At 53.4% G+C, this 230686-nt stretch carries 189 protein-coding genes, 4 pseudogenes and 1 riboswitch (1 of these 194 cut by a window edge); of the genes and pseudogenes, 105 read left to right on the forward strand and 88 right to left on the reverse strand.

Annotated elements, in window-relative coordinates:
• Positions 1 to 194: 194 nt before the first annotated feature.
• Genes ACMV5I_RS00005 through ACMV5I_RS00020 form a run of 4 tightly spaced genes read right to left on the reverse strand, consistent with a single transcriptional unit; the run spans position 195 to position 4788 of the window.
• Positions 195 to 1043 carry an SMP-30/gluconolactonase/LRE family protein gene (locus tag ACMV5I_RS00005; RefSeq protein WP_414823354.1) on the reverse strand — a complete coding sequence of 283 codons (849 nt, stop codon included), beginning with the start codon at positions 1041 to 1043 and terminating at the stop codon, positions 195 to 197.
• A 13-nt stretch (positions 1044 to 1056) separates the two neighbouring features.
• Positions 1057 to 2157, reverse strand: coding sequence for a substrate-binding domain-containing protein (locus tag ACMV5I_RS00010; protein WP_414823355.1), 1101 nt, complete (start codon positions 2155 to 2157; stop codon positions 1057 to 1059).
• A gap of 14 nt (positions 2158 to 2171) precedes the next feature.
• Entirely contained in the window at positions 2172 to 3257 is a 1086-nt protein-coding gene (locus ACMV5I_RS00015) for an ABC transporter permease (RefSeq protein ID WP_074029130.1), read from the reverse strand.
• A complete protein-coding gene (locus tag ACMV5I_RS00020) occupies positions 3247 to 4788 on the reverse strand; it encodes a sugar ABC transporter ATP-binding protein (RefSeq protein ID WP_414823356.1) in 1542 nt (513 codons plus the stop codon). Before ACMV5I_RS00020 ends, ACMV5I_RS00015 begins: the two co-directional genes overlap by 11 nt.
• Positions 4789 to 5161: 373 nt before the next feature.
• Between ACMV5I_RS00020 and ACMV5I_RS00025 the strand changes: the two genes are divergently transcribed.
• Together ACMV5I_RS00025 and fabV are read left to right on the forward strand one after the other, a co-directional pair.
• Complete coding sequence (locus tag ACMV5I_RS00025; protein WP_024530145.1) at positions 5162 to 5980, forward strand: IclR family transcriptional regulator; 819 nt, start codon at positions 5162 to 5164, stop codon at positions 5978 to 5980.
• A 155-nt stretch (positions 5981 to 6135) separates the two neighbouring features.
• Positions 6136 to 7329, forward strand: coding sequence for an enoyl-ACP reductase FabV (fabV, locus tag ACMV5I_RS00030; protein ID WP_024486034.1), 1194 nt, complete (start codon positions 6136 to 6138; stop codon positions 7327 to 7329).
• A gap of 64 nt (positions 7330 to 7393) precedes the next feature.
• On the opposite strand, the gene uspE is transcribed toward fabV, so the two are convergent.
• From uspE to dalD, 5 genes are all read right to left on the reverse strand, one after another.
• On the reverse strand, positions 7394 to 8356 hold the full coding sequence (gene uspE / locus ACMV5I_RS00035; RefSeq protein ID WP_024486035.1) for a universal stress protein UspE: 963 nt from the start codon (positions 8354 to 8356) through the stop codon (positions 7394 to 7396).
• A gap of 126 nt (positions 8357 to 8482) precedes the next feature.
• Positions 8483 to 9247 carry an FNR family transcription factor gene (locus tag ACMV5I_RS00040; protein WP_024486036.1) on the reverse strand — a complete coding sequence of 255 codons (765 nt, stop codon included), beginning with the start codon at positions 9245 to 9247 and terminating at the stop codon, positions 8483 to 8485.
• Positions 9248 to 9656: 409 nt separating this feature from the next.
• Positions 9657 to 10946, reverse strand: coding sequence for an MFS transporter (locus ACMV5I_RS00045; RefSeq protein WP_024486037.1), 1290 nt, complete (start codon positions 10944 to 10946; stop codon positions 9657 to 9659).
• Between the two features lie 57 nt (positions 10947 to 11003).
• Complete coding sequence (gene xylB / locus ACMV5I_RS00050; protein WP_202810153.1) at positions 11004 to 12467, reverse strand: xylulokinase; 1464 nt, start codon at positions 12465 to 12467, stop codon at positions 11004 to 11006.
• A 12-nt stretch (positions 12468 to 12479) separates the two neighbouring features.
• Entirely contained in the window at positions 12480 to 13865 is a 1386-nt protein-coding gene (gene dalD / locus ACMV5I_RS00055) for a D-arabinitol 4-dehydrogenase (RefSeq protein ID WP_414823357.1), read from the reverse strand.
• Between the two features lie 188 nt (positions 13866 to 14053).
• On the opposite strand from dalD, the gene ACMV5I_RS00060 reads away from it, so the two are divergent.
• A complete protein-coding gene (locus tag ACMV5I_RS00060) occupies positions 14054 to 15001 on the forward strand; it encodes a sugar-binding transcriptional regulator (RefSeq protein ID WP_414823358.1) in 948 nt (315 codons plus the stop codon).
• On the opposite strand, the gene ogt is transcribed toward ACMV5I_RS00060, so the two are convergent.
• The 11 genes from ogt to ACMV5I_RS00115 all read right to left on the reverse strand — a co-directional run bounded on the left by ogt (position 14998) and on the right by ACMV5I_RS00115 (position 26480).
• Entirely contained in the window at positions 14998 to 15522 is a 525-nt protein-coding gene (ogt, locus tag ACMV5I_RS00065) for a methylated-DNA--[protein]-cysteine S-methyltransferase (RefSeq protein WP_071683477.1), read from the reverse strand. The genes ACMV5I_RS00060 and ogt overlap by 4 nt on opposite strands.
• A 212-nt stretch (positions 15523 to 15734) precedes the next feature.
• A complete protein-coding gene (locus ACMV5I_RS00070) occupies positions 15735 to 16046 on the reverse strand; it encodes a hypothetical protein (protein WP_414823359.1) in 312 nt (103 codons plus the stop codon).
• A 341-nt stretch (positions 16047 to 16387) separates the two neighbouring features.
• Positions 16388 to 17242 (reverse strand): tagatose bisphosphate family class II aldolase, encoded by an 855-nt coding sequence (locus ACMV5I_RS00075; RefSeq protein WP_024486999.1) that lies wholly within the window; start codon positions 17240 to 17242, stop codon positions 16388 to 16390.
• Between the two features lie 9 nt (positions 17243 to 17251).
• Entirely contained in the window at positions 17252 to 18415 is a 1164-nt protein-coding gene (locus ACMV5I_RS00080; RefSeq protein ID WP_174333343.1) for an SIS domain-containing protein, read from the reverse strand.
• A 469-nt stretch (positions 18416 to 18884) separates the two neighbouring features.
• Entirely contained in the window at positions 18885 to 19655 is a 771-nt protein-coding gene (agaR, locus tag ACMV5I_RS00085; protein ID WP_260513834.1) for a transcriptional repressor AgaR, read from the reverse strand.
• 333 nt (positions 19656 to 19988) lie between these two features.
• Entirely contained in the window at positions 19989 to 20897 is a 909-nt protein-coding gene (locus ACMV5I_RS00090) for an ROK family protein (RefSeq protein ID WP_024486607.1), read from the reverse strand.
• 18 nt (positions 20898 to 20915) lie between these two features.
• On the reverse strand, positions 20916 to 22199 hold the full coding sequence (locus tag ACMV5I_RS00095; RefSeq protein WP_414823360.1) for a Gfo/Idh/MocA family protein: 1284 nt from the start codon (positions 22197 to 22199) through the stop codon (positions 20916 to 20918).
• A 17-nt stretch (positions 22200 to 22216) separates the two neighbouring features.
• Positions 22217 to 23353: an ABC transporter ATP-binding protein gene (locus tag ACMV5I_RS00100; RefSeq protein WP_024486605.1), complete on the reverse strand. Its 1137-nt coding sequence runs from the start codon at positions 23351 to 23353 to the stop codon at positions 22217 to 22219.
• 24 nt (positions 23354 to 23377) lie between these two features.
• Complete coding sequence (locus ACMV5I_RS00105) at positions 23378 to 24196, reverse strand: carbohydrate ABC transporter permease (protein ID WP_021806473.1); 819 nt, start codon at positions 24194 to 24196, stop codon at positions 23378 to 23380.
• Between the two features lie 10 nt (positions 24197 to 24206).
• Positions 24207 to 25148 carry a carbohydrate ABC transporter permease gene (locus ACMV5I_RS00110; protein ID WP_098931052.1) on the reverse strand — a complete coding sequence of 314 codons (942 nt, stop codon included), beginning with the start codon at positions 25146 to 25148 and terminating at the stop codon, positions 24207 to 24209.
• Positions 25149 to 25226: 78 nt separating this feature from the next.
• Positions 25227 to 26480: an ABC transporter substrate-binding protein gene (locus tag ACMV5I_RS00115; protein ID WP_024486603.1), complete on the reverse strand. Its 1254-nt coding sequence runs from the start codon at positions 26478 to 26480 to the stop codon at positions 25227 to 25229.
• 461 nt (positions 26481 to 26941) lie between these two features.
• Here ACMV5I_RS00115 and ACMV5I_RS00120 point away from each other — a divergent pair, with 461 nt between their 5' ends.
• From ACMV5I_RS00120 to ACMV5I_RS00135, 4 genes are all read left to right on the forward strand, one after another.
• Positions 26942 to 28603 (forward strand): DUF4091 domain-containing protein, encoded by a 1662-nt coding sequence (locus ACMV5I_RS00120; protein WP_414823361.1) that lies wholly within the window; start codon positions 26942 to 26944, stop codon positions 28601 to 28603.
• A 137-nt stretch (positions 28604 to 28740) separates the two neighbouring features.
• Complete coding sequence (locus ACMV5I_RS00125; protein ID WP_414823362.1) at positions 28741 to 30441, forward strand: lysophospholipid acyltransferase family protein; 1701 nt, start codon at positions 28741 to 28743, stop codon at positions 30439 to 30441.
• A gap of 164 nt (positions 30442 to 30605) precedes the next feature.
• Positions 30606 to 31388, forward strand: a complete 783-nt coding sequence (locus ACMV5I_RS00130; protein ID WP_261288255.1) for an N-formylglutamate amidohydrolase — start codon at positions 30606 to 30608, stop codon at positions 31386 to 31388.
• Between the two features lie 72 nt (positions 31389 to 31460).
• The gene (locus ACMV5I_RS00135; RefSeq protein ID WP_046808268.1) at positions 31461 to 32171 is read left to right on the forward strand and encodes a flagellar brake protein; all 711 of its coding nucleotides are present in this window, start codon (positions 31461 to 31463) and stop codon (positions 32169 to 32171) included.
• Between the two features lie 212 nt (positions 32172 to 32383).
• On the opposite strand, the gene ACMV5I_RS00140 is transcribed toward ACMV5I_RS00135, so the two are convergent.
• Entirely contained in the window at positions 32384 to 33223 is an 840-nt protein-coding gene (locus ACMV5I_RS00140; protein ID WP_121606913.1) for a PfkB family carbohydrate kinase, read from the reverse strand.
• A gap of 372 nt (positions 33224 to 33595) precedes the next feature.
• Between ACMV5I_RS00140 and ACMV5I_RS00145 the strand changes: the two genes are divergently transcribed.
• The 3 genes from ACMV5I_RS00145 to licT are packed head-to-tail and all read left to right on the forward strand — an operon-like array spanning position 33596 to position 37728.
• Positions 33596 to 35464 (forward strand): beta-glucoside-specific PTS transporter subunit IIABC, encoded by a 1869-nt coding sequence (locus tag ACMV5I_RS00145; protein WP_414823363.1) that lies wholly within the window; start codon positions 33596 to 33598, stop codon positions 35462 to 35464.
• On the forward strand, positions 35461 to 36876 hold the full coding sequence (locus ACMV5I_RS00150; RefSeq protein ID WP_414823364.1) for a glycoside hydrolase family 1 protein: 1416 nt from the start codon (positions 35461 to 35463) through the stop codon (positions 36874 to 36876). Before ACMV5I_RS00145 ends, ACMV5I_RS00150 begins: the two co-directional genes overlap by 4 nt.
• 12 nt (positions 36877 to 36888) lie before the next feature.
• Positions 36889 to 37728 carry a BglG family transcription antiterminator LicT gene (gene licT, locus ACMV5I_RS00155; protein ID WP_024486610.1) on the forward strand — a complete coding sequence of 280 codons (840 nt, stop codon included), beginning with the start codon at positions 36889 to 36891 and terminating at the stop codon, positions 37726 to 37728.
• 7 nt (positions 37729 to 37735) lie between these two features.
• On the opposite strand, the gene ACMV5I_RS00160 is transcribed toward licT, so the two are convergent.
• A complete protein-coding gene (locus ACMV5I_RS00160; protein WP_174333336.1) occupies positions 37736 to 38647 on the reverse strand; it encodes a LysR family transcriptional regulator in 912 nt (303 codons plus the stop codon).
• Positions 38648 to 38746: 99 nt separating this feature from the next.
• Between ACMV5I_RS00160 and ACMV5I_RS00165 the strand changes: the two genes are divergently transcribed.
• Positions 38747 to 39316 carry a chromate transporter gene (locus ACMV5I_RS00165; protein ID WP_414823365.1) on the forward strand — a complete coding sequence of 190 codons (570 nt, stop codon included), beginning with the start codon at positions 38747 to 38749 and terminating at the stop codon, positions 39314 to 39316.
• A complete protein-coding gene (locus ACMV5I_RS00170; protein ID WP_414823366.1) occupies positions 39313 to 39834 on the forward strand; it encodes a chromate transporter in 522 nt (173 codons plus the stop codon). Before ACMV5I_RS00165 ends, ACMV5I_RS00170 begins: the two co-directional genes overlap by 4 nt.
• An 83-nt stretch (positions 39835 to 39917) precedes the next feature.
• Here the strand turns inward: ACMV5I_RS00170 and ACMV5I_RS00175 are convergent, their stop codons facing one another.
• Positions 39918 to 40325: a cupin domain-containing protein gene (locus ACMV5I_RS00175; protein ID WP_414823367.1), complete on the reverse strand. Its 408-nt coding sequence runs from the start codon at positions 40323 to 40325 to the stop codon at positions 39918 to 39920.
• Positions 40326 to 40526: 201 nt separating this feature from the next.
• Between ACMV5I_RS00175 and ACMV5I_RS00180 the strand changes: the two genes are divergently transcribed.
• Positions 40527 to 41123, forward strand: a complete 597-nt coding sequence (locus ACMV5I_RS00180) for a histidine phosphatase family protein (RefSeq protein WP_414823368.1) — start codon at positions 40527 to 40529, stop codon at positions 41121 to 41123.
• Positions 41124 to 41215: 92 nt separating this feature from the next.
• On the opposite strand, the gene ACMV5I_RS00185 is transcribed toward ACMV5I_RS00180, so the two are convergent.
• On the reverse strand, positions 41216 to 41989 hold the full coding sequence (locus tag ACMV5I_RS00185; RefSeq protein ID WP_414823369.1) for an AraC family transcriptional regulator: 774 nt from the start codon (positions 41987 to 41989) through the stop codon (positions 41216 to 41218).
• Positions 41990 to 42101: 112 nt separating this feature from the next.
• Here ACMV5I_RS00185 and ACMV5I_RS00190 point away from each other — a divergent pair, with 112 nt between their 5' ends.
• On the forward strand, positions 42102 to 42860 hold the full coding sequence (locus tag ACMV5I_RS00190) for an alpha/beta fold hydrolase (protein WP_202727349.1): 759 nt from the start codon (positions 42102 to 42104) through the stop codon (positions 42858 to 42860).
• Positions 42861 to 43411: 551 nt separating this feature from the next.
• Positions 43412 to 43801 carry a colicin V family bacteriocin gene (locus ACMV5I_RS00195; RefSeq protein ID WP_414823370.1) on the forward strand — a complete coding sequence of 130 codons (390 nt, stop codon included), beginning with the start codon at positions 43412 to 43414 and terminating at the stop codon, positions 43799 to 43801.
• A 37-nt stretch (positions 43802 to 43838) separates the two neighbouring features.
• Here the strand turns inward: ACMV5I_RS00195 and ACMV5I_RS00200 are convergent, their stop codons facing one another.
• Positions 43839 to 44744, reverse strand: coding sequence for a DMT family transporter (locus ACMV5I_RS00200; RefSeq protein ID WP_414823371.1), 906 nt, complete (start codon positions 44742 to 44744; stop codon positions 43839 to 43841).
• A 178-nt stretch (positions 44745 to 44922) separates the two neighbouring features.
• On the opposite strand from ACMV5I_RS00200, the gene ACMV5I_RS00205 reads away from it, so the two are divergent.
• Together ACMV5I_RS00205 and ACMV5I_RS00210 are read left to right on the forward strand one after the other, a co-directional pair.
• Positions 44923 to 45792 carry a helix-turn-helix domain-containing protein gene (locus ACMV5I_RS00205; protein WP_414823372.1) on the forward strand — a complete coding sequence of 290 codons (870 nt, stop codon included), beginning with the start codon at positions 44923 to 44925 and terminating at the stop codon, positions 45790 to 45792.
• 18 nt (positions 45793 to 45810) lie between these two features.
• On the forward strand, positions 45811 to 46254 hold the full coding sequence (locus ACMV5I_RS00210; protein WP_414823373.1) for a glyoxalase: 444 nt from the start codon (positions 45811 to 45813) through the stop codon (positions 46252 to 46254).
• A 54-nt stretch (positions 46255 to 46308) separates the two neighbouring features.
• On the opposite strand, the gene ACMV5I_RS00215 is transcribed toward ACMV5I_RS00210, so the two are convergent.
• Positions 46309 to 46590: a YjcB family protein gene (locus ACMV5I_RS00215; RefSeq protein ID WP_024487094.1), complete on the reverse strand. Its 282-nt coding sequence runs from the start codon at positions 46588 to 46590 to the stop codon at positions 46309 to 46311.
• 306 nt (positions 46591 to 46896) lie between these two features.
• Between ACMV5I_RS00215 and mrdA the strand changes: the two genes are divergently transcribed.
• The 4 genes from mrdA (at position 46897) to ACMV5I_RS00235 (ending at position 52180) form a co-directional block, all read left to right on the forward strand.
• Complete coding sequence (mrdA, locus tag ACMV5I_RS00220; RefSeq protein ID WP_414823374.1) at positions 46897 to 48822, forward strand: penicillin-binding protein 2; 1926 nt, start codon at positions 46897 to 46899, stop codon at positions 48820 to 48822.
• An 847-nt stretch (positions 48823 to 49669) separates the two neighbouring features.
• Positions 49670 to 50917: an MFS transporter gene (locus ACMV5I_RS00225; RefSeq protein WP_414823375.1), complete on the forward strand. Its 1248-nt coding sequence runs from the start codon at positions 49670 to 49672 to the stop codon at positions 50915 to 50917.
• 88 nt (positions 50918 to 51005) lie between these two features.
• On the forward strand, positions 51006 to 51419 hold the full coding sequence (locus ACMV5I_RS00230; RefSeq protein ID WP_414823376.1) for a hypothetical protein: 414 nt from the start codon (positions 51006 to 51008) through the stop codon (positions 51417 to 51419).
• 56 nt (positions 51420 to 51475) lie between these two features.
• Positions 51476 to 52180 carry a hypothetical protein gene (locus ACMV5I_RS00235; RefSeq protein WP_121606898.1) on the forward strand — a complete coding sequence of 235 codons (705 nt, stop codon included), beginning with the start codon at positions 51476 to 51478 and terminating at the stop codon, positions 52178 to 52180.
• Between the two features lie 94 nt (positions 52181 to 52274).
• Here the strand turns inward: ACMV5I_RS00235 and ACMV5I_RS00240 are convergent.
• Positions 52275 to 52555: pseudogene (locus ACMV5I_RS00240) on the reverse strand (Presumed portal vertex protein); the annotation flags it as partial.
• A gap of 173 nt (positions 52556 to 52728) precedes the next feature.
• Here ACMV5I_RS00240 and ACMV5I_RS00245 point away from each other — a divergent pair.
• Entirely contained in the window at positions 52729 to 54447 is a 1719-nt protein-coding gene (locus ACMV5I_RS00245; RefSeq protein ID WP_046808264.1) for a penicillin-binding transpeptidase domain-containing protein, read from the forward strand.
• Positions 54448 to 54454: 7 nt separating this feature from the next.
• On the opposite strand, the gene ACMV5I_RS00250 is transcribed toward ACMV5I_RS00245, so the two are convergent.
• Positions 54455 to 55573, reverse strand: coding sequence for an OmpA family protein (locus ACMV5I_RS00250; RefSeq protein WP_202671792.1), 1119 nt, complete (start codon positions 55571 to 55573; stop codon positions 54455 to 54457).
• 885 nt (positions 55574 to 56458) lie between these two features.
• Between ACMV5I_RS00250 and acpS the strand changes: the two genes are divergently transcribed.
• The 16 genes from acpS (at position 56459) to ACMV5I_RS00330 (ending at position 72404) form a co-directional block, all read left to right on the forward strand.
• Positions 56459 to 56827 (forward strand): holo-ACP synthase, encoded by a 369-nt coding sequence (acpS, locus tag ACMV5I_RS00255; protein ID WP_202671791.1) that lies wholly within the window; start codon positions 56459 to 56461, stop codon positions 56825 to 56827.
• A 21-nt stretch (positions 56828 to 56848) separates the two neighbouring features.
• A complete protein-coding gene (locus ACMV5I_RS00260; RefSeq protein ID WP_024486292.1) occupies positions 56849 to 57604 on the forward strand; it encodes an SDR family oxidoreductase in 756 nt (251 codons plus the stop codon).
• A gap of 16 nt (positions 57605 to 57620) precedes the next feature.
• Positions 57621 to 58208, forward strand: a complete 588-nt coding sequence (locus ACMV5I_RS00265) for a 3-hydroxyacyl-ACP dehydratase FabZ family protein (RefSeq protein WP_121606893.1) — start codon at positions 57621 to 57623, stop codon at positions 58206 to 58208.
• A 21-nt stretch (positions 58209 to 58229) separates the two neighbouring features.
• Positions 58230 to 58553, forward strand: coding sequence for an acyl carrier protein (locus ACMV5I_RS00270; protein ID WP_202727344.1), 324 nt, complete (start codon positions 58230 to 58232; stop codon positions 58551 to 58553).
• Positions 58550 to 59746: an aminomethyltransferase family protein gene (locus ACMV5I_RS00275; protein WP_414823377.1), complete on the forward strand. Its 1197-nt coding sequence runs from the start codon at positions 58550 to 58552 to the stop codon at positions 59744 to 59746. Before ACMV5I_RS00270 ends, ACMV5I_RS00275 begins: the two co-directional genes overlap by 4 nt.
• 92 nt (positions 59747 to 59838) lie before the next feature.
• Positions 59839 to 62397: a beta-ketoacyl synthase N-terminal-like domain-containing protein gene (locus ACMV5I_RS00280; protein WP_414823378.1), complete on the forward strand. Its 2559-nt coding sequence runs from the start codon at positions 59839 to 59841 to the stop codon at positions 62395 to 62397.
• Positions 62394 to 63629, forward strand: a complete 1236-nt coding sequence (locus ACMV5I_RS00285) for a beta-ketoacyl synthase N-terminal-like domain-containing protein (protein ID WP_202810171.1) — start codon at positions 62394 to 62396, stop codon at positions 63627 to 63629. Before ACMV5I_RS00280 ends, ACMV5I_RS00285 begins: the two co-directional genes overlap by 4 nt.
• Positions 63616 to 64695, forward strand: coding sequence for an ATP-binding protein (locus ACMV5I_RS00290; protein WP_414823379.1), 1080 nt, complete (start codon positions 63616 to 63618; stop codon positions 64693 to 64695). The genes ACMV5I_RS00285 and ACMV5I_RS00290 overlap by 14 nt, the downstream gene beginning before the upstream one ends.
• The gene (locus ACMV5I_RS00295) at positions 64692 to 65405 is read left to right on the forward strand and encodes an ABC transporter ATP-binding protein (protein ID WP_202671784.1); all 714 of its coding nucleotides are present in this window, start codon (positions 64692 to 64694) and stop codon (positions 65403 to 65405) included. Before ACMV5I_RS00290 ends, ACMV5I_RS00295 begins: the two co-directional genes overlap by 4 nt.
• Positions 65386 to 66048, forward strand: coding sequence for a hypothetical protein (locus tag ACMV5I_RS00300; protein ID WP_414823380.1), 663 nt, complete (start codon positions 65386 to 65388; stop codon positions 66046 to 66048). Before ACMV5I_RS00295 ends, ACMV5I_RS00300 begins: the two co-directional genes overlap by 20 nt.
• Positions 66045 to 67370: an ABC transporter permease gene (locus tag ACMV5I_RS00305; protein WP_414823381.1), complete on the forward strand. Its 1326-nt coding sequence runs from the start codon at positions 66045 to 66047 to the stop codon at positions 67368 to 67370. Before ACMV5I_RS00300 ends, ACMV5I_RS00305 begins: the two co-directional genes overlap by 4 nt.
• 21 nt (positions 67371 to 67391) lie before the next feature.
• Positions 67392 to 68144, forward strand: coding sequence for an SDR family oxidoreductase (locus ACMV5I_RS00310; RefSeq protein WP_046808263.1), 753 nt, complete (start codon positions 67392 to 67394; stop codon positions 68142 to 68144).
• A gap of 23 nt (positions 68145 to 68167) precedes the next feature.
• Entirely contained in the window at positions 68168 to 68986 is an 819-nt protein-coding gene (locus ACMV5I_RS00315) for an outer membrane lipoprotein-sorting protein (protein ID WP_414823382.1), read from the forward strand.
• Positions 68986 to 70392, forward strand: coding sequence for a hypothetical protein (locus tag ACMV5I_RS00320; RefSeq protein WP_414823383.1), 1407 nt, complete (start codon positions 68986 to 68988; stop codon positions 70390 to 70392). The genes ACMV5I_RS00315 and ACMV5I_RS00320 overlap by 1 nt, the downstream gene beginning before the upstream one ends.
• A complete protein-coding gene (locus ACMV5I_RS00325; RefSeq protein WP_414823384.1) occupies positions 70367 to 71350 on the forward strand; it encodes an ACP S-malonyltransferase in 984 nt (327 codons plus the stop codon). The genes ACMV5I_RS00320 and ACMV5I_RS00325 overlap by 26 nt, the downstream gene beginning before the upstream one ends.
• A 7-nt stretch (positions 71351 to 71357) precedes the next feature.
• A complete protein-coding gene (locus ACMV5I_RS00330) occupies positions 71358 to 72404 on the forward strand; it encodes a hypothetical protein (protein ID WP_414823385.1) in 1047 nt (348 codons plus the stop codon).
• A 48-nt stretch (positions 72405 to 72452) separates the two neighbouring features.
• Here the strand turns inward: ACMV5I_RS00330 and ACMV5I_RS00335 are convergent, their stop codons facing one another.
• Genes ACMV5I_RS00335 through ACMV5I_RS00345 form a run of 3 tightly spaced genes read right to left on the reverse strand, consistent with a single transcriptional unit; the run spans position 72453 to position 76302 of the window.
• Complete coding sequence (locus ACMV5I_RS00335; protein ID WP_414823386.1) at positions 72453 to 73301, reverse strand: dimethyl sulfoxide reductase anchor subunit family protein; 849 nt, start codon at positions 73299 to 73301, stop codon at positions 72453 to 72455.
• 2 nt (positions 73302 to 73303) lie between these two features.
• Positions 73304 to 73924 carry a DMSO/selenate family reductase complex B subunit gene (locus tag ACMV5I_RS00340; protein WP_414823387.1) on the reverse strand — a complete coding sequence of 207 codons (621 nt, stop codon included), beginning with the start codon at positions 73922 to 73924 and terminating at the stop codon, positions 73304 to 73306.
• Positions 73921 to 76302 carry a DMSO/selenate family reductase complex A subunit gene (locus ACMV5I_RS00345; protein WP_414823388.1) on the reverse strand — a complete coding sequence of 794 codons (2382 nt, stop codon included), beginning with the start codon at positions 76300 to 76302 and terminating at the stop codon, positions 73921 to 73923. The genes ACMV5I_RS00340 and ACMV5I_RS00345 overlap by 4 nt, the downstream gene beginning before the upstream one ends.
• 474 nt (positions 76303 to 76776) lie before the next feature.
• Between ACMV5I_RS00345 and ACMV5I_RS00350 the strand changes: the two genes are divergently transcribed.
• Complete coding sequence (locus tag ACMV5I_RS00350; RefSeq protein ID WP_024486460.1) at positions 76777 to 77382, forward strand: nitroreductase family protein; 606 nt, start codon at positions 76777 to 76779, stop codon at positions 77380 to 77382.
• A gap of 97 nt (positions 77383 to 77479) precedes the next feature.
• Here the strand turns inward: ACMV5I_RS00350 and ACMV5I_RS00355 are convergent, their stop codons facing one another.
• The 3 genes from ACMV5I_RS00355 to ACMV5I_RS00365 are packed head-to-tail and all read right to left on the reverse strand — an operon-like array spanning position 77480 to position 83834.
• Positions 77480 to 79702 (reverse strand): virulence factor SrfC family protein, encoded by a 2223-nt coding sequence (locus ACMV5I_RS00355; RefSeq protein WP_414823389.1) that lies wholly within the window; start codon positions 79700 to 79702, stop codon positions 77480 to 77482.
• Entirely contained in the window at positions 79699 to 82629 is a 2931-nt protein-coding gene (locus tag ACMV5I_RS00360; protein WP_414823390.1) for a virulence factor SrfB, read from the reverse strand. Before ACMV5I_RS00360 ends, ACMV5I_RS00355 begins: the two co-directional genes overlap by 4 nt.
• The gene (locus ACMV5I_RS00365) at positions 82629 to 83834 is read right to left on the reverse strand and encodes an SrfA family protein (protein WP_414823391.1); all 1206 of its coding nucleotides are present in this window, start codon (positions 83832 to 83834) and stop codon (positions 82629 to 82631) included. The genes ACMV5I_RS00360 and ACMV5I_RS00365 overlap by 1 nt, the downstream gene beginning before the upstream one ends.
• A 316-nt stretch (positions 83835 to 84150) precedes the next feature.
• On the opposite strand from ACMV5I_RS00365, the gene ACMV5I_RS00370 reads away from it, so the two are divergent.
• Complete coding sequence (locus ACMV5I_RS00370) at positions 84151 to 85122, forward strand: sensor domain-containing diguanylate cyclase (protein WP_261460925.1); 972 nt, start codon at positions 84151 to 84153, stop codon at positions 85120 to 85122.
• 187 nt (positions 85123 to 85309) lie between these two features.
• Here ACMV5I_RS00370 and ACMV5I_RS00375 read toward each other — a convergent pair whose 3' ends face one another.
• Positions 85310 to 86326: a LacI family DNA-binding transcriptional regulator gene (locus ACMV5I_RS00375; RefSeq protein WP_121606869.1), complete on the reverse strand. Its 1017-nt coding sequence runs from the start codon at positions 86324 to 86326 to the stop codon at positions 85310 to 85312.
• 577 nt (positions 86327 to 86903) lie between these two features.
• On the opposite strand from ACMV5I_RS00375, the gene ACMV5I_RS00380 reads away from it, so the two are divergent.
• Together ACMV5I_RS00380 and ACMV5I_RS00385 are read left to right on the forward strand one after the other, a co-directional pair.
• A complete protein-coding gene (locus ACMV5I_RS00380) occupies positions 86904 to 87650 on the forward strand; it encodes an SDR family oxidoreductase (RefSeq protein ID WP_414823392.1) in 747 nt (248 codons plus the stop codon).
• 12 nt (positions 87651 to 87662) lie between these two features.
• A complete protein-coding gene (locus ACMV5I_RS00385; RefSeq protein WP_414823698.1) occupies positions 87663 to 89279 on the forward strand; it encodes an FGGY-family carbohydrate kinase in 1617 nt (538 codons plus the stop codon).
• A gap of 35 nt (positions 89280 to 89314) precedes the next feature.
• Here ACMV5I_RS00385 and ACMV5I_RS00390 read toward each other — a convergent pair whose 3' ends face one another.
• The gene (locus ACMV5I_RS00390; protein ID WP_414823393.1) at positions 89315 to 90190 is read right to left on the reverse strand and encodes a LysR family transcriptional regulator; all 876 of its coding nucleotides are present in this window, start codon (positions 90188 to 90190) and stop codon (positions 89315 to 89317) included.
• Positions 90191 to 90322: 132 nt separating this feature from the next.
• On the opposite strand from ACMV5I_RS00390, the gene blaFONA reads away from it, so the two are divergent.
• Positions 90323 to 91210 (forward strand): FONA family class A beta-lactamase, encoded by an 888-nt coding sequence (blaFONA, locus tag ACMV5I_RS00395; RefSeq protein WP_414823394.1) that lies wholly within the window; start codon positions 90323 to 90325, stop codon positions 91208 to 91210.
• Positions 91211 to 91365: 155 nt separating this feature from the next.
• Here the strand turns inward: blaFONA and arcA are convergent, their stop codons facing one another.
• Both arcA and ACMV5I_RS00405 read right to left on the reverse strand, forming a co-directional pair.
• Positions 91366 to 92640, reverse strand: coding sequence for an arginine deiminase (gene arcA / locus ACMV5I_RS00400; protein WP_046808254.1), 1275 nt, complete (start codon positions 92638 to 92640; stop codon positions 91366 to 91368).
• Positions 92641 to 92655: 15 nt separating this feature from the next.
• Positions 92656 to 94185 carry an amino acid permease gene (locus ACMV5I_RS00405; RefSeq protein WP_037375919.1) on the reverse strand — a complete coding sequence of 510 codons (1530 nt, stop codon included), beginning with the start codon at positions 94183 to 94185 and terminating at the stop codon, positions 92656 to 92658.
• 556 nt (positions 94186 to 94741) lie between these two features.
• Here ACMV5I_RS00405 and ACMV5I_RS00410 point away from each other — a divergent pair.
• Positions 94742 to 95710 (forward strand): acyltransferase family protein, encoded by a 969-nt coding sequence (locus tag ACMV5I_RS00410; RefSeq protein ID WP_414823395.1) that lies wholly within the window; start codon positions 94742 to 94744, stop codon positions 95708 to 95710.
• Here the strand turns inward: ACMV5I_RS00410 and ACMV5I_RS00415 are convergent.
• The 4 genes from ACMV5I_RS00415 to ACMV5I_RS00430 form a co-directional block, all read right to left on the reverse strand.
• Positions 95672 to 97177 (reverse strand): Na+/H+ antiporter NhaC family protein, encoded by a 1506-nt coding sequence (locus ACMV5I_RS00415; RefSeq protein WP_202671767.1) that lies wholly within the window; start codon positions 97175 to 97177, stop codon positions 95672 to 95674. The two genes, ACMV5I_RS00410 and ACMV5I_RS00415, sit on opposite strands and share 39 nt — an antisense overlap.
• Before the next feature lie 111 nt (positions 97178 to 97288).
• Positions 97289 to 98263: an AraC family transcriptional regulator gene (locus tag ACMV5I_RS00420; RefSeq protein WP_414823396.1), complete on the reverse strand. Its 975-nt coding sequence runs from the start codon at positions 98261 to 98263 to the stop codon at positions 97289 to 97291.
• 219 nt (positions 98264 to 98482) lie between these two features.
• Positions 98483 to 100834: a beta-glucosidase family protein gene (locus ACMV5I_RS00425; protein ID WP_202810191.1), complete on the reverse strand. Its 2352-nt coding sequence runs from the start codon at positions 100832 to 100834 to the stop codon at positions 98483 to 98485.
• Between the two features lie 14 nt (positions 100835 to 100848).
• On the reverse strand, positions 100849 to 102210 hold the full coding sequence (locus ACMV5I_RS00430; protein ID WP_261144631.1) for an MFS transporter: 1362 nt from the start codon (positions 102208 to 102210) through the stop codon (positions 100849 to 100851).
• Between the two features lie 287 nt (positions 102211 to 102497).
• On the opposite strand from ACMV5I_RS00430, the gene ACMV5I_RS00435 reads away from it, so the two are divergent.
• Both ACMV5I_RS00435 and ACMV5I_RS00440 read left to right on the forward strand, forming a co-directional pair.
• On the forward strand, positions 102498 to 103919 hold the full coding sequence (locus tag ACMV5I_RS00435) for an MFS transporter (RefSeq protein WP_414823397.1): 1422 nt from the start codon (positions 102498 to 102500) through the stop codon (positions 103917 to 103919).
• A gap of 87 nt (positions 103920 to 104006) precedes the next feature.
• A pseudogene (locus tag ACMV5I_RS00440) lies at positions 104007 to 104222 on the forward strand (flavin reductase family protein); the annotation flags it as partial.
• Between the two features lie 5 nt (positions 104223 to 104227).
• Here ACMV5I_RS00440 and ACMV5I_RS00445 read toward each other — a convergent pair.
• Positions 104228 to 105106 carry a DMT family transporter gene (locus tag ACMV5I_RS00445; protein WP_414823398.1) on the reverse strand — a complete coding sequence of 293 codons (879 nt, stop codon included), beginning with the start codon at positions 105104 to 105106 and terminating at the stop codon, positions 104228 to 104230.
• Between the two features lie 95 nt (positions 105107 to 105201).
• Between ACMV5I_RS00445 and ACMV5I_RS00450 the strand changes: the two genes are divergently transcribed.
• The 14 genes from ACMV5I_RS00450 (at position 105202) to bhsA (ending at position 128664) form a co-directional block, all read left to right on the forward strand.
• On the forward strand, positions 105202 to 106539 hold the full coding sequence (locus ACMV5I_RS00450) for a PLP-dependent aminotransferase family protein (RefSeq protein WP_414823399.1): 1338 nt from the start codon (positions 105202 to 105204) through the stop codon (positions 106537 to 106539).
• Positions 106540 to 106843: 304 nt separating this feature from the next.
• Positions 106844 to 110719 (forward strand): DUF4132 domain-containing protein, encoded by a 3876-nt coding sequence (locus tag ACMV5I_RS00455; RefSeq protein WP_414823400.1) that lies wholly within the window; start codon positions 106844 to 106846, stop codon positions 110717 to 110719.
• Between the two features lie 59 nt (positions 110720 to 110778).
• Positions 110779 to 111879 carry an ATP-binding protein gene (locus ACMV5I_RS00460; RefSeq protein WP_209527243.1) on the forward strand — a complete coding sequence of 367 codons (1101 nt, stop codon included), beginning with the start codon at positions 110779 to 110781 and terminating at the stop codon, positions 111877 to 111879.
• Positions 111880 to 111891: 12 nt separating this feature from the next.
• Positions 111892 to 114276 carry a DUF5682 family protein gene (locus ACMV5I_RS00465; protein WP_414823401.1) on the forward strand — a complete coding sequence of 795 codons (2385 nt, stop codon included), beginning with the start codon at positions 111892 to 111894 and terminating at the stop codon, positions 114274 to 114276.
• Positions 114276 to 115400, forward strand: a complete 1125-nt coding sequence (locus ACMV5I_RS00470) for a VWA domain-containing protein (RefSeq protein ID WP_024530986.1) — start codon at positions 114276 to 114278, stop codon at positions 115398 to 115400. Before ACMV5I_RS00465 ends, ACMV5I_RS00470 begins: the two co-directional genes overlap by 1 nt.
• On the forward strand, positions 115397 to 117451 hold the full coding sequence (locus tag ACMV5I_RS00475) for an SWIM zinc finger family protein (protein ID WP_414823402.1): 2055 nt from the start codon (positions 115397 to 115399) through the stop codon (positions 117449 to 117451). The genes ACMV5I_RS00470 and ACMV5I_RS00475 overlap by 4 nt, the downstream gene beginning before the upstream one ends.
• Before the next feature lie 33 nt (positions 117452 to 117484).
• A riboswitch (yybP-ykoY riboswitch) is annotated at positions 117485 to 117581 on the forward strand.
• A 150-nt stretch (positions 117582 to 117731) separates the two neighbouring features.
• The gene (locus ACMV5I_RS00480; RefSeq protein WP_414823403.1) at positions 117732 to 118748 is read left to right on the forward strand and encodes a sodium:calcium antiporter; all 1017 of its coding nucleotides are present in this window, start codon (positions 117732 to 117734) and stop codon (positions 118746 to 118748) included.
• A 181-nt stretch (positions 118749 to 118929) separates the two neighbouring features.
• On the forward strand, positions 118930 to 120099 hold the full coding sequence (locus ACMV5I_RS00485; RefSeq protein ID WP_414823404.1) for an efflux RND transporter periplasmic adaptor subunit: 1170 nt from the start codon (positions 118930 to 118932) through the stop codon (positions 120097 to 120099).
• Positions 120096 to 123272: an efflux RND transporter permease subunit gene (locus tag ACMV5I_RS00490; RefSeq protein WP_414823405.1), complete on the forward strand. Its 3177-nt coding sequence runs from the start codon at positions 120096 to 120098 to the stop codon at positions 123270 to 123272. The genes ACMV5I_RS00485 and ACMV5I_RS00490 overlap by 4 nt, the downstream gene beginning before the upstream one ends.
• On the forward strand, positions 123269 to 124738 hold the full coding sequence (locus tag ACMV5I_RS00495) for an efflux transporter outer membrane subunit (protein WP_414823406.1): 1470 nt from the start codon (positions 123269 to 123271) through the stop codon (positions 124736 to 124738). Before ACMV5I_RS00490 ends, ACMV5I_RS00495 begins: the two co-directional genes overlap by 4 nt.
• 76 nt (positions 124739 to 124814) lie before the next feature.
• The gene (locus tag ACMV5I_RS00500; protein ID WP_414823407.1) at positions 124815 to 127370 is read left to right on the forward strand and encodes a heavy metal translocating P-type ATPase; all 2556 of its coding nucleotides are present in this window, start codon (positions 124815 to 124817) and stop codon (positions 127368 to 127370) included.
• A 249-nt stretch (positions 127371 to 127619) separates the two neighbouring features.
• Positions 127620 to 128129 carry a Cu(I)-responsive transcriptional regulator gene (gene cueR / locus ACMV5I_RS00505; protein ID WP_174334053.1) on the forward strand — a complete coding sequence of 170 codons (510 nt, stop codon included), beginning with the start codon at positions 127620 to 127622 and terminating at the stop codon, positions 128127 to 128129.
• Positions 128130 to 128185: 56 nt separating this feature from the next.
• On the forward strand, positions 128186 to 128383 hold the full coding sequence (locus ACMV5I_RS00510) for a heavy-metal-associated domain-containing protein (RefSeq protein ID WP_024486782.1): 198 nt from the start codon (positions 128186 to 128188) through the stop codon (positions 128381 to 128383).
• A gap of 20 nt (positions 128384 to 128403) precedes the next feature.
• On the forward strand, positions 128404 to 128664 hold the full coding sequence (bhsA, locus tag ACMV5I_RS00515) for a multiple stress resistance protein BhsA (protein WP_179247464.1): 261 nt from the start codon (positions 128404 to 128406) through the stop codon (positions 128662 to 128664).
• A gap of 73 nt (positions 128665 to 128737) precedes the next feature.
• Here bhsA and ACMV5I_RS00520 read toward each other — a convergent pair whose 3' ends face one another.
• Entirely contained in the window at positions 128738 to 129274 is a 537-nt protein-coding gene (locus ACMV5I_RS00520) for a dihydrofolate reductase family protein (RefSeq protein ID WP_414823408.1), read from the reverse strand.
• Between the two features lie 131 nt (positions 129275 to 129405).
• Positions 129406 to 130584 carry a hypothetical protein gene (locus ACMV5I_RS00525; RefSeq protein WP_414823409.1) on the reverse strand — a complete coding sequence of 393 codons (1179 nt, stop codon included), beginning with the start codon at positions 130582 to 130584 and terminating at the stop codon, positions 129406 to 129408.
• A gap of 305 nt (positions 130585 to 130889) precedes the next feature.
• Here ACMV5I_RS00525 and ACMV5I_RS00530 point away from each other — a divergent pair.
• Positions 130890 to 131780 (forward strand): annotated as a pseudogene (locus tag ACMV5I_RS00530) (hypothetical protein).
• Between the two features lie 90 nt (positions 131781 to 131870).
• Here ACMV5I_RS00530 and ACMV5I_RS00535 read toward each other — a convergent pair.
• Genes ACMV5I_RS00535 through ACMV5I_RS00545 form a run of 3 tightly spaced genes read right to left on the reverse strand, consistent with a single transcriptional unit; the run spans position 131871 to position 134007 of the window.
• A complete protein-coding gene (locus ACMV5I_RS00535) occupies positions 131871 to 132929 on the reverse strand; it encodes an NAD(P)/FAD-dependent oxidoreductase (protein ID WP_414823410.1) in 1059 nt (352 codons plus the stop codon).
• Between the two features lie 59 nt (positions 132930 to 132988).
• On the reverse strand, positions 132989 to 133543 hold the full coding sequence (locus ACMV5I_RS00540) for a GNAT family N-acetyltransferase (protein WP_414823411.1): 555 nt from the start codon (positions 133541 to 133543) through the stop codon (positions 132989 to 132991).
• A 59-nt stretch (positions 133544 to 133602) separates the two neighbouring features.
• Complete coding sequence (locus ACMV5I_RS00545; RefSeq protein ID WP_141132232.1) at positions 133603 to 134007, reverse strand: NUDIX hydrolase; 405 nt, start codon at positions 134005 to 134007, stop codon at positions 133603 to 133605.
• Positions 134008 to 134158: 151 nt separating this feature from the next.
• Here ACMV5I_RS00545 and ACMV5I_RS00550 point away from each other — a divergent pair, with 151 nt between their 5' ends.
• Entirely contained in the window at positions 134159 to 134539 is a 381-nt protein-coding gene (locus ACMV5I_RS00550; RefSeq protein WP_414823412.1) for a VOC family protein, read from the forward strand.
• A gap of 330 nt (positions 134540 to 134869) precedes the next feature.
• On the opposite strand, the gene ACMV5I_RS00555 is transcribed toward ACMV5I_RS00550, so the two are convergent.
• Complete coding sequence (locus tag ACMV5I_RS00555) at positions 134870 to 135190, reverse strand: hypothetical protein (protein WP_202671736.1); 321 nt, start codon at positions 135188 to 135190, stop codon at positions 134870 to 134872.
• A 328-nt stretch (positions 135191 to 135518) separates the two neighbouring features.
• Positions 135519 to 136217 carry an RluA family pseudouridine synthase gene (locus ACMV5I_RS00560; RefSeq protein WP_414823413.1) on the reverse strand — a complete coding sequence of 233 codons (699 nt, stop codon included), beginning with the start codon at positions 136215 to 136217 and terminating at the stop codon, positions 135519 to 135521.
• A 95-nt stretch (positions 136218 to 136312) separates the two neighbouring features.
• On the opposite strand from ACMV5I_RS00560, the gene ACMV5I_RS00565 reads away from it, so the two are divergent.
• Positions 136313 to 136930: a histidine phosphatase family protein gene (locus tag ACMV5I_RS00565; protein ID WP_414823414.1), complete on the forward strand. Its 618-nt coding sequence runs from the start codon at positions 136313 to 136315 to the stop codon at positions 136928 to 136930.
• Between the two features lie 76 nt (positions 136931 to 137006).
• Here the strand turns inward: ACMV5I_RS00565 and ACMV5I_RS00570 are convergent, their stop codons facing one another.
• The gene (locus ACMV5I_RS00570; protein ID WP_414823415.1) at positions 137007 to 137903 is read right to left on the reverse strand and encodes a PhzF family phenazine biosynthesis protein; all 897 of its coding nucleotides are present in this window, start codon (positions 137901 to 137903) and stop codon (positions 137007 to 137009) included.
• A gap of 256 nt (positions 137904 to 138159) precedes the next feature.
• On the opposite strand from ACMV5I_RS00570, the gene blaSFDC reads away from it, so the two are divergent.
• Both blaSFDC and ACMV5I_RS00580 read left to right on the forward strand, forming a co-directional pair.
• Positions 138160 to 139308 carry an SFDC family class C beta-lactamase gene (gene blaSFDC / locus ACMV5I_RS00575; RefSeq protein ID WP_414823416.1) on the forward strand — a complete coding sequence of 383 codons (1149 nt, stop codon included), beginning with the start codon at positions 138160 to 138162 and terminating at the stop codon, positions 139306 to 139308.
• A 448-nt stretch (positions 139309 to 139756) separates the two neighbouring features.
• Positions 139757 to 140230, forward strand: coding sequence for a DUF2846 domain-containing protein (locus tag ACMV5I_RS00580; RefSeq protein WP_059200813.1), 474 nt, complete (start codon positions 139757 to 139759; stop codon positions 140228 to 140230).
• 131 nt (positions 140231 to 140361) lie between these two features.
• Here the strand turns inward: ACMV5I_RS00580 and ACMV5I_RS00585 are convergent, their stop codons facing one another.
• Positions 140362 to 141687 (reverse strand): glycoside hydrolase family 10 protein, encoded by a 1326-nt coding sequence (locus ACMV5I_RS00585; protein WP_414823699.1) that lies wholly within the window; start codon positions 141685 to 141687, stop codon positions 140362 to 140364.
• A 332-nt stretch (positions 141688 to 142019) separates the two neighbouring features.
• Here ACMV5I_RS00585 and ACMV5I_RS00590 point away from each other — a divergent pair, with 332 nt between their 5' ends.
• Both ACMV5I_RS00590 and ACMV5I_RS00595 read left to right on the forward strand, forming a co-directional pair.
• Entirely contained in the window at positions 142020 to 142400 is a 381-nt protein-coding gene (locus ACMV5I_RS00590) for a DUF4354 family protein (protein WP_414823417.1), read from the forward strand.
• Positions 142401 to 142468: 68 nt separating this feature from the next.
• Positions 142469 to 142819 carry a hypothetical protein gene (locus ACMV5I_RS00595; protein ID WP_121606828.1) on the forward strand — a complete coding sequence of 117 codons (351 nt, stop codon included), beginning with the start codon at positions 142469 to 142471 and terminating at the stop codon, positions 142817 to 142819.
• Between the two features lie 132 nt (positions 142820 to 142951).
• Here ACMV5I_RS00595 and ACMV5I_RS00600 read toward each other — a convergent pair whose 3' ends face one another.
• The 4 genes from ACMV5I_RS00600 to ACMV5I_RS00615 are packed head-to-tail and all read right to left on the reverse strand — an operon-like array spanning position 142952 to position 146608.
• Positions 142952 to 144301: an FAD-dependent oxidoreductase gene (locus ACMV5I_RS00600; protein ID WP_414823418.1), complete on the reverse strand. Its 1350-nt coding sequence runs from the start codon at positions 144299 to 144301 to the stop codon at positions 142952 to 142954.
• The gene (locus ACMV5I_RS00605; protein WP_414823419.1) at positions 144298 to 144546 is read right to left on the reverse strand and encodes a (2Fe-2S)-binding protein; all 249 of its coding nucleotides are present in this window, start codon (positions 144544 to 144546) and stop codon (positions 144298 to 144300) included. The genes ACMV5I_RS00600 and ACMV5I_RS00605 overlap by 4 nt, the downstream gene beginning before the upstream one ends.
• Positions 144543 to 145658 (reverse strand): NAD(P)/FAD-dependent oxidoreductase, encoded by a 1116-nt coding sequence (locus ACMV5I_RS00610; protein ID WP_414823420.1) that lies wholly within the window; start codon positions 145656 to 145658, stop codon positions 144543 to 144545. The genes ACMV5I_RS00605 and ACMV5I_RS00610 overlap by 4 nt, the downstream gene beginning before the upstream one ends.
• The gene (locus ACMV5I_RS00615; RefSeq protein ID WP_414823421.1) at positions 145658 to 146608 is read right to left on the reverse strand and encodes a 4-hydroxyproline epimerase; all 951 of its coding nucleotides are present in this window, start codon (positions 146606 to 146608) and stop codon (positions 145658 to 145660) included. Before ACMV5I_RS00615 ends, ACMV5I_RS00610 begins: the two co-directional genes overlap by 1 nt.
• Before the next feature lie 352 nt (positions 146609 to 146960).
• Between ACMV5I_RS00615 and ACMV5I_RS00620 the strand changes: the two genes are divergently transcribed.
• From ACMV5I_RS00620 to ACMV5I_RS00645, 6 genes and pseudogenes are all read left to right on the forward strand, one after another.
• Positions 146961 to 147806 (forward strand): AraC family transcriptional regulator, encoded by an 846-nt coding sequence (locus ACMV5I_RS00620; RefSeq protein ID WP_261262532.1) that lies wholly within the window; start codon positions 146961 to 146963, stop codon positions 147804 to 147806.
• Positions 147807 to 148003: 197 nt separating this feature from the next.
• Positions 148004 to 148924 carry a dihydrodipicolinate synthase family protein gene (locus tag ACMV5I_RS00625; protein WP_414823422.1) on the forward strand — a complete coding sequence of 307 codons (921 nt, stop codon included), beginning with the start codon at positions 148004 to 148006 and terminating at the stop codon, positions 148922 to 148924.
• Between the two features lie 60 nt (positions 148925 to 148984).
• Positions 148985 to 150604 (forward strand): aldehyde dehydrogenase (NADP(+)), encoded by a 1620-nt coding sequence (locus ACMV5I_RS00630; protein ID WP_414823423.1) that lies wholly within the window; start codon positions 148985 to 148987, stop codon positions 150602 to 150604.
• A 16-nt stretch (positions 150605 to 150620) separates the two neighbouring features.
• Positions 150621 to 151673, forward strand: a pseudogene (locus tag ACMV5I_RS00635) (APC family permease); the annotation flags it as partial.
• A gap of 1012 nt (positions 151674 to 152685) precedes the next feature.
• On the forward strand, positions 152686 to 153096 hold the full coding sequence (locus tag ACMV5I_RS00640) for an ASCH domain-containing protein (RefSeq protein WP_414823700.1): 411 nt from the start codon (positions 152686 to 152688) through the stop codon (positions 153094 to 153096).
• Positions 153097 to 153144: 48 nt separating this feature from the next.
• On the forward strand, positions 153145 to 153924 hold the full coding sequence (locus ACMV5I_RS00645; RefSeq protein WP_261461856.1) for an ATP-grasp domain-containing protein: 780 nt from the start codon (positions 153145 to 153147) through the stop codon (positions 153922 to 153924).
• Positions 153925 to 153972: 48 nt separating this feature from the next.
• On the opposite strand, the gene lysC is transcribed toward ACMV5I_RS00645, so the two are convergent.
• Positions 153973 to 155334 carry a lysine-sensitive aspartokinase 3 gene (gene lysC / locus ACMV5I_RS00650; RefSeq protein WP_414823424.1) on the reverse strand — a complete coding sequence of 454 codons (1362 nt, stop codon included), beginning with the start codon at positions 155332 to 155334 and terminating at the stop codon, positions 153973 to 153975.
• A 602-nt stretch (positions 155335 to 155936) separates the two neighbouring features.
• On the opposite strand from lysC, the gene ACMV5I_RS00655 reads away from it, so the two are divergent.
• From ACMV5I_RS00655 to ACMV5I_RS00665, 3 genes are all read left to right on the forward strand, one after another.
• Positions 155937 to 157322, forward strand: a complete 1386-nt coding sequence (locus ACMV5I_RS00655) for a diaminobutyrate--2-oxoglutarate transaminase (protein WP_202727282.1) — start codon at positions 155937 to 155939, stop codon at positions 157320 to 157322.
• 15 nt (positions 157323 to 157337) lie between these two features.
• On the forward strand, positions 157338 to 158801 hold the full coding sequence (locus ACMV5I_RS00660) for a pyridoxal-dependent decarboxylase (protein WP_202810225.1): 1464 nt from the start codon (positions 157338 to 157340) through the stop codon (positions 158799 to 158801).
• Positions 158802 to 158944: 143 nt separating this feature from the next.
• Positions 158945 to 159295, forward strand: coding sequence for a DUF4440 domain-containing protein (locus tag ACMV5I_RS00665; protein ID WP_414823701.1), 351 nt, complete (start codon positions 158945 to 158947; stop codon positions 159293 to 159295).
• 441 nt (positions 159296 to 159736) lie between these two features.
• Here ACMV5I_RS00665 and ACMV5I_RS00670 read toward each other — a convergent pair whose 3' ends face one another.
• Positions 159737 to 159940 (reverse strand): hypothetical protein, encoded by a 204-nt coding sequence (locus ACMV5I_RS00670; protein ID WP_414823425.1) that lies wholly within the window; start codon positions 159938 to 159940, stop codon positions 159737 to 159739.
• A gap of 427 nt (positions 159941 to 160367) precedes the next feature.
• Between ACMV5I_RS00670 and ACMV5I_RS00675 the strand changes: the two genes are divergently transcribed.
• Positions 160368 to 161516, forward strand: a complete 1149-nt coding sequence (locus tag ACMV5I_RS00675) for a hypothetical protein (protein ID WP_414823426.1) — start codon at positions 160368 to 160370, stop codon at positions 161514 to 161516.
• A gap of 694 nt (positions 161517 to 162210) precedes the next feature.
• Positions 162211 to 163017 (forward strand): Shedu immune nuclease family protein, encoded by an 807-nt coding sequence (locus ACMV5I_RS00680; protein WP_414823427.1) that lies wholly within the window; start codon positions 162211 to 162213, stop codon positions 163015 to 163017.
• Between the two features lie 578 nt (positions 163018 to 163595).
• Here ACMV5I_RS00680 and ACMV5I_RS00685 read toward each other — a convergent pair.
• A complete protein-coding gene (locus ACMV5I_RS00685) occupies positions 163596 to 163787 on the reverse strand; it encodes a hypothetical protein (RefSeq protein WP_414823428.1) in 192 nt (63 codons plus the stop codon).
• Between the two features lie 63 nt (positions 163788 to 163850).
• Here ACMV5I_RS00685 and ACMV5I_RS00690 point away from each other — a divergent pair, with 63 nt between their 5' ends.
• The gene (locus ACMV5I_RS00690) at positions 163851 to 164459 is read left to right on the forward strand and encodes a DUF1062 domain-containing protein (RefSeq protein WP_414823429.1); all 609 of its coding nucleotides are present in this window, start codon (positions 163851 to 163853) and stop codon (positions 164457 to 164459) included.
• Between the two features lie 188 nt (positions 164460 to 164647).
• Here the strand turns inward: ACMV5I_RS00690 and ACMV5I_RS00695 are convergent, their stop codons facing one another.
• From ACMV5I_RS00695 to ACMV5I_RS00705, 3 genes are all read right to left on the reverse strand, one after another.
• On the reverse strand, positions 164648 to 165313 hold the full coding sequence (locus ACMV5I_RS00695) for a DUF2931 family protein (RefSeq protein WP_284121560.1): 666 nt from the start codon (positions 165311 to 165313) through the stop codon (positions 164648 to 164650).
• Entirely contained in the window at positions 165310 to 167220 is a 1911-nt protein-coding gene (locus ACMV5I_RS00700; RefSeq protein WP_414823430.1) for a PAAR domain-containing protein, read from the reverse strand. The genes ACMV5I_RS00695 and ACMV5I_RS00700 overlap by 4 nt, the downstream gene beginning before the upstream one ends.
• A gap of 356 nt (positions 167221 to 167576) precedes the next feature.
• Positions 167577 to 167999 carry a DoxX family protein gene (locus ACMV5I_RS00705; RefSeq protein ID WP_065685023.1) on the reverse strand — a complete coding sequence of 141 codons (423 nt, stop codon included), beginning with the start codon at positions 167997 to 167999 and terminating at the stop codon, positions 167577 to 167579.
• Between the two features lie 829 nt (positions 168000 to 168828).
• On the opposite strand from ACMV5I_RS00705, the gene ACMV5I_RS00710 reads away from it, so the two are divergent.
• The 7 genes from ACMV5I_RS00710 to ACMV5I_RS00740 all read left to right on the forward strand — a co-directional run bounded on the left by ACMV5I_RS00710 (position 168829) and on the right by ACMV5I_RS00740 (position 178730).
• Positions 168829 to 169287, forward strand: coding sequence for a sugar dehydrogenase complex small subunit (locus ACMV5I_RS00710; RefSeq protein WP_202727275.1), 459 nt, complete (start codon positions 168829 to 168831; stop codon positions 169285 to 169287).
• Positions 169284 to 171119 carry a GMC family oxidoreductase gene (locus tag ACMV5I_RS00715; RefSeq protein ID WP_121606808.1) on the forward strand — a complete coding sequence of 612 codons (1836 nt, stop codon included), beginning with the start codon at positions 169284 to 169286 and terminating at the stop codon, positions 171117 to 171119. Before ACMV5I_RS00710 ends, ACMV5I_RS00715 begins: the two co-directional genes overlap by 4 nt.
• On the forward strand, positions 171106 to 172890 hold the full coding sequence (locus tag ACMV5I_RS00720; protein ID WP_414823431.1) for a GMC family oxidoreductase: 1785 nt from the start codon (positions 171106 to 171108) through the stop codon (positions 172888 to 172890). Before ACMV5I_RS00715 ends, ACMV5I_RS00720 begins: the two co-directional genes overlap by 14 nt.
• Position 172891: 1 nt before the next feature.
• Positions 172892 to 174556 carry a ferritin-like domain-containing protein gene (locus ACMV5I_RS00725; protein ID WP_414823432.1) on the forward strand — a complete coding sequence of 555 codons (1665 nt, stop codon included), beginning with the start codon at positions 172892 to 172894 and terminating at the stop codon, positions 174554 to 174556.
• An 11-nt stretch (positions 174557 to 174567) separates the two neighbouring features.
• Positions 174568 to 175446, forward strand: a complete 879-nt coding sequence (locus ACMV5I_RS00730; RefSeq protein ID WP_202727272.1) for a hypothetical protein — start codon at positions 174568 to 174570, stop codon at positions 175444 to 175446.
• Between the two features lie 66 nt (positions 175447 to 175512).
• Positions 175513 to 177087: a GMC oxidoreductase gene (locus ACMV5I_RS00735; protein ID WP_414823433.1), complete on the forward strand. Its 1575-nt coding sequence runs from the start codon at positions 175513 to 175515 to the stop codon at positions 177085 to 177087.
• Positions 177084 to 178730: a UbiD family decarboxylase gene (locus tag ACMV5I_RS00740; protein ID WP_202727270.1), complete on the forward strand. Its 1647-nt coding sequence runs from the start codon at positions 177084 to 177086 to the stop codon at positions 178728 to 178730. Before ACMV5I_RS00735 ends, ACMV5I_RS00740 begins: the two co-directional genes overlap by 4 nt.
• Positions 178731 to 178772: 42 nt before the next feature.
• Here the strand turns inward: ACMV5I_RS00740 and kch are convergent, their stop codons facing one another.
• From kch to ACMV5I_RS00755, 3 genes are all read right to left on the reverse strand, one after another.
• Positions 178773 to 179957 carry a voltage-gated potassium channel protein gene (gene kch, locus ACMV5I_RS00745; protein WP_121608969.1) on the reverse strand — a complete coding sequence of 395 codons (1185 nt, stop codon included), beginning with the start codon at positions 179955 to 179957 and terminating at the stop codon, positions 178773 to 178775.
• A gap of 76 nt (positions 179958 to 180033) precedes the next feature.
• Positions 180034 to 180642 carry a class I SAM-dependent DNA methyltransferase gene (locus ACMV5I_RS00750; RefSeq protein WP_414823434.1) on the reverse strand — a complete coding sequence of 203 codons (609 nt, stop codon included), beginning with the start codon at positions 180640 to 180642 and terminating at the stop codon, positions 180034 to 180036.
• Between the two features lie 13 nt (positions 180643 to 180655).
• Complete coding sequence (locus ACMV5I_RS00755) at positions 180656 to 183082, reverse strand: DUF3772 domain-containing protein (protein WP_414823435.1); 2427 nt, start codon at positions 183080 to 183082, stop codon at positions 180656 to 180658.
• A 348-nt stretch (positions 183083 to 183430) separates the two neighbouring features.
• Here ACMV5I_RS00755 and ACMV5I_RS00760 point away from each other — a divergent pair, with 348 nt between their 5' ends.
• The 3 genes from ACMV5I_RS00760 (at position 183431) to ACMV5I_RS00770 (ending at position 186347) form a co-directional block, all read left to right on the forward strand.
• The gene (locus tag ACMV5I_RS00760) at positions 183431 to 183991 is read left to right on the forward strand and encodes a DUF2975 domain-containing protein (RefSeq protein ID WP_202810239.1); all 561 of its coding nucleotides are present in this window, start codon (positions 183431 to 183433) and stop codon (positions 183989 to 183991) included.
• 12 nt (positions 183992 to 184003) lie between these two features.
• On the forward strand, positions 184004 to 184234 hold the full coding sequence (locus ACMV5I_RS00765) for a helix-turn-helix domain-containing protein (protein ID WP_021804454.1): 231 nt from the start codon (positions 184004 to 184006) through the stop codon (positions 184232 to 184234).
• A gap of 385 nt (positions 184235 to 184619) precedes the next feature.
• Complete coding sequence (locus ACMV5I_RS00770) at positions 184620 to 186347, forward strand: ABC-F family ATP-binding cassette domain-containing protein (RefSeq protein WP_414823436.1); 1728 nt, start codon at positions 184620 to 184622, stop codon at positions 186345 to 186347.
• A 958-nt stretch (positions 186348 to 187305) separates the two neighbouring features.
• Here the strand turns inward: ACMV5I_RS00770 and ACMV5I_RS00775 are convergent.
• Together ACMV5I_RS00775 and ACMV5I_RS00780 are read right to left on the reverse strand one after the other, a co-directional pair.
• On the reverse strand, positions 187306 to 188781 hold the full coding sequence (locus ACMV5I_RS00775) for an alpha/beta hydrolase (protein WP_414823437.1): 1476 nt from the start codon (positions 188779 to 188781) through the stop codon (positions 187306 to 187308).
• A 260-nt stretch (positions 188782 to 189041) separates the two neighbouring features.
• Positions 189042 to 189587: an Ail/Lom family outer membrane beta-barrel protein gene (locus ACMV5I_RS00780; protein WP_414823438.1), complete on the reverse strand. Its 546-nt coding sequence runs from the start codon at positions 189585 to 189587 to the stop codon at positions 189042 to 189044.
• Between the two features lie 464 nt (positions 189588 to 190051).
• Here ACMV5I_RS00780 and fusA point away from each other — a divergent pair, with 464 nt between their 5' ends.
• Entirely contained in the window at positions 190052 to 192157 is a 2106-nt protein-coding gene (gene fusA, locus ACMV5I_RS00785) for an elongation factor G (RefSeq protein ID WP_121606795.1), read from the forward strand.
• A 224-nt stretch (positions 192158 to 192381) separates the two neighbouring features.
• On the opposite strand, the gene ACMV5I_RS00790 is transcribed toward fusA, so the two are convergent.
• Entirely contained in the window at positions 192382 to 193347 is a 966-nt protein-coding gene (locus tag ACMV5I_RS00790) for a DMT family transporter (protein WP_414823439.1), read from the reverse strand.
• A 177-nt stretch (positions 193348 to 193524) separates the two neighbouring features.
• Complete coding sequence (locus ACMV5I_RS00795; RefSeq protein WP_414823440.1) at positions 193525 to 194607, reverse strand: Gfo/Idh/MocA family protein; 1083 nt, start codon at positions 194605 to 194607, stop codon at positions 193525 to 193527.
• Between the two features lie 158 nt (positions 194608 to 194765).
• Here ACMV5I_RS00795 and ACMV5I_RS00800 point away from each other — a divergent pair, with 158 nt between their 5' ends.
• Positions 194766 to 195677, forward strand: coding sequence for a LysR substrate-binding domain-containing protein (locus ACMV5I_RS00800; protein WP_414823702.1), 912 nt, complete (start codon positions 194766 to 194768; stop codon positions 195675 to 195677).
• A gap of 65 nt (positions 195678 to 195742) precedes the next feature.
• Here ACMV5I_RS00800 and ACMV5I_RS00805 read toward each other — a convergent pair whose 3' ends face one another.
• The 5 genes from ACMV5I_RS00805 to ACMV5I_RS00825 form a co-directional block, all read right to left on the reverse strand.
• Positions 195743 to 196567, reverse strand: a complete 825-nt coding sequence (locus ACMV5I_RS00805) for an AraC family ligand binding domain-containing protein (RefSeq protein WP_414823441.1) — start codon at positions 196565 to 196567, stop codon at positions 195743 to 195745.
• A 32-nt stretch (positions 196568 to 196599) separates the two neighbouring features.
• Positions 196600 to 198468, reverse strand: coding sequence for a potassium transporter Kup (locus ACMV5I_RS00810; RefSeq protein WP_121606792.1), 1869 nt, complete (start codon positions 198466 to 198468; stop codon positions 196600 to 196602).
• Between the two features lie 108 nt (positions 198469 to 198576).
• The gene (locus ACMV5I_RS00815; RefSeq protein WP_414823442.1) at positions 198577 to 199494 is read right to left on the reverse strand and encodes an alpha/beta hydrolase; all 918 of its coding nucleotides are present in this window, start codon (positions 199492 to 199494) and stop codon (positions 198577 to 198579) included.
• Positions 199481 to 200380 (reverse strand): alpha/beta fold hydrolase, encoded by a 900-nt coding sequence (locus ACMV5I_RS00820; RefSeq protein ID WP_414823443.1) that lies wholly within the window; start codon positions 200378 to 200380, stop codon positions 199481 to 199483. Before ACMV5I_RS00820 ends, ACMV5I_RS00815 begins: the two co-directional genes overlap by 14 nt.
• A gap of 15 nt (positions 200381 to 200395) precedes the next feature.
• The gene (locus tag ACMV5I_RS00825) at positions 200396 to 201451 is read right to left on the reverse strand and encodes a sugar phosphate isomerase/epimerase family protein (protein ID WP_202727260.1); all 1056 of its coding nucleotides are present in this window, start codon (positions 201449 to 201451) and stop codon (positions 200396 to 200398) included.
• Between the two features lie 138 nt (positions 201452 to 201589).
• On the opposite strand from ACMV5I_RS00825, the gene ACMV5I_RS00830 reads away from it, so the two are divergent.
• From ACMV5I_RS00830 to nudI, 4 genes are all read left to right on the forward strand, one after another.
• Positions 201590 to 202186 (forward strand): TetR/AcrR family transcriptional regulator, encoded by a 597-nt coding sequence (locus ACMV5I_RS00830; RefSeq protein ID WP_261444744.1) that lies wholly within the window; start codon positions 201590 to 201592, stop codon positions 202184 to 202186.
• A gap of 89 nt (positions 202187 to 202275) precedes the next feature.
• Positions 202276 to 202623 carry an ArsR/SmtB family transcription factor gene (locus ACMV5I_RS00835; RefSeq protein ID WP_021178010.1) on the forward strand — a complete coding sequence of 116 codons (348 nt, stop codon included), beginning with the start codon at positions 202276 to 202278 and terminating at the stop codon, positions 202621 to 202623.
• A 4-nt stretch (positions 202624 to 202627) separates the two neighbouring features.
• On the forward strand, positions 202628 to 203161 hold the full coding sequence (locus ACMV5I_RS00840) for an SRPBCC family protein (RefSeq protein WP_024531294.1): 534 nt from the start codon (positions 202628 to 202630) through the stop codon (positions 203159 to 203161).
• Between the two features lie 133 nt (positions 203162 to 203294).
• Positions 203295 to 203723 (forward strand): nucleoside triphosphatase NudI, encoded by a 429-nt coding sequence (nudI, locus tag ACMV5I_RS00845; protein WP_414823444.1) that lies wholly within the window; start codon positions 203295 to 203297, stop codon positions 203721 to 203723.
• A 704-nt stretch (positions 203724 to 204427) separates the two neighbouring features.
• Here the strand turns inward: nudI and ACMV5I_RS00850 are convergent.
• The 6 genes from ACMV5I_RS00850 to ACMV5I_RS00875 form a co-directional block, all read right to left on the reverse strand.
• A complete protein-coding gene (locus tag ACMV5I_RS00850) occupies positions 204428 to 205687 on the reverse strand; it encodes a NupC/NupG family nucleoside CNT transporter (RefSeq protein ID WP_024486753.1) in 1260 nt (419 codons plus the stop codon).
• A gap of 115 nt (positions 205688 to 205802) precedes the next feature.
• Entirely contained in the window at positions 205803 to 206741 is a 939-nt protein-coding gene (locus ACMV5I_RS00855; RefSeq protein ID WP_121606786.1) for a pseudouridine-5'-phosphate glycosidase, read from the reverse strand.
• Positions 206726 to 207829 (reverse strand): PfkB family carbohydrate kinase, encoded by a 1104-nt coding sequence (locus ACMV5I_RS00860; RefSeq protein WP_414823445.1) that lies wholly within the window; start codon positions 207827 to 207829, stop codon positions 206726 to 206728. The genes ACMV5I_RS00855 and ACMV5I_RS00860 overlap by 16 nt, the downstream gene beginning before the upstream one ends.
• A 411-nt stretch (positions 207830 to 208240) precedes the next feature.
• Positions 208241 to 210403, reverse strand: a complete 2163-nt coding sequence (dcp, locus tag ACMV5I_RS00865) for a peptidyl-dipeptidase Dcp (protein ID WP_202673151.1) — start codon at positions 210401 to 210403, stop codon at positions 208241 to 208243.
• Between the two features lie 208 nt (positions 210404 to 210611).
• Complete coding sequence (gene ompC, locus ACMV5I_RS00870; RefSeq protein WP_121606783.1) at positions 210612 to 211739, reverse strand: porin OmpC; 1128 nt, start codon at positions 211737 to 211739, stop codon at positions 210612 to 210614.
• Between the two features lie 415 nt (positions 211740 to 212154).
• Positions 212155 to 212613 carry a GNAT family N-acetyltransferase gene (locus ACMV5I_RS00875; protein WP_284121577.1) on the reverse strand — a complete coding sequence of 153 codons (459 nt, stop codon included), beginning with the start codon at positions 212611 to 212613 and terminating at the stop codon, positions 212155 to 212157.
• A gap of 272 nt (positions 212614 to 212885) precedes the next feature.
• Here ACMV5I_RS00875 and ACMV5I_RS00880 point away from each other — a divergent pair, with 272 nt between their 5' ends.
• From ACMV5I_RS00880 to ydfG, 5 genes are all read left to right on the forward strand, one after another.
• On the forward strand, positions 212886 to 213527 hold the full coding sequence (locus tag ACMV5I_RS00880) for an HAD-IA family hydrolase (protein WP_414823446.1): 642 nt from the start codon (positions 212886 to 212888) through the stop codon (positions 213525 to 213527).
• 187 nt (positions 213528 to 213714) lie between these two features.
• On the forward strand, positions 213715 to 215157 hold the full coding sequence (locus ACMV5I_RS00885; protein WP_414823447.1) for an MFS transporter: 1443 nt from the start codon (positions 213715 to 213717) through the stop codon (positions 215155 to 215157).
• Between the two features lie 3 nt (positions 215158 to 215160).
• A complete protein-coding gene (locus tag ACMV5I_RS00890; protein WP_414823448.1) occupies positions 215161 to 216219 on the forward strand; it encodes an aldo/keto reductase in 1059 nt (352 codons plus the stop codon).
• Positions 216220 to 216317: 98 nt separating this feature from the next.
• On the forward strand, positions 216318 to 216842 hold the full coding sequence (locus tag ACMV5I_RS00895; RefSeq protein ID WP_414823449.1) for a GNAT family N-acetyltransferase: 525 nt from the start codon (positions 216318 to 216320) through the stop codon (positions 216840 to 216842).
• A 65-nt stretch (positions 216843 to 216907) separates the two neighbouring features.
• Positions 216908 to 217654 (forward strand): bifunctional NADP-dependent 3-hydroxy acid dehydrogenase/3-hydroxypropionate dehydrogenase YdfG, encoded by a 747-nt coding sequence (ydfG, locus tag ACMV5I_RS00900; protein ID WP_024486635.1) that lies wholly within the window; start codon positions 216908 to 216910, stop codon positions 217652 to 217654.
• Between the two features lie 62 nt (positions 217655 to 217716).
• On the opposite strand, the gene ACMV5I_RS00905 is transcribed toward ydfG, so the two are convergent.
• Positions 217717 to 218043, reverse strand: coding sequence for a YnfA family protein (locus ACMV5I_RS00905; RefSeq protein ID WP_414823450.1), 327 nt, complete (start codon positions 218041 to 218043; stop codon positions 217717 to 217719).
• Between the two features lie 133 nt (positions 218044 to 218176).
• Here ACMV5I_RS00905 and ACMV5I_RS00910 point away from each other — a divergent pair, with 133 nt between their 5' ends.
• Positions 218177 to 218536: a DUF1283 family protein gene (locus ACMV5I_RS00910; RefSeq protein ID WP_024486637.1), complete on the forward strand. Its 360-nt coding sequence runs from the start codon at positions 218177 to 218179 to the stop codon at positions 218534 to 218536.
• A gap of 77 nt (positions 218537 to 218613) precedes the next feature.
• Positions 218614 to 218913 carry a DUF1161 domain-containing protein gene (locus ACMV5I_RS00915; protein WP_021804475.1) on the forward strand — a complete coding sequence of 100 codons (300 nt, stop codon included), beginning with the start codon at positions 218614 to 218616 and terminating at the stop codon, positions 218911 to 218913.
• Positions 218914 to 218955: 42 nt separating this feature from the next.
• On the opposite strand, the gene ACMV5I_RS00920 is transcribed toward ACMV5I_RS00915, so the two are convergent.
• Positions 218956 to 220449: an MDR family MFS transporter gene (locus tag ACMV5I_RS00920; RefSeq protein WP_121606778.1), complete on the reverse strand. Its 1494-nt coding sequence runs from the start codon at positions 220447 to 220449 to the stop codon at positions 218956 to 218958.
• A gap of 368 nt (positions 220450 to 220817) precedes the next feature.
• Between ACMV5I_RS00920 and ACMV5I_RS00925 the strand changes: the two genes are divergently transcribed.
• Together ACMV5I_RS00925 and clcB are read left to right on the forward strand one after the other, a co-directional pair.
• Positions 220818 to 222188 (forward strand): cytochrome-c peroxidase, encoded by a 1371-nt coding sequence (locus tag ACMV5I_RS00925; protein ID WP_414823703.1) that lies wholly within the window; start codon positions 220818 to 220820, stop codon positions 222186 to 222188.
• Positions 222189 to 222295: 107 nt separating this feature from the next.
• Positions 222296 to 223576, forward strand: coding sequence for a voltage-gated ClC-type chloride channel ClcB (clcB, locus tag ACMV5I_RS00930; RefSeq protein WP_202673146.1), 1281 nt, complete (start codon positions 222296 to 222298; stop codon positions 223574 to 223576).
• On the opposite strand, the gene bioD is transcribed toward clcB, so the two are convergent.
• The 4 genes from bioD to ACMV5I_RS00950 form a co-directional block, all read right to left on the reverse strand.
• Entirely contained in the window at positions 223564 to 224244 is a 681-nt protein-coding gene (bioD, locus tag ACMV5I_RS00935) for a dethiobiotin synthase (protein ID WP_065686166.1), read from the reverse strand. The two genes, clcB and bioD, sit on opposite strands and share 13 nt — an antisense overlap.
• A 246-nt stretch (positions 224245 to 224490) precedes the next feature.
• Complete coding sequence (locus tag ACMV5I_RS00940; protein ID WP_414823451.1) at positions 224491 to 224937, reverse strand: cyclophilin-like fold protein; 447 nt, start codon at positions 224935 to 224937, stop codon at positions 224491 to 224493.
• Between the two features lie 51 nt (positions 224938 to 224988).
• Positions 224989 to 226017, reverse strand: coding sequence for an alpha/beta hydrolase (locus tag ACMV5I_RS00945; RefSeq protein WP_414823452.1), 1029 nt, complete (start codon positions 226015 to 226017; stop codon positions 224989 to 224991).
• Positions 226018 to 226028: 11 nt separating this feature from the next.
• Entirely contained in the window at positions 226029 to 227156 is a 1128-nt protein-coding gene (locus ACMV5I_RS00950) for an MFS transporter (RefSeq protein WP_390901079.1), read from the reverse strand.
• 293 nt (positions 227157 to 227449) lie between these two features.
• Between ACMV5I_RS00950 and ACMV5I_RS00955 the strand changes: the two genes are divergently transcribed.
• Positions 227450 to 228373, forward strand: coding sequence for a LysR family transcriptional regulator (locus ACMV5I_RS00955; RefSeq protein ID WP_414823453.1), 924 nt, complete (start codon positions 227450 to 227452; stop codon positions 228371 to 228373).
• A gap of 56 nt (positions 228374 to 228429) precedes the next feature.
• Here the strand turns inward: ACMV5I_RS00955 and ACMV5I_RS00960 are convergent, their stop codons facing one another.
• Together ACMV5I_RS00960 and ACMV5I_RS00965 are read right to left on the reverse strand one after the other, a co-directional pair.
• Complete coding sequence (locus ACMV5I_RS00960; RefSeq protein ID WP_141132180.1) at positions 228430 to 229647, reverse strand: ROK family transcriptional regulator; 1218 nt, start codon at positions 229645 to 229647, stop codon at positions 228430 to 228432.
• A gap of 143 nt (positions 229648 to 229790) precedes the next feature.
• On the reverse strand, positions 229791 to 230686 hold the 3' portion of the coding sequence (locus ACMV5I_RS00965) for a LysR family transcriptional regulator (RefSeq protein WP_024486679.1). 7 nt of this gene lie beyond the right edge of the window; 896 of the gene's 903 nt are visible here — the last part of the coding sequence; the start codon falls outside the window, past its right edge; its stop codon occupies positions 229791 to 229793.

Raw genomic sequence — 230686 nt, forward strand, 5'->3', positions numbered from 1 at the left:
ACAGCCGGGGCACAATCTCTCCCACGGGCTCATAGGCACTAGGGTTAGGGGGAGCTCACCGGCTATCTCCCGATGATCAGTCGGGGATCTTCTCCGCTAAGGCGGAGAAGATCAAGACATAAGGGTTGGGGTGAGGGGCAACGGTAACCTTAATTGGCAAACATCACTTACCCAACATCATTGAAATGCCGCTTTTACCCGTGGGTATTCAGGACAATGCGGTACAACGATGTGGTGGCGGTAATGTAGAGTTCATTGCCTTCCGGCCCGCCGAAGGTGCAGTTGGAAACACACTCCGGTACCGGAATTTTGCCAACTTGTTCTCCCTGAGGATTAAAGATAATCACGCCGTCGGCACAGCTGCAAAACAGATTACCGGCGCTATCTAGGCAAAAGCCATCTGGGATCCCCGGTGTGACCTGAGCGAAATGCCTGCCAGCCTTTAACTCCCGCCCTTCAACCTGATACACCCGCAGCTCGCGACGCCCAAGGGTAGGGAAGTCAATAATCGACATATCCGCCACGTACAGCAGGCTTTCATCCGGCGAGAAAGCCAGGCCGTTGGGCCGTTGCAGATCGCTGGCGGCAATGTTCAGCGAGCCATCACGGGGATCGTAGCAATACAGATAACAGCCGATCACTTGGCTTTCAGACTTGTAGCCCTCTTCATCGCCGATGATGCCGTACGGCGGATCGGTAAACCATAATGTACCGTCGGAACGCACCACGATGTCATTCGGTGAGTTGAAACGCTTGCCGTCCACCCGGTCGACCAGCAGTTGGACACTGCCGTCGTGTTCGGTGCGGCTGATACCCCGCCGCCCATGTTCACAGCTGATGACACGCCCCTCGGCATCGCGGGCATTACCGTTGGCATAGTTGGATGCAGCACGCCATACGCTGAGCTCGCCATTGCGTTCCCAACGGAACATGCGGTTGCCTTTTACATCGCTGAATACCACTGCATCCTGTTGCGGCAGCCATACCGGGCCTTCAGCCCAGACGGCGGGGGAACACAAACGTTCCAGTTGTTGTTCGATCATCTCAACCTCCCGATCACTTCACGCCCCAAATGGTTTTGTAATGGCCCTGATAGTCATTTTGCGGGTCATACAGGTTATTCGGGCCACCGTCATTGGCGATGTTCTCGCGGGTGACCAGATGGGCCGGAGTCACGTAACCGGAAGGTGCCTGCTTGGCGAAGGCACGGTTAAACTCATCCAGCAACTGCCAGCCGTGCAGCTTCAGCGGCTCGGGCACGGTGGCAGACTGGCTGTCACCGGAACGAATGCGTTGATAGGCAGAAATGGAGCCGTCACCGGCTGAGATATTAAACGGCGCATTGCTGCCGCCTTTACCGGCTGTTTTCAGCGCCGGGGCCATAAAATCGAAATACAGATCGTTGATCGCCAGTGCGTACTGGAACTTGTCACCGTATTTCTGCAACAGGCTAAAGGTCATGGCTGGCATACGGCTGGCGGTGTCTGCCAGCGGGGTGTCGATAAACTCTACCAGTTTACAGCCGCTGCATTTAGCCACTTCCTCTTTCATCACGTTGGCTTTGTCCAGAGCGATTTGGTACAGCGAATCGGTAAAGATCAGCACGTTGGCCTGCCCATCGGACTTCACTACCGCATATTGTGCGGCGATGCGCGCTACCTCGTTGGAATCGGAAGTGACGTTATAGAACACATCGTATTTGGCGATGGGGCCAGGCTCTGGCACTGCATGCCAGGCTGTCAGAACGATCCCCTGAGCCACTGCCTTTTTCAGCGGGATTTTAGCCACGTTAGGGTTCCAGCCGCCGATCACGATCCCGTCTGGTTTTTGGGCAATGGCCTGATTCAGCGACGACAGTTGGTCTTTAACCGAGCCGCCACCGTCCAGCGTTTCCAACTGCCAGCCTGCCACCTTGGCCGCTTCGCTCAGCCCTTGCTGCACTCCCTGCACGCCGCCGTTCTTCATGTCGGAGGCAATAAAGATGATTTTCTTGTTCGCCTGCAGCTGCGGCCCGCTGGTAGGGCCATCCCATTGGGTACTGCTGGCCGTAGCTTTGGCTACCGCCGCCGTAGCCTGATCGAGATAGGCATCTGCCCAGGCCGGTGAGGTGGCCAACAGCAGAGTGGTGATCCCGGGCAAAATCCAACAATGTTTCATGGCTGTGCTCCTGATTAAGGATTGATCGCATTTTGGTTGTTGTTGTCGGCAGATGCCGCCTGACTGCGTTGTACTGCTTTCTGATTGAGTAACCGACGGCGTTGGGCATAGCCCGCCAGCGTGATGGACAGCAGCAGCGTGGCGCCGTTGAATAACGGTTCGACCCAGAACTCCCCACCAAACTGCTGGATCCCCGCGATGCCGATCGCCAGAATGGCAATGCCGACCACGGTGCCCCAGACGTTCACCCGCCCTGGGCGAATAGTGGTACTACCGAGGAATGCGCCCACCAAGGCGGGTAACAGATAATCCATCCCGACGCTGGCCTGGCCTACGCCCTGTTCTGCAGCGATCAGCACGCCGCTAAAACCGGTGAGCACGCTCGAGGCGATAAAGGCGCCAATGGTAAAGCGATTGACCGAAATACCGTTGAGCCGCGCCGCAGCAGGATTGCCGCCTACCGCATACATGCAGCGGCCCAGCGGGGTGTGTTCGGTGATCAGCCACAGGATGACGGCGACGATCAGCACGTAAAAGGCCACAATCGGGATCCCGGCAATTTCGGTGTGATGCAAGGCGATAAAGGCGTCAGGCAAGTCGCCGACAATCTGCCGCCCGCCGGAGTGCCAAAGCGCCACCGCATACAGCACGGTGCCTGACCCCAGGGTGGCCACGAAGCTGTCGATATCCGCCAGCGCTACCAGGATGCCGTTAAGCAGGCCGTATAGCGCGGAAATGACCAGCACGGTCAGCACCGCCATTTGCCAGGAGAAGCCATATTCCACCTGCAAGGTGATCGCCAGGATGTGCCACAGCACGATACCGAAACCGACGTTCAGGTCGATCTTGCCGACGATCATAGGAATGGTGGCCGCCAGCGCCAGCAGGGCGATTTTGGCCTTGCTGGAAAGGATTGCCTGTACCGTCAGCATCGAGGCGAACGACGGCGTGGTGAGTGAGAAGACGATCACCAGCGCGATACACAGCAGCAGCAGGCCGTAGCGGGTGATGATTTGCATCAGCCATGGGCCAAGGCCGTCCTGCCCCAGGCTGACACGCTGCTCCAGCGCCGTTGATTTGACGGACGTTTTATTCGACATGGTATTCCTCCACAACGGCTTCCCCGGCGCTGGCAGAGGCCAGCTCCAATAAATTGGCGAACGAGACCTGCTGGTTCTTCAACTCGCCCATCACTTTCCCCCGGTTAAACACCAGGGCGCGGTTACAGATATGCGCGATCTCTTCAAAATCGTTGGAGATCACCAATACCGCCACGCCGGCTGCCAGGGATTTATTTAACAGATGATAGATTTCGGCGCGGGCACCCACGTCAACCCCGGCGGTGGGGTCTTCCAGGATCAGCAACGGTGCCGCAAGGTGCATCCAGCGGGCCATCACCACTTTTTGCTGATTGCCGCCGGACAGGGCGCTGATATCGATATTGACGTCCTTGGGGCGTACGTCGAACAGTTGCACCTTCCACCAGCTGGCACCGATTTCAGCGCGGCGGCTATAGCGCGAGAACAGTTTATGGCCGCTGGCACAGGGGTTGATAAACAGGTTTTCCCGCACGCTCATCGACATCACCAGGCTTTCGCCGGTGCGATCGCCTGCGACAAGCGAAACTCCACAGGCCATCGCCTGCTGCGGCGTGGTGGCTGAGTAAGGTTCATCGCGGAACTGGATTTCGCCGCTGTCTCGCTGACGCAGGCCAAACAGCAGGCGGCCAATCTCTTCCTGGCCAGCACCGCGCAGCCCGGCAAGAGCGAGCATTTCACCCGGTTGTAATTCGAAGCTGACCGGGCCGATATCTCCGACGCTGACGTTATGCAGTTGCAACACCGGCGGCTGGTGCTGCGGCAGTGGTTCACGCTGATCTTCCGCCATCGCTTCACCCACGATCATCTGCACCAGATCGCGCAGGGAATAATCGGCGGTATTGCCCCCAGCAACGTAGCGCCCGTCACGCATCACGCAAACCCGATCGGCTATTTCAATCACTTCATCCAGACGATGGGTGACGTAAATCATGCCGACTTTTTTGGCGCGCAGCCGGTTGATCACCGCAAACAGGTGGCGTACGTCGTTGGCGGGTAGGGAAGCGGTAGGTTCATCCAACACCAGCAGTTCGGCATTCACCGCCACCGCTCTGGCAATGGCCAGTAACGATTTCTCCGTGCGGGAAAGCTCAAATACGCGCGCGTCTGGGTCCAGGGCTATTCCCACGTCCTGCAAGGCTTCCAGCGCACGGCGGCGAATGGCACGCCAGTCAATCAGCCCGAAACGGCGGGGAAACCCCATTACCAGCGCCATATTCTCCGCTACCGTCATCCATTCAATCAGACCTAGATCCTGATGGATAAAGGCAATCGGCTGACGGCTATCACTTTTAATCGCCGCCGCCGAGGCAATGCTGTTACCTTGAAAGTGGATATCGCCGCCATCGCGCGGATACACTCCTGCCAGGACTTTGATCAACGTGGATTTACCCGCGCCGTTTTCTCCTAGCAGCGCCAGCACTTCTCCGGGCATCACCTGCAGGCTGACGTCGTTAACCGCGATGTTGCCGCCAAAACGCTTGACGATATGGCTGAGCGTAAGAATGGGTTGATCCGCATTGCCTTGAGTCATGTGATGCGCCCCTGTGTCGGTTCGCGCCATCAGCGCGATGCCAATAAGTGAACTTCTGCTGTTTAAATCAACCTTAAATTTCAACATGCGAAATCAGATTTCAAAAATGATATGCCTAACGTCGAGCTAAAGCAAAGCCGGGACGATTTTAATTCTCCTTAATAAACAATGGATTATTTTTAATTTTGTCAATTTGTGACGCATAACTCACTTATAAGGTTACCGGAATGTTGCGGGTTTTAACCCCGTTACTGAAAATGATACGGCGTTCCAACTTCACCTGATGCGGCCCATGGAGTAACATTCTCCTCCAGTAGGTCCGCTTCTTACGCCGTGGCAACGGCTGGCGGCTCAACAATGGAGAGACTTCGCTATGAGCCTGAAAGCTGTTGACGAAAAAGATGACAAAAAAGACAAACCCCTGGGCAGCCAAAGCCTGTTTCGTGGTTTGCAGCTGATTGAAATATTGAGCAATTTCCCTAATGGCTGCCCGCTGGCGCACCTGTCCGAGCTGGCAGAGATGAACAAAAGCACCGTGCACCGCCTGTTACAAGGGCTGCATACCAGTGGCTATGTTACGCAGGCGCCTTCCCCAGGCAGTTACCGCCTGACCACCAAATTCATTTCTATTGGTCAAAAGGCACTTTCTTCACTGAACATCATCCATGTCGCTGCGCCGCATTTGGAGCAGTTGAACCTGGAAGTGGGGGAAACGGTCAACTTCTCCAGCCGGGAAGACGATCACGTGATCCTGATCTACAAGCTGGAACCGACCACCGGCATGATGCGTACCCGCGCCTATATCGGCCAGCATATGCCGCTGTATTGTTCGGCGATGGGTAAAATTTTCATGGCCTATGGCAAGAGCGACTATCCGGATCACTATTGGCAAACCCACCAGCAGGAGATCCAGGTGCTGACGCGTAATACCATTACCGAATTGCCGAAGATGTATGAGGAGTTGGCGGATATCCGCAAGCAGGGCGTGGCGATGGATCGCGAAGAAAACGAGCTGGGCGTGTCCTGTATTGCTGCACCGGTGTTCGATATTCAGCAACGGGTGCCTTATTCCGTTTCGGTTTCGCTGCCTACGGCCAAGCTGCAACAGGTTGGCGTGCAGTCGTTGATGAAACCGCTGCTGGAGACCACGCGGCGCATCTCTCAGGAATTGGGGTTTGTGACGCAGGGGTGATTTTGCTTAACAAGGCAGATCCCTGACGGAGTTTGTGCTTAATTTAACAAGATTTGCGCAACATTTGTGCAATCTAACACATCAGATCACAAAAAAGGGACACAATGAGTTATCTTATGTCCCGATTTCATCCCTTTAACGGATCCTAGACCCATATGATTATCAAACCTAAGGTTCGCGGCTTTATCTGTACCACCACTCATCCGGTCGGTTGTGAAGCCAATGTTCGTCGTCAGATTGCCTACACCAAAGCGCAGGGCAAGATTGCCAATGGCCCTAAACGTGTGCTGGTGATCGGTGCATCTACCGGTTATGGTCTGGCTTCCCGTATTGCCACCGCCTTTGGCAGCGACGCTGCGACCATCGGCGTATTCTTTGAGAAAGCGGGCAGCGAAGGCAAAACCGCCACCGCTGGCTGGTACAACTCGGCCGCTTTCGATAAAGCCGCTAAAGAAGCTGGCCTGTACGCGAAAAGCGTCAATGGCGATGCCTTCTCCAACGAATGCCGCGCCAAGGTGATTGAGCTGATCAAAGCCGACCTGGGCCAGATCGATTTGGTGGTTTACTCGCTGGCTTCGCCGGTGCGTAAAATGCCAGATACCGGCGAAGTAGTGCGTTCCGCGCTGAAGCCAATCGGTGAGGTTTACACCACCACCGCTATCGACACCAACAAAGACCAAATCATCACCGCCACTGTTGAACCGGCGAGCGAAGAAGAGATCCAGAACACCATCACCGTGATGGGTGGCCAGGATTGGGAACTGTGGATGTCGGCGCTGGAAGAAGCGGGCGTGCTGGCCGAAGGTGCCAAGTCCGTTGCTTACTCCTATATCGGTACCGACCTGACCTGGCCAATCTACTGGCACGGTACGCTGGGCCGCGCCAAAGAAGATTTGGATCGCGCAGCTACCGCTATCCGTGGCGATCTGGCTGCCAAGGGCGGCACCGCTCACGTTGCCGTGCTGAAATCCGTGGTCACCCAGGCTTCTTCAGCCATTCCGGTAATGCCGCTGTATATCTCCATGGCCTTCAAGATCATGAAAGAGAAGGGCATTCACGAAGGCTGCATGGAACAGGTTTCCCGTTTGATGCACACCCGTCTGTATGGCGAAGAGATGCCGCTGGACGATCATGCCCGTATCCGTATGGATGACTGGGAACTGCGTGATGATGTGCAGCAGGCTTGCCGCGATCTGTGGCCGTCAATCACTTCGGAAAACCTGAGCGAGCTGACCGACTACACTGGCTACAAGCAGGAGTTCCTGCGCCTGTTCGGCTTTGGTCTGGAAGAAGTGGATTATGACGCGGACGTTAATCCAGACGTACGTTTCGATGTGGTAGAGCTTTAATTTCCTACCCCAGAATGTCAAACAGGGCCCAATTGGGCCCTGTTTGTTTTATAACGTACCGAAATCAATCCTCATCGTCGTGCTCGTCGTCTTCATCCATCACGATCGGGCAGTCGAAGTCATCCGGCTTGAGCACCAGCAGGTCGCATTTCAGATGGTCGATCACCTGTTCCGCGGTATTGCCGATAAACGCGGCAGAAATACCGGTGCGGCCCAAGCTACCTAACACCACTACGCCCGCTTGCAAATGCTCGGCCAAGTCCGGGATCACTTCCTCCGGCAGGCCTTTCTCCACGTGGGTGAATTCTTCGTTGATGTGGAATTTTTGCCTTAACGCCTTCATGGCGATCAGGTGCTGCCCGCGGATCGCATCGTTATAGATGCTGGGGTCAAAATCGGGCAGTTCGATGGCGATATTGATCGGGGTAACCGGGTAGGCACCTACCAGGTGCACTTCGGTTTGATCGACGTTTTGCGCCAGTTCGAGCGTTTCTTTCACCAGCCGGATATTGAGTGGGTCATGATAAGGCTCTTCGCTGGATAGATTAACCGCCACCAGCGCTTTACCCCCTTCAGGCCAAGGTTGATCTTTCACCATCCACACCGGGCAAGGGCATTTGCGCAGCAGATGCCAGTCTGTCGGGGTGAAGATCACCGATTCCAGCCTGTCGTGCTGATGGGCCATTTTCAACAGCAAATCGTGCTTGCCGCTCAGCACTTCCTGAATGATCGCCTCATAGGGGCGATTGTGCCAGACCACTTTGATTTCAATGGGGACACCGTCTTCAAGATAGAAGCGGCATTGCTCTTTAATCCACGCCGCCCGTTGGCTGATCACCCCTTGCCGCATCGCCGTTCTTTCGTCAGGGGAAAGCAGGGTGGTCATTTCGTAAGAGAAATCATAGATAGGAAGGAAGGCCTTAATCCGCCCGCCGTTCCGCTTGATCAGGTAAACTGCCCGGCGCAGCGCCGGTTGATCGTCCTGATTGGGGTCAATAGCCACCAGTAGATTCTGATACTTCGCCATAGGGCCTCCTTACAGCTGTAGATCAACAGTCTGTTTACATACAGAGTAACCCAACATTGAAAAACAGAACAGCGGCAGAGAGGGGCTAGGCCAACAATTTCAGCGAATCATTGGCCCAGTAGGGGATCAGGCGCTTACGGAGACGTTGATGCGTGCGACACCCGCCAGTTGTGACAGGGCGTCTGCGTTTTCGATGGTGATGTATTTGCCTTTCACGCTGAGGATTTCACTTTTCTGGAAACGCCCCAACAGGCGGCTGATGGTTTCCACCGTCAGGCCCAGATAGTTGCCGATATCGCCACGGGTCATGGTCAACCGGAACTCACGCGGTGAGAAGCCACGTTCGGCAAAGCGGTGCGACAGGTTATACACGAAAGCGGCCAGACGCTCTTCGGCGTTCTTCTTCGACAGCAGCAGGATCATATCCTGGTCGCCTTTGATCTCACCGCTCATCAAACGCATGATTTGCTGGCGCAGATTAGGCATTTTGCCTGAGAGGTCGTCCAGCGTTTCAAACGGGATTTCACAGACCATGGAGGTTTCCAGCGCCTGAGCGAAGCTTGGATGCTTCAGGCCACCGATGGCGTCAAAGCCCACCAGATCGCCCGCCAGGTGGAAGCCGGTAATTTGTTCATCACCCTGTTCGGTGATGGTGTAGCTTTTGATGGTCCCGGAGCGGATGGCGTACAGTGATTTCAGTTCGTCACCGGCTTTAAACAGCGTTTGGCCTTTCTGGATCGGCTTTTTCCTCTCGATGATGTTGTCGAGTTGGTCCAGCTCATGCGTATTCAGCGTAAAAGGAATACACAATTGGCTGATGCTACAGTCTTGGCAATGGATCGCACAACCACCAGACTGGATACGACGAATCACGCGTTTTTCCGGGATCATAGATTAAGCTCACGCAATAATTGATATGAGTCAATTTTAACATCTTTTGCGGCAGGTGATAAGTACAGCAAGAACAACAATAGCGACATTTTGTGTGATTTTTAAACAGGGTTGTTACTCATCATTCCGTAGCATACTGATGTTTAGTGATTTATTGACTTCGGAAAAGCCTGGCTGATATTGACTAAAACCATATGAAAAACGAATAAATCTCGCATTATCATCGGCTTTCTGCGATTAGTCTTATCGATTGTAGGGGCATTAATGGGCGGATAGCTTTCATCCGTGATGGTAACGTAGGATAACGAGTAAATATTTCTACACAAATCTGTGCGGTGAATGAGCCCGCCAGTGATAACGGTACTGTGCAGGAGCGAATGGGCGCAGCATGCTGCGCCCAGCTTTAAAATCAGGCGCTATTTTTAGCCAAAGCGTCATTAGCCGGAACATAGCGCGGGACGTTGTTATGTCCTGGCTGGTCAACTTTGACGATCAGCGTCAACACCGCCGCCACCAGATACAAGCCGGTATACACCCACACTACGCCTTCGATATCAAAGAAGGGCAGCACTATAGAGGCGATGGCTGGGGCCGCGAAGTTGCTCAGGCCAGCGGAAAGGTTATAGATAGAGATGGCTGCGCCTTTGTGGTTGGGTTCCAGCACCGGGAACACTGCGGTCATGGGGACGAAGGCCGCAACGGTGATCCCAAGCATCACTGCGGGCACCAGCGCGATCCAGAAATTATGGCCAAAATGCACCGGCAGGTAGTAAAACGCCAGGCTGGAGATGGCGCAACCGATGCAGCCAAACCAGCGTACCTGGCGCAGCCAACCGATTTTCTCCCCCAGAATGCCCCACATAATGTTGGTGAAGATGGTGACAAAGAAGAACACCGCCCAAATTTGCAGCCACTCGGACATGCTAAAGCCCAGCCGGCCTACATATAGCATCGGCATAATCACCGCAAAGCCAAACAGCGACAGCGTGTTGATGATGCGGATCAGGCAGGAGAGGAAGATATTGCGGTTGGTGAACAGGATCGTCACCGCTCGGGAAAGCTCTTTGAGTTTCTCCTGCGGTGACAGATCGGCCTTGGGGCTGGCCTCACCCACGTTGCGCAGCAGGAACATCGCCATCAAGCCACCGGCAGCCACCCAGGCAATGGCAAACCACAGGGTGCCGGTTTCGCCCATCAACGGAATGGTAAAGCTGGGCAGATAGCTGCCGACACAGCCGATGCCGATCGAGTACATCGCCCAGAACCAGCCCATCGCGGAAGAGAGCTGCTGTTTAGGGACGTTCTGCACCACCAACATCACAAACGAATAGATAAACAGCGGATAGGCCAGGCCACGAATGCCGTAAAACAGCAACATCAATGGGTAGTTACGCATCCCCAGGCCAAACAGCATAAACAGCACGTGCATCACCAGCCACAGGATAAAGCCGATGCGCATGGCTTTTTGTGGCGTGATGATTTCGGCCACCACGCCGGAGCTCCAGGCCGCCAGCGCCGCTGCCAGGCCATACACGGTAAACACCAGCGCCGACTGTGCCGGAGTGAATCCCATATCGGTGATGTGTTTAGACAGAAAAGCCATCTCAAAGCCGTCGCCGCTCATGAAAATGGCGATAGCGATGTAGCCCCAGAACAGGTTCATCGGCAGGCCGAACCAGTGTTTATGTGTTTGTGGCATAACAAACTCCAGGATAGGTGTAAGGGTACAGTCTTATTATTTTTTACCGCGCTGGGATCATGCCCGACGCAGGGCCAATTGTTGTAGATAGAGCTGACGGTAGGTGGCCAGACGTTCCGCGAGCAGAGGTTGGCGTTCGCCGTCCGGCAGGAAGCGCCGATCGATGGCGGGTTTGTGACAAACCTGCTCCACCGTTCCACCCGCTGCCAGCCATCCCAACCGCGCCGCGCCCAAAGCGCCACCGGCTTCACCACCGAGATGGGTGACCACCGGCAGATCGAGCACGTCGGCCATCAGTTGCGCCCAATGTTCGCTACGAGCGCCGCCGCCAATCAGTGAGCATTGTTCCAGTCGGGTCCCCGCCTGCGAAAGCACCTCAAGGCCGTCCGCCATGCCGAAGGCAACGCCTTCCAGTACCGCATAGCCCATTGCCGCACGCTGATGGCTGTGGGTCAGGCCGTGGAACGCACCGGTCGCCAGCGGATCGTTGTGCGGCGTCCGTTCGCCGGACAGGTAGGGCAGAAAGACCGGGGCCAGGCGCTGTTCCGCCAGGTTCATCTGGGCGATTTCGGCCAACAGCGTGGGTTCATTGCTGCCCACCAGTTGGCAGAACCAGCGTAGGGCACTGGCGGCGGTAAGCATCACGCTCATCTGATGCCAGCGCTCAGGCAAGGCATGGCAAAATGCATGGACAGCGGATTGTGGATTGGGGCGGAAGCGATCGTTAACGGCAAACAGCACGCCGGACGTTCCCAGCGAGATAAACGCATCGCCTGGATTAACCGCGCCAATGCCCACCGCGCTGGCTGCGTTATCTCCACCGCCACCGGCGATGATAATATTGTCAGCAAGGCCCCAGGAGCGGGCAATATCGCCTTTCAACTGGCCGGAGACTTCGCTGCCTTCTACCAGACGCGGCATTTGATCTCGGTTGAGGCCACAGGCGGCGAGCAAGGAATCTGACCAGTCCCGCTTGCCCACGTCGAGCCACAGCGTGCCAGCCGCGTCCGACATATCCGAAACCTTGTCGCCACTCATCATCCAGCGCAGGAAGTCCTTGGGCAGCAGGACGGTGGATATTTGCGAGAAGATTTCCGGTTCATGCCTGGCAACCCATAACAGCTTGGGCGCGGTGAATCCCGGCATCGCCAGGTTACCGGCAATGTCATGCAACTCCGGTGCGTTCTGCGTCAACTGCTTGCATTGTTCGGCGCTGCGAGTGTCATTCCATAAAATCGCCGGGCGCAAAACCTGATTATCACGGTTGAGCAGCACCGCACCATGCATCTGGCCGGAAAGCCCCAGCGAGCGGATCTGCGGCCACTGTTGCGGAATCTTGGCGCGTAAACGGCTCACCACCGCCTGCGTTGCCCGCCACCAATCGGCCGGATCCTGCTCGGCCCAGTGAGGATGCGGGCGTTGTACTTCCAGCGGTTCACCGGCGCTGGCGATCAGGGTGCCGTGGTCATCAATCACCACGGCTTTGATTTCTGAGGTGCCTAAATCGAGTCCTAGATACATGGTTCGCTCCCTTTATTGCGCCAGCCAGTGGTTAACCCGATCGATGGATTGGCGCAGCAGTTGGCTAAAGGCACTGCTGTGAGCCAAGGTGCTGAACAATTTCTCATCTGAGGCAAATACCGCCACCGGATCGGCCGCTGCGAACATCTGGTGGACAGCGGCGGCGTCCAGAATACCGTCCTGATATTCATAAGGCAGTTGGCCTTGGTGCCAGCGCTGCATAAAGACAAAGAACAGGGCAGGCAGCATGGCCGTGGCTTTCGGCTCCTGGCCGCGCTGATAACACTCTTGCAGCGTTGGGGTAATAAAACCGGGGATTTTGGAAAAACCGTCGGCGGCGACGCGCTGGTTGGTATCGCGAATATAGGGGTTGCTAAAGCGTTCCAGAACCACGTCACGGTAGGCGGCCAAGTCGAGCGGGCTAGGCGTCAGGGAAGGGATCACGTCCTGGGTCACATAGTCATAAGCCAACTGGTGGATGGCTGGGGTGCCGGTGCTTTCATGAATATAGCTTTGGCCAATCAGCGTGCCAGCCCAGGCAATGCAGCTATGGCTGGCGTTGAGGATGCGGATCTTGGCTTCTTCATAGGGCAGCACTGATTCAACCATCTCGACGCCGACGTTTTCCAACGCTGGCCGCCCGTTGATGAAATCATCTTCGATCACCCATTGGATAAAGGCTTCCCCCATTACTGGCGCACGGTCCTGGAAGCCGGTGGCTTCGGCAACGCGCTCGGCAACTTCCGGCGCTGGCCGTGGCGTGATGCGGTCAACCATGGTGTTGGGGCAGCGGGTGTGGCTATCGATCCAGGCGATCAGCTCTGGTTCTTTACGCAGTTGCAGGAACTGCATCAGGCCGTGACGGAAGCGTTCACCGTTATGGCGCAGGTTATCGCAGTTCAATAACGTGACAGGGTCACCATTAAGCTGCTTTCTGCGTGCCAACAGTTGGGCCATGGTGCCGTAAATGGTGCGGCAGGCGCCCAGCAGATCGGCCTGAATATCGGCGTTATCGCGATCCAGGTTGAACTGGTTATCCAGATAATAGCCGCCTTCGGTGACGGTGAAGGAGATGACGCGGGTTTCTGGTTTGGCCCCCTGCGCGGTCAATGCGGCCAGTTCGTTATCCCAGGGAATGACCTTGCTGATGGAGGTAATGGTTTCATACTGACGTACGCCCTGTGGGGTGACGGTCTCCAGCACGTATTGGCCTTGTTGCTCAGCCAGCGTATCCAGTAACGGCGTGGCGTCATCGCGAATGTTGGCAAGCGCAATCGACCAGCGGCTATCGCCTGTTGCAATCAGCCGATGCAGATACCACGCCTGATGAGCACGATGGAAAGATCCGGCGCCGATATGCAGCCAAATGGCCTGAGAAGAGTTCACTGGTTTGCTCATAACGTTCTCCACTAAAGGTTATTTTAGGGCATCCGCCCTTTTATTGGGCATTTGCTCTGTTAATGGCGATAGAGTAAATAAACTTTTGCCCTTTAAATGGGCTTTAGCTCACAAATGTGCAAATCGACCTCTGCGGGCAGGTGGAATGCCGGTAAAATGGGGCCATCAGGGGTAGCGGGTGAAACAACATGGTCAAACACGATAAGAAGCTGGATCAGGCGGCACGCGCCGCCTGGATGTATTACGTGGCCGGACAGACTCAGAATGAAATTGCCGAAGCGTTGGGCGTATCGCGCCAGGTTGCGCAGCGGCTGGTGGCATTGGCGATCGACAGCGGTCTGATCAGCGTCAACATTTCCCACCCGGTAGGGCGCTGCATGGAATTATCGGCCCGTCTTAGCGCACGCTATGGCTTAACGCTGTGTCAGGTGGTGCCTAGCCAGGGAATGGAGAGCGCTGGAATAAACCGCGCGGTGGCGGTGGCCGGGGCTGAAGTGATGGCGCAGTTTTTGCGCTGTGAACAGCCATTGAACATTGGGGTTGGTTCAGGCCGTAGCCTGAAGGCGGCGATTGATGAACTGCCTGAATTGGAGCGGCCACAGCATAGCTGCGTCTCACTGATTGGTGCGATCGCGGCTGATGGCTCCTGTACCCGGTATGATGTACCGCTGTGGATGGCGGAGAAAACCCAGGGCCGCTACTTTATCCTGCCCGCACCGCTGTTTGCCGATAGCGAACAGGATCGCGCCCTGTGGTGCAACCACCGCATTTACCGCACGGTGAACGACAAGGCCAGCCAGGCCGATGTGACCTTTATCGGCATTGGCACCATCGAATATCACTGCCCGTTGCACAAGGATGGATTTATCACCGCAGAAGATGTTGATCGGCTGTGCGAATCTAACGCGGTGGCAGAAATGCTGGGCCATTTTATCGATCCGCAGGGCCAGCGGGTGGCCAGCGAACTCGATCGGCGGCTGACCAGCGTCAATCTGTACCAACGGCCGGAAAAACCGGTGATTGCGCTGGCCGGTGGCGCAGAAAAGCATCAGGCCATTCGTGCCGCCTTGCTAGGCCGCTGGATCAACGGCCTGGTGACGGATGAGGAGAGCGCCTTGGCGCTACTGGCCGATTAAATCAGATCCTGGGGCAGGAAACCTTCATGTTTCAGCAGCCATTGTTTGCGCTGCACCCCTCCGGCGTAACCGGTCAGCGCTCCCTGTGAGCCGATCACTCGGTGGCAGGGCACCACGATACTGATTGGGTTAGTGCCGTTAGCCATGCCAACTGCGCGCGAAGCGGTTGGCCTGCCAATTCGCTTGGCCAATTCCCCGTAGGTGATGATCTCCCCACAGGGAATTTGCCGCAGTTGCTGCCAAACCGTGCGCTGGAACTCGGTGCCTGCAGTCATCACCGGCACAGTGTCGATGGCTGCCAACTCGCCAGCAAAATAGCGTTGCATCACTTCCGTCAGGCCGCCTGGGTTGGCTTGCTCCTGTATGACGAAGGGAGAGGCTCGATAATGGCTGTTGAGCAGCTTCATCAGGCGAGCCTCATGATCGGTCCAGTCCAGCGCGCGCATCCGTCCTTGCTCATCTCCGATCAACACCAGTTCACCGACCGGCGTCGGCATACGATCAATAAAAAAGGTCAGCATGTTGTTCACTCCTTGCGTTTGATAGGGCGATTATTACATGAAAGAGCCGGATGTGATGGCGGATTTCGGACATGCTGATGGGGCGGGGGCTAAAGGAAAAAACAGGGTACACCCAAGTAGGTATACCCCGAGAGGCGAAACGCCAAGATGTTAATAAAACCACAAAGTCATTTTCTATGGCTAATTGTATGACATAATTCCGTCGATTGGGATTAATTGTAAATTAACGTAATTCGTTGTAGAGAAGGGTCATTAAACACCGATTCGCGAATGGGTTTTCCCATTAATTCCGAACCCATGTTATCCAATGGCATTTGGATAAATTCATTGGTGTTGAAGGCGGTTTTACGATAGCAACTGGATATATATTGACCATCATTGCGCGCAATTTCGCAGGTTGGGGCGCTGATTTTGCCGGAAAACTGGATGCTCCCGGAGATGGCGTTGTGTCTAACTTCTTGTTTTGAATGGGCTGAAAGTGGCAGAGCTGCCAGTATGGCCAAAGCCGTAATAATAGATTTCATAAGCTATTCCTATTAGCATAAAGTAAAACCATCCATTAACAAAAAAGTCGATTATTGTCTAAAAAATAAACTTCCATTGTCTGATGATTTAATTTCCAACGTTACTATAATGTATTGAGTAAATAATAATAACAGCAATCGTTCGTTAATTGAATTTAATAGTAGGGATGGGCAGGCAGTAAAACCATGATTTAGATCATAGTGGGGGAATTTAGGGAGCGATGTGAGAATTATTACTTTTAATGCTGCTTATAATAACGGGTGTGACTTTAAATAGCGATATTAAAGTTAAGGCCGCATAGTCATCGTTATTCTGCGGCCCTTAACCTTACTCTTTAGAGTTACAGCATCCCCGCACTGCCACAGATACGGATCTTTTCTGCTACCACTTCTTTCATCGCCAATTTGCCCGGGACGATGTATTTACGCGGATCGTTGGCCTCCGGATGTTGGGAGAAATAGCTCTTCACCGCATCGGCAAAGGCGATTTTGAGTTCGGTAGCCACGTTGACCTTACACACCCCCAGCGAAATGGCTCGCTTGACCATCGCTTCCGGGATACCGGAGGCACCGTGCAGCACCAACGGGATCTCCAACTGTTCGCGGATCAGCGCCAGCCGGTCAAAATCCAGCTTGGGCTCCCCGTGGTACAGCCCATGAGCCGAACCTATGGCGACGGCGAGGGAGTCGATCCCGGTAGCCGCGACAAACTCGCGGGCGGCTTTTGGGTCGGTATAAAAGCCGTCTGCGGCATCGACAATCAGATCGTCTTCCTGGCCACCCAGGCGGCCCAGCTCCGCCTCTACGCTAGCCCCATAGCGATGGCATAACGCGACGGCCTGCGCAACCAGCGCGATGTTCTGCTCAAAAGGCAGGTGCGAGCCATCGATCATCACCGAGCGGATCCCGGCTCTGACCTTGGTGGCGATATCCTCGAGTTCTTCGTGATGGTCCAGATGCAACGCCAGCGGCAGGTCATGGCGCTGGGCTGCCGAGCGGCAAATTCCCACCAGATAGTCGGTACCCGCATAGCTAAAGGTGCCCGGGGTCCCGGCCATGATCACCGGGGATTGCAGTTCGGCGGCGGTTTCTGCCACGACCTGCACCGTTTCAAGATTGTGTACGTTGAACGCTGGCACGGCATAGCCCTGCCTTTGTGCTTTCAACAGCATTTCACGGTTGGATATCAGGTACATAACGGCTCCTTACAGCTCGGTAGCAGAGTAGGGATAAATGGTCACGCCTTTTACCACGCGGTTGACTTCCCCGGTTGGGCAAGGGTTATCCGGCGTCAGGCCGCGCGCCAGCGAGCTTTCAAACGCCAGCATTTGGGCGAACAGCAGATAGGGGAATAACAGCCAGATATCGTCGTCGGCATGATGCAAATCGGACTGGCCCGTTTTCTCCGTTGGCGAGTTACCCAGGCCAACCAGCTGCTTGGCCAAACCGTCGCGCTGGAGTTCGTCCCACAGATCCTGCTCATAACGCTCGGTATAGCGGTTGCTGGAGAGCATCAGCAGCACCAACGTCTGTGGATCGACCATAAATTTAGGGCCGTGACGCAGGCCCAGAGGCGAGTCGTAGCGGGTGACGATTTGCCCGGCGGTCAGTTCCAACATTTTCAGCGAGGCTTCCTCCGCCAGGCCGGTGAAACAGCTACTGCCGAGCACGATGTAACGGCTAAAGCCACTGCTGGCCAGGGCTTTCACTTGGGATTGCAGCGTTTCACGCAGTTCTCTACAGCGCTCGATCATCTGCGCCAGCGGTTGCTGGGCTGCATCCAGGGAATAGGGGCCTAACAGAAGCGCGGTGCTCAGCATCATGCAACTGAAGCTGGAGGTCATGGCAAAGCTCTGGTCGTTTGAGCCCTGTGGCATCACCAGGGCACAAACGTTCTTACGGCCGTGCGCGTAGTTGGCCAACTGGCTGTCCGGGTTGCACACCAGCATCAGGTGATAGCACTGGGGGAGCAGTTGATCTGCCAGCGCTACCGAAGCGACGCTTTCCGGGCTGTTGCCGGAACGTGCGAAAGAGACCAGCAGCGTCGGGCGTGACGGGTCGAGAAACTGCTGCGGATTGGCGACGATATCGGTGGTGCCATAGGCCGCAACATCCCGGCCGGTTTTCTCCCTCAGCCATGGGGCCAGCGCCCGACCGGCAAAGGCTGAGCTGCCAGCACCGCACAGCACAATCTGCAGGCGCGGGTTTTGCAGCAGCGGCGTCAGGAAAGCGGAGCATTGCTCCTGTTGTGCGACCAACTGCTGGTGCAAGGCAGCCCAAAGGTCCGGCTGCTGCCAAATCTCACGGGCGGTATGCAGCGCATGATGTTGCTCCAGCCAGTCCGCATCGTAAGAAAAATAACCTGTCATGATGGTAACTCCTTAAAAAATAAAACGGTTAATACCTAATAAATGCCTGTTGATGCGGTGCTGAGCCAGGTTAGGGTCTGGTGCTGTGAGTTGCCCCTCACCCTAACCCTCTCCCAAAGGGCTGTCTCTTATACACATCTCAAGTTGCGGTCAAATGGCCGTAATTTGAGAAACATAGCAGGCTGATTTTAAAGAGAATTTTTCCGAGTGCCCTATTGATTTTCTTGAAATAATTCCCATAAAAAACAGTAAGATGCCGAGTTGTGTATAAGAGAAAGCCCAAAGGGAGAGGGGATCGAACCGTGCCACCGGCCAACTCCTGCGCTCGCCACTAATTAGCTTCTGTACCTGGCTATTTCTCCGTACCCACCCCTTTGATTCCGGAGTTGCTATGTACCTGACTGCTGCTCCGTACCAGCTCCCTCTCCCTTGAGGGAGAGGGTTGGGGTGAGGGGGCAATCACCAATTCTCAACGGTCGGCGATAATCACCTGGACCCCCAGATTTTGCAGCGCATGCAGGTAATTGGTCGGAATGCGGCTGTCGGTCACCAATCGGTGGATCTGGCCGATCTCGCGGATCATGCAGAAGCTGCTGCGGCCAAACTTGCTGGCGTCAACCACCGCAATCACTTCGCGGGCCACTTCGCACATGGCGCGGTTGAGCTGTGCTTCACCGGGATCTGGCGTGGTGATACCACCCACCAAATCAAAGCCATCAACGCCGAGGAAAAATTTATCAAAGCGATATTGGCGAATGTGCTGCTCGGCAGCGGGGCCATACAGCGACCAAGACTTGCGCCGCACGCTGCCGCCGACCACCATCAAATCCACCTGCTCGTTACTGGCCAATTCAAAGGCGATATTCAGGGCGTTGGTCATCACCACCAGGTCTTTCTTACCTGCTAACTGGGTAGCCATCTGGCTAGTGGTGGAGCCCGAGTCGAGAATGATCGCGTCACCGTCGTTCACCAACGCGGCGGCGGCACAGGCAATGGCGAATTTCACATCGCGGTTGATGCGCCCCTTGTCCTGTAGCGGGCGATCGAAGGCGAACTGTTTATTGAGCATCGCGCCGCCGTAGGCCCGTACCGCACAGCCACTTTTTTCCAGATGGCGCAGATCGCTGCGAATGGTGACGGTAGAGACGGCAAACTGGCTGCTCAACTGTTCCACGCGCACCGTGCCCTCACGGCATAGCTGGTCGATAATTAATTCCCGCCGTTTTACGGTATTGATCATGAATAGCTGACTCCTGATTTACCCGTAGCAAACCCCGGCCGTGGCATAGGGGCCACAGCAACCGTTACAGGCGTATTTTCAGTCTTTCGTTGCAAATTACAGCAAACGAAACCACGCAACGCAATCGAAAAATTTAAATATAATCTTATATTTCAACCGGTTATTACCGTGGCGTCTTTCGGTTGGTCATCAACTGAAAGCCGCGTGGAAATAAACTGAAAACCGGTAATGCCTTATTTATTCGGCTAATATCTCCGTGACCACGCCAATTAATTCCGCCGTGGATGAAAGCTACCCACGGTGATTAATGCGGGTGAGCTTTCCTTAATTTTTTTATTGCCAGCTTTGGCGCAACAGTGCCGCACCGCGTACGCCGCTGCTGTCGCCATACACTGGGGGATAAACCATCGCCGGTTCCGTCCCTGGCAGTAGCCAGCGGCTCATGGCGGCAGGCAACTGTGCATAGAGTTCGCTCACGTTAGAAAGCCCGCCCCCTAACACGAAAGCGTCCACATCCAGCAACAGTTGCAGGCTGGCCAACGCGCTGGCCAGGATATCGATGTAGATCCCCATCAGGTGCTGCGCTAACGGATCGCCCTGACGGTAACTGGCGATCAGCGCCGGAACGTTGGCCGCGCTATGGCCAAAGTGTTGGCTCAGTGCCAGCAGACCGCTGCCGGAGACATAACGCTCAAAGCAACCGGTTAGGCCGCAATTGCAGACAAACAGCGGCAGATCGTAACGCTGCGCCAATTGGGCCGAGATAGGTGTATGCCCCCATTCACCAGCCAACCCATTGCGACCCTTGTGGAGCCGTTTGTTCATCACCAGCCCGCCGCCAGCGCCGGTACCGATGATGGCACCAAACACCACCTCCAACCGTTCGGTCTGGGGCGTGCTGGCCTCCGAAAGTGCAAAACAGCGGCAATCGTTTTCAATCTCTACCGGTCGCGATAGCTCCTGGGTCAGATCGTCTGCCAGACAGTGGCCCGTCAGGCAGGGCACGTTTACCGCTAACTGCTTGCGGCTGCGTGGGTCGGTGATCCCCGGTAAGCCAATGCCGATGCTGCCTTGGGTGTGCAGGCTGCGATCGGCCTGGCTGACCAGTTGCGCGATGCAGGCGAGAAACTCGCGGTAGTCGCCGGTGGGCGTACTGACGCGCTGGCACAGCACCTGATTCAACTGGGCATCGTAGGCGGCCATTTCGATTTTGGTGCCGCCAATATCAAAACCGTAACGCATAGCATGAGTAGCCACGGTTTACTCCTCGCCCAAGGTGATGACGGCGTTTTCCCGGCGGGCGCGTTCGGCGGCAAAGACCATCAGGTGACTCTGCAAAGTTTCCTGCGGGCCAGACAACACTTGCGAAGGATCGTTGGCGCGCACGGCAGAGATAAAGTGCTGCATCAGATAATAATCGCCGCCGCCGTGGCCAGACATGGTGTGCAGGTCCTCGGCCTCGTCCACGTCATACAGCGTTTCGCGGTCGTCAAGGAAGGAGGTGATGCGGATGTAGCGGCCATCGCCCTCCAGGCATCCCTGGCTGCCAAAAATGCGCGTTTTGCGATCTTCCATTTTGGTAAAGGCGGTCATGGTAAAGGCGGCGGTGCGGCCACCGCTAAACTGCATATTCACCACCTGATGATCCACCACGTTGTTATCACAGCGGTAGACACAGCGACCATAAGGGCCGTTACGCAGCGCGGCGACCAGATGCTCCTGTTCGACTTCCGGCGTCAGCACCCGCAGGAAGCCCGGCGTTGCCTTGTGATTTTCGCCAAGGTAGATACGTTTGGCGGAATAGGGGCATTCGGCCTCAACGCTGCAGTCCAGGCAGTTATCTGCAGCGCCCTGTGGCTGGTTTTCCTGGCGGAAGTGGCGTAACCCACCAAATGAGCTGACCTGCTCGCAAGGGGTATCCATCACGTAACGGATCCAGTCGATATCGTGACAGGATTTTTGCAACAGCATAAAGGCCGCCTGCTGGTCATTGCGCCAGTTGCCGCGCACGAAAGAGTGGGCCTGATGCCAATAGCCCACCGGCTCCAGATGTTGCAGGCTTACGATGTCGCCAATGACCTTATCGCGCAGCAGTTGTTTGAGTTTCTGGGTGTAACGGGTATAGCGCAGCACGTGTCCGACGGAGAAGATGATCCCTTGGCGCTCCACTTCTTCCACGATGGTGCGGCACTCACTCGCGTCCGGCGACAGTGGCTTTTCCAGCAGCATGTGATAGCCCTGTTTGGCGAAGGCCAGAGCCGGTGCCAGATGCAGAGTGTCCTGGGTACAAATCATCACCGCATCGGCCAGCTTGCCCGCCGCTACGGCCTGCTGCCAGTCGGTAAACACGTTTTCGGAGGAAATGCCGTGCTGGGCTACAAACTGCTGGCGATAGGTATCGCGCGGTTCAGCGACTGCCACCACTTGCATCAATTCTGGATGGGCGAGCGCATAGCGGGAATAAATTTCCCCACGAGCACCGGCACCAATCACCAACACGCGCACCGGGCGTCCGGTATAGTCATTAGATTGAGCTGACGACATTGCAAAGTACTCCCAAATTATCCCAGTGACTGGGTAGAGTTATTATTCAGGTTGTCACCGCTGGCCTGATCGAACAGGTGGGCGCGGGCCAAATCAAACGTCAAATGGATCTGTTCGCCGATGCTCGGTTCCCAGTCTGGCTGAGACGCAATCCGCAGCACGAAGCGTAATCCGGCCAGTTCGCAGTGCAGCAACTCTTCGTTGCCCATGCGCTCAATGGTGGCAATACGGGCCGGGAAACAGTTTTGGGTACCGGCAGCGCACAGGCGCAGCGCTTCAGGGCGAATACCCAGGCAAACGCGCTGGTGCGGATAGTTTTCCAACTGCTTTTCCAGCGCGGGCGGCAGAGTCAGCAGATAGCGATCGTCGATACGCAGTTGTGTTCCCTGAGCATTACGCAGCAAGTCCAGATCGTGCAGGTTCATCGACGGGCTGCCGATAAACTCGGCGACAAAACGGTTGGCGGGGTGGTGATACAGGTTGATCGGCTTGTCCACCTGCATGATGGTGCCCCGATTCATTACGCAGATGCGGTCGCCCATGGTCATCGCCTCGACCTGATCGTGCGTCACGTACACCATGGTGGCAGCGGCGCCTTCCTGCTTGAGTCTGTTGTGCAGTTCGATGAGCTGCACGCGCATAGAAACACGTAGCTTGGCATCCAGGTTGGAGAGCGGTTCGTCGAACAGGAACACCTTCGGTTTACGCACGATGGCACGTCCAACCGCCACGCGCTGGCACTGGCCACCGGAGAGCTGGCCAGGCTTGCGATGCAGCAGGTTGGTGATTTCCAGCTTCTCAGCAGCATCCTGCACCCGCCGATCGATCTCGGCCTTACTCTCTTTACCAATCAGCCCAAAGGCCATGTTCTTGTAGACGGTCATATGCGGATAGAGCGCATAGTTCTGAAACACCATGGCGATGCCGCGATCTTTGGGCATGGTGTCGTTAACGCAGCGGTCGTGGATCATGATTTGGCCTTCACTGACGCTTTCCAGCCCGGCGATCATGCGCAGCAGAGTGGATTTGGCGCAGCCGGACGGGCCGACAAACACCATAAACTCACCGTCCTTGATATCCAGATCCACGCCATGCAACGCCCGGAAACCGTTGGGATAGACCTTTTTCACACTGTTTAATTGAATACCGGCCATGTCTGTTTACCTTATTGTTCGCGGTTAGCCTTTAACGCCAGCGCTGGCGATGCCCTGGATGAAATAACGTTGGAAAAGAATGAACAGCATCAGCATCGGGATCACCGCCATCAGCGCCCCCGCCATCAGCAGCGGGTATTCCACTCCGGCACGGCTGGACAGCGAAGCCAGGCCCACCGGCAGCGTCAATTTCTCGGTCGTGGTGTTGACGATCAGTGGCCACATCAGGTTATTCCAGCTCCACAAACCGTTAATGATGATGCAGGCGATGATGCCGGGGCGGATCAGCGGCAGCATGATGCGCCAGAAAATGGCGAAGTAGCTGTAACCGTCGATCAGCGCTGCTTCCTCCATTTCCTTAGGTACTGCCAGGAAGAACTGCCGTAGCAGGAAGGTGGCGTAAATGCTGAAGATCCCCGGCAGCACCAGGCCGGTAATGCTGTTAACCAGCCCCATTTTCTGCACCACCAGGAACTGCGGGATCAGAAATGCCTGGCCGGGCACCATCAGGATCGAGATGCACACCAGGAATACCGCGTCACGGCCACGAAAGTGCAGGCGAGAGAAGCCATACGCGGCCATGGTGGCGATCACCATTTGCAGCGTCACGGTGGAGAAGGTGGCCAGCAGCGAGTTGATGTAAAAATCCGCAAAAGGGATCTCGCGCATGATTTTGCCATAGGCCTGCAAGCTCGGGTTTTCCGGCAGCAGGGTCAGCGGGATCTGAATGCTTTCGGCCTGGGTTTTCAGCGAGGTCACCAGCATCCAGATAAAAGGCACCACCGAGGCCAGCGCCGCCAGCGTCATAAACAGATAGACCAGGGCTCGTTTGCTTATCGTCATCAATGGCTCCTCAGCTCACTCTCAGGCGTTTGCCGATCGCCATCTGCACCAGCGTGATCACCAGCGTCACGGCGAACAGCACCACGGTAATGGCAGAGGCGTAGCCTTTCTCTTGCAGATAGAAGGCGTATTTGTAGAACAGGTTGGTGATGGTCATCACGTCACCTTCCACCAAGGCGCGGTCGAACATCAGGAACACCACGTCAAAGATTTGCAGGATCTCGATAAAGCTCATCACCGACACAAAGAACAGCGTCGGCACCATCATCGGCAGCGTGATAAAGAAGAAACGGCGCAGGGTGCTGATACCGTCGATATCGGCGGCTTCATACAGCTGGCGGGGGATGCTTTGCAAACCGGCCAGCAGGATGATGATTTTCAGCGCCAGCGACGACCAGATAATGATGATGGACACGCTGATGCGAACCACGTCCGGATCGGAGAGCCAGGCGACCGGCGCAATGTGCAGCAGGTTTAGCCCTTGGTTAATCAGGCCAAAATCTTTGTTGAACAGCCACTGCCACACCATTGCCACTGCGGCAGGCATAGTCACCGCCGGTAAGAACAGCAGGGTGCGCAACAGCGCTTTGCCGCGAATGTTCTGGTTCAGCCCAATCGCCAGCAGCAACGACAGCAGCAAGATCACCGGTACGCACACCACCACATAAAACAGGGTGTTGAAGGCGGCGGTATAGAAGTCATCGTCCTCAAACAGGTTGATGTAGTTGTCAAAGCTGATGGTCGTCCAGCTCATAAACTGGTTGAGGTCGGTAAAGCTGTAAAAAATGTTCTGTAAAAACGGGATGAAGTAAAACACCGTCAGGCCGATCACCAGCGGCAGGATCATCACCCAGCCCCAGAAGCGTTCGGCTCGCTCCAGGCGGCTTAATGCGGCACGAGGTTTGCTCTTTGCCTGTTTTATGTTGGCCGTAGCCGTTTCTGCCAGCGACATGTCGCCATTCCTCACCTTTGACTGCTCAGTGTTTCCGCTACGGCCTGCCTTCGGGTAGGCAGGCCGTAGCGCGGGGAATTACTGCTCCATGATGCGTTCGATCTTCTTGATCGATTTATCCATTTCCGTACGGGCATCCGCGCCCATAAAGATTTTCTTCAGGCTGCCAATCCACATGTTTTGCCACTTCGGCGTGTTGGTGCCAGCGGTTGGATAGGCCTCGGTCACCTCCAGCGTTTGGATGTACGGAGTGACGTCAACCTTTTTGACTTCCTCCGCCCAGGCTTTAGCCGCGATCTTGTTGGCCGGGATCACTACCTTCGCCAGGGTGGCCTGCGAGGCTTCGCTGCTCATAAACTCGATGTACTTCCAGGCTTCCTGCTTGTGGTCGCTCTTGGCGGACATGGCATAGGCCAGGCTGTGGGCCACGCCAGACTGGCGCTCGATCTTCGGCATCATCACCACGCCGATGTGTTCGTTGATCAGCGGATTGTTGGCGAACGGTGCGGCCAGCCAGGAACCGGCATACACCATGGCGGCGCGGTTGGATTGGAAGATGTTTTCGGTCTTCACTTCGCTCATCTGCTGGGCGGTCGGCATCAGGCCGTCTTTCATCATCCCTTGTAGCTGCTGGTAGACCCAGATGGCGTTGTCGTTGGCGATATCGGTCGGTTGGCCATCTTTTGGCACGATATGATTGCCTTTCTGGAACAGCAGGTTCATATAGCTGTCCTGGCCGTCGATGCTGAGATCCATCACCAGCGGGAAGGCGCTGCCCTTCAGGCCGGTTTGCAATTCGGCGGCCTTTTTCTTCATGTCGTCCCAGGTCCAGTCGCTGGTGGGATAGCTGACGCCGGCCTGATCGAACAGTTTTTTGTTGTACCACACGGCAATGGAATCGACGTCGCGCGGGATGGCCATTTGTTGGCCGTCGTATTGATAAGCCTTAACGGAGCTGGCAACGATATTATCCAGATTGACCGTGCCGTCTTTTAAATAATCGCCCAGCGGTTGCATAATGCCATTTTTGGCATATTGCACAAAATAGGGCATGTTAATCCAGAATATATCCGGTGCGACACCGCCGGCGGCGGCAGAATCTAATTTAACAAAGTATTGTGCAGCGGGGGTTAATTCTATTTCCACTTTGATATTCGGGTTGGCCTGTTCAAATCGTTTGGCAATTTCCTGTTCGGCAGGTAATTGGTTTCGATCCCAAACTGCATAACGTAATGTTATCTGATCGGCGGCATATAACATGGTCGGCAACAATAAAGCGGCTGCAACAGCGGAATGCAACAGAAAACGTCCGGCGTTTTTTCTAGGTGACATTGCTTTACCCTCGGTGTCGGCGAATACATTTTTTGTGAACGTGATTTCTTTCTATCCCTTAACTTTCAATGTGTCAATGCGGCCATTTTGCCCAAAAATGGGGCATGTATCTTTCACTGTTGTTAACAACGAAAGGCCAAAGCCACCAACCGAAAGCCTTTTTTGTTGATGAATTGTTAATGTCGAAGGGCGAAAATCCGTTGTCGGGCGGCAGTTATGGCTTGCTGGGGTCATAGGATTAACTGATAACCCTTGCACCATAATGGGGATTAAAAACGTTTTTATTGTGCAGGCCGCGGCATCTTTCATTTTTGTGATGCAAATAAACAAAAAAATTAATTTTTTGCCGGGTGAGAGGGCGTTCGCTGGCTTTTTTTGTTGGCCTATATTGCCTGTGGTGAAAAAACGCGCTAGCCTGAAATTAATTCAATCCTACCGTAAAATAAAACAGGGCAGCTATTATGCGTCTCACGCTACTATTTACCCATTGCCTGGAGAAGATATTTCATCGCCAAGCCGCACCGCAGGTGGAACAGCAAAACCAATTCAGCTGTCTGAATAATGAGACCCTCTCATGGCAAGGCGTGTATTGTCTGTACCGCGAGGATAATGAAACTCGCCGGGAATTACGTTATCAACTTGAGGGGGAATTGGCCGATGATATCAGCGTGCGCCATGTGCAGTCGGTGCCCAGCCACTTTCCCTGTTATGCCGAGGCCGATGAGAACTATCTGACGACCGAGCCTGGCCTATTTCCCGACCCGCTGATGCCCATTCAGGATCGGCGTTTTTTTGCCACCTGCCGTTATTACGCCAGCCTGTGGCTGACCTTTACGCCGCCAGCGCAGGGTATTGCCGGTGGCGACTATCCGCTAACGCTGCGGTTGTTCGATCAAGAGACAGGAGAAGAGCTGGCCGCAGCCAGCATGACGCTGCATGTAGTGCCCGCCGCCTTGCCAAAGCAGAGGTTGCTGCATACCGAATGGTTACATACCGACTGTTTGGCGGACTATTATCAGATTGCGGTGTTCAGCCCGCAATACTGGCAGGCAGTGCGGAACCTGGTGCGTAACGCGGTGGCAAATGGCGTGAATATGTTGCTAACGCCAATCTTTACGCCGCCGCTGGATACCGCCATCGGTGGCGAACGCACCACCGTGCAGTTGGTAGGGGTGAAACGCACCGTTGCAGGTTACCAATTTGATTTTGAACGGTTGGATCAGTGGGTAGCATTGGCGCAGGAGGAGGGGATCGAACACTTCGAAATTGCCCACCTGTTTACCCAATGGGGCGCAGCGCATGCGCCCAAAATTATGGTTGAGGTCGCGGGGGAAATGCAGCCGTTGTTTGGTTGGCATACTGATGCCCACGGCAGCGAATATCAGCAGTTTCTGCAGGCATTGATGCCCGCGTTGACCGGCTGGTTCCGGGCCCGGGATCTGCAACGGCAGGTGTGGTTCCACATCTCGGATGAACCCAAACTGGAGAATATCGCCGCTTACCAACGTGCCAGCGATTCACTGCGGCCGTTGCTGGAGGGGTTCCGCACCTTCGATGCGCTCTCGGACTTTGACTTCTATCAGCGCAGGTTGGTGGAAACCCCTGTGGTGGCGACCGATCATATCGAACCGTTCCTCGATCATCAAACCCCACAGCTGTGGGCCTATTACTGCTGTGTGCAAAGAACCGAGGTGGCCAACCGCTTCTTTGCTCAGCCTTCGGCCCGCAACCGTATTTTGGGTATCCAGCTTTACCTCTATAACATCAGCGGTTTCCTCCACTGGGGCTACAACTTCTATAACAGCAGCCATTCCCGGGAGAAACTGAATCCCTATGCGGTAACTGACAGCGGCAACGCCTTCCCCTCTGGCGATCCTTTTGTGGTTTATCCCGGGCCGGATTTCATGCCGATAGAATCGCTGCGCTTGCGGGTGTTCCATCAGGGGTTGCAAGACCTGCGGGCGTTGCAGTTGTTGGAGAGCCTGACCGATCGCGCCACGGTGGAGCAGTTGATCGATCAAGCGCTGGGGATGCGCATTACCTTCAAACGTTATCCTCACCAGGCCTCTGCCTTACTGCGGCTGCGGGAACAGGTCAACGTCCGTATAGAGGCGGCTCTGTAACGACAAATGTCGCCGGCTCAATGCGTAGGGGCGATGTTCCCCCTTCGCGCCTGATTTCATCTTTCCTTCACCAAACGGTCATGTTCAGGTCATGGCGCTGGCTTAAGTTTGCAGCGACTAGGCCAGGAGATGACCCGATGTTTACTTTGGATAGCCTGCTGCAAGATGTCTTCCCACAGCGTTCTCCCCCAGCCTGGCAGCGAAGCCTGCTAAGAACCTTACTGCGTGAAAAAGAATTCAGACAGTTTGCCGCCGAATATCCGCACCTGAAAGGGTTGGATCTGATCGAGCAGGTGGTGGACTACTTTCATTTGAGTTGTGAACTGGTGGATGGGGATCTGGAAAACATCCCCAGCCAAGGCCCAGTGGTGTTGGTTGCCAACCATCCCATTGGTTCGCTGGATGGCTTGGTGCTGTTGCGGACGGTGGCGGCGGTACGGCCAGACGTCAAGGTAGTGGCCAACCAGCTACTGAGCTGTATCGAACCCTTACGTAATCTGTTTGTACCGGTTGATAACCTGGGCAACCGCACCAACCGCCAGCAGATCGCAGCCATGCAGGCCCAGTTGGATAATCAGGGTGTGCTGATCCTGTTCCCGGCGGGGGAAGTGTCCCGCATGAGTCCCAAAGGGATACGCGATGGCCACTGGCATACCGGATTTCTGCGGTTGGCTGCCAAGGCGCGGGCCCCGATCGTACCCATCCATATCAGCGCCCGAAACAGCGGCCTGTTCTATTTGACCTCGCTGATTTATCGCCCGTTATCCACCTTGCTGTTGGTGCGTGAGATGTTCAAGCAGCTGGGCGGACGGATCAAAATCCGCATCGGCGGGCGCATTCCGTTTGCCCACTGGCACGATGGCCATACTCAAGCACGCGATCTTGCCGAGCGTTTCCGTCGCCATGTCTATCGGCTTGGTCAGGGGAAGCAGGGGTTGTTTACCAGTGAATCAGCCATCGCCCTGGCGGAAGATCGCCTTGAGCTGAAAAAAGCGTTGGCGGCCTGCGAGAGACTGGGTGTTACGCCGGATGGCAAAACCATTTTCCTTTATCGCCGTCAGGGGGAGGCCAGAGCACCGATCCTGCGGGAGCTTGGCCGCCTGCGTGAGATCGCTTTCCGTGCCGTGGGCGAAGGCTCGGGGCGGCGGCGCGATTTGGACAGCTATGACGACGACTATTATCACCTGGTGCTGTGGGATGAGGAGGAGCTGGAAATCGTCGGTGCCTATCGCTTTATTCCTACGGCACCGCAGTTGGCCAGCAAGGGACTGGCAGGCATCTACAGCAACAGCCTGTTCCATTACGATCGCGATATGACGCCGATCCTTGACCAGGGGATTGAGTTAGGCCGCAGCTTTATTCAACCGGCCTATTGGGGGAAGCGCGGTCTGGATTACCTGTGGCTCGGCATTGGCGCCTATCTGGCCAAATATCCACAGTATCGCTACCTGTTCGGCCCGGTATCCATTTCAGGCGGTATGCCGGTTGCCGCCCGCGATTTGTTGATTGCCTTCTATCGTCTCTATTTCTCTCCAGACCATGCTATGGCACAGTCACGGCAACCTTATCCGGCCTCCTTGCCGCAGGTATTGGCCCAGTTCGCCGGTGATGATTATCAGCAAGACTTGCTGCGCCTGAAAAGCCTGTTGAGCAACCTCGGCTGTTCGATCCCGACCTTGTACAAGCAATACACCGAGCTGTGTGAACCTGGCGGCGTGCAGTTTATCGACTTCGGTACCGATCCGGCGTTCAACCACTGTATCGATGGTTTGGTGTTGGTCGATCTGACGCGGCTGAAGCCTGCCCGCTATCAGCGCTATATTGCCGCTCATCTTTAGCTTGGCTAACAATGTTGGGTTGCGCCTATTCATAATATCAATGGGTCATGAGATGCAGGCTCCGTTTTGACCGAAAGTGCGGACACGCCAGATTCTCCCATGGGATATTGGTAGCCGGTGAGAGGATCGCCTAGAATTAGCGCTTTCTCGCGCCGGAGTGCCCTATGTATCACCCTTATACCCCAACCTTGTTGTCTGCCGATGAGCCTGCGGCCGTGAGCGTTGAGCTGCCACAGGCGACTTCTCCTTTCTTACTGCTGTGCGATCACGCGGGGCAGGCCATCCCAAAACGTTTGGGCGATCTTGGGCTGGCCAGCGGCGATATCGATCGGCATATCGGCTGGGATATCGGTGCGCTGGCGGTTTCCCGCCTGCTGGCCCAACAGTTGGATGCAACATTAATCCATCAGCACTACTCGCGTTTGGTGATCGACTGTAACCGTACGCCGGGTATTGCCAGTTCGATCCCACCGTTATCGGAAGTTACGCCAATACCTGGCAACCAAGGGATCAGCGCGGCCGAAGCGGGTGCCCGTGAACAGGAAATTTTTCAACCTTATCACCAGGCCATCAATCACACGCTGGCAGCTCGCCGCGCCAATAACCAACCCTGCGCGGTGATCGCCATGCACAGCTTTACGCCGGTGTTTAAAGGCGATGCGCGGCCGTGGCAGGTTGGGCTACTGTTTAACCGCCATCCACAATTTGCCCTGCTGTTGGCGGAGTTGCTGCGTGCAGAAGGGGATTTACAGGTCGGTATCAACGAGCCTTATGCGATGACCGATGCGACTGACTACACGCTGCCGGTGCATGCGGAACGCCATGAATTACCTTATGTTGGCATCGAGATCCGCCAGGATTTAATCGGGGATAGTGCGGGCCAGGCAGCATGGGCAGCCCGTTTTGCCCGGCTATTGCCCTTATTATGGCAACGCTGGGAAATTTGACTTTAGTATTGATGGCGGTGATGATTGCGTAAGGAAAGCGTTAGCGTCGATGGACAATGCTGGGAGTGACGGGTGGAACATATTGATAACGGACGGTTTATCAAGCAGGAGCGTTTTGAAGTTCTGGCAATCTTGCGCGACATTTATAAGCAAAGAACGCCGCTGCGTGTCGTCAATCAACAACATGAATTCATTGGCCAATTATTGAGCGTTGGCGCTGATAACATCGTCTTTGATTGCGATGCTCCAGAGCAGATCCCCGGTGGGAAATTCAGCATTGTGATTGAAAACCATGATGCAAAAATCGAATTCTCCGTCGACCAGGCGCAGCTGACCGAGCATAACGACATGCCGGTTTACGAGGCGTGCCTGCCGAAACAGCTGGTTTATATCCAGCGTCGCCGCCAGTTACGTATCACCACGCCTTATTGGCGTGAATTCTTCTGTAACGGTGAACACAGCGATGGCACCCCTTATCAACTGCGAATTCACGATCTTTCGCCGGGTGGCGTTGGTTTGCGTATTGATGGCGCGGTACCCGACTATATGCAGCCGGGGCTGGTGTTCAATAAGGCTCAGTTGGATTTGGGAGATTACGGCAAGTTCAAGGTGAATATGGAACTGATCGCCGTGAATCAAGATCATGATATTGATGAAGACCAAACGCATCACTTCATGCGCCTGTCCTGCCGTTTTCTCAAGATGGGAATGCTGACCGAACGCAAAATTCAAAGCGCGGTGTTTGCTTTTGAATTGGATTTCAACAAGAAGAAAAAACGCTGACCCCTCACCCCAACCCTCTCCCACAGGGAGAGGGAGCTGATCGGCGTTGTGATCAGGTGTGGGAGTCAGTCTGTAGCAAGGCCGCCGTTTTCGAAGTGCTGTGCCGTTTGGGTTCCTCATTTACCCTAATCTAAGGTGAGTCACTGTAATTTCAAGCACACTCGATCGGTTCCCTCTCCCTGTGGGAGAGGGTTAGGGTGAGGGGCATCACATCACTTCAGCGCCCGCAGGTGGCCGATCTCCTGCCAACCGTGACGCGCTGCATCTTCCAATACCGCACACACCTCATGGATCGCCGTCGGCACTGCCTTGCTGAAAGGTTCCCCCTGCAGCAAATGGGCAATTAACAGCGCGGTGAACATGTCACCTGTCCCCTTCACCGGCGAATCGATTTTGGCATGGGTGAAGCTTTGCGCCTCGTCGGCGGTGACCAGCAACAGGCCAACTTCTTGAGCACTGTTGGCTACGCCAGGTGCGCTGGTGACCAGTACCCACTGCGTATTGCCTTTGAGTAGCGCCCGTGCAGCCTGTTCGGTTTGCTCGCGCGTGCTCAACGCCATGCCGCACAGCTGCTCCAGTTCGAAACCGTTCGGCGTCAGGCCATGGGCCAGATTGAGGTATGGCGAGCGATAACGCTCAACCAGACGTTTGTCGACGTAAACCCCTTCGCCATAGTCTCCCATCACCGGATCGATATAGATCTTGATACCCGGGTTGAGGGCAATCACCCGCGGCAGCCAGTCGGCCAGAATATGGCACTGCGCCACGTCACCCAGGTAACCGATAATGATCGCCCGCGCGCGGCAGACGACTTCACGGGCGATCAGATCTTCCAGAAAACCACTAAACCATTCGCTGGAGATCGCTCCCCCGTGCGGCGCGCCGTAATAGGGCGGGCAACCAAACAACACGCTCGGTACCTGCAACACCTCCAGGTTTTTCTTCAACAACGTGCGGTAGGCAATGCCATTCCCCACGCTACCGTAGACCACCTGCGACTGAATGGTGATCACATCAATGGGTGGTGGCCGCAGTTTAGAGCCTTGTTGCATGTGGACTTCCTTGGTTCATTGTTATTCAAGCGCAACGGTCGGCAGAGGTAACTCGCCGAGGTAGAGAAGTTTAACCTATTGAAGGGTATGGCTACAGTAGGTCGCGGGAGAGTTTGATGATTTTTCGTTGGATCGCTTGCGATTTTTCCTGCGGCTAATCGTGATGCGAATCACAAAGCTTGCCGTTGCCGGTTGCCTGGCGATCGCGTCCGCGGTATTACTTGCGCCGTAGCCTAATCAGCTACTCAATCATTTTTATGATGGCGTGTTACTGCGCAAGCAGGCAAGACCAAAATAGAAATGCACTTCTTCTGTTGAAGGGGAGCATTTTCATTTTGGTCTTTTTTTTTGCTTTTTTGCCGGGGAAAACCTATGGATTATAACAAGTTGGGCTTGGACATATTGGCACTGGTCGGGGGGAAGGATAACGTCAGTAAGCTGACGCACTGCGCCACCCGCCTGCGGATGGAGTTTAACGACGATAGTCGGGTAGATGCGAAAGCGATCGAAGCTTTGCCCGGTGTGATCAGCGTGGTCGAGCGCGGTGGCCAGTTCCAGATTGTGGTGGGCAACAACGTGCAACAGACTTTCCGCGCGTTGCAAAAAGCGATCGGTCAACCGCTGGGCAAACCGGACGGACAACAAAAGAACAAGGCCAAGGGCGGTGTCTTTACGCAGATTATCAGCGTGATTTCGACCACCTTTACGCCAGTGATCCCGGCTATTACCGGTGCGGGGATGATCAAGGCGCTGCTGGCGATCCTCAAGTTAACTGGGGCGATCAGCGCGGCCAGCCCAACTTACCATCTGCTGGACACCATCGCCGATGCCGCCTTCTTTTTCCTGCCGGTGCTGCTGGCCTATGGCGCCTCGATCAAGTTTGAATGTAACCCTATTCTGGCCATGACCATCGCGGGAGCCTTGCTACACCCTAATCTTGCCCAGATGCTGGCCGCCGGATCGCCAATCGATTTTATTGGCATCCCGGTGCGGTTGGCCGATTATGCCGGTTCGGTGCTGCCGATCATCTTCACGGTGTGGCTGATGTCCTATATCGAGCGCTTTGCCGAGAAAGTCTCACCGACCATGATTAAATTCTTCACCAAACCGATGATCATCCTGCTGGTTACCACGCCGCTAGCCTTGGTGGCGGTGGGGCCGTTCGGCATTTTCCTCAACGATCTGGTGGCCAGCGGCGCAGCGATTATCGATGGCAAGGCCAGTTGGTTGATCCCGATGTTGATGGGCGGGCTGCAACCGTTCCTGGTGATCACCGGCACCGCGTGGGCGATGACGCCTATCGCTACCGGCCAGTTGAGCAAAAACGGTTTTGAAATGATTAATGGCCCCGGCATGTTGGCTTCCAACATCGCCCAGGGCGCGGCAACCCTGTGCGTAGCGTTCCGCACCAAGAACAAAAACCTGCGTCAATTGGCCTCATCCGCCGGTTTCACCGCGCTGTTGGGGATCACCGAACCCTCACTGTACGGCGTCACTCTGAAACTGCGTAAACCGCTGATCGCGGCCATGATCGGTGGCGGCTGTGCCGGTGTCTACGCGGGTGTCAGCGGTTTGGTGCGCTATGCCTTTGTTTCGCCAGGATTAGCGGCATTACCGGCCTTTATCGGCGAAAACCCGATGAATATCGTGCACGCCCTCATCACCTGCGTCATCGCCATCGTCGTGACCTTTGCCTTGACCTGGATCCTGGGCTTTGAGGATCCGGTTGAAGAAGAAGAGGCAACAGCCACAGACAGCGCACCGTCTGGTGACGACGCATTGCTACACAGCCCGTTGGCAGGCCAACTGGTGGCGTTGGAACAGGTGAATGACGACGTATTCTCGCAAGGGTTGCTGGGCAAGGGTGTGGCGATAGTGCCTGAGCAAGGCGTGCTGCGTGCACCTGTGGACGGGGAAATCGTGACCTTCCTGCCTTCAAAGCATGCCGTGGGCATTAAGGCCGATAACGGTATGGAAGTGCTGATGCATATCGGCATCGATACCGTCAATCTTAACGGCGAGCATTTCAGCTCTCAACTGCAGGTGGGCGATCGGGTGAAAACCGGTGATGAGCTGGTGCGCTTTGATATTGCCGCTATTACCGCGCTGGGTTACGACATTATCACCCCAGTGCTGGTGGTCAACAGTGAGCAGTATCCGCACCTGAGCTGTCGGCAGCCTGGCCCGGTGAACTTTGGTGAGCAAATTGTCGCGCTGAATACTGAGGAGCAAAACGCATGATTTACCAACAGCTGAACGATTTTCCACCAGGCTTCCTGTGGGGGGCCTCAACCTCGGCTTATCAGGTTGAGGGGGCATGGGACGAAGACGGCAAAAGTCCTTCCATTGTGGATATGCTCGATCATCCCACCGACACGGCAGATTTTAAGGTGGCCAGCGATCATTACCACCGTTTTCGTGAGGACGTTAAGCTGTTCGCCGAATTAGGGCTAAAGGCGTACCGTTTCTCCGTAGCCTGGACGCGCATTTTGCCCAACGGCACGGGCGAGGTGAATCAGCCTGGCCTGGCGTTCTATCGTGACCTGATCGATGAACTGCTCAAGCACGGCATTGAACCGGTGGTCACGCTCTACCATTTCGATCTGCCCTATGTGCTGGAACAACAGGGCGGTTGGAGCAACCGGCAGACCATCGATGCCTTTGTCGAGTATGCGGACGTGCTGTTCACTGCCTTTGGCGATAAGGTCAAATATTGGCTGACCATCAACGAGCAGAACACCATGATCCTGCATCCTGGGGCCATCGGTGTGCCGAAGGGCGGCGAACTGCCTACCAAGCCGGTACTTTATCAACAAAGCCACCATATGCTGGTGGCCCAGGCGCGGGTTATGGTTTTGTGCCATCAGCGCTGCCCCAAGGGGAAAATCGGCCCGGCGATCAATACCACTGCCATGTATCCGGAAACCTGCCATCCGTTGGATGCCATCGCGGCCCATAACTGGGAAACGCTGCGCTGCTGGAGCTTTCTGGATGTTGCGGTACATGGTCGTTACAATGCGTTGGCCTGGCGATATTTGCAGGATCGCGGCCTTGCCCCGGTGATTGAAGATGGAGATGCGGAGCTATTGTTGCAAGGGCGGCCGGATTATGTGGCGATTAACTACTATTCCACCGCCACTATCGCTGCCAGCCGTGGGGATGCCTCAGATATCACGGCTCGTGCGGGGGACCAGCAAATCATGCTGGGCGAACCGGGCGTGTATCGGGCAGCGGAAAATCCGTATGTCGACAAAACGCGTTATGGTTGGGTGATCGACCCCGTGGGCCTGCGGCTGACGCTGCGCAAGGTTTATGAACGTTATCATCTGCCGATTTTAATTACTGAAAATGGCATCGGCGCGCCGGACCAGCTATTGTCTGGGGATATCATCAATGATGATTACCGCATCGATTTTATGCGTGCGCATATCGAACAGATGCAGTTGGCGATTAACGATGGTGTCGATCTGCTGGGTTACTGCCCGTGGGCGGCGATCGATCTGGTCAGCACGCATCAGGGCTACGCCAAGCGCTACGGTTTTATCTATGTCAACCGTGGCGAACAGGATCTGCACGATCTGCGGCGTATCAAGAAGAACAGTTTCGCCTGGTATCAGCGCCTGATTGCCTCGAACGGCCAACAACGTGGATAACACAGTTTAATGATGAAAGTCGTCAAGGTGCTCAATAACAGCCTGGTGCTGTCCACCGACAACGATAACCGCGAAGTTATCGTGATGGGCAAGGGCATCGGGTTTAACAGCAAAGTGGGAGATGTGCTGGCTGCGGCCAGCATAGAAAAAGTCTATGTGGTGCAGAATGGTCAAACCGGCCACGACCATCTACGCCTGATAGAAGCCACGCCGGAGCAGCATATTGAGCTGGTGCAGATGATCCTCAGGCTGGCCAACAGCCAGCTTGGCGGCCGGGTCAACGAACAGATCTTTTTTACCCTGGTGGATCATCTCAGTTTTGCGATTGAGCGCTGCCGTAAAGGCATCATCATTCAGAACCGGCTGTTGCATGAGGTAAAACGCTTTTATCCGCAGGAATTTGCCGTGGCGTTACAGGCGCTGGCGCAGATCAACGAACGTTTGGATATCCTGTTGCCAGAGGCAGAGGCGGGGAATATTGCCTTTCATCTGGTCAATGGCCAGACCGACGTACAGAGTATGGAGCACACGCTGCTGGCGGTGAAGATGCTGAAGGATATCTTCAACATCATCAAATACCATTTCCGCATTGATATCGCCACGGACTCGCTCAACTACTCGCGTTTCCTGCTGCATATGCAGTTTTTCATTCAACGCATGATCGATAACAAACAGGTTAAGTCGAAAGACGACTTCCTGTTCTCGCAGGCGACGAAAGAGTATCCCGATGCCTATCGTTGCGCACTGGTGATCCGTGACTATGTGAAAAATCTGCTGCAAATGGAGATGTCCAACGACGAGTTGCTGTACTTGGTCATCCACCTGACGCGGATTGTCGATCGGGACGATTAGGCCCGGTCTACAGCGCGTTCACCGTTTCTGCCACCAACTGGCGCAACCGGGTAATCAGCGGTGACTGACTGTTTTCGCGCAGCGCCAGATACAGCGGGGCGCTCAGTTGAGCCTCCTCGGCAATGCTGCGAAAAACGATCCCGTCGCCGCCTAGACGCCGCATGGATGCCGGTACGATTGACAATCCCAGACCAGCACCGACCAGATTCAGCGTGGCGGGCAGGCGTGGTGCCTCTTGCACAATGCGCGGGCTGAAACCGGCTCGGTGGCAGGCGGCCAGAATGGCATCATACAAACCTTGGCCTGCCGGGCGGCGATACAGAATCAGCGGTTCGTGGATCAGTTCAGTCAGGGGGACCTTTTCGCTGCTGTCTATCGCCAAACGATGGCCAACAGGCAAGGCGATCAGCATGGGTTCAAGCAGTACAGGTTCGATCAACAACCCTGGTATCCCGCTCACCGGCGAGCGTACGAAAGCCACATCCAGGCGTTCATCTACCAAGGCTTCCATTAGCTCTCCGCTGCCAGCCTCTTCCAGCAATGTGGTGATCCCGGGCAGAATATCGCGGTAACGGCGTAACAGATTGGGCACAAACGGATGCAGCGCCGCCGAACTGGTAAAACCGATCGCCAAATGACCTTGCTCACCCCGTGCCGCGCGATGGACCGCTTCGGTCAACTTCTCGGCTCTTGTCAGTAAAGCTCTTGCCTCGTTAAACAGTACGCTTCCTGCCTCTGTGGTGCGCACTCCACGCGGTAATCGTTGTAACAATTTTACGCCCAGTTCTTCCTCCAACCCTTGCAGCAAACGGGTCAGCGGCGGTTGCTGAATGTGCAACCGAGCCGCGGCACGGGTGATATTTCCTTCTTCAACCACGGTAACGAACGCCCGCAGGCGGCGTAGCTCAATCATATTCATACCTTATAGGTATCGAAACTGGTTTAGAAATGCATTAGACATCATGACATGGCCGCGCGCATCATGCGAGATAACAACTTGGGTGATGTGGGAAATGCAATGTCTGACTCTAATGCGGTACAGGATCATGAAATCAATCAGCCACCGAGCAATGGTCAACTGTTTACCGGCTTTCTGATGCTGGGCCTGATCGGCTTTGGCGGGGTGCTGCCGCTGGCGCGCAGCATGTTGGTGGAACAACGCCGTTGGCTAACCGCTGAGCAGTTCACCGAACTGTTGGGATTGTGCCAGTTCCTGCCGGGTGGCAACGTCATTAACCTTTCCGTGGCGGTGGGGATGGAGTTTCGCGGATTGCGTGGTGCCTTATCTGCCTTGTTCGGGCTGATCTGCGCCCCAACGGCAATTGTGGTTGGCCTGGGCGTGATTTATGCCCGCTACCAAGACGATGCCCATGTGCAACACGTGTTCGCCGGGTTGGCCGCAGCGGCGGCGGGTTTGTTGCTCTCTACCGCGTTGAAAATGTTGTTGCCACTATGGGGGAAATGGTTGCCGTTAGCGATTGTCGCCATTGCTTTGGTGGCGATTGCCTGGTTACGCCTGCCATTGCTGCCTACCATGCTGGTGCTGGCCCCGCTAAGTATTCTGCTGGCCTGGAGGAAACCTTCATGATGGCGGTGTTAATCTCGTTGGCGATTATTTTTACCGAGCTTTCGCTGATGGCGTTCGGCGGCGGCTATACCATCCTGCCGGAAATGCAGCGCCAGGTAGTGGAGGTGCATCAATGGATGAGCGCCCAGGAATTTAGCGCACTGTTCGCCATGGCGCAGGCGGCTCCGGGGCCGAATATGATGATCGTGCCGCTGATTGGCTGGCACGTCGCGGGCTGGGCCGGGCTGTTGGTTTCCTCCGTGGCCAAGTTTGGTCCGTCGTCCATTGTCACTATTCTGGTGATGGGCGCATGGCGGCGTTTTAAAGATAAACCCTGGCGGCGTATCGTGCAGGTTGGGCTGGTGCCGCTCACGGTCGGGCTGGTTGCCGCCAGCGGCGTGCTGATTGCCCAGGCTTCAGCGACCAATTGGCGGTTAGCAATATTAATTGTGTTAGCGACGCTGCTGAGTATGAATAAACGTATTCATCCATTATGGATCCTGGCGGGCGGGGCGGTGCTGGGATTAGTGATGGGGTAACCACTTAATTATCTAGAGGGCGCTGCATGCTGCGCCCTTGGTCATTAATCTCAAGCCACCCGTTTTGGCAGGTGGCTTTTTCATCAAGGCAACTGACGATAATCCTCGTCGGATACCGGCTCCAACCACTCATTGGAGGAACCTTCGGCCGGGATCGCCACGGCAATATGCGCAAACCAGCTATCCTGGGCTGCACCGTGCCAGTGTTTGGCTCCTGCCGGAATATTGACCACGTCTCCGGCGGTAAGCTGGCGAGCCGGTTTATTCCACTCCTGATACCAGCCGCGCCCCCCGGTGACCAGCAGGATCTGGCCGCCCTGATGGTGAATATGCCAGTTATTCCGACAGCCTGGTTCAAACACCACATTGCCAATGGCTACCCCTTCGGTGGTCAACATGTTCAGGTAGCTGGTGCCGGTGAAATATTGCGCATAGGCGTCATTTTTTGGCCCTTTGGGGAAAATACCGTTACCGTCAAATTTCTCGTTCATCTCTCTCACCGTCAAATAATGTCTGTTGCCGGGAAGCAACCAAAAAGGAGGACCGATGTGCTTATGGTCGACAGGAGGAAGTGTATTGCTGGGGAGCTTCAATGATAAGGTAGCGAAATAGGCATACCCCTATGCAAAAAATTCACTAATCGTGACAGTGTTCTGTCAGGGACTTAAGGGCAAATTGTGGTGAGAAGAACGATGAAGCAGGCTTTTAAAAACGGCGTAATGGCATTACTGTTGTCCAGTGTGGCAGGGGCCGCCTGGGGTGACCAAACCCTGGTGTTTGTCCGCCACGGTGAAAAGCCCGATAACCATAGTGGCCAGTTGACCTGCAAAGGCTTTAACCGTGCGTTGGCACTGCCGGAGGTCTTGATCTCCCGCTTCGGTAAGCCCGAGGCCATTTATGCCGCTGGCCCCAAGAAAAATAAGCTGGGCAGCTCCATGCGGGCATTGACCACCATCACCCCAACGGCCATTCGGCTTTCGCTGCCGGTGAATATCCAGTATCACGCCGATGACATCGCTGATTTGCAGACGGCTCTGCTGGACGATCGTTTCCGCAATGCCGTGGTGTATGTTTCTTGGGAACATCACAACCTGGTGCAGGTGGTAAAAAATATTATCACCGCCGAAGGGGGCGATCCCCAACTGGCGGCCAAATGGCCGGGGAGTGATTTTGACGGTATCTATGTTCTGACGATTGACCATGACGCTCCCGCCAACAAGATCCGCTTCGAACGTCAAACCGAAGGGCTTAACGACGTAGCGGATACTTGTCCAAGCGGAATGAAGTGACAATATCAGTGCAGAAATTCAGTCACCGGAGTCACTAGGGGCACGGTACGGTGCTCCTATCCATTCAGCAATATTACCCCTTTGATTTTTCCCTATTTCTCAAGGTATAGGCTGGGTGGCACGCCAAGTACACGACGGAATAGTGCAGTGAAGGCACTTGAACTCCCATAGCCAAGGTCCAGCGCAACGCGAGTAACCGATTCCCCATTGTTGAGGCGGGTGATAGCCGCCAGCAAACAGGCTTGTTGGCGCCACTCGCTAAAGCTCGCCCCAGTTTGAGCTCGGAACACTCTGGTGAAAGTGCGCCGACTCATGCCTGCTTCAGCAGCCATTTTGTTGATATCGACAGAAAGCGACGGATTTTCAATCAGTTGACGGCACAGTCTGGCTAAACGAGGCTCGTCGGGCAACGGAGTATTTAGCAACAGCGACGGCATAGTGGCAATTTCGTCAAGCAACAGAGACATAATCTTGCCTTCTCTATTATTCAGGTCATAGAGCGCTGGCAAATCCACTGCCTGTACTAACAGGTTCTGTAGCAGGGGGGACACTCCAACTACTCGACAGCCATCGGGTAGTCCTGCGGCGCGGGCAGCGTCCGGGGTAAAAAATGCGTTCAACATGGTGACAGGGCCACGCATATGCATCTCATGGTCGATGCCAGCAGGTATCCAGCATGCGCGCTGTGGTGGAACAACCAAGTTTTCACGCGCCGTGAACACGCTGATCGTCCCGGAGGCGGCATAGGCAAACTGGCTGCGACGATGCGTATGGGAGGGAAAAGTTGAAGACGCCGGGTAGTCATTTGCGGTGACTACGGCAATTCGTGGGATGTCTTCGTAGGGGTCAAGTAACGTATTACGCATGGCCCAAACTCTATAATAATTGACTCAATATTGAAAGCGAGCTGGTACTGCGGATCCTACAATGGCCACGGTAACGAAATCATCTGGCACATTCAGTTTATTAGGAGTCGATATGTCCAACACGTTTCACCGAGTAGGTAGTGGTCCGCATCCTGTCATCGTTCTTCACGGGTGGTTTGGCGATTGCCATGCTTTCACGCCAATGGAGGACGCCCTTAGCCGCGACGAATTTACCTATATCTTTATGAACTACCGTGGATACGGGAGCATGAGCTCCGCCGCTGGCACTTATAGCATGGATGAAATTGCGATGGATACCTTATCCCTTGCTGATGAGCTTGGATTCGACACGTTTAGCTTGGTAGGCCACTCGATGGGCGGAATGGCAATTGAACGTGTAGCGACCCTGGCCCCTGAGCGAGTGCGTATGTTAATTCCTGTCGCACCGGTTCCTTGCTGCGGTGTAGCTTTCGACCCTGTAGGGCAAGCATTGTTTAATGGCGCAGCTGATAGCATCGAGAATAGAAGGGCCATCATCAATCGTAGTACTGGGCAGCGCCTTTCACGATCGTGGATCGACTGGAAAGCTGAGTATTCCATGGAGCATTCGTCCAGAGCCGCTTTTGCCGCTTACTTGAATGCATGGAGTAACACCGATTTCAGCGCGGAGGTACAGGGTTTACCACACAGGGTTAAGGTGCTGATCGGGGAGTATGATCCGACATTCAATACGGATCTGATGCGTTCTACCTACCTGGCATGGTATCCAAGGGCTGAACTGGAAATACTTGAGAATGCAGGCCATTACCCAATGAATGAAGTACCGCTTGCCCTGGCAACGAGCATAGAGAGCTTCCTGCGACAGGCCTAATTTTTGAGCGCAGCTAAAAAGCCTTCGGGGATGACAAGGTTTTAGACCATGGCGATCGATTTATTTTTCGCTGCTTACTTTGATTGTTGCTAATAAAATTAGTATATCGCTTTAACGGTTTTCATTATAGGAATAATTAATAGGTATTTACTGTCGAATAAAAAATAACTTGACCTTGATAAAATAATTTAGAATGATAGTCATTATCAACTTCTGGATGGTTATTCTGTAATGACATTATTTGAGAAATGAGTAGGTAGGTTATATCACAAACCTTAGTGCCTTCAGGCATTTTTATAATGCCTGAACAATCTCTATTTTTTATAATTTATTGAAACCAATATTGTAATTTTAAAAAACAAGTTCATTACTTACATTTTAGGGTGGTTAATGAAAAATATTCTATTTGTCTTTTTTTGTGTTTTTCTTGGCGTTGCCATAGGTTCTATTGCGAGAAGCTTTAACGCGTCTCCGTTATTTCAGTCCTTGGCTATTTCTACTGGCATAGCAATCGTGATGTTTATTTATTATCAAGTAACAGGAGTTTTTAAATGAAACTCTTAAACTTTGATGAAGTTAATTTGGTTTCAGGTGCAGGAAATGTAAACTGGGAACAAGCAGGTAGAGAGGTTGCCGTTGGCGGAGCCACAATCGCTGGCACGGCATTTGGAACGGGTTTGGCTGGCCCATTAGGGCCGGCAATTGGACTAGCCGCAGGGGTTGCCGTGGGCGCATTATATGATGCTGCAGGAAACCAAACAGCCAGCGGACCAGCAGTTGGGCCAGCCTGGAATGGAATTTGCCGACCTAATAAGCCATTAATATGCATGAGTAAACAAGGTCAATACGAATCCTACTGCAGGGCTGTAATCTTTCGTGATAGGGGGCAATCATTGAGGTGGTTTACATCACACCTCAATGATTTTTGTGGATTATCTTAAGTGGGCAACGGTATCTCCACGCTTATCTTTAATGCCGTCACTGAACCCCACGTTTCCATCGATATAGATTGAACATCCCCGGCTTGGAAAACATCACCAGGTTACCCAACAGGATCAGGCACAGGCCAATCACCGCGTTCAGATGCCACTGGTAACCCTCATACAGAGTGGAGATTGTCAGCGCAACCAATGGGAACAGCAAGGTGCTGTAGGCTGCGGCGCCCGAGCCGATGCGGCCTAACAGGGTGAAATAGGCGGCAAAGGCGATCACTGAGCCAAAGATCGCCAGATAGAACAACGATCCCAGATAGCGAGTGGTGAATTCGAGCTGCAATGAAGCGCCCTGTGCCAGTGCGATGGCAAACATCAGCAGTGCGCCGTAGCTCATGGCGTAGGTATTGGTGGAAAGCATATCCAGCCCACGGCGTTGGTGGCGCGTGCTGAGCATGTTCCCCAGCGAAAAACCGTAGGTACCCAGAGCGCTCAACCCGATACCTTTAAGCAATTCTGGCGCCATCTGGGTCGCCATCAGATCCTGCCAAAACAGCGCCACGATGCCGGTCATGCCTAACAGCGCCGCAGGAAGAAGGTTGGGGCTGGGGTGTTGGCGGAAGAAAATCATGCTGTTAACCGCGTTGAACAACACCGCCATTGAGAAAATCACCGATTCCAGCCCGCTACTGATATAGGCCGCTGCCAGGTAGAAACAGTAAAAGTTAAAGCCAAACACACAGCAGCCCTGCAACATGCAGAACAGGTGGTCCCGCAGGCTAATGGCCCGCAGACGGCGTAGCGCCAACATGGCCAGCCACATCACGGCGGCAGCCAGCAGGAAGCGGTAACCAATCGAAACGGGGATCGCCACCGTGCCTTGTTGCAGGGTAATCGCAATCCAGGTGGTGCCCCAAATCAGCACCACGGCAAGATACAACAGCGTATTCATAAATTCTCCTGTGAATGATGACGGGAGTATTCATCTTTCAGCGCCGTAACGCTTTCAGCCTTTTGCGGCCAATTGCATATTCTTGCGCTTTTTTTGTTAAAAGCGCCCGGTGACAACTGGCATCCCGCGCCGCCACTCTTTAAACTGAAACGGCTTGGATCACAGGAATAGGGCAGCTATGGAATACCTGGCATTTGAAACACTGCACCAACATAAAGCCCGGTTGCACAACAGCGTGCAACTGGGCTCTGGCGTGCAACTGGCGGCCTGGTCCAACTGCAACGACCGTATCACCCAGGAAAGTGCCGATCACCACACCCTCAGCCTGTACGTGGCGGATGGTTATGAGTGCTATCAGAAGGTGCCAGGGGGGTGGCAGAACGGCGGCGGCCCGGATCGCTTTTGCATCATGCCGCGTCATTACGAATCCACCTGGGATGTCCGCAGCAATCTCTCCTTTGTTCATCTGTATTGTACCGACCAGCATTTGCGCCATTTGGTGGAGCAGACTTGGGATCGCAGCCCGGCGTCCATCAACGTAGAGCCGCTGTCGTTTGCGGAAGATCCGCAGATCACGTTGCTGTATCGCCAGTTTTTACTTAATCACAATTGGCAAGACACCTCCAACCAGCTGGCACTGAGCAGCGCCTCCACGTTGTTGATGTCGCATATGCTTCAGCGTTACACCCAGTTGCAATGGCGGCTGCCTAGCGTGCGTGGTGGGTTGGCACCGGCCGTGCTGAAGCGGGTGCAGGAGTTTATCTATCACCATCTCGATCAACCATTGGTGCTGGCAGACTTGGCTGCTCAGGCGGAATTGAGTGAGTTTCATTTTGCCCGCATGTTTAAACACAGCACCGGGCAGGCACCGCATCAGTACGTTATGCAGGTGCGTTTACAACAGGCGGAGAAATTACTGCGCAACACGCTGATGCCGCTAACCCAGATTGCGCTGGATTGCGGCTTTAGCTCGGCCAGCCATTTCAGCCACCGTTTCAAGGCATTCTATGGCCATACGCCGATATGGCTGCGGCAGCAAAGCCGTTAATCCCTGAGGAGAAAGGATATGGAACAACCATTTTGTGGTGTTGAGGTACTTTTTGTCGCGGGTTTTGGCCCGATCACCCAAAACACCAGCCAAAGTGCCGCGTTTTATCAGCAAGCGCTGGGGTTGCCGCTAAAGCCAATGGAAGGGAATGAGGACTATCTGCTGATCGAGCACGATGCCTTGAACGGCGTGAAGCACTTTGCGCTGTGGCCTTTGGCGCAGGCTGCCCAATCCTGCTTTGGTCAGGATCAATGGCCACAAGATTTACCGGTGCCGCAGGCGTGGATGGAGTTTGACGTGGCAGATATGGCGAAGGCCACCCAAACGCTGCTGGATCAGGGTTATCAACTGCTGGTAGCCAACCGTCTGGAGCCGTGGGGCCAGAGCGTCACCCGTCTGCTAAGCCCGGAAGGTTTGCTGGTCGGCGTGACTTTAACTCCCTGGATGCGGGCTAACCCATAACCTACTGGCTACCTATGGCGCAGCACCATCGGCGGATGGTGCCAGGAACGGTGGTTATGGCAGGGGGAAGGCGGTCGGGTTTTGGCTCATGACATCGATGAAAACGTCCTTGAATGACGCCCAGAACTGCATAATGCCAGCCAGGTTGAAGGACATGCCCATCAGCCCCATCACAAACCAGCAGCTAGTGAACAGCCCCAGGCTGCTGAACACAAACGCCATGCCGTTACGGCTGGCCTTACGGCACACCACATTCAGTTGGCTGGCCAGAAACATCATCACTGCGCTCAGCAATTCCCAGCGCATCATAATAAAGCCAGTGGCTATGGTACTCATCGGAGGTGATCCTTTGCTACAAATGCCGCAGCCGGCTCCAGGTATCAGACCTTGGGGCAGAATGCGCATTGGATAGACGGTGGTTTAGGTTGTTAGTGTGATCTACGTCACATTGTAGCATTGGAATAATTGGCGTCTCAATAGTCGTTATGGCCTGTCTGACAAATCACAGCAACATTCCAATATGTTGAAACATTTATGCCAAATCATTAGCAACCTTTTAATGTGGCGCCAGGGCTATTAACGCTATGCTTGCCGGCTTTTCGCCCCCTTTTAGCAATCAGTCAGGCAGGTAAGACCCCACGCATGGCCCAATTAAAAGATCCTTTCCGTGACCACCCCGCCGAAGAAACGTTGTTCATTCGCCGTGCCTGCGTGGCGATGGTGCTGGTCGTCGCCTGTTTTGGCTTGCTGGTTTACAACCTTTATCAGTTGCAGATCAAACAGCATGCGTTTTACCAGACGCGCTCCAATCAAAACGACATCAAGATGCTGCCCATTGCCCCTCATCGTGGCCTGATCTTCGATCGCAACGGCATCCCGCTGGTGCGCAATATACAGCTGTATCAGATTGAAGTGACTCCCAGCAAGATTGCCGATATGGCAACGCTACTGCAAAACTTGACGCCCATTGTTGATCTGACGCCGGATGACATCGCCGCCTTCCGTGATGATATGCACCACAATAGTCGCTATAAGCCCGTTACCCTCAAGACCGGGCTTAGTGAAACCGAGGTGGCTCGTTTTGCGGTAAACCAGTATCGCTTTGACGGTGTGACCATCGAGACCTACCAGCAGCGGCAATATCCTTACGGGGCACAGTTGGCGCACGTGGTGGGGTATGTCTCGCGAATTAATGATAACGACGTCAAAAAGCTCGAGCAGCAGGGTCAGGCGCAAAACTATGCGGCCGACCACAATATTGGCAAACAGGGGTTGGAAGCCTATTACGAGAAACAGCTACACGGTACCACTGGTTATCAGGAAGTGGAGGTGGATAACCACGGGCGTATCGTTCGCCTGCTGAAGGAACAACCGCCCCAGGCGGGCAAAGATATCTATCTGACGCTCGATCTGCACCTGCAACAGTACATCGAAGGTTTGCTCAAAGGGCAACGGGCGGCGGTGGTGGTCGCCGATCCGCGCGACGGAGGCATTCTGGCGATGGTCTCCAGCCCTAGCTACGATCCCAACCCGTTCGTCAGAGGTATTGGCTATCAGGCCTACAAGTCGCTGCTCAGCAACCCGGATTTACCTCTGATTAACCGTGTGACGCAGGGGTTATACCCGCCTGCTTCAACGGTAAAACCTTATATGGCGGTATCGGCACTGTTTGCCGGTGTCATCACCCCAACCACCACTTTCTTTGGCGCACCTACCTGGACTTTGCCGGGAACTCAGCGCCGCTATCGCGACTGGTTGAAAACCGGTCACGGTCTGCTGAACGTCACCAAGGCGATCGAGGAGTCGGCCGATACCTTCTTCTATCAGGTTGCCTATGAGATGGGGATCGACCGGATCCATCAGTGGCTCAGCCAGTTTGGATATGGCAAGGCGACGGGGATCGATCTGAACGAGGAATATCGCGGCGTGCTGCCGAGCCGGGAATGGAAGCAGCGAGTACATAAAAAAGGCTGGTACCAAGGTGATACCATCTCGGTGGGTATTGGCCAGGGGTATTGGGTCGCTACGCCGATCCAGATGGTGAAAGCGCTGACCACGCTGATCAACAGCGGCAGGGTGAAAACGCCGCATCTGCTGTATTCGATGAAACAGGGCCGGGAAGTCGAACGCTACCAGCCACCAGAGCAGGCTGTGCAGATTGGCGAGCCCAAATCGCCATATTGGGGGATCGTACGCAACGGTATGTATGGCATGGCGAACCTGCCTAACGGCACCGGGTATAAGCTGTTCCATACCGCGCCCTACCAGATAGCGGCCAAATCGGGGACTTCACAGGTTTTCAGCCTGAAAGAAAACCAGACTTACAATGCCAAAATGACCCCGGTACGCCTGCGTGACCACATTTTCTACACCCTATTTGCGCCGTATAAAAACCCGCAGGTGGCGATGGCGCTAATTCTGGAAAACGGCGGTGGGGATGGCGTAGTTGCAGGGCCGACGGCCAGGGCAATCCTGGACCACATTTTCGACCCGGCCAATGCGCCAGCGCCGGGGGATAACGACGGTAGCCAGACGTTGCTGGGCGACAGTGACGATGTGCAACATTAAAAGCGATTTTCTCACTACAATAATAAAATCAATAAGTTATTTATAACTGGTTGTTAAGGTGGCAAGGGGGGAGGGAATACGGGCTTTGCCTATCTATGCTGCCACATTGTCGCCACTTGGCATCCATATGACACCGGCAGAGGCGAACTACTACATCTGGGTAACGCATCAGGGTGATTGAGGAGGGACGCTATCAGCAGAATACTTACCTCATGGCTAGCTAGATTGGCCATGCATGCACTGAGTGCATGAATTTGCATGATGATCTGGTGTGATTTTTGCCCCCGAAGCCTCGGCCTGGCGCGGATCGCGCAACTGCATGAAAAGCGACACATGAAGCGGGCAGGCGAGGCGGGGATAGCATTGCGCCCAACGACTACAAATGAGGTTATGTCCATACGTCTAGTATCGAGCATAAGAAACAACTGTTGGTAGTAATTTGTATACAACAAACCTAAAAACGTATAGCCCATTTTGGGGAAAACGCCATTTACATTGACCTGTTTATATAAGATTAATCACTAAAATTAGCGTAAACATTCCTAATGATTAGTTCGCCTTAAAAAAATATCAATAAATATCAGTGTGATAAAAACCACTATCAGACTAAAGTTTTCAAAATCACTAAAATTAAAAATTAAAATACATTTATTGTTAGCTTTTTGGTTTATTATTCTTTAGTTATTCTTATTTTACTTTTTTTTTAGAGGTAAATTTCATTTTCTATTGAGTGTTTAAAAAACTATTGAATTGTTTCGCTAATCATATAATCTCAAATCACAATAATTTTTAACATTTTCTTATCATTAACTAAACATTCACTTCTACATGTAGAACGTCAAAACTAATGAGCCAAACTAATATAAATGTATCTGAAAGCAAGAAAGAAACGGGGCTAATACACCACATAACACTTGTGATAGGTTTAGTGTGTGTAGGTATTGGACAAACTCTACTTTATACGATCCTTGGTCCTGCAAGTAGAGAAATTGGTCTAACAGAGTTTAATGTAGGTTTGATTGTAACGATTGCAGCTTTAGTCATAACTTTGTGCTCTGGTGTGTGGGGGAAGTTGATAGGAGCGTTTGGTAGCAGGAATTCATATTTAGCAGGAATGATTTTTTATACCATTGGAACATTACTTTTAGCGTTCGTGCTGAAATTTAGTTTAAATCATTATCTTAGTGTTGCTGGAGCATTTCTTTCCCTGCTAATAATAAGATGCATTACAGGTGCTCTAACTGCGGGGATTCATCCCTCGGCTATGACCTATATTGCAGAAAACACAAATCGGACCAATCGAGGTGCTGGAATGGCACTAATTGCTTCAGCATATGGCATTGGCTCTGTAGTTGGTCCACTATTAGGATCATCATTAGGTACATTTTCATTACTACTGCCAATTTATGTTGCAGCTGCAATTTCTTGTATTGGGACTGTTTTAGGCTTCATTGTCCTTGTGCCAAGTGAGTCTACACCTTCGATGATGAAAGAGAACAATACAAGCATTAAATTAACTGATGCAAGAGTACTGCCAATTTTCATTGGTGTGGCATGTATATACATTGCATTTTCCGCATTCCAACAAACAATATCATTTTACATACAAGATTTATTCTCTTTAGACCCAAAAGAAACAGTTGCTAAAACAGGGGTTACAGTATCAATAATGGCTATCGTTATGGTTATTGTTCAATTAGGATATATTCAGGTATTTAAACCATCTGTGAAGTCTCTTTTATTGCCTGGTTGTGTTTCATGCATTTTGGGTTTTAGCGGCATAATGTTTTCGAACAGCTCTATTGTTATAGTTAACATATCTGCCGGAATGCTAGGTATGGGATTTGGAATGATGATTCCATCAATACAGTCAGCAGCATCGTTGGCGGTAAATCATGACGAGCAAAGTGGCGTTGCTGGTTTCCTTTTCGGTGCATCCGCTTTTGGCTATGTTTTAGGTCCATCAGTAGGCACATTAATTTATAGTTTTTCTCATGATTTTCTGTTTGTTTTCGCTATTATCTCAATTGTTTTGTCAACGTATTTTACTGCAAAAGTTGTTTACCAAAAAACAACAAATAAAAGTATCAGGTGAATTCAATACCTTATGTACCTCAAGGTGTTGTCAGTAGGTGTGTTAATGCACTAGTTAATATCAATACTCATCATAAAGGACAGATCAAATGCAAACAAATCGCATTGTGAGTAGAGCAGCAGAAACCAAGCCAGCTCGTATGGCTGCGGAAACCAAGCCAGCTCGCATGGCTGCGGAAACCAAGCCAGCTCGTATGGCTGCGGAAACCAAGCCAGCTCGCATGGCTGCGGAAACCAAGCCAGCTCGTATGGCAGCGGAAACCAAGCCAGCCCGCATGGCAGCGGAAACCAAGCCAGCCCGCATGGCAGCGGAAACCAAGCCAGCCCGCATGGCAGCGGAAACCAAGCCAGCCCGCATGGCAGCGGAAACCAAGCCAGCTCGTATGGCAGCGGAAACCAAGCCAGCCCGCATGGCAGCAGAAACCAAGCCAGCTCGTATGGCAGCGGAAACCAAGCCAGCTCGTATGGTTTCCGAAGCTCGTTTTAATATGGCGTTTGCATAATCTATAAAACTATCACAAGGCTCTTAAACACCGAGGGCCTTTAATAAGGACTAATTATGTCAAAAAAAAGTGAATTCCTAACTAATGGCGTTACAAAACTGGCTTTTTCATTTGATGCCCTAGAGCCTATAAGGAAATTATATTTAGACATCATGCAAGACTCTTTGGAAGCTAAAGTGGATATTGGCATAAAAGCGCATGAGGATTATAGCGAAGAGTTTAATTCAGTTAGCATGAGATGGTATTTCGCCAAGTCGCCAGAGGCAATTAAAATTTTCCGTGATGTCCTTGATGGTTGTGAGCTAGCACTAAGTCGTGATATCATTGGAAATGATCGCGGCAATATGCGAGTGGTACAGGCTAATATTATTGAAACGGTTGGTAGTTATCCTACAGGAAGATGGCATTCTGATTTTTACCATGAAAAGTTAGGTGTTAATGAGAGCGGGACTCTTTTAACGCCTCTTTTCCCATTCCAACCATACTTTGGCGGTTTAGAAACAACATCAGCCCACCGTGATGACTATGATAATTATGATGAGCTTTCAATAGTACATCAATATAAAGAAGGTGAGGCTATTCTTTTTGATGGAACAGCAACAATACATAGAACGCAATCATATAAAGCATATCCAAACGATAAAAGAATTCTTGTATGTTGGCAATTTGGATGTACATATGAAGAATTACAACCTATTTTAACAACGATAGGTGAAAATAATGGGGATCCTATGTTCTTTCATGAGCATGAATATGTTTAATTGTCAATTAAGCCCCCGCGAATGCGGGGCTTAGCTATCCCCATGGTTAAGAAATTTTTTCCTCTAATGTTATTTATTCATTTGGCAACTCATCATCCGGTTCAATCAGATGAAACATGCTGCCTGCTGCGAATTGGTGCGCCTCCTTCCTGTCCTGCACAGACCAATAGGTAAATAGGTATCCGGTTCCACTCCCCGGCGGGTGTATTTAGCTGGTGAGCACTGTAGGCATATCGGTTCACCAAGTTGATTTTTACGTAGTTCTAGGAACGCATTGCCGAACACCAAGTAATTCAGCGCATAGCGGCTGAACTCCTGTTGGTTGAACAGGGGGGGCAGAATAAAGGTAGATGCCAGAATATTGCGCTTCACAAACTATCGCCATTGAGTCAAATGATGTTACCTAAGTGACTGTTTTTAATGGCTGTAAAATTAAAGCAACATTAAACGCGTTTGTTTTTACTTTCTTACAAACTGCAACCTTCTGGCAATCTGACTCAGGTTAGACTTAGCGGATAAATAATCAGTTTAAAAACGTAGGCTTAACAGTGGCTCCTCCAACCAAGAAAAACGGTAAAAACTACTCGACGGCGCGTTTTGGCTGGATTTGCGCAGGCATCTTGGTCTGCTTTTTTCTATTGATGTTCCGGGTCGGCTATTTACAGTTGCTGGAACACCAACAGTTGGCCGATCAGGCTGACCAGCGTTCTATTCGTACCCAGGTGGTGCCCACCAACCGAGCGATGATCACCGACCGTAACGATGCGGCGCTGGCGGTCAGCGTCTCTTCCAAAGATATCGTGTTGGATCCCAAACATATCCTCGATACCCAAACCGATACCAGCACCGAGCGCTGGCAGAGTTTGGCCAACGTGCTGAAGATGCCGCTTGCTGATGTTCAGCACCTGATCCAGGCCAACGCTCGTAAGCGCTTTGTCTATCTGGCACGCAAGGTGGAGGATGACAATGCGGCTTATATCAGCAAGCTGCACCTGACCGGCGTTAGCACCGAGCAGGACTTCAGCCGTTTCTATCCCATGGGGCAAGACGCCGCCGGGCTGATTGGCATTGTGGGGCAGGATAATCAGGGGTTGGAAGGGATTGAGCTGGGTTTCAATCCGTTGTTGCAGGGTAAAAACGGCCTGCGTGTCTATCAGAAGGACGGAAGCGGTGCGGTCATCGGCGTGATTAAAAGCGTTGACCCAGTGCCGCCACCGAACGTGACGTTAAGCATCGACAAATTTATTCAGTACGTGCTGTTTTCCCAGATCCGCGATGGGGTGATCGCCAACCAGGCCGACTCCGGCTGTGCGGTGCTGGTGAAGGTGAATACCGGTGAGATCCTCGGCATGGCCAGCTATCCCTCTTTCAACCCCAACAACTACGCCAATACGCCGGTGAAAGACATACATAATGTCTGCAGCAGCGACAGCTTTGAACCTGGCTCGACGGTTAAACCGGTGGTAGTGATGGTGGGGTTGGATCACAAGCTGATCCGGCCAGATACCGTGCTGGATACTACGCCTTATACGGTGAACGGCCATCTGATCAAAGACGTGGGCCATTGGTCGAAACTGACCATTACCGGCGTGCTGCAGAAATCCAGCGATATTGCGGTTTCGCATATTGCGTTGGCTCTGCCTGCCACGGTGTTGCCTGCCGTTTATCGCAGTTTTGGCCTTGGTCGGCCAACCGATCTGGGGATTGGCAACGAAAGTAGTGGCTATCTGCCCGCTCACCGCGCGCGCTGGGCCGATATTGAACGAGCCACCTTCTCCTTTGGCTACGGTTTACGCGTCACGCCGCTGCAGATGGTGCGTGAATATGCCACCATCGGTTCATTCGGTGTTTATCGTCCGCTTTCCATCACTAAAGTCACTCCGCCGGTCATGGGGCAGCAAGTCATGTCCGCTGAGGTGGTAAAAACCGTGGTGCACATGATGGAGAGCGATGCGTTGCCTGGGGGGAGCGGCCTCAGTGCCGCAGTGCCTGGCTATCGCTTGGCGATCAAGACGGGTACTGCTGAAAAGATGGGACCAAACGGCAAGTACGATGGTGGTTATATCAACTACACCGCAGGCGTGGCACCGGCCAGCGATCCGCAGGTGGCCCTGGTGGTGATGGTCAATAACCCCAAGGCAGGCAAACATTTTGGTGGCTCGGTGGCGGGGCCGGTATTTGGCAAGATTATGGCCCAGGTGCTGGAGCATATGAATATCTTGCCGGATGCCCAGCCGTTGAAGGTGGTGGCAGTAGCCAAGGGCTGAGGGGCAATTACTTCTCAACTACCCGCAGATCGATTCTGCGGTTTTTCGCGCGATTAGCTTCGCTATCGTTAGGCACCAAGGGGTAAGCCGAGCCGTAACCTTCGGCGCTGATACGGCTTTCCCCAATCCCCATTTTTACCAATGCCATGCGTACCGCATCGGCGCGATCCTGCGATAAACGCCGGTCCATCTGTTCATTGGCCGACTTATCGGTATACCCCCCCAGTTGGATCTCCACATCCGGGTAAGCCCGCAGAATATCGACGATATTCCTAAGCTGTTCTTGTGACGCAGGGGTTAACTCGGTGCGGTTGGTGTCGAACTGCATGCGATCCAGCGTAAACCAACGTTTTTCGCTAGTGGGGGCGTTGCTCTCAATATAGGTGATCAACAGGTTCTCGACGCTGCGCTGTGACAGCAGGAGCTGCTTGCCATCGGCCAACCGGCGGTAGGTCACATCGCTCTGACCGCTGGCCTGCATGGGTTGTAACACGCTAAAACCGCGCAGTGAGAACAGCAGCGATACCAATAGCAGCGCCAGCATTAGCCACGGCCAGATACGGCGTTTGGGGGGCGCTAGCGATCCGGTGCGGGAAACGGCCGGATCGGCTGGAATAAGAGCAGGTAGCTGGTTGAGCACCGCCGTTGGCTGGGCAGCGACAATCTGCGGCAACTGCCACTCAAGCCAGCCTTTTAACGATGGTGATTGTAGGGAGCGTTGGCGCAGATATTGGCCCAACAGGCCAAATACCACCGCGGAAGCCACGGAAAACAGCCGCTCGGCGACCTGTTTTTCCAGCACATAAAAGCTCACAAACAGCTGGGTGAGGCGCTTCACTTTGTGGCCAAGCACCATCGTCAGCAATGCTGGGCTGAATTTGCCCAGAGCTTCATCCAGAAAGCGCAATTCGAAGGGGGAAGTGCGCTCGACCAACTGGCGGAAACGGAGGGAGTTGTCATTGCGATGCAGGTAGTCGCGGGTCTTTTGCAGGATCAAGGCCCCCATACCGTTAAGGCACAGCGCGATCTTTTCTTTAGCCGTTACCAGCTTTTGTTCCAACACCGTCAGCACCTGGGGCGAGATCGCCGCCATCTGCTGGTTAATGACATTTCCCATCTGGTACATCCGAACCTCCATTTCATCTGCGCGTATTCTGCACCGCAGAGTATGGTCAGTTCAACTTATTAAACTACGAAACTATCATGGATAAGTCTGATATTTCAGCCTGATTACGGTGTTTTGCATAGTCTGGCCGATTCTGCTGCTGAATCTGGGCTCTAGCTCTGTCTGGCAGAGTAACAGACTGGCCTGATATGCCGAAGAGATTATTGATTAAAAAATGAGTAGAGAAACGGAAAGGAAGGTGGCGCCTCCCGAAACCCTGGCTTGCCAAAGGTGATGTTCGCTTGAAAGTGGCTCTTTTGGGGACGAAATTTGAATTTCGGCGGTGCATTATTGTTTGAAAACGCTTCCTGTTTAAAAATTATGCGACAACGCAATGCAGGACATGATGCAAAACCTTCCGGCATTTATCGATCACCGAGATAAATCAGAGAGGGTGAAAGTTTAATGGTGGCCACTATTTATAAATAGGGTGAAAGGTAAAAATAATTAAAATTAGGTTATTTCTTGAATTGACCTAAATCAAAATCTGCTGTTATTTTGAATAGTCCTAACAGACGGGATTGTTCTTGCAAAAATAAATTCCGTTTAATTAATAAAAAAATGACATATCCGACCAGCCAAAATGTCGTTATGGGTTTTTATTCTGCATCTTGGCTTAATAATTAGAATAATGTTCTATTTTATTTGTTGATGGTGTTTTTTACTGAGGTTTTATTGATTGTTTTAAACATTTCGCGATAACATTCTCGTTAAGCAATGCAGACAATTCCCTATTGCAATTTTATTGCGTTATAGGTTCCGCCATTATTGCCATATTGTATCTGCTTATTATGTCGCTTTCACACGAAGCTGCTTCAATGGATTTGACGATGGGAGTCAGAAAGGATGAATCTCGGTGTGGACATTATTGAGATTGCACGGGTAAACACCGCGTTAATGCGAAGTGGCGATAGGCTGTCACAACGTTTGTTAACCCCGCTAGAGCAGCAGGCACTGGGGGATTTGGCCGAAAACGTCGAACGGCTGGCTGGCTTCTGGGCGGCCAAAGAAGCGGCAGCGAAAGCGCTAGGTACCGGGTTCCGCCTGGGGATCCTATTCCACGACATCGAAATAAGACACGATGAGTTGGGCTGTCCTTATTACTTCTTCAGCGGTGAATTTGCCAGGTTGATGCAGGAGAAAAAATTGACCCGGGCCACGCTGAGCATTTCTCATTGTCAGTCACATGCCATTGCCGCAGCAGCATTGGGCTAATTATAAAAGAAGGGAATATCTATGTCTCACTATCCCGATATAGGGGGTAAAAATGTGGTTATCACCGGCGCCAGTGGTGATATTGGCTTGGCCATTTGTGAGAAGTATCTCGAACAGCAGGCTAAGGTTTTCGCTATTTACCATCACGATAATAGCGGTTTGGAAAAATTAAAATCCGCCCATCCGCAGGGTGAAAATCTGCATATCCTGCAGTGCAATGTTGCTGATGTCAGCGAGGTTTCCAGCTTGGCCGATGAGCTTGAGAAACAGGCTCATGAAGTGCATGTATTGATTAATAATGCCGGGATCTACAAAGACAACGTATTTTCCGCGCTGACGTATGAAGAGTTTGATCAGGTTATCAAGGTTAATCTGTATGGCACCTTTACCATGACCAAACGGCTGCTGCCATTATTGCGTCACGCCCGCAATTCAACGGTGGTGAATATATCTTCGATATCCGGCATCACCTCCAGCTTTGGCCAGAGCAATTACAGCGCCGCCAAGGCCGGCATTATTGGCCTTACCCGCACCTTGGCCAGCGAAATGGCCTCGAAGGGGATCCGCGTCAATGCCGTGGCACCGGGGATGATTGAATCCAGAATGGTGAAAAAGGTGCCGCGCCAGATAGTGCGCAACGTAATGTCCGCTATCCCGTTGAAACGTCTTGGTCGTGTCGACGAGATCGCCAACGTGGTGGCTTTCTTAAGTTCAGACGCATCCAGCTATATCGTTGGTCAGACCTTGGTGGCCGATGGCGGCCTGGTGATGCGTTAACCGACAGGAATGTTGTATGGCGAATTATAACAAGAGCTTAGTCCAGCCCAATCTGCTGCTGAAAATGGGGTCTTGGCGTGCACCGATATTTATGGTCGACCGCATCGTGGACTTTTCACCGGGAGAAAGAGGATCGATTACCGTGATCAAGCACGTCACCTTTAATGAATCCTATATTCCGGGGCATTTTCCAGACAATCCGGTAATGCCTGGCGTGATGATCGCCGAGATCTTCGGCCAGTCTAGTGAGTACCTGAGTCTGCTGAACGATTTTTGCCAGTTGCATGAACGAGAAACCCAGCAACCCTTGAAGAAATTTGATGAGGTATCACGGGCGCTGCAGACGCCAGAGGGCACGGCACGAGTGATAGGCGAACGGGCGCGCGTGTTAGGCGTGCTGGCCTCTCAGGACGTCAAGTACAAAAGCATGGTCGCGCCGGGCGACACCATTGAAGTCAATAGCCGCCTGGCATTCGCCGATATGAACGGGTTCCACCATTACGAAGTGGAGGCGCGGGTTGGCCGGAATGTGGCGTGCGTCGGGCGGATTGTCAATTTTCGTACCGATCGCATTCTGGCTGAAGGCAAAGGTATGTACGTTTAACTAACAGGGAGTAATGCCGCTATGAGTAACATCGCGCTTATTGAAAGGATTGAACAGCGCAAGTCTGTGCTGGAGAAAATCAAAACGGGGCTAATAGAACGCCTGAACCTCTATCAGAAAGTCAGTCAGATTGACGATGACACGCCGCTGTTTGGTAGTGGGTTGAAGCTGGATTCGGTGGATGCCACCGAGGTCGTCGTGTTGCTCGATGAAATCTTCGGCATCCGTGTGACAGAAGGTGACGATCCTTCCTACATGCGTAGCGTCAACACCCTGACTTCGTTTGTTATTGCCAAGCAGGGGGAAACCACCAACGGATCAGCAGCAGGAGCGGACAAGGAATGACCAAACTCACTGATATTCATCGGCAGCACGGGGCAGTAATGGGGGAGCGTAACGGCGCTGCCATTCCCCTGAGTTATTTTGCAGCGGAAGAGGAGCACAAGGCGGTACGTCAACACATTCTGCTGTCCGACTACTCCCATTTTGGCATCGCGGTCATCAACGGTGACAGCGCCTGGTCGTTGCTCAACCAGCTGGTTTCCGGCGATGTTTCATCGATCCGGGATGAGCAAGCCATGTACAGCCTGATCCTCGATGACGCAGGCAATATCATTACCGACCTGTATATCGCCTGTGATGACGAACGTTTTCTGTTGCTGTCGGAGTGGGTCAGCGGTGAAACGCTGTGCGAGATGCTGCGTGCCAAACTGGCTGGCAATGAAGACGAGTTTGAGGATATCGACTCGATCGAATCGCTGACGCCAGAGTGGGGCATGTTGCACTTTGAAGGGCCATACGCCTGGGAGCTGTTGGCTGAAGTGTATGGGATGGACGTGATTGGCCTGCCATACCAGGAGCACATGCACGTTGAGGACGATCTGATCCTGCTGCGCAGCGGCAAACACGGCGAGTACTCTTACAAACTGATGGGGCCACAGGATCTGCTGGCCGATGTTTGGACCCAGATGCTGGAGGCTGGTGAAAAGTACGACATGCGTACCGGTGGGCTGAATTACCAGCGGAAAGTGCGCCTGGAAAACCCTTGCTGGGAACCTGGCATGTTCAATGCCTACACCGGCTGCCCGATCGCATTGCAAATGCAGTGGGCAGTGCGTTACGACAAAGACGCTTTCACCGGCCTGGCAAGTTTGAGCGAACGCGTAGAGCAGGGCATCAGCCACCGTATCGTGGGGATGAGCATTGCCGGGAAACCGGACGCCATCCCGCAGCGCGGCGACAAAGTGATGTTTGACGGTAACTGCATCGGTGAAGTGATCGTCTGCGATTACTCGGCAGATCTGCAAGCCTGTCTGGGCCGTTTGTTCCTGACCGATGCCTGGGCTTGGTCAGACATTGATGGTTATCACGTGGTAACGGCTAATGGCCCGGTGGCGGTGACTACGTCGGCGGTGCCTTTCGCCCGTAACTACAGCTTCCTGATTAATCCTTCTGAACACAGTTATGTCGACAGCTCGCGCCCACGTGATTTGTTGCAGCAGCTTGAATGGCAAAAACTGAGGGAAGAGAACGAGTAAACCGAACACCCCCTAAAGCATCACGTTATTTTGCGCCATGGCAGCATGGCGCACTCACATTCGATTTCTGGTTTGCTGACACGGAAGACACTATGACAGTCACGCGTAAACGAGTGGTGATCACCGGTATGGGTCACCTCTCTTCCATTGCCACTAACGTTGCCGAGTTCAAACAGGCACTGCTGAATAAAACCTGTGGGATCAAACCCAGTAAAAAGTACCTGGAATGGTTCGAGGATGCCAACGCCTCCGAGGTATTACAGCCTCTGAGTTGGCCGGATCTCCCTGCTGATATCGTTGCCTCATTGGATAATGCTTCCTTGTGGGCCTATAAGGTTGGCCATGAGGCTTTGCAGCAAGGGCAGTTACCACGCGGAGAACTACGGGATAAAACCGGGCTGATCATCGGCGTTTCCTCTGCCGGTACCGAGCCCTTTATGCCGCTGATCGAACGTCAGACGGAGCGCTTCTCGTTGAAGAAGGCCATGGTCTCCGGCAGTTTTTCTTCCTGTAGCGCCATTGTCTCTTCACTGCTGGGGCTGAAAGGGGGCTTTGAACTGGTCGCTACCGCCTGTACGGCCAGTACTAACGCGATGGGGATTGGTTATGACCTGATCCAGAACGGCAAGAATGCCACGGTGCTGGTGGTAGGTACCGAGCCTGTCTATCTGCCGACCTTTGCCGGGTTTTACGCGCTCCATGCCATGAAACGTACACCGTCCAGCCCGTTCTCCGGTGCCCCAGGGATGTCGGTTGGCGAAGGTGCTGGCGCTTTGTTGCTGGAGGAATATGAACATGCCGTCGCTCGTGGCGCGACGATCTATGGCGAGATGGTCTCTTACGCCACCTCTTGCGATGCCTATCACGAGACTGCCCCAGACCCACGGGCCGAAGGGGCGGTACAGGTGATGCGCCATGCGATGCAGAACGCAGAGATTGGGCCGCAGGATATTGATTATATCAACGCCCACGGTACCGGCACGGACGCTAACGATCGCTGCGAAACGCTGGCCATGAAGAAGGTCTTCCCGAATATCATGGCTATCCCGGTGAGTTCAACCAAGGCTTATGTGGGGCACAATATCGGCGCCGCCGGGATCATCGAGCTGACCGCCTGCTTCCTGACCTTGCCGGAAAACAAGATCCTGCCAACGCTCAACTTCACTACGCCGCGCGCAAACTGCGATCTCAACTACGTGCCCAACGAGTTCCAGGAAGCCGAAGTCAAGATGTTCATGAAGAACAACTATGCCTTTGGCGGTAACAACTGCTGTGTGATTGCCAGCGTCAAGCCTGAGCAAAGTCCGGTAACGCATTACCAACCCAAACGCGTCGCGATCACCGGCATGGGGGCGGTCAGCTCGGTGGGCCACACCTTGCAAAGCATGCTGGAAACAATGTGGGCGCAGAAGCCACTGACACAACTGTTCTCACCGGCGGTCGATGACGATACCCGTCAGGGATTTCGTCAATTACTCAATGTCATGCTGAAAAACCAGGGTGTGGCTAACTACATGAGTAACCGCTTCGGCGCACAGGATGTGGAATATGAGCTGAACAAACCGGGCGGGGTGCATCAGGTGCAAGGGTTGGATGCCCGTAAGACACTACGCCGCTTTGATCCGCGTAAAGCCAATACCATCAGTACCTTTGCCTTACTGGCTCTTACCCAAGCCATGAATGACGCCGGGCGTAAGATCAAACGGGACGGCCAGACGATCGGCATGATCCTTGGCATGTCCAAAGGGCCGCATTCGACGGTGGATCGTTACTTGCAAAGCCTGTTCCCAGACCCAACCAAAGTGCGGACCTCCGAATTTCCAGGTGCGCTGATGAATGCCATTTCGACCTTCTGTTCCATTTCCGAAGGGATCAAAGGCTATAACACCTCGCTGGCCACAGGTATCAATGCCGGATTGGGCGCATTGACTTACGGCTACGAGTTGGTCCGCCAGGATCTGCAACCGCAGATGATTGTAGGGGGGGCGGATGAAAATATGAACACCTTCGTTATCTGCCTGCAGGCGCTGAACAGCGATCTGCTACTGACTCGCGACCCGGCTGATTTCCAGATCTACAGCAAGGACGCCAAAGGCTATATCCCAGGTGAAGGTGCGGGCATGCTGCTGATTGAAGATTTACAGCATGCGCAGGATCGTGGCGTCCACATTCACGCCGAAATTGTCGGCTATGGTAAATCCAGCGACGGCTGCTACTTCGCCAAGGATGATATGCCAGCCCGGATCGAGTCCATGGCGGTGGCCATTCGTCAGGCATTGCACGAAGCAGACATGGAGCCGGAAGAGGTGGATCTGATCTGTGGCACCAGTGATGGTACTGCCGCCCGTGATGCCGTTGAGATTGGGGCGATCCGTAGCGCGTTCGGTGAGGCTCGCCGAAACCTGCCGTTTGTTAACTACAACGCCTGGTTTGGTCTGGTGGAGTCCTGCGTCGGTATCCTCAATATCGCGGTGGTCACGGAGATTATGAAGCGGGGTGAAATCCTGCCGATCCCTTACACCGAAAACTTCTGTGCGGAGGATATCGCCTTTGTCACCCAACCCCTGAAGAAAACCGTCCGTAACGCTCTGGTGCTCGGCGCAACGGAAGGCGGCAATCACTATGCCGTGGTACTGAGGAGTATGGCGTGATTCAGAATGTCGTCCTGAGTGGTTGGGGCGTCACCAGTGCTTATGCGCCGGATTTTCCGGCGCTGATCAAGGGCCTGAGCGAAAACAGGTTGGCTAGCACACAACCCTGGTTCGCCACCGAAAGCGAATGGCAGGATCTGCGTTTGAGTTGTAATCCGCACCATGTTGCTGACCCTCAGCCGGCCGGTACGACGTTTACCCGCCTGCAGCCGGTTATCAATCAGGCGCTTGCCGGAGCTGGGATGACAACGGATCAATTGCAGGGAAAGCGGGTTCGGGTTTATCTGGTAGGCCATGGTGAACGGCCCGACATTGCTGATTTTATGGGGTATCAGGAGCGTAACGACCAGGAAGAGCTGCGGTTATTTCCAAAAATCAAACGGCTGCATGCCAAGAGTTACGGTCAGGATCGGCTGGCGCGACAGCTGACGCAGAACTATCAGCTCAGTTGGCCACCGGTTTCACTTTATTGCGCCAGCAACTCTTCTTTAGCGGCGGTCCATTTGGCCCACTCGGCCATTGCTGCCAATGAGGTTGATTTGGTGCTGGTCGTTGGCTGGTTTGAAACGCTGACGCAGGACATTGTCTTCCTGGGTGGTCAGGACATGCTGGGGGAAGAGGGGGCACAACCGTTTAGCAGCCATAACAGCTGCATTCTACCCACCAACGGTGTCGTGGCGATGATCGTTGAAAGCGAGCAACACGCTCGTCAGCGCAACTTTACTTCGCCTGTCAATTTGCGCAGCTCAGTGTTTTGCCAGAGCAGCGGTGCCAGGGGGAGCAGTTCCTTCACGGCGGATTTTCGCACCATCGCCCAGACGTTTGAGCGGGCACTGCTGGAAGCCGGGCTCACCGCGCAAGATATCGCCTGCGTTTTCCCTCATGCCAATGGGGTGATAGCCAGCGACAAGGCAGAAGCCATGGCGCTGCAAAAAGTCTGGGGGAAATGCGGGGTTCCGGTGGTCAGTTACAAGGGGCAGGTCGGTTACATGGAGAGCTGCTGTGGTTTGCTGGATCTGATGCTGGCGGCGGATGCGCTACAACAACGTCGTCTGCTGGCGCTGACCACGCGTTACCCGATTAACGACAGTCTGCAAATTCATGTTCATGCCGATAGCCCACCGTTGGTAATGAAACGGCAGCACATCCTCAAGTCTGGTATCGGGCTCGATGGTTCGGCCATCGCCATGGTGATCTCCGCTAACAGAGAGGATGCAGATGAACATGGTTAAACAAGTGATACCGGCGGCAGCCATCAATCTGGTGGGGTTTTCTCTGCTGGAACCCTGCACGCCGATGCAACGTTTTTTTCCTAGCTGGTACAACGTGTGGGAAGCCTGGTTGCATAAAAAAGCCAATGCCAATGCGGGCAGCGACCAGTGGTTGTTCCGTCGTTTCGGCATTGACAGTGAAATACTGCCTGAAGAGGCGCTGCGTAAGGCCAATTATCGTGGCTGGTTGAACGATATGAGTGCGGCCTGTGCTCAGGCGGTGGCTCAGTTGGGGAGTAAGGGGGAGTTTCGCCTGCGCAATGAGCGTAATGCGTTGATTTATTGTGATTCCTGGGGAGAAGCATCGGTATTTGAAGGGGTCAACAGCTGGCGAGACTCGTTGAGCGTCGATATTCTGCCCAAAGGTATCGTGCGGGATTACGGCATCAAGGATTTCACCTGCAAATTGCGCGGTGAGCGTACCGGCTTGGTGAGTGCGTTGCGGATGGCGCAGGATTGCCTGAACAGTAATATGGCCGATAACGTCATCATCTGCGGCCAATTCCGTAGCTTCCCAGTGTTGGTTTTCTCTGAGGCCGAACACTTTCCTTCATCCAGCAAACGGGGGCCGATCCCCGCCAACGGTCAGTTCAGCGTTGAGCGTGTCGGTTGCCTGATCCTAAAAAAGCAACCAGGCCAGGGCGTTGCTCTGCATTTGAGTGATTATCAAGCCTTATCGGGTTCTACCCAGCGGCGCGCGCTGCAGCTGGCAGACCACTGTAAGCGGTATCTGGCTACGGATACCCAGGCCGTGTTGGGCGTAACACCACCGGCACTGTCATTTCGCGCCGTGCAGCGGCATGCGTTTGAACAGTTACCTGCCGATCTGGCTTGCGTCTCGCTCAGTGAACTCTATGGCGACAGCGGCTGCATGAATCCGGCGTTGGCCTGGCAGTATCTACTGCAAAGCAATATCACCGGGCACAGCTTGTTGAGTGTGCTCGACGGTGAGGGAGGAGCCTGGTTGCTGGAGAACTGGGTACCGCAAGCCTGTCACTTACCGTCAAATCATCGGGGAACATCATGACCACCCTACATATTGCACAACCTCTGCCTGTGGTGTCGATGCAACAGGCAGGCAAACGCTTTGGTAAAGGGCCGGGTGCCATTGTGGCACTGGGTTCGATTACCACCGAAATCCATGACGGCGAATTTATCGCGTTATGTGGGCCATCCGGCAGTGGTAAAAGCACGCTGCTCAATCTGATGGGCGGTATCGATTATCCCACCAGTGGCCATGTCTATTTGCTGGGTAACGACCTTTCCACGCTCAGTGACCAACAAACCGCTCGCCTGCGTGCTGATGCCATCGGCTTCGTATTCCAGTTCTTTAACCTGCTGCCGGTACTGAGCGTGTTCGATAACGTTTATTACCCACTGATGCTTAACGGCTTCAGCCGCCGCGTGGCGCAGGACCAGGTGATGGACATGATCGAAAAAGTGGGGTTGGCGGCGCACTACAAACGCACGCCCGGCGAGCTTTCCGGCGGGCAGCAGCAGCGCGTGGCGATCGCCCGTGCGCTGGTGAAACGCCCACGTTTGATCGTTGCCGATGAACCCACCGGCAATCTGGATACCCGTACCGGGCAGGAGATCGTCGATCTGCTGCTTACCATGAATCAGGAACTGAAAACCACGTTTGTTATTTCCACCCATTCATTGACGCTGCGCGATCGGGCCAAACGGGTGTTGGAAATCAGGGATGGAGAGTTGGAAAATGATTTTGTTATCGCTTAAGCATTACGCTGTCACTTTATTGGTGTTGGTCAGTGGGCTGTCGCAGGCCACTGGTTTGCAGGAAACGCAGGATAACCCCAGCTTACAGGCGATCCTGGCGGTTAATTCCCAAGCGCCAATGAGTACGTTGACCCGTGCGGCCAACCAGTTGCAAGCCTTGTATCAACAGCACCCGGATCGCCACATCGCCAAAATGTTTTATGGCTACGCGCAACTGTTTATGGCCACGGATTTTCTGGCCAAGAAGAATTACATGCGTGCGGCAGAAACCTCAAAACTGGGTTTTTTCTACATAGATGAAGCGGCGGAAAGCGAAGGGAGCGACTGGCAGATGCGCTTTCTGCGTGTGCGGATGGATGCTTTTGTTCCAGCTACCCATGGCCGTTGCGTCGTGGCATTGAAAGACCTGGACTATTTGCAGCAGAACCCGGCGGTGCCCGCTGATTTAAAACCGATGATCACGCTGATGTCCGCGCATGCGCTGGCCAGTTGCCAACGTGTGGCCGATGCCAAGGCGGCCTGGGCGGCGTTGGCACTGCAGGGCGCAGAGGGGAAACGTCTGTCCGAGCAAAGTACGGCACCTGAATGGACGCCTGCTGAACTCAAAGTCATCATCCAGCCGCTGACGGAGGTGCCGCTATGATGAATATCCTGTTCTGGGTTGCCAACATAATTATCATTTACGCCTTGTTGGTGGTGATCGTGACGGCGATCCGTAAACCTACCGATATCCGTTACACCTTCCTCAATCTGTTTCGCCAGCGCCGTCGTTCCGGGGTGACGCTACTGGCGATCACCCTGGGAGGAGTGGCGGTGTTTATCTTTGGCGGGTTTGTCGATTACTCGTTCTGGGCGCTGCGTGAACAAACTATCCGTACCAACCTGGGGCATATTCAACTTTATCAGCAAGGCTACCTCAGCAGCGGGGCCAACAATTCGCTGCAGTACACCATCGATAATTACGATGAGGTGAAACAGCTCCTGCAGGCCGATCCGGTGATTGCCCCGAAGATCGCCACCATTACCGGGCAACTGGCGTTTACCGGCATCATTTCCCAGTATGACAAGGGGGCTTCCACCTTCTTTACCGGTGTGGGGATCGAACCTCTAACCTCGTTGGTATTGGGCTCGCTGGATAAAATCATTTCTGGTAGCGACCTGTCGCGGGTTGAGCAGCGGGACATCACCCTGGGTTCTGGTATCGCCAATGCCTTGTCGGCGGGCTATGGCGACTGGGTCGATATGTTGGTGGTCAACCCGCAAGGTGGGCAAAACGCCATGTCTTCTCAGGTGCGCGGCGTCTTCCAGTCCGGCATCAAAGAATACGACGATACGGCGATCAAGATGCCGCTGCAAACGGCCCAGCGTCTGTTGCAGACCCAGGATGTCAGTAAAATCATCATTATGCTGCAGGACACCAACCAAACCGAAGAAGTGTTAGCGCGGATCAACCAGCTCATTGACCAGCATCAGCTCAAGCTGGAAGCGCGCTCCTGGGATGAATTGGCCATTTTCTATCATCAGGTGGTGAACCTGTTTGAAGGGATCTTCCTGTTTATCAAATCCATCGTCAGCGTCATCGTGGTGTTCATGATCGGCAACACCTTGATGATGAACGTCATTGAGCGTACCCGCGAAATCGCTACGCTGCGCGCACTCGGTCTTAACCAAGCCTATATTGGCCGCCTGTTTGTGCTGGAAGGGATCATCATTGGCATTATTGGCTCGGCGCTGAGCGTCAGCTTCGGCATTCTTATCGCCGCGCTTATCAATATCAACGGCATACCGATGCCGCCTTCGCCTGGTTATACCCAGGGCTATCTGGCCTTTGTGCTGTGGGATCAGGACTTCAATCTGTTCTGGTTCTCCTGCGCGTTGCCGCTGGTGACGGCATTGATAGCGTCCATTATCCCGGCACGCCGGGCATCGAAACTGGTTATAGCGCAAGCGTTTCGCTTTGTTTAACCCCTCAGGGAGAGAAGAGACATGTCAAAGGGACAAACCGTACTCATTACCGGCGCAGGCCGTGGCATTGGTATGGCGATCGCCGAAAAACTGGCGCAAGAGGGCTATGACCTGATCCTCAACTACCGCAAGGATCAGGGGAAAAGTGCGGCCAATCTGCAACGCTTTGTCGCAGCAGAAACCCGCGTGAAGGTGACTTTGGCCAAAGCGGATATCGCCGAACCGCGCGATATCAGTGAAATGATGAAAAAGCTCAGACAGCAGGGGATCGAACGTATCGATCATCTGGTACTGAATGCCGCCGCTGCGCCGTTCAAAGCCTTTATGGACATGACGCGCAGCGACTGGAAGCTGTTGCTCAATACCAACCTGATCGGCAACACCGCCTGCGTACAGGAAGTGGTACCAATGATGCCCCAGGGCGGTACGATCTGCGTGATTTCCAGTCTAGGCAGCCAGCGCGTATTGGAAAAATACCCACTCGGCATCGCTAAATCGGCACTGGAAAATCTGGTGAGCTACCTGGAGGTGGAACTGTATGACCGCAATATCCGGGTCAACGGCATCTGCGCCGGGGTGGTGAACACCGATATGCTGCCGTACCTGGACGAGCTGTGGTCAGCAATGTTCGAACGTTGGAATAACGCGCCGCGCCGCTGGAAGGTGGAGCCGGAAGAAGTGGCCAACATTACCGCGTTTCTGGTCTCTGAGCAGTCGAGCGCTATACGTGGCTCCACCCTTATTGCCGATCTTGGCATGATGCTGGATATATAGCCCCATAAACAAGGACCGTTCCCATGAAATATCAATTAGCTGGATGCCTGGTGTTACTGGGCATGTCGGGGGTGGCTCAGGCGGCAGATCTGTTGGATCGTCATCAACTGAATAGCCTGACCCAGGAAGATCAGCAGGCCCGTGAGATTATCCGTCGTGCCGATCGCGTGAGGGCACCCGATCGGCCTTTCCGCTATACGCTGACACTGCTGGAACATAAGGGAGGGCGTGATGTCACGGAAAACCAGCAGGTGCTGGATATTTCCATGCGCTTCTATAAACCCTCGGAGCAGGTAGAGAAAGGGGATGCGCGTGCATTGGTGCGCTTTATCTCCCCGGTACGCGACAAAGGCAAAGCCTTACTCTCCGATCTGGACAAAATGTGGTATTACGCACCAGACCTGCGGCGCCCGATCCCCATATCCCGCCAGCAACGTCTGGTGGGGCAGATTTCCAACGGTGACGTGGTTGCCGCAGACTTTGATTACTCCTATATCTCCCGGCTGGTAGGTGAAGAGGCCTGTGGCCAGACGATCTGCTACAAACTTTCGTTACAGCGCCGTTGGCCCTATGTCACTTATCCAGCGATCAGTTACTGGGTGGAAAAAGATACCGGTTTCCCTAGCCGGGCCGACTTCCTTTCCGCCGACGGTGTGCCGATCAAGCGCTCGTACTATCGCGATTATCAACAGGTGTTAGGCCAGATGCGGCCCACCACCATCGTGGTGGAAGACGCGCTGCGCAAGGATAACTACACCACCATGCGTTACAGCGACATCCGGTTGGAATCGTTGCCGGAAAGTAACTTCCAGAAAGAGTATCTGCTGAGGTTGAACGGTTGATGGCGAGCAGGCGATCCCCGATTAGCGGGGTTCTGCTGCTGGTGGGCGCCTATAGCAGCAGCAGCTGGGCGGTTGACTGTCTAATCCAACGCGGTTACGCGGGTATGGAGGGGGTATCGTCCCATACCTCGGACTCATTATGGCAGTTTGACGACCCGGCATTTCGTAACAATGCTATTGCCAATCTGTACCTTTCCGGCGTGGCCCGCTGTACGTTGACCGAGACCCTTAGCGTCAAGGCGCAGGCCAGTGGTGAGTATGCTCTCCAGGCACGTCAGCCGGGAGCCCTGGAAGATCAGCGCCGCCAGGGGCTGGGCATACTCAACGAAGCCACTGCCAGTTGGGCGGTCAGCGACAGTGGGTATATTGATGCCGGTAAGGTACGTAAAACCAGTGGTTATCTGTTCTCGGTTGCGCCGCTTGACCTACTGCGCAATATCAGCGGCAGTATGCGTAGCGTACGGGTATTCGGCTTGGGGGAGCGCGGGCGCAATTTCTATGATGAAGGGGCGTATGGCATCAGCAGCTCATGGTACCGCAACGAAGGGACCTTCACGTTAGCGGCCTTTCCGCGCCTCAAGCGCAACCACCAGCGTCAGGAAGCCGCCTCTGAGTGGGACGCGATCCTGCGCACCAACAGTACCGACAGATACTATGCCAGTTACACCGCGACCGGTCTGAAGGCCTTCAACCCGACTTTTTCGCTACTGGCTGGCGATCGGAAAACCGTGGCGCTAGGCACTAGTGGCAACCTGACGGATATGCTGATCCTCAGCGTTGAGGGGGCGATTTCTCATGGGCAGACCTGGCGTCATCTGGACATGACTTCCGCACGTGCCATGCGCCAACTTGCCAATGTGCAAGAGCCGTACAAGGTGCGCGCCAATGGTGCGCAAGCGGATATCGGTGTTGGCCTGCGTTACACCACTGGCGATCAAAGCGAATACGGCGCGGAATATTATGGTCAGAGCCAGGGCTACAGCCGCAGTGAGTGGCAGGAAAACGTCGACACCATTCGCTTCGTCAATGGGGGTTACGGTCAGTCATTGCCACCGCTACCGCCATCGTTCATGGCGGATATCCGTAACGGCTATCAGCAGTACTCCCGCATGATGGCGGCAGAAACCGATAACGTCGGGCGGGGCGGTGACCTGCTCGGCAAACACTACCTCACCCTCTATACGCGTACCAATAAAGAGCAGGTCGGCAGTATCGATTGGTCGGTCTCCGGCATGGTCAACCTGGTGGATGGCAGCAACGTGCTGAATCTACACCTGAGCACGCCGCTCAAAAACGACATTGAGGCTTATAGCGGCGTTGCCGCCAGCTTTGGCAGTAAAGAGAGTGAGTTTGGCACCTTCGGAGAAAAAGGAAATATCTATGCAGGTATGCGAATCAATTGGTAATACACCGTCCGCAACTAACGTCGCGGACGGTTGGATGATGATTTTCCCAGGACAAGGATCCCCGGCGATCGGTATGGGCAGCGATGTCTGTGATGTTTCACCGGGCACCAAGGCGGTGTGGGATTGTGCCAGCGATGTTTCCGGGCTGGATGTACGTAAACTGTGCCAGAAAGGGCCGATGACACGCCTGACCAAAACCCTTTATCAGCAGTTGGCCGTCACCACCGTTAACGCCGCCATGCTGACGTTGTTACGCGAACGGACTCCCGTGTTGGAAACCGGTTATGCCGGGCATAGCGCAGGTGAATATACCGCTCTGTATGCCGCCGGGGTGATGGATCTGGAAACGCTGTTCCACGCGATCACGCTGCGCGCGACCATCATGCAAAACCTGGCCGAACAGCGCAAAGGGGCGATGTATGTGGTCAAGCCCTACAGCCATGATGCGCTGCGCGAGCAGATCGACAATCTTGGGTTGGGAACCGTACTCAACGTGTGCTGTGACAACGGGCACCAACAGCAAGTGGTAGGAGGGGAACTGACCGCGGTTAAAACCCTGGTTAATCATCTGGCGCGCCATGGGGTAAATACCATCAAGTTGGGCGTCAATGGTGCCTGGCATACACCGTTGATGCATGATGGGGTGGCACAGATGCGCCAGGCATTGGCCGACCTGCCATTCTCTGCGCCGGTTTGCCCGCTGATCATGAACAGCAGTGGCAAGGCGGAATATAGCGTGGCGCAGATCAAGGAAAATCTGGCATTACACCTTATCCATACCGTGCGCTGGCGTGAAAGTATGGATCGGTGGGCCCAGATGGGACATCGCCGCTACCTGGAGATCAGCAACAAGAAAATCCTCAGCCACCTGTTGGCGGAGCACTACGGGGCTGACGAGGATTACCATATCCAACACTATTACCATCTCGTTGGCAGCAGTGTTAAGCATGCGGGATAAGGGCGATATGATGCCAACATTGACTACTTTCAGCCAAAGATACATGCGAGGAGCCGTGATCCCCGTGGTATTGGTCTCGGCTATTCTGACCTCGTCACTGATCCGCAACGTCATTGACATTACTCTGCCGGAGATGATTACCGGGTTGGGGGCAATCTGTCTGTCGATTGTCTGGAGTATGATGCGCGATGGTCAAGGTTACTGGGCGTACAGCGTATTTACCTTGCGGGTGTTTAAAAACCCGCAAGCGATCGCGGGGCAGTATAAAGAGCATAAAACAGCAGGGATGGCGAAATTGCTGTACCAGCCTGGCTGGGCTTCTTTGGTCATACTGTGCCTCGCGGCAGCACTGAGCGGGCTGATATGGCTATGCGGCCCAGACTGGCATTATCCCTTGATTGCGCTGCTTGGTGTCTTGGTGCTGCCAGCATTGATGGTGGTTCAGCTAGGCAAATCAACGCCGTTCAATATCCTGATGGCCTTGAAGTCCTATAGTGAGCCCGAAACCTATCGCCCTCGGCAGCGCCGCTTGCCAAGATTGGTGGCCGAAGATTTGCTATTGAATCTGTTAACCAATTTCGCCCTGGTCTTGCCAATTGCCCGTAAGCCTGCATTTAGCCTGGCTCCCGGCTATGCCGATCCTGCCTTTATCGTCGCGTTTATGATCCTGATGGGGGCGGTGACGCTGTTTATGCTGGCGTTTGCCGGGCGGACGCGGCGCTATGTGCTGTTTGGGGAGTTACTCAATGGCACGCTGGATGCCAACTCTGCGCCTGCTGCTCCTTGGGCGTTCACCGGCAAGCTGACGCGTTGGCAGCGTGGTCTGCTCTGGTTGCTGGCGTTGCAGCTGTGGGCTATTGCGATCTGCCTGGTGTTTGCGGCATTGCAGATCACTCCGCAATTTATCCCGCTATACCTTTGTGCATTGTTGCCGCTACTGGTCGTTTACTGCCTGGAGCGCTATCAGACCTTGTATAGCAACTACAATGACGCGCTGGAAATGCACAAACGCCATCAGGTGTATGCCAATAACGATGCCAAAACGATGAAGTAATTCATGGGGGGTGCCAGGCGCCCCCCATGTGACTAGAGAAGTCTGCGGTTATTGGATATTGAAGAAGCCAACGCGCAACAGCACTTCAGCGACCACAATCAACCCGCTGCCCAAGGCAAGCAACCGCTTGTTGATACGGTGGGAACGCCAGCAGAGTGCCAGTGCGCACACGCCAGCGATCAATATAACCCACGAGGCTAAACGCAGGCTGGCCAACTGAGCAAAGGCGTCCAACGGTTGATGAGGAAAGGTGACAACGTCACCATTCCACACCGAGGTCAGATACTCCGTATACACGGGTTGTACCAGCAGACGGCTCAGCGTGATGGCAATCAGCAAGGCCACTGCCGTCACCGCCAGCTTTCTCATCAGCTGCGAGGGCAGTTCGGGGCGGATCGCGAGCGACCACAGGCTGGCAACCGCGCCCAGGCTGATTACTGAACCAAAGAACATCAGGTAGGTGTTGGAATGCATCCATGTCACTACAGAGCTGTGAACATAGATGGCACTCATACAGAAGACGTCGACGATCCCCAGTAGCGAGGCAATCAGCAGTAAAGCGATCGACAGCCGTTTTGAGATCAGGGCAATCAGTGTCCCCAGCCCTAAAAACGTCAGATAAAGGCTGGCAAAGATGATTTCACGGCTCAGCCAGGAGCTTTCCACATGCCGCAAGGCGTGGAACGCATTCAGCGGATACCCCAGGTGGGCAGTTGACACCATCAGACCCAGTGCCCCGAAGATAAAGGCGAGCAGCATGAAAGGCAGCGCGTAACGACGCTTTTCCTGGCTGCCTAGCCCTTGCTTGGCCAGCACCAGGCTAGAGGTGGTGAACAAGGTGATACCGACGGAAGCCTGCACCAGCAGGGTGAAAATGATAAGAGGCCATTCATGCATGATTATTTACTCCCCTGTTCTGCACCTTGATGCGGTTTGACGACCAGATTAGGGTGAGTAATGGCGGAGTCAGGCAGACCCTGCACATCACACAGGTCACCATATTTCGCCCGCAGTTCATCAATAGGGCCAAACTTGATGGCCCCCAACGGACAGGTTGCCACGCAGATGGGTTGTTCCCCAGCGGCTTGTAAATCGATGCAAAAATCGCACTTTGACATCTGGCCGGTAGCCTCGTTGAGCTGTGGTGCGCCGTACGGGCACGACCAGGCACAATAGCCGCAACCGATGCACTTATCGGTGTCGACGCGCACGATGCCATCACCGGGGCGCTTATGCATCGCGGTGGTTGGGCAGTTCACCGTACAGATCGGATCCTTGCAGTGGTTACAGGATATCGACAGGGTATAGGCGTATACGTTGTTATGGAAACCGCCCTGGCCGGTGGAGACAAAACCGCCGCCTTTGACCTCATAAATGCGGCGAAAGCGCCGCCCAACCTCCAGATTATTCTTGTCTTTACAGGCGACTTGGCAGGCTTTGCAGCCGGAACAGCGAGAGGAGTCAATATAGAACCCAAGCTGGCGATCGCTGACAGGGGCATACTCGATAAATTTACTCATGCTTTGGCAACCTCCACAAGCATCGTTTGGTGAGAGTTACCTTTCGCCAACGCGGTGATCCGCGCAGAGCTAAGCACGTTGGCACAGCCGCCATGATCGACGCCGTTGGCGTCAGGCTGCCACCAAGATCCCGCTTGCAATGCCACCACGCCAGGCATAATACGCTGGGTAACCTCTGCCGGAACCAGCGTCACGCCGCGGTCGTTGTGAATACGAACGTAATCTCCTTGCGCAATGTGCCGGTGGCTGGCATCTGCCGGGTTGATCCACAGCTTCTGCGTCTGCACCTCCTGTAACCACGGGTTGGCATATTGGGTGGAGTTAGCCCGATTCTTGCCTTTCCAGGTGATCAACTGCAGCGGGTATTTAGCCGCCAGTGGGTCTTCCGGTCCCTCATGCGCGGGAACGTAATGGGACAACGCCGGAATTTCCGGATGGTGCATGTCATACAGACGTTTAGAGAAAATCTCGATTTTTCCCGACGGCGTCGGGAACGGGTGGTTTTGTGGGTCACGAATGTTATCGGCAAAGGCAATATGCGGCTTGCCTTTGAACAGGTGGCGGCGCTGGACCAACAGCTCATCAAACGTCGGCAAATGTTCATCTGGCATGGCCTTGCGGGAGTTTTCCCAGATCTGCACGATCCACTCCTTCTCGCTGCGCCCAAGGCTGAATTCCTGCTCCACGCCCAGTTTCTGCGCCACCTCACGGATCCAGTCGTAATCGGAACGGCGTTCAAATTCAGGTTCGATCAGCTTTTCAGACAGGATTAAATAGTTTGCCGTGCCCCAGGTTTCGCCAATGTTCCAACGTTCCATAAAGCTGGTTTCGGGCAATAACACATCGGCATATTTTGCGCTGGGCGTCAGGTAGAGATCGCTTTGCACAATAAATTCGATCTTGGACTCATCGGCCAACACCTTGACGGCCTGGTTGATATCCGGGTTTTGGTTGGCCAGATAGTTACCCGCCAGGGAAAATAGCAGGCGGATATTGCTATTGAGCTGGTCGCCACCGGTCAAGCCATCTGCGGGCGTGACCTTGCTGGCATCATCCGCCGCCTGCACCCAGTTCATTATGGAGATTTTTTCTTTTACCGGGTTGTCTGGCATTTCTGGGCCAGTGGTAAATTTACGGTTACCAATGCCGCCATAGCCGCCAGCCCAACCGCCTTTGATACCCACGTTGCCGGTGATGGTTGCCAACAGCGTTGAACCTCTGGCGGTGCGCTCGCCACAGTTATGCCGTTGCGGCCCCCAGCCCTGGATCAGCGCTGCCGGTTTGGCCGTGGCGTAATCACGCGCCAAATGACGAATGGTTTGCGCCGGGACATGGGTAATAGCCTCAGCCCACTCTGGGGTTTTCTTGATGCCGTCTTTAGCCCCCATCAGATAAGCGACCAGCGACTCATTGGCGGGCACGCCTTCCGGCATCGAACCCTCATCAAAGCCCAAGGTATAGCGGGTGATAAACGCCTGATCATGCAGGTTTTCACTGATGATGACGTACATCATTGCATCCATCAGCGCGTTGTCCGTGGCGGGCCGCAACGGGATCCACTGATCCGCCAACGAAGACGAGGTGTCTGAGTAACGCGGATCCACCACGATAAAGCGGGTGCCGTTCTGCTTCATCTGCTGAAAATAGTGGTTGGTATGGCCAAAGATGGTTTCAGTAGGGTTATGCCCCCACAAGATCACCAGTGGTGTCTCGCTCAGGGTATCCAAGGTGTTACCACTGGCCGCGGCTCCGTAGGTATACGGGGTGGCCGCACCGGTGTTACCCATACTGACCGAGTGATAATACTCAAGGTAGCCGCCGGTCAGGCTGAGCAGACGGCGAGCCATTTTATCGCCTGAGAACGCGCCGCCGGTAACTGCGGTATTGTTATGCACAAAGCGCGAAGCAGGGCCGTATTTCTCGGTGATCCGTTTCAGGTTATCGGCAATTAAAGTGGTTGCCTCATCCCAGGTGATACGGACAAACTTACCTTCGCCGCGTTTACCGACGCGCTTCATCGGATATTTAAGCCGATCGGGATGATAGACGAATTTACGGTAACCGCGGCCACGCACGCAGGCGCGCATGATCGGCATTTCCGGATCAAACTCGGCATCGGGCAGGGTGGTGATACGGGTAACCATGCCGTCTTGCACATGGGCACGGATGTCGCATTTACCGCCGCAGTCAAAGCTACTACAAGTCGGAACGATCCGTTCTGGTGGCACAGCTCCAGCAGATGTGTCGTTTTTGGTGCCCCCATTGGCATAGGCAAATCGGACGCCAACCAACGGGGCTGCGGCTAGTGCGCTGCTCACTTTAACGAAGTGACGGCGGCTAATCCCTGGCGGGGAATCATTATTATATTTATCGGTCATGATATTTGCTCAAAAGAAAAAATAGTATCGGCGGTTAGCCACTCTCGCTTCATTGCGAAATATCAAAGAGAGCTACTTATTTAGGGGTAATTTAATAAACTTACGGCTGTAATGATAAGCTTACTCATTTGCGTTTGGTATTTTTAGGTATTATATGACAGGCGTCAGCGTTCAAGTGAGAATATTCTTGGTTTATTATCTTGAAAATTAAAAAGCTCACGTCATGAGTGATATTTTCAGCAAATGCAATGTTATTAATTAATTTTTTGAATGTAACTAAGAGGGTAAATTTACTGCTAACCTTATTTCCTGTTATGAACTCGCTAACATGCAATATGTGGCACAAACATAGAAGTCGCTATTTACTTGACGGCGGAAGGGGATGCCTGAGCCAAATGGATCACAAATCCCGGTGGACAGAGGCTGTGAAAAAGCGACAATAAGCGGGTTAACTTAATCAAAGGACATGAAGTAATGCATACACTTGACGCTATTGAGCAACGCCGTGCGACTAAACAGTTTGATACCCAGCATGTGATGACGCTGGATGAGAAGAAGGCGCTGCTCAATATTGCCCTGCAAAACACCCCTAGTGCTTTCAACCTGCAACATTGGCGCCCGCTGCTGATTGAAGATCGTGCCCAGCGTGAACATATTCGCGAAGTGGCTTGGGGCCAGGCGCAGGTAACCGATGCCTCTATGCTGGTCGTACTGTGTGGCGATCTGTCCAGTTGGGAATCCCAGGTGAAAAACATCTGGCGTGAAGCGGCGGAGCCGGTGCAACAGTTTATGTTGCCTGCTGTTGACCAATATTACCGCGGCAAGGCCCAGGTGCAGCGTGATGAAGTGATGCGCAGCAGCGGCCTGTTTGCTCAGACGTTGATGCTGGCGGCCAAGGCTCAAGGTTATGACTCTTGCCCAATGGACGGCTTTGATTTTGACGCCGTGGGCAAGATCATCAATAAGCCAGAGCACTACCAGATTGCGCTGATGGTGGCGATTGGCAAAGGTATCAGCCAGCCTTACCCACGCATTGGTAAACTGCCGGTTGATGAGATTGTACAGATTGACCGTTTTTAATTGAATTGCCTCTCTCCTCGTTGGGAGAGAGGTTCTTATAGTTGCTGACTGCTGAATTCACATGTTCGACCGTAGGGGCGCCGCATGCTGCACCCGTTTAACCCATCTCTTGAATAATCCGACCCAACTTTTCACGCTGCTGTTCACTGAGCGTTTGCGCACCGCCGTGGCCCGCATTCTCAGTAATTAATTGATATAACCCCACCAGCCAATCGTAGATGTACAACGCCGTGTTATTGATCGGTTCGACAGGTAATGCGGTCATGCGTAGATCGGCGCTCTGGCTGGGTTTGGTAAAGATCTTATGGCCGCGGTTAATGCGGCTTTCTGGCCGTTGCGCCTGCGGACGCAGCTGGAAGCCAAGCCAGGCGACAAAATCCCCCAGCACCGTCAAGGTACAGGCGATTTGCCGCTCGACGTGATTTTCTCTGTTGTGGCCCGCGTGTCCCGGTTCGGCCAGGGCATTCCCTAGGCGTTGCCAGATATCCAGCCGGAAACTGGCGGTGATCAACTCATCGGCCAGCGTGGTCAAGGTGGCTGTTTCCACCGCTAGCAGGTCGATTAACGCACGATGTTCAGCCAGATTACGCAGTTGGGTGATCCATAGCTGTTGCACCTGCAAAACCACGTTACTGCCAGACTCTAGTGGAGATGCCGCTGTAGGTTGCTCGTCAAACAGATCTAACGCGATCGCCAAGGGATCGTCGTTATGCGGGCGATCTTGCTGCTGTTGGCAAAAGATTGGCAGCAGGGCGTTGCGGTCTGGCAACAGGTGCTCCAGTAGTTCACCGTGCAGCGTGGTGCGGTCTTGCAACGTTTTTACCGTAGCCTTGGCGAGGAGGGCTTTATCCTCGGTTGCCACGTTGAGCCAGCGGCCAAGCAGGCTGTGACGTAACTCTTGCTCATGACGATCGAAACGTTGTTGCAGTCGGTTTTGGCGGGCGGCAACATTCACCGAAGTGAGCAGGTAGTCGGTCATACGCCGGACTTCATCTTCATTCATCGCCAGCAGCGTTCCCCAAACCTCGCCGGGATGGCCAACGTAACGTTGTACGGCTTGGTCAAAATGGGCCGACGAACGCCGATCGTACGGGGTAAATGCCCAGATCAACTCGGGATGACCACGGCTATCGGCTTCCTGATGTTGTTGTACCCAATGATCCAGCGACTGGCCGACCATAGTTGCTTCTTCACGGCAGGCCGCCGCATGGCAGACGATCAAGGCTTGCATAGCTTGTTGGTCGCTATAACGTTGCAGCAACATGAGGCTTTTGGCCTGCTGCAGACTCTCGTCGTCTGCCGTATAGGCAGGCAGATCCAGATAATCGGTTGACGCAAAGCCGCTATGGGCCGGGTGGCTCTGTAAAGGGATCAGCAACTCTGCGGCCAATAACCTCAGCTCTGCCACGGGCATCGTCATCACGCCGTTATCGAGTTTGAGCTGAACCTTGTCATCGGTCTCTTCCAGGTTTGCTGGCGTCAGGATACCGTAGCTGGGCTGCTGATTTTCATCCGTCAGCAGGCTGAGCGGAGCCAGCACGCTTGCTGCGCCCCCCAACTGCTCCAGCCGGTAAGCCAGACGGCGATAACATGCGGTTAATGCCGGTTCTTTCCCCCACAGCGGAGCAAACAGATCCGCCCGGTCATCAATGGACAGATAGGGCGCGATAGCCAAGGCATTTGGCCAGTATTCTCTGTCCCAGCACTGTTGTAACCGAGGGTCGTCTGTACGCAAGCTATCCCAGAGGGTGACGATATCATCGGCACCGATACCTGGCACCGCCTGAGGTTGGCAGCGTTTTGTCAACGAGGCGATAAGTTCTTCGAACTCTGTTTTTTCTATTGCCTGTTGCGTATGACTGCTACGCGCCAGCATGCACACTAACTCCGCCGCCGTCAGCAGTTGAAGCTGCACCGGATAATCAGGATCTTGTTGAGGTACGGCGTGGCTAAAGCGGATCGCTATCCCTACGGCGGAGTGCCCTGGGCGGATATGCGTCAGGTAATCAAGCGTTTTACCGGCGAAGGTGGTCGCCAGACAGCCCGCTTCTGCCGAGGCCAGTGAGGCGATGAGATAATCTTTTGCCGCTTGCGAACGGCCATAAAAGCCCAGCGCTCCCCGTTGGGTGGCGGCAACCGCCAACCGCTGAAGCCGGATGCGACATCGGCGCAGGTTAAGCATTAAGGTAGGCGCTTCCATTGCAAAACGGGGCGTCTGCAGGCGGGTATTATCCGCCCAGGCCAGTGCCTGAGCGATACCTTGATTTAATAACGGCCAGCGCTGGGTAAGCGGGGAGATTGGGGGAATGGCTGACTTCATGCAAAAACGCTCCCGCTGTCGATCCAATAGTGGGTAGCCCCGGTGGCACTGTCGATCAGCGTATTCAATTTGAGTTGCAGATGTTCGGTGGGCACCGGGGTACCGTCTTCCAGTTCGGCGCTGGTGATGCTCCAGCGAGCGGGAGAGCCCGGCTGCGGAGCAATTTTAACCCGTAACAGGTTATCGCCAGCCAGGTTACGCGCCAGCTGCGGATCGATAATCGTCAGGGTAAACAACGGGGCGGCAGGCCAGTGCTCGTTATCTAACTGACGGAATCCCAGGCACAACGCACCGTTGAGGGCAAAGCTGACGCTGCTGTCCAAGCCGCCATCTGGGGTGTCCAGATCGAGATCGGCATAGAAAACCTGATTGGCAGGCAGGCGGTTGTCTGCATCCAGGCGCCCCAGATAACGCACCGTTGAATAAGGGTGGAAATCGGCCGCTTTGAAGTAAACGCCCGGTAAGCGCAACTCCAATGCTAACAGACACAGCATCGCACCCACCGCCGCAGTGGATTTGGGATTGTCGATCCGCCCTTGTTGGCTGAAAGGATACCAGCCGCTGGTGTGATAACCATCCAGCGAAACGATGCGGTTGATCGGCACCGGCTGTAGCTGCCGGAACAGGGCCTGAATACCAGGGAAACGAGAAGGGCGGCCAGTGAGCAACAGCACGTCGCAGTTGTGCAGGGCGATCACCTCGGTCAGCAACCGCAGATTGCGGGTAAGCGCCATGCGCGGTGAAAGGAATTCGGCGTGCAAGTCGCTCAGCCGCAGGATTAGCGGCGTCTGCAAAACGTCGAACAGTTCAGCCTCTGCCGGTAAAGCGCGTTGCACCGCAGTATTGATATATTTCAATACGTTATCGGTAGGTTTTTGCGTCAACAGTTCGCCCAGCACGGCGTCGATCTCGCTGCGAGTCTGCACCGGGGTGAAGCTTTCATAGCGTTTCAGGATCGCCTGAGCGAGCGGGATGAAAAGTTGCAGTGTCACTTGTTGCTGCAATACTGGGCTCTCTTCCTGGCCAAACAGTTCGGCCATCAGTGCTGCCGGTTCTGACACGCCGACGCGTTTGAATTCGGCCTGTAGGGCGGGCAGCAGATACAGGCGGATCACCTCCAGCAGAATGTCATCTCCCGCTACCTTGAAGCCTTCACGGAATAATAGATGCGGGGTCACCTTGACGTTGTTGCCAGCAGTCTCTTCCAGACGGTACTGGGTGATTGCCAGATCGGTGGTGCCGCCGCCGATATCCACTGAGGCAATACGCAGCGTTTTCCCCGGCTCAGCCGAGTCCGGACGTGCCATGGCGCTAAAGAACGCCTCAGCCTGGCCCGCGAAGTTGACCTGGATTTCGTTATACAGATAGACCATCTGGCCGCAGGTGGCCTCATCCCACTCCATCTGTACGGCGGGGACCGGCACCGAGCTGGCTATGCCGATCAAATCTTCATCTGCCGAATGCCACCCCATGCCTTGCCACACTAGCGCGATCGCCTCATGCATCCGCAGGCGGAAGATTTCACGTTCCGGTACCGGCATAGCGGAAGGCAGGGTCAGAATGATATTACGCAAACGGCGAGGTGCTGCCCCGTCACGTAAAGAGAGGCGCTGGGCAACGCTGTTGATCTGCATCAGCGCCTGAGCCAACAGCTCGCTAAGCATTAAAGCCATCAGCGAACTGCGGCTGTAGTTTGGGGTGAAAACCGGCAGGCGCTCTTCCGGTGGCAGGCTGGATAACGGCTGCCCTTGGTCATTGATCAACTGAGCCAATGGTGTCGCGATAGCAGGCGGCTCATGCAGGCTATGCTCTGCCGTACGGTTGAAACGCCAGCCGGGGGCATAACTCTCCTCATCCCACAGATAGCGCCGTGGGCTGGACAGGCCGGTAGATGCCGTATCGCCTTGCCGCTGCAGAGCCAAGCGGCAGGCTTCATGGCCCACCCGGGTCATCGAGGGCCAGAGAAACGCATCGTCGCGGCCACTTTCAAACGAGTAATTTGCCTTGCCAAAGTTGGCGGGGGCGAACTCAGTGCGGCTGGAAAACAGCCCTTGGTGCAGATAATGCGGTTCGCTGAGATCGCGCAGTTGTAGTTCATAGCTGTGTTTCAAACCGTTGCGTTCCGCCGGGTGATCTTCTACCAGGATGCCGCAGGTATGGGAGTTGCCGACATCGAGGATCAAATCCACATTCACTGCGGGTTGCTGCACATCGCTGCCTAGGGTGATATTCGGCACGTTTAGCTGGCTGGCCAGCAGTTCCAGCAGGTTCAGGTAGTGTGCCTGATATTCAAATTCTCGCAGTGAAGCGTTGATGTTGCGTTCCGGGCGTTGCTCCAGGGCGATAGCCTGCTGGGTAAAGACCTCCCGTAGCCAGCCGTCCACCCAGGTGGCATCCAGGAAATCACCCAAATCCTGGCTATGGTGCGCTAGCGCAAAGCTCAGCCCGGTGGCGATGTCCTGCTGATTAGGAGCCAACTGTTGGTTTTCATGCCCTACTGGATAGACTTGGGTATCAAATGCCAGCGTGACGCGCAGCGTGTGGCCTTGCCGATCCGGCTGATCCAAACGTCTGATTTGCATACGCGCCCAGTTGTCCGGCCCGCTGAGAAAACTGTTTGGCGGGTTGAAGCGCAAGAACGGCAGCGGTAACCAAACGCGATCTAGCAGCCGCAATGACTGCTCCAAAGGAAAGCTGAATTCTGGGCGTACCATTTCGGCCGGTTCACCTGGGGCTACCGGTAGGAAATAGCGATCCTTGGCCTGATGATAGTTCAGCCGCAGCAGTGGGCCGTTGGCAGTCTGGCGGACAAATTTGCCTGGGCGCTCGGCATCCAATACCGGCGTAAGGGAGAAGTCCAGAAATTGGACCCCGCTGTTGGGTATCAGCGTAACGCGCTGCGGATATGCGATGGGGGTCGCCAACATTATTTACTCTCGCGCTTGATCGTCATAGGGAATACCGTTTCGTTGTTGCCGTAACGCCCGGTGCATTCTGCGGCGGTGCCAGCTTCACCTTGCTTACACACCAGTTCCGGCATTTGATAACGGGAGCCGTCGCTGCAACGGGCCTTGGTACGGCTGTTGATCACCAGATTGCCGGACTGCATCAGACCGGCGTTGACCTCGACCCGACAGGTGACTTTGTCACCTTGAACGATCCTGGCGGTGCCCTTGCCACGGTTAAACTGATACAGCAGGCTCGGCGGTTTACCGGTCAGCGGATCCTTGATCGCCAAGGTGACGCGCCATTTACCGTTGAGGAAGGCGGTAGAACCGATCTTTACCGCTTCGGCGGGTAATGTCAGCGCCAGTTTATCGACCACTACCGGCGTGATGACCGGCGGAGGCTGCACCTCCGCATAGCCTAATGGCAATTGTAGAGCGGCGGGAGTAATAACCGGCTTGGGTTGTATCTTGACCGGCTCAACCGTTTTTATTGCTTCCTGAGGGGTTGGCTTCGGGAGCAACAACCAGATCGCGGCGGTCAGAATGAAAGCTGCAGGCAGTAGCAGCAGCCACCAGGCGTGGTGAGACTTGTCATCCGCGACGGGTGGCAGAGGTGCAGGCGGTTGCGGTTCAGCAATGGGCTCAGCAACGGGCTCAGCAACGGGTTCAATAATAGGTGGGGCGATGGGGGGCGCAGGGTGATCTTTCGGGCGCAGGCAATCCAAAGGCGCAGTGCGGATCTTGCCATCGGCTTTCACGCAGCCCCAGAAGGTGATCACCGGTTTGCCATCCACCAGGAAAACGGCGTTCTGATCTGGGAACTGCATGGCCTTGCTGAGCAGCGTCGCAAACATTTGCAGGTTGGCTTTACCGCTGTGGCGAGCGCGTAGACTGATGGCTTCTGCGGTGATCTGGAAATGTTCCAACAGCGGCAAGGCGGCTGACCGTGCATCGTCATCGGCCGCATGCCAGGAGATCGCTCGTCCAGCGATTGGCGCATACCAGTCAATGCGGTCGCCTTGCGCGTTGAGGATCGGGATCGCCAGGCAATCCGCTACGGCTGGCTGTTGCTGAAGGCGCAACGCCTCACGTAACTGCGACGCCAACGCATAAACAGGTTGCCCATTTTCGCCCAATGTAAGAACGTCATCTAGATTGCCACTGCGTAAAAAGGGTTTTGCCACACCGGATGCCTTGCTTGTTAGCGATACCCTATGGATTTCAAGCTGCAGCTAGGCAACAAACTTACTCATCCCCAGGAGCTTACTTTTGGTAAGTGACTGGGGTGGGTAAGTGCAGTTAACACCGCTGCAGCTTGAAAGACGACGGGTAAAACGGCTAGTTTAAGTGGCTATAGCCTAATCAAACGGCTGAAAACAGGGGCAAAGTGGCATCTGTTTTGTGCATCACATTGCCAGCGGTAGCGAACGATATTATCCTGCAACTTGCTGTTTTGCTTTTCCGAGAAAGACCTTGAGTTTAATTGGAGTGGATGTAGCGATGAAAACGCCAGAGATACCTGCGAATGAAGTACAGCGATTGAAGGCTCTGCGTTCCCTCCATCTGTTGGATACTCTGCCAGAAGAGCGCTTCGATCGGGTGACACGCATGGCTCGCCGGCTGTTCGGCGTACCCATTGCCTTGGTGAGCCTGGTCGACGAAAACCGCCAATGGTTCAAGTCCAACTGTGGGCTGGGAGCGGCTACGGAAACGCCAAGAGATATCTCGTTGTGTGGTCACGCCATCTTGGGTAACGATATTTTGTGCATTCCCGATACGCTGCAGGACGATCGCTTTGCGGATAATCCTCTGGTCAAAGACTCACCACACATCCGTTTCTACGCCGGTTGTCCACTGAGCTACTCCGGCGATCTCAAGATGGGTACCCTGTGCCTGATCGACGATAAACCCCGGCAGTTTGATGCCGAAGATGCGGTGGCGCTGCGCGATCTGGCCTCGATGGTAGAAGATGAGCTACGTGCCTTTCAGGCATCAACGTCTGACGAACTGACGCAAATATCCAATCGCCGTGGCTTTATCTCCCTGGCAGGTCATATGCTGCATCATTGTCAGATGAAAGGGGTTAAGGCCAGCCTGATATTTATCGACCTCGACAAATTCAAATTGATTAACGACACCTACGGCCATGGGGAAGGTGACCAGGCGTTAATCTATTTTTCCGAGCTGATGAAACAGGTGTTTGGCTACTTTGACGTGATAGCTCGGTTGGGCGGTGACGAGTTTGTCGCGCTGATGGGCAACCGGACCAAAAGCGAAGCCGAACAGGGGATTTTAGCCCTGCAGCGCTACGTGGATGAACATAATGCCTCACAGATCACCCCTTACCAACTGGCGTTCTCCTACGGCATCGTCGAGTTTGATCCCGCCACGCCCCACAGCCTGGAAACCTTGCTGGCAGAGGGGGACGCCACCATGTACCGGATCAAGAAATCCAAGTGTATGCGGAGTTAATCGGCAAGTTATTCGCCCCATCAGACTCATGTTCAATCGATGGCTAATTCGGTAGGGTAGTACTGAGCATGCGTTACGTTACTATGCTCGGGGACAATGGTTTACTTCTGATTGCCTACTTACATCGCCTGTTAGATGCAGGAGAAATGACTATTAATCCCGGCACCCTTACCGTGCTGCAGTTACCTCAAATCATCTCTGGGAAGATCGGCGGTATTTCAATCAGTTGCTTTTCTTGCGAGTTGGCATCGATCAGCGCAAACGCCGCCTGCAGCATCTTGTTGACGTCCTGCTTTACCATCACGATGTCATGGCCTAACAGCAGTACGAAAGGGTCCCAGTCAAAACAGCCCATCACCGGCTGTTTATCACCGCGATAGCCAGACGCCACCAACCAGCGCATCACGCCTTCAAGCGAGATCGTCGAGTTGACGAACAGCCCGGTTTGCAGATCGCCGCCTTGAGCAATAAACGTTTTCATCGCCAGCTCGGCCTTGTCTGGGGAATAGCCGCAGGCCAACAGGTTCTCTTCAATGACCTCAACGCCTAACTGCCGGTGGGCATCTCTGAAGCCGCGCAGGCGTTCCGTGGTGTTATGGTCAACCCCGCGTCCCCCCACGAAGATCAGCGGCTTGAGGTAGCCTAACCGTTTTTCACAGTTGGCCAGAATTCGTAACGTCAACTCTTTGGCCCCGGCATAGTTATCGGTGATCACCGAAGGGGCGAGGGTGCCTGGCAGATCGAGATTCAGCGTTGAAATACCGGAGGCGGCGCAGATCTCGGTGATATTGTCGGGGGCGGTAGCACCGGTAGAGATGATCCAGTCAACCTGATAGGAAAGCATGGTGCGCGCCGCTTCGATTTCCAGTTCAGGATCGCGGCTGGTGCAGGTGATCACCGGAAACAGGCCGCGTTCACGGGCCATCGACTCGAACAGCTCGACGATCGAACCAAAATAGCGGTTGTCATATTTTGGGACGATCATGCCGATCATCGTCGATTTGCGGCGGCGCAGCAGGCTGGCCTGCTGATTGACGGTATAGCCTTGTTCTTCGGCCAGGCGTAGGATTTTTTCTGCCAGTTGGGCGCCGATGCGGCGTTTTTTCCAACTGCCATTGAGCACGGCGCTGACCGCGCTTGAGGAGGCTCCGGCCAGTTCGGCCAGATCGTAAATCGTCGTTTTTTTTGCTTTGAACCCAGTCACAAATTTCGCTCCCCAATTTTCTATATCTTGACAGTAAAAATAAAAAGTAGCAATTATGCTCAATCGATTGAGCGCCATCAGCAAAGGGTGTGATAGGGGGCGTAAACGTCCCCTCACCCCAACCCTCTCCCACAGGGAGAGGGGGCTGGTACGGCGTTAAGGTCAGCGGCGGTGGCACGTTTCCAACTCTTGCAAATATAAAGCTGGGTCAGGAAAAAAGGTACGTTATAACCCTTGCGAATTCGGTGCTTAAGTCAGGATCGGGAGCTAATCCGTGGCACGCTCGGTTCCCACAGGGAGAGGGGCTGGTACGGCGTTGAGGTCAGGTGCGGTGGTGCGTTTCCAACCCTTGCAAATATAAAGTTGGGGTCAGGAACAACTGCACGCTTTAGCCCTTGCGAATTCGGTGCTTAAGCCAGGCACGGGAGCTAATCCGTGGCACGCTCGGTTCCCTCTCCCTGTGGGAGAGGGTTAGGGTGAGGGGCAATATCGACAGCCAAATTCTTAACGCGATGAACTTACACGCAGTGACTTCGTCGTGATGATTTGATCTTTTGTTTAATAAAGGAACCCAACCATGACAGATTTCACCCAATTGAATTTCTCTCTCAAAGGTAAGGTCGCGGCGATCACCGGTGCGGCCTCGGGTATTGGCCTGGAGTGCGCGCGTATTTTCCTGCAGGCCGGGGCTAAAGTGGTGCTGATCGACCGTGACCAGGAAAAGCTGCAGCGCCTGACCGATGAACTAGGTGAAAATGCATATCCACTGGTCATCGATTTGCTCAACCCGCAGCAGGTTTCTGGCATGCTGCCCGGCATTCTGGCTGCTGCCGGACGCCTCGATATTTTTCACGCCAATGCTGGCGCCTATATTGGCGGCCCGGTGTCGGAAGGGGATCCGGACGTTTGGGATCGCGTACTTAATCTTAATATTAACGCCGCGTTCCGCTCGGTGCAGGCGGTGTTGCCACATCTGATCGAGCAAAAGTCTGGCGATATTCTGTTTACTAGCTCGATTGCTGGGGTCGTTCCGGTGATCTGGGAGCCGATTTATACCGCCTCAAAATTTGCCGTTCAGGCGTTTGTGCACTCCACACGCCGCCAGGTAGCGCAGTATGGCGTGCGGGTGGGGGCCGTGTTGCCAGGGCCGGTGGTTACCGCGCTGCTGGACGATTGGCCCAAAGCCAAGATGGATGAGGCTCTGGCCAACGGCAGCCTGATGCAGCCAAGGGAAGTAGCCGAAGCGGTGTTGTTTATGGTAACGCGCTCGAAGCATGTCACCGTACGTGACCTGGTGATCCTGCCAAACAGTGTCGATCTCTGATAGGTGAAAATGATGAACAATCAACAACAGGTCGTTATCGGTGTCGATGTGGGTTCAGGCAGCGCACGGGCAGGGGTTTTTGATCTCTCCGGTACCATGTTGGCGCATGCCAGCCAAGAGATTACCCTGTTCCGCGGCCCTGAAAATTATGTTGAACAATCCAGCCGTGAGATATGGCAAGCGGTGTGTGCCAGCATCAAGCAGGCAGTTGCTGCATCCGGCATTTCCCCAAGTAACGTGGCAGGCATCGGTTTTGATGCCACCTGCTCCCTGGTGGTACTCGATGCAGACGGCAACCCCCTGGCAGTCGGGCCATCTGAAGATCCTGACCGCAACATTATCGTGTGGATGGACCATCGGGCAACGGAGCAGGCCGAGCGAATCAACGCTACCGGGCATCCGGTACTTAACTACGTTGGCGGTAAAATCTCCCCAGAAATGGAGACGCCCAAGCTGCTTTGGCTGAAGGAGAACCGGCGTGCAGTCTACGATAGCGCCTGGCAGTTCTTCGATCTGGCCGATTACCTGACCTGGCGCGCCACTGGGGATCTGGCTCGTTCCGTCTGTACGGTGACCTGCAAATGGACCTATCTGGCGCATGAGAAACGTTGGGACCCGGACTATTTCCGCGCCATCGGCCTTGAAGACTTGGCAGACGAAGCGTTCCGCCGCATTGGGGATCGCATCAAAGAGCCCGGTACCCCTTGTGGCAACGGCTTGACGACAGAAGCCGCCAAAGAAATGGGATTAGTAGCGGGCACGCCTGTCGCCGTGGGCTTGATTGATGCCCATGCTGGCGGGATTGGTACCGTCGGTGTTGGCGGTGGCGTCACCAATAACCTGGCTTACGTGTTTGGCACGTCGTCCTGCACGATGACCACCACGCAAAACCCGGCGTTTGTCCCAGGCGTTTGGGGGCCATATTACTCTGCAATGGTGCCGGGATTTTGGTTGAATGAAGGTGGGCAGAGCGCAGCGGGGGCGGCGATCAAGCAGTTGGTCTCGTTCCACCCCGCGGCACCAGAGGCTGCGGAGCAGGCTAAGGCATTGGGTATTTCACTGCCAACCTTGTTGGCCGATTTGGCGCTGGCCAAAATGGTTTCTGCGTCGGAAGCGGCAAAACTCGCCAATGGTCTGCATGTGGTTCCCGAGTTCCTTGGCAACCGCGCCCCGTTTGCCGATCCCCATTCCCGTGCCGTGGTTGCCGGGTTGGGTATGGAGGGCAACCTCGATAACCTGGTGGCCCTGTATGTTGCCGGAATTTGCGGGATTGGCTATGGGCTCAGGCAAATTCTCGATGCCCAGTCCCAGATGGGCGTCACCGTTGAGCAGATCGTGATTAGCGGCGGGGCTGGTCGTCACCTGTTGGTGCGGCAGTTGCTGGCGGATAGCTGTGGCTGCGCCGTGCTGACAACCAAGGCGGAAGAGCCGGTATTGCTGGGATCGGCGATCCTGGGTGCTGTGGCGGGGAAGGTTACCACCTCGCTGGAGCAGGCGATGGCGCAGTTTTCCGAGTTGGATAGCCAATACCAACCGAATGCGGACTTCCGCCAGTTGCACGCCAATCGCTATGAGGCCTATAAGCTGTTGCAAAGTGCGGCCAAACGGATCCGTGAGGAGCTGCAATAAGTCTGGAAACTCGAGGGGCGCAGCATGCTGTGCCCCTACGTATTATCTTCTGCTGCTTCCTTCAGTAGCCATTCGCTAAATATTTCCATCGCCGGGGTCATTGCCTTCGATTTTAAATGGGTTAGCCAGTAACTGCCCATGTTGATTTCGGTAGCAAAAGGGCGCACCAGTTGCGCGGTGGCGAGTTCCCGGGCAAACATTTTCGGTGGGGCTAATGCCACACCACCGGAATGGATAGCGCTCTCGATCATCAGACGGGATGAATCAAAGATGGCGCCATTAACTCTCACCGCCTGCAGGCCAGCGGCAGCAAACCAGTTTTCCCACTCTTCAGCACGATAAGAACGCAGTAGATCCTCATGTAGCAGATCGGTAGGGGTAACGAGCCGCTTAGCTGTAGCGGGCGTACACAATACGGTCAGCGGAGCCTCAAACAGCATTTCGTTATGGGTTGATGGCCACAAACCGGTGCCAAAACGGATGGCGAAATCCAGCCCTTCGGCGGCCAGATTGACGACGTTATTGTTGGTACGCAGCCGCAGCTCGACAAAAGGATGTTCTTGCCTAAACCGATCAAGACGCGGCAACAGCCAGCCCACGGCAAAGTTGCCGACGGCGGCGACGGTGAGCACTTCCTGGAATTGCCCCCCTTCAAACTGCCGGAAGGCTTTTTCAATATGACCAAAGGCGTCGGTTAGCACGGCAAACAGCGCCCGCGATTCCTCCGTCATTTCTAAACCACGGGGTAAGCGTTTAAACAGCACCATACCCAGGCGCTCTTCCAGCAGCCGAACCTGTTGGCTAACGGCGGCCTGGGTAACATAGAGCTCCAGCGCTGCCCGTGTAAAACTCAAATGTCTGGCAGAGGCTTCAAAAGCACGTAGGGCATTCAGGGGAAGATTAGAGCGCATGGGTGTTATCCAAAAGATTTTCTTTATGCTAGAGAAAATTCTTGTCGCTTGTCAATAACGGTCTAAAAGAGGATATTTCCCGCCATCTGCAGGACGACCCACTGAGTTAATCCATTTTATGTGAGGCAAAACATGGTTAAAAATACATTACGTCAAACCACCCTGATGGTGGCTACGGTTATGCCGTTGCTGTTCGGTAGCGCACCGTTGTGGGCGCAACCCGCTAATGCCAAGGCGAATATTCAGCAGCAACTGTCTGAACTGGAGAAAAGCTCCGGTGGACGCCTGGGTGTGGCGCTGATCGATACCGCCGATAATTCGCAGATCCTGTATCGCGGGGATGAACGTTTTCCCATGTGCAGCACCAGCAAGGTGATGGCAGTGTCGGCGTTGTTAAAACAGAGCGAGACGGATAAAAATCTTTTGGCTAAGCGGATGGAGATCAAGCAATCCGATCTGGTCAACTACAACCCGATCGCCGAAAAACACCTGGATACCGGGATGACCCTGGCCGAGTTCAGCGCCGCCACCATCCAGTACAGTGACAACACGGCGATGAACAAGATCCTTGAGCATCTTGGCGGCCCGGCAAAAGTGACAGAATTTGCGCGTACTATTGGCGATAAAACCTTCCGCCTCGATCGTACCGAACCCACTTTAAATACCGCCATTCCAGGTGATAAGCGTGATACCACCTCACCGCTGGCGATGGCAAAAAGCCTGCAAAATCTGACCTTGGGCAAAGCGCTGGGTGAACCACAGCGTGCTCAACTGGTTGAATGGATGAAGGGGAATACTACCGGCGGAGCCAGCATTCGCGCAGGTCTGCCAACTACATGGGTGGTTGGGGATAAAACCGGCAGCGGTGATTACGGTACCACTAACGATATCGCCGTAATTTGGCCAGCGAACTACGCACCGTTGGTATTAGTAACCTATTTCACGCAGCCACAGCAGAATGCTGAAGCTCGCAAAGACGTGTTGGCTGCGGCTGCTAAAATTGTCACCGAAGGTCTTTGAATCGAGGATGTTCTGCCGGGCGCAGCATGCAGCGCCCCTACGTTTTAAACCCGGTGAAGGGGAGCTGGTTATACAGCGCTCCTTGTAAATCCGGTGAGGGAATGTCAGCATAAAAAAGGCCGGAAAATCCGGCCTTTTCTGATCACGCTTGGCGATTAATAATCAATGGCATCACGGATAATCGGGCAGGTCATACAGTGACCACCGCCACGGCCACGGCCCAGCTCACTACCGACAATCTCAATTACCTCAACCCCTTCTTTGCGCAGTTGGGTATTGGTTTTGGTATTACGGTCATAAGCCAGCACCACCCCAGGAGAGAGCGCCACCATGTTGTTGCCGCTGTCCCACTGTTGGCGTTCAGTGTCGTAGTCGTTGCCTTCGGTTTCCACCACCCGCAGTTTTTTCAGGTTCAGTGCTCCGGCAATGGCTTCAACAAAGGTGCCTTTATCGCGGCTCAGCTTCATGCCGGTTGGGCCATCATCCGGGCGCAGTGAGAAGGTTTTGATCTGATTGACGATAGCCGGGTAGAGCGTCACCACATCACGGTCGCAGAAGGTAAATACCGTATCCAGGTGCATGGCGGCACGCAGTTTCGGCATGGCGGCAATCATCACCCGTTCAACGCCGGAATGTTTGTTGGCAAACAGCGCGGCGGCCAGTTGGGTGATCGCCTGATGCGAAGTACGCTCACTCATCCCAATCAGCACCGTTTTGTTGCCGATCGGCATCACGTCCCCACCTTCGAGCGTGGCGGTACCGTGGTGCACCGTTGGGTCCCCCCACCAGACGTTCACATTGGCTTCGCCAAAGTCTGGGTGGAACTTGTAGATCGCCGTGGTCAGAATGGTTTCTTCGTGACGGGCAGGCCAATACAGTGGGTTCAAGGTCACGCCGCCGTAGATCCAGCAGGTGGTATCACGGGTATATAAGGTATTCGGCAGCGGTGGCAGCAGATATTCGGTAATGCCTACCGCTTCACGGATCAGCTTCAGCTCTTCGTGGTCGGCATAACCTTCTTTAGCCAGCTCGGTAGTGGAAAGGCCACCGATCAGTACCTCCGCCAACGCCCGTGGTGCCAGGCCATCCAGGAAGCTGCGGGTTTCATTCAAGATCCCCAGCGACACTTCATTAGGCACAATCTGCTGATCCAGGATCCACTTTCTGGCTTCAGGCAACGCCAGGGTTTCGGCCAGCAGGTTGTGCATTTCAACCACGTCTACGCCGTGTTCACGCATCTTGGTCATGAAGTCAAAATGGTCACGCTTGGCGCGCTCAACCCACAGCACGTCATCAAACAACAGTTCATCACAATTACTCGGCGTCAGCCGGTTATGCGCCTTGCCAGGGGCGCAGACCATGACTTTATGCAATTTCCCTACTTCTGAATGAACACCAAACTTGGACTGCGTCTTTTTTTTAGTCGACATAATGTCTTGCCTCGATCAGATTGTGATAACGCCAGTGGCAATGCTGTAGATTGCAGCCACGGCGGCGACCATAACGATTACAAAGAGCCCCATCTCGGCCGGGGTGAACACTTTTGCGTGCTGTTCACGTTTGGCCATAATGTATAGCAGCGTGCCTGGGCCATAGATGATGGCGGAGAGCAGCAGATATTTCATACCACCGGCGTACAGCATCAGCAGTGCGTAGAAGGTGGCTATCAGCGCGAAGATCAGATCCTTTTTATGATCGCGTTTATCGGTTTCGTAGGTTTCGCCGGTCATGGCCAGCTTCAGCCCATAGGCACCTACCAACAGATAAGGGATCAGCGTCAGGGAGCTGGTCAGTTCGAGCGCCAGTTGGAAGGCGTAATCACTAAACAGCGTCAGGATTAAGAACACTTGAATGGTGATGTTGGTCAGCCAGACGGCGGAAGAGGGCACCGCATTGCTGTTTTCGGTGGCGAACACCTTCGGCATACTCTTGCTTTTCGCGGCGGAAAACAGCACTTCTGCCGCCAGCAAAGACCAGGAGAGATAAGCGCCCAGTACCGAAACAATCAGGCCCACGCTGATGAAGATCGCCCCCCAGCGCCCAACAATAGCTTCCAACACGCCCGCCATCGAAGGTTGGCGCAACGCCGCCAGATCGGGACGGAGCAGCACGCCGTAAGACAGCATGGTGATCAGTACCAACAGGCACAGCACCCCGATGAACCCCAACACCGTGGCAATCCCCACGTGGCTGCGTTCTTTGGCATAGCGGGAATAGACGCTGGCGCCTTCAATCCCCAGGAATACGAATACCGTTACCAGCATGGTGCTGCGCACCTGGCTGAACAGGGATTCGGGTTCCGCGGTCGGGACGATAGCGGCAGCGGCATGACCTACATAGCCGTAGTCGTTAAGGTGAGAGAGATCGCCCACGCTTGCCAAAGAGGCTGCTGAGGCTGCGGTCTCTGGTGTTCCCCAGAAGTTGAGTGCAAACACGTCACTTTTGAAGGCAAAGATCAGCACAATGATAAAGATGAGGATCGGCAGGATTTTGGCGATGGTGGCAATGGTGTTGATCGCCGCAGCGCTTTTAACCCCGCGCAGTACCAGAATGTGGAATCCCCAAAGAATGACCGAGGCAAACAGCACCGCAGGAATAGTATTGCCGTCGCCAAATATCGGGAAGAAGGCCCCCAGAGTGGATTTGATCAGCACAAAGTAAGAGACGTTACCTATACAGGTCCCGGCCCAGAAGCCAAGTGCAGAGGCAAATCCCAGATAATCACCGAATCCGGCTTTGGCATAGATAAACACGCCGGAATCGAGATCGGGTTTACGTTGCGCCAGCGTTTGAAACACAAAGGCCAGCATTAACATCCCGCCGCCCGCAATACACCAGGCGATAATGGCACCAAACCCTCCCGTAGCGCGCCCAAAGGTGGCCGGTAAAGAAAATATACCGGCCCCTATCATGGAGCCCACTACCAGTGCGGTGAGAGACCATAGGGACAATTTATTCGTTGATGAGCTCGTCATGGTTTTCCTTACTGACACCGAGTCAAATAAAGTATTGCGTAATTAAAGGATAACGTTACCAACCGACTTACGATTAAATCATAGTCATAACCGGCAAATTTTCCTGTCGCAAATAACTTTTTTCTTCAACATCAGCACAGTTGATTCCTAAAGTTGGGTGATTTCATCGCGCGGCGGAATAAAAAACCAAACGCGAGAATATTCTTGATTAACAATCATTTAAAGATAGTGAAATCAACGGAAATGCTTTATTTTGGCGTCTTGTAACTTGCGGGTAGAATTGTGTTATTTAATAAAATCAATAGGATAACTAAGTGTGGTGGCTGTTGGTGGATAGGGGCGTCCATGAGCTTTAAGCATAAAAACGCAGGTTGTATAAAGATAGTTAATATATATAAAACTTGCCTATTGGTTTCTAGGAATACTCTTATGATATGAATGATCGTTCGGCTTAGGGTTAAATATGCGCGTTGTGCAGCGGGTGTTAATGTACTAAGATTATTTTTATAAAAAACAGTAGGGTGTGTCACATCAACCCGGTGATGGATGGAAAACCATGATCAACAGTGTCAGCCAGCAGGCATTAAAGAGTTTGAGTTGTTTTGCCGCCGTCACCTTCTTCTCGACCAGTCAAATGTGCGATTTCGAGTGTTTCCTCCATGCGAATACCATGGGGGTATTGTACTTTGTGTCTATTATCGCCAAGCCGTTGTTTTTCATCATTATCGGTTATATGGATGAGGTGGAGAAACTTACCAGGCAGGAGATCATGGTGAAAATCAAATCCATTATCCTGATCATGATTTTCTGGAACATTGTTTCATCCTTGATTAAAACCCAATACATTCATCAGGGATATATTCTACAAAACGGCATATTATTGAATATGGGGATCATCTATTTAATTTACCCCATTATTCTTAAGGGTATTAAGCATTTGAAAATCACTGCGGGCGTGTTTGCCGGGCTGGTTGCCATTATTGCCCTGTTGGATATTTTCAGCCCGCTCGATACCCAAGATGACCCGCTGTTTATCTCCAGCTATTCGTTTATTTGGGTCTGGGGCGGCTACTACATTATTGGCCATGTGCTGGGGGAAGCGCCGGGTCGCAGGTTCACCAAAAAAACCAGTGTGCTGTGGGCCGCCAGGCTGCTGGTGATCCCCATCGGTATCTCCATGTATTTCTACGAACTTTACCTATCAACCCATACCCAGATCAGCGTCGCCGGCTGGTTTGTGTTGGAGCACCTGCACCTGTTGGCTATGAGCCTGGCGCTGTTTATCCTGTTTGATAATATCGCCATCAAGAGCCGATTGCTTACCCGCGTCGTGGAGTTTATTAGCCCGGCGATGGTGGGCGTCTATATCGTTCACTACAGCGTGTTCTATTTCATTACTACGCTGTATGACTTCAATGACGCCACGCTTAAATTTACCTTGCTGGTCCTGGTTTTTGTTGCCTCGGTATTGATTTCACGGTTGTTGCTACTCAACCGCTTTACGGCTCGGATTATCTCCTTCTGACGGGGCGGCCACCGGGATATGGCGAATATTAAAACCGGTAATACCTAGTGCCAGAGTGATCAGCGGGGCGGCAATATTAAAGATGGCAAACGGCATGTAGGCCATGGTCGAGACCCCCAGTACCGCAGCCATATAAGCCCCGCAAGAGTTCCATGGGATCAGCGGGGAGGTGACAATCCCAGCATCCGAAACGATGCGCGACAGATTCTCTGGCGCCAGCCCTCGCTTGGCAAATTCGGCACGGTACAGCCGGGTGGGGAGCAGCAGCGCAATATACTGATCGCCCGCGGCAATATTCAGCCCAATCGCGGTAGCAACCACCGAGGTAAACAGCTTGCCCACGGTTCTGGCCCGCAGCAGCAGCGGCGTAACCAGTTTGTTCAACAGGCCGAAGTCATCCACCATAATGCCAAACGTCACCGCGCCAATAATCAGCCAGATCGTAAACAACATGCTGTCCATACCGCCGCGTGACAGCAGGGCGTCAATCTGCTCAATACCTGAGTTCTCCTGAAAACCAGTTGCCATCGCCAGCCAGGCCGCCTTGATGGCCAACAGCGGGCTGGCAAGATCGGGCTCGACAACAAAGCGTTCGATCACCTGCGGTTGCATAAAGGACGTCATGATCCCCGCCATCAAGGCTGAGCACATGATGGCCAACGGGGCTGGTACCTTGGCGACCGATAATGCCAACAGGAAAAGCAGCGGCAACAGGTTCCAAGGTGTGATGTGGAACAGTTCGTTAAAGCGGGTCAGTTCGTTGTTGGTGATGGTGGCATCAAAGGCGCTGTGCTGATTTAGCCCTAACAGGATAAAAGCGATCAGGGCAATGACCGCCGCCGGAATGGTGGTCCAAAGCTGGGCGCGAATATGTTTATACAATTCGACGCCGTTGAGCTGAGCGGCCAATACGGTACTTTCAGACAGCGGCGAGATCTTGTCACCCACGTAAGCCCCGGAAATCACGGCTCCAGCCGTAATTTCTGGTGATATTCCCAGCATATTGGCCAGCCCAACCAACCCGACTCCCAAGGTGCCCGCCGTGGTCCAGGAACTGCCAATACTTAAAGAAACGCCAACGCAGACCAAAAAGGCTATCGGATAGAACCAGTTGGGGGTGATCAATATAATGCCGTAATACACCATGGTAGGAATGGTGCCGGACATGTTCCAGGTGCCAATCAGCGCCCCGACGGAAAACAGAATAAAAATGGCCCCGGAGATGGTGGCAATGCCTTTGCGGCCGGACTCGGAAACCTCCTCCCAGCTATGGCCATTCTTCAAGATGACCATAGCGGTGATCATGGTGCTGAGGATGATGGCCACCTGCAGAGGGCCGTTGACGGCTTCAAGTCCAAACAGAGCAACGGAAGATCCGACCAGCAAAATCAACGTGACTATCGGGAGTAGAGCATCCAGATAGCTTGGGGCTTTAACAGGGCGGGGAGTTTTAGCTGATTTGCTCATGGGCACGGCTCCACAGACAGTTAAGACAGGAGAGTTCAGGCAACGGCGATACCTGCGGTAGCTACTGCGGTAAGTATAGCCATGGGCGGCATAGGGCAATGATTATTTTCACTATTGCGGGTCAGAGTTGAAGCTCTGTAAACGTGCCACGATCTGCCGATCCAGTGGCAGACAGCGGAAATCGGTCATGATCTGCAGCTCTGCCGCCGAATTGAGGGTGGTAAGGTAGCTTTTTCGGAACTCGGTTGGCGTCATGCGGCAATATTTGTTAAAGGCAAAAATCAGCTGCTTGTGGCCGCTGAAACCGCAGGTGTAGCTGATGTCGGTGATCGGGATAGTCGTGTCTTTCAGCAGCAGTTTGGCCTTATTAATTCTGATCATGGTCAGATATTCTTTAAAGTTGTAGCCGCTGATCTTTTTGAAGATACGGGAAAAGTGGTGGTAGCTGACGCCAGCGTGCTCGGCAATGGTGGCCAGGTTGAGCTCATCGTCAAAATGCTGGTTGATAAACTCAATGCCGTATTTGACCAACTGTTGGTCTTTTTTCCTGACGCCAACCTGCTGTTGGTCTGCCTGGTTTGGCGCTGCGGCGGCAAGCGTGCCCAACAGGTGATAAACCAGGGCTATGCGGGTAAACGAGGGTTGTGCCGTGACCAGGTTATCGAGCAGGGCGATCACGGCGTTGCTAATCTGCTGCTCTGATGCGTGCTCGCCCTGATTAAACATCAGCGGGGCCGGGTGGGTCTCATCAAACAGATGGGGGGAGAACTGGATGGTCAGCAGTTGACTGTTTGGGGCGCGAGCCTCAAGGGAGTGGATTTCGTCCGGGTTGATATACAGCATGCTGCCCGCACTGGCCACCGAGGTGGCATGGCCTAGGGTCACGGAAAACTCGCCGGACAAGATGCAGATCAGCTCCGGGGCCGAGTGCCAATGGGGCTCGCAGTAGTAAACCTCGGCGGCGAAGACGTTGAGCTTTTCGGCGTCAAACGAGATCAGCTCATAGCCGCTGCCTTCATGGATCGCTGCTTGCGCCTGCCGATGGGATTGCGGCTTGGGTTGTCGCGTAACAGAGAAAGGAAACATCGGCTTATTTATCCCCTGAGGTTGGTGATGAAAATACGGGTGTGGGATCTGTCTCCCTCACCCTACCCCTCTCCCCAAGGAGAGGGGACAGCCCGTGCCACCGCGTGATCCCTGTGCTCAACCTTTGCATCGAACCAACACCTCATACCTATCGCTCTTAACCAAATTACATCACCGTACCAGCTCCCTCTCCCTGTGGGAGAGGGTTGGGGTGAGGGGTCACACGGAGGCAGGTTCCGCTAATGCAGCCTCCAACTCCTGCTGAGTAATAGCAATAGCCAGGAACTCCGTCAGGGCGATAAACAGGCCGCAGAACAGATCCGGAGCAATCGCGATGAGCTTTTCGCGCATCAGCGCCTCCGGCAAGCCGTTTTTGCTGACCAATAGCTTCACCACTCGGTCAAAAGCCGGCGGGGTAGCAATCAGCTGCTGCAACGAATTATCCACCTTTAGCGGTAAATAATAGGGCTTGGCGCACAGCTTGACCACCGTGCTCAGCGCGATATCCCGCGAAGAACGCGCCACGTGAAGCTGGTACTCGCCAGGATCGACCACCCAAGCGGCCATGCCTGGATGGAAACAGGCAAAATCCGGCCATTCCAGCGTCATGGTCACCGTTTTGCTTTCGCCCGCCTCAAGGTGCACTTTGGCGAAGGCTTTCAACGCCAGCACTTCACGTGCCAGATCTCCCTGTGGTGCACTCAGGTAAAGCTGTACGATCTCTTTACCGGCCCGATCGCCACGGTTGGTCACCTCAACGCTGACGGTTAAGGCTTGCCCCTCCTCAAGTTCAGTGACCGAGGTCGCCAACTTGGCATAGCTAAATTCGCTATAGCTCAGGCCAAAACCGAATGGGAACTGCGGCGTCAACTTACGTCGGTCGTAGTAGCGATAACCTACATACAATCCTTCGCTGTAGTGATGGCGCAGGTTTTCCCCTGGGTAATCGAGCCAGGCCGGAGTTTCTTCCAGTGTATTGGGCACCGTGACCGTTAGCTTGCCACAGGGGTTGGCCCGGCCAAACAGAATATCCGCCACAGCGCGTCCCATACCCTGGCCCGCAAAGAAGGTCTCCAGCAGGGCTTTGCAGTCTGATAGCCAAGGCATCACTACCGCATCGCTGTTAGCCAATACGACCACCACATTGGGCTGTCGTTTGGCTACCGCGCGGATCAGCGCTTCATGGCTAGGCAAGATATTCAAATCCTGGCGATCGCCATTTTCGCCATCTTCGCCAATGGCAGTGCTGACGAACACCACGGCAACGTCTGCCTTGCTGGCTAGCTCAACCGCATGTGCCTGCGCATGCGGATCTACGTGATTATCATCCGGGGTGCCGATGGCATAGTCGATCTGGAAGTCGTTACCTGCCACCTCGAAAATTTCGTCCAGCGGACGATCGAGCATGTAAGGCACGGTGGTAGCACAACCCGAGCCCTGGATCACTGGCTCCTGCGCCGGTTTGCCTAATACGGCGATGGTGGTTTTCTTGCCGGCTTGCAGCGGCAGGATATTACCTTCGTTTTTCAATAACACTATCGATTCGGCAGCCAATTGCTGTGCTAACCGGTGATGTTGCGGGTAATCGGCCTTGGTGCCCGGCTTGCGGTGGCGCTGCACCTTGTCGATCAGGGTTAACATCCGCAAGCAGGCAGTATCGAGAACCTCTGAAGGGATCTCTCCGCGTTCGATCGCCTGCAACAGTTCCTGTTTATCACGCTGGGTTTCCGGCATGGCCAGATCGTTACCCGCCAGCAAGGAAGCGGGGCGGTCTTTGATGCCGTACCAGTCGGACATCACCAGCCCATCATAGCGCCACTCATTGCGCAGCACTTCGGTCAGCAGCCAGTGGTGTTGCGACGTTTGCACACCATTGAGCCGGTTATAGGACGACATCACCGTCCAGGGGTTGGATTTGTCGATCGCTCGCTTGAATCCCGAGAGGTAAATCTCGCGCAGCGCCCGTTCTTCCACCACCGAGTCCATCTCGGTGCGGCGGTATTCTGAATTGTTGGCGGCAAAGTGCTTCAGGCTGGCCCCCACGCCACCGTCCTGCAGCCCGTTGATCAAGGCTGCGGCCACGTCACCGCTGACCACCGGATCTTCCGAGTAATATTCATAGCCACGGCCTGCCAAAGGCGTGCGGCGAATATTGATCCCCGGACCAAGCAGAATGCCGACGCCCAACTCCTGGCACTCTTTGGCCAACGCCTCGCCCATTTGGTACACCAGATCCACGTCCCAGCTACAGGCCAGGGTGGAACCATTCGGGAAACAGGTGGCCGGTTTGGATTTGCTGAACAGCGCCTCAGAGCCGCCTTTTTGTTCTTCCTGCTCTACCTCGCCTGCGCTTTGGCCAATCACGGCGAGGAAATCGCTAATGTGCCAATTTTCCCCCTGTTCGATCTGGCTGGTGCTGTAACGGACACCGTAGGTGCCATCCGTCATCACAATGTCGCTAATACCATGCTGCGGGAAGCTGGCCGTGCGCCACAAACCGCTACCGCTGAGTAACGCCACTTTCTCTTCGGCAGTCATGGTGGCAATGATGGCGTGGAAATCTTTTTTCATAGGATACCTGCTGGTTACTGCGCGCTAGCTTTGCGCAATTCAATGTCTTTGATGATATTCCGGTAGGTGTGCTCATCCAGCTTGTAGAAGAAGATAAACAGCATCCCCAGGGCAAACATCAGGCCAGGAAACAGCGTCATCATCATATTGATGCCGTTGAGCGCGTTGGCGCTGATATGCTCGGACGAATAGTCAAAGTAATCGAGCATCAGGCCAGCACAGCCGCCGCCAATCGCCATGGCAATTTTGGTGATGAAATTAAAGAAGCCGTAAATTGCCCCTTCGGTACGTACGCCGTGTTTCCATTCGGCATACTCAACGGTATCGGCAATCATCGACCACATCGCGACAAAGCCCATCCCCAGGGTAATGCTGTACAGGCACACGCCGGTCATAATCAGGTAGGCGTTATCTCCCGCCAGGAAGTATTGGAACAGTAAGCCGACAATCCCGATCAGCAGCCCCAGCTGGACCATTTTCTTTTTGCCCATCAGGCTGATGATCTTTTCTGAGATCACCGTACCCGCCACATAGGCCGCAGATTGGATCATGAAGAACTTGGCGGTAAAGCTTTCATCCCCCAGGGTGTATTTGATGAAGTAGATCGCAATAGCCATCCACACCGTATAGGCGATATAGAAAAACACCGTGAACAGGGAAAGATGGATTAACGGTAGGTTGCCGGAAACGGCGGTGATCATCTCTTTAAGCGTGGGAGCCTTTTGATCTGGCAGGCTTTTCACCCGCTCTTTGGTCATGCCAAAGCAGGCCAGGAAGAAGAAGGTGGCCAACAGGCTAAAGCAGCTGACGGCAAACACATAGCCCATCTTCTGATCGGTGAACTGTGAAATCAGCACGTCGGCAGTGGTCGAGACAATCAGGTAACCGACGATGGCCAATACAAAGCGGTAAACCGACAGCGAAGCCCGCGAGCCTTCGTGCTGGGTCAGCATGTTGGTCATGGCTGAATAGGGCGTATTGACCGCCGTGTAGGCCAGGCAATAGAGGGTGTAGGTGATCAGCGCGTAATAAAATTTATAGTCACTGTCGAAGGTGCTGAAACACAGGACCGTCAAGATCCCCAAGGGCACTGCACCGTACAGCAGGTAAGGGCGCAGCTTGCCGTGCCGGGTTTGGGTTTTATCGATAAAGTAACCGACAAAGATATTAAAAACGGCATCCAGCACCCGGGCGATCACAAAAATCAGGCTCGCCTGTACCGCGCTGATGCCGTAAATATTGGTATAAAAAAACAGTAAGAACAGGGAGACAAAACCAAACGACAGGTTGGAGGCCAGATCGCCGAAGCCATAGCCAATCTTTTCCCGTACGCCGACCTTCACATAACTGTCTGAGACGATTTCTGTTGTTTTCATTCTGCTTACTCACTCAGGTTGATTCGCCTTGAGTATACCGAGAGCGCCAAGGGTGGCTTGCCAGCGGTTGTTTATACAGTTCCTATTTTTTGCTCGCCCCCGGCTTTGTCGCGGAGTTGTGAGAAAGCTCACAGGTATTGCTAAATTCGACCGTAGGGGCGCTGCATGCTGCGCCCGATTCTGACATATGGCGTTTGATGCACTTATAAACTGCATACCCTGCGTCTTCCGCCATGTCATGGTTTGCCATACGCTGACTGACAAGTTAATTCAGGAATCAGCCAACCATGAAATCCTCCGTACCCAATGTCTTGCCCACACCCCAATCGGCCCTGCGTGGCGGGCTAATCAGCCTGGCCTTGCCAACGCTGCTCTCCTCTCTGGGTAGCAGCATCACCAACGTCAGTCTACCTACATTAGCGCAGGTGTTCGGCGCTTCGTTTCAAGATGTGCAATGGGTGGTGATCGCTTATCTGCTGGCAATCACCACGCTAATTGTGGGCGTCGGACGGTTGGGGGATATCATCAGCCGTCGCACGCTGTTACTGGCCGGTCTCGGCCTGTTTATGCTCGCCTCACTGGGTTGTGCTGTCGCTCCTACCATCTGGTGGCTGATTGCGGCCCGTGCTGCGCAAGGGTTAGGGGGCGCAGTGATGATGGCCATCACTCTGGCGCTAGTTGGCGAAACCATCAGCAAGGATAAGGTCGGACGGGCGATGGGGCTGCTCGGCACCTTATCCGCAGTGGGGACCGCGCTTGGCCCTACGCTGGGGGGCGTCTTGATTGCCGGGTTCGGCTGGCAGTCAATTTTCCTGATCAACCTGCCGCTGGGGGGCGTCGCGCTGTTTTGCGTTTATCGTTATCTCCCGCAAACCGATCCGCAGCAGGTAACGAAACAGGCGCGTTTTGACTTCGTCGGAATGGCCTTGCTCGGTTTGACGCTGGCGCTATTTTCGCTGGCCATGACGTTGGGGCAAGGTCATTTTGGCTCACTCAATAGCCTGCTGCTGTTGGGAACCGCCGTTGCGGCCAGCGCGTTCGTCTGGGTTGAGAGAAAAGTGGCGAGCCCGCTGGTCCAACTGGCCCTACTGCGTCAGCCAATCCTGAGCAGCGGCCTGCTAACCAACATGCTGGTGAGTACGGTGATCATGACATCCTTCGTGGTAGGTCCGTTCTATCTTGCACACGGGTTAGAGTTAGCGCCACAACAGGTTGGCTTGGCAATGTCCGCTGGGCCGCTGATTGCCGCATTGGCGGGTGTGCCATCGGGATATCTGGTCGACCGCTTCGGGGCAGCGCAGATGATTAGCCTGGGATTACTGGGAGTTTGCCTGGGGGCATTAACCTTATCGATGATGTCACCTACGCAGGGCGTTTTGGGCTATATCTTGCCGATATGCCTGATCACCGCAGGCTATGCCTTGTTCCAGGCGGCCAACAACACGGCGGTGATCAAACAGGTTGGCATTGAGCGGCGTGGGGTGGCTTCTGGTCTGTTAAATCTGGCTCGCAACCTTGGTTTTATCATCGGGGCCTCCGCTATGGGGGGGATATTCGCTTTGGCCTCGGCAACTAGCGATATACAGTTGGGGAGTGCGGCAGGTTTACAACTGACCTATCTGGTGGCCGCCGTTTTAGCGGGACTGGGGTTGTTGATGGTGCTGTGGAGCCAGTTTTATCGCCGGGGCCAGCCTGCTACACAAGAGTGACGTTGTCACAGATGCGGCTGCCACCGACATCTCTTTCACAATGGCTCGCGGCCGAGCTACGATGATGTATCTGGCCCAGCCTAACCCGCCTGGCTGGCGTGTCGGCTGATCCCGGAGCCCCATAATCAGCAGGCCCACGATCTGTTTATTGGCGAAGTAACCGGGGCCTGGTCCGATACGCGGGTATTTAAAGATGGCCACTGGCATTTTGACACCGCCGAACCTGCACTACGAAGCCTGCACTATATTGCCGGTGGGCAGTTCTACGCTATCGGTGAATCGCTGATGGCCAAGGTGAAGTGATCCGATCATTTAGCGAATCGGCGCGATCCCGCCACGCAGAGGATAATCCCCAGCGTGGTGGCCAACATCAGCAGGCTGACGGGTTCATGCAGTAAGCCTGCTGCCAGCGCCAGGCCAAAAAAGGGCTGCAGCAATTGCAGTTGGCCGACGCTGGCAATACCGCCCTGAGCCAGACCCCGGTACCAAAAGATAAACCCGATCAGCATGCTGAACAGCGAAACGTAGGCCAGACTTATCCAGGCTGGCAGGCGGATAGCCTCCAAGGATGAGGGTATCAGCAGCAGTGAGGTCGCCAGCATCACGGGTAATGCCAACAGCAGAGCCCAACAGATCACCTGCCAGCCTCCCAGCTCTCGCGACAGTTTAGCCCCTTCGGCATAGCCCAACCCGCAAACCACCACCGCAGCCAGCATTAAGGAATCCCCGGTCAGCGAAGCGGACACTCCCTGAGCAAACGCAAAACTCATCACCAACAGGCTGCCGATAATGGAAAAGAGCCAGAAAGCGGGACGAGGGCGCTCACCACCCCGTAGCACGCCAAATATCGCGGTGGCCAAGGGCAGCAGGCCGAGAAAGACGATGGAATGGGCCGAAGTCACATGCTGCAACGCCAACGCGGTCAACAATGGGAAGCCCACTACCACGCCCAATGCAACGATCATCAGGGAGAATACCTGATCGCCTCGTGGCCGCTGTTGTTTAAACAGCCCTAACAGCAGGAACGCGAACAGACCCGCGATAGAAGCACGAGCGACGGTAAGAAATAGAGGATCAAAACTGAGCACGGCGATTCTGGTGGCGGGGAGTGAACCACTGAAGATCACCATGCCCAAAAAGCCATTGAGCCAGCCGCTGGCGTTATTTTGCTCGATCTTCACCTGCATGGGACACCCTTATTTTCGACGCTGGAGGATTGTGGATCGGCATGTTATGCCGCAAAATCATGACAATCAAAAAATTGTCATGGATACAAGTTGCTATGGCACGAGCCCGTTACAAATCGCTGGTCGATAGTTTTGCCGCTGATATTCGCGCAGGGCGTCTTACGCCAGGGACTCGTTTACCCACTCATCGCCAGCTTGCCGCCCAGGAACGCATGTCGTTGGTCACTGCCTCACGGGTGTATGCGGAACTTGAAGCGATGGGGTTAGTCAGCGGGGAAGCGGGTCGGGGGACCTTTGTCCGGGAGATTTCGTTGCCGCCGGGTTTGGGCATCGATCAGCAAGCCGTCGCCACGGACATGCTCGATCTGAACTTCAATTACCCGACGCTATCGTCACAAAGCGAATTGCTGAGAGCAGCGTTGCGTCAGTTGGCTTCCTCCGGTGATCTGGACGCGTTGCTACGCTATCAACCCCATGCAGGTCGGCCACACGAGCGGGCGGTCGTAGCCAGACATCTGAACCACCGTGGCTTAAACCTGGCGGCAGAGAACGTTTTGCTGGTAAATGGCGCTCAACAAGGGTTAGCCATCACCGTGATGGGGCTGTTGCAACCGGGCGACGTGGTCGCGGTTGATGCCTTGACCTATCCGGGTTTTAAAATCCTGGCCGAGAGCTACCATCTTGAGTTGGTCGCCATTCCCGCGTTGAGCGATGGCCCTGATTTGGCGGAACTTGAACGGTTATGCCAGCGCCGCCCGGTGCGAGCCGCTTACTGCATGCCAACGCTGCATAATCCGCTTGGCTGGGTGATGAGCGAGCCACAGAGGCACCGGTTGGTGGCGCTGGCTCGCGAACATGGGCTGCTAATCATCGAGGATGCCGCGTACGCCTATCTGGCAGAGCAACCGCCATTGCCGTTAGCAACTCTAGCCCCTGAATACACGGTATATATTTCCGGTTTTTCAAAGAATGTCGCGACCGGGTTGCGTGTTGGCATAGTGGCTGCCCCGGAAAAATGGATCCCCGCATTGGAACGAGCCATCAGGGCAACCACCTGGAATACCCCGGCGATCATGACCGCGATTCTGTGTGAGTGGATCGAAGACGGCACCGTTATGCGGCTTGAAGACGAAAAACGCCAAGATGCCCGGTTACGTCAGTCAATCGCCAGGGAAGCACTGAGCGAGCTGAACTATATCGGCCATCCTGATTCGTATTTTTTGTGGGTGCCCTTGCCAGAGGAGGTCAGGGCGGATCGCATCGCCGCTGCCTTGTTAAAAGAGCGTATTTCGCTCTCTACCGCAGAACCTTTTGCTACCTCTGCTCATGTGCCACATGCCCTGCGTTTGGCGTTGGGTTCGCTGCCGCTGCCAACCCTGCGACAGGCATTAGAAGTGGTCAGCCGGGTGATCCAACTTCACTCTTATCTTTAGCCATCAGCCAGCACTAAAGTGGGTGCTCATACTGATCAAGTGGTCCCAAATTGGGAGCATTTGAACTGCTGATAAACGTCAACCCGCTCAGTATGTAGGGGCGCTGCATGCTGCGCCCGTTAATAATTAGCTTGGGGTGAATAGTCCGCCTGTTACCAATTCTGCAGCATTGCCGCTTTGTCATCCATCTGATCGCATGGCGTTTTTCCCAAATTCCATGTGGTCCCCCTATTCATAGCCTAAATATCTGATAACTTAATCCCACGCGTTATTTTATGGATAATTGATCCCCAGGGAGACAACGGTGCGTCATTTCGAATTCAAAGATGATAAATCAAACAAATTTTGGCAAATCGAGCAGTCGGACAGTGACTTAAACCTGCGCTGGGGCAAGATTGGTACGCAAGGGCAAAGCCAGACCAAGAGTTTTGATAACGAAGCCAAGGCCTCGGCTGCCATGACCAAGCTGGTGAAGGAAAAAACCGGCAAAGGCTACGTTGAAATTGCCATTGATGAAAACGCCACCATTGGCGCCACAGCGCCAAAACCGAAGGTTGAACCAGCAGAAAAACCCCGCGCTGAGCCAATAAGCGATACCCCAGCAGAAAGTACGCCTCAGGTCTCTGCTGCCACCATACTCTCGCAATCCGTTATCTCTTCGGACATCGCCAAACCTGCTGGCGAAACACCACCGTGGTTAGCCAATGGTGAACCGATTTCCTTACCGAAGAATTTAAGCGTTCAGGCATTGGCCAACCGAGCCCATCCGGGCGAAAAACCAGAGCTAAACGATAAGCAGAGCTGGATCAAGCTTCGCAACCACCTCTATAAAAGTGACGATTTTCAGACTGACTTTGACTCCTCGTCTGCGGAGTTGCGCCAGACTTATGTTGCAAGCTGGCAACGGTTGGCCGATCAACAGATGGATGGCACCATTGAGTCAGATGCGGTGTTGTTTGCCCTGGCATGCAATGCCGGTACCAACCGTTATTACGGCGACAACAAGACGGATATTACCGACTTTTTAGTGGCCAGAAAGGGATTGCCGTACGCGATTGATGTGCTGCTAATGGCGCAAGGGATCTGTGTTGAATCAAACTGGGATAGCGATGCGCAAAAGCACAGTTACTACCTCAATACAGATATCGCAGATCCGCTAAGCGGCTCGTGGATGTCCCCTTATAGCTGCGCTGAGCTGCATTTCCGTAAGTTCCTGGCTTGTGCCGATGAGGCCGAATGGCAGATTTGCGTGGATAAACTGCTCGCGGGCTTGCCACAGCTGCATGTTAGCCGCCAGCCGTTGATTGCCTTGTTACTGCCTGAACGCCCAGATATCGCGAACCGGTTAGCCGGTGAGTTGCTCCAACAGGGGGATAGTGACGTCACGCCATGGCTACAGTTGGTCGCCACCGACGAGGCTGTTCTGAAGTCGTTAGGCGTAATGAGCCGTTCTACCTATCGCCACGCTGCATTCCTTAACTGTGAATTTAGTATCGCTACGCTGATTGCAGAGCGCGGCGTTAACGCGGTGCCAATCCTGGCCTACCAGCCGGAAATCACCCTTACCGGTGATGCTCTCGCCTGTATTGGTACACCGGCGGCAATTACCGCACTTGCGCAGGTTTCCGGTCAGGGTAAAGCGTTTCTGGCGCGGTTTATCGACGCCGCACACCGCTGGCCACGGGCATCGATCCCGGCGCTTGCCGAGCTGTTGGCCTCTAACAACAAAGATAGCGGCATGTTGAGCGCCTGCTTAAGCAATCTGCTGCTGGCCAATCCTGAACAAGTGGCCCAGTTACTGCCCTGGATGAGCGGGGCAGCGCAAACTCAAGTGCAAGATTTGATTGCCCGCGTATCTGGCCCGGTTGAATTAGCCGATGAGGCTGATTTACCCCTGGTGCTGGTCAGCCCGCCTTGGCTACAGAAAAAGAAAAAACGCGAAGCGGCAGTCCTGGCACTTGAGCCACAGGTGTTGGCACCGGTACTCGATTTAACCGATGAAGAGAAAAAAAGGTGGTTAGCGCTGAATGGCTGGGAAGAAAAACGCTATCAGGCTGCCGCAAAAAATATGAATACGCTGGCCAATGAGCTGGGTTTCCAGATTTATCAGTCAGGTAACAGAAAGAGCCAGAACGAAACGGCAGCCATTGCCATTAGAAACCGCGATACCCAGGGCCTGATCGACGCCTGGAAGGCTCAGCTTGAACAAACCAGTTGGTCAAACTTTAGTATGCGCTTTACCTCGCTGTTGCCCGATGAGATGGCACTGGCCTTATGGAACAGTTTGTCTACTCACCAATGCAGCGGTGAGGAGTATATGGTGGCCAAATTTGGTGAAGCAGCGCTACCTGGCCTGATCAACGCGGTACGCTCTCGCCCAACAGAATTGACCAATGTCTGGGGCCACGTGGGCGCCAGCGAATTGGCCCCGTTGATTGCCCGTGCCTACCTCAAGCTGAAAACGCTGCGTAGCGAAGCCCAACAGTGGTTGTGTAAATATCCGCAACACAGCGCTATCGGCCTGATCCCTGCGGCATTGGGGAAAAAAGGGGAAGCCAAAGATTGTGCAACCTCGGCGTTACGGATGCTGGCCACGCAGGGGCACGAAGCGTTGATTATGCAGACCGGTGAGGCTTACGGCAATCCAGAGGTAACCGACGCACTGCGCGCTATGCTGGATGAAGATCCGCTCGATCGCTTCCCGAGTAAAATCAGCAAATCTCCTGACTTTTATCAACCCGCTGGCTGGCGTCGTCCGTTACTGAAAGCGAGTAAAAAAGCCTTGCCGGACAGCGCGCTGGAACACTTGGGAACCATGCTGCGCTTCCCGGTAAGTGAAGGGTTGTATGAAGGGATCTATCAAGTGAAACAGGCTTGCGATCCAGACTCACTGGCGGACTTTGCCTGGGATATGTTCTCGGCATGGTTATTTGCTGCGGCACCGTCCAAAGAGGGCTGGGCATTTATGTCTCTGGGCCTGTTTGGTACCGATGACACCGCACGCAAGCTCACGCCGTTTATTCGTGCCTGGCCGGGAGAGGCTCAGCATCAGCGGGCGGTTAACGGCCTGGAAGTGTTGAATCAGATCGGATCCGACGTGGCGCTGATGCTGCTCAACGGCATCGCGCAGAAGGTCAAATTTAAAGGCTTGCAGGATCGGGCAAGGGAAAAGATTGCGGCCATTGCCGAAGCCCGCGAGTTAACCATTGAGGAGTTGGAAGACCGTTTAGCGCCGGATTTAGGGCTGGATGAAAACGGCTCGCTGCGGTTGGACTTCGGCGAACGCCAGTTTACCGTCAGCTTCGATGAAACACTCAAACCGTTCGTGCGCGATATGGATGGCACCCGCCTGAAAGATCTGCCGAAGCCGAAAAAGACCGATAATCAGGAACTGGCCAACGAAGCGGTAAACATCTTCAAGCTGCTGAAAAAAGATGCCCGCACTGTGGCTGCCCAGCAAGTGGTGCGCCTGGAAATTGCCATGTGCCAGCGCCGCCGCTGGACCCCTGAGCTGTTCGAACTGTTCTTGGTGCGCCATCCTCTGGTACGCCACTTGGTGCAACGCCTGGCTTGGGGCGTGTATCTGGTGGACGATGATTCTACTCATGGCGGCAAATTGGTGGACTGTTTCCGCGTTGCCGAAGACGGCAGCCTGACCACCGCAGAAGATGACGAATACGCCTTGCCGCAGGGCGATAACGTGCGCATTGGTATTCCGCACGCGTTGGAGTTGCCTGAGCACCAGGCGGCAGGCTTCGGCCAACTGTTTGCCGATTATGAACTGTTGCAACCGTTCGTGCAGTTGGGCCGCGATACCTACAGCCTGACCGAACAAGAGCGTGAAAGCCGTGAGCTGCTGCGCTGGAAAGGGGCCGTAGTCCCCACTGGCCGTATTCTTGGGCTGGCTAACAAAGGCTGGCGCCGTGGCGATGCCCAGGACGGCGGCGCGATCATGGACTTTATCAAACCTATCGATCGTCGGTTAGGGTTTAGCCTGTCGTTTGACCCCTGCATTATTGTGGGCATGGTCGATGAATACCCTGAACAGACGCTGGAGACGGTGGTGATCGACGACGGCCAGTATTACTGGCAGCGAACCGAAGAGCGCAAACCGTTCACTATTGTGGATGACATCGTCATTAGCGAACTGATCCGCGATATGGAAGCCCTGCGCGCCTAAGCTTGCCTTGATCCCGACGCATGTCGGGATCGTACCGCCTACCAAGAGAATCCATCCCTATGTCTGAACAACAAAAAATGCAGCGGCCACCAGCGGAAATTCAATACGCAGAACAACTTGCCCTGTTGGCAGAATTGGATAACCAGCCGCGCCCACCGGGCTGGGCACTTAGCCTGAATGCCGCTCGGCGCTTTATTCTGGGTGACGAAAAGTTAGGCATTGAGCGCAAAATTGTCGCCGACGTGGCCTCGATTGAGCGGATGCTGGTTACGCTGGCGACTGGCCGCGGCCTGATGTTGGTCGGTGAGCCGGGCACGGCCAAGTCCTTGCTGTCTGAACTACTGGCGACCGCCATCTCCGGCACCTCCAGCCTGACGATCCAGGGCGGGGCATCGATTACCGAAGATCAGATCAAGTATTCATGGAACTACGCCATGCTGATCAACGAAGGGCCTTCGCTGAAAGCGCTGGTTCCAGCACCGCTTTATCAGGGCATGCGCGACGGCAAAATCGTGCGTTTTGAAGAGATCACTCGTGCGCCGCTGGAAGTGCAGGACTGTCTACTAGGTATGTTGTCCGATCGCGTGATGACCATCCCCGAGCTGAATGATGACCATAACCTGCTGTATGCGCAGGAAGGATTCAACATTATCGGCACCGCCAACACCCGTGACCGTGGCGTGAATGAAATGAGTGCCGCCCTGAAGCGTCGCTTTGATTTTGAGACCGTATTTCCGATTATGGATTTTCAACAGGAACTGGATTTGGTGGCTACGGCGTCCAACCGGCTGTTGGAAAAGAGCGCCATTCCTCATACCGTCCCCGTTGAGGTGCTGGAACTGCTGGTCACCACCTTCCGCGATCTGCGCGGCGGTGAGAAATCAGCGGGTAAAGGCGGCGATAGCGCCATGGATCGGTTAACCGCCGTGATGTCGACCGCCGAGGCGGTGAACGTGGCCCATGCAGTAGGAGTGCGGGCATGGTTTCTTGAACAGCGCAGCGGTGAGCCAGCCGACCTGGTGGAGTGTATCGCCGGGACGGTGGTCAAAGACAATGCGGACGATCGGGCAAAACTCAGGCGCTATTTTGAGCAGAAGGTCGCGAAAAAGCCCGGTAACCACTGGCGGGCCTATTACCAAGCCAGACACCGTTTGCCTTAAAGGCGCTGCGTAATGAATAAATCACCGGAAATCATCGGTATCCGCCACCACAGCCCGGCCTGTGCCCGGCTGGTAGCGGCGAGAATTAACACGCTAAAACCGCGCTACGTGCTGATAGAAGGGCCGATGGACTTCAACTCCCGGCTCGATGAGCTATTTTTGCCCCATAAGCTGCCGCTGGCTATCTTTAGCTATGGCGTGCCGCAACAGCCTGGGCAGGGCGTGCGCAGAGGTTCGTGGTCACCGTTTGCCGAGCATTCTCCAGAGTGGCAGGCGCTGCAACAAGCGCGGGTGATCAAGGCGGAAATACGCTTTATGGATCTGCCGGCCTGGCATGCTGCGTTTGCCGATATTGCTAACCGCTACGCCGATTTAGCCGATGCCGAACAGCAGCAACGGGCAGAGGATTTTGAACAGGCACTGAGCCTGGAGCTGGGCATTCAGGGGCGCGATGCGCTTTGGGATCGGTTATTTGAAGATCAGTGCGATGTGCAGGAGTTGGAGCAACGTCTAAGCCACTATTTCGAACGGTTACGCGGAGAGGTTCCCGGTTCGCAGGGCAACCAGGATCGTGAAGCCATGATGGCCCGTTGGATCCGCTGGGCCATGGATCAACAGGATGGGGCCGTGTTAGTGGTATGTGGCGGCTATCACGCACCCGCCTTGATGAAGCTGTGGCAAAACCTCCCCAGTGAAGAACATGAGCCTGAACTGCCCGCTATAAGCCAATGTTTTGACGATTGGCAAGGCGACACTCAATACACCACCGGCTCTTATTTGGTGCCCTACAGCTATAAGCGGCTGGATGCTTTCACCGGCTATGCCTCGGGCATGCCGTCACCGGCGTTCCAGCAGTGGGTGTGGGAATTTGGCCTGGAGCAGGCCGGGCTATACGCTTTCCAGCGCATACTTGAACGGCTGCGCAAGCTAAACCTACCGGCGTCTACCGCCGATATGGGCGCGGTTTATCTACGGGTTCAGGCACTTGCGCGGCTGCGCGGCCACCAGTTGCCACTACGCAATGACTGGCTGGATGCCATGGCCGGTTCGCTGGTGAAAGAGGCGATGGATGTCCCGCTGCCGTGGACCTATCGCGGTCCTTTACGGCCAGGAACCGAGCCCATCCTGGTGCAGATGATGGCAGTTTTAGCAGGGGAGTCTCACGGCAAGCTGGCAGCCAATACGCCACGTCCGCCGTTGTTGATTTCACTGGAACTCGAATTAGCGCGGTTGGCGATAACCATTCCCTCGGAGGTCAAACTCGACCTGCTTAAACCTGAAGATCGCCAGCGCAGCAGAGCCCTGCATCAGTTATCGCTATTGACGATCCCGGGAATCCACTGCCTGAAGGGTGTTGGGCAAGCCATGTCTGGCGAGATGAGCGAACACTGGCAGCTTCGTGCGCCGCTTGAGCAGGTTGCTGCGCTGATTGAGGCGGCCTCCTACGGCGCTACGCTGGCCGATGCGGCACTGGCCAAGCTGGAAGAAGCCTTGCTGGAGCTGCACGGTAGCCAGGGGATGGTGGTAGCGCTGGTTAAATTACTGAATCAGGCGGCGTTGGCCGGTCTGGCGGATTTCAGTAGCCGAGTCGTAGAACAGCTCACTGCGGCGGTGAGCCAGGAAGGGAACTTTGAAGACCTGGGCTTGGCGCTGGAAGCGGCCCACACGCTCTATCGCCACGGTGAAAGCGTAGGTATGCAAGGATCAGCGATCTTGTTGACGGTGATCCAGATAACCTTCGACCGCGCGTTATGGCTATGTGAAAGCTATGGCAGCGTGAACCCCGCCGACAGCCATCGGCACATTGCGGCATTTCAGGCGATCCGCTTGGTGACGCGGGATCTGCTCGCGCTGCCTGATGCCGACCGCAATACGTTATTTCCCGCGCTGGAAGCCGATCGCGCGCTCACCGTTTGGCAAAGAAAAGCCGCGTCTACCGATGCCGATCCGCTTAGCCGTGGTGCGGCATTGGGCGCATTACTCAGCCTGAATGACACCCAGCCTGATACCGCATCACCGAACGCACAGCCGTTAGCGCTGCTGGCCACCCTGGCAGCCAATAAAATGGGTGATGCGCTCAGCGGATTGATTGCGTTGGCGCGCCACCAGTTGACCCAGGATTTAACCTTTGTTGACGGCCTGAACCAGTTGGTTACCGCACTGGACGACGAAGACTTCCTGCTGGCCTTACCCGCGATGCGCGGTGCATTTGCCTGGCTGCCACCAAGGGAGCGCGGTGAGTTTGCCCGCCAGATACTGGAACTCCATCAGGCGAGCCATCTACCGGTTTCGTCATTAAATCGTGAAATTACTGCCGCAACGCCGCAGGAGATTGCCGCTATGCAACAGGCCGAAAAGCGGGCACTGGAAATCCTTGGCCAATGGGGGCTGGCGTAATGGCAAATCAATTAACTCCAGAGTTACAGCGCTGGCGCTTGCTGTTAGGCGAAGCCGCCGAAGCCTCGTTGGGTGAATTAGACGATCACTATCGCTCAGTTGATAGCGCCCTGGAATGGCTGTATGGCCGGGATCCGGAACGTTTGGCCCGCGGTGAGCGCGGAGCCAGCCTGGGTAAGTCCAACCTGACTACGCCTGAGTGGATTAATGAAATTCATCAGTTGTTCCCGAAAGAGGTGATTGAACGGTTGGAAGTGGACGCGGTTGAGCGCTACGGCATTGACGATGTGGTCACCAATCTTGACGTGCTGGAACGTATTGAACCCTCGGAAGCGTTACTGAAAGCGGTGTTACACACCAAACACTTGATGAACCCGCAGGTATTGGCCGCCGCACGCCGATTGGTGGCGGAAGTGGTTCGGCGGATCATGGAACGCCTGGCACGTGACGTGCGCCAGTCATTTTCCGGCAGCCGCGACCGGCGCCGTCCCTCGCAGGTCAAGGTGGCGCGCAACTTTGATTTTAAACGTACCGTTGCCGATAACCTGCACCGCTGGAGCCCACAGCACGGCAAGCTGTTTATCGAAACCCCGGCGTTTATGAGCCGGGTTAAACGCCATAGTGAACGTTGGGACATCATCCTGCTGGTAGACCAGAGTGGCTCGATGGTGGATTCGGTGATCCATGCCGCAGTGATGGCGGCCTGCCTGTGGAATTTACCGGGCATGCAAACCCGGCTGGTCGCCTTTGATACCGCGGTGGTGGATTTGACCGCAGACGTCAGCGATCCGGTTGAATTGCTGATGAAAGTACAGCTAGGTGGCGGCACCGATATCGCCAAGGCGGTGGGCTATGCCCAGTCCTGCATCACCAATCCCCAGCGCACGATCGTGGTGGTGCTGAGCGATTTCTTCGAGGGTGGCAGCGAGAGCGAGCTGGTACGGCGGGTGCGTACCTGCATTCAGGCCGGAGCCAAAGTGCTGGGGCTGGCAGCGTTAGATCACCAGGCCAACCCACAATACGATCGTGACATGGCTAACCGACTGGTCGCGGTCGGCGCACAAATTGGCGCCATGACGCCCGGCGAACTGGCGGCCTGGCTGGCAGAAAAGGTACAAGGATGACTAAACGTTCCGATTTACTCGAACTCACGCCGGAAGCCCTGATGGCGTTAAGCAACGCGGGCTTCGTCAAGCGCGCGCAGAAAGAGGTCGCCGAAGGAAAACTGCCTGAACTGACAGAGCGTGACGACGGCTGTATTGAGGCCAAGTTCGGCGACGGCAACCAAGTCACTTTTCCGCCAGGAAAAACCTTGCGGGATGCGACCTGTAGCTGCCCGGCCAGCAGCATGTGCCGCCATCGGGTCACGCTGGTCCTGGCCTATCAGGCGTTACATGCTACCGGGTTGCCCCCAGAAGCTGACGATGCTCAGCCGCAAGAATCTGCACCGGCTTGGTCACCGGCCAGATTTAGTGAACAGCTTAGTGATGTCCCGCTCTCGGTCATTAGCCGGGCTAAAAAGCTGATCCAAGGCAGCGTCGTAGTGCAGTTGAGCAAAGGCAGCGGGGCGCAAGCCACTCCGTCTGCGCGTTTACCGATGTGTGACGTGCGATTTTTCTCCCGCAACAGCCTGGCCCATGCACGCTGTGACTGTATTCAGGAGACGATTTGCGAACATATTGTGATGGCGGTCTGGGGTTTTGAGCAGGCCGAGATCAGCCAGCCAGACTTTGAGCAGTTAACGCTGCAAATCCGCTTGCCCGACGGCGAAAAGGCGCAGGCAAACGCCTTATTCGACCAGTCAGAAGCGGTGCTATTACAAACGTCGTTGGATAAATTGCTGCTCAAGCTGTGGGCGGACGGCAGCAGCCAACCAGAGACGGCCATCAAACCGCTGATGGCGGAAGTGAGTCGCCATGCCCAGCAGCTTCAGTGGCGCTGGGTTAGTGAAAGCCTGGCGGATATTCAGCAAGGGATGGCCGATCAGCATAATCGTTCAAGCCGCTATCATCCGGTCGAATTCTTGCAGCGCATCAGCGGGCTTTCCGCCCGGTTAGTCGCGGCCAGGTGCATGGACCAACAGGCGCAGCAGCAAGCCTTACCACGCCTTCCGGCGGCAGAAATTCTTGGCCTGGGCGTCAAAGGTGAGATCCAACTGGAACATCTGAAACTGGTATCACTCGGCGCGCGTTATTGGGCCGACGAGCTGCAGGAAGGGGTGGATCTGATCTACACCGACCCGGACTCCCAGGCGCTGATGGTCATTGAACGTCAGTGGCCTAAAAATAGCGATCCACAAGGCGTGGCGACGCCGATAGGCAGCCGCAGGATTGCCGGCCACCCGGTAAAAAAACTGGCGGCCTGCCAGGTGATCACCAATGCCGCCAAGCGCCGGGCAAACGGGGCGTTAGACATTGCCAGCGGTAAGCAATATACCAGCGTGTTGCCGCTCTCTTCCCGGGCGTGGGAGCTGCTGGGGGAACCGCTCAGGCAGCCTGATGCGGCAGCGCTGAAACGTCATCTCCAGCAGGTATTGCCGGATTTTGTACGCCCCAGACAGCCGATCGAACAGCTGCATATCTTACCGGTTAGCGAGGTGCTCGACTGGTGCTGGGACCCGGCCTTGCAGTGCCTGCAGATTGATATCTTAAGCGGAGAGGATCGTGATGACAATTTGGTGACGGTGTCACTAAATTACGATAGTGCCGCCCCTCAGGCTACCGAGGCATTGGCCAGGGCAATGCTCACACCAGCAACTCCGCCACGGTTGATTTCAGGCAGGGTGAAGATCGAGTCAGGCAAGCTGTTTATCGAGCCATTGGCCGTAGCCAGTGACACCCAGATATTCTCGCTGTGCGCCGATGAGGCTGAGCCTTTCCCGATGGAACGCCAGGCCGATCTGCAACAGCGTTCAGGTATGCAGCAAGCGTTGGCAGACACTGAAACGTTGCTGGCTCAGTGGTTACAGCAGGGGATCCGGCATCAAGGAGGCCGTGGGATTGAGCGGGTGGAAACGTTGGCCGAGGCGCTAAATGGCTTTGGCCTGGTGCAGCTGTCTGCAGGGTTAAACGAGTTACCCGAGCGTATTCGTTCCAATAACCACACGGAATTAGTCCAGCGGTTGATGACGATTTATCAAACGCTGCGCCTGGTGAAAGACCGGCAGAGTCATTGACTTTGACAGCGCCATGACAGTTCGACTAAGCTTGCCCCACTCATTTGGGGAGTAGCCTTCCTTCATCAAGAAGGAGGATGTGTCAACATACTCAGCAAGTTGCTGTGGCACATCCGTCGATCAGATTGGCGAGACCATAGGGGTAATATTTCTTTTGGATTGGACGAGGAATATTACACCATGGTTTGCTACGTCCAGTCGGTATTTCCATAATGACCCTTTTTTCTGTTTTACTCTCAAATTACCTCACCAAAAAGCCGGGCAAACTGAGGGCTAAAGGATGACGCTGTCATTTTTTCAGCTCGCGATATCCTTAGTCATCATCTTGATTGCTTCTGAAATTTTCACCAATGCCCTGGAGCACCTTGGCGAAAGGTTGAAGATCTCTGAAGGGGTAACCGGATCGCTTTTTGCCGCCATTGGTACCGCCTTACCTGAAACCATGGTACCCATTTTGGCCCTGGTTGCCGGCACGTCGGCGGCTAATGTTAACGAAGAGATTGGCGTGGGGGCGATATTGGGCGCGCCGCTGATGCTGTCTACGCTGTCGATCTTTTTGATGGCGCTGGCCGTGGTAAGACGGCGGGGTATTAACGGGTCTATCACCCCTGAGCCCACGGGGTTTATACGGGATACGCGTTTCTTCCTGATGGCTTTTGTATTGGCCGCAATCGCCTTGTTCATTCCCGTGGAGATGAAAATCGCCAGGATGGGCGTCAGCGTATTGTTGGTCTTGCTTTACGTCACCTACATTGTAAAAACCTTACACGCATCGAAAAAATTAGTGGCTGAAGGCAATGGAACCGCGGCAGATAACGTTATGTTCTTATCCCGGGTAGGATTGCCCACCACGCTATTTACCATCATCCTGCAAACCTTAATTGGTTTGGGCGTATTGGTGGCAGGGGCTTTAGGCTTTATAGACGGTGTGGCCGCAGTATCGGAAAAGCTTGGCATTTCTGTGTTGCTACTTTCATTGATTATCATTCCTATTGCGACCGAATTGCCAGAGAAGGTGAACAGCATTCTATGGATACGCAAAGGGAAGGATACTCTGGCATTAGGCAATATTACCGGCGCAATGGTTTTCCAAGGCACCATATTACCCGCCATCGGGATATTATTGACGCCATGGCAACCCCGGCATGAAGTGCTGATCGGGGTGTTTATTACGCTTTCATCGGCATTCTGGCTGTGGATCAACGCCAGAAACAAAAAGCTGAAAGTGTGGATGCTATTTATTAATGGGGCTTTCTATTTCACTTATATTATCGCCTCAATCTCATTTAGCGGCTAAAAATCACCCCTCCTGAAATGCTATTGCAGCGGCCGTTGGAGCCGCTGCAGTCAGCGTAACTCTGCTCCAACTTGGTCTCTCATTGCCCGCCGTAAAAAATACTTGACCTTCCAAACGTGACAAGCCGGATAAAGGCAGCCTGCCAAACCTACTGTCGACCATCGTCGCGAAAGGTAAACCGATGCAAGTCAAAGCTATAACCCTGCTCACTGCGGCGATAAGCGCCGCGTTCATGATCTCCGGATGCGAGGAGGCGGTGCCCTCCGGCGGCGCAGCTCCCAAACCGCCTAGCGTTCCGGTGGCCGAAGTTGTCGTGCGCCCGATAACGCCTTTTGTGGAATTTACTGGCTCGCTTACTGCGGTCAAGCGGGTTGAACTCCGCCCACGAGTCTCTGGCTATCTTCAGGAGGTTAGCGTGCCCGAAGGGCGCTTGGTTAATCAGGGAGACCGGCTGTTTCTCATTGATCCTCGGGAGTTCGTAGCCGCTGTGAACGTTGCCAAAGCACGCCTACGCGAGGCTGAAGCAGCCTCGTTACTCGCCAAGGCGGAATATGCACGCGCCGAGAAGCTGTTTGCGCAAAAGGTCGTCGCTCGGGCGTTTCTTGATACCGCCACAGCTGCAGTAAACGCGGGAAAAGCTCAGGTTGATGCCGCCAAAGCCGCGCTGGATGCTGCGCAACTGGATTTGAGTTTCACCCGCGTCACCGCGCCCATCAGCGGACGTGTCGGCCAAACCCTGGTCACCGAAGGTAACTATGTTGCCAGTGGTGTGACGCCGTTGACGACCATCGTCTCGATCAATCCGCTGCATGTTTATTTTGATGTCGACGAACGTACTTATTTACGTTCTCTCGCCGCTGGCCGAACCAATGCAACTCCAGAGTCGGCAAAGGCAACCAAAGTCATGGTAGCGCTGATCGCCGACAAAACCTACTCGCGGTCCGGCCATGTCGATTTCCTCGCCAACGCTGCCGATCGCGGTACGGGAACGATGCGGGTACGCGCGGTGGTGGACAATCCGGATGGGCAATTAACGCCCGGGCTGTTCGCCAAGGTCAAAATGGAGATCGGCACTCCGCAGCCCAAGGTACTAATTTCTGACCTGTCGATTGGCACCGACCAGGGCAGCCGCTATGTGCTGGTCGTTGGCAAAGGCGATACAACAGAATACCGGCCGGTCGAACTTGGCCCGATGGCCGATGGAATGCGGGTAATCGAACAAGGTCTGCAAGCGGGTGAGCGCATCGTCGTCAAGGGATTGGTTCGCCCTGGGATGCAGATTACGCCACAGTCCGCGGCGATTGACGGTACGCCTATTGCGCTGCCGCAAACCTCAGGAGGCGCGCAATGAGCTTTCCACGTTTCTTCATCGATCGGCCGATCTTTGCCATCGTGCTCTCGGTGCTGATGGTGTTGGCTGGCACCGTTGCCTTCTTCCAATTACCGCTCAGCGAGTATCCGGCCGTGACGCCGCCAACCGTGCAGGTGACGGCCTCCTACCCGGGCGCCAACCCCAAGGTGATCGCTGAAACGGTGGCCGCGCCGCTCGAACAGGCGATCACCGGGGTAGAGGGCATGTTGTACATGTCGTCGCAATCGGCCACCGATGGCCGGATGATCCTGACCGTGACTTTCGCCCAGGGAACCAATGCCGATATGGCACAGGTTCAGGTGCAAAACCGGGTCGCCCGTGCGTTGCCGCGTTTACCTGAAGAAGTGCAACGCCAGGGCGTGGTTACGCAAAAAACCTCGCCAGATATTCTGATGGTGGTGCATCTGCTATCGCCCGATAAGCGCTACGATCCACTGTATATTTCCAATTACGCCTACCTGCAGGTGCGCGACGAGCTGTCCCGTATTCCGGGGATCAGCGACGTACTGGTCTGGGGGGCGGGTGAATACAGCATGCGGCTGTGGCTCGATCCAAACCTGATCGCGGCACGTGGGCTGACGGCTGGCGACGTGATAGCCGCGGTACGCGAGCAGAACGTACAGGTGGCGGCGGGTTCGGTCGGCCAGGCTCCCAACTCTACCGCCGCCTTCCAGGTGACTGTGAACACCCTCGGGCGATTGACCGACGAAGAGCAGTTCGGCGATATCATCATTCGCACCGGCGCGGATGGCCAGGTGACGCGCCTGCGGGATGTCGCCCGTATCGAGATGGGCGCTGATGCCTACGCTTTGCGTAGCCTGCTCGATGGTGAGCCCGCCGTGGCGCTGCAAATCATTCAAAGCCCGGGAGCCAACGCGCTGGACGTCTCGCAGGCGGTGCGAGCCACCATGCAGCGGCTTGAAGGCAACTTCCCGGCCGGACTCAGTTCGCGCATCGCCTATGATCCGACGGTGTTTGTCCGGGCCTCGCTGGAATCGGTAGCTACCACGCTGTTGGAGGCCATCTTCCTGGTGGTGATCGTGGTGGTGCTGTTCCTGCGCAACTGGCGGGCGTCGCTGATCCCGCTAATGGCCGTGCCGGTATCACTTATCGGCACCTTCGCCGTGATGCATCTGATGGGGTTCTCGCTCAACACCTTGTCGCTGTTTGGTTTGGTGCTGTCGATTGGTATCGTGGTCGATGATGCGATCGTGGTGGTGGAGAACGTCGAGCGGCATATCGAAAATGGTGAAGATCCTCCGCAAGCCGCCAGGAAGGCGATGGACGAGGTCACCGGGCCGATTATCGCCATCACCTCGGTGCTGGCCGCGGTGTTTATCCCAACCGCCTTCCTCAGCGGTTTACAAGGCGAGTTTTATCAACAGTTTGCGCTCACCATTGCCATCTCGACCCTTCTGTCGGCGGTGAATTCGCTCACCCTCAGCCCGGCGCTTGCCGGGCTCCTGTTGCGGCCACGTAAGGTGGGGATCACTCACGATCCTCGTAGCCTGCGTGGTCGTGTTGAACGGAGGTTTGAGCGGTTGGTCCGGCCTTTCCAACGCGCACCTGACGCCTATGGCAACACGGTCCGCAAGGTTGTGCGGGTCAGCGGCCTGGCCCTGGTGGTTTACGCTGGGCTGCTTGCGCTGACCTTCTTCGGCTTCAAGGCCGTACCGCCGGGCTTTGTCCCCATGCAGGATAAATATTATCTGGTTGGCATTGCCCAGCTTCCCAACTCGGCATCGCTGGATCGCACCGAGGCTGTGGTTAAGCAGATGTCGAAGATCGCACTGGAGGAACCCGGTGTTGAAAGCGTCGTGGCATTCCCGGGGCTTTCAATCAACGGTTTCGTTAACGTGCCAAATGCCGCCGTGATGTTCGTGATGCTCGACCCATTCAAAGATCGCACGACAGACGACCTCAGCGCGATGGCGATCGCCGAGCGCTTACAGGCCAAATTCGCCAGCATCCCCGACGGATTCCTTGGCGTATTCCCGCCGCCACCGGTGCCAGGATTGGGTGCTACCGGCGGTTTCAAAATGCAGGTTGAAGATCGTGGCGGTGCCGGGCTGGATGCGCTGGTTCAGCAAACTCAGCTCCTGATGCAGAAAGCCAGTGGCACGGGGCAGGTGGCCGGGCTGCTCACCAGCCTTGACGTCAATGCACCGCAGCTCGACGTCAGTATCGACCGCACCCAGGCGATGAGCCAAGGCGTTCGTCTGGCGGACGTCTTTGAGGCACTCCAGGTGTATCTCGGCTCGCTGTATATCAACGACTTCAACCGCTTCGGCCGCACCTACAAAGTCACGGCTCAGGCCGATGCGGATCACCGCATGCAAGCTGAAGCTATTGGTCGGCTGCAAGTGCGCAATGCGGCCGGGGAAATGCTGCCGCTGTCCGCGTTTGTCACCGTTACGCCAAGTTCCGGCCCGGATCGCGTGATGCATTACAACGGTTACCCCTCGGCGGATATTTCCGGCGGTGCCATGCCGGGTGTAAGTTCCGGACAGGCGGTGGCGCTGATGGAACAACTGGCGCAGGAAGTGCTACCTGAAGGCATGAGCTTCGAATGGACCGAGCTCACCTACCAGCAAAAGCTGGCCGGAGATTCGGCGCTGTTTATCTTCCCACTCTGTGTACTGCTCGCTTATCTGATCCTCGCCGCGCAGTACAACAGTTGGCTGCTGCCCCTGGCGGTCTTGCTGATCGTACCGATGTGTCTGCTGAGTGCGATCGCGGGCGTCTGGTTGGTGGGGGGAGACAACAACGTGTTCGTTCAGATTGGGTTGATCGTGTTGGTGGGGCTGGCTGCCAAGAACGCCATTCTGATTGTTGAGTTTGCACGCAGCCTCGAATCCCAGGGTTCGAGCGCACTTGAGGCGGTTATTGAGGCTTGTCGACTGCGGTTACGACCGATCCTGATGACTTCGCTGGCCTTTATTGCTGGCGTGGTTCCACTGGTGTTGGCCAGCGGCGCAGGGGCGGAAATGCGCCACTCCATGGGCATTGCGGTGTTTGCTGGCATGCTCGGCGTGACGCTGTTTGGCTTGTTCCTGACTCCGGTCTTTTACGTGGTGATGCGTGGTCTTGCCGCCCGCGTCGAGCATTATCGCTCAACATCAAAACAACGCATCAACGGGAACCAGCCATGAGAGATCGCTATCAAGCTGTGCTACTTCCTCTGAGTGCGCTGTTGTTGCTGGCTGGATGCTCGGCGGTGGGGCCTGACTATGCACCGCCATCGTCGCCGCTGCCAATCAGCTTTGGTGAGCCAACTGCCGAGCTCGGTACGGGGGCCGTCGAGGTTGAGTGGTGGCGTACTTTCGACGATCCGGCGCTAACGGCCTTGATCCAGCAGGCATTGGCCGCGAACCATGATATTGGCATCGCGGCCATGCGGCTGGAAGAGGCCAAGGCCATGCTGCGAGAGGATCGCCAGAGCTTCCTGCCCAGCGGCGGCCCCGCGCTTAGTTATGAGAACCGCCGTTGGGGAGAAGTGGAAATTTCACCTGACCAGCCGCGTCAACGCGAAAGCTATCGTGGAGCCATCGATGCCGCTTGGGAACTCGATCTGTTTGGGCGCGTGCGGCGTTCGGTGGAAGCTGCACAGGCACAAACTGGCTCACGCGAGGCGTTACTGCGTGAAGTGCAGGTGAGCGTCATTGCTACGGTGGCCGCTACCTGGTTCGAATTGCGCGGTATCGAGGCCGAAATTGCCGCTGTAACCGACATCAGGCAAAGCCAGCGTGAAAGCCTGAAGCTGGTTGAGCAGCAGGTCAACGCCGGTTCCGCCAGTGAGTTTGACCGACTGCGTGCCGAGGCGCTGTTACGTAACGTTGAGGTGGCCATGCCTGAGTTGGAACGCCGCCGGGCGGCAAGCATCAACGCACTGGCCATCCTCCTCGGCACAGTCCCTCAGTCGTTCAGGCCGCCAGCAATTGTGCCGTTGGATGATTCGTTGTCCGTACGAACTATTGCCGTGGGCGATCCCGTATCGCTCCTCTCGCGGCGTGCCGACATCGCGGTGGCGGAACGGGACCTTGCTGCGGCTACCGCCCAGATTGGCGTCGAGACGGCCGCGCTCTATCCCGAGATCCAGGTGCAGGGATCGCTCGGCTTTGTGGCTGGGAGTCTTGATGCGCTGAACGGTGCCGAGGCTCTATCGGGTTTTATCGTGCCGGTTATTCGCTGGTCGCTGCTGGATATCGGCCGCACGCGCGCCCGGATCGCCGCCAGTGAAGCCCGCAGCAAACAGGCCTTGATCGTCTATGACCAGGCCGTATTGCGTGCCTTGCAGGAAACGGACGATGCCTTTAAAGCCTATGGCGCTGCGGGCAGCACGCTTGAGCTGCGCCTGCTGGAGTCTGCGGCCAATCGCGAAGCTGCTCGTCTGCTCCAGGTGCGGTTTGCCGAAGGTGACGGTCTCTATCTGGAGGTGCTCGATGCCGAACGCGCTGACTTTGCCAGCCAGCGCGCGCTGGCCGTCGCACGGACTAACCAGCAGCTTGCCATTGTCAGCATCTATAAGGCGTTGGGCGGCGGTTGGGAAGTCTGTACCCAGACGGAACGCAATTGTAATGGGGCCAGCGGCATAGCCAATTTCCCCCCACAGAACTGATTGCTAACAGGCCTTGACCTTCCCCTGGTGGGAAGGTTTAAGCTTTTTGTTACCGAAACTTCCCAGGAGTAGAGCCATGGCTTCCGTTTCCCTCCCATCAGGTTCCAATCAAGCGGCTCGTCTGAGCCTGCCGGTCGAAGGAATGACCTGTGCATCGTGCGTTGGCCGTGTCGAGCGCGCACTAAAAGCCGTTCCCGGCGTGCAAACGGCCATGGTCAATCTTGCCACTGAGCGGGCAGATGTCACCTTTAGCGGCGTGGCCGATCCACAAGCAGCAGTTAGTGCTATCGAGAGCGCCGGTTACGCCGTCCGTGAAGAGACTACCGAACTGGCGATAGAAGAGATGACCTGCGCATCCTGCGTCGGAAGAGTTGAGAAGGCGCTGACACAACTTCCAGGCGTCCTCTCTGCCAGCGTCAACCTGGCGACCGAGCGTGCGCGGGTACGGCACCTCGCCGGGGTTATCTCCACCGCTGACCTTGAAGCGGCGGTTGTGCAGGCGGGTTACAAGGCCCGCCGTTTGTCTGCCGAAACGCCGAATGTAAACGATCAGGATACTGAACGCCGCGAAAACGAAGCGCGCGGCTTACGCCGCTCTTTGCTGATAGCGGGCATTCTCACTTTGCCGGTCTTTATCCTTGAGATGGGCTCGCACCTAATTCCTCCTATGCACCATTGGGTGCAGGGCGTGTTGGGTGAACAGACGAGCTGGTATATACAGTTTGTGCTCGCCACCCTGGTGCTGTTCGGCCCGGGCCTGCGCTTTTTCCGCAAGGGCATCCCGGCGTTGTTGCGCGGGGCTCCCGATATGAACTCGCTGGTGTCGGTGGGTACGGCAGCGGCGTACGGCTATTCGGTGGTGGCGACATTCATTCCCGAGGTGCTGCCTAAGGGAACCGCTAACGTTTACTTCGAAGCCGCCGCGGTCATCGTGACCTTGATCCTGCTTGGGCGCACGTTGGAAGCTCGCGCCAAGGGGCGAACGTCGCAGGCCATCAAACGACTGGTCGGGCTTCAGGCCAAGACCGCGCGCGTTGAACGCAATGGCGAGACCGTTGAGATCCCGCTCGATCAGGTGACCACCGGTGATGTGGTGTTCGTTCGTCCAGGGGAGAAGATCCCTGTCGATGGCGAAGTCGTCGAGGGGGCATCTTATGTGGATGAGAGCATGATCACCGGCGAGCCGTTACCCGTATCGAAGGGCGTAGGCGCTGCCGTTGTGGGTGGCACCATCAACAAGACCGGTGCTTTCAGCTTCCGCGTCACCAAGGTTGGGGCCAATACCGTACTGGCGCAGATCATCCGTCTGGTTGAGGAAGCGCAGGGCTCCAAGCTACCGATCCAGGCGCTGGTCGATAAGGTGACCATGTGGTTCGTCCCGGCAGTGATGGCTGCCGCCGCGCTGACGTTCCTGGTCTGGCTGATCTTCGGCCCGGATCCGGCGCTGACCTTTGCGTTGGTGAATGCGGTGGCGGTGCTGATTATCGCTTGCCCGTGCGCCATGGGGCTGGCTACGCCGACATCAATTATGGTCGGTACCGGGCGCGCCGCAGAACTTGGCGTGTTGTTCCGTAAAGGGGAAGCCTTGCAGGCGCTGCGTGACGTGAGCGTTATCGCCCTCGACAAAACCGGCACCTTGACCAAAGGGCGTCCAGAACTCACCGATCTCGTTCCCGCTAAAGGTTTTGAGTACAGCGAAGTGCTGGCTCTGGTTGCGGCGGTTGAAACCCGCTCTGAGCACCCGATCGCCGAAGCGATTGTGCTGGCCGCCAAACAGCAGGGCATCACGCTGGCCACCATTGAAGGCTTCGACGCCGTGCCGGGTTTTGGTGTAACGGCCAAGGTTGATGGCAGGGTGGTCTCCGTCGGTGCAGACCGGTTCATGACGCAGCTTGGTCTTGATGTAGCGAGCTTCAAGTCTGCCGCCCAGCGCCTGGGCGAACAGGGTAAGAGTCCGCTCTATGCCACTATTGACGGTCGCCTGGCGGCGGTGATTGCAGTTGCCGATCCGATCAAGGAAACCACGCCAGAGGCTATTAAGGCGCTGCACGCTCTGGGCCTCAAAGTGGCGATGATCACCGGCGACAATGCGGCAACGGCGGCCGCGATCGCCAAACAGCTCGGTATTGATGAAGTTGCGGCAGAGGTGTTGCCCGACGGTAAGGTTGCAGCGCTGAAAAAGTTCCGGGTCAATGGTGCGCGAGTGGCCTTTGTGGGGGATGGTATCAACGACGCCCCTGCGTTGGCGGAAGCGGATGTTGGGCTGGCTATCGGTACCGGTACGGATGTGGCTATCGAGGCGGCCGACGTGGTGCTGATGTCTGGTGACCTGCGCGGGGTGCCGAACGCTATCGCACTCAGCCAGGCGACGATCCGCAATATCAAACAGAACCTGTTCTGGGCCTTTGCCTACAACGCGGTGCTGATCCCGGTGGCGGCGGGCACGCTTTATCCGTTAAACGGTACCTTGCTTTCGCCGATCTTCGCGGCGGCGGCGATGGCGCTCTCCAGCGTCTTTGTACTCGGCAACGCGCTGCGGCTTAAGCGTTTCCAGGCTCCAATGACGGTTGATGCCTCTAGCAGAACGGCGGAAAGCGGGGCGGAGATTATCCCCATCACCGCAAGTAAATGACCCATGTCGGGCCATGGTGATACCCCTCACCCTAACCCTCTCCCACAGGGAGAGGGGACCGACCGTGCTACAACTGGATTCAAGTGTTCACCTTAGCTCCGGAGCTTCGAGGCTGTGTAAGTTGGCCTCCACACCTGACCGCAGCTCCGTATCAGCTCCCTCTCCTTGGGGAGAGGGTTGGGGTGAGGGAGACCAGCGAGCTTAACCAGTAACAATAACGCTAACTGTAGCCCTATGAAGGAGTGAACGATGAATATCGGTCAAGCAGCCAAATCCTCCGGCGTTTCAGCCAAAATGATCCGCTACTACGAACAGATCGGTTTGATCCCCAAGGCCATACGCTCGGATGCGGGCTACCGCCATTACAGCTCTTCGGACGTACATAGCCTGCGCTTTATCCGCCGCTCACGCGACCTTGGGTTTTCTGTTGAGCAAATCTCGGCGCTGTTGGTGCTGTGGAACGACCGGGACCGCGCCAGCGCCGACGTCAAAGAAATGGCGCTTTCCCACGTCGCACGGCTAAAAGCCAAGATCGCCGAACTGCAGGCGATGGCAGAAACCCTCGAGTTCCTGGCCGATCACTGCCACGGTAATGATCGCCCAGACTGCCCGATCCTGGCTGATTTAGCCGAGCCAACCACAGCGACAACAGTGCCAAATAAGGCACCAAAGTTCGGTGTTGCGTCCGGTGTGCTAAAACGCGGGGAAAAGGGCTTTGCTGTTGTAACGAAAGAGAAAATTTTGCAGAAAAACCTTTGACCTTGCCACGCTGGCAAACCTCATAGTGATCTGACACCAACCCGATGGAGATCAATATGCATCATTTCACTGTTCCCAATATGACCTGCGGCGGCTGCGCTAAATCCGTCACCAAGGCGCTACTGAGCGTTGACCCACAGGCCCGTATCGAAACCAACCCGGCGGCAGGTGAGGTAAAGGTCGACAGCACTTTGGCAGCAAGCGAGTTACTTGCGGTACTTGGCAAAGCGGGTTACCCAGCCCGACATATCTGAATAGCAAAGGAGATCCTGGTATGAAACCTGTCAAAATGGCCTTCGCCGCACTCGCGTTGGCAACGCTTTCTTTCTCTGTCATGGCGGCCACGCTGGTTGATGTTGCGCCTGCCAATCAGCAGAAAATCGGCGTGATTAGCGCCTGTTCAAGCAGCAACAGCTTGAGCAGCCTCCAGCGTGAACTGGAGAATAAGGCTAACGCAGCGGGGGCAAGTGCCTATCGCATTATCGGCGCTTCCGGCAACAACCGTATGTGCGGTACGGCCGAGATTTACCACTGATTGTTGTCACTAGAGAAGCCGCTTGATGCGGCTTCTCTATTCTGCCCTTTTATTCCACGCTGACTAATCGCAACTATTTTCTTATAGTTAACACGCTTTCTAACGCACCGCTTTGTAAAAACCTGTTCGTCACAGGTGTCACAACCACACTACGGTTGACGGGTAGGATCTTGATCCCTTCACCCAGAAATACGGGAATGGTTGTGATATATAATTGGTCTAACTCCCCAGCATCGGCGAAAAATGCAGCGGACTTACCCCCTCCAACGACCCAAACATCCTTACCTTTTGCCGCCAGTTTTGTATGCCGGGCAATATCATTAGCATTGCCACTCACTTTACTTATGCCTGTGCCTTGCGGTATTGCCAGATCCTGACTTGTCAAAATGAACGCCGGAACATCTTTATAAGGCCAGTTGCCATGGGCATTTTCCATTATCCAGCTGTAGGTTTTGCCTCCCATAATCACCGCACCAATACTCTGGTAGAAGTCATCATAAGGTGTAGCATCATCGCCTAAAATAAAATTAGTCAGCCAGTCAAGCTCATGATCCTGGGTGGCAATGTAGCCATCCATCGATGCTGCAACATAATAAATTAACTTCGACATTCGATATCCTTTATTTGCTAAGCGGGCGCAGCACATTGCAGCGCCCCTACGTTTTGAGCCTGTTGGGTGTTGTCAGCAGTCTTGCTACTTGCGCTTCTTCGGCGAACTTCACCACTTTATCATCAGGCGTATTAGGATGCAGGCAAGGCCGGATTCTGGGCTATCTCTTGCCTCAACGCCTCAAATGGGCACTGGCTGAATAAGTGGAGGATCGCTACCGGAGTCAAAGGGTTGAGTGCCAGCGAACGGTTAAACTGGAACAGGCTGCTGGCAGTGTCGTACAAATTGGTTTCAGAAGCCGGAAATTGAGAATAACCAAAGGTGCGGAACGGCGGCATTTTATCGTGCACTTGAGGACACCTAACCGCAAGTTGTTCCACCCAACGAGAAAAGATTGGCCAATCTATCATGTCATCTTCCGCCAGTGCTGCCATACCGGCAAAGCACTCCTCGGTAAAAACATAAGGATGCTGCGCCAGCTTTTGCCATACGACGCGAGCGGCGGTGCTCGGATTTGGATTAAGGAAAAACTGCCGGTTATGAGCCAGCCTGCCCAGGACAAACAGATCCATTGATTGGCTAAGCTGGGTCAATATATGGCTGGATATCGCGCGTTCCGCCAGTTCACCTCTGACCCAGACATTGACGTCGTCCAGTAGCTCCCTCATCAACGCTTCATCTTCATGATAGCGAGAAACCAGCCGGCACCTGACCAAATGAGAAGGATCTTTGGTCAGTGACTGCAACAGGGCCTGAGAAGGATTAACCAGCCGGAAAATCATATTTTCACGCACGGTTTCATCCGGATGATAAATAGCAATATTTGCCCAGCACGCTGGCCAACCTGGGTTGTTATCCAGCTTATCGAGGATCGGGCCAATCGGATCCATAAAATAGTCGGAGTAAACTTTGTCCGCAGCACAGTCTTGATCCGCTATCGATGCCATAGGCCGGCTGACAAGCCCCTCAATCAGCGCAGAAAAGCCTGAGGTTAACGCCTCCCATGCCAAAGTTTCGCTGGCATACTCCCAAGGCTGCCAACGCCAGACCAACTCTGGCCATATCATGCAGGGGACAATAAATGGTTGCTTGCTTTGCTGCGCCACCTGGATTTTCAGTTCCAGCGAAAGCGCAGGCAGCATATCAAGCAAGGTCTGCGTGGTGGTGTCCTTCGAGTTAGCGACGGCTTTTAAAAAACGATCCGGGAACGCCGCCCAGCCGTGTTCAATCAGCAGGGCCGAAAAATCAGGCGCATTGAGGAGCTTACTGACGGTGTTACTGCGGGCTTGGCTTAAGTCTGAGATGTCCATGGATCGCTGCTTTTGATTATTCCTTCAGTGGGGGAATACTATCCGATTCGCGATACGCTGGATAGGCTGCACCAGCCGCGGAAAGATGACTAAACTGCTGCAGACAAACCCTCACCGGGCTCACAATGATGGGGAGGTGCAGGCATCTTCCGTAATAATAATCAAAAGGTTAGTATTACTTTACAGCTCAATACCTACAAATTCAGCAAACCGAACCTTCAAAAAGGGATAATCTCGTGACCATACGCATTAGGCTCACTGTCGCAATAACATTGCTTGCTGTGACACTGCCTTTATTAGCTAAAATGCCAGAAAACTTTGTCTATACCAGCTCCGGCGATCTCGAAGCGGCGTCAGTCATTATGGCGCGTAGCGACATTGGTGGTGCGCAGATCGTTTACAATTGGCGCTAACTCGAACCCGAGAAGAACAAATACAACTTTTCGCAGATTGAGCAGGATCTGGCTCGTCTCAAGGGAGCCAAGAAAAAACTTTTCATTCAGATCCAGGATCGGTTTTTCGAACAGAATGCCCGATACGTTCCTGATTATCTGATGAATGATGCCAGGTACGGTGGTGGGATATCGCCACAATTTGACAATCCTGGCGAAGGAAAGCCGATTGGCTCGGGTTGGGTGGCACAGCAGTGGGATCCAGCTGTACGCCAACGTTATCAGGCTCTGTTGGCAGCGCTTGCAGAGCGTTTCGATGGCCGAGTCTATGGTGTGAACTTACCCGAAACAGCCATTGACCTTGACGAGAAAAGGCCACCCAAGGGATTTACCTGCGATAACTATTTCGCAGGCGAAATGGAAAATCTCACCTTTGCGCGCAAGGTGTTCACCAAGTCACATGTGGTGCAATATGTAAATTTCTGGCCGTGCGAATGGAACAACGACCACAATTACATGGGGCGACTGTTTGAGTTCGCCAGTGCCAATAATATAGGACTTGGCGGTCCAGATATTGTTCCCAACCGCAAAGCGCAAATGAAGAACTCATATCCGTTCTTCAACAAATACAAAAATAAGCTGGCACTCGTTGCCATGGCGGTGCAAGAGCCGACCTTGACCTACAGGAACCCCAATACGGGCAAGCCATTTAGCAAGGATGAGTTTGTACAATTCGCAGAAGACTATCTCGGTGCAGATATCATTTTCTGGAGCACATCGTCCCCCTGGTTGGCGAAGAAATAGGTAGCGGTCGCTACGAAAAGAAAGGTTCACGGGGTAATCATGGGGGCAGGTCACGGCCCGTTATATTTTCCCCGGGAGGCTGAGCAGTTATTAATAAGCACCAGATGATCGAGTCGTTAAACGAGTAGGTCGATAGCTTTCAGGAATTTCCGGGTTTTTACCGATGGTCAGTTCTTCACTCACCATCCTTCCGACCGTTGCCGCGCAGGTTACGCCAGGGTGCATGACCGCCACGTAAATGCCCTTTATATCATCAATAAACCCAATGGCAGGATGTCCGTCCTGCGGTACAGGTCGTTGTCCTACCGACTGACTGAGAAGATAGGCCGATGCCGTTCCTTGTAGCCTGCTTTTTATCGCCGTGAGGGTTTCAGATGCCACGGCTTCAGTATCACCCGTAACCGGATAATCCTCGGCCGCCAGAAGATCCCCGTTAAATGCATGGCGAACTTCAATGTCATCGCCGGATATTAGGGTATTAACAACGTGCTTTGTCACGCGGTAACGGAGGAGAATGGCTGGCGAAGCCACGATCGGGAGCGAAATCCCTATCATGCTCAGCAACGAAGTTATACCCGTCCCGCTGGCCAGAATGACACAATCCGCGTCCAATATGCCTTCCGCTGTTTCGATGCCAATTATTCTATTTCCCTCTTTCCTAAACCCGGTGACGAGCGTCTGTGTTCTCAACTCCGCGCCAAGACAGCAGGCCTTATCCAGCAGGGCTTGGGTGGCCTCTGTCGGATCCATTGCGCCATCCTGAACGGCATAATACGCCCGTGAAGGTGGGGCATTCATCGCTGGCTCCAGCCGGGATATATCAGACTGCTGAAGCATTTTCGACTCATCTTGTTCGCAAGGCGAATCGGCCCCGTAACTTAGCGCACCAACCCAACGTATACAAAGCTCCGGAATTTCTTTTTCTAACCTGTGCCAGTCTTCCGCCGACGCTCGGCGAAGAAGTGCATCCGGGGCATCGTCACTCACAGTGGTGTGGATCCAGCCAAAAGCGCTGCCGGTGGCACCAGAAGCTGGTTGCGCTCGATCGATAACGGTCACTTTTATTCCGCGGCTGGCCAAATGATAAGCGATTGAGGCCCCTATAATCCCCGCGCCCACAATAATCATACTTTTTTTAGTGCAACACATACCGTTTCCTCGCATAAAAGGGCCCAGGCATTAGCAAAATCCGCCGTAACCCCTCGGCATTAGTTTTGTGGCCATTCTTGCTTCAGTAGCGCGTAAATCAGTTCATCGCCCCATTGACCATCAAAGCGATCGTTCTGTCGTAAATGCGCTTCTTTACGCATGCCCAAACGTTCGACCACGCCGATAGAGCCGCGATTGGCTGCATCAAGTCGGGCAAAAATGCGGTGGAAACCCACTTCGGTGAAACCGCGTTCCAGCACCGAATGTACAGCTTCTGCCGAATAGCCTTTACCGGCATAAACCGGGTTAAAGATATAACCTATTTCTCCTTGTAGCGCCGCTCTGCTGGCCAGTTTAAGCAACACTTCACCAATAAGTTCGCCGCTATCCTTCAATGTGACGGCACAATAAAAAGTGTCACCATCTTCACTGAAACGTGAGGCTACGGCCTTTGCCAACCGGTTTTCCATTTGCGCCTGCTCTGGCGGTGGAGCATACAAGTAGCGGTAGACTTCAGGCAGGCGATGGTAAGCCGCATAGGAGTGGAGATCGTCAGGGGTAAAACGGCGTAGCCGCAGGCGCTCGGTGGAGAATGGCAGGGTAATCGAATGCAAGAAATTATCCTTTTCTAATGTGTTGTTATGGTGAAGGGGTCGATACTACCAATGACCCGTTAACGTTCCAGCATAGAAAGAATATGATTTTTGGTAAGCGGGGCCAGTTGCACCGGCTGGTTGCTAGAAGGTTCAAACCATATCACTTCTTCGATTTCTGCCGCGGGCAGAAAGTGGGTCTCTTCAGTGCTGACTCTGAACATGTCAGCAATCAGCATATGTCCAGGCTCGTTTGCCGCGATATCCGTAAAACGCCCTAGTGGGACCATCTCATTAGGGTTGAAGGAAGTATTCAGTTCCTCTTCCAGTTCACGAGCAAGTGCCACCTCCGGCCGCTCACCGGATTCAATTTTTCCACCCGGTTGCATAAACCACTCCGTGTTGCGTTTTCTGACCAGAAGGACCCGGCCAGCCCGATCGGTTATGACGGCTGCAGCTATATGAATTTGCTTACTCTCTGACATTCTGAATCCCGTTGTTTGGTATAAAAGCACCCCGCGTGAAGGCATCAAATGTACCAGAGTGGGGAGGGTGATTCCTAGCCTAGTGAGGCAAAGCAGATCCTCTAACCTGTGCTACGCTCTGGTCTACAAAATCTTGAAGTGGAACTACATAATGACTAAACCTGCTGCCAGCTTTCAGTCCAGTTCATTTGTGATTGCAGTTCGCGATCTCAAAACAAGCTCTGCTTATTTTAGCGATGTCCTGGGATTTGACTTGGCATGGCCGGAGGGGATGGGCTGGCAACTAGCCACCAGGGGATGCGTGCGTATCATGTTAGGTCATTCGCCGGATGCTATGTCACCCGCAGATACGGGCGATCACAACTATTTTGCCTATCTGTATGTCGATGATGCCCAGGCTCTTTATGAAGAGTTTTTAAGCAAGGGGGCGATCATGCTGGCTCCCCCTGTTGATAAACCGCATGGCATGCGTGAATTTACCTTAGGGACCCCCGAGGGTCACAGAATGATGGTTGGCCAGGATCTCGATTAGCCTGTGTTTACCCGCTGTGATCCTAGGAAGAAACAGGGCGTTTTATACTTAATCTGACACTTTCTGCTTTGGGTTGTATAAGATCTGACCGCCCGCTCAGTGCCAGGAGCGGACGTTACTCATAGCTCAAGCAAACCGCTCCCTTAACCCTTAATGAAGAATGGAGGGATTGGTATTAATAGGTGAATATCGGAAGGTCTCTAACAGGGAAAGGGCCGTTTTTAGGGGATAACTATATTGCCATCTAGTCACCGTAAGAATATGCACAGAGAGAGCATATTTTACAACAGCCCTCTCAGTTTTATGCAAAGTAATAAAACTTGGGAATATTTAAACGCATTTGAACGTCAGGCGAGCAACGCCATTAACAAGTAAGTGTGTATCAATATCAGTTTTGACTTCACTCATGGATTTATTTTGTACCCTACAAAAATCAGAAGCCTTTTTAGTTGCAGTGCCAATAGCTCCTTGTATACGACCTGCAGCAGGAGCTGCTTCTACCTCAGTGAGATAGTCCCCATTATCCAGTTTTTTGACATCAGACTGATATGTCAAACCCAGGCCTTGAAACTGTGTTTTATCATTTTGCACAGCGCAACCGCTTAAAAAAGCACCAATTAAAATAGTGGTAGCAATTATTGATTTTTTCATGTGAAGAATAATCCTTATGTATTTGGTTAGCCTCTATTCTACAAGCTGGAATGAAACATTAATTAAACCAATTGCTATTTATAGATTTGCATAAGGTTATCGTATTGAATATTTGGAGAAATAAATCACACTAACCGACAAACAAGAACGTCAGGTGATCTGCTCCACATGATTCAAGACACATCGATGTAAGTATGCATTCCTAACTTCCGCTCCTCGCTCTTAGCCTACATGGTTCTCCCCAGTGGCTGGAAACGAACTTTGCAAGCACTCCGTTGAATTAATCAACGGAGTGCAGGTCACGACACCGTGAGAGATACTTTCACTTTCAGAACGGGCAGGCATTACAGGCCTTAATTAACTCTTCACTAATAGGGTGAACAAAATGCAACTCACTGGCATGCAGCATCAGCCGCGGTGTCCGTTCGGTGCCTGGCAGCAGGAGACCGCCATATAGATCGCAGCCCAAAATAGGGTGTCCCAACTGCTGGCAGTGAATACGCAATTGATGGGGGCGCCCGGTCTCCGGGGTTAGTTCTACACGCGTCAAAGGCAATAAAGTCCCGTCTTCCAACTCGTGATAAAAGCGTTCAACAACACGATAGTGGGAGCGAGCGGGCTTGCCGTGGATTGAGCAAATCGACATTAGTGGGAACAGCGCCGGGTCTTTGGCAATCGCAGCGTCTATCACCCCGTTGTTGTCGTTCAGGTGTCCGCAGAGCAGTGCACTGTAAACTTTGGTCACGGTGCGCTGGCTGAACTGCTGGCAGAGGGCGGCGTTGATAGCCTTATTGCGTGCAACCACCATCAGCCCGGAAGTACCGAAATCAAGGCGATGGGCGAGGGTGCAGTCGGGGAATATCTTTACCAGCCGATGATGTACCGAATCGAGATTTTGCGGATTCTTCCCCGAAAGGCTGAGCAGTCCGGCGGGCTTATTGATAAGCACCAGGTGATCGTCCTGATAGAGGATCTCTATCTCGTCATGGCACGGCGGGGCAATAAAAGTATCGAAAATCGTAGACATCAGGCTGCCGGATGGAGAGTGGATGTGGATAATAGCGAATTTTCAGCTGGCTGGCGAATCTGGCCGTTAGCCTGATGGAACAACGGTAATTTTTGATGAAAGTGATACTTGTACGACATGCGCAAACGGAATGGAATCAGCGCGGTATTATTCAGGGGCATATGGATAGTCCGGTGACTAAACGAGGTGTGCTCGAGACATCAGCGTTACTTGAAGCGTTAACGGAGGCAGCTTACCCTACAGACTGTGTCTACGCATCCCCACTTGGTCGTGCCTGGCATATGGGTCAGGCACTAGCGGATCGTTTTCTCTGCCCGTTGGTTGCGGAACCCGGGCTGAAAGAGCAGGCATTCGGTCACTATGAAGGGATGACACGGGAGCAAATACAATCTGACTATCCCAGTGAAGCAGAGTCGCTATTTGGGCGAGATGCGCAGTTTTGTCCCCCTGGCGGCGAGTCGCTGACGCAGGCTTCTCAGCGAGTTATCAATTTTTTGCACAACCAACAAGCAGTAGCTCCACACCAGACAATATGCATTGTAGCTCATGGCCAAGTCAGCCAGGGCGTTCTGGCCTTGCTCAAAGAGGGAAGAATCGACAATTTTCCCCGTTATGCTCAACCGAACGCGAGCTACTCTGTTTTAGACCTGGCTGGGGATAAATGCGTCACTCTCCGATGGGGGATCGCGACACATTTACTTAAGCTATTGTGATTCGTCATGAACAATCATTAAGACCGGGAAAGGGTACCCGGTCACAATGTCGATACTCCGTAAATTACCGCCACAGCTAAATGTGCAACTGACCATTAATCAGCGTGCAGCTCTGCCCACCAATCCAAGGCTCACCGTCAATAAAGCGAACACTAACCCGGCCATCGCGATGTAGTTGGGTACCTTGTCGAACCTGATACCCCTGTGCAGTCGAGCTACCGTCGGGGAAGTTACTTGACTTCAACAAACGGGCCAGGCATGCATTGGCACTGCCAGTCACTGGGTCCTCTACCAACTTACCCCCTTCAACCAGAAACGCTCGCATTTCATAATCTGCTGGCTCACCCGATGAATAGGCACCATAAATCACCACACCATCAACATCATGATCAGTTTGCAGCTTCTTAATCATGGCTTGATCCGGCGTCATCGTCAGGCAGGATTGAGCACTTGGCATACGTACCACCAGCCAGCGAATACCCATGTCGGCAATCACCGGTATCGTATCGGCTTCAATAACCGCAGGTTGAAAAGCTGCCATTAGCGCTTCCCTTTCCTCTGTATTCAGCGTTCGAAGCGTTACCGCAGGTGCAGCAAACGCCAGTGTTCCTTCAGGTGAAATATTGACCGCAACCAGACCAACCCCGCACTCTTGCATCACCACACCCGGCTGTTTGGTCACCAGCCCAGCCTCCAGTAATGCATGGGCCGTACCCAAAGTCGGATGTCCGGCAAAGGGCAACTCTTTTTCGGGGGTAAAAATGCGCACCTGATAATCGGCTAGCGGATTAGTCGGTTTGAAAACAAACGTCGTTTCCGAAAGATTGGTCCAGCGAGCTAGTGAAAGCATCTGCATTTCATTCAAGCCCTCTGCCTCCAGGATCACCGCCAAGGGATTACCCTGCAATGGCGAAGTGGTAAATACATCCACCTGTTTGTAGGCGCGAGGTTTCACATCATCTTTTCTGAGCATTTGCCGTCATCCGCTAGATATAAGGCTTGATGATAACGCTATTAAATGACGCACATCAATTGCTAATACCTTAAATTGGTTGGCTTTTGTGATACGTTGGCACTCATTGAGATTGATTTAACGCCAATGGTTATCACCCAAGCCAATAGAAAAACTTTTAACAGATGCTAAATTTTACCGTTTGCCGCCGATCATCAAGTTCTACAAACTAAGCGCGTCTGATAGAACCTTTAGCCCTCAATGATGGAAAATAGCAATGTTGAAGAAATCCCTATCCTGTGTGCTGTTCCTCGCCACCTCAAGTTCAGTGTTTGCCGCACCGCAAACGCAAAAACAAATAGCCGACATTGTGAATCGCACCGTTGCGCCATTGATCAAAGAGCAGGGCATTCCCGGCATGGCGGTGGCAGTGATTTATCAGGGCCAACCTTACTACTTCACCTGGGGATTGGCAGATGTTGCCGGTAAGCAGCCCGTCACGAAGCAGACCTTATTCGAGCTCGGTTCGGTCAGTAAAACGTTCACTGGAGTGCTGGGTGGTGATGCCATTGCTCGCGGTGAAATCAACCTTGGCGATCCGGCGAGTAAGTACTGGCCAGCGCTGTCGGGCAAGCAATGGCAAGGTATCACTTTGCTGCACCTGGCAACCTATACCGCCGGTGGCTTACCGCTGCAGATACCGGACAATGTTACCGATGAAGCATCGCTGCAGAATTACTATCAAACCTGGCAACCGCAATGGGCTCCGGGCACCAAGCGCCTTTACTCGAACGCCAGTATTGGCCTGTTTGGCGCACTGATGGTCAAACCGTCAGGCATGAGTTTTGAACAGGCGATGACCAAACGTGTGTTCCAACCGTTGAAGCTATCGCAAACCTGGATAAACGTGCCGCAGCAGGAAGATAAGCACTACGCCTGGGGCTATCGCGATGGGAAGGCGGTTCGCGTTTCTCCGGGCATGTTTGATGCCGAAGCCTATGGCGTGAAGTCATCGATAGAGGATATGGCAAGCTGGGTGCAGGCCAACATGGCGCCTGCCAACGTGAAGGATGCCTCGCTGCAGAAGGGGATTACGCTTGCCCAGTCGCGCTACTGGCATGCCGGTGATATGTATCAAGGCCTGGGTTGGGAAATGCTGAACTGGCCGGTTAAAGAGAAAACCGTGGTTGAGGGTAGCGATAATAAAAATGCACTGGCAGCGTTGAGCGTCACAAAAATCACTCCGCCAGCGCCACCATCGAGCGCCTCTTGGGTACATAAAACCGGCTCAACCGGCGGGTTTGGCAGCTATGTAGCCTTCATTCCTCAACAGGATCTCGGCATCGTGATGCTGGCTAACAAAAATTATCCTAACCCTGTGCGGGTTGAGGCGGCTTACCGCATTCTTGAGGCGTTGCGGAAGTAATTGAATTAGAAGGGCGCAGCATGTGCAGCGCCCCTACATTTTTAGCCCAGCAGTCTCAGGGGGCATATTGTCCCCTGATCTAATCCAAGTCCAAGTTATTTTCCATCACAAAAACCAGATCAATCGCCTTAATCAAACTGGCAGCCTAGCTAGCTCTGTTCTATACGAAAGGTGATTATGGTTACTTAAAAAGCATTCGCTCACGTAAACCTTGAGCTTTATCATAAGTTTACTGCATACCTGATTGATTATCTTGACCTATCATTAATTTGTGGCAACATTCAGACACACCTTATCTAGGACAAACTTCAGTAAAAATTGGTTTTGATCTTGATTAATCACCAAGGGTAATCAATGACCGTAACTATTCTTATTGAAAGTTTATGCCAGTTGGGGATAGGTTGAATATCATAAAGTATATTATTATTTTTCAAAGGGATGTATTTTCATGAATATAAAAAGTTTATTTTTATCAGTATCTATTTTGGGTGCCTTACTTCTAAGTGGTTGTGCTAGTGTCCCACTTGCAACAGAGCAAGAGTCCGTACAAGCTAAAAGCTTCACAACTCCGGATGAAAATAAAGCTGGTTTGTATATTTACAGGGATAGTTTTGTTGGCAAAGCGCTAAAAAAAGATATCTATGTTGATGGTAAATGCATCGGTGAAACAGCAGATAAAACGTTTTTCTACACACAGGTAACTGGTGGGGAAAAGCACAAGATTTCAACGGAGTCAGAGTTTTCTCCAAATGACCTGTCCATCTTCACTGAGTCTGGAAAGAATTACTTCGTAAGGCAATATATAAAGATGGGTGCTTTTGTTGGTGGTGCTGGCCTCAGTCAGTCGACAGAAGAGGAAGGGAAAAGAGTGATCTCAAAGCCAGGAGTTAAGCTTGCCAAAGAAGGACGTTGCGACAACTGATACGACTCGGTAAAAGTAGCAAGGTGCCGTTGCATTTAAAAGGTGGCACCTTAATCTCTCTGCTTGGGTATGCAAGTAGGGTGAATGTGGGTGATCTAACGCACAATCAATGACAAAACCCACCAAGTTCCTCAACTACCCCAGCGACTTTTCAGGTAATTGACTGCCTGCTGGGTCTGTGGTTGATTAAGATAGTCCTCTCTGAACAGGATCGTGCCTTTAATTTGCGATACGGACTCGTTCAAATCCAGCTGCTTTTGTAGCTCCAGCACGCCACCGTTGACCATCCAATCTGGCTCGTTCTTTGAGGGGCTCCCAACTTTATACAGTGCAACACCGATATAAAGACGCGTATTGGTGGAGGTCACCACATTAGCCCACCATTTGGCGAGCACATCATAACGGGCCGCGTCACGCGCGAAGGGCCAATACAGCTGTGGAGCAATGTAATCCAGCAACCCAAGCTGAACCCAACTGCGGGTGTCGGCATAAGATTCATCATATGCCGCTGCACCTCGCGTATTGGAACCTGCCACATCGTGTGAGTGGTTACGCCATACGCCAGAAGGGCTGACACCAAATTCAACGTCGGGTTTCAACTTCTTGATAGTACGAGAAACTTGCCCAACCAATTGTTTAGTATTGTCTCGCCGCCAGTCCGCTTTGGAGCCAAAATGTTGACCATACCTCTTGAAGGTCTGGTTGTCGTTAAGCACGGATCCAGGGGACTCAGCATAGAAGTAATCATCAAACTGCACACCGTCAATATCATAGTTGGCAACCACCTCCGCCACGATGCTGGTGATCCAGTCCCGCACCTCCGGGATACCTGGGTCGAGCACAAATCGGTCGCCTGCGGTGCGGATCCAGTCAGGGTGCAGCACATAGACGCTGGCTGGTTGCTGCGACAATGTGCGGTTCAGTTTATCAATGGTTACTGGTTTGGTGTTAACGGACACCCGGTAGGGGTTAAACCAGGCATGGACTTTCATACCGCGCTTGTGCGCTTCATCCAGCATAAACTGCAGCGGATCATAGCCTGGGTTGTCGCCAATATTCCCTGTCAGCACATCTGACCATGGCAAAAATTTTGATGCCCAGAGGGCAGTGCCATCTGGCTTAACCTGGAAAAAAACGGTGTTGATACCCAGCGTCTTCAGTTTATCCAGCTTGCCTTGCAATGCTTCCTGCTGTTGTTGAATGCGAATGGCTGGGCTGCTGGCGTTGAGCGATGTCACTGGTGGCCAATCGAGGCGGGAAACGGTTGCCAGCCAAACGCCGCGCACCGGTTCCTGGCTTTGCCGTGATTTATCCGGGTGTGGCTGTTTTGCCACCGAAGGCAACGGAGTGACTAAGGATTTCGCAGGTTCGGAGGTGCAACTAGCCAGTGAAAGCACACCGGCAAGAAGTACGCCCAGTTGTTTAACTTTGGTAAAGCTATGAGAACAGGCGATGATTCGCTCCGGCTTCTATTGATTACTCACTAGGGATAGCCCCAACACAATCTTATCATTCTCTTATTATTAGAATTTTAGTCAATACCGGTAGGGCAGATTGATCATCGTAACCTGCTGCATCGTTTCCTCAACGTTTTAACGATTCATATTGGCGCTCTTTTGGAGGCTGCAAACCTCTATCAGAGCGAGGTGAGGTATACGGGGCGGCCAATCAGTTACCGAAAACTCATTGGGACAACGTTGCGGGTCAACGGGTTGGAGTACGACCGTTAATCTACCGTTTAAATCCTCTACACTATTATTGGTCACTCACATTATTAAAGGGAAAGATCATGAAAGCACATTACCTGAGCGCGGCCTTGGCATTTGGCTTGTTTAGTTTACCAGCAGTCGCAGGGAATTCAGACGCTGTCGCGGTATATTCCACACAACAAAGCCAGGGTTCGGCCGCGATTGGCAGCCATGTCTTCTATACCAAGGATTTCACCGTTGCCGTGACTAATCTGTCCGATAAAGATATCGATCTCAGTAAGTTATGTTTACAAGCGTCCTCTGCTAACGGTAAAGTGTTTAAACTAGACACCGTCGATGAAAAGCTTATGTCTGGGATTTTAAAGCCTAAAGCGATGGTAAAGGGATTGGCCGTATTCGCGTCGAATGACGAGAGTGTTTATAACGCCTCGTTGGTGAAAATGAGTGATAAGTGCCAATAGGGTTAAATTTCCTACAGGATCAGGAGCACTTATAAAATAACTCCTTAAATTTAACTAAAGAATCTTTTATGAACAAACGCTTATTTGCTGTTTTTCCCGCCATTATTCTGTCGGGCTGTGCTGCCACATGGGAACCGTTAGGTACGCCAACACTGTCCCTGCAAGAGGCGAATAGCCTTTGCGATACTGAGTCATTAGCTCAGTACCCGGTTAAAAATGAGGTCGCTACCAGAAGCGTTGAAAAGCAGGTTTCATTGAAATGCAATAAAGATGACGATGGATGTAACAGCAGTGGTTATAAATATGAAAATAAACTAGGCGTTGAAAGCTACCCCTTGGACGTTAATATAAATAGCCGGAAAGCCGCATTTACCGCCTGCATGGCAAAACAGGGTTGGAGAAACACCAGCTGGCTATAAATAACAGGCCGCGTTTCTGAAGTCTGCATTTTTGATGCAAAGAGCTGTGCTCCAGGCTGATACAACGCCCGGAGCACAAAATGGGATTTTGCGAGTAACGAAATCTTTGGTGGGGACCGAAAATGCCACAATTTATTTAGTACACTCCTCTTCTGTATCAACTCTATCGCAGATCACCTCTACACCAGAAAACGACACCTTACCAGCTCCCTCTCCCTGTGGGAGAGGGTTGGGGTGAGGGGCCAGTAAAGCCAGTGTCTCAAGCCGTGCCGGGGTCAAAGGCACTCTTGGCTGCGGTATGGGCCAGTCAAACAGATGTCGAGCCGCCGTGGCGCAGATTTTCCCCTGGCAGGCCCCCATACCGCAGCGGCTATGCAGTTTGGCGGCTGCCCAGCCCGTTTTGGCGTCAATCTCCCCCAGCGTTACATCCTCACAGCGGCACAGAAAGGTGTCGGCAGCGCCGAGGGTTTTCAGCGTTGGGTTTAGCACAAAGGTCTGGCTGACTGCGGCGGCAAAACGCTGCCATACGCTACGTTTTGCCAGCAATGCCTTAGCTCGCGCGATATTACCGCTGGCGGCATACCCTGCAATCGCGCCTTCCGCCAAGGCCAGTTCACTTCCCCCCACACCGGTACATTCACCCGCCGCATACAGGTTGGCCACGCTAGTTTGTTGTAAAGCATCAACGGCAATGGCCGCATTCTCTATTCTGCACCCCAATAGCATGGCTAATTCGATATTTGCCACCAGCCCGAATCCACAGGCAAGTCGATCGCAGGCGATCGTACGAACCAGATCCCCTTGTTGGACGCGAACTGCGGTCAGCCGCTGCTCGCCTAGCGCTTCCACTACATGGCTATTGGGGCGATAGCGGCGGTTAATTAAGCGTAATGACTGCCGTACTTTCGCTGGCCAATGCCACAACCCACTGGCGAATCTCGCCAGGCGTTTCATCGGGGCTTGTTCGGCCAGCAGTATGACCTTGCCACCCGCTTTGGTGACGCTATCGGCAACCGCCAGTAGCAACGGTCCGGTGCCTGCAATGATAATCCGCTCGCCTTGCAGCGATAAGCCATTTTTGATCTGCGCCTGTAAACCGCCAGCCCCTGTCACGCCCGGTAGCGTCCAGCCAGGGAAGGGCAGTAACAGCTCGCGCGCACCGCAACATAAGATTAAGCGTTGATAGTCGATCGTCCCGCAACCCTGAGCATTTTCATACAGGAGTTGCTGCGGCCCGCTTTGTGCCACGACTTTTGTCGCACTGAGCAGGGTGAAGTTATCCAACGCGTCAACAGCTTGCCGATAGCGCAGAGCTATCGCGGGTAGGGCGACTGCTGGCCCATCACGCCAGATTTGCCCACCAGGCCGAGGGTTATCATCAAGCATGATTATGCGTTGCCGGCTTTCGCCTGCGGCCAGTGCTGCTGCCAATCCGGCAGGGCCAGCCCCAATGATCAATACTTCGCATTGCAGGTTATTCATTTCTGCCCGCTCCTTTCGATACTCATCTCGGGTTGGCACAAGGTTTGGCACGCCAACTGCTGTATGCCATTGATGATGACTCGGCATTCCTGGCACACGCCCATGCCACAAAACGGCGCTCGTGGTTGCTGGCTGACGGAGATCCGGCAATGATCTTGTCCACTGAAACTGAGTGCGGCGGCCACGGTGATACCTTCCTGTACCTGATAAGGCTGCCCGGCAATGGTTAAGGCAATCAGTTTCATTGGTTGGCCTCGGCTGTGGTGAACATACGCGCGGCGCGATAAGGGGTGTCATCAATTGCTGTGCGCTGCTGTTGGATTTGTGCGGCGATCAATGCGGCGCTGCCCATTGCCGTGGTGACGCCCAGTCCTTCATGGCCGAGGGCCAACCACAGCCATGGATAAGCCGGGTGGGGGCCTAACAGGGGTAAACCATCCGCCGATGCAGCCCGAAACCCCGCCCAGCAGCGGATGAGGTTCACGGTTGCCAATGCGGGCAGGAACTCAGCGGCACGCTTGAGCATGGTGGCGAGCAATGGCATGTCGATTGCCGGATCTAGCGAATCAAACTGGCGTGAGGAACCGATCAGCAACTGACCGGTTGGCCGAGCCTGCACGTTAAAGGCCACCGAGGTCCCATCAGAGGCATGCGCACTTGCCCCATAGCCCAACTCAACCAATTGGTGCCGAACCCGTTGCGGGTAACGATCGGTGATCGCCAGTTGGCCTTTTTTCGCTCTGAGCAGCGGGGCTGGCAACAGCTTGTCGGCGTGTAATCCACAGGCTAACGTTATCACCGGAGCGCTAAGCCGCTCCCCGTTGGCCAGCACCACAGCGTGTTGTTCCAACGCGACCACTTCGCCGTAAACCCGCCGTACCGCATCCTCCGCATCTTCAACCAACCAGCGTGCAGCATTAGGGGCATAAATAATGCCATCCCCCGGCACGCGCAATCCTCCGGCCAATCCGCCCCGCAACATGGGTTCAAGCTGTGCGACTTGTTGTGAGTCCACGAGTTCACTGTTGACCCCAAGTGCTGCCATCCGCTGCTGCTTCACTTCGGCAATCGCCATTTCTTGCGGTTTTTCCGCCAACCACAGCGTACCGCAGCCGCGCCAGGCACAGTTATCCGGCATACGGTCCACCACGCTGCGCCACAAATGCAGGGAATAGGCACTTAGTGCCAGCTCTGCTGGGTTGTCATCCATACAAACCAAATGGCCCATGCCCGCAGCGGTAGCGCCAGGGCGGCGATCGTCAACCAGTAACACTCGTAACCCTTGTTGAGCTAGCTGCCACGCGCAGGCAGCACCGATAATGCCCGCGCCAATGACAATCACATCGGCGGTTGCCATTAACGTATCCCCCAGGCGAAAGCGTCACGTTCATCCAGCAAGAGTTGGCTATCGGCGCAGATAAAAGCCTCCCCGCGAATGAACGGCGTCACGCGGTTGCCTTCACTAGGCTGGTAATATCCGCTGAATTCACTGCCGATCACGCTGGCCTGTCGCCATACTTCACCTGGCTGCAGTTTTCCGTCTGCTGCCAGGCAGGCGAGTTTGGCGCTGGTCCCGGTGCCGCAGGGCGAGCGATCGTAAGCCTTGCCGGGGCATAACACGAAATTGCGGCTATCGGCCCGTTCATCGGCGGCGAAAAGCTCAATATGATCGATGATCCCTCCGTCTTCACCGTAGATCCCCGAGTTTTCGAGCGCCTGCCGTACCGCCCAGCTAAAGGCCGTTAGCGCTTCCAGATTGTGGGTATCGATCGCCAAATGATGATCGCCGATGAGAAAGAACCAGTTGCCGCCCCAGGCGATATCGCCGGTTACCTCGCCATAGCCGTCAACGGTCACGGCTACCTGCTGGCGGTAGCGATAGGCGGGGACATTCTCAATGGTTACGCTGCCATCGGCGTGTAGCGTGGCGTTCACCGTCCCAACCGGGGTTTCGATCAGGTGTTCGCCAGCGCTGATGCGCCCCAGGTAAGCCAGGGATGTAATTAGCCCAATCGTGCCGTGGCCGCACATGCCCAGATAACCGGCGTTATTGAAAAAGATCACCCCGGCCGCAGCTTGCGGTGAGCAGGGCTGGCACAGTAACGCCCCCACCAAGACATCGTTGCCCCGGGGTTCCAGAATGATGGCGCTGCGCCAGTCATCATAGCGTTGTGCGAAAAGCGCCTTTCGCTCGGCCATACTGCCGCTGCCCAGGTCGGGAAAACCGTCGATAATCAGCCGGGTGGGTTCACCGCCGGTATGGGAATCGATCGCTCGTAAGGTGATGAAGGGGGATGCAGGTATCATCGGAGTCTCTCAAGGTTAATTAATTGTTACCAATTACCTAAGACTGACCGAAAGCCACCCTCGCGGCTTGACCTGTTTCGGCAAAGGCCATGCCGAAATCAGCACAGTGCTAAATTGCCTGAGCGAACCCATCATTCAGGGGATAATAAAAAGTATTTATTTATCAGAATATTAATTATTTTTCAGCGTCAAGATCTCGCTCGACAGCCTGAAATCGGCCGAAGGCATGACAAAAGTATGCGGTGATCCGCATATTGGAAACAACGCGCTTGATAAGTTACAGAAAAGTTAATACTGATCCGGGTGAGTTAAAAACAGCCAATTATGGCCACTTGCTGAAAAGGGTATTGCTATGCGATTAACCTCAAGCTTTCAGGCTCCTCCGCTCACTCCCTGCAATGTTGAGCTGCAACCACAAGAGTGCTTTGCTGTCGAACACCTCACCCAGTTCTGTGATGGTTTGGTGCAGCAGCGCCCTCATTCGTTACATAGCGTATTGAATTCGCTGGCATTGATTGCGCCGCTGCTTAATGCCATTCCCAATGTTGTGTTTTTTATCAAGGATGCGCAGGCCCGCTATCTGCTGGCTAATCTCACCTTGGCCAAACGCTGTGGTTTTAAAACAGTGACGCCGCTATTGGGTAAAACCTCGGCAGACGTTTTCCCGACCCAGCTGGGTTCAGGCTATACCGAGCAAGATCTGCGGGTGTTACACCAAGGGGTGCAAATCCAGGATCAGCTTGAAATGCACCTATACAGCGGCCGCGAAACGGGCTGGTGCCTGACGCAAAAGCTGGCGCTGTATGACCAGCAGGGCAAGATTATCGGCATGGCCGGCATCTCACATGATTTGCAGGAAGCGAAGGCTAACCACCCGGCCTATCAGCGATTGGCGGCGCTGGATGTTTATATCCGTCAGCATTACGGCAGGCCGATCGCGATGGAAGAGTTGAGGGCGCTGACCGGCCTTTCCGTGGCGCAAATTGAGCGCTACTGTAAACGTATTTTCCACCTGACGCCGCGCCAGATGATCCACAAAGTCCGGTTAGAGAAGGCCACAGAACTGCTGGCTGGCGATATGCCGATTACCGATATCGCATTGCAATGCGGTTATACCGATCACAGCGCTTTCAGCCGCCAGTTCAAGGCCATGACCGGTGCTAGCCCCCGCGATTTTCGCGCCACATTAGTTCCCTAATCACCTGAAATTATGACTTTTATGATGCAACTGCGTCAGAGGCTCCGCTGCGCGCAATTCCCCCTCATTATGCCAATTTCGTCCTCGCATTCGGTGAAAACCGTCAAGCCGCTGCCGAGAATACCGGTCAATCTGTTATTGAATTTCACCATAAATTAACCAGCGATTAACATTTAAAAGCAAAAGGGACCCATACGATGAGCAATAAAGCGATTAACTGGAGTGGGGTATTTCCGGCAGTCAGTACGCAATTTCGCAGCGATTTTTCTCTGGATCTTGATGCTACCCATGCGGTGATCAAAAACCTGGTCAAAGACGGTGTCTCTGGCCTGGTCGTCTGCGGCACCGTGGGTGAAAACACCTCGCTGACGATGCAGGAGAAACTGGCGGTGATCGAGGTGGCGAAAGACGCCGCACAAGGCAAAATACCGGTGATCGCCGGAATTGCCGAATTCACTACCGCCTTTGCACAGAATATGGCGCGCGAAGCGGAAAAAGCCGGTATTGACGGCGTGATGGTGATGCCTGCGCTGGTTTACTCATCCAAACCGCACGAAACCGCAGCGCATTTTCGCAGCGTGGCCACCGCCACCGATCTGCCGATCATGGTCTACAACAACCCGCCGATTTATAAAAACGATGTCACACCTGACATTCTCACCACGTTGGTCGACTGCGACAACATCGTCTGTTTCAAAGACTCTTCTGGCGATACCCGCCGCTTTATCGATTTACGCAATGCGGTCGGCGATCGTTTCGTGTTGTTCGCCGGGTTGGACGACGTGGTGCTGGAAAGCCTCGCTGTGGGCGCAGAAGGGTGGATCTCTGGCATGTCCAACGCTTTCCCACGCGAAGGGGAAACCTTGTTCCGGCTGGCGAAGCAAAAGCGCTTCGAGGAAGCACTGGCTCTGTATAGCTGGTTTATGCCGTTGCTGCATCTGGATGCCCGCCCAGACCTGGTGCAGTGCATCAAGCTCTGTGAAGAACTGGTCGGCCGTGGCAGCGCAGTGACCCGTCCACCGCGTTTGGCACTGCAGGGGGAAACGCTGCAAGAGGTGACGACGATTATCAAAACCGCTCTGGTCAACCGTCCGACTCTGCCAGATGTCGGCCTGTGATCTCTCAAGGAGGCCCGGCATTTAGCCGGGCAATAACAGGTAATCGAACAGGGGAAACCAATGCCAACTCACAACACATACGCCCTTAGCGGCAAACAGTTTATTGGCGGGCAGCGGATAGCTAGCGGTAACGCCGAACTCATCAGCCTGCGGGCCGATAATAATCAGCCAACAGGTTATCGCTTCCATCAGGCCAGCATTGCAGAGGTTGATGCCGCAGCACAGGCTGCTGCCCGAGCCTTTAGCGCCTATTGCCAAACCAGTGCCGAGCAGCGAGCGGATTTTCTTGCCGCCATCGCCGATGAACTGGATGCGTTAGGGGAGGAATTTTTTGCCTTTGCCACACAAGAGACCGCGCTGCCCATCCCACGTCTGATTGGTGAGCGCGCTAGAACCAGCGGGCAGATGCGACTGTTTGCCGAACTGCTACGCAGTGGCCGCGTGCACGGGGCGAGAATTGATTGCGCATTACCAGAGCGTACACCGCTGCCAAGACCCGATTTACGCCAGTATCGCGTGGCCATCGGTCCTGTTGCGGTGTTTGGTGCCAGTAATTTCCCGCTGGCGTTCTCTACCGCCGGTGGTGATACCGCCGCCGCGCTGGCCGCCGGTTGCCCCGTGGTGTTCAAGGCACATAGTGGCCATATGATCACGGCGGAATTGACCGCACAGGCTATTGAACGTGCAGTGCAAAAACTGCGGATACCTGCCGGTGTCTTCAATATGGTGTTCGGCAGCAGCATCGGTGCCGATTTGGTGCAACATCCGGCGATCCAGGCGGTAGGGTTCACCGGCTCATTGCAAGGTGGCCGGGCATTATTTGAGTTGGCGATGCAACGTCCACAACCCATCCCGGTGTTTGCCGAAATGTCGAGCATCAACCCGGTGGTGGTCTTGCCACAGGCGTTGGCTCAGCGTGGCGCGCACCTTGCAAAAGAGTTGGTTGCCTCTTTCACGCTCGGTTGCGGCCAATTCTGCACCAAACCGGGGCTGATTATCGGCCAGCGCAGCCCGGCCTTCAGCCAGCTGATCGCCGATTTACAAACTCAGGTTAATGCCTGCCCGCCTCAAACCATGCTGAATGCCGGTACGCGGGATCATTATCTGAGTGGCTTGCAGAGATGGGATCAACATCCTCAGCTACGGCATCTGGCCGGAAGCAGGGCAGAACAACCCCATCTTGCGGTAGCTCAGCTCTATCAGGCCGACATTAGTTTGTTGATTAACGCCGATCCGCTGTTGCAGGAAGAGGTTTTTGGCCCCGTGGCGATAGTTGTTGAAGTCGCAGACCGGGCGCAACTGCTTGCCGCACTGGAAAACCTGCAAGGGCAACTCACCGCCACGCTTCTGGCTGAACAGGAAGACCTTGGCGAGGCGAGTGAGTTGGCGCAATTACTGATCCACAAAGCGGGGCGTGTGCTGTTTAACGGCTACCCGACCGGCGTGGAAGTCTGCGAAGCCATGGTGCACGGCGGCCCTTATCCGGCGACCAGCGATCCCCGTGGTACCTCGGTCGGTACGCTAGCTATCGAGCGGTTTTTGCGCCCAGTCTGCCTACAAAACTACCCGGCAGCGCTATTGCCCCCCGCGCTGCAAGACAGCAATCCACTGAACCTGTTGCGCCTGGTCAACGGTGAATACACCCGCGCAGCCCTCCATTCACCTGTGGCAATGAAATAATTCGAAAGGTAATGCTATGACCATACAGGGAAAATTTAAAAAGCAGCTGACGCTAACCGATCTGACGTTTATCGGCCTGGGCGCGATTTTTGGTTCTGGCTGGCTGTTCGCCGCCAGCCATGTTGCTTCTATCGCGGGGCCCGCGGGGATCTATTCGTGGCTGATCGGCGGGCTCGCTGTACTGCTGTTGGGGATTGTTTATTGCGAGCTGGGTGCCGCACTTCCACGTGCCGGTGGCATCATTCGTTACCCGGTGTTTTCCCACGGGGAACTGATGGGCTATCTGTTGGGGTTCATCACACTGATTGCGTTCTCCAGCCTGATCTCGATCGAGGTTGTCGCCGCCCGGCAATATGCAGCAGCCTGGTTCCCCGCGCTCAGCCAGCCTGGCTCGGGCGATCCCACGTTGATCGGTTGGCTGACGCAATTTATCTTGTTGTGCCTGTTCTTTACGCTGAATTACTACAGCGTGAAAACGTTTGCCAAATCCAATAACCTGATCAGCATACTCAAGTTTATCGTGCCGGTGCTGGTGATCGTGGTGCTGTTCACCTTCTTCAAACCTGAAAACCTGCATAGTCAAGGCTTTGCTCCCTTTGGTTCCGCAGGGGTGGAAGCGGCGATTTCAGCCGGTGGGATCATCTTCGCCTATCTGGGGCTGACGCCAATTATCTCAGTGGCCAGCGAAGTCCAAAATCCGCAGCGAACCATCCCGATCGCACTGATCCTGTCAGTGGTGCTTTCCACCATAATCTATGTGCTGCTGCAACTGGCTTTCCTCGGCAGTATTCCAAGCGAAATGCTGAGCGGCGGCTGGCAGGATATCAGCAAGCACTTTTCACTGCCGTACCGCGATATTGCCGTAACGCTGGGGATGGGGTGGTTGGCTTTTCTGGTGGTGAGCGACGCGATCGTTTCACCGAGCGGCACGGGCAATATCTATATGAATGCCACGCCGCGTGTAGTGTATGGTTGGGCGCGGGCGGGGACTTTCTTCAAAATTTTCACCCGCGTCGATGGTGAGTCGGGGATCCCGCGTCCGGCGCTGTGGCTGACGCTATATGTTACAGGTGCGAATGCCGCAAACATTAATGGCGTTGGGATCAAAAAGCTTGAAGTTGTCGACCCTATTGATCATCACCCAATGGAAACGGTGGCGTTCTTCCCAAGTTCTGGGCCCTCGGGGGTTACAAGCATCGGTCCCTATCAGATTTCAGCGTCCAAATCGGTCTCAATTGGGAGCTATTTATATCCGTTGATTCTGCTTTCGCATGGAAACATGGGAAGTATGTGGGGACATCAAGATCTGGCCACAGCCCTCGCTCAGCAAGGATACATCGTCGTAAGCGTGACCCATCCGGGCGATAATTTTCAGAATTCGAGCCGAGTCGGGGCTACTAGCGCGATCTACGGACGCCCCTTGCAGATATCTGCTGCTTTGTCGGCTGCTCTCAAAGATTCGATGCTTGCACCACATATTGATAAAGATCGAATAGGATTTTTGGGGTTTTCTGCCGGTGGAACAACAGGTTTGATACTCGCAGGAGGCAAGCCGACTCTTACTCGCCTTGTGGAGTACTGCGCTAAGCGTCCCAACGACGATCATGTCTGCGAAGCGAAGGGGCATATCAGGCTTGATCATCCCGAACTAGCCCCGTCTGCCGATCCGCGTATTCGGTCATTCGTCCTGCTTGCTCCCTTAAGTGTCATTTTTACACCAGAGGGATTAAAGCCTGTTAAGTCACCGTTATTTATTTTTGTCGGGGATAAGGATGAGGAATTATCTCCTGATGATAACGCGATAGCATTGGCGAGTGAGACAGGGGCTTCATTACAGGTCATTCCTAACGCTGGCCATTTCACGTTTTTATCACCATGCTCACCTGATATGAGCCGTACGATGCCGGATTTATGTACGGATCGTAAAGGCATAGATCGTGTCGCGCTCCATCAACGAATTATTACCGAGATAGCAACTTTCTTCAAAAAATCGCTTGGTGTGAAATAGTGGAGAGATGATTTTGTCTGCTACCTTGGGAGTGAGGTTTTTTTTTAATAAATTGATTTAAGGGGATTTAATGGTGACCATCATTGAAAGTCTGAAAACAAAGTATCCGGGGGCCAGTGCATGGCCATTTGGCGATTCCGCCGAAATGGCAGACGAGCTAGCAGACCTGGTTATTAAAGGGGTAAAAACCGCAACCTGCTGTTCGCTTTCATCTTTCAAAAATGAAGAAGAATCACCAACGATCGGCGGCTACAGCATTATCCTAAATGGCAAAGGTGTTCCAGTCTGTGTCATTAGGACGATCGCTATGCGGATAATTCGTTTCTGTGATGTGACAGACGAACTTGCGAAAAAAGAAGGCGAGGGAGATCTCAGCCTCAGGTACTGGAGGCAAGGGCACAAACAGTTCTTCCAAAGAGAAGGGAGTTACTGCGACACAATGGAGCTTGTAGCAGAAGAGTTTGAACTGGTCGAGTTGTTGTAATATATGATCTCGCGGTGCCGTAAATTAAATGGAATAGGGTCAATTTAAATGCAGCTGATTTATCCCAGTGATTACTTTAACCCTGCCAAGGCCGATGAAACCTTTGAGCAGGAGTTTACCTGTGCCAGACAGAATGGATTAACCTGTGTGCTGCTGTCCTCTGAACACGCCTCGATGGGAAAGTACAAGTTCTCTCACAGCTTTGAGCCAGATGTCCCCGTGATATGGCGTGGATGGATGCTAAGCCCAGAAGAATATCAACAACTGCATAGAGCCGTTTCGCTAAGCGGCGGGCAAATGCTTGAATCATTTGATGATTACATTCGGTGCCATTACATCACCGGCTGGTACGAAATTTGCCAAAAGTATACGCCGGAAACCGTATTGGTCAGTGCAGATGCTGATTTCGATATGCTGACCGATCAGCTTAAGTGGCCGTGTTACTTTGTTAAGGATTATGTTAAATCACTGACAACCTCCAGAGGCTCTGTTGCCGCAAATGCCGATGAGATCCGCGAAGTGTTGAAATCCATTGAGCACTTCCGTGGGAAGATTGAAGGAGGAGTCAGCCTTAGACGTTTTGAAAATTTTATCCCCGAGAGTGAGCGCAGATATTTTTCATTGAATGGCAAGGTTTTCTCTGCTGACGGAATTATTCCAGAGGTGGTTATTGAAATCGCGCAGCTCATCGATGCTCCATTTTTCTCCATCGATATGATTGAAAATGATGCGGGTCAGCTCCGGCTTATAGAGATCGGGGATGGGCAGGTATCCGACATCAAGGAATGGCCAGTTGAGCGTTTTGTCCGGATATTTATGGCGTCATAGGAGCCCAAATAGACGGGCTTCAGGGGCGCGCAAACGCCCCGATTTAACTTACTCAAATAACCTACGGTGTAGCGCAATAACCGCACCATCAGCAACGTCGCTTGGCAGCAGGAAGCAAATATTATCATTGGATGCGCCATGGAAAATCATGCGCACGGCATACTCATCCAGACCCACAAATGTATCCCGGCATACGCCCGCGCCACGATGGAGTTGATTGCCAATTACCGTGATCAGGGCCAGCCCGGTTTCAATCTCGACCCTGCAATGAGAAGAGAGTGCTGTAAGCAACGCGGTGGTCAGGGTGTGATCTTCTCCTGAAGTAGATCCCGTGGAATTCAGGGCTAGCGCTATGCAGCTCTCGGAGGTAGTAACCAGATCCACATCAACCTGATGTGCTGCCAGAATCGCGAACATTTCGGCAAAGAATAGGTATGCCGGTTGCGCATGCAGGCTGTGCAATCTCAGCAACGTCTGTTTGCGACGAACGGCAATGGCGCGATAAAGTGGCGGATCCTCTGTCTCGCGGCGAACCAGCGTTCCACCGGCAGCGGTATTTTTGCTGGAGCCCACAAAGACCGGGATATTTTTCCGCATTGCGGGTAACAGGGTCGCCGGATGGAGCACTTTCGCACCAAAAGCAGCCATGTCGCTGGCTTCGGAAAAGGAGATGTGGTCGATACGCTGGGCCTGCGCCACAATGCGCGGATCGGTGGTGTAGATCCCGGCCACATCAGTCCAGATATCGACACGTGAGGCCTGCAATGCTTCCCCTAGCAGAGAGGCGGTATAGTCGCTGCCACCTCGGCCAAGCGTGGTGGTCTTCCCGTAGTCATCACTGCCGATAAAACCCTGGGTGATAACAATCGCCTGCTCAATACGCGGCCGCAGATGGGCTTCTGCCTGATCTTCCACCAGGCTGATATTGGGTTCGGCGCAACCGTAAAGGTTGTTGGTTCGAATGACTTTACGGGCATCAAACCATTCTGCTTGCGCCTCACGTTCACGAAGCACTTCGGCAAATAACAGGCTCGACATCAGCTCGCCATGGCTGACCAGTTCATCACTTAGCGCAGTGGAAGGCGTTGCCAATGCCGTCTCTGCAAGACGGGCAATATTTTCAAGGAGTTGATCGATTTCTTTGCTGATGACCAGCGGCGCTTTCAGGCGGGAAATAATGTTGTACTGGATAGTGCGAAGGGTATCAATTTTATCCATACGATCACGACTTTCCAGCCCTTCAGAAAGTTCGACCAATAGATTTGTGACCCCTGCAGAGGCAGACAAAACGACCAGCCGGACGTGGTCATCAGCAAGAACAATACCGGCACTGCGATTCATCGAGTCAAAGTCAGCAACGCTGGTGCCGCCAAATTTGGCAACGACGAATTGTGGATAAATGCGTGTCATAACAATCTCATATCAGGGCGCCATAAAAAATGGCAAGAAAATTTTCATTCTCGGCATAAGGGAAGCACGCTTCGCCTTACGAAATGTCCGCCCGCGAACATTTCTGATGACAACCCAGGAAAGCCTCCTGTTGTCGATAACGTGTATTGCCTCTTACGCGTTACCGGTGTGATGCGCATTAATTCTTTATTTACGGATAGTAAAATAAGCGCGCCATAGTAAGTGATTTATCTTAATGGATCGACATTTTTATTTTATTTGGCAACAAATCAGTGAAAAAGAATGCCTTACAGACCAGAACCTAACATTCTTAACGGTAAAATCGTGTAACAAAAGAATAAAACCATATCAAAACGATGGTTTTCATGACGTTGTATCCAATCTGGACATTCGTAACGCTTTGCGCGACATTGGTAACAAAAATTAATGCATCGAGAATTGTAAGTCATTGTTATAACTAAGATTTAAAGGGGCTGTTGCATGCTAAAACAAATGATTGAGTACACCATTAAAATAATATATATTGGCCGCGTTTTTACAGGCAATCCCCTTAACCTTTTACTCAACCCGGCGTTAATAATACCCGAGGTTGTGGGAGTGATATGATGACGGATAAAGTCCGTATTGATACTTTAAGTGCTAGTTCATTACCACAAAGCAATGATACCTTTTTAGCAAGACAGGCCGAGTTTGAGTCTAACGTCAGAAGCTATCCACGAAAACTGCCATTGGCAATTGCCAAAGCGCAGGGCGTTTGGATTACTGATGTTGAAAATAATCAATATCTTGATTGTCTTGCAGGCGCCGGGACTCTGGCGCTGGGTCATAATCATCCTGACGTGCTTCAAAGCATTCAAAGTGTCATCAGCAGCGGCTTACCGTTACATACGCTGGACCTTACCACTCCTCTGAAAGATGAATTTTCCTCTTATTTACTCTCTTTATTACCGGGCCAGGGCAAAGAATATTGCCTGCAATTCACCGGTCCGTCTGGCGCTGATGCGGTTGAAGCCGCGCTCAAACTGGCCAAAAAAGTAACTGGCCGTTCAAGCATCATCAGTTTCTCCGGCGGCTACCACGGTATGACGCACGGCGCGCTCTCCGTAACCGGTAACCTGTCACCAAAAGAAGCCGTCAGCAACATGATGCCGGAAGTGCAGTTTATGCCTTATCCGAATCAGTACCGCTGCCCGCTGGGTATCGGTGGCGACGCAGGCGTTAAAGCGCTGACGTACTACTTCGATAACTTGATCAACGACGTGGAAAGCGGCGTACGCAAACCAGCGGCGGTGATCCTCGAAGCGGTGCAGGGCGAGGGTGGTGTGAACCCGGCTCCGGCCGAGTGGCTGCAGCGCATCCGTAAAGTCACGCAGGAGCATGGCATTCTGCTGATCATCGACGAAGTCCAGGCTGGTTTCGCACGCACCGGTAAGCTGTTCGCATTTGAACACGCAGGTATCGAGCCAGACATCATTGTTATGTCTAAAGCTGTCGGTGGCGGTCTGCCGTTGGCCGTACTGGGCATCAAAAAACAGTTTGACGCATGGGCGCCAGGCCACCATACCGGAACATTCCGCGGTAACCAGTTGGCAATGGCCACCGGTCTGACCACGCTTAAGCACCTTAAAGACAACGCCATTGCGGATAAAGTTGCCGCCCAGGGCGAGTGGCTGAAAGGCAAGCTGGCCGAACTGCAAAAACGTTATCCGGTTATCGGTCACGTACGCGGCCTGGGCCTGATGATCGGCATTGAGATTGTGAAGCCTAACGAAGCACAGGATCACATGGGATGCTACCCGGCGGATGGTGAACTTTCGGCATTGCTGCAGAAAAAATGCTTCGAATCCGGTCTGATTCTGGAGCGTGGCGGCCGTCATGGTTGTGTACTGCGCCTGTTGCCATCACTGCTGATCACCGACGCTGAGCTGGAAATTTTCCTCGATAAATTTGAAAACGCCTTGCTGGCCACTGGCATGGAGCCGGTTTAATCGGAGTTAACGATCGTGTCTGATAACAACCCAATTCTCTCCGGTTCGGCGCAAAGTATCGCCGCCTATCAGGATGCCATTGAGCAGAGCAGCAAAGCCGTTATCGAATGGTTAAAGCAGCCAGAAATGTATCAGGGGAAAACCGTCGACCAGTTGCGCGAGCGCATCCAGTTGAACTTTACCTCACAGGGCCTGGGTAACCAGGCCGCCATTGAGCGCGCAGTTGAGTATTTCCTCAAGGACAGCCTCTCTGTACATCACGCACAATGCGTGGCGCATCTGCACTGCCCGAGCCTGGTGATTAGCCAGGCAGCAGAGGTGCTGATCAACGCCACTAACCAGAGTATGGACTCCTGGGATCAAAGCCCGTCAGCCACCATCATTGAGATCAAACTCATCGAGTGGCTGCGTGAGCAGATAGGATACAGCGCCGGTGATGCCGGCGTGTTCACCAGTGGCGGCACCCAGAGTAACCTTATGGGGCTGATGCTGGCGCGTGATGCTTTCTTCGCGCGTCAGGGGCACTCCGTTCAGCAGCATGGTTTAACGGGTGATCTGAGCAAAATCAAAGTGTTCTGCTCCGAAAGCGCACACTTCTCCGTGCAAAAAAACATGGCGTTGATGGGACTGGGCTACCAGTCAGTCACTCAGGTGAAAACTGATGCGTTCTCGCGTATGGATCTCGCTGACCTGAAAACCAAACTGGCGCAGGCAAAAGCCAACGGTGAGCAGGTGATGGCGATTGTGGCCACCGCCGGTACCACCGATGCAGGTGCGATTGATCCGTTAGAGGATATCACCGCGCTGGCAGCACAGGAAAATATTTGGGTTCACGTTGATGCCGCATGGGGCGGAGCGCTGCTGCTTTCTGAGAAGTATCGCCACTACCTGAACGGCCTGGAATCTGCAGACTCTGTGACCCTGGATTTCCACAAGCAGTTCTTCCAGACCATCAGCTGTGGTGCATTCCTGCTGAAAGACGCACGCCATTACGAGCTGATGCGTTATCAGGCGGCGTACCTGAACTCTGATTTTGACGAAGAGCAGGGCGTACCGAATCTGGTGTCAAAATCACTGCAAACCACACGTCGTTTTGATGCTCTGAAACTGTGGATGGGCCTTGAAGCGTTGGGTAAAAAGCAGTACGCCGAAATCATTGATAACGGCGTTACGTTGTCACAGAAAGTGGCTGAGTATGTCTCTGCACAGCCACATCTGGAACTGGTTATGCAGCCACAGTTGGCAAGCGTACTGTTCCGTTTCTGCCCGAAAAGCGACGATCGCGCGTTTATCGCGCTGTTGAACCAGCGTATCGGCGATGTTCTGTTGGCATCAGGTAGCGCCAACGTTGGGGTAACGGAAGCAGATGGCGTAACCTGTCTGAAGCTAACGCTGCTGAACCCAACGGTTTGTCTGGAGGACGTAAAAATCCTGCTGGCAAGCGTGAAAGAGACGGCTGAAAAATTGCTCAACGCGTAATCCTTTAGTAACCAAATCTGCGTCGAGTTGCTAGTCAATTCGGCGCAGCTAGGTGAAATCTGGTGGGTAATGATAGCCATTAGTTCTCAGATTTCACATAGCGCGATCAAAAAAGGAGGGCGTTTTGAACGGTAATCCAATCACTGGAGGTTAAACTCCATCAGTCGGCAACGCGCAACGATGCCAATCTCGTCGGAGAATTGCTGCATGACGATTTTGAAGAGATCGGCTGTTCCGGGCTGCACTATGACAGACAGCAAACCATTGCGGCGCTAAAGTTGGAAAGCGGCCAGCCAGAGATCTTTGCCGAAGAGTTCAAACTGGTGAAGATTGCCGATGGTGCCGTATTGTTGAGGTATAAAAGTTTTCAACGTGATGCGGATGGCAGCATTGTTCGCCGTGCCGAGCGTTCTTCGATCTGGTTGCAATCGTCACAAGAGAGCGGAAGCCATTGGCAGATGCGTTTTCATCAAGGAACACAGATCGAGGATTGAAGCCAACTGTGAATCAACTAGAATAATCGCCACTCATGAACCAACTTCTAGAAAACCAAGCAATCAAAGCGTGAAGGTGAGGTGAGATAAGCCTAGCGGGATACCCGGTGCGTAATCGCTAATACAATTTAACATAATATACATTATGCGCACCAAGGTAACGATACGTGGAATCTGGCTATCTGCTACTGTCATTGGTCTTCATTGGCCATTGTCAAAAATTCACTTGGCCAGCCAACCCCATGCTCTTACCTGACTTTTCAGTACCAAATCTCATCCAAGGCAATCATACAACCGACAAAGCTTGTTCTTCATTTGCAGTTGGCCAGCAAGGATCGAACAAAATCGAGAACTGAGTCTACCAGTTTCCGGCCTAGTAAATTATCCCAAAAAGTTGACGATCCTTCTCGCACCCATTCCTGGATTTTCGACCTCGCGAAATCATTGTAACAATATCTGGTTGTTCGAATGCCCAACTGTCTCGACCTTTTCCAAGCCTGACCAACATCCCATCATCACGAGCCGTAAAGATAAGCTTTCTATCAAGAAACCTAGCCCAACCACCAAACATAGCTTTTCGGTCAAGCCAGATAGAGCTTCAAGATCTTCCCGTAAGATTTCTTCCAGTCCATGATCGCGTGCCATGAAATTTCCTTGTTCTTTGTATCATCACCGAACTATCAATATGATGATCGGGCAGGATTTCATTTTCGCAATCTTCACGTTAACACTATGGCCAAACAGATACCTAAAACCAACCTGTTGATCATTTTTTACCTCATCAACAGGTCAAAACCCCCTGCTTTATTGATCGTGCTACGTGAAATCTGAAATGGTATGGCTACACTAAACCGTGCAGATTTCACCAAAATGTATGTCTGTGATGATTCGTTCTAGCTTCTTCGTCGTTACTGTTCTTCACTCAAGTGCTTCAACAGCAAAACTGTCATGATCCAGAGTTGCCCTTAACATTAGTATGGCTTATCATACCAAAGTTCGAGTGTCACAGAACCCCGAACCGCTTTGCGGATAAAATCTGAAACAGTGGTATTAAGATTCTATGAGAAGAAGAATGTCTGAAATACTCAATAACTCAATAAAAGTAATAGTGTCTTTTTTTATCGTTTTGTTTATAAACAAGGCACTGTCAGTTTTTCGTAAGAGACAGCTATATTTAGCTTGCTGGAATTATTTGAAGAATACAAGTCTTTCAGATAATTCATGTACAATAAACGGAAGTATTTATAATAAAGGAAAAGATAAAGAAAAGAACGTTGAAATATCAATGCCTAGTGGCATAAAGATATCATTGATATCAAGCGACTATAGTTCAATAAAAACTGAAAATGGAAAATTAATCATAGATAGGGTTTTGCCAAAACAAAAAATATCTATTGTCGCGTTGGTCGAAGGCATAACAGAGATTAACAGAAAGATAAAGCCAGAAATAAAGTCAGAAGATTCAAATGGGAAAACTTTTTTGGGTGCAGATTTTGTTCCACCCAGCATGGGAATAATAGTATTGGCAATGACAATCATTTTATTTGTAAGTGGGATGATACTGTATATTGAAAAAGTTGACAAGAATGCAATTTTTTTCTTCGAGAAAAAATACAATCAAATCAAGTATAATGATTTGTATGATCAAGGGTTTTCGTTAGAAATATATCAACAAAAAGAAGGGGTGGATAGATTCACTTTAAAAAACAGCAAGTTACCAGTCAGACTTTTGGATATTAGTGAAGCTAAAGGAAATGTGGTTTACAGTTTTGAACTATATAACTTGACTGATAAAGATGTTGATGTTAGAGCGGAGTTTATAGTGAAAAACTTATCTGCTTATTTAAGTGATTTAAAAGCCTTAAGCAAGAGGCACCCCAATATAAAAGATGAAAAAAAACCAGAGAATTTAGGACAGTACTTCTATGAATTGAAGTTAATTTATGACAAGCATAACATTGGTTATAAAATGCTGAAGGCTAATAAAATAAACATTCCAATTCAAGAAGGTGTATATGAATTTATTATGAAGCCTGCAGAACATAAATTACTTAAAATTGAAAAGAAAATAGATAAAACACAAAGCGATACTGAGTTCAATTTAGATCTGGATTTCATAATTGATAGAGATGAAAAAGATGGCTATCTCAGTTTAAAATTTAATCCTATGGACTCACATAAGAAAGCAAAATTTGAGGGTATAATGCAGAATAAGAACTGATTCGCATAATGCACTCTATATTAAAGATGAACCTTCGCCATTCCGGTAAAGATCAAACCCATTTTACCGGAATGACTCAGAACCATTTTGTAACATAGCGTTGAACATTATGCGCACCAAGGTAACGATACGTGGAATCTGGCTATCTGCTACTGTCATTGGTCTTCATTGGCCATTGTCAAAAATTCACTTGGCCAGCCAACCCCATGCTCTTACCTGACTTTTCAGTACCAAATCTCATCCAAGGCAATCATACAACCGACAAAGCTTGTTCTTCATTTGCATTTCATTTTCGCAATCTTCACGTTAACACTATGGCCAAACAGATACCTAAAACCAACCTGTTGATCATTTTTTACCTCATCAACAGGTCAAAACCCCCTGCTTTATTGATCGTGCTACGTGAAATCTGAAATGGTATGGCTACACTAAACCGTGCAGATTTCACCAAAATGTATGTCTGTGATGATTCGTTCTAGCTTCTTCGTCGTTACTGTTCTTCACTCAAGTGCTTCAACAGCAAAACTGTCATGATCCAGAGTTGCCCTTAACATTAGTATGGCTTATCATACCAAAGTTCGAGTGTCACAGAACCCCGAACCGCTTCGCGGTGAGTCATAGAAAGTCTTCCCAGGCAATAATTAGAATCACAGGAATACAATGCACTACTCTAACTAATTAAAATGGAATTATTATGTATATGAATGGCCAAAAAGCAATCAAGAAAAAAAACGAATACCTACAATTACTTAATCAAAATGATCTAGAACAAGTTTATCAGTCTTACCTAGAAAATAATACGATGTTCATTCCAAGAGAATTTGAACAGAATCATGGAATTCATTTCTGTACAGTGTTTAGAAAACTACCATTATCTAGTGATTATAAACCTGATTTTGTGTATCTTGCAAAAAGTTCTGATAACTGGAACGTAGTATTGGTTGAAATAGAAAAACCCTCTTCAAAATACTTTAAAAATAACTCTACAACTTTCCATGCTGATTTTAATATGGCTCTACAGCAAATGAACACATGGAGAGCATGGATTGATGACGAATCAAACAGAAATCACCTAAAAAACAACATATTACAAGGGTTCATTGAACCCGCGCATATGGCGAGAAATCCCTTTAATTTCAAATACGTATTGGTTCATGGGCGTAGGTCGGAATATGAGAATAACGTACAGAAAACATCATTGATTAGAAGCCAACAAAGAGATGATTTCTCAATAATATCATTTGACAGCTTGGCTGAAAATATTGAAAGGAAATACCCATTATATATAGCGGTAAAGAAGAATACGCACTTTGAATTGATTTCAAGTGAGTTCGTTGATGAAGGTATATTTTCATGGGTGAATACAGATTTATTGGCTATTTCTAAAGAAATACGTGATGATGCTATTTCAAAATCAGCCAACTGGCATCATTATAAATTCAGCGAAAAAGGAAGCGTTAAAGTGATGGATGATGTTCTCCCCAAAATAAGAATAATATAAGTTGGTTCGTATAATGACGTTATGCTAAAAAGGCCGCTGCGGGAAAATATTTTCGCAACGGCCTTTTCAACTTAACGAGTTGCACATTATGCGCACCTAGGTGACGGTACGTGGAATCTGGCTATCTGGTACTGTCACTGGTCTTCATTGGCCATAGTCAAGAACTCACCTTGGCCAGCTCTCACTGTTGTTTGATCCTTACCGACCAACTGCAAATGAAGAACAAGCTTTGTCGGTTGCATCAGCGGATTGCTTTGGATGAGATTTTGTACTGAACAGCCAGGTAAGAGCTTGAGGTTAGCTGGGTCTTACATCACTCCCGAAAGCTGACGGTCCTGCTCGCAGTCATCCCTAGATTCTACGACTACGCGAAATCATTGGAACAATGTCTGGTTGTTCAAGTGCCCAACTATCTCAACCTTTGCCAAATCTGGCCAGCATCCCATCATCGCGAGCAAGGAACCAAACATAGCTTTCTCGACAACCAATATGGTGATCAGACAGGATTTCGTTTTCACAATCTTCACGTTAACACTATGGCCAAACACATACCTAAAAAATCTACCTGTCGATCATTTTTACCACATCAACAGGTCAAAGCCCCCTGCTTTATTGATCGCGCTACATGAAATCTGAAAATATTGATTGAACTCATTTACCCGATAATGCCGATTTGGTAGTCTCGACGTATCTCTTTGATCATCGGCAGGATTGTAGCGTTGGAAATCTTTTTTTAACCCACTGAAAAATATCTCATAAATATTTTTCATACATAAACATCCATGGTCCGTTCAGTACGGGTCCGGTTTTGTATGGGTTAAAAAAGGTACGCTATGAAAGTTTCATGGACCGTCACGCCCGTGGGATATCAGCGCATTGCGAAACGCTGCCCTTCATGCAGCGTAAAACGGGATTTCACGCCCTCGGGGGCTATTCGGGTAAATGCGCAAAAGAAGGTGCTTGATATCTGGAGTATCTGTAAGTGTACGCACTGCGATTACACCTGGAATATCTCCCTGTTTTCACGCCTGCACGTCAGCAAAATTAATCCTGAACTTTATCAGCGGTTGATAGCGAACGATATCGTTATGGTTCAACATTTTGCCTATGATAAAGAGACGCTGAAACGAAATAACGCCGAGCTATCGGGGCGGCCTGATTTTCGCATTCAGGAGCGGTGGTCGGTCAGCATATCTCGTCGCAATCGGGTCAGGGTTAGCGTCAGGATTTCTCTTTCTTTTCAGGTCAGCCTGCTATCGATTTTGCAAAAGCAACTCATGCTGAGCACAGGCGAAATCAAGAGACGGATTGAGTCAGGGAAAATAAGTGGCGTCACGATGAAAATGCTTAAATCGCGAAAGCTGAAGGCAGCGGAATATAAGTTTCAGCTGTCTGCGGAAACGCTGTACGCCAAACGCAGGATCGTTCTGACGCGTAGTTAAAAGCAAGAAGCTCACCTTGAGGTCAACTACGTCAGTATGACAATAGCTCAAAAGAAGGAAAGACCCAAGGTGAGCTTCCCATTACCTGTGACATAAGATAAATGCAGAGTAACCTCGGGCTGGCCCGCACCGTGGCACGCCATCAGCAGCAGTACCGGAAGAAGCCCCGCCATTAGGAACAATGTCTGCTACCAATTACCGTAGGGATAGGTTTTCCCTTTGATAAATTCAGGAGTATCTCCGTAATATTTATACCCATTGGGGTGTCTAGTTATCCCTTTGCAAAGCTCTAATTTATCCCCGGACACGGTCTTTAAGACTGATGGCGTCACGCGATAATTAGGCTGACTACCGATACCTCGTAGCCAGACTGCAACCTTACCTCCCGGGGCCAGACCAATTTGTATGTTGTCGTAATACCCGATATTACCCTGATAATCCTTATACACGCTGGGATTGCGCATTTTCTCCACAACGGCGTCAGACAAGGTCAGGCGAGTTTCATATACTCTTTTATCAATCACCGAGTCCCAGCAAAAAAGAATATGCCTAGGGGGATGTTTAATGTGATTCCAGTGCCCTCCGGGTGCTCGATCGCTATCATTCCAATTACCAATGACTTTATCCAGGTCCGGGGTGCTGTCCAGCGTATTAAACCGGTAATCAATACCGTTAGCATCAAGGATGGCGACAAACGTTACCAGTGCGGGTAGCGCCTTGGGCGTGAAAAAATTAAACTTCCACTCGGTGGGCACATCGTTTTGGACAGAAGCCTCGGGCTGGCCCGCACTGTGACTGTGGCACGCCGTCAGCAGCAGTACCGGAAGAAGCCCCGCTAAACGGATTATTTTCATATTTTATTTCCCGCCATATTGTAAACTGTCCGCTGCCAGCGCTCGTCTGGACGGTTGGTAAAGTTCACCAGCTTCGCCGGTTTGACTGCCCCAGCGATCATTCCCTCACCGTCTCTGACCACGCTGTTCCAGTTGGCTGAACAATGGATATATTTCTCTGCCAGCATTTCGATTTCCTGACTGATGAATCCGGGAGCCGATGCCCCATTACGTACCGCGCGGCCCATCACAATCGCTTTTTCGCACAGGTAGTTTAGTTCTAGTGGCATTGTAAAGTCTGGAACACTGTCATCAATAGGATCAAATACCACGCCTGCATCCTGCGCCGCATCGATCATCACCCGCAGTACCACCTTTGACCAGTCGTTGCACGTCGGGCGCTCAATGACAGCTGCCGCCCCGCTGCGTTTTTGCGGCATGCCGTAGCGATCGGCTGGCATCCGCTCGTCGTGCCAGGTATCAATGTTGATCTCCAGTGCCTGCAATAAAGGGCCAATTGCTGGCCAGGTATCCATCGCACTGAGCTGCTCACAGGCCTGCTGATAAACTCGCGTTTTCGAATCGGGTGTGGAAAAGGGTACGGTTTCAAACTGCGGACGGGTAATGAAATAGGCTTCGTACTCGTCAGGGTTGTAACCGCCACCAATGTCAGAGTGCGCACCTGGCAAAGCCAGTTCCGGCCACGCAGGCTTCACACTGTTCAATGCAAAGTTAAACCGGCATTCGTGCTGTGCGGTGATATGAAATACCTTCTCTGCCACCCCCGGGCGCAGCACAATATTCACCTCGCCCGTATCGGCGCTGTGCGGATTGAACCCGTTGACCGGCGTACCGATGCCAGCCACCGTATCAAATATCCCCAGAAACCGGGTTTTACCGCCGGGCGTACCTGAGAACTCAATACTTCCCAGACCGGACTTGATAGCAGCGATAATCGCCTGCTCCTGACTGAAAACCCGGTTGGCAAAATGCCGTGCCGCAGCAGCTCCCCGGCTGAACCCGAAAATATCAAACTGCAATTCTTTGATAATACAGGAACTGGCGTCAGGCAGGTTATCCAGATAGCCGTTGATAGCAGCAACCAGCATAGCGACTGCCTTATCGGTTTTTCTCACCACGCCGGTGTTACCCCTGCCGGTGCCCATCCCGTAAGTACTGTCGCCTTCCCCGCTTTCCGTACCAATCCCCTCGATATAAATTGCGCGCTGGCCGTATCCCGTATCGGCAGTGAGTTTTTGGTTATACAGAATATTGAGCCAGTGCACATTGGTGTAATAACCGAGATGACTTCCTGCCGCGAAGCCGCTGTGTCCGCTTTTTAGCTGAACACACTGGAAATAAGCTGATTGAGCATCGGCATTGTTCATCCCAAAATGCTCTCCGGAGCAGGCATCAAGGCTGGCGGCGGTATTATCCGCATTATTGCCGGTGCCGTCGAAAAATACCCCAATGGTCAGGGTAATTTCCCTCTTCTGCCTTTCCTTTTTGGCCGCCTGCGCATACTGCTCAGGCTCTGCTGTCTGTTTCTTCACACTCTGAGCATACTGCGCTGGCTCCGCTGCCTGTCCGCTATTCATCAGCATTGAGCTCGGAGATATTGATGGGGTAACCGAAAGCGGTTGACTGCTCGCAACTAGACGATGGCTACCAGCCGGGCAACCACACGCCACACGATGGCCGTCAAGTGCCGTTGGTACACCATAAAAACTTAAGTTTACTTCCCCTTCGGCAATAACCCCGATTTTCCCGCAAGCCGGACACGAAACCTTATGCCCTTTCAGCGCGACGGGAATACCATCACATGTGTAACGATTTCCCAGAACTCCCTCCAGTACCCGCCCCCCTGTTGTGGTGGTATCGCCCTGGCAAATGACCGATATTCCCTGGTAGTTCATTCCTCTGCTCATATCCTGCGAGCCTCTTTGTCAGCCTCTTCCATGACATTACTCCATGTTTTATTAAGGGTTGTATCCGGAACCAGACTAAACTCTCTACGACAAACTGTCAAAAATTGACCAATTTGAAGAAGCCAGTGGACACCAGCATGTTAAACGTCAACATCACGAAATCGATGCCAATGCGTATCATCGGCCTGTCTCACACGGGTTCTTACAGAGAGAGCAATCGGGCTTTCACTGGAGCTATACCAGTTGGCGAATTGTGTTCGCGCTGAAAAGCTAAGTATTAATGTTGAGAAATATTGAAGTGGCATTCAGCACTGGAATGCCACGGAGTGAGCCCTAGCGATACCGTCTAGCCTACCTCAGCGCCAGTTCGGATCCTTCATTACCGAATAGCGACCACTGCCAAGGAAGGCGATGGCCAGCCCGGCAAAGAAATACACCGCCATATCTTCTGCTCCCCACGCCCCTACCTTCGTCAGCATCAGCGCCTTGCCGGGATCGATCAGCAGATAAGCCGCCAGCATGGTAAATGAAAACACCAACGCCGCCGGGCGGGTAAAAATCCCCAAAATAATCAACAGTGGAGCCACTAACTCGCCGAGGAAAACGCCGTAACCGATAAATCCTGGTAGCCCATGTTGAGTCAGCAATCCCTGGATATAATCGATACCGCCGATCAGTTTATGCCACCCATGGAATATCATCATAATGCTGAACGCCAAGCGCAGGATCAGCTTGCCCAGATCCGGACGATCCATGACACGATTAAACCAATTCACCATGTTGCACCTATTGAAAGTTAATGAGAATCACAATCAATCTAATCCTAAGTTGTATTTTTACAACGGAATTCGAAGTAAACCTTGATCTAACACATTAAACAACCTTTCATAAAAACCGACACCACCTGCATGCCTGCCTCCTTAGAGCGCGGCGTTATAGTAAGCACGTAAAGAATTATCTTTCTATCTATAGGAGCTAAATGTTAATAATTGGCATTTTATGCTGTTGTGCGTTTTTTTACAGCAAAACATCTTGCTCTCAGGGGAATTATATATCATTAAATACTTTATTAATGCTTAAGCTTGCGGAATATGGTCTCTCATACCATATTTATTACACTCCGAAGAATGTGGTGGATTAAGTGAAATTAAAAACTTAACCACGTACTTTAACCCGTAACATTCTGAACGAGCTTTTATTTTAATGAGATACCACGTGCCTGCGCAATGCTGGCACGCTATGTGTATTTCATTTTATTTAGCATAGCAATTCACCGCTAATATAATTAGCCCGGGAAGTAAACATTGTGAATCTCACGTAACTTTTCGCCACCAGCGGTGGCATTGCTTGCGCGAGGCACACACTATTCGTTCAAATTCAAAAGGTTAACATGGGTTAAATTATCGTTATTGTTTTTACAATAGCGTACTTTTTAGTGCGCCTAAAGAACGAAAAATCATGAACATCCACGTTACTGGAGGCTCAGGGATTAATACGCCCTATTAATCCACAGCAATAAATAAAACGACTAATGCAACCTGTTTTATTGATTTTTCCCGGTGGCAGTAATAACGCCACCATAATAAAAACCTATACAGGCAGCACCTTATGAGCGATGAACAACTAGCATCCGATGCGGCACTACAGCAATTTATCGATCTTTCCCGTTTATTAACCGGTTTTGACCGTTTTGAGTTACTCGGTACTGGCCAAGCCGCCTTTTATTATGACTGGGTACAAACGCACGCGGCAGAACGTTTTGCCACATTGTTGGCGACCTACGGCGAACTTCCGGCAGATGCTGCACAGCACTCGTCCTTTGTAGAAACTCAACTGCTGGGTTCTGAAAAGTTGTCAACGTTGGTGAGCAGCATTATCAAACTGTGGTACCTGGGCCAGTGGTATTCGCCAGACAACCCGAATGATACCCAGATCCCCAGTGCTAACAGCTATCAACAGGGCTTGGTGTGGGATGCGATCCATGCCCATCCACAGGGTGCCAAACAACAAGGCTTTGGTGCCTGGTCTGAACCACCGGTAACCTCCTCTACGGTGGTGAAACTATGAATATCATCACTCCTGAACAAGCAGAGACAACCGAGTACGACGTGGTGATCGTAGGGGGTGGGATCTCCGGCGCCATCGTTGCCAAAACCCTGACGCAAGCGGGAAAACGCTGCCTGATTGTCGAGGCCGGTACCGGCGTGGGGACGGATTACCAAGGCTATCTGGATTACCTCAACACCTTTTATACCGCCACCATCAAAATCCCCAATGCTCCCTACCCTGATAATCCCAATGCCCGCGAGCCGCTGGAAACCGATGTTACCAAAACACCGAACGACCAAGGTTACTTTGTCCAGCGAGGGCCGCTGCCATTCAGTTCGACCTACACCCGCTATCTGGGGGGTACCACCCTGCACTGGCTCGGAACCTCGCTGCGCATGCTACCAGAGGATTTTCGCCTGAAGTCGTTGTATGGCGTGGGCATTGATTGGCCAATCGATTATCAGGAACTGGAACCGTGGTACCGCAAGGCAGAGTTGGAGCTCGGGGTTTCCGCCAATGTGGAAGAACAATCCTATCTTGGTGTCACCTTCCCACCGGGTTATGTCTACCCCATGCACGGGCTGCCTGCAAGTTGGAGTGACAAACAGCTGGCCAGCCGCATTGATGGCATGCAGGTGGAAGATGACGGCAAATCTTACACCCTGAAAGTGCGCGGAACGCCCGCCTCACGCAATAGCGTTCCCAATAGTGCTTACGATCAGGGCCGGGGCTATACCCCAAAAGGTGCCGTGGGTAACGACAAAGTGGGCCTCCGCTGCATGGGTAACTCCAGTTGCGTGCCTATCTGCCCTATTCAGGCCAAATATAATGCACTGAAAACGCTGAACACCGCCAACCACGAAAAGCTCGATATCGTGTTGCAGAGCGTGGCATTCCAATTGGATATCGACCCACATAGTAAGGCGATCAACGGCGTTCAGTTAAAACACTATCGCTATCCGGGAGATAATTCCTACAGCCTGCATACGGTGCGGGGCAAACGCTATGTGCTCGCCGCCCACGCTGTCGCCAACGCGGTGCTATTACTGGCCTCCGGTGCCTGTAAAGGCAACGATCTGGTTGGCCGCCATCTGATGGATCACCCAGAGCTGTTGACATGGGGGCTTACCAACAAAACGCCATTGTGGCCGCTACGTGGCCCATTAGCGACCTCCGGCATCGAGGATCTGCGCGGTGGCAGCTTCCGTAAACACCACGCACCGTATCGGTTCGAAATGGGCAACGACGGTTGGCTGTGGCCAGCTCAGGCGCCGTCGAAAGATGTGATCACTCTGGTAGACGACGAGCAACTGCACGGTAAAGAGTTACGTGAAAGGCTCAAAGACCAGGTTTCACGTCAATTCCGCTTCGGTATCCTGGTAGAACAGCTGCCGGAATACGATAACCGCGTCACCATCGATCCGAATTATCTAGACATAATGGGTAACTACCGCCCGGTCATTCACTACGATTTATCGCCCTATACCCGAGCCGGTTTCGCCAGCGCTTACGATATGTCGATGAAAATCTTCGACCAGGCCGATATCAAGAACTACTCGTCCTACTCAAAAGAGGATGCCGGAGCCTTCGTCTGCCCAGACGGCAGAACCCTCACCTTTAACGGTGCCGGGCATTTTGCCGGAACCCACTGCATGGGTGGCTCACCAGAAAGCTCCGTGGTGAATAAGGAGCAGCGCACCTGGGAGCACCCCAACCTCTATCTGGTGGGCTGCGGCAACATGATCAACATGGGTACCTCAAACCCAACGTTAACCATGTCGGCGCTCACCTGTTGGGCTGCGCATAACATCCTGCAGGATCTGAACGGGGGGCATCATGCGGCAGATTGATTGGCAGCAAGCCACAGACCAACCCTATGATGCGGTGATCGTAGGCTCAGGATTTGCCGGTTGCATCATGGCCAAGCAGCTGACCCGCGCTGGCCGCCGGGTGCTGATCGTCGAAGCCGGGACGGGCAACGACAGCTTTGGCCAGCACCTGGATCATGTACAAACCTTTATGCAGGCCGTGGCAAAAACGCCTAACGCGCCCTATCCCGATTCACCCAACGCACCACAGCCAGAAGTGACTGACGTTGAACCCATCACGCCCGGTAAACCTTCGCACAAAGGGTATTTCGTGCAGATGGGCCCCTATCCCTTTGAAAGTAACTATACCCGCCGGCTGGGTGGCACGTCGCTGCACTGGTTCGGCAGTTGTCCACGGATGCTGCCAGAGGATTTTGCCATGGCCACGCTGTTTGGCCGTGGCGTGGACTGGCCGATGAGCTATGAAGAGTTACTGCCGTATTATCAACGCGCCGAACTGGAAATTGGGGTTTCCGCCGACGTGCAGGATCAGCAATACCACGGCATCTATTTTGCACCAGGCTATCAGTACCCGATGCAAAAAATCCCGCAAAGCTATCTGGATAGCTGGATGATCGCCGGATTGGCCGATGCCGAATTACCCGGTACGGCAGACAAAGCCCAGATCCGCTCTATCCCGCAAGGCAGAAACAGTGTGCCCAATGCAGGTTATACCCCGCGTGGTGCGGTGGGTAATCCAGCCGTGGGTCGTCGCTGTATGGGCAACTCCAGCTGTATTCCTATCTGCCCGATCCAGGCTCGTTACAACGCGTTAAAAACCCTGGTGGAAACGGATGCCGATTTGCTGATCCAGGCGGTTGCCTCTCGTCTGCATATCTCGCCAGAGACGGGGCAAATCAGCGCATTGGACTGCAAGGTGTGGAAGAACGACAGCAGCCACGACTTTGAGCCGATCACCTTACACAGCAAGCTGTTTATTCTGGCCGCCAATGCTATCGAAAATGCCGTGTTATTACAGGCATCACAGGCCTGTCAGTCCAGCGGAGAGCTGGGGCGCAACCTGATGGATCACCCCGCCATCCTGTCTTGGGGATTAGCGCCGGAAGCGATAGGTGCATTTCGTGGACCAGGTTTGACGTCAACGTTGGTGAACTACCGGGGTGGCGAATTCCGCCGCGATCGCGCCGCATTTGTGCTGGAGATCGGCAACTGGGGCTGGAGCTGGCCACGCAACGAACCGGTGGACAGCACGGTGGATATGATCGATGACGAGCGATTATATGGCAAGGAGTTACGCCAGCGGCTTGGGCAAGTGCTGCCCCGGCAAATCCGCCTGGACATGATGACCGAACAACTGCCGGATGCCGCCAATCGCGTCACTATCGACGATCGCTGGCGTGATCCGCTCGGCAATTACCGGCCAGTGATCCACTACAACGTGGACGACTACAGCCAGGGCGGCATGGTGTTTGGCCGCGAAGTGGCCAGCAGCCTGTTCAGCCAACTGGGTATCAAGGATTTCACTCACTACCGGTCAGACAACCCCGGTTATTTCACCTGGCAAGGTAACGGTTACATCTGGGCAGGCGTTGGCCATATTGCAGGCACCCACCGGATGGGAACGCGGCCAGAGAATTCGGTAGTCAACCGGCACCAGCAAAGCTGGGATCACCCCAATCTTTACGTTATTGGCTGCGGCAGCATGCCAACGCTGGGCACCTCAAACCCCACGCTCACCATGACGGCCCTGACCTTCGCCACTGCCGACCACATACTCGGACGGAAACATTGATATGAACATGACCGCAAAAGCCAAGACCTTCCAGCTTGCTGAAACCTCGTTTGCCCAACTAGGCTATGTGACGTTTGTCGACGAAAAAAGCCTGGCGCAGGATCTGACAGAACTGCGCGAGCTGCTGCGGAACGCCATGCAGCTGGAACATGCCACCATTCCCCCCTATCTGACGATGCTCTATACCCTGGATGACGACGTTGACTGGCGCATCATCGAAACCCTGCGTTCGGTAGTGGTGGAGGAAATGCTGCACTTCACCCTGACGGCCAACCTGCTCAATGCCATCGGCGGTACGCCCGCGGTCGATTCGCCCGATTTCCTGCCCAGCTATCCGGCACGGCTGCCTTACGATATTGATGATATTGAGGTGAATCTGTACGGATTTTCCAAAAACGGCATCTTCCAGGGCATGGTGATCGAGCATCCGAAAGATGTCCGCCCGCGCGCCATCGCCAATGAAGTCCCCAGCGATATGACTATCGGTGAGTTTTATCTTTACGTTGAATCGCGGCTGCGGGCAGCGGTGGAAACCCATGGAGAACGGGCTATTTTCTGCGGCGATCCGCAGCGCCAGATCCCGCCGGATGTTTTCTACTACGGCGGAGGCGGGAACGTACTCAAAGTCAGCGATCTGAAGACCGCGATAGCCGCCATGAAACTGATTACCGATCAGGGTGAAGGCACAGAAAACGATATCTGGGTCGTGGATGAAGATGAGTTGGCCCACTATTTCCGTTTTAGCCAGATCTACAATGAACGGCTGTATCAAAAAGGCGATACCGTGGCCAGTGGCCCTACCGGCGACCCGTTCCCGGTGCCGTGGGGCAAAAGCGTGCTGATCGACAGCAATGCCAAGGTTAATGATTATCCACCTGGTGAAGTTCGTGACGCCATCATCCGGTTTAACCAGCGTTATTGTCAGTTACTTGGCGATCTGCAGGCGGCATTTACCGGTGCCCCAGACAAGTTGATGGCCGCGGTGGTGGCGATGTGCGCGCTGCGAGATGACTTCCGGGCCATCACCGCCAACCCTTTCCCCGGCAAGGAATTATTCCACTGCGCCCCTACGTTTGAGTACAGCGTGGCTAACCGCCAGCCGCTGGGTAAACAGGTGTTAATGGCTGCTCCGGCCGCCGCAGCTGTAACCACAACCGACAGTGCTGATGCCAGTGCCAGTGCCAGTGCCAGTGCCAGTGCCAGTGCCAGTGCCAGCAATGAGGCCACTCTGGATCAACTGCAGCAAGCCTATTCCAGCGGTAACCTGCAGTTGGCACTCTCCTGCATGAGTGACGAGGTGATCTGGGATATCTCCGGCCCCAGTGAATGCCCCTATCTAGGCGTGTTCTACGGCCACGAAGGGTTTACCCGTTTTTGGACGCTGCTCGGTGCGACGGTGAATTTTGGCAGCGCTGGCGTCGAGAAATCCTTCTTCAGCGGCGATCAGGCAATGTCCTACGGTGGCGAGCAAGGCACGACCAAATGCGGCCGCGTGCCCTATCGCTACGACTGGGCGATCCGCTATCAATTCAATGAACAGCATCAAATCACCCTGATGCGTCAGTACTTCAACCCACTGAACATTCTTTCGGCGCTGAAGGCCGCGCCTTATCCGGTACCGGCGGCTTGCCCACACTCGGCCAAACCTCAATCCCAACAACAGTAGGAACCACGCACATGTCTAATCAGCAAAATGATTTACCCAGCATCCCGTCGCCGTTCACCATGCCGTTCTACTACGCCTCACTGACCAACGTTGGCGTGTATTATCTGGTGCCATTGAGCCGTGTGGAACCTTATTTGCAGGGAACCGGGCTTAGCCCGGCGCGGTTTGGTGACAAGGCGATGGTGAGCTTTAACTTCCAATTGTATGCCGGACAGTTTGCCTCTGGCCTCAATACCCCGCCGGAGCAATGGGGCAGTAGCGGTGCGGCGATCACCCAGGAGCTTGAGCTCAACATTGTCGCCTATCCTGAGCACCGTAAAGACCAATTGGCCCCGATTGGCTATCAGGAGTTTATCCAGGACGGCGATCAAACCAAGCTGTACGGCAATCATCGCGTCTGGGTGCCTTGCGATGCCCCCATCGCCATCGCCGCCGGTGAGCAACTGTTTGGCGAGCCTAAATTCCAGACCACTTTCAAGGTCAATTTGGCCTCACAAAATCCGGTGCGGACCAACTCTCCGGTCTATCAGCCCGAGTGGGTGGAAACCTGGGGCTTCCGGGTGGACGATCCAAAGGATGCCAAGACCGCGATCTTCACCTGCATCGTCAACACCTTGGGCATTAAGGCGATCCCGGGCAACATCTCGCCAATTACCGAATACGGCGTTCACGATAACAAACTGATCGGTTGCCGCTGGAACATCCTGCAGGCGATGGATACCTATTTCCTCAACAGCGGCCACGCTGAGGCTGTAAAGCTGGTGCTGGGTACCAGCAGCCACCCCATGCGTAAAGATCTGGAGCAGTTGATCGGTGGTTGCGCTCCCGTGGCGGTACAAACCCTCAACTCAGCCCCGGCGGCCATTCAAAGCCGCGCCTATTACCCATAGCCGTTTGCCCCGCCGCCGGTTCGGGGCGGGGATGATTTTTCGCATGTCACGTTCCGGGAGCCAACTATGAGTGAAGTCGACAATATCTACTTTTCCCACTTTGCCCAGATCAAGGGGCAGTCTTTTGACTATATCGTGATTGGTGGCGGTGCCTATGGCACCAGCTTTACCCACCGGGTGCTGCAACATAATCCCCAGGCCCGCATTCTGGTGCTGGAGAAAGGCGATTACCTGATCCCCGACCATATTCAGAACATTCCACCGGCCTACATCAAACTCAACACCAGCGTGGGTATCCGGCCATGGACCTACCATGGCTCTGCCGATATGAAACTCAGCCTCAACTTTATGCCGCAGATCCCTTATGTCGGCGGCCGCGCGCTGTTTTGGAACGCCTGGACACCGCAACCCGATAGCAGCGAAATGCCGGACTGGCCACCACAGGCGATCGAGCGTCTGGATAATCAGTGGTATCCCACCGGCGAATTTATGGGGAGGCGCTACTCCCTGGACATCCCCGGCAATCGCAACCAGTCACTGAATCGCTTTATGGGTGAGCGCCTGTTCTCGCAATTGGCCAATATCAGCGGGGCTAAGCCGCAGCCAAGCCCGAGCGCTTTGGACTCGGCCATGGCAACTGGCCAGGGAGTGGCACCAGAGGATTGGGCCAAGTTCTCGCCCATTTCGGTACTGGTGAATGATGTGCAGGCTTACGCCTCACTCAAGGTAGTGGTCAATGCCGAAGTAGAAAAACTGATTGCGGAAGGTGACGTTGTCACCGAAATTATCACTAAAGACGGATCACTAAGCGTCGGCAACGCCAAAGTGATTTTGGCCTGCAACACGCTGGAAGCCGGATTTATCCTCACCAAGTCTTTCCCTGACGATAAACTGGTGGGGAAAAACCTGTGCGGCCATATCCGTTCCTGGCTGGCCGCCCGTATTCCCGCCAGCAGCCTACCGGTATTGACCAACCAGTTGCAAACCGTCGCCTATTACCTGCCCGGCATCGATAAAACCACCAACCGCCTGATGCACACCCACATCAGCGTGGTCCATAACCCGCAACCCGCAGAAAGCTACGACGTGCTGTACCGCATTCTGCCAGATGCTTCTTCACCAGAAGCCGTCGCCACCTATCAGGATCCTGACTACGTGGTGATCATGCTGCATTCCATGGGGGAGTTCCTGGGGGAACGTTCGGCAAACTCGTGGAATTACGTCACGACTAACCCGCTGGGTGAGGCCGAGGTGTATATCCAGATGAGGGAAACCGACCGTCAATTCTGGGATGCGATGGATAAAACCACCTATGACGTGATGTACGCTCTTGCCGGAGATGCCCCTCTGGAGTACCAGCACAATAACCCGGACGGCAGCTTCACCTGGGAACCTTCACCGCCAGACAATATTCGCAATCAGGGATTGGTGCACGAAGCTGGCACCTTATGGATGGGGGATGATCCGGCCACCTCGGTCACCGCCCTCAACGGTCAGATGCACCGTTACCCGAACGTATATGGCCTGGGCAGCATGTTGTTCCCCCGCCCTGGCTCATGGAACCCAACGCTGACCGGCGTAGCCCAGTCTTTCGCCCTGGCCGATGAACTCAGTGGCCCACATCAGGATCAAAATCAATGAAGCGACGTAAACTGAAAATTGATGTGCAGAAAGTCCCCAAATCGTACCGCGCCTATCTGGAACTGTTGGCCAGCAAGGGGGAAGTGGTGGCGATCCCCGATGAGGTGGATTGGTATCTGGAGATTGGCGCTATTCTGCGCCACGCCTGCGAAACGGAAAGCCCGATGCCGCTGTTTAGCAAGGTGAAGGGCGCCCCCGGTTTCCGGGCGGCAGAAATGGGCCCGACGGTCAGCCGCGTACCAGGCAAACGCTGGCAGCGTCTGGCACTGATGCTAGGCTTGCCGGACGATGCCCAGTTGCTGGAGATCCAGGATGCCTTTCTGGATGCCATCGGTCAGGAGCCGCATCCGCCAGTGATGGTCGATCCGGCCACCGCCCCGTGCAAACAAAACAAATGGGTGGGCGATCAGGTGGATATGACCAAAATCCCGGCTCCTATCCTGCACGACGGCGACGGCGGCCGCTATTTCCAGACGGCCGGAGCCATAATGGTGCGTACCCCTCCAGGTGAACCTGTACCGGAGGACGCTTACACGGTAGATAAGGACGCCTGGACCAATTGGTCATTCAGCCGGGCGATGATCGCTGGTTCACGGCCGCAGAATAACCCAACGCCAAAACCGCCTCACGCCAGTTCGGTCGGGGTACCACACGGTAATGGCCCGCATTATTCGAAGAACAATATTGTCGGCCTGTGGCTGCCTTTCCAGCATAACGGCATGATCTACAATATGTGGACGGCCCAGGGGAAAGACTGCCCGTTTGTCATCGCCCTTGGGGTGCCCCCGGCGGTCACCATGCTGCTTTCTGCGGCTCCGCCAGCTTGGCATGACGAATACAACTATGCTTCGGCATTCCTTGGCCACGGCATCGAGATGGTGAAAGCGGAAACCTGCGATGTGCTGGTGCCTGCCGAATGTGAAATCATCATCGAAGGCTACGTCAGCGCGGATAAATCCGTGGCAGAAGGCCCGTTTGGCGAGTTCCCAGGCTACCTTTCCAACCAGTCCAGCCTGAAACCACTGGCGAAAATCACCTGTGTCACCTTCCGTGATGAGGCTATCTTGCCGATCTGCATTCCGGGTGTTCCGATCGACTCTACGTTGATGCTCGGCTGCTTCTGTTTATCTGCCACCGCCAGAGTGTATTTTGAAAAGTCCGGTCTGCCGATCATCGACTGTTTCAGCCCGCTGGAGGCCTCTTCCCACTGGCTGGTGATCCGGGTACGTGACGACTGGCATAAAATCACCGGCATGACGGTCAAAGCCTTTATCGACAAGATTGCCGAAGTGTTCTGGACCAACCATATCGGTAAAACCACCGCCAAGCTGATTATCGTGGGCGAAGATATTCCCCCTGATGACAGCAACAAAGTGACCTGGGCATTAGCGACACGTAATAATCCGGTGCAGGGCGTGTTTCACTATCCGCAATATGACTCTGACGGTACCGGGTTACAGATTTACCTGGATGTGGCCACCAAACTGCGCGGGCGCGGCGGCTTGGTGGCCTACAGTTGCCTGCAGATCCAACAGCAGGTTAACCAGCCGTTGGAGCAGGTATTGAGCTTTGCCACCAATTATCCGCTGCCGTTGCAGGAGAAAATCAAAAGCAAATGGTCTGAATGGGGATTTGATCGCTAAGAAATAGCCCCGCACCGCTTAGGTGGTGCGGGAACAACCCGGTTACCTGCCCTTGTTATCACCCTCACCGTTACTGAAAAACGCATCAATATTGAGATCGTGATTAACCACCTCACCATTAAGCGAGCGCACCAGCAACTCACTACCCAACAGCTGCAGTGAGAGTACGGCATCGGGTTTGACGCGTTTGATCTTGTTCATATTCTGGCTTTCATTGACCAACGTGATGGTTTTGGTGTCTGCCCCACCCACCTCTTTGGCTGCCAATATGATGAAAGCGTTAACCGCGTCGCTTTCGGTCAAGGCAACAATATATTTCGCCTTTTCTGCCCCGGCTAATGCCAGCGTCGCAACGGCAGAAGGATCGCCTTCAACCACATCTGCATGACTAGGATAGTGTTGTTTATTACCAGGCTCACAAACAATGGTCACGTTACCGCCGCTTTCAATCAATCCCTGATAGACATTTTGTGCCAATGAAGAGGTACCAACAATAATATAATGATTTTTGCGAACCATGTGAGAGAACCGCCCTTTGATAATACGTTGAAGATTTTGGCTGATTAGCACGCCAGCAACCGATGCCAGAGAAGCGGCAAAAACCGTAATGCCAAAGATAATCACCGTGAGTGTGAACATCCGCGCAGCAGTGGTATGCGGAATGATATCGCCAAAGCCGACCGTAGACATGCAGACCACGGCAAAATAAAACGCCGTAGGCAGGTCGGTCACCGCGGGGGTGAATTGATCGCCAATGTACAGCGTTCCTAACATACTGTAGACAATCAATGAGGCTATGCTGGTGACGGCAAAAAAACTGGTACTCGCCAGCTTACGTTGGTCGAAACGGCGCCAGTAGATGATCATCCCCAAGAGGGTGACCAGTGAATACCCTGCCAACACAGTGATTTGCTTATAGATAGCGATATCAACGATGACGATACAACTGAGCAGCAGTAACGAGAAAAACCAGGCAATACGCGTCCTTAACAGCAACATACCCGCCATAAAGAGCAGCACGGTGCCAATCATAAAGCGTGGAATATCCATGGCATCAAGAAAGCCCAGAGCCTGTTGCCAGGTGCTGAAATTTTCCACAAAATCATGAGAGTGCTGCAACCCGTGCCACAGGATCGGGCTGAGTACCAAATACCCATTATGCGCAACCATCAACGCCAGGATAAACGTTGGTGGTACGTATTTTTCTATTGTTCTCACGATTTTCATAACTTTCATCATTTCAACACCATGACTTGGCCGATGACCTATTTATAGTGGACTGTAGCTGAATGTGATGCAGGGATCATTCGCCAAGTTGCGCCAGCCAGACGGTTCGCCCACCACAGTTGGGATCTTCGGCCACCATACTGACCACCTGGAACCCCTGCTCTTGCAATAATTGCCGGTATTCCTCCGGTGCCAGGCTGGAATGATAAAGGGCTTCGCCTTCGAACGTGCCGATAGCTTCGCCATTGCTGGTGCCGCTGGTAAACATTAATGCAGCCTTGCTCTGAGCATGTCGCCGGAAAATGTTAAACATCTGGCGCTGATCTTCGCGCGTCAGATGGAAAAAACTGTCCCAGGCAATTAGCCCATCAAATTTGTCCGCTAGCGCCAGGGTTCTCATATCGGCCACTGCCCAGCGTTGTTCCGGAAAGCGTTGGAGGCAACGGTCGATCATCGGCTGCGAACTGTCCACCCCCGTCACCTGAAAACCCTGGCGGATAAAATAGTCGGCGATCGGCATGCCGTTGCCACAGCCAATATCCAGGATCCGCCCGTTGTTGGGTAACAGGCTCAGGAAGCGCTCCAACCAGGGTTGCTCAAACAGAGTGGTTGACCGCTTCTGCTCAAACGCCCCGGCATGCCGTTGATAGATGCCGATGATGTTATCGGCCATTGAGTTATTCATCCGTGTTCCCCCATCAAGATGAATGTTCTTCTTCATCAACCAGACTTTTTGCCCGTTGCTTCATAAACACCACCTCTTTCGGGCTGGAAAGGTTGACATTATGGGCGCGCAGGAGCTTCAAAATATTGAACAGCAGATCGCTCTTGGTAGAGCCGACCATGCGTGGGCTGGCAACATAGCCGGTTACGCTGAGGATAATCCCGTCTGGGCCAAGCTGGCTGAAGCGAACGTATGGGGCTGGCGTTTCCAGAATGGATTCGTGTTCATGGTAGGCACTCAGCAACACGTTGCGTACCTGCTCTGGGTCGATATCGGTGGGGAAAGTCAACGCGACGGTGACTACCCCTTGGGCATTCCCCATGGTGGCGTTACGCACGTTCTGCGAGATTAGCTGAGAGTTAGGCACAATCATGGTCGAGCGATCGCTCAGTTGGATCTCGGTGGCACGTACATTGATTCGCCGTACATCCCCTTCAACCCCGCCGATACCGATCATATCCCCGACTTTAACCGGGCGCTCCGTTAACAGGATCAGGCCAGAGATAAAGTTTTTCACGATTTCCTGCAGGCCAAAACCGATACCTACCGATAGCGCACTCACGATCCAGGCCAGGTTATTCCATTGGATACCCAACGTCGCCAGCGTGATCAGGATCAGCAGCACATAACCGACGTTGCTGAACAAGGTCACCAGCGAGGCGCGGATACCGATATCACTGATGGTTTTTGGCAGCAGCTCATGGCTTAGCCAACGTTGCGTGACCCGCAGCACATAGATACCGATCGCCAGGCAAACCACCGCATTGAGCAGGTTGCTTGGGACGATATTCAGCCGCTTCAGGCCTTCGCCGCTCAGGATGGCAACAATCTTTTGCAGCAAGGAGTTGGGCGTAGTGGTGCCAAAGGAGCCATTAATCAGAGCCACAATCATCAACAATATCAAAGAACATTTGGACAACGCCGTGAAGATGACGGTCAGTTGCTCAAGATGGCGATCTTTAAAGTGGAGCGATTTTTTCAGCGCCCGCCCGCTGGCAGTTTGGGGAGAAAAGATGACCGTACAGAAATCGGTAGCAAAGATCACCAGGAAATAGAACGCCATCAGTACCAAAGCGGCCCAAATCAACTGATAGGTCAGGAAGCGAGCGAAAGCCACATAGCCAATCAACAGTGATAACAGGATCACGGTTGCCGATACCACAATAACGATATGGATTATCCCGGCAATTACCGAGCGTTTTTCCAGATGTATCCCCTGCTGCTCTAGCTTAAAGCGGATGCGGCGTGCCCGAACCGGGACTGCGAACAAGATTAATGCCATCAGTGCGGTAGCCAGGCCATTACCTAGCACCGTGCTGCCAAGACTGGCACCAATCACGTTATTAACCAGTTCCACGGTGCCAAAAGCCATGGCCAATCCGGCCAATAACGGCGACAGGAAACGCATACCGCTCGCAATGGCATCATCCATCTGCGCCAGACGCCATGATGGACGGCTCAGCGAAAGGTACGCCCTGCCTAATCCCGCGATCAGCGCGCAGAAAATCCCCAACTGCATAAATCCATCGGCGAAATCCTGAACCTGGGACGTCAGCGGCTGAACACGAGTAAACGCAGAAATAAGCAGATTTAGCGCCAGTGTGGTGGCAAACAGCGTGATCAGCACCGTCATTAATGCCATAAAACTGCGGCGCAAGCGGCCATCGGGTAAATAGCGGATACAGACCCAGGCAAAAAACTGTTCCACGAAATAGCGCCCTAGAGACCAGCAAGCCGCAGCCAGGATCAGTAAAGCTATCGTCCCGTAGCGCCATTCCTCCTGCCAACTGGCATCCAGGGTTTGCTCCAACTGCTGCTTAAAGTCATTAAGACGAGCTAAATCCTCAACCTGTGAAGACGATTCTGGTAACCAGAATTGCGAACTAAGAATACTGCCGCTATTCAACGCCAGTTGGGATTTGAAGGCCACGCGGCGCAGATCGGTAATTTGTTGCCCTAAGTCGAGCGCCCCCGTTCTGATGGCTTGCGAACGCTTTAAGGCATCGTCCAACTGTTTTTTGGCATTATTGAGCGTATTGCGTTGTTGCACCACACTGGCGGTTTCGGTCATTACCCCAGGTTCGGGCTGCGGACCAAGCACGTCCAACTGTGCCTGCAACTTCACCTGCATGGGTTGCAGATCGGTGGTCAGCTTTTCTGCGTCCGTGGCTAAGACCTGCGTGGCTTCAAACAGCTTGTTCAACTGACCATCAGAGCTCGCCTTTGAGACCTGCTGTTTAATCGTATCCAGCTGTTTTTGATAGTTTTTCAGTGAAGCCGCTATTTCCTGCGGGCTGAGTTCAACCGCAGCAGCACTCTGCTGCGCTGCATTGGCTAACGGGGCAAGCGGTAAGCCGAACAACAAAAAGGTGAACAGGAAAATCTGTAATGACTTGATCATAACGGTGAATGCTCAGCATGGGGTTGGCGATAAACGCAACAGGCGAAACGATGAATATCACTGCGCCTGATCAACAATAAGCGGTGAGTATAATAACAAGCTATTCAGTGAAAAAGCGCATTAATCCTAGAAGGTTAGTAGAAATTTTAGCTAACGCCTCACTTACCCTTATTTAACCCCCTACAGTGCCCTCTCCATGACCGTTAACTGCTCAAAAAGAAACCGCTGCATGGTCGTTTTCTGAACATAAAAATCATTATGTGATCGCATTTCGATAATTTTTTATTGTTTTACGATAATAAAAGGATTAAGGTCACTGCGACTTCCACTCAACGACTTGAGGTTTTTATGACATTAGAACGCCTTACCCGCTTCAGCCAACGTATGGCCACCATCACATTGTGCCTGTTACTCGCCATGTTGCTGTTTAATGCTTCCTATTGGTTATTCCCAAGCCTCGCCGCCAACGATGGCTACGGATTTCATGTTTCCATCTCAAACGATTTAATCAGCGCGCTGGGTGTTGATTTATACCGCTTCCCCTGGTGGCAAATTGCCGGTGGTATTATCTTATCGAGCGTGCCACTGCTAGCACTGGCGCTTGGGTTGTATCATTTACGCAAGTTGTTCCAAACCTATGCTCAACGTGCCTACTTTTCAGGCACTGCGGCGCACCATTTGGGTAAAATGGGTCAATACGTCGCCATTTGGACGATTTTAGAGTTAGTGTGCCAACCTGTTCTCAGCTATTGGATAACCATGCATGAGCCTGTTGGCCAACGGATGGTGACATTAGGTATCGATACAGGGAATATTGTTGCCCTGTTTCTCGCGGCCTGTATTGCCGTCATTGCACAAATCCTGAAACAGGCCAGCAAGTTGCATTGTGAAAATCAACAGTTCGTGTGAGGTTAACCCATTATGTCGATCATCGTCCGGCTAGACGTGTTGTTAGCCACACGCAAAGTCAAATCCAAAGACCTGGCCGCCGCCGCCGGCATCACCGAACAGAACCTCTCGCTGTTAAAGCAAGGCAAGGTGAAAGGGATACGTTTTGCTACGCTGGATGCTATCTGCCGCTATCTTGATTGCCAGCCTGGGGACGTGCTGGAACATATTCAGGACCCAGAAATCTACGCAGAAGATGAGTGATCGGCCCAAAACGTAACCCAACCCATTGTTTCACCAAGCGGGCGCAGCATGCAGCGCCCCTACCTACTGAGCCGGTGGAGATCTGTTAGTCGTCTCACACTAACAGGTAGGCCAGTAGCAGAAACCGCAAATCCCCTTTATAATCCGTTCACCTATCAACCAAAAACTATGAAAAGGAGGTCCCCAATGCTGTCTTGTGAATTGTTTATACTTTCACATCACCTTGGCGATCGTCGCTGCTCAAGCATTACCGGTATCGTGCTCCGATAACCTAAGCTTGAGCGAAGTTTACACACATCAAAGTTCTTCCCTCCGGCTTACCGGGTTATCGTCGGCAGTTTTTTGACGATAGGCATTTGCATGCCTGTAACCTTGAGTAAGCACCATGACGACATTACTTTCTGCACAATCTATTGGTATTGATACCGCTTTCGGCCCGCTGCTGGCTGAGGTTTCCTTTAGCCTGAAAAAGGGCGACCGCATCGGTTTAATTGGCCATAACGGCTGTGGCAAAAGCACCCTGCTTAAAATTCTCAGCGGCGATCTGCCTGCCAGCACGGGCACCGTCACCCCATCACACCAATGCCTGATGGCTCGGGTGGAACAACACCTGCCCGAAGCCTTGTATCACTGTACCCTGTTGGAAGCAGTGCTCACAGGCCTGGCAGATGGCCAACACCAGCCTGAACGTTGGCAAGGTGAAGTGTTACTCGCCGAACTGGGATTCGACCGAGCGGCATGGGATCTGACGGCCGGCACCCTGAGCGGTGGCCAGCATACTCGGTTGTTGTTAGCCCGGGCGCTGATCCGCCAACCTGACTTGCTGCTGCTGGATGAACCCAGCAACCATCTGGATCTGCCGACGCTGCTGTGGCTGGAGCAATTCCTCAATGGCTGGAACGGTAGCTTCGTGCTAGTTTCCCACGACGGCCGGTTACTGGACAGCGTAACCAACTGTACCTGGATCCTGCGTGATAAAACGCTGCAGTATTTCCGTTTACCCTGTTCGCAGGCGCGCATCGCACTCCAAGAGCAAGACTTGGCCGATGAGCACCGCCATCAGGCTGAACAAAAGGAAATTGACCGCGTAGAGAAAAGTGCCAAACGCCTGGCTGTCTGGGGTCACGTATATGACAACGAAGACCTCTCGCGTAAAGCCAAGCAGATGGAGAAACAGGTGGTTCGATTAAAGGACCAGCAAACCACCTTGAGCGCTGGCAACCAGTGGCGGCTCCGGCTCAGTGGTGAAGCGCTGCCTGCCGATCGACTGCTGGCTTTGGAGCAATTAGCCATTCGCCCTGCTCCTACGGCGCCGGTGCTGTTCAGTCTGGATCATCTCCAGGTAAAAAGTGGCGATCGCATCGCGCTAGTAGGCCGTAACGGCTGTGGTAAGTCTTCATTGCTGCACTTCCTTTGGCAGCAATACCAGCAAGCAAGCTGCCAAGGAGCGGTTTTTCACCCTCGCGTGCGTATTGGTTATTACGACCAAAGTCTGCAACAGCTCTACGATGAGGACTCGTTAAGCGATGCTCTGAGCCATTTCGCGCCCCTGACCGAAGACCAACGGAAAATGGCGCTGATCGGTGCCGGTTTCCCCTACCTGCGCCATCAACAAAAAGTGTCTACGCTGAGTGGCGGCGAACGTTCGCGGTTACTGTTTGTTGCGCTTACTCTGGCCAACTACTCACTGTTGCTGCTAGACGAACCGACCAACCATCTGGATATGGAAGGTAAAGAAGAGCTGGCCGCAACATTGCAACAGTTTGCGGGAGCCGTGCTGCTGGTTACCCACGATCGGACGCTGATGGAGCAAAGCTGTAATCGCTACTGGCTGATAGACGATCGTCAACTGACAGAATGGCACGATCTTTTACCCGTCTACACCATCCTGGGTGGTGGCGGTCATTCTGAGCTGGTGATATCCCCTGAACGAGCTCCGCTCGCTGAACCTGCGATATCAACCAATGAAGATCACCTGCTGGCGACTCTGGTTGCTCTGGAGCACAAGCTTGAGGAGGATATAACGCGTAAACCCAAGCATCAAAAGCCGCAGTTGCAGCAGCAATGGCGGCGCGAGATCGCGGAGATTAATGGCAAACTTGGGTTGATTTAACCCAACTATGGCGCGACTTGCGTATGAACCAAATTGAGTTCGGTCATCTGCTGGTCGCGCCATCCATAGTCTTTTATCCAGACTCATGGGGGTGTTAACAAATCACGATGGGGCTGATCATCAACGATATCTTGATGGAAAATTTAGATAAATCGTTAGGCCTCCCCTCCACCTGTTTTTAACTAGGAATAAACTCGGAAAGCTCATTGTTATCCAAGAATAACCCCACCTAAATATATTAAGATTATTCTTGATTTTGCTGTTGTGCATTATTTATTGCAATTAAGCAGGTGAGGAAAATATTTTTTATCGATAAACCCATATAAATTATTAATCAATTTCAGTATGCAACCCTCTAAGCTCATGGTGTTAGATTACAATAAACAATTCTAACTACATGATTTTAAATAAATTTTAATTTTATTTTTTATGCTAACCCTGAGTGTGTATTTATCCATCACCTAAGAGTATCTAATTAAAAAAAACAGATCGATAAAATATTGTATATAACAGCAAAGTTTAATTCCTGTATTTAAAACTTTATGTTACGCTCTATCCTATAACAGTACCAACCTAATAATGGATAGCCACATACCCTTCCCTAGGAAGCCATACTTCATGGAGAACTGTACATTGACCAGCGTCAGAGAGTTTATATATAGAAAACATGACGGAGATATTAAAACCTTCGCACAACTGCACCGAACCAGTGTCTACAAGGTTAATGAGTGGATCCGCCAGGATGCGCACATTATTAACGGAAAAATCTGTATCCCCACCAGACATTCCGCTTGATCCTGTACTTCATCACGGGGCAGAATACTCTTAGTAAAAATCGCAGTCCTGCCCCTACTGACATAACCTAGTATCCCCCGCCCAGAACGTAGTTTTAGAACGCTACTGAGTAGTTTTTCTGTCAGCCTGGTGAAGGCACATATCATTACTTAAAGAACCCCGCTCAACGGCAGCTTTTATCCCGTCGTGGCTTTTTTGGACTCAACAGATAATCGACTACTGCATCATCCACACAGCTGTCTACGCCCGTCAACGCCAGCGTATGGCCATCCCCTTCGCGGGTAATCAGCGGGCTTTTAAAACTCGAAGCCATTTCACGGGCGTTACGATATGGCGTAACGGGGTCATAGCGCTGGGTAATGAACAACAACGACGGGAGAGCGGTAGAAAGCACTGGAGCATGCGGTTCCACATGGCCAGGGTATGGCCAGAAATCACAGGTATCGAGTGGATACTCATGCAACGGTAAGTAATTGGGAAATGAGGCTGCGGTATTGATTTGTTGGCGCTGCCGGCGTAACAGTTGCTGGTCGGCATCAGGCTTCGCCATATCTGCACAGGTGATCACCATTCGCGCATCATCAGCGTCTGGGGTATAGCTTTCGTCGATAAGATCGGTCACCGCATCATCGGCTTTGCCCTCATCAATTTTACGCAAGGCCGTGGCCAGCTGGGGCCAACGTTCCCGCCAGGGCAACAGGTTACGCGTCAGTGTGATCACGTCATCGGCAGAGATTTCATAACCCGAAGGAGTAACGAAAGGAGCATCGTGCAATTTGCGCAGCATCCTGTGGTACCGCTGGATCGCCCAGTTAGGTTCGCTGGTTAAAGGGCATGAGCCGTTTTTCTCGCAATCATCGGCAAAACGCAGGAAGCTTTGCTGAAAACCCCGCTCCTGATTGATGCGTTGGTTAAAATCATCTTCTTTCAGGTTCACTACGCCATCAAGTACCAACGCGCGGATTTTCTTAGGGAAACGCTCAGCATACAACTCCGCGACCTTGGTACCGTAAGAATACGCCACGGCGGTCAACGCGGGTTCACCCAGCGCCCGGCGAAGGATATCAAGATCGTTCACGGCTTCGTGGGTGCCCATATGTTGCACCACGTCGGTTCCGGTCTGCTTGATACAGGCCGCCACCCTATCCCGTGCCTGTTGCTCTGCACCGGGAATATCGTTTTCATCGGGTGACGGTGTTTCCTCACTGGCTGTTGGTTGACAGGAAATTTTGGGTGTCGATTGCCCCACACCACGCGGATCATAGCCAATGATGTCGTAAGATTTTTGCAACCGCCAGGCAGGACCCTGCTCGGCAATTTTTGGATTGATCCCTGGCGAGCCAGGTCCATCCGCGATGATTACCACACTGCCTTTTTTTGGGCCTACCGCAGGTAACCGCGTGAGAGCCAGCCGAACGGTTTGTGCTGCATTCCGGTCACTCAGTGGCGCTTCGACATAGCCACATTGTAACCCGGCCGGAGGCGGCCCATCGCTGAACCAGTGCTGAAAGGCGGTGCTGTTGCAAGGTTGCCATTGAATGGTACCTGGTGCAGTGCCGGATGGTTTGACCAAAGGCTTGGCATAGGCTGGCAGTTGGACCGCAACGGCCAGCAAAAACAGAACACGAAACGCAGACATGACGAGTCCTTTCAGCAAACGGTAACTCTGGATTTTAACCTTGATATAGTAAACCGCCTGCCAACAGATCATGGAAGGGGTATAGAGAGAATCGTATACCAAACGGCAGAAAAGGTTCATTGAAAAGAACGCATGTGAAGGAGGGTAAAGCCGGAACCGACGCGAGTAGCGGCGGCTCCGATGTTTCGAGTAGGACGAGCCATTTTTACCGAGTGTAATGGCGTAGAACTGCTCCCTCAAAACCCTTTAGGATATTTCTATCAGAAACGATAGCCAGCACCAACGGTCCAGGTACCGACTTTAAAGTCACCCAGCTTTGAATACTCGTAGTGAGCATCAAGAGCAATATTAGGGGTTACGTTAAACTGTAAGCCAGCACCGTAAGCGACGCTGCTCTTGCTTTCGTCTGTGTTAGCAGAGTAACCCCGCATAGAGACATTGGATGACGCCTTGCCGTGGCCAAAACCGATTAAACCATAGGCGCTGATATAGTCATTAAAGCGATAGGCTGGGCCTGCAGTCAGTGAGTAATATTTTAAATCACCATCGCCCACTTTGTTACTGCCATAATAGAAATCATACGACTGTGTGGTGTAGGTGAATGAAGTGATAAAGCCTAAATTGTTATCGATTTCATAGCGATACTTGAGGTTAAAACCCTTTGGGTTCTCATTCAGGTTGTTGCCATCAACCTTCACGTGGCTCTGAGCGTAACCTAAAGAAATGGTGCTTTCACCCGCAGCCTGAACGCCGAAAGACAACGCCATTGCGCCAGCCAGAAGTACTGATAAATATGTTTTTTTCATGTTGCTCTCTTAATCCATGAGTAAATAAAATTCGCTCTGCAATAAAATAATGTGCTATTTGAGCGAATTCGGAATTTAACCATGAAGTTTGTGGGATGTCTCGCTCAACTTCACATAAACATCAATTCCTCTACTGAAAAATTTATAGCAATAAGCAAATAAGCTTATTTTTTAGGCAACCTGAGCGTTATTTATATGGCCTGCTGGAAATTTCTTGTGTGACCGTTCAGTTTGCCCCCTTTCACACCCTAGCAAATGCCAGCCGCAGAACAACCTTGTGACCTGTAATGTTTGATTTTTAAACGACCTATCACAGTCATAGGTTAATAAACTTAATACTATCAACTACGATTACCCTAAGGCCATAGAACGTTGTTGATCACGGCCTAGCTGATAGCCCATTGAGGGATATCATTTACGTAAACTGATAAAGCCGTACGCCACAAGGCTAAGAAAGGTTGATTATGGCACGCACTACCCCCATCGAACGCTACCGCAATATCGGCATCTCGGCGCACATTGATGCCGGCAAAACCACGACGACCGAGCGGATTCTGTTTTACACCGGGGTCAGTCACAAGCTGGGCGAAGTCCACGACGGCGCCGCTACCATGGACTGGATGGCGCAGGAACAGGAGCGTGGGATCACCATTACCTCCGCCGCTACCACCTGCTTCTGGAACGGCATGGAGCATAATTATCCTCAGCACCGGATCAATATCATCGACACCCCCGGGCACGTCGATTTCACCATTGAGGTGGAACGTTCGATGCGCGTGCTGGACGGTGCCGTGATGGTGTACGACTCAGTCGGCGGCGTGCAACCGCAATCTGAAACCGTGTGGCGTCAGGCTAATAAGTACAAAGTGCCACGTTTGGCCTTCGTCAACAAAATGGACCGCACCGGCGCGGATTTTTTCCGCGTGCGCAATATGATGATCGAGCGCCTGAAAGCCAATCCGGTGCCGGTGGTGATCCCCATCGGTGCAGAAGACCATTTTGCTGGCGTGGTGGATTTGATCCGCATGCAGGCCATCTTCTGGGATGAGGCGACTCAGGGTATGACCTACCGCTTCGAGGCGATCCCCGCAGAAATGCTCGAGCATGCCCAAGAGTGGCGCGACAAGATGATTGAAGCTGCGGCGGAAGGCTCCGAAGCGCTGATGGACAAATACCTCAATCAGGTCGAATTAACCAATGAGGAGATCGTTCAGGGGTTGCGCGCCCGTACCGTTGCCGGTGAGATCCAGCCAATGCTGTGCGGTTCGGCATTCCGCAACAAGGGTATCCAGCGCATGCTGGACGCGGTGATCGAACTTATGCCCTCTCCGCTGGATGTACCGCCGATGGAAGGCCATGACGAACGCGATAACATTATCACCCGCAAGGCCGATGATAATGAAAAATTCTCGGCGCTGGCATTCAAGCTGATGACCGACCCATTCGTTGGCCAGTTGACCTTCGTGCGCGTCTATTCCGGCATCGTGGCCAAAGGCGATAGTGTCTATAACCCGGTAAAAGGCAAAAAAGAGCGTATTGGCCGTATCGTGCAGATGCACGCCAACGACCGTAAAGAAGTCGATGAGTTGCACGCCGGGGATATTGCCGCCTGCGTGGGCCTGAAGGATGTGACCACCGGCGATACGCTATGCGATCCCAATGCCATTATCACGTTGGAACGCATGGTGTTTCCGGAGCCGGTTATCGCACAGGCCATCGAGCCAAAAACCAAGGCCGACCAGGAGAAAATGGGGATTGCGCTGCAACGCCTGACTTCGGAAGATCCTTCACTGCGTGTACGCACCGATGAAGACTCCGGCCAGACCATTATCTATGGCATGGGTGAATTGCACCTGGAGATCATAGTCGACCGGATGCGGCGCGAGTTTGGCGTTGAAACCAACACCGGCAAACCGCAGGTCTCTTACCGCGAAACCATCCGCCAGAAAGTGACCGACGTAGAAGGCAAATTTGTACGTCAGTCCGGCGGTAAAGGCCAATATGGCCACGTGGTGTTGACGGTGGAACCCAATGAACCTGGTAAAGGCTTTGAGTTCTTTGATGAGATCAAAGGCGGCGTGATCCCCGGTGAATATATTCCCGCGGTGAAAAAAGGCATTCTGGAGGCGCTGAATAATGGCGTGCTGGCGGGTTATCAGATGGTCGATGTCAAAGTGCATCTGACCTTCGGTTCCTACCACGATGTGGATTCCTCCGAGCAGGCATTCCGTATGGCGGCGATCTTTGGGTTTAAGGAGGCCTGTCGCCTGGCCAGCCCGGTGATCCTCGAGCCGATCATGGCGGTAGAGGTGGAAACTCCGGAGGATTACGCGGGTAACGTGATGGGCGATCTGTCGTCACGACGCGGTATGGTGCAAGGGATGGAGGATATCCCCGGTGGCGGAGGCAAAGAGATCCATGCCAAGGTGCCGCTGTCTGAGATGTTCGGTTATTCCACCACCCTGCGCTCCATGTCGCAAGGCCGTGCCACCTACACCATGGAGTTCAGCCACTACGCAGAGGCTCCGCGCAATGTGGCCGAAGAGATTATCCACCACAGTAAACGTTAATTGATAACGGCTACGGGGGAAACCCGTAGCCTCAGATTGATGGCAAAGTTGAATTTGCACTGGGCCAAGGGCGCAGCATGCAGCGCCCCTACGGTCAAACATGTGCGGCCTCTGCAAGTTCGGAGCTATTTTTTGCCAAACTGCATTGTTGCACTTGAGATAGCAGACACTCCCCCAATTCACTTCGTAGGGGCGCTGCATGCTGCGCCCATTAACCCGCCTTGTTAGCGTGTCTCTTCCAACGCCATTACCATCGGCTCCAATTTAATACGCATGGCGTAAATCACCCCAATCATCAAACAGGCGATACCGCATAGCGTCAGCAGTGGTGGCCAGCTATGGCGCAGCATAAAGGTATAGGCCAATCCAGCCAGGATCTCAAACACGATCAGCGGCCCAAGCAGCACCGTCGGTAAACGCTGGCTCGCCTCGTTCCAACACAACGTACCTAGCCAGGAACACAAAACGCCAATAGCGATCATCAACGGGATAAACACCTGCGGCCGGGGGCCGAACGGCAGCGCGAACTGCGGCTGTGTCAGCGCCAATTGCCCGCAAACCAGCAAATAGCCCACCAACGCCAAAGGTAAGGTCACAATCCCCTGTGCTGTGGCCCAGGTCGTGGACCGTTTGTCCGGGTTATCGCGTAACCAACGCGCGTTACGCAGAGGGAACCAGGTCCAACACGCCACCGCTAACAGTGCCAATCCCAAGCCGCTGGTATAACGCCAAACATCAATAGGCTCGCTATTGCCCTGCAGTTCCGCAATGTTGACCAGCACCAGCCCGAGGGCAATCACCAGCAAGGCCGGAGTCAATTTTCGCCAGGAGAGACGGCCGTCGTGATGGCCATAAAACAGATTGGCAGCGACCGATATCACCACCGGTAACGTGCCGATAATCATGGTTGATACCGGCGCTCCGGTACGTTGGATCGCGCTGGCCAGGCACAGGTAATACAGTAGATTGCCGATCGCAGTCAGTTTTAACGCCTCTAGCCAATCTTTTGCCAGCAACTGACGCAGTCGGCGACGATCCAACCAGGCCAACGGCAGCACGACAAGCCCAAAAGCCAGATAGCGCCCGGTGGACTGCAACGCGGCTGGATAGTCTGGCACCAATACCGGGCCAATAAATATCAGGCCCCACATCAACCCGGCAATCAGGGCAAACATTACACCGACAAACATAGTGACTCCATCATCAACAGCCATTCTCAAGTGGCATCAGGATAGAGGGACATGGGGGCAGAATATTGTACCAGGTTGCTGTTTTTAGATTGATGGCAGCGCTAAATATGCTTCGGCTCTGGCCAAGCTTGCCCACCCATAATGTCTCCATTGTGGGCAGGCGATTGAAACATAATCTTAGTTGAAGAAACGCTCAGAAGATTCAGTAATCTGATCGATTAAACGATGCTGACGCAAAGCATCGTCAAAAGTGGTCGCTTCACTGGAGCCTCTTGCTTTGTCCCGGGCATAGGCCGCGTAGAGATAGGCCACATCCTGTGAACTGGCATCAAGATGAGAAACGGGTAAAAACGCATATTCTGCCGGGACAGTCAGATGTTCAAATGTCTCAACGCCATTGCGCATTATCGCTACCGCATTATCATTTCTATTCTCAAAACCACGCGCATTAGTAATACGCAGCACGCCTTCAGTGCCGGTGATATCAATCTGCAGGCCGGTACGATGTTTCTGACCACCCTCAAGCTGAACCGAGAACAGCCCGCCGTCGGTGAGCGTGCCGATAACCATTACTTCATTCGGGCTGGTATAAGGTACTTTCTCACCGGTTTCGCCAATCGTGGTGACAGGAAACTGGTTTTTCGTAATTGCCGTCAGTTTTTGCGGGAAACCCACACCGTGGAATAACATATCGTGGAAATGGCCGCCATATATCGACAGTACCTCGGTGAAGTTGGCTGCATCCAGCGCCCATTTTGCAAACTCCGGCATGACTTCACCAAAAGCATCGACACCTACGGACATACGTACCGCACGGATTTTACCGACGCAGTTTTGTTTTATCAGGTCGTGCCAGAAACGCGAGCTGGGAGAAAAGCGACGCTGAAGGCCGACAATATGTTTAACCCCCTTCTCACGCGCCAGCGCCAGGATCTCTTCTGATTCAGCTGTGGTGGTGGAAAGAGGCCATTCGCTGTAGACATCCTTTCCTGCCTCAATGACTGCTTTTGCCAGGCGGCCATGTTCAGGCGTCGGTGCCAGCACCACAACCAGATCTATATCAGGATTAGCCAGCAGTTCTTCCGGGCCACCATAGGCCTGACCTATGCCGAGCTGAGCGGCATACTTCTCAACCGTCTTTTTATTACGCCCGGCCAGCGCCGTAATCTCAAAATCTTCCAGCGACTGCAGGGCCGGGATGTGACCGTATCTTGCCCAACCGCCTGTGCCAATGATCCCTACGCGAATTTTGCTGCTCATGATGTTTCTCCTGTGTCTGTTTGGGGCGGTCTGAGTAAGCCGTCCGTTAGGTCGCGTTATGGCGGTAATCATAAGCGGATATCCGCTTGCCATTGATGGGGCTGAGTGGCATAACACAAGTGACATATTTGTCAGTAATGATCGGACAGAAACAAATGATGGAAAAAATGACCGGGCTGGAGGTGTTCATGCACGTGGCACAGACGAGAAGCTTCGTCGCCACCGGGCGGGTGAAAGGTATCTCATCATCCGCGGTCAGCAAGAGCATATCGAGGCTGGAAGAGCGCCTGGGCGTACGCCTTTTCCAGAGAAGTACGCGCTCGGTGCGTCTGACTTCTGAGGGCGAGGTTTTCCTGGAGCGGTGCCATCGAATTTTCAGCGAAATTCAGGCCGCAGAAGATGAGCTGTCAGCCATGACCGGGCAGCCTCGCGGAAGGCTCCGGGTTGGGCTACCGTTAGCCGGAGGGTTGATGTTGCCGATGATTGCGCAATTTATGGAGCGTTATCCGCAGATTGAGCTGGACCTCGATTTTTCCGACAGATTATCTGACGTCATTGAGGACGGGATGGACGTTGTGATACGAGGGGGAGAACTGAGCGATTCCAGGTTGATATCACGTCGTCTGGGTTCATTCAGGCTCTGTATTATCGGTTCTGCTGAGTACTTCGAACGTAACGGCACGCCATCCAGTCCGGATGAACTGTCCGGGCATGCCTGCCTTCACTATCGCTTCCCCAGTTCAGGGAAAATGGCACAGTGGCCGTTTCATCACGAGGAGGCAAGAAGTCACTTGCAGGCCGCTCCCTTGACGCTCGTCTGCAGCAGCCTCGAAGTTCTGTTGTATATGGTCAAAGAGGGACGCGGTATCGCCTGCTTGCCGGATTATTCGGTGAAAGATGAGCTCGCCACAGGGGAACTGAAGGCGGTGCTGGACAGCTTTATGGCTCCCGTAACGACCACTTTTCACATGCTCTGGCCCAGTACCCGCCAAATGACGCCAAAGGTACGCGTTTTTGTGGATTACATGGCGGAAATATTTGACAACTTCATGGTTCCCTCCCGGAGATGAGCCGCACAATATAGGGGGAAATACCGTTGGCAACGTGTTGATATTTCGTTTTCCAAGTGGGCACCTTAGCGCATCACCTGCTTTTGGTAGCGCGCAGGCGTGACACCGTAACGATTAACCAGCGCTTTGGTAAGATGTGCCTGATCGCTTAACCCCACAGCTACGGCCACCTGGGCCGCTGGCATTCCCCGCCCGAGCATCTGCTTGGCCTTTTCGAGCCGGATCGCCATCAGCATCTGATGTGGGGTGACATGGAATTGCGCTTTGAATTTACGCTGGAAATGATACGGGCTGAGCGAGACCAGCGCCGCCAGATCGCTCAACGTTATTGGGGAGGCAAAGTTATCCCGCAGATACTCCTTCACTATCGCCATGCGATGAGCGGCTTCATTCTGCTGCGGCTGAGCAATACGCACGTGAGGGCGGAAAATATCCACGACGGACAGCAGCAAGCTATCGAGCGCCAGCGTGTCCCGGGTTTGCCATAGCGCCGCCAGCGTTTGCGAAAGCCGCTTGGCCGCCGCCACATCATGGTGGATCACGTCGTTGAACCAACATCCCTTCTCACCGGAAATCCGCTCCAGCGCCGCTGTCTCCAGATAGATCATCCGATAGTTCCAACCGCCTGCCGTTTCCGCTTCGCCGGTATGCAGCTCGTCCGGATTCATCAGCACCAAGGCACCCGGAGCGGCTAAATATTGTGCCCCACGGTAGCGAAAGCGCTCCGCCCCGGTTGCCACCGTGCCGATGCCAAACGCATCATGGGCGTGCGGCTCAAACGCATAGCGATCGATATGGGCCTGATAAAGCTCCACGCCCGGCAACTGCGGCAAATGCCGGAACTGGGCGCGATCTTTCTCAAACGGAAACTGTTCTGGCACACCTTGCACTTCCCTGGATCCTTTTATCTTTTAGGGTGGGTTTAAACCGGTACGCGACGGCTGATTTCGACCACCTGATCGCTGGGTAGATAATAATAATCGGTCACATGCATGCCGTTACGCACCATCAGTGCAAAGAGACTACGCTGCCACGCCGGCATCGCGCCACGGCCTTCACGTTTGACAATGGTTTCATGCCCCAGATAGTAGGTTACGTCGTTAAGATTAAAGCCGCATTGCTGCGCTTCCAGATGACGTAACAGCTGAGGAATGTTTGGCCGCTCCATAAAACCATAATGAGCGACGCCACGCCAGAAGTCGGGTGCCAGTTCGGTCATGGTTAACCGTTCTTCGTTGGCCACTCGCGGTACGTTTTGCACTTCGATACTCAATGCCAGCAAGTCGGTATGCAGCGAACCATTGCGTTTGACGTGCCATTTCATTACCGGCGGCGTGCCTCCCTGGGAGCGCGTCAGGAAGATAGCCGTGCCCGGTACCCGTGGAATAGCCTTTTGTTCAATCTCCTTCATAAAGGTGGCCACCGGCACCACTTTCTCGTCCAGGGTTTGCGAAGCAGACACCACGCCACGGTGCCAAATCAGCATCACGGCATACACCGCAGCAGCCAGTAACAGCGGCATATAGCCGCCTTCCAACACCTTGCTCATGTTGGCAACCAGGAAACTGAGATCGACGACGAAGAAGCCTCCTGCCAGTATCAGGCTGGTTGCCAGGCTCCATTGCCACACTTCGCGCATGGCGACAAACAACAACCCCGTAGTCATGATCATGGTCAGGGAAACGGCGATCCCGTAAGCCGCCGCCAGATTATCGGAGGATTTGAAAAATACCGCCAGGAACACCGTTACCGCCATCAATAACCAGTTGATCGCGCCAATGTAGATCTGCCCGTAGCTCTCTTCGGTGGTTTGTTTAACCCGTAAACGCGGTAACCACCCCAGTTGGATGGCCTGACGCGTCATGGAAAACGCACCACTGATAATGGCCTGGCTGGCAATAATGGTGGCTAGCGTGGCCAAAATCACCAGCGGGATCTGCAGTACGGGTGGGCACAGGCGGAAGAAGATGTTTTGTGTCACATCTGCACCGGACAAGATCAAAGCCGCCTGCCCCGCATAGTTCAGTAGCAGGCTGGGGAACACGATACCAAACCAGGCCAGCCAGATAGGCTTTTTACCAAAGTGCCCCATATCGGCATATAGCGCTTCCGCACCGGTCACGCAGAGGAATACCCCGCCGAGCACCAGAAAGCTGACCATCCCGTTGGAGAACAGAAACTCAAAGCCATACACCGGGTTGATCGCCATCAACACCGCCGGATATTGGATAATGCCCCAAATCCCCAGCGCAGCAATCACCGCGAACCATAGCGCCATAATCGGCCCGAATACTTTACCGATGCGGGCCGTGCCCAGCGCCTGAATAGCAAACAGACTCACCAGGATCACCACGGTTGCGGGCAGGATATAAGGCTTCGACTGAGGCAAGACGATGTTCAACCCTTCCAGCGCGGAAAGCACCGAAATCGCCGGGGTAATGGCCCCATCGCCGTAGATGAGTGCCGCGCCAAACAGCCCGGCAAATACCACCACCGGCCGAGTGCTCTTTTTGCTGACCAGCAACGACATCAGCGCCAGGATACCGCCTTCACCGTTGTTATCGATACGCATGGCAAAAGTGGCGTATTTTACCGAGGTGACGATCACCAAGGTCCAGAAAATCAGCGACAGCAACCCGAGGATCACCGCTGGTGTTGGTGCATCCCCAGACAGGAACAGCACGGTTTTCAGAGTATACAGCGGGCTGGTACCAATATCGCCAAATACCACGCCCAATGCACCACCTGCCATCAGTGTCAGGCTGCTCTTGTTACTACCTTCGGCGGACATTGCATCTTCCTTAACTGTTTGATCGGACAAGGTGAGTCTTACGTAACAAGGATAGTGCAAAACAACACAAACAGGTCTACTGACCCGCCTTCCTTGGCGGGCAACAAATTAAGGCAATGCCTCCAACGCAGTAAACAGAACCTGGGCCGCCGGGGTCAAACCAGTCATATGCATGCAAGCGTGCACCATCCCAGGCAAACGCTGGCAATTCACGTTAACGCCAGCTTCTTGCAATCGCTGTGCATAGCGTTCACCTTCATCCCGCAGCGGATCGTATTCGCATACCAGGATCGTCGCTGGTGGTAAGTCTGCCAGCGTTGACGCATGCCAAGGAGAAGCATAAGGCTCCTGAGGGTCGGTATCAGGCCCAAGGTAGTTTGCCCAGCACCACCCCATGATCTCCTGCGTCAGGTAGTAACCTTCACCATATGCGTCAAAGCTTGGCATCGCCATCCCGCTATCCAATGCAGGGTAAAGCAGGTATTGATGTTCTACGGCTGGCCCTGGCCGATCTCTGGCCATCAGAGCTGCCGCTGCCGCGAGGTTCCCACCCGCACTATCCCCGCCAAGCGCAATCCGCTGGGGATCGATGCCGATTTGCGCTGCTTGTTCCGAGGCCCAACATAGCACCTGATAAATGTCATGCAACGGCGTCGGGAAAGGATATTCCGGAGCCAGGCGATAGTCGACAGACAGGATCACTCGCCCAGTGGCATTGGCCAACGCGCGGCAAGGCCCATCGTAAACGTCAAGCGAGCCCAGACACCATCCGCCACCGTGAGCGAACACCATCGCCGGAAGCGGCATATCATCCGGTGCATTTAGGGGAATATAACCGCGCACGCTAATAGTTTGCCCGCCGCCAACCGAGATGTGGAACGCCATTATTTTTTTGACGGGCTGGGGTGCCCCCTGCAAGCGCTGTAACCCAACGGCCGTCTGCGCACGTAACTCCTCCAGTGAGGATGGCGCGGGCGCATCGTCCTGTTGCTGCAAAAATAGCGCGATCTGCTTATCCAGCGGCATGGGCTTTCCCCTCCTGTAAAAAAGGCAGGATCAGGGTGATAAATTCCTCGTGGCACTCCTCGGTAATGAAATGCCCACAGCCAGGCACCACTTCCCCTTGGAGTTGATGAGCCTTGCCCTGCAAGGTAAGGAATGGAGCATCGCGGGTCGCATGTTCTGCGCCAATCGTCATCACCGGCATCATTAGGGGCGTTTTAGCCCGCAACTGGTTTTGTCGAATGGTCTCAGGAATGGCCCGGTAATAATCAAAACCGGCCCGCAAGTTGCCAGGCACCGAGTAAGCCGCGATGTAGGTTTCCGCGGCGACGCGATCGCGCCGGTAAGACCAGCGGTTGAAAATGTATCCCAGATACTCAGCCTCTCGGCCGGTGGTCAGGGCTTCGGGCAGGTCGGTTAACTGGTTAAACATAAAATGCCACAGGAAGATGTTGTCCTCGGCGGGAACAAAGATCGGCGGTGCCTCTGCCAAACCGGGGATCACCGCTTCGGTCAGCACCAGCCTGCTCACCGCCTGAGGGTAATCGCTGGCCAACGCATAGCCCAACCACATGCCAATATCATGGCCGATCACCGCATAGCGCTGATGCCCCAGTTGCGCCATGACCTGATGGAGTTTTTCGGCAACGCTGCCGGTGTCATAACCGCCGAGGGGTTTGTCCGAATCCCCTATACCAGGAGGATCTACAGCAATAGCCTGAAAGCCCGCATTGGCTAGCGCCTGCATGACGTAACGCCAGGTGTACCAGGTTTGTGGCCAGCCAGGGATCAGCAGCACCGGTTGCCCACTACCGGCGATGGCGCAGTGAATACGCTGGCCGTTGATTTTAATATAGACGTGTTCGGCCTCGAGCCCATTGGATAATGGCCCGTGAGTCAGCATAGTCATAAGGTGCTCCAGAGGTTAGCGAATGCCCAGCAAGGCTTTGATTTGTTGTTGGTTGACCGGCGCACCGGCAAAGTCATCGAACACTTTATCCGTGACCGGAATAATATGGTTGCGGATAAACGCGGCGCCTTCTTCGGCTCCGGTTTGTGGATGCTTCAGGCAGCATTCCCATTCAAGCGTGGCCCAACCGGCATAATCGTACTGCGTCAATTTGGAGAAGATGCCTTTAAAGTCCACTTGCCCATCCCCTAATGAACGGAACCGCCCTGCACGATCCGCCCAGGACTGATAGCCGCCGTAAATCCCCTGCCGACCACTCGGATTAAACTCTGCGTCCTTGACGTGAAACATACGGATGTGATCTTTATAGATATCGATAAATTCCAGATAGTTGAGCTGTTGCAGCACGAAATGGCTGGGATCGAACAGCATTTGGCAGCGTGGATGAGCCGCAACGCGCTGATGGAACATTTCAAAGGTAATGCCATCATGCAGATCTTCGCTGGGGTGGATCTCATAACACAGGTTGATGCCCTGCTCATCACAGGCATCGAGCACGGGTAACCACCGTTTGGCCAGCTCATCGAAGGCCGTTTCAATCAGCCCTGCTGGCCGTTGCGGAAATGGAAACAGGTAGGGCCAAGCCAGCGAACCGGAGAAGGTACCCATTTCAGTCAGGCCTAGGCGTGTGGACGCTTTTGCCGCCAACAGCAGGTTTTCTTTGGCCCAAAGCGTTCGCCCTTGCGGATCGCCACGTAGTCCCTCCGGCACAAAACTGTCGCATAACGCATCATAGGCTGGATGCACCGCCATCAGTTGGCCGAAAATATGCGTGGTTAACTCGCTGATCACCAGGCCGTGCTGCGCTAGCATGCCGGTGATGTCATCGCAATAACTTTGGCTTTCCGCCGCGGTTTTCACATCAAACAAACGGCTATCCCACGCAGGGATCTGCAAAGCTTTAAAACCCGTCTCTTTTGCCCAGGCGGCAATCGCTGGCAGGCTATTGAACGGTGGAGCTGCATCACTAAATTGAGCAAGGTGCAGGCTGGGGCCTTTAATCGTTTTCATTGTCTTTCCTATTGTTTGTCGATTGACAAACAATAGACTTAAATCGAATCATCGGCAAGCGGATTTTGAAATTCGTTGGCGTTATCCGCTATTTAAGCGATCCTGTACTCCGCAGCAAAATCACCGGAGAAGATGACGATGGCAGGTAGACCCAGAGAGTTCGATCGTGAACAGGCCCTATTGCAAGCACGGGACTTATTTTGGCGACAGGGATTTGAAGGCACCTCAATGTCCGACCTGGTGGCCGAACTGGGCATTGCCTCGGCCCGGATCTACAAGGCCTTCGGCTCGAAAGAATTACTGTTTCGTGAAGCGATAACACACTACGAAGCACACGAAGGTGGCTTTGCCGAGCGTGCTTTCGAAGAACAGGCTAGCGTGCGTGAAGCCATCAAACAGATGTTGAACGACGCTGTTGCCCTCTACAGCCACGGTGAACTTCCTCAAGGGTGCATGGTGGTCTCTTCTGCGACCAGCGTCAGTGAAGATAATCAGGGCGTCATGCGCTGGTTGATGGAACACCGCCAACAGCGCACTCAAGGTATTATCGCCAGGTTGCAGGATGCGGTACAGGCCGGAGAACTCCCCGCCAACACCGATGCAGAGAGCCTTGGCGATTATTTTGCGGCGTTCCTGCATGGTTTGTCCGTTCAGGCTCGGGATGGCGTGAGCCGTGCCCGGCTGGAAAAGGCGGTGAAACTCGCCCTTACTATGCTCGATCGTTCCCCGGAGTAATTACCTTACCCACACTTTTAATGTGACAAGGTTAAAAAATATTCAACAACCTGGTTGAGTATTGACGCTGACGTTCTATATTTAACCATATGGTTAAATTATCTTCCTCACCGCTGGACGCCATTTTCCACGCGCTGGCCGACCCGACAAGGCGCGCCATCCTGCGTACATTGGCCGAAGGCGAACACAGCATCGGTGAACTGGCTGCGCCGTTCGAGATGTCGTTTGCCGGAGCGTCCAAGCATATCAAAGCGCTGGAGCTTGCCGGGCTGGTGCAACGCACCGTGCAGGGAAGAAACCATATCTGCCGGCTCGCTCCCGAGCCAATGGTGCAGGCCATGCAGTGGCTGCAAACCTACGAACATTTCTGGAATGAGCGGCTGGACGCGCTAGAACAAGCGCTGCTGCAGGCCGACTCGCATCCTCCGACGGAGTGAACCCATGAACGACTACGGTATGATTATTGAAACCGGTACGCTGCGGATCCAGCGGCTGCTGCCCGGCCCGCTCAAACGCGTCTGGGCCTACCTGATCGAATCGGATAAACGTGCCAGCTGGCTGGCCGCCGGTGAGATGCCCATGCAGGTCGGGGCCAAGATCGAGCTACTGTTCTGCAATGCCGATTTGGCCGGTGAGGATGAAAAACCGCCGGCAAAATACAAATCCTGTGCCGGTAAAATCGCCCAGATGGGTCATATCACCTGCATTCTGCCACCGCGCCTGGTGAGCTTTACCTGGGCAGAAACAGGGGAAGCCCGCCCTTCTGAAGTCACTATTGAACTGACCGAGCAAGAGGATAAGGTGCTGTTGACCCTTACCCATCGCCGCCTGGCCAACCGCGATACCCTGCTCAGCGTCGCCAGCGGCTGGCATACCCATCTGGATCTGCTGGCCGATCGCCTGCTGGAGCGGACACCAAGCCCGTTCTGGGCCTCAATGAGCCGGTTGGAAGACGAGTACCGGGCCAAACTGTAAGCCTTCGGGATGAGGATCGGGTTCTCATCCCCTTTACCGCTCAAAGCTGGAAGATGAGAATTTAAAACTCCCACTTGGTGACTGGAGTATAATGCGTTGCACCAATCTGATGCCCTTGAAACATGGAGTTACGATGCGTCAACGTATTATTGTTTGCCCGTTAATTGAAAACGATAACGCCTATCTGCTATGCAAAATGGCGGCCCATAAAGGGGTGTTCCCTGGTCAATGGGCGTTATCCGGCGGCGGTACCGAGCCAGGAGAAACCATCGAGCAGGCGTTGCGTCGCGAAGTAAGTGAAGAACTGGGTAGCGATCTGGTGCTGGACCGCATTCAACCTTGGACGTTTCGCGATGACGTGCGGGTGAAGACCTACGAAGACGGCAGCAAAGAACAAATCTATATGATTTACCTGATTTTTGACTGCCACGCGTCCAACCGCACCATCACGCTTAATGACGAGTTTGAAGAATATACCTGGGTGCGAAAGGAAGAACTGGCCAGCTACGATCTGAACGAAGCGACCCGATTCACGCTACGCCAACGTGGGTTGCTGGAGTAGTGATGCCCCTCACCCTAACCCTCTCCCAAAGGGAGAGGGAACCGATCGAGTTCGTTGATTGTCTTGCGTAAAACCTTGCCGTTCTTGTTTTTATTCCCTACTTTCCAAAGCAGCACAACCCCATCAAAAAAAACCGGACTGCTCCCTCGTCCAAAAGGAGAGGGAACCGATCGAGTTCGTTGATTGTCTTGCGTAACACCTTGTCTTTCTTATTTTATTCCCTACTTTCCGAAGTAGCACAACCCCATCAAAAAAGCCGGACTGCTCCCTCGTCCAAAGGGAGAGGGAACCGATCGAGTTCGTTGATTGTCTTGCGTAACACCTTGCCTTTCATGTTTTTATTCCCTACTTTCCGAAGCAGCACAACCTCATCAAAAAAGCCGTACAGCTCCCTCGCCCTACGGGAACCGATCGAGTTCGTTCATTGTCTTGAGTAAAACCGTGCCTTTCTTGTTTTTATTCCCTACTTTCCGAAGCAGCACAACCCCATCAAAAAAGCCGGGCAGCTCCCTCGCCCAAAGGGAGAGGGAACCGATCGAGTTCGTTGATTGTCTTGAGTAAAACCTTGCCTTTCTTGTTTTTATTCCCTACTTTCCGAAGCAGCACAACCTCATCAAAAAAGCCGTGCAGCTCCCTCGCCCTTCGGGAGAGGGTTGGGGTGAGGGGCAATCGAGGACGGATTAGCCTGAAATTGCCCCGGCTCTTCAAATCCCCCCTAACCCGATAAACAACCCGGCAATAGTGGCGCTCATCAGGTTGGACAGCGTCGCAGCCAACAGGGCCCGGAATCCTAACTGGGCAATTTCCGAGGCCCTTTCCGGCACCACCGCACTGAATGCCCCCACTACCACGGCAATCGAACCAAAATTGGCAAAACCGCACAGTGCGAATGAGATCACCGCGATGGTTTTCGGATCGAGCAGCATCGCGCTTTCTTTCAGGTAAGGAGAGAAACTGAGATAGGCAACAAACTCGTTAATTGCCAGTTTCTGGCCAATCAGCCCCCCCGCCAGATCGGCATGTTCCCAGCTCACGCCCATGATGTAGGCTAACGGAGCAAACAGATAGCCCAGTAGGCTTTGCAGGCTGACGCTTTCAACGCCAAACAGGCCGCCCACGCCGCCGATGATGCCGTTGATCAACGCGATCAGCGCAACGAAGGCCATCACTACCGTGGCAACACCCACTGCAATTTTCAGCCCCAACATCGCGCCGTTGGCCGCCGCTTCGATAATGCTGGCAGGCCGTTTATCACTGAATGACATTTCGCTGAACTCAACGCGGGAAGGCTCCGTCGCCGGGCTGAGCAAACGGGCAAACAGGATCCCCCCCGGGATAGCCATCAGGGAAGCCGCCAACAGATACTCGATGGGAACGCCCAAACCGGCATAACCGACCAGCATCGAACCGGCAATCGAGGCCATACCGCTACAGATCACCGTGAACAGTTCATTGCGGTTCATGTGTTTAACAAACGGCTTCAACACCGCAGGCAACTCATTCTGCCCCAGGAAAATGGTAGTCACTGCGGCGAAGGACTCCACCTTGCTGATATTCATAAGCCGCTGGAAGACATATCCAAGAATATTGATCACCCACTTCATTACCCCAAGGTAATATAAAATAGAAATCAACGAGGTGATAAAGATGATGGCGGGTAGCACGTGAAAAGCGAACACAAAACCTGCCCCATCGAAAAGCTCATTCATTTTCGGCCCTACCAGGCCGCCAAAAATAAATGCGCTCCCCGCATCGCTGTACGAGATCACGCGATTGACACCGCTGGCAATGGCGTTAATTAGCCATTTGCCTGCGGGGACATACAGCATAATAGCGCCAAGCAACACCTGCAGTAATAATGCCGCACCGACCGTGCGCAAGCTTATTTTTCTTTTATTGACAGAAAACACAAAGCCGATTAATAACAGGATCGACATACCTGCCAAACTGCGCAACAACTCCATAAGGCCCCCTTCTATTTTGTTTATTTCCTTCTTTACTCGGCAAACGGCAATAGCCTGCCGCCTGCCGAGGCAGAAGTGATTTATCAAGGACAAACGTAGAGTGCTAATTTAAGCGTTAAGCGCAATTTCGCTGATAATGACCCGCGATCTTGGCTGCCAATTCGGCATTATTAAACACCAGCTGAATATTGGCCTGCAGGCTGTCGCCGCCGGTCAATTCAGCGACTCTGGCTAGCAAGAATGGCGTACTATCCTTGCCGGAAACACCCTGCTCCACGGACTCTTGAACAGCCTGCTCAATGGCCTGGTTGATCTTCTCTTCAGGCATTGCGTACTGCTCTGGGATTGGGTTGGCAATCACCATCCCGCCCTGCAAGCCAGCCGCCCACTTGGCGGCCATTGCCCGCGCGATTTCCTGCGGCGTATCCAGGCGTACGCTAACGGAATAAGGGCTGGTACGGCTGAAAAATGCGGGCAGGCTGTCGGTGCCGTACCCCACCAAAGGCACGCCGTGGGTTTCCAGATATTCGGTGGTTAAACCGAGATCCAGGATCGATTTGGCACCGGCGCAAATCACCGCCACGTTGGTTTGTGCCAACTCCTGTAAATCGGCAGAAATATCAAACGTCTGCTGCGCGCCACGGTGCACGCCGCCAATCCCGCCAGTGGCAAATACGCTGATCCCGGCCAGTTCGGCAATGATCATGGTAGAAGCCACGGTGGTTGCGCCGTTTTTGCCACTGGCAATAACAAACGGCAAGTCGCGGCGGCTCACTTTGGCGACCCGGTGCCCTTCGCGGCCCAGCGTTTCTATCTCATCATGGGATAGCCCCGCCTTCATCCGCCCATTGATCACCGCAATGGTCGCTGGCACCGCCCCGTTGGCACGGATCTTTTCCTCTACCTGCAAGGCGGTTTCAACGTTTTGCGGGTAAGGCATGCCGTGGGAAATGATCGTCGATTCCAACGCCACCACCGGCCGGTTTTCGGCCAGGGCAAGCGCCACTTCAGGAGCGATATCCAGGTATTGATGGGTGATTAGGCTATTTTGCATGATTGTAATTCCAAAAGTTTTTGAACGCTGCCTTGTGACAGGTTCGGGTTATTGGTGAACTCAGAGGCCAGGGTCATTGCCGAACAGCCCTGGGCAAAACGAATACTGTGATCGAGTGGGAAATCCTCCAACCAGCAACTCACCAGCCCCGCCATCATGGCATCCCCGGCTCCGGTGACGTTGACTACCTGAGTCGGCAGCGGCGCCGACCAACCGTGCTGACCATCCACCTCGCTGAAATAAACGCCGTGGCTACCCATACTCAGGGCCAAACGCTGCACACCTTGCTGGTGGAACCATTGGGCCACCACCGGTGCGTCGCTCGCCTGGGATATTTTCATCCCGCTGAGGATTTCCGCCTCAATCCGATTCGGCTTCAACGTATGGATATGCGAGAGCCAGTTTTTGATTTTTGGCGCTTTAAAAGCAGAAACCGTATCGACAAATACCGGTACATTACCGGCATTGCTAAATAACCAGGCCAGCGCGTCTTCGGTCAGGTTGCAGTCCAGCACCAATACGCCACAGTGCTGAATTAAATCCTTGGAATGGGATAACAGCGCCGGGGTCAATTTTTCCAGGATGCGCATGTCGTTGATAGCGACCAGCATTTCACCATTGCCATCCAGCAACGAAACGTAGGTCGAGGTGTTTTCACCATGCAATCGGTGGCAATTATCCACGTTAACACCCGCCAGTTTTGCCTGTTCCAGCAGCGTCGTGCCGTAGAAATCGTCGCCAACCACCGAAACCAGGTGGCATTCGGCCCCTAATAACGCAATATTCTGCGATATATTTCTCCCAACACCACCTGGGGTGCATTTTATTTTCCCTGGATTGGAGTCTTCATAAACCAACTGCGTATTGGCATAACCACAAACGTCCATATTTACCGAGCCAACGGTGACCACATAACGGTGTTCGGAGAGAATATAGCCTTTACCTTTAATATAACCTTTATTCATCAAATTCATGATGTGTCCTGCTACACCAGAACGGCTAATACCTAGAATATCGGCGATTTCGTGTTGTTGAATCAACGGGTCCCGCCGAAGGAGTTGCAGTATCTGTTTTTCCCGGTTGGTCATAATTAACACTTGTTTGTTTTTGAACAGGTGTTTGTTTTAAATCGGAACCCGACAACAGTAAAGCGGTAACTATCGGAGTTGAGATTATGATCGTAACTTGTCGCAGCGCCGTTTTCAGCGATTAATTTGTGACGTTAATCATGTTAACCCAGATTTAAAACGTTTTTTCTTATGGTTTTTTGGCGGGGGCGAAATTTCGTGCTGAAGATAAACTCATTAAAACAAGGGGATGGATTTTGGGATTATTTAAACCAACACGTGTTGGTAACCTTGTTAATTACAAGGATTAATCTCACTGTGGTTAATTTCGGTTACATAGAAAAACGATCGGCCTCACACAATTCTCTTTCATGGCATCGATTATAACCATCCGAGAGCAGTCACCTGCTCTCGGAGAGCGTTAAACGGTAGTTACTTATCCTTCAGCCCGCGGTTGATCAGCATCGGTTCAATGCTCGGCTCCTGCCCACGCCATTTAACGTACAGCTTTTCCAGATCCTGACTGTTGCCCTGTGACAACACCTGCTCACGGAAACGCTGGCCATTCTCTGCCGTTAATCCACCGTTATCGCTGAACCATTGGAAGGCGTCATCTGCCAACATCTCCGTCCACAGATAGGCGTAATAACCGGCAGCATAGCCGTTGCCCCAGATATGCTGGAAATAGCTGGAGCGATAGCGTGGTGGCACATAGCTGAGATCGATCTTGTCCTGGCGCAGCGATGCGGCCTCGAACTTGTCCACGTCCTGCTGCGGTTGATCGGCGCCCAGCATGTGCCAATGCATATCCAGCAGCGCGGCGGCCAACAGCTCGGTCATGGCGTAGCCCTTGTTGAACTTGTCGGCCTTGTTGATTTTATCGACCAACGCCTGCGGCATCGCGTCACCCGTTTGGTAATGCTTGGCAAAGTGGGCGAATACCTGCGGATCGCTGGCCCAGTGCTCGTTAAACTGCGACGGGAACTCGACAAAATCGCGGGCAGTGTTGGTGCCAGACAGGCTTGGGTATTGCTGATCGGCAAACATGCCGTGCAGCGCATGGCCAAACTCGTGGAACATGGTGATCACGTCATCATAGGACAGCAACGCCGGTTGGCCCGCTGCGGGTTTGGTGAAGTTGGAGACGTTGTAAATCACCGGCTTGGTACCGTTGAGTTTGGACTGCTCAACGAAGTTGCTCATCCAGGCGCCGCCGCCCTTGTTGTCACGCTTAAAGAAATCGGTGTAGAACAGCGCCAGAGACTGGCCGTCTTTATCAAATACCTCGTATACCCGCACGTCCGGATGATAAACCGGGATATCTTTGCGCTCTTTAAAGCTGATGCCGTACAGCAAATTGGCGGCGTAGAATACGCCGTTATGCAGCACGTTGTTCATCTCAAAGTAAGGCTTGATCTGTGATTCATCCAGATCGTACTTCTCTTTACGCACCTGCTCGGCATAAAACTGCCAATCCCAGGCGGCCAGCTTAAAGCCGCCGTTTTGCCGATCGATCACTGCCTGAATGTCTTTGGCCTCACGCTCTGCCCGGGCCGTGGCGGCAGGCACGATATTACGCATAAACGCCAACGCCGCATCCGGGGTTTTCGCCATCTGATTTTGCAACTTCCAGGCGGCATAGTTCGGGAAACCCAGCAGTTTGGCCTGCTCGGCCCGCACTTTAGCTAACCGCGCCAGGGTTTGGCGGGTATCGTTGGCGTCATTTTTCTCTGCGCGGTTGATCGAAGCGTCGAACAACTTTTGGCGAGTATCGCGATCTTGCAGGTTTTGCAAATCAGGCTGTTGCGTGGTGTTCTGCAACACCAACAGCCATTGCTTATCCAGCTTACGTTCACTGGCCGCCTGCGCTGCTGCTGCCAACTCGCCCTCTGAAAGCCCGGCTAGCAGGGTTTTATCACCGATCGCCAACGCACCGTTTTTACTGGCAGCCAGTAATTTATTGGTGAACTGGGTGCTCAGCGTCGCCGCTTCCTGGTTCAATGCTTTCAGTTGGGTTTTATCCGCGTCAGAAAGATTGGCCCCGGCCAGCACATAGTTCTTGTAGGTAACCTCTACCAGCCGCAGGGACTCGGGGTCCAAGTTGAGGCTATCACGCCGATCGTAAATCGCCTTGATGCGCGCAAACAGCTTGCTGTTCAGCATGATGGCATCGTCTAACGCCGCCAGCTTCGGTGAGGTTTCTTCATCCAGCTTTTGCAGCGCGTCGCTGGTGTTGGCGGAGGTCATCGCCCCAAACACGCTCATGGTGCGCGTCAGCAGTGCGCCGCTTTTTTCCAGCGCCACAAAGGTATTGTCAAACGTAGGTTCTGCCGGGTTATTGGCGATCTTTTCGACTTCTGCCAGTTTCTGCTGGATACCGGCGGCGATGGCCGGGGCATAATCGCTTTCGCTGATGACATCAAAGCGAGGAGCTTGGAAGGGTAACTGACTGGTGGCAAAGAACGGGTTTTCTCCCTGCTTATCCTGCTTAACTTCTCCGGCCACTTTCGCCTCCTTAGTCTGGGTGTTCGTTTCTGCCAGCGCGGGCGTGCTTAGCGCAACGCCAATCGCCAGTACCAGGGTTGATAAACGCATCAAATTGAAACTCCTCCATGTCTTAATCTAGGGACGCTGTGTCCACTTGGATAGAAGCTGCAAATTCAGCAACATAGCCTAGCTTAGGCTCAGATGGTCGTTTGAGCAAAAATAACTGAAAATTGCTAAACAGGCTCTGCGGGGGGAGAACAAAGAAAAAACGCGGCCAGAGGGCCGCGTTATCGTAAGCTGACTTATTTCGCTGTCATCAGAACTGATAAACCAGACCGACAGCAACCACGTCGTCGGTATTAATTCCGGCCGATTTGGTGAAGTCGTTTTCATCCAACAGGTTGATTTTATAATCCACATAGGTGGACATGTTTTTGTTAAGGTAATAGGTTGCGCCCAAGTCAACAAACTTGACCAGGTTTTCACTACCGTAAGTATTGCCGTTGGCAGCTTGCCCGAGGTTCTTGCCGTTGGTTTGGTTATAGCCCACAAATGGGCGCAGGCCGAAATCAAACAGATAATGTGCATAAGCCTCAAAACTTTGCGCTTTATTGGCGTAGCCATAAGCCTCACTGTCTGAACTGCCGAAGCGCGCTGCATTATAGGACTGGGTAAACATAACGGCCACATAGGTATTGCTGTCGTCATATTTCAGGCCGCCTGAATAACCTTCTGCATGGTCGCCACGCCCCATGATGCCGCTATATGCGCCACCGCCATTTTGCTCGCTGGTACGTTTGGAATTAAAGAAGGCACCCGCGGCACTAATGCCGTAGCCAATATCATAGTTCACCGACATACCATAACCATCACCGTTCTGACCCAGAACGTCGCGACCATTATTAGTTTCTTCCGCACTGCCGTTTTTACCCTGGTATTGCACAGCAAAATGCAGGCCATCGAACAGGCCAAAGAAGTCATTGTTACGATAGGTTGCCAGACCGTTTGAGCGTTGGAACATGAACTGGTCGGCCCCATAGGTGGAACCGTCAAATTCTGGCTGCATGTCGGTATAAGCCGCCACGTCATACAGGACACCATTGTTACGGCCATAGTCGAAGGAGCCATAATCAACAGCTTTCAACCCTGCGAAACCATAACGGGTGAAGGCATTGTTTTCGCTTTCCGGGGTGTTGACGTTGACCTGGTATTCCCACGTGCCATAGCCAGTGAGCCGATCGTTAATCTGCGTTTCACCACGCAAACCCATACGTATATAGGACTGGTCGCCATCAACGCTATTGTTATCAGAGAAATAGTGCAGGCCATCAACTAAACCGTACAAATCCAGTTTATTACCGTCTTTGTTGTAGATTTCAGCGGCGCCTGCGTTGCCAACCATCAGCAAAGCAGGCACCATCAGAGAGAGTACTCGAAGTTTCATCGTGATTATCCTCTATTATTATGTCGTGCTATAGCCACTGCTGTTACGAGCATGATTAGCTCGTGGGTCTATTACCGTTTTGATGGCGGTAATGATATTAATTTATACCGCCATGACCTGAATGCAAGGTCGGGTGATTATTTTTTGACCACGAGTGAGTGTCTAAGACCGGGCTAAACTGGCGTAATGGATAAAAGAGGGTTATGTCAGGATAAAAAACATAATTGATGCAACAGGTTGGAATTTTGACAATTCATTGCCCATGCACCAATTAATAAAGCTAAACGCTCACATTGACTTTATATGAGTTTATGCTACCCACTCCATGAGTGTAATAAAAAGATTTCAAAACATTGCCAATCATTTCTTTAATAAAGAGATAAAATGAAATATCTGAGTTCCGTACCTTTCTCAACTACAAAACAAGTGTCATAAATCTGCTGTTTGGATCAGGCTGGTACGCTGCAAACGGTTCGCAATCCACAAAGCCATGCTTGCGGTAAAGCTGATGACAGGCAGCAAATCCCGGTTGTGTCCCCGTTTCCAAGCTGAGCCGCGAAATGCCCCGTGCACGCGCGACTTGCAGGATGTGCAGCAAGAATTGATTCGCTACGCCACGACGTAAAAACGCCTCCGCCGTGCGCATTGATTTCAGCTCGCCATGCTTTGCATCCAACATTTTCAACGCGCCAATCCCGGCTAATTGATCCCCTTCCCATGCAGACCAAAATGTCACGGCAGGGTCACGAAGTTTTTGTACGTTTAACGCATGGCTGCTCTCTGGTGGGGATTGCTCCAGCATGCCAGAAATATGATAAGCCACTAATGTTTGCACGGCATGGTGGGTAAGATCGTCAATTTTAATGGTGAACATACTCGTTTCCAAAGGTTGGTTTTAATTGTTTGCACTATTAAACCGAGCGACCGATTATTCGTCCAATATCGATTTCTTATGGCGGCAACAACGCCGCCAGGCTAGATGATTGACGTAAGTGTCAGGCAGATAGTTAATTCGGTAAGGCACACCGGGGCCGCATTTTTTCACTTTCCGGCGGTGGTTCATACCATCACTTGATTTCCGTCAACAAGACCTTATCGCCACTCTGTTGTTATTGGGAAACCGAAGCTTTAAATCATTAGGGACTTATGAACGCTATCGCTTGCAAGGCAGTACTGTTTGACCTGGACGGCACCCTGGTGGATTCAGGAGCCTGTATAGAGACATTGTGGGCTGAATGGGCCAACCGGCATCATCTGGATGTGGACTATGTCCTAGCCAATATTCACGGGCGCACCATCGAGGAAACGCTGCGGATCGTCTCCCCTTACTTTGACAATCCACAGTGCGTTGATGAAGTCAAAACGCTCGCCATCGAGGCTCTCAGCCAGGTTGGCGCCATTACCGGTGCCGTTGAGCTGGTACGCCAGTTGCCGCCGCAATGTTGGGCAATTGTCACCTCCGGCGCCAAGAAAGTGTCGATGCAAAGCATGATCAGCGCAGGCATCCCACGGCCGCACATGATGATCACTTCGGAGTATATCGTGCACGGCAAACCCCATCCAGAACCCTATCTGATGGCGGCAGCCGGATTTGGCCTGCCGGTGCAGAAATGCGTGATTTTTGAGGATGCGATTTCTGGCGTGAACTCCGCCCTTGCCGCCGGTGGGCAAGTCATCGTCATTGGTAACGGCGTGCCGATTTCCTCCCCGCAAATCAAGGCCACCGTGGCCGACCTGAGTAGTTTCAAAGCCGAGTTTATCGACGGCATCATCCATTTATCCTGGTAATTACCACACGCTCGCGGACACACTATGCATCTAGATGGGCACACTTGCTGTGCCCGCTAATAATCACACCATTAACTTCTTTTTAACCTCCCTACGATGCGTTATGCTCAAAAATCCGACGTGGTGATTTTTGAAACGGGATTTCTGTTATGCATGCGTATTTACCGTGCTCCAGCCGGAGCCGTCCATGAGTTGGTTCTCCCGCGCTAGCGCGCTCCCCCTGCTGGTTGCCGGGGCATTCTTTATGGAGAACCTGGACGGCACGGTGATCGTTACCGCGATGCCGCAAATGGCGGCGGCCTTTGGCGTACAGCCGGTAGATATGAACATCGGGGTTTCGGCCTATATTCTTACCCTGACGGTGTTTATCCCCGCCAGCGGCTGGATCGCCAACCGCTTTGGTGCCCGCAATATTTTCACCGCCGCCATCGTTATTTTTACCCTGGCCTCGGTGCTATGCGCCCTCAGTACCACCTTGCCGCAGTTTACCGCGGCTCGTATCCTGCAAGGCTTTGGCGGTGCGCTGATGGTGCCGGTTGGCCGCCTGGTGGTGCTACGTAATACCGCCAAACCCGATCTGATCAACGCCATTGCCACTATCACCTGGCCGGGGTTAGCCGCCCCGGTCCTGGGGCCTCCGGTTGGCGGTTTCATCACCACCTACGCTTCCTGGCACTGGATTTTTATCCTCAACGTGCCGCTTGGCCTGTTGGCCCTGTTCTTCGCCTGGCGTTTGATCCCTCATGAACCCGCGCAGAAAGGCGTTCCCTTTGATGGATTAGGTTTTGCACTCACCGGAGTCGCCTGCTTTGGGCTGATGTTTGGGCTGGATCTGATCAACAGTCCGCAACTTTCCTGGCTGGTGCCTCTGTTATGTCTGGCTGGTAGCTTGGCGCTGGGAAGCCTGGCGATACGTCATGCCAAACGCCACGCCTATCCCTTAATGGATCTCTGGGCGATGCGGATAAAAAGTTACGCTGTCACCATTAAGGGCGGCACTCTCTTTCGCATCGCCATCGGTGCCGTGCCGTTCCTGCTGCCCTTGCTGTTCCAAATCGGCTTTGGGCTGAATGCCTTCGATGCGGGGTTGCTGGTACTGGCAGTGTTTGCCGGTAATCTGGTGATGAAGCCATTCACCTCACCCATCCTCTACCGGTTCCGCTTTCGTACCACGCTGGTGGTCAACGGCTTACTCAATGCCGCCACCATTTTTGCTTGCGCGCTGCTGACCCCGCAGACCCCCACCTGGCTGATCCTGGCGCTGCTGTTTGTCAGTGGTTTGACACGTTCGATGCAGTTCACCGCACTGAATACGCTGGCGTTTTCCGAAGTGCCGCAACCACGCATGAGCGGTGCCAACACGCTGTTCAATATGGCCCAGCAGATGGGTAGCGGTCTGGGTATCGCCATCGGCGCGCTGGCACTGCGGTTGGCGGAGATGCTGATGCCACAGCAACAGGGCGTGGTGTCGCTGGCCGACTTCCAATTGGCCTTTATCGTGATTGGCGTGATCGCCCTGGTGGCGGTGCTAGATAGCTTTACGCTGGGCGCAGAGGCGGGCAATGAAATTCGCCAGAGGAAAAGCGCCTCTACGTCTGAAAAATCTATGGCAACCAAAGTAAGGAGTTAAACGATGCAATACCGTCAACTTGGCCGGTCCGGCCTTAAAGTTTCGGCACTAAGTTTAGGTACCATGACCTTTGGAGGACAAGGCAAGTTCGCCAAAACCGGCGCGACAGACGTTAACGAGGCGCGCAATCAAATCGCCATGTGCATTGACGCCGGGATCAACCTGTTCGATACCGCCGATGTGTATTCAGGAGGCCAATCGGAGGAGATCCTCGGCCAGGCATTGGGCAGTAAACGCCACGAAGTGCTGGTAGCCAGCAAGGCCCGTTTCCCCATGGGCAGCGGCCCTAACGATGCCGGTCTGTCACGCCACCACCTAATCCGCGCCTGCGAAGCCAGCCTGAAACGCCTGAATACCGACTATCTCGATCTCTATCAGCTACACGAGTGGGACGGCATCACCCCGGTAGAGGAAACGCTGCGGGCGCTGGAGGATCTGGTGAGCAGCGGCAAGGTGCGCTACACTGGTTTGTCCAACTTCTCCGGTTGGCACCTGATGAAACACCTGGGCAGCGCCGAACAACTGGGATTGGTGCGCCCGGTCAGCCAACAGATCCATTACAGCCTGCAGGCGCGCGAAGCGGAATATGAACTGCTGCCTGTTGCTCAGGATCAAGGGCTTGGGGTATTGGTCTGGAGCCCATTGGCCGGTGGCCTGCTCTCGGGCAAATACCGCCGTAATCAACCCACACCGGAAGGCACGCGCCATCTGGCCAACTGGGGTGAGCCGCCGGTGCGTGATCAAGATGCGCTGTTTGATATTGTCGAAGTGCTGGTGGATATCGCCCACTCCCGTGGTATCTCTGCGGCACAAATCGCGCTGGCCTGGCTGTTGGCCCGCCCAACGATAACCTCGGTGGTCATAGGAGCCCGGAACGCGGAACAGCTCAAAGATAACCTGCACGCCGCCAACCTGATCCTCAACGAAGAAGAGCTGCAGCGCTTGGAAGAAGTGAGCCGTCCGCCGCTGATTTATCCGTACTGGCACCAGGCTTCAACCGCGCCAGATCGTCTCTCTGCGGCCGACCTTTTGCTCCTCGCACCTCACCTGGTAAAAAAATAAGTCGCATCTGCCGCTAATCAACGTAATATCGATGATCCGCCCCGTTTTAACGGGAGCGGATTTTTGCCGTTTTAGGCCTGAAAAGCGAGGTAATAATAATGATGCACAGTGACCTTACTCAGTGCCGTGTGAATACCGATCGGTTGTTGATTGCCCCCTTTACCGCAGCAGACGCCGATGATGTTTACCAGGCGATCACCCCTACGCTAACGCGTTTTATGACCTTTGAACCAGAAGAGTCTCCCGAGGCGTTTGCCAACGTCTGGGAAGGCTGGCTGCCGTTGATCCGCGAAGGAGAAGAAGTCATCTTTGTGGCACGGCTGCGTGACAGCAAGCAATTCGTTGGCTTGGGTGGCGTGCATAATCTGCACAACCAGACACCTGAACTAGGCATCTGGGTGAAAGAAAGTCTGCATGGCCTGGGTTATGGGCGCGAAATCGTGCATGCCATGGCTACCTGGGCCAGCGAACGCTACCACCCGCCGTATTTCATTTACCCGGTCGCCGAGCAGAACACGCCAAGCCGCCGCATTGCTGAATCGCTGGGTGGCACCGTGCAGGGCCGCCGCGAGAATATCAAATACGACTGTGTGGTTTACCACGTGCCGGCCATCACCGGTTAAAATTGCAGGGTTAACGCAACCGCGTTAGAGTGGATGCAGGCTAAAAACAGTTAAGGAACAGCAGCATGATTATTTTTGTCACGGGCGCTACCTCCGGTTTTGGTGAAGCAATTGCCCGCAAATTTGTCGGTGAAGGCCATCAGGTGATTGCCACTGGCCGCCGTGTGGAGCGCCTGGAGGCGCTGCAGGCAGAATTAGGTGAGGCACTGCATATCGTGCGTTTGGATGTCCGCAACCGTGCGGCGATCCAGCAGGCCATCGAAGAGTTACCCGCAGCGCTGCGCAACGTCGACGTGCTGGTGAATAACGCCGGTCTGGCGTTAGGCCTGGAGCCTGCGCACAAGGCTAATGCGGACGATTGGGAAACCATGATCGATACCAACACCAAAGGGTTGGTCAACATGACCCGCGCGCTGCTGCCAGCCATGGTGGAACGTAACATTGGCCATGTGATCAATATCGGCTCCACCGCCGCCAACTGGCCTTATGCCGGTGGTAACGTTTACGGCGCAACCAAGGCCTTCGTTAAACAGTTCAGCCTGGGTCTGCGCGCCGATCTGCACGGCACTCATATCCGCGTTACCGATATTGAGCCAGGCATGGTTGGTGGCACCGAGTTCTCCAACGTGCGTTTCAAAGGGGATGACGGCAAGGTAGATAAAACCTATCAAGGGGTAGATGCCCTGACGCCGGATGATGTTGCCGAAGCGGTATTCTGGGTGGCAACGCTGCCTTCCCGCGTCAATATAAATACCTTGGAAATGATGCCGGTCAGCCAGTCCTTTGCCGGGTTGAGCATTCATCGCGGTTAATGGTCTTACTCTGTGGCAGGGCATCAGCCCTGCCATTCAAGCGGGCGCAGCATGCGGCGCCCCTACGCAGTGCGCCAGCCGGAAACGATAATCAGCATCCCCAGCAGTGCCACCCCAGCACCCAACCAATCCATAGTCGACAACTTCACACCATCTACCACTCGTAGCCAAAGCAGCGCCGTTGCCACATAGACGCCGCCATAGGCAGCATAGACTCTCCCACTGGCCGAAGGATGCAGCGTCAACAACCAGACAAACAGCATCAGGCTGAGGGCCGCAGGCAGCAACAGCCAGGCGCTGGCGTTTTTCTTTAGCCACAGATAAGGCAAGAAACAGCCAATGATTTCGGCCAGCGCGGTGGCAAAAAACAATAAAGTGGTTTTTAACATTACCGCTATTCTCTCAGTAAATTAAACGAACAAGGCGATGCGCTGGTGCAATATAACAGCACGGTGATATATTTAACCTATGCTACAGCCAGTGTTGCTGGTGGATGCAACACTCACTTATAAGGATGAAACGATGAAATTACTTTCCCTTCCGCGCCTGATGTTACCGGTTGCCATGTTATTGCTGGCCGGTGCCTGGCAAGCTCCTGCCTTCGCTGCCTCTTGCACCCAAGGCAGCACCTGCGTCACGGTTGACGGCAGCGGCGGCGCAGCCATGAGCAACGAACAGGCTCGCCAAAGCAAAGAGCAGTGGAACGAAACCAAGTCGCTGCGCAGTAAGGTCAATACCCGTGTCGAGAAGGAGTTTGACAAGGTTGACCGTGCTATTGATGACGAAGATCGTTGTGATAACAGCTACAACGTCAATGCCTATTGGGAATCGTCAACCCGTAAGTGTCTGGATCGCACCACTGGCCGTCCAGTCACGCAGTAATAGCGAGCAAGGGTAAACTATTCAACCTGATGCTGCTATCCTGACAAAGAACATTCGTCTCAAATAAGGATCCAATGATGAAAAAAGCGCTTGTAGTAGGTGTACTGCTGTTAGCCACCGCGCCGCTGGCCGCTTTTGCCTCATGTGAGAGCATAAAGGCGGATATTGCCCAGAAGATTGTCAATAACGGCGTACCGGAATCCGGCTTCAAGCTGGAGATCGTGCCTAACGATCAGGCGAACCTTGCCGGTGGACAGGTGGTCGGCCATTGTGGTCAAGACACGCAGAAAATCGTGTATACCCGCCTGATTAACGGCGACGACAGTGGCGACGCGGCGCAAACTGGCACCAGCCAGGATACCCAAGCCCCGCAGTAACCGGCTCCAGGGCGCAGTTCGTTACTGCGCCCCTCTTCTTTATTAAGCCTGTTTAACCTCTTCACCTTCGCCCTGTGGCCGATGACGCGCCGGGATCAGCATAGCCGCCCCCAAGGCAAACAGCGATATCAACGCCGAGACCAGGAATACCCAATGCATTGAGGCGGCGACATGCCCAATGAGATCCGCCAGCGCCTCTGGCCGCATGGTGTTGCGAACCTCTGGCTCCATCAACTGCTGCACCGGATCAACCGTGTGTGGCAGGCGCAGATGCAGGTTGATATTCAACGTGGCCCCCAGAATGGCGGTGCCGATTGCCGAGCCGACCATCCTGGTGAATACCGTGCAGGCGGTTGCGATACCGCGAATACTGTAATGTGCCGCATTCTGTACCGAGACCAGGAAGGTGGTATTGCACAACCCCATACCGACCCCGATGATAAACGCCGCAACCCGCCCCCACAGTAACCCACCCGAAGGCTGTAGCAGCAGCAGGATAAAGCCACCTGCCGCCAACAGCAGCGCGCCAAGCAGAGCTGTGGTGCGATAAGAAGTCAGCAACATCAAACGCCCGCTCAGCATACTGGCCAGCGGCCAGCCAATCGACATCAAGGCTAATGTGGTTCCGGCTTCCAGCGGAGTTCCGCCCTTCACGCCTTGGATAAAGGTTGGCAGGAAGGCGCTGATGCCCATCATGGCAGCACCGATCACCACTCCGCCAATATTGCCGGCCACAATTACGCGATTTTGCCACAGGGCCAGTGGGAACAACGGTTCAGGAGCACGGCGCTCCTGACGAATTAACAGGTTAAGCGCCACTAACGCCAACGCCAGCAACGGTATGACCCACCATCCCAGCATTTCCGCCTGCAAGAGTGAAAGCAGCAATGCAGCGACAAAGATCGTCAGCCAAGCCGTTCCCGCCAGATCCAGCGCATGTTTGCGCCCCTGTTTGAGGTCAGGCAAGTAGCGCCCCAGGAAATACATCGCCAGCAGGCCAATGGGCAGGTTGACCCAGAATACCAAAGCCCAAGACGTGTGCTGCACGATAAACGCGCCCAGTAGCGGGCCAAGAATGGCCGAAACACCCCAGACGCTAGAAAGATACCCCATCACTTTTGGCCGTTCGGTGGCGCTGTAAATATCACCGATCACGGTGGTAGCGATCGGCATGATCGCCCCGGCGCCCAGCCCTTGCAGCAGGCGGAAGGCAATCAGCCAATACATATTCGATGAGAAACCGCACAGGACCGACCCCAACAGGAACAGCGTGGCACCAAAGAAAAAGATCGGTTTCCGGCCGTATAAATCTGCCAAACGCCCGTAGATCGGGATGGTAATGGCCTGTGCCAGCAAATAGACCGAAAACACCCAGCCCAGCAACGAAAAACCACCCAGATCGCCAATAATCGTCGGCATCGCGGTGGCAACAATGGTCGCTTCAATGGCAGACATGAACATTGCCAGCATGCAGGCAATCAGGATCAACGGCCGATGGGCTACTTGGGCAGTGCTCGAAGAAGTGTTAGTGGTCATCAGTTTACCCTGTGTCCCTATGTCTTTTATTTTCCCCGGATTATAACAGCCAAGGCATATTCTGTAGTTTGTCTGGGGATGTTGTGCACCAAAATCCCGCAACAACGCACTAATCGAACAAATTGTGACAACGTCACCTATAAATAGTCACCTAATTGAATAATAAGGTATTTCTTAGAAATGGCCTGAGAGCCTCGCCATGCCTGCTTCATCGTTAAAACCTATCCGAACGATAGCGTACACCAATGATGGTGATTGATTTTAATCAAGTTGCCAACCGCCCCAGCCCGTGACAATCCGATTGCCCCTTTTATTACCTCTTTATATGTAGGGTTTTTTGGCAGTCAACTCAATGGAGCGAGAACATGATTAAAAAAATTATTCTGGGATGTGCCGTTACCGCCGTCGTCGGCTATTTGGGGACCGTCGGCTATGTCTACCATTACGATCAACAGCGTAACCCCGTCGTTGCCAGCAATCAAATCGATACCCTGTTAACCCGCAATGGCTGCGACTATTGCCACTCCAACTCGGCTCAGCTTCCCTTCTATGCCGAGTTGCCGATCGCCAAACAAATTATGGCGCAGGATATCCTCAGTGGAAATCAGCATTTTAACCTCGATGCTACCCGCACTGCTCTGCAACAAAAAACCGCGGTACCTGAAGTCGATCTGGCCAAGCTGGAAGCCGTGCTGCAAAACCAGGAGATGCCACCGCCACTGTATAAGATGGTCCACTGGGCCGGAAACGTCAGCGACGGCGATCGTAATGAACTACTGAGCTGGGTCCGTCAACAACGCGAACAGTTCTACACTTTGCCAGAAACGCCAGCCGAACTACGTGGTGCCGCCTTACAGCCGGTGCCATCCTCGCTACCTACCGATCCTCAAAAAGTGGCGCTGGGCTTCCGGTTGTTCCACGATCCGCGCCTATCGAAAGATAACAGCATCTCATGTGCCCACTGCCATAAGCTGGGCGAAGGTGGCGTGGACGGTCGCGTCTCATCGTTGGGGGTTGGCGATCAGGTTGGGCCAATCAACGCACCGACGGTGTTTAATGCGGCCTTCAATATGGCGCAGTTCTGGGATGGTCGAGCGGCAGATTTACAGGCCCAGGCTGGTGGCCCGCCGATGAACCCGATCGAGATGGCCTCCGAATCCTGGGATGAAATCATCGCTAAACTGGATCAGGACGCCTTGCTGAAGGCCGATTTCCGGCGCGTCTATGCGAACGGCTTCACCGGCGATAACATTACCGACGCCATTGCCGAGTTCGAAAAGACGCTGATCACGCCAGATAGCCCGTTTGACCGTTACCTGAAAGGCGATAGCAACGCCCTGACCGCGCAGCAAAAACACGGCTATCAACTGTTCCAGCAAAACAAATGTGGCACCTGCCATACCGGGGTCAACCTTGGGGGCCAATCCTATGAGGTAATGGGGCTGAAAGCAGATTACTTTACCGCTCGCGGTAACCCCACCGAAGCCGACCTTGGACGTTACAATGTCACTAAAAATGATAGCGATCGTCATCGCTTCAAAACCCCGACGTTACGAAACATCGCCCAAACCGCCCCTTACTTCCACGACGGCAGCGTGACTTCGCTGCATCAGGCGGTCAAGGATATGCTGACCTATCAGGTCGGCGTTACCCTACCAGAAAGCGATATCAAGGATCTGGTCGCGCTGCTGGAAGGCATGAGCGGTAAATATCAGCCTGCCACGCCCCCGGGCGGTTGATACGGTAGCCACAACGCCAGGGTTCTGATAAAGATTCTCTGGTTTTCAGGTGGGTAGACAAGCACAATGCCCACCTGAACCTCTTATTCTTCATCATCTGCCGACATATGAATCAATTGGTCCCTCTGCACCACTATCGCGCCCTGCTGCGCCATCTGTTTATTGCCGTCCTGCTCGGCATTTGTGCTGCGCTGGCCGTGTGGTTATTTCACCGTGCCATGTTCGGGCTTGAATGGTTGTTGCTGGATCACGATGAAGGCAGTTTGGTGGCCGCTGCCGCTGCACTGCCCGGATGGCGGAGAGCGTTGACGCCAGCATTGGGTGGATTGGCCGCTGGCTTTTTGTTGTGGATCTACCAGCGTTACCAACATCAAAAACCCATCGCTCCAACAGATTATATGGAAGCGATTGAAGCCGGTGACGGTCGATTGGCCGTTAACGCCAGCCTGATAAAATGCCTGGCCTCGCTGTTGGTGGTTTCCAGCGGTAGCACCATTGGCCGCGAGGGGGCGATGATCCTGCTGGGGGCGTTGGTGGGTTCAGTATTTGCCCAGCGCTTTACCCCGGCGAAAGAATGGAAATTGTGGGTGGCTTGCGCTGCCGCAGCCGGGATGGCTAGCGCCTACCATGCCCCGTTGGCGGGTAGCCTGTTTATCGCGGAAATCCTGTTTGGTTCGCTGATGCTGGCCTCGCTTGGCCCAGTAGTGATCGCCGCCGTAAGCGCGCTGCTGATGACCAATCTGCTGAACGGTGGCCAGGCTCCGCTCTACATCGTGGAGCCGCTTGCTGCTCCCTGGCCGGTGCAGTATCTGTTAATGGCTTTGGTGGGCATACTGGCAGGAGTTTGTGGCCCGCTGTTTCTGTGGGCAATGGCGGCCAGCGGCCGGGCATTTCGCTCGCTCAACCTCATACCGCCATTACAGCTGGCGCTTGGCGGGCTGATCGTCGGGTTGCTTTCCTTGTTGTATCCCGAAGTCTGGGGAAATGGCTATAGCGTGGTGCAGTCTCTACTCTCGGCACCACCGGGGATGCTACTGGTCAGTGCGATCCTGATTTGCAAACTGTTAGCCCTGTTGGCCAGTAGTGGATCAGGCGCACCTGGTGGCGTGTTCACACCGACGTTATTCGTGGGGGCCGCATTGGGCTCGGTAGTGGGCCAGATGTTTGGCCTATGGCCAGAGTTGGGTACTGCAGTGCCCATTCTGCTGGCACTGACCGGTATGGCGACATTGCTGGCTGCCACCACACATGCGCCCATTATGGCGGCATTAATGGTGTTTGAGATGACCGGGGAATATACCCTGCTGCCAGGCATTCTGTTGGCTTGCGTTATCGCCACTACCATTGCTCGCGGGCTACGCCCACAGTCGGTTTATCACAATGCGTAACGGTCAACCAGCTGCGAAACGTCCAGATATTGTGCCAGCTCACGTTGTTCCGCACGCGGCAGATATGGGATCTCACCCAGCAATGGAGCCGGAATACGCTGCTGCATCGCATCGATAGTTTCTGCATAGTGGGCTAAACCGGGGTTGATTCGATTAGCCACCCAGCCCAGCAATGGTAAGCCATCGTTAATAATTGCCTGTGCGGTCAATAGCGCATGGCTGACACAGCCCAGTTTGATCCCGACCACCAGGATAACCGGCAGTTGTTCCTGTACCACCCACTCGGCATAAGGACGGAGATCGTTCATCAATACCCGCCAGCCGCCGCTACCCTCTACCACTACCGTGTCGGCCTTGGCGGCAAGATGATGCAAACCACGGCTCATCAGTCCGTAATCAATATCCTGAGTTGCATGGGCATGAAACACCTCATCCAGACAGGTGATCGGATTGATTTCGTCATAGGACAGCGGCAGTGAGGAAGAGGCCTGTAAAACTAAAGCGTCTCGATTGCGGATGCCTTCACTGGTTTCCTGGCAGCGTGCCGCAATGGGCTTATAACCCGCCACTGAGCGACCTTGCGCGGCGAAAGCCTGCAATAAACCGCGGGAAACCACTGTCTTACCTACGTCGGTATCCGTGCCTGTAACAAATAAACGCTTTAACATGAATAGATTGCCTTGAAATGCCTCGTTAACCTAAAAAATCGCCGTAAATCACGACGAGAGTCGTCCTACGGGAAAAGTCTAGGGGATGCAACTCAACGGGGGCTTGAGGTAGCTCAATCTTTTGGCGGTAAATAATAAGAAACACTGATAAGGGGTATCAAGGTCAATGGAACGAAAGCGTACCCAGTTTTTTGTGTCGCCAAATGCCTCGTATCGGCATGACTCGGGGTTCTAACTACCGTTGTTTTAATCGTCGTTGAACCTGACCCCTATTTTCTTTTTGTCCACCATAGCGGGAAGGTTTTCTGGATGAATAACTTTCCCGATGGGGGTATAGCGGTAGGAAGACTCAAATGATGCATAGAACAACACCAACGTTTGCGTACCGTACAACATGAGATCGCCTGCATGAATGGTCCCTGGCCGTACAGGGTTTGAAGGCAACTTATGAGGAAGGTCGGCAAATATCTCATTTCCATTCAACTCTTCCATGCCAAGTTGCAATGGTAAAGTATTAACAAATGGTTTAGCCGCTGGATTGTCGTGAAGTATGACCTCAAATTGTTGGTCATCAATGTTCATTTTAACCGTCATCGGGCTCTCCTTTAGGGACGGATTAATGTTCATGTCGGCATGACCTGCAAAGGTACAAGCCAGCAGCAGACCCGGTATTAAAGTGCTCTGATATTCCATACGGTAACCCAGAAAAGAGTAGCCACACCCATCAGGGTGCGGCTTTGGACATTATTTGAGGTTAGCCTTAAAGAACGACGTCAGCTTGGCAAAAGGGATCATGTCGCTACGGTCATACAGATCGACATGGCCTGCCCCTGGCACTATGTACAACTCCTTTGGCTGTCCGGCACGTTTGTAAGCATCTTCACTAAATTCTTTCGAATGCGCCCGATCGCCGGTGATGAACAGCATCGCGCGTGGCGAGATCGTTTCAATATCGTTGAACGGATAGAAATTCATGAACTTCCCAATGCTGCTCAACATCGGTTTTGTTGTCAGCTCCTCTTTCTCACCTTGTGGTGTATAACTTCCTCGCAGTGTGCGATAGAAATCGAAGAATTCTCGTTGAATTGCTGGCGTAGAATCATCAAGCTGGTTAACGGTACCTGGGATATAAGCAATGTCTCCGCCATTAAACTCAACAGCTCGTTGTTCTATTGCAGATTTAATGAATGCTTTACGCTGTTCAGGCGTAACGGAATGATGAAGACCATGGCGGAAAGCCGCCCCCATGTCATACATACTAACCGTAGCCACGGCCTTCATTCTCGGGTCAATTTTGGCAGCACTGATAACGAAACTCCCGCTACCGCAAATACCCAGTACGCCAATTTTCTCCGGATTAACGTAAGGTTGAGTATTCAGATAATCGACTGCGGCACTGAAATCATCCGCATAAATTTCCGGAGAAATAAGATGGCCGGGTTTTCCTTCACTTTCTCCCCAGAAGGAAAGATCAATTGCCAACGTCACAAACCCTTGTTCTGCCAGTTTCTGGGCATACAGATTTGAGCTTTGTTCTTTTACCGCCCCCATCGGATGGCCAATGACAATCGCCGGGTTTTGCGCATTCTGATCCATCCCTTTCGGTATAAACAGATTGCCGACCACATTCATCTGATACTGGTTTTTAAAGGTCACCTTTTGCTGGGTGACTTTATCGCTTTTGTAAAAATTATCGGCTCCGTTAGACATATCGGCGCCAACTGCCGCAAATGAACTGATTAACAGCCCTAACAGCATGGTAAATTTTCTCATCAGAGAATTCCTCATTGGGTTTGGTGGATATCTTTACGTGACGTCAATAACGCCAGGGCGGCTGCTATCACTAACAAAATGCCGCTGATGGTGAAGGTGCTTTGATAACCGCTATGGTCAAATGCTAACCCGCCGATTGTGGAGCCCAATGCGATGGACAGTTGTACTATGGCAACCATCAGGCCACCGCCAGCTTCCGCATCCTCCGGCAATGTTCTGGCGATCCACGTCCACCAACCGGTGGGCGCAGCTGTGGCGATTAAGCCCCATAAACCAAGCAGTGTTGCAACGATCCAGATACTGTGACCAAAGGCGATCAGTGATCCGGCAATAGCGGCCATTAGCAAAGGGATGGCAATAAGTGTGGGGTAAAAACCTGATGCCAGAAATGCGCTAATCACCAGGGTTCCCATAAAACCAGCAACTCCGATTGTCAGTAAAATAAGCGACAACGTGGTGATATCTACCTGCGTTACCCTCTCAAGGAACGGACGTAGATAAGTAAACAAAGCAAATTGGCCCATAAAGAACAATCCGCAGGCCGCAAGCCCCATGGCCACAAGCGGGTTAGCCAAAAGACGAAAAACACCGGTACGCTTATCGCTTTTATCAGCCGTCATTGCAGGCAGGCTGAACCACTGCCAGATAAAAACAATCACTCCAACCGGAACAAGGCAAAAGAATGCGCCTCGCCAACCGATGACCGAGCCCAGATAACTACCCAGTGGTGCGGCTATAACGGTTGCCAACGCGTTACCCCCGTTAAAAATGGCCAGCGCACTTGGAACCTGGTGTTGCGGAACCAGGCGAAGAGCAGTAGCGGCTGATAAGGACCAGAACCCACCAATAGCAATACCAATCAGGGCACGGCCAACCATGTAAATCAGATAACTGGGCGCTAGCGCGATAATGGCGCCGGAAAACGCCATCAACGCGGTCATGCTCAACAGTAATGTCTTGCGATTGAGACCTCCGGCCAGTGTAGAAATGGAGAGACTCGTCAGTACCGCAAACACGCCGGAAATAGCGATCCCCTGCCCAACCAGCCCTTCACTGACGCCTAGATCTCCCGATATGGGCGTCAGCAGGCTGACAGGCATAAATTCCGAAGCAATGAGCGCAAAGACGCACAACGTCATGGCGAAAACTCCGCTCCAGTACGCGCGTTCTTTGTGAAGTGATAGATCGTTCGACAATATGGGCATAAATTGCTGCTCCCGAATAATCCCCGGCAGTTTTCAGGTAAACCGCGGCCGAACGCTATTCGCAGGAATAACGTCAGGAAAGTAAAAATGAAAAGAGCAACAGCGTTTATCTGCCATCGCTTAATAATCTGTTGCTGGAAATTTTACACTCAGGGCGCATCATTACTAGCTAATGAATGCTTAATAGGTTTATAACTGTAGCTTATTAATGAGACGGGCCATACCTGATGAAACGCAACCTGAACGACCTGCTCTATTTTGTCACGGTCGCACGTGAAAGCAGCTTTACCCGTGCCGCAGCTCAGTTGGGCGTAACGCAGCCTGCACTCAGCCAGGCGATTTCCGCACTTGAAGATCGTATGCAAATTCGTCTGCTGACGCGTACCACCCGTAGCGTATCGCCAACTTCCGCCGGAGAGCGTTTGCTACTGGCTATAGGTAATCGCATCGATGAGATTGAAGCTGAACTGGATATGCTGACCGAGCTGCGCGATAAGCCTGCAGGTACAGTCCGCATCACCTGCGGGCCAAATGTTTTACACAGTACCCTGCTGCCAAAGCTGACACCGCTGTTGCATGAGTACCCGGATATTAATATCGAGTTCGACGCGAATCATGGTTTTCGCGATATCGTGGCAGATCGTTTTGATGCGGGCGTTCGACTGGGTGACACCATTGATAAAGACATGATAGCGGTACCCATCGGGCCCAAATTACGTATGGCCGCAGTGGCATCTCCGAGTTATTTTTCACGTTATCCTGTACCCAAAACCCCCCATGAGTTGACGCAACACAGGTGCATAAATCAACGTATGGTCAGGTCTGGGGGGTTGTATATCTGGGATTTTGATCAGGATGAAGGGGATCTTAATGTTCGCGTCAGCGGACAGCTCATTTTCAATACTTCTGAACATATTGTTGCTGCGGCGCTTGCAGGACACGGGATTGCTTTTTTGCCAGAAGAAGAATTTGGAACACATATTAAAGAAGGTCATCTGGTGCGTGTGCTGGAGCAATGGTGCAAGCCCTTCCCCGGCTACTACCTGTATTATCCCAGTCGCAAGCAGCCTTCTCCAGCCTTCTCGTTGGTCCTTGAAGCTCTTAGGATCGGCCAGAAACGCAAACCCGCCAAGGAGATGCTGGAAGTGTAGCTTTTGGATCCAAATCCCGTGCAGTTAACGCCACAGCGTGAAAGAAGACAGCTAAATCAACCTTGTAGCAATTTCACCAACAAAGAACCGTTATACATGGCTTCTTTCACCAGTGCGGCTCCCGGCATGGTGCCTTGGTTGAAGAACTGGGTGGATTCAACCTGAACGTGCTCGCTGTAAGCGGGCAAGGATTGCTGACGAATGCAGGAAGCAATCGCCGGATGCAGGATTTCTGCGGCACGGTTCAACGGTGAACCTACCAGGATTTTTTCCGGGTTGAACAGGTTGACCATGATCGCCACGATGCGCCCGACGCTGTGCCCGACGCCAAGAATAATATCTTTGGCTAACTGATCGCCAGCCATTGCCGCATCGCACAGCGATTCCACGGTCAAAGGCGCGCCATGTAGCATGGAGGACATCGAACCTCCCAGACGTTGCTGGGCAATTTCCAACATGTTTTCAATGCTGGCGACCGTTTCCAGGCAACCATGGTTGCCGCAATAGCAGCGTTTACCATATGGATCGACCTGTGTGTGACCAATCTCCACCACGCTGCTGCTGCCCGCATGCAGTACGCGTCCGTTGGTGATCACCCCTGCGCCGACGTTATGATCGATGACGACCTGAATGACGTTATGGCTGCCACGGGATGCGCCATACAGCGCCTCTGCCATCGTCCAGGCACAGATATCATGCTGAACATAAACCGGCAAGCCCGTCAGTGTCTCTAGCGCTGGTCCCAACGCCATTTCGTTGACGTCATAAAACGGCATGCGGTGAACAATACCCGCGGCGGTATCAATCATGCCGGGTAGCGTAATGGCGATGGCGGTTAAACGTTCCAGTTTGCTTTGGTGGCGGATAAAGAACTGCTCTACTTCACTAACGATGCGCTGTAATAAAGGCTCGGGATGTTCGGCTTTTAACGGCAGCAGTTCTTCCACCACCATCTTGCTACTGAGATCGCGCAGCGCCAGGGTAATGGTGCCTCGGCTGATGCGTGCAGAGAGGTAATGCCAGGCTTCGGTGTCCAGCACCAGGCCAACGGCCGGTCGGCCACGGCTGCCCACTTCCTGATATTCGGTTTCTTTAACCAGATGCGCTTCGAGCAGTTCACGTACTATCTTGGTGATACTGGCTGGCGCCAGCTGTGCCCGTTTGGATAATTCGATGCGCGAAATCGGTCCCAGCCGATCTATCAGCCGGTAAACTGCCCCTGCATTGGTTTGCTTGATCTGATCAATATGCCCAGGCTGCCCATCCGCAATCACACACCCGCTCCTGCTATTTTTCGCGCTTCTAAATAAAGATTAGGGGCTATGGTGGGGCTTTTGGAATACAGCGTCAACTATTTGATTCGTTATGTGATTAACAGCACAAATTCACCGAGCTTTCCGCTAAAAACGCCTCTTATTTACACAGCTTTGGGCTCGAGCATCAGCGCCATTAACGCCTTGGCCGCTGCCGATAACGGCCTGCTGCGATGATGTACCAACCAGACCTCGGTCATCGCCTCCGGCTCGGCTAAAGGGAGATACGTCACCCCATCGATCTTCACTCGGCCAAAGGACATCGGCAAAATGGAAATCCCTAACCCAGCCGCGACCAGACCTATGATGGTCATCGCTTCCCCCACTTCTTGCGTGATGTAAGGCGCGATCCCGGCATTGGCCAGCAATGCCAGAATTTCGTCGTACAGCGCGGTGCCCACTTCACGGGAAAAGAACACAAAGGGTTCCTGGGCCAAATCGCTGAAACGCAGCGTGCCTGGTGCCTTTAGGGTTAGCGGATGGCCATTCGGCACCACGGCAAGTAAGGGCTCGCGTAATAGCAACTGATGCTGCAGCGCGTCCGGCAAGCGGGTATTGCGCATCACCCCAAGATCAAGGTCACCGTTGAGCAGCGGCTCAAGCTGTTGCTTGGTGTTCACCTCGCGCATTTTGATATGCACATCCGGTGATAACTGGCGAAAGGCTCGCAAACTACGGGAAACTACGCTGATAAACGGAGCCGAAGAGGTAAAGCCAATCGTCAGTTCACCCAGTTCGCCACGCTCCAGGCGCGCCGCCTTCTCTGCTGCCCGGTTGACCTGGGCAAGCACCTGATAGGCTTCTTTCAAGAACATCTCACCCGCCTGGGTCAGGCTGACGTTACGGTTATTGCGCGCCAACAAACGCGCACCCACCATATCTTCCAACGCCTGGATCTGTTGGCTAAGGGGCGGCTGGGAAATTCGTAGCCGTTCTGCAGCCCGGCCAAAATGCAACTCTTCGGCGACGGCGACAAAGTAACGCAAATGTCTGAGCTCGA

It is taken from the genome of Serratia sp. T13T92, from assembly GCF_047530105.1.
Lineage (GTDB): Bacteria > Pseudomonadota > Gammaproteobacteria > Enterobacterales > Enterobacteriaceae > Chania > Chania fonticola.

What these genes read in the sequence shown, in the direction of transcription:
- ACMV5I_RS00415 (WP_202671767.1), bottom strand. Translation starts at nt 97,177, where the DNA reads ATGAGCAAATCAGCTAAAACTCCCCGCCCTGTTAAAGCCCCAAGCTAT.
- ACMV5I_RS00800 (WP_414823702.1), top strand. Translation starts at nt 194,766, where the DNA reads ATGGAAAAAATGACCGGGCTGGAGGTGTTCATGCACGTGGCACAGACG.
- ACMV5I_RS00500 (WP_414823407.1), top strand. Translation starts at nt 124,815, where the DNA reads ATGGCTTCCGTTTCCCTCCCATCAGGTTCCAATCAAGCGGCTCGTCTG.
- ACMV5I_RS00345 (WP_414823388.1), bottom strand. Translation starts at nt 76,302, where the DNA reads ATGACCGATAAATATAATAATGATTCCCCGCCAGGGATTAGCCGCCGT.
- ACMV5I_RS00385 (WP_414823698.1), top strand. Translation starts at nt 87,663, where the DNA reads ATGAACAATCAACAACAGGTCGTTATCGGTGTCGATGTGGGTTCAGGC.
- ACMV5I_RS00450 (WP_414823399.1), top strand. Translation starts at nt 105,202, where the DNA reads ATGGCACGAGCCCGTTACAAATCGCTGGTCGATAGTTTTGCCGCTGAT.
- ACMV5I_RS00645 (WP_261461856.1), top strand. Translation starts at nt 153,145, where the DNA reads ATGCAGCTGATTTATCCCAGTGATTACTTTAACCCTGCCAAGGCCGAT.
- ACMV5I_RS00100 (WP_024486605.1), bottom strand. Translation starts at nt 23,353, where the DNA reads ATGGCCGGTATTCAATTAAACAGTGTGAAAAAGGTCTATCCCAACGGT.
- ACMV5I_RS00525 (WP_414823409.1), bottom strand. Translation starts at nt 130,584, where the DNA reads ATGGACATCTCAGACTTAAGCCAAGCCCGCAGTAACACCGTCAGTAAG.
- ACMV5I_RS00545 (WP_141132232.1), bottom strand. Translation starts at nt 134,007, where the DNA reads ATGTCAGAGAGTAAGCAAATTCATATAGCTGCAGCCGTCATAACCGAT.
- ACMV5I_RS00765 (WP_021804454.1), top strand. Translation starts at nt 184,004, where the DNA reads ATGTCGATCATCGTCCGGCTAGACGTGTTGTTAGCCACACGCAAAGTC.
- nudI (WP_414823444.1), top strand. Translation starts at nt 203,295, where the DNA reads ATGCGTCAACGTATTATTGTTTGCCCGTTAATTGAAAACGATAACGCC.
- ACMV5I_RS00520 (WP_414823408.1), bottom strand. Translation starts at nt 129,274, where the DNA reads ATGTCGAAGTTAATTTATTATGTTGCAGCATCGATGGATGGCTACATT.
- ACMV5I_RS00230 (WP_414823376.1), top strand. Translation starts at nt 51,006, where the DNA reads ATGCAAACAAATCGCATTGTGAGTAGAGCAGCAGAAACCAAGCCAGCT.
- ACMV5I_RS00830 (WP_261444744.1), top strand. Translation starts at nt 201,590, where the DNA reads ATGGCAGGTAGACCCAGAGAGTTCGATCGTGAACAGGCCCTATTGCAA.
- ACMV5I_RS00325 (WP_414823384.1), top strand. Translation starts at nt 70,367, where the DNA reads ATGCAGGTATGCGAATCAATTGGTAATACACCGTCCGCAACTAACGTC.
- ACMV5I_RS00685 (WP_414823428.1), bottom strand. Translation starts at nt 163,787, where the DNA reads ATGAAAAATATTTATGAGATATTTTTCAGTGGGTTAAAAAAAGATTTC.
- ACMV5I_RS00480 (WP_414823403.1), top strand. Translation starts at nt 117,732, where the DNA reads ATGACGCTGTCATTTTTTCAGCTCGCGATATCCTTAGTCATCATCTTG.
- ACMV5I_RS00895 (WP_414823449.1), top strand. Translation starts at nt 216,318, where the DNA reads ATGATGCACAGTGACCTTACTCAGTGCCGTGTGAATACCGATCGGTTG.
- bioD (WP_065686166.1), bottom strand. Translation starts at nt 224,244, where the DNA reads ATGTTAAAGCGTTTATTTGTTACAGGCACGGATACCGACGTAGGTAAG.
- dcp (WP_202673151.1), bottom strand. Translation starts at nt 210,403, where the DNA reads ATGCGTTTATCAACCCTGGTACTGGCGATTGGCGTTGCGCTAAGCACG.
- ACMV5I_RS00535 (WP_414823410.1), bottom strand. Translation starts at nt 132,929, where the DNA reads ATGTGTTGCACTAAAAAAAGTATGATTATTGTGGGCGCGGGGATTATA.
- ACMV5I_RS00850 (WP_024486753.1), bottom strand. Translation starts at nt 205,687, where the DNA reads ATGGAGTTGTTGCGCAGTTTGGCAGGTATGTCGATCCTGTTATTAATC.
- ACMV5I_RS00670 (WP_414823425.1), bottom strand. Translation starts at nt 159,940, where the DNA reads ATGGCACGCGATCATGGACTGGAAGAAATCTTACGGGAAGATCTTGAA.
- ACMV5I_RS00115 (WP_024486603.1), bottom strand. Translation starts at nt 26,480, where the DNA reads ATGTCACCTAGAAAAAACGCCGGACGTTTTCTGTTGCATTCCGCTGTT.
- ACMV5I_RS00185 (WP_414823369.1), bottom strand. Translation starts at nt 41,989, where the DNA reads ATGCGTAATACGTTACTTGACCCCTACGAAGACATCCCACGAATTGCC.
- ACMV5I_RS00045 (WP_024486037.1), bottom strand. Translation starts at nt 10,946, where the DNA reads ATGCCACAAACACATAAACACTGGTTCGGCCTGCCGATGAACCTGTTC.
- ACMV5I_RS00550 (WP_414823412.1), top strand. Translation starts at nt 134,159, where the DNA reads ATGACTAAACCTGCTGCCAGCTTTCAGTCCAGTTCATTTGTGATTGCA.
- ACMV5I_RS00560 (WP_414823413.1), bottom strand. Translation starts at nt 136,217, where the DNA reads ATGTCTACGATTTTCGATACTTTTATTGCCCCGCCGTGCCATGACGAG.
- ACMV5I_RS00170 (WP_414823366.1), top strand. Translation starts at nt 39,313, where the DNA reads ATGATGGCGGTGTTAATCTCGTTGGCGATTATTTTTACCGAGCTTTCG.
- ACMV5I_RS00020 (WP_414823356.1), bottom strand. Translation starts at nt 4,788, where the DNA reads ATGACTCAAGGCAATGCGGATCAACCCATTCTTACGCTCAGCCATATC.
- ACMV5I_RS00405 (WP_037375919.1), bottom strand. Translation starts at nt 94,185, where the DNA reads ATGACGAGCTCATCAACGAATAAATTGTCCCTATGGTCTCTCACCGCA.
- ACMV5I_RS00945 (WP_414823452.1), bottom strand. Translation starts at nt 226,017, where the DNA reads ATGAGAAAATTTACCATGCTGTTAGGGCTGTTAATCAGTTCATTTGCG.
- ACMV5I_RS00835 (WP_021178010.1), top strand. Translation starts at nt 202,276, where the DNA reads ATGGTTAAATTATCTTCCTCACCGCTGGACGCCATTTTCCACGCGCTG.
- ACMV5I_RS00140 (WP_121606913.1), bottom strand. Translation starts at nt 33,223, where the DNA reads ATGCAACAAGGCTCTAAACTGCGGCCACCACCCATTGATGTGATCACC.
- ACMV5I_RS00755 (WP_414823435.1), bottom strand. Translation starts at nt 183,082, where the DNA reads ATGATCAAGTCATTACAGATTTTCCTGTTCACCTTTTTGTTGTTCGGC.
- ACMV5I_RS00710 (WP_202727275.1), top strand. Translation starts at nt 168,829, where the DNA reads ATGAGCGATGAACAACTAGCATCCGATGCGGCACTACAGCAATTTATC.
- ACMV5I_RS00200 (WP_414823371.1), bottom strand. Translation starts at nt 44,744, where the DNA reads ATGAATACGCTGTTGTATCTTGCCGTGGTGCTGATTTGGGGCACCACC.
- lysC (WP_414823424.1), bottom strand. Translation starts at nt 155,334, where the DNA reads ATGACACGCATTTATCCACAATTCGTCGTTGCCAAATTTGGCGGCACC.
- ACMV5I_RS00600 (WP_414823418.1), bottom strand. Translation starts at nt 144,301, where the DNA reads ATGAATAACCTGCAATGCGAAGTATTGATCATTGGGGCTGGCCCTGCC.
- ACMV5I_RS00190 (WP_202727349.1), top strand. Translation starts at nt 42,102, where the DNA reads ATGTCCAACACGTTTCACCGAGTAGGTAGTGGTCCGCATCCTGTCATC.
- ACMV5I_RS00295 (WP_202671784.1), top strand. Translation starts at nt 64,692, where the DNA reads ATGACCACCCTACATATTGCACAACCTCTGCCTGTGGTGTCGATGCAA.
- ACMV5I_RS00310 (WP_046808263.1), top strand. Translation starts at nt 67,392, where the DNA reads ATGTCAAAGGGACAAACCGTACTCATTACCGGCGCAGGCCGTGGCATT.
- ACMV5I_RS00315 (WP_414823382.1), top strand. Translation starts at nt 68,168, where the DNA reads ATGAAATATCAATTAGCTGGATGCCTGGTGTTACTGGGCATGTCGGGG.
- ACMV5I_RS00855 (WP_121606786.1), bottom strand. Translation starts at nt 206,741, where the DNA reads ATGCAAAATAGCCTAATCACCCATCAATACCTGGATATCGCTCCTGAA.
- ACMV5I_RS00265 (WP_121606893.1), top strand. Translation starts at nt 57,621, where the DNA reads ATGGCGAATTATAACAAGAGCTTAGTCCAGCCCAATCTGCTGCTGAAA.
- ACMV5I_RS00435 (WP_414823397.1), top strand. Translation starts at nt 102,498, where the DNA reads ATGAAATCCTCCGTACCCAATGTCTTGCCCACACCCCAATCGGCCCTG.
- ACMV5I_RS00475 (WP_414823402.1), top strand. Translation starts at nt 115,397, where the DNA reads ATGACTAAACGTTCCGATTTACTCGAACTCACGCCGGAAGCCCTGATG.
- ACMV5I_RS00730 (WP_202727272.1), top strand. Translation starts at nt 174,568, where the DNA reads ATGTCTAATCAGCAAAATGATTTACCCAGCATCCCGTCGCCGTTCACC.
- ACMV5I_RS00380 (WP_414823392.1), top strand. Translation starts at nt 86,904, where the DNA reads ATGACAGATTTCACCCAATTGAATTTCTCTCTCAAAGGTAAGGTCGCG.
- ACMV5I_RS00680 (WP_414823427.1), top strand. Translation starts at nt 162,211, where the DNA reads ATGTATATGAATGGCCAAAAAGCAATCAAGAAAAAAAACGAATACCTA.
- ACMV5I_RS00165 (WP_414823365.1), top strand. Translation starts at nt 38,747, where the DNA reads ATGTCTGACTCTAATGCGGTACAGGATCATGAAATCAATCAGCCACCG.
- ACMV5I_RS00825 (WP_202727260.1), bottom strand. Translation starts at nt 201,451, where the DNA reads ATGAAAACGATTAAAGGCCCCAGCCTGCACCTTGCTCAATTTAGTGAT.
- bhsA (WP_179247464.1), top strand. Translation starts at nt 128,404, where the DNA reads ATGAAACCTGTCAAAATGGCCTTCGCCGCACTCGCGTTGGCAACGCTT.
- ACMV5I_RS00275 (WP_414823377.1), top strand. Translation starts at nt 58,550, where the DNA reads ATGACCAAACTCACTGATATTCATCGGCAGCACGGGGCAGTAATGGGG.
- licT (WP_024486610.1), top strand. Translation starts at nt 36,889, where the DNA reads ATGAAAGTCGTCAAGGTGCTCAATAACAGCCTGGTGCTGTCCACCGAC.
- ACMV5I_RS00615 (WP_414823421.1), bottom strand. Translation starts at nt 146,608, where the DNA reads ATGATACCTGCATCCCCCTTCATCACCTTACGAGCGATCGATTCCCAT.
- ACMV5I_RS00430 (WP_261144631.1), bottom strand. Translation starts at nt 102,210, where the DNA reads ATGAAAACAACAGAAATCGTCTCAGACAGTTATGTGAAGGTCGGCGTA.
- ACMV5I_RS00180 (WP_414823368.1), top strand. Translation starts at nt 40,527, where the DNA reads ATGAAGCAGGCTTTTAAAAACGGCGTAATGGCATTACTGTTGTCCAGT.
- ACMV5I_RS00015 (WP_074029130.1), bottom strand. Translation starts at nt 3,257, where the DNA reads ATGTCGAATAAAACGTCCGTCAAATCAACGGCGCTGGAGCAGCGTGTC.
- ACMV5I_RS00330 (WP_414823385.1), top strand. Translation starts at nt 71,358, where the DNA reads ATGATGCCAACATTGACTACTTTCAGCCAAAGATACATGCGAGGAGCC.
- ACMV5I_RS00080 (WP_174333343.1), bottom strand. Translation starts at nt 18,415, where the DNA reads ATGACAGGTTATTTTTCTTACGATGCGGACTGGCTGGAGCAACATCAT.
- ACMV5I_RS00090 (WP_024486607.1), bottom strand. Translation starts at nt 20,897, where the DNA reads ATGCGTTACGGTTTTGATATTGGCGGCACCAAAATCGAAATGGCCGCC.
- ACMV5I_RS00360 (WP_414823390.1), bottom strand. Translation starts at nt 82,629, where the DNA reads ATGTTGGCGACCCCCATCGCATATCCGCAGCGCGTTACGCTGATACCC.
- ACMV5I_RS00810 (WP_121606792.1), bottom strand. Translation starts at nt 198,468, where the DNA reads ATGTCCGCCGAAGGTAGTAACAAGAGCAGCCTGACACTGATGGCAGGT.
- ACMV5I_RS00370 (WP_261460925.1), top strand. Translation starts at nt 84,151, where the DNA reads ATGAAAACGCCAGAGATACCTGCGAATGAAGTACAGCGATTGAAGGCT.
- ACMV5I_RS00260 (WP_024486292.1), top strand. Translation starts at nt 56,849, where the DNA reads ATGTCTCACTATCCCGATATAGGGGGTAAAAATGTGGTTATCACCGGC.
- ACMV5I_RS00125 (WP_414823362.1), top strand. Translation starts at nt 28,741, where the DNA reads ATGTTTACTTTGGATAGCCTGCTGCAAGATGTCTTCCCACAGCGTTCT.
- ACMV5I_RS00780 (WP_414823438.1), bottom strand. Translation starts at nt 189,587, where the DNA reads ATGAAAAAAACATATTTATCAGTACTTCTGGCTGGCGCAATGGCGTTG.
- ACMV5I_RS00620 (WP_261262532.1), top strand. Translation starts at nt 146,961, where the DNA reads ATGCGATTAACCTCAAGCTTTCAGGCTCCTCCGCTCACTCCCTGCAAT.
- ACMV5I_RS00905 (WP_414823450.1), bottom strand. Translation starts at nt 218,043, where the DNA reads ATGTTAAAAACCACTTTATTGTTTTTTGCCACCGCGCTGGCCGAAATC.
- xylB (WP_202810153.1), bottom strand. Translation starts at nt 12,467, where the DNA reads ATGTATCTAGGACTCGATTTAGGCACCTCAGAAATCAAAGCCGTGGTG.
- ACMV5I_RS00630 (WP_414823423.1), top strand. Translation starts at nt 148,985, where the DNA reads ATGCCAACTCACAACACATACGCCCTTAGCGGCAAACAGTTTATTGGC.
- ACMV5I_RS00270 (WP_202727344.1), top strand. Translation starts at nt 58,230, where the DNA reads ATGAGTAACATCGCGCTTATTGAAAGGATTGAACAGCGCAAGTCTGTG.
- fabV (WP_024486034.1), top strand. Translation starts at nt 6,136, where the DNA reads ATGATTATCAAACCTAAGGTTCGCGGCTTTATCTGTACCACCACTCAT.
- ACMV5I_RS00250 (WP_202671792.1), bottom strand. Translation starts at nt 55,573, where the DNA reads ATGTACCAGATGGGAAATGTCATTAACCAGCAGATGGCGGCGATCTCG.
- cueR (WP_174334053.1), top strand. Translation starts at nt 127,620, where the DNA reads ATGAATATCGGTCAAGCAGCCAAATCCTCCGGCGTTTCAGCCAAAATG.
- mrdA (WP_414823374.1), top strand. Translation starts at nt 46,897, where the DNA reads ATGGCCCAATTAAAAGATCCTTTCCGTGACCACCCCGCCGAAGAAACG.
- ACMV5I_RS00885 (WP_414823447.1), top strand. Translation starts at nt 213,715, where the DNA reads ATGAGTTGGTTCTCCCGCGCTAGCGCGCTCCCCCTGCTGGTTGCCGGG.
- ACMV5I_RS00470 (WP_024530986.1), top strand. Translation starts at nt 114,276, where the DNA reads ATGGCAAATCAATTAACTCCAGAGTTACAGCGCTGGCGCTTGCTGTTA.
- ACMV5I_RS00465 (WP_414823401.1), top strand. Translation starts at nt 111,892, where the DNA reads ATGAATAAATCACCGGAAATCATCGGTATCCGCCACCACAGCCCGGCC.
- ACMV5I_RS00235 (WP_121606898.1), top strand. Translation starts at nt 51,476, where the DNA reads ATGTCAAAAAAAAGTGAATTCCTAACTAATGGCGTTACAAAACTGGCT.
- ACMV5I_RS00485 (WP_414823404.1), top strand. Translation starts at nt 118,930, where the DNA reads ATGCAAGTCAAAGCTATAACCCTGCTCACTGCGGCGATAAGCGCCGCG.
- ACMV5I_RS00735 (WP_414823433.1), top strand. Translation starts at nt 175,513, where the DNA reads ATGAGTGAAGTCGACAATATCTACTTTTCCCACTTTGCCCAGATCAAG.
- ACMV5I_RS00010 (WP_414823355.1), bottom strand. Translation starts at nt 2,157, where the DNA reads ATGAAACATTGTTGGATTTTGCCCGGGATCACCACTCTGCTGTTGGCC.
- ACMV5I_RS00920 (WP_121606778.1), bottom strand. Translation starts at nt 220,449, where the DNA reads ATGACCACTAACACTTCTTCGAGCACTGCCCAAGTAGCCCATCGGCCG.
- ACMV5I_RS00715 (WP_121606808.1), top strand. Translation starts at nt 169,284, where the DNA reads ATGAATATCATCACTCCTGAACAAGCAGAGACAACCGAGTACGACGTG.
- ACMV5I_RS00580 (WP_059200813.1), top strand. Translation starts at nt 139,757, where the DNA reads ATGAATATAAAAAGTTTATTTTTATCAGTATCTATTTTGGGTGCCTTA.
- ACMV5I_RS00510 (WP_024486782.1), top strand. Translation starts at nt 128,186, where the DNA reads ATGCATCATTTCACTGTTCCCAATATGACCTGCGGCGGCTGCGCTAAA.
- ACMV5I_RS00350 (WP_024486460.1), top strand. Translation starts at nt 76,777, where the DNA reads ATGCATACACTTGACGCTATTGAGCAACGCCGTGCGACTAAACAGTTT.
- ACMV5I_RS00655 (WP_202727282.1), top strand. Translation starts at nt 155,937, where the DNA reads ATGATGACGGATAAAGTCCGTATTGATACTTTAAGTGCTAGTTCATTA.
- ACMV5I_RS00495 (WP_414823406.1), top strand. Translation starts at nt 123,269, where the DNA reads ATGAGAGATCGCTATCAAGCTGTGCTACTTCCTCTGAGTGCGCTGTTG.
- ACMV5I_RS00790 (WP_414823439.1), bottom strand. Translation starts at nt 193,347, where the DNA reads ATGTTTGTCGGTGTAATGTTTGCCCTGATTGCCGGGTTGATGTGGGGC.
- ACMV5I_RS00355 (WP_414823389.1), bottom strand. Translation starts at nt 79,702, where the DNA reads ATGAAGTCAGCCATTCCCCCAATCTCCCCGCTTACCCAGCGCTGGCCG.
- ACMV5I_RS00840 (WP_024531294.1), top strand. Translation starts at nt 202,628, where the DNA reads ATGAACGACTACGGTATGATTATTGAAACCGGTACGCTGCGGATCCAG.
- agaR (WP_260513834.1), bottom strand. Translation starts at nt 19,655, where the DNA reads ATGATCAATACCGTAAAACGGCGGGAATTAATTATCGACCAGCTATGC.
- ACMV5I_RS00105 (WP_021806473.1), bottom strand. Translation starts at nt 24,196, where the DNA reads ATGACGATAAGCAAACGAGCCCTGGTCTATCTGTTTATGACGCTGGCG.
- ACMV5I_RS00890 (WP_414823448.1), top strand. Translation starts at nt 215,161, where the DNA reads ATGCAATACCGTCAACTTGGCCGGTCCGGCCTTAAAGTTTCGGCACTA.
- blaSFDC (WP_414823416.1), top strand. Translation starts at nt 138,160, where the DNA reads ATGTTGAAGAAATCCCTATCCTGTGTGCTGTTCCTCGCCACCTCAAGT.
- ACMV5I_RS00675 (WP_414823426.1), top strand. Translation starts at nt 160,368, where the DNA reads ATGTCTGAAATACTCAATAACTCAATAAAAGTAATAGTGTCTTTTTTT.
- ACMV5I_RS00725 (WP_414823432.1), top strand. Translation starts at nt 172,892, where the DNA reads ATGAACATGACCGCAAAAGCCAAGACCTTCCAGCTTGCTGAAACCTCG.
- ydfG (WP_024486635.1), top strand. Translation starts at nt 216,908, where the DNA reads ATGATTATTTTTGTCACGGGCGCTACCTCCGGTTTTGGTGAAGCAATT.
- ACMV5I_RS00075 (WP_024486999.1), bottom strand. Translation starts at nt 17,242, where the DNA reads ATGTACCTGATATCCAACCGTGAAATGCTGTTGAAAGCACAAAGGCAG.
- ACMV5I_RS00425 (WP_202810191.1), bottom strand. Translation starts at nt 100,834, where the DNA reads ATGAAAAAAGATTTCCACGCCATCATTGCCACCATGACTGCCGAAGAG.
- ACMV5I_RS00210 (WP_414823373.1), top strand. Translation starts at nt 45,811, where the DNA reads ATGGAACAACCATTTTGTGGTGTTGAGGTACTTTTTGTCGCGGGTTTT.
- ACMV5I_RS00070 (WP_414823359.1), bottom strand. Translation starts at nt 16,046, where the DNA reads ATGAAATCTATTATTACGGCTTTGGCCATACTGGCAGCTCTGCCACTT.
- ACMV5I_RS00595 (WP_121606828.1), top strand. Translation starts at nt 142,469, where the DNA reads ATGAACAAACGCTTATTTGCTGTTTTTCCCGCCATTATTCTGTCGGGC.
- ACMV5I_RS00940 (WP_414823451.1), bottom strand. Translation starts at nt 224,937, where the DNA reads ATGGAATATCAGAGCACTTTAATACCGGGTCTGCTGCTGGCTTGTACC.
- ACMV5I_RS00695 (WP_284121560.1), bottom strand. Translation starts at nt 165,313, where the DNA reads ATGAAAATAATCCGTTTAGCGGGGCTTCTTCCGGTACTGCTGCTGACG.
- ACMV5I_RS00815 (WP_414823442.1), bottom strand. Translation starts at nt 199,494, where the DNA reads ATGCCGCTGGATAAGCAGATCGCGCTATTTTTGCAGCAACAGGACGAT.
- ACMV5I_RS00110 (WP_098931052.1), bottom strand. Translation starts at nt 25,148, where the DNA reads ATGTCGCTGGCAGAAACGGCTACGGCCAACATAAAACAGGCAAAGAGC.
- ACMV5I_RS00145 (WP_414823363.1), top strand. Translation starts at nt 33,596, where the DNA reads ATGGATTATAACAAGTTGGGCTTGGACATATTGGCACTGGTCGGGGGG.
- ACMV5I_RS00915 (WP_021804475.1), top strand. Translation starts at nt 218,614, where the DNA reads ATGAAAAAAGCGCTTGTAGTAGGTGTACTGCTGTTAGCCACCGCGCCG.
- ACMV5I_RS00490 (WP_414823405.1), top strand. Translation starts at nt 120,096, where the DNA reads ATGAGCTTTCCACGTTTCTTCATCGATCGGCCGATCTTTGCCATCGTG.
- ACMV5I_RS00690 (WP_414823429.1), top strand. Translation starts at nt 163,851, where the DNA reads ATGAAAGTTTCATGGACCGTCACGCCCGTGGGATATCAGCGCATTGCG.
- ACMV5I_RS00720 (WP_414823431.1), top strand. Translation starts at nt 171,106, where the DNA reads ATGCGGCAGATTGATTGGCAGCAAGCCACAGACCAACCCTATGATGCG.
- ACMV5I_RS00025 (WP_024530145.1), top strand. Translation starts at nt 5,162, where the DNA reads ATGAGCCTGAAAGCTGTTGACGAAAAAGATGACAAAAAAGACAAACCC.
- ACMV5I_RS00860 (WP_414823445.1), bottom strand. Translation starts at nt 207,829, where the DNA reads ATGACCAACCGGGAAAAACAGATACTGCAACTCCTTCGGCGGGACCCG.
- ACMV5I_RS00040 (WP_024486036.1), bottom strand. Translation starts at nt 9,247, where the DNA reads ATGATCCCGGAAAAACGCGTGATTCGTCGTATCCAGTCTGGTGGTTGT.
- ACMV5I_RS00880 (WP_414823446.1), top strand. Translation starts at nt 212,886, where the DNA reads ATGAACGCTATCGCTTGCAAGGCAGTACTGTTTGACCTGGACGGCACC.
- ACMV5I_RS00060 (WP_414823358.1), top strand. Translation starts at nt 14,054, where the DNA reads ATGGTCAAACACGATAAGAAGCTGGATCAGGCGGCACGCGCCGCCTGG.
- ACMV5I_RS00820 (WP_414823443.1), bottom strand. Translation starts at nt 200,380, where the DNA reads ATGACTATGCTGACTCACGGGCCATTATCCAATGGGCTCGAGGCCGAA.
- ACMV5I_RS00335 (WP_414823386.1), bottom strand. Translation starts at nt 73,301, where the DNA reads ATGCATGAATGGCCTCTTATCATTTTCACCCTGCTGGTGCAGGCTTCC.
- ACMV5I_RS00950 (WP_390901079.1), bottom strand. Translation starts at nt 227,156, where the DNA reads ATGACGTTGTGCGTCTTTGCGCTCATTGCTTCGGAATTTATGCCTGTC.
- ACMV5I_RS00760 (WP_202810239.1), top strand. Translation starts at nt 183,431, where the DNA reads ATGACATTAGAACGCCTTACCCGCTTCAGCCAACGTATGGCCACCATC.
- ACMV5I_RS00445 (WP_414823398.1), bottom strand. Translation starts at nt 105,106, where the DNA reads ATGCAGGTGAAGATCGAGCAAAATAACGCCAGCGGCTGGCTCAATGGC.
- ACMV5I_RS00160 (WP_174333336.1), bottom strand. Translation starts at nt 38,647, where the DNA reads ATGAATATGATTGAGCTACGCCGCCTGCGGGCGTTCGTTACCGTGGTT.
- ACMV5I_RS00290 (WP_414823379.1), top strand. Translation starts at nt 63,616, where the DNA reads ATGAACATGGTTAAACAAGTGATACCGGCGGCAGCCATCAATCTGGTG.
- ACMV5I_RS00565 (WP_414823414.1), top strand. Translation starts at nt 136,313, where the DNA reads ATGAAAGTGATACTTGTACGACATGCGCAAACGGAATGGAATCAGCGC.
- clcB (WP_202673146.1), top strand. Translation starts at nt 222,296, where the DNA reads ATGAATCAATTGGTCCCTCTGCACCACTATCGCGCCCTGCTGCGCCAT.
- ACMV5I_RS00570 (WP_414823415.1), bottom strand. Translation starts at nt 137,903, where the DNA reads ATGCTCAGAAAAGATGATGTGAAACCTCGCGCCTACAAACAGGTGGAT.
- ACMV5I_RS00120 (WP_414823361.1), top strand. Translation starts at nt 26,942, where the DNA reads ATGCGTCTCACGCTACTATTTACCCATTGCCTGGAGAAGATATTTCAT.
- ACMV5I_RS00605 (WP_414823419.1), bottom strand. Translation starts at nt 144,546, where the DNA reads ATGAAACTGATTGCCTTAACCATTGCCGGGCAGCCTTATCAGGTACAG.
- ACMV5I_RS00775 (WP_414823437.1), bottom strand. Translation starts at nt 188,781, where the DNA reads ATGTCTGCGTTTCGTGTTCTGTTTTTGCTGGCCGTTGCGGTCCAACTG.
- ACMV5I_RS00390 (WP_414823393.1), bottom strand. Translation starts at nt 90,190, where the DNA reads ATGCGCTCTAATCTTCCCCTGAATGCCCTACGTGCTTTTGAAGCCTCT.
- ACMV5I_RS00590 (WP_414823417.1), top strand. Translation starts at nt 142,020, where the DNA reads ATGAAAGCACATTACCTGAGCGCGGCCTTGGCATTTGGCTTGTTTAGT.
- ACMV5I_RS00705 (WP_065685023.1), bottom strand. Translation starts at nt 167,999, where the DNA reads ATGGTGAATTGGTTTAATCGTGTCATGGATCGTCCGGATCTGGGCAAG.
- ACMV5I_RS00420 (WP_414823396.1), bottom strand. Translation starts at nt 98,263, where the DNA reads ATGTTTCCTTTCTCTGTTACGCGACAACCCAAGCCGCAATCCCATCGG.
- ACMV5I_RS00320 (WP_414823383.1), top strand. Translation starts at nt 68,986, where the DNA reads ATGGCGAGCAGGCGATCCCCGATTAGCGGGGTTCTGCTGCTGGTGGGC.
- ACMV5I_RS00795 (WP_414823440.1), bottom strand. Translation starts at nt 194,607, where the DNA reads ATGAGCAGCAAAATTCGCGTAGGGATCATTGGCACAGGCGGTTGGGCA.
- ACMV5I_RS00205 (WP_414823372.1), top strand. Translation starts at nt 44,923, where the DNA reads ATGGAATACCTGGCATTTGAAACACTGCACCAACATAAAGCCCGGTTG.
- ACMV5I_RS00555 (WP_202671736.1), bottom strand. Translation starts at nt 135,190, where the DNA reads ATGAAAAAATCAATAATTGCTACCACTATTTTAATTGGTGCTTTTTTA.
- fusA (WP_121606795.1), top strand. Translation starts at nt 190,052, where the DNA reads ATGGCACGCACTACCCCCATCGAACGCTACCGCAATATCGGCATCTCG.
- ACMV5I_RS00875 (WP_284121577.1), bottom strand. Translation starts at nt 212,613, where the DNA reads ATGTTCACCATTAAAATTGACGATCTTACCCACCATGCCGTGCAAACA.
- ACMV5I_RS00610 (WP_414823420.1), bottom strand. Translation starts at nt 145,658, where the DNA reads ATGGCAACCGCCGATGTGATTGTCATTGGCGCGGGCATTATCGGTGCT.
- ACMV5I_RS00340 (WP_414823387.1), bottom strand. Translation starts at nt 73,924, where the DNA reads ATGAGTAAATTTATCGAGTATGCCCCTGTCAGCGATCGCCAGCTTGGG.
- uspE (WP_024486035.1), bottom strand. Translation starts at nt 8,356, where the DNA reads ATGGCGAAGTATCAGAATCTACTGGTGGCTATTGACCCCAATCAGGAC.
- ACMV5I_RS00175 (WP_414823367.1), bottom strand. Translation starts at nt 40,325, where the DNA reads ATGAACGAGAAATTTGACGGTAACGGTATTTTCCCCAAAGGGCCAAAA.
- ACMV5I_RS00910 (WP_024486637.1), top strand. Translation starts at nt 218,177, where the DNA reads ATGAAATTACTTTCCCTTCCGCGCCTGATGTTACCGGTTGCCATGTTA.
- ACMV5I_RS00770 (WP_414823436.1), top strand. Translation starts at nt 184,620, where the DNA reads ATGACGACATTACTTTCTGCACAATCTATTGGTATTGATACCGCTTTC.
- ACMV5I_RS00300 (WP_414823380.1), top strand. Translation starts at nt 65,386, where the DNA reads ATGATTTTGTTATCGCTTAAGCATTACGCTGTCACTTTATTGGTGTTG.
- kch (WP_121608969.1), bottom strand. Translation starts at nt 179,957, where the DNA reads ATGAAAATCGTGAGAACAATAGAAAAATACGTACCACCAACGTTTATC.
- ACMV5I_RS00305 (WP_414823381.1), top strand. Translation starts at nt 66,045, where the DNA reads ATGATGAATATCCTGTTCTGGGTTGCCAACATAATTATCATTTACGCC.
- ACMV5I_RS00280 (WP_414823378.1), top strand. Translation starts at nt 59,839, where the DNA reads ATGACAGTCACGCGTAAACGAGTGGTGATCACCGGTATGGGTCACCTC.
- ACMV5I_RS00130 (WP_261288255.1), top strand. Translation starts at nt 30,606, where the DNA reads ATGTATCACCCTTATACCCCAACCTTGTTGTCTGCCGATGAGCCTGCG.
- ACMV5I_RS00955 (WP_414823453.1), top strand. Translation starts at nt 227,450, where the DNA reads ATGAAACGCAACCTGAACGACCTGCTCTATTTTGTCACGGTCGCACGT.
- ACMV5I_RS00225 (WP_414823375.1), top strand. Translation starts at nt 49,670, where the DNA reads ATGAGCCAAACTAATATAAATGTATCTGAAAGCAAGAAAGAAACGGGG.
- ACMV5I_RS00460 (WP_209527243.1), top strand. Translation starts at nt 110,779, where the DNA reads ATGTCTGAACAACAAAAAATGCAGCGGCCACCAGCGGAAATTCAATAC.
- ACMV5I_RS00625 (WP_414823422.1), top strand. Translation starts at nt 148,004, where the DNA reads ATGAGCAATAAAGCGATTAACTGGAGTGGGGTATTTCCGGCAGTCAGT.
- ACMV5I_RS00410 (WP_414823395.1), top strand. Translation starts at nt 94,742, where the DNA reads ATGATCAACAGTGTCAGCCAGCAGGCATTAAAGAGTTTGAGTTGTTTT.
- ACMV5I_RS00195 (WP_414823370.1), top strand. Translation starts at nt 43,412, where the DNA reads ATGAAACTCTTAAACTTTGATGAAGTTAATTTGGTTTCAGGTGCAGGA.
- ACMV5I_RS00150 (WP_414823364.1), top strand. Translation starts at nt 35,461, where the DNA reads ATGATTTACCAACAGCTGAACGATTTTCCACCAGGCTTCCTGTGGGGG.
- ACMV5I_RS00750 (WP_414823434.1), bottom strand. Translation starts at nt 180,642, where the DNA reads ATGAATAACTCAATGGCCGATAACATCATCGGCATCTATCAACGGCAT.
- dalD (WP_414823357.1), bottom strand. Translation starts at nt 13,865, where the DNA reads ATGAGCAAACCAGTGAACTCTTCTCAGGCCATTTGGCTGCATATCGGC.
- ACMV5I_RS00095 (WP_414823360.1), bottom strand. Translation starts at nt 22,199, where the DNA reads ATGTCGTCAGCTCAATCTAATGACTATACCGGACGCCCGGTGCGCGTG.
- acpS (WP_202671791.1), top strand. Translation starts at nt 56,459, where the DNA reads ATGAATCTCGGTGTGGACATTATTGAGATTGCACGGGTAAACACCGCG.
- ACMV5I_RS00700 (WP_414823430.1), bottom strand. Translation starts at nt 167,220, where the DNA reads ATGAGCAGAGGAATGAACTACCAGGGAATATCGGTCATTTGCCAGGGC.
- ACMV5I_RS00005 (WP_414823354.1), bottom strand. Translation starts at nt 1,043, where the DNA reads ATGATCGAACAACAACTGGAACGTTTGTGTTCCCCCGCCGTCTGGGCT.
- blaFONA (WP_414823394.1), top strand. Translation starts at nt 90,323, where the DNA reads ATGGTTAAAAATACATTACGTCAAACCACCCTGATGGTGGCTACGGTT.
- ogt (WP_071683477.1), bottom strand. Translation starts at nt 15,522, where the DNA reads ATGCTGACCTTTTTTATTGATCGTATGCCGACGCCGGTCGGTGAACTG.
- arcA (WP_046808254.1), bottom strand. Translation starts at nt 92,640, where the DNA reads ATGTCGACTAAAAAAAAGACGCAGTCCAAGTTTGGTGTTCATTCAGAA.
- ACMV5I_RS00740 (WP_202727270.1), top strand. Translation starts at nt 177,084, where the DNA reads ATGAAGCGACGTAAACTGAAAATTGATGTGCAGAAAGTCCCCAAATCG.
- ompC (WP_121606783.1), bottom strand. Translation starts at nt 211,739, where the DNA reads ATGAAACTTCGAGTACTCTCTCTGATGGTGCCTGCTTTGCTGATGGTT.
- ACMV5I_RS00215 (WP_024487094.1), bottom strand. Translation starts at nt 46,590, where the DNA reads ATGAGTACCATAGCCACTGGCTTTATTATGATGCGCTGGGAATTGCTG.